The sequence below is a fragment of the Lelliottia nimipressuralis genome, assembly GCF_004115925.1.
In the GTDB taxonomy this organism is placed as follows: domain Bacteria; phylum Pseudomonadota; class Gammaproteobacteria; order Enterobacterales; family Enterobacteriaceae; genus Enterobacter; species Enterobacter nimipressuralis.
Genome location: NZ_SDDX01000005.1, coordinates 1 through 196,446, shown reverse-complemented (window position 1 = coordinate 196,446; position 196,446 = coordinate 1). Strand labels below are relative to the sequence as shown.

Annotated in this window: 188 protein-coding genes and 4 pseudogenes; 80 read left to right on the top strand and 112 right to left on the bottom strand. The window is 55.2% G+C overall.

What is annotated here, in order from left to right; translation table 11 throughout:
• Positions 1 to 117: 117 nt before the first annotated feature.
• Positions 118 to 825 (bottom strand): annotated as a pseudogene (gene arsH, locus ETG88_RS05820) (arsenical resistance protein ArsH).
• A gap of 87 nt (positions 826 to 912) precedes the next feature.
• Here arsH and ETG88_RS05815 point away from each other — a divergent pair.
• The 4 genes from ETG88_RS05815 to ETG88_RS05800 all read left to right on the top strand — a co-directional run bounded on the left by ETG88_RS05815 (position 913) and on the right by ETG88_RS05800 (position 3,718).
• Complete coding sequence (locus ETG88_RS05815) at positions 913 to 1,233, top strand: metalloregulator ArsR/SmtB family transcription factor (RefSeq protein WP_102103731.1); 321 nt, start codon at positions 913 to 915, stop codon at positions 1,231 to 1,233.
• A 45-nt stretch (positions 1,234 to 1,278) separates the two neighbouring features.
• Positions 1,279 to 2,568 (top strand): arsenic transporter, encoded by a 1,290-nt coding sequence (locus tag ETG88_RS05810; protein ID WP_129034918.1) that lies wholly within the window; start codon positions 1,279 to 1,281, stop codon positions 2,566 to 2,568.
• A 12-nt stretch (positions 2,569 to 2,580) separates the two neighbouring features.
• Complete coding sequence (gene arsC / locus ETG88_RS05805; RefSeq protein WP_129034917.1) at positions 2,581 to 3,009, top strand: glutaredoxin-dependent arsenate reductase; 429 nt, start codon at positions 2,581 to 2,583, stop codon at positions 3,007 to 3,009.
• Between the two features lie 184 nt (positions 3,010 to 3,193).
• Complete coding sequence (locus ETG88_RS05800; protein WP_102103728.1) at positions 3,194 to 3,718, top strand: lipocalin family protein; 525 nt, start codon at positions 3,194 to 3,196, stop codon at positions 3,716 to 3,718.
• A 96-nt stretch (positions 3,719 to 3,814) separates the two neighbouring features.
• Here ETG88_RS05800 and ETG88_RS05795 read toward each other — a convergent pair whose 3' ends face one another.
• From ETG88_RS05795 to budA, 3 genes are read right to left on the bottom strand one after another with little or no spacing between them, the layout of a single operon-like run.
• On the bottom strand, positions 3,815 to 4,585 hold the full coding sequence (locus ETG88_RS05795; RefSeq protein ID WP_100780159.1) for a (S)-acetoin forming diacetyl reductase: 771 nt from the start codon (positions 4,583 to 4,585) through the stop codon (positions 3,815 to 3,817).
• Positions 4,586 to 4,604: 19 nt separating this feature from the next.
• Positions 4,605 to 6,326: an acetolactate synthase AlsS gene (gene alsS, locus ETG88_RS05790; RefSeq protein WP_129034916.1), complete on the bottom strand. Its 1,722-nt coding sequence runs from the start codon at positions 6,324 to 6,326 to the stop codon at positions 4,605 to 4,607.
• A complete protein-coding gene (gene budA / locus ETG88_RS05785) occupies positions 6,298 to 7,077 on the bottom strand; it encodes an acetolactate decarboxylase (RefSeq protein ID WP_129034924.1) in 780 nt (259 codons plus the stop codon). Before budA ends, alsS begins: the two co-directional genes overlap by 29 nt.
• A gap of 105 nt (positions 7,078 to 7,182) precedes the next feature.
• Here budA and ETG88_RS05780 point away from each other — a divergent pair, with 105 nt between their 5' ends.
• Positions 7,183 to 8,064, top strand: a complete 882-nt coding sequence (locus tag ETG88_RS05780) for a LysR family transcriptional regulator (RefSeq protein WP_129034915.1) — start codon at positions 7,183 to 7,185, stop codon at positions 8,062 to 8,064.
• A gap of 15 nt (positions 8,065 to 8,079) precedes the next feature.
• On the opposite strand, the gene ETG88_RS05775 is transcribed toward ETG88_RS05780, so the two are convergent.
• Positions 8,080 to 9,414, bottom strand: coding sequence for an aminotransferase-like domain-containing protein (locus ETG88_RS05775; protein WP_129034914.1), 1,335 nt, complete (start codon positions 9,412 to 9,414; stop codon positions 8,080 to 8,082).
• Positions 9,415 to 9,518: 104 nt separating this feature from the next.
• On the opposite strand from ETG88_RS05775, the gene ETG88_RS05770 reads away from it, so the two are divergent.
• On the top strand, positions 9,519 to 10,409 hold the full coding sequence (locus tag ETG88_RS05770; protein WP_129034913.1) for a DMT family transporter: 891 nt from the start codon (positions 9,519 to 9,521) through the stop codon (positions 10,407 to 10,409).
• A 28-nt stretch (positions 10,410 to 10,437) separates the two neighbouring features.
• On the opposite strand, the gene ETG88_RS05765 is transcribed toward ETG88_RS05770, so the two are convergent.
• Positions 10,438 to 11,325: a LysR substrate-binding domain-containing protein gene (locus tag ETG88_RS05765; RefSeq protein WP_129034912.1), complete on the bottom strand. Its 888-nt coding sequence runs from the start codon at positions 11,323 to 11,325 to the stop codon at positions 10,438 to 10,440.
• 111 nt (positions 11,326 to 11,436) lie between these two features.
• Here ETG88_RS05765 and ETG88_RS05755 point away from each other — a divergent pair, with 111 nt between their 5' ends.
• Entirely contained in the window at positions 11,437 to 12,012 is a 576-nt protein-coding gene (locus ETG88_RS05755; protein ID WP_129034911.1) for a nuclear transport factor 2 family protein, read from the top strand.
• Positions 12,013 to 12,069: 57 nt separating this feature from the next.
• On the top strand, positions 12,070 to 12,828 hold the full coding sequence (gene tam / locus ETG88_RS05750; protein WP_129034923.1) for a trans-aconitate 2-methyltransferase: 759 nt from the start codon (positions 12,070 to 12,072) through the stop codon (positions 12,826 to 12,828).
• 6 nt (positions 12,829 to 12,834) lie between these two features.
• Here the strand turns inward: tam and ETG88_RS05745 are convergent, their stop codons facing one another.
• Both ETG88_RS05745 and ETG88_RS05740 read right to left on the bottom strand, forming a co-directional pair.
• Entirely contained in the window at positions 12,835 to 13,275 is a 441-nt protein-coding gene (locus tag ETG88_RS05745; protein ID WP_102103720.1) for a GNAT family N-acetyltransferase, read from the bottom strand.
• Entirely contained in the window at positions 13,272 to 13,760 is a 489-nt protein-coding gene (locus tag ETG88_RS05740; protein ID WP_129034910.1) for a GNAT family N-acetyltransferase, read from the bottom strand. The genes ETG88_RS05745 and ETG88_RS05740 overlap by 4 nt, the downstream gene beginning before the upstream one ends.
• A 96-nt stretch (positions 13,761 to 13,856) precedes the next feature.
• On the opposite strand from ETG88_RS05740, the gene ETG88_RS05735 reads away from it, so the two are divergent.
• Positions 13,857 to 14,405 (top strand): GNAT family N-acetyltransferase, encoded by a 549-nt coding sequence (locus ETG88_RS05735; RefSeq protein ID WP_129034909.1) that lies wholly within the window; start codon positions 13,857 to 13,859, stop codon positions 14,403 to 14,405.
• A gap of 7 nt (positions 14,406 to 14,412) precedes the next feature.
• Here the strand turns inward: ETG88_RS05735 and ETG88_RS05730 are convergent, their stop codons facing one another.
• The 10 genes from ETG88_RS05730 to sad form a co-directional block, all read right to left on the bottom strand.
• Entirely contained in the window at positions 14,413 to 15,327 is a 915-nt protein-coding gene (locus ETG88_RS05730; RefSeq protein ID WP_129034908.1) for a bestrophin family protein, read from the bottom strand.
• A gap of 202 nt (positions 15,328 to 15,529) precedes the next feature.
• Positions 15,530 to 16,981: a tagaturonate reductase gene (locus tag ETG88_RS05725; RefSeq protein WP_129034907.1), complete on the bottom strand. Its 1,452-nt coding sequence runs from the start codon at positions 16,979 to 16,981 to the stop codon at positions 15,530 to 15,532.
• A 116-nt stretch (positions 16,982 to 17,097) separates the two neighbouring features.
• Positions 17,098 to 17,625 (bottom strand): GNAT family N-acetyltransferase, encoded by a 528-nt coding sequence (locus ETG88_RS05720; RefSeq protein WP_129034906.1) that lies wholly within the window; start codon positions 17,623 to 17,625, stop codon positions 17,098 to 17,100.
• A 65-nt stretch (positions 17,626 to 17,690) separates the two neighbouring features.
• A complete protein-coding gene (locus tag ETG88_RS05715) occupies positions 17,691 to 18,674 on the bottom strand; it encodes a sensor domain-containing diguanylate cyclase (protein ID WP_129034905.1) in 984 nt (327 codons plus the stop codon).
• Between the two features lie 52 nt (positions 18,675 to 18,726).
• Positions 18,727 to 19,719, bottom strand: coding sequence for a diguanylate cyclase (locus tag ETG88_RS05710; RefSeq protein WP_107704269.1), 993 nt, complete (start codon positions 19,717 to 19,719; stop codon positions 18,727 to 18,729).
• A gap of 180 nt (positions 19,720 to 19,899) precedes the next feature.
• Positions 19,900 to 21,348, bottom strand: coding sequence for a GGDEF domain-containing protein (locus ETG88_RS05705; RefSeq protein ID WP_129034904.1), 1,449 nt, complete (start codon positions 21,346 to 21,348; stop codon positions 19,900 to 19,902).
• Positions 21,349 to 21,456: 108 nt separating this feature from the next.
• Entirely contained in the window at positions 21,457 to 21,819 is a 363-nt protein-coding gene (locus ETG88_RS05700) for a DUF4186 domain-containing protein (RefSeq protein WP_100780174.1), read from the bottom strand.
• Complete coding sequence (gene glsB / locus ETG88_RS05695) at positions 21,819 to 22,745, bottom strand: glutaminase B (protein WP_100780175.1); 927 nt, start codon at positions 22,743 to 22,745, stop codon at positions 21,819 to 21,821. Before glsB ends, ETG88_RS05700 begins: the two co-directional genes overlap by 1 nt.
• A gap of 63 nt (positions 22,746 to 22,808) precedes the next feature.
• On the bottom strand, positions 22,809 to 24,386 hold the full coding sequence (locus tag ETG88_RS05690) for a methyl-accepting chemotaxis protein (protein WP_129034903.1): 1,578 nt from the start codon (positions 24,384 to 24,386) through the stop codon (positions 22,809 to 22,811).
• Positions 24,387 to 24,508: 122 nt separating this feature from the next.
• Positions 24,509 to 25,897, bottom strand: a complete 1,389-nt coding sequence (gene sad, locus ETG88_RS05685) for a succinate-semialdehyde dehydrogenase (protein ID WP_129034902.1) — start codon at positions 25,895 to 25,897, stop codon at positions 24,509 to 24,511.
• 99 nt (positions 25,898 to 25,996) lie between these two features.
• Here sad and ptrR point away from each other — a divergent pair, with 99 nt between their 5' ends.
• A complete protein-coding gene (gene ptrR, locus ETG88_RS05680; RefSeq protein ID WP_102103712.1) occupies positions 25,997 to 26,875 on the top strand; it encodes a putrescine utilization regulator PtrR in 879 nt (292 codons plus the stop codon).
• Here the strand turns inward: ptrR and ETG88_RS05675 are convergent.
• Both ETG88_RS05675 and ETG88_RS05670 read right to left on the bottom strand, forming a co-directional pair.
• Complete coding sequence (locus tag ETG88_RS05675; protein ID WP_129034901.1) at positions 26,829 to 27,311, bottom strand: GNAT family N-acetyltransferase; 483 nt, start codon at positions 27,309 to 27,311, stop codon at positions 26,829 to 26,831. The two genes, ptrR and ETG88_RS05675, sit on opposite strands and share 47 nt — an antisense overlap.
• 224 nt (positions 27,312 to 27,535) lie before the next feature.
• Positions 27,536 to 28,330: a PhzF family phenazine biosynthesis protein gene (locus tag ETG88_RS05670; RefSeq protein ID WP_102103710.1), complete on the bottom strand. Its 795-nt coding sequence runs from the start codon at positions 28,328 to 28,330 to the stop codon at positions 27,536 to 27,538.
• 173 nt (positions 28,331 to 28,503) lie between these two features.
• Here ETG88_RS05670 and ETG88_RS05665 point away from each other — a divergent pair, with 173 nt between their 5' ends.
• On the top strand, positions 28,504 to 29,700 hold the full coding sequence (locus ETG88_RS05665) for a sugar transporter (RefSeq protein WP_107703584.1): 1,197 nt from the start codon (positions 28,504 to 28,506) through the stop codon (positions 29,698 to 29,700).
• 58 nt (positions 29,701 to 29,758) lie between these two features.
• Here ETG88_RS05665 and ETG88_RS05660 read toward each other — a convergent pair whose 3' ends face one another.
• Positions 29,759 to 30,424 carry a MarC family NAAT transporter gene (locus ETG88_RS05660; protein WP_129034900.1) on the bottom strand — a complete coding sequence of 222 codons (666 nt, stop codon included), beginning with the start codon at positions 30,422 to 30,424 and terminating at the stop codon, positions 29,759 to 29,761.
• 257 nt (positions 30,425 to 30,681) lie between these two features.
• Between ETG88_RS05660 and marR the strand changes: the two genes are divergently transcribed.
• The 3 genes from marR to marB are packed head-to-tail and all read left to right on the top strand — an operon-like array spanning position 30,682 to position 31,767.
• On the top strand, positions 30,682 to 31,116 hold the full coding sequence (gene marR / locus ETG88_RS05655) for a multiple antibiotic resistance transcriptional regulator MarR (protein ID WP_100780183.1): 435 nt from the start codon (positions 30,682 to 30,684) through the stop codon (positions 31,114 to 31,116).
• Between the two features lie 17 nt (positions 31,117 to 31,133).
• On the top strand, positions 31,134 to 31,517 hold the full coding sequence (gene marA / locus ETG88_RS05650; RefSeq protein ID WP_142503360.1) for an MDR efflux pump AcrAB transcriptional activator MarA: 384 nt from the start codon (positions 31,134 to 31,136) through the stop codon (positions 31,515 to 31,517).
• Positions 31,518 to 31,548: 31 nt separating this feature from the next.
• Positions 31,549 to 31,767, top strand: a complete 219-nt coding sequence (gene marB, locus ETG88_RS05645; RefSeq protein ID WP_100780185.1) for a multiple antibiotic resistance protein MarB — start codon at positions 31,549 to 31,551, stop codon at positions 31,765 to 31,767.
• 32 nt (positions 31,768 to 31,799) lie between these two features.
• Here marB and eamA read toward each other — a convergent pair whose 3' ends face one another.
• Positions 31,800 to 32,699: an O-acetylserine/cysteine exporter gene (eamA, locus tag ETG88_RS05640; protein WP_129034899.1), complete on the bottom strand. Its 900-nt coding sequence runs from the start codon at positions 32,697 to 32,699 to the stop codon at positions 31,800 to 31,802.
• Between the two features lie 189 nt (positions 32,700 to 32,888).
• On the opposite strand from eamA, the gene ydeE reads away from it, so the two are divergent.
• On the top strand, positions 32,889 to 34,082 hold the full coding sequence (ydeE, locus tag ETG88_RS05635) for an efflux MFS transporter YdeE (RefSeq protein WP_123427951.1): 1,194 nt from the start codon (positions 32,889 to 32,891) through the stop codon (positions 34,080 to 34,082).
• 58 nt (positions 34,083 to 34,140) lie between these two features.
• Here the strand turns inward: ydeE and zinT are convergent, their stop codons facing one another.
• From zinT to ETG88_RS05595, 8 genes are all read right to left on the bottom strand, one after another.
• Positions 34,141 to 34,782, bottom strand: coding sequence for a metal-binding protein ZinT (gene zinT, locus ETG88_RS05630; protein WP_129034898.1), 642 nt, complete (start codon positions 34,780 to 34,782; stop codon positions 34,141 to 34,143).
• Between the two features lie 69 nt (positions 34,783 to 34,851).
• Positions 34,852 to 35,550 carry an urea ABC transporter ATP-binding subunit UrtE gene (gene urtE, locus ETG88_RS05625; RefSeq protein ID WP_129034897.1) on the bottom strand — a complete coding sequence of 233 codons (699 nt, stop codon included), beginning with the start codon at positions 35,548 to 35,550 and terminating at the stop codon, positions 34,852 to 34,854.
• A 10-nt stretch (positions 35,551 to 35,560) separates the two neighbouring features.
• A complete protein-coding gene (gene urtD, locus ETG88_RS05620; protein WP_107703587.1) occupies positions 35,561 to 36,358 on the bottom strand; it encodes an urea ABC transporter ATP-binding protein UrtD in 798 nt (265 codons plus the stop codon).
• Complete coding sequence (urtC, locus tag ETG88_RS05615) at positions 36,358 to 37,431, bottom strand: urea ABC transporter permease subunit UrtC (RefSeq protein ID WP_123427957.1); 1,074 nt, start codon at positions 37,429 to 37,431, stop codon at positions 36,358 to 36,360. Before urtC ends, urtD begins: the two co-directional genes overlap by 1 nt.
• Positions 37,431 to 39,005 (bottom strand): urea ABC transporter permease subunit UrtB, encoded by a 1,575-nt coding sequence (urtB, locus tag ETG88_RS05610; protein WP_129034896.1) that lies wholly within the window; start codon positions 39,003 to 39,005, stop codon positions 37,431 to 37,433. Before urtB ends, urtC begins: the two co-directional genes overlap by 1 nt.
• Positions 39,006 to 39,028: 23 nt before the next feature.
• A complete protein-coding gene (gene urtA / locus ETG88_RS05605) occupies positions 39,029 to 40,300 on the bottom strand; it encodes an urea ABC transporter substrate-binding protein (protein ID WP_100780193.1) in 1,272 nt (423 codons plus the stop codon).
• 203 nt (positions 40,301 to 40,503) lie between these two features.
• On the bottom strand, positions 40,504 to 41,607 hold the full coding sequence (locus ETG88_RS05600) for a cobalamin-independent methionine synthase II family protein (protein ID WP_129034895.1): 1,104 nt from the start codon (positions 41,605 to 41,607) through the stop codon (positions 40,504 to 40,506).
• A 160-nt stretch (positions 41,608 to 41,767) separates the two neighbouring features.
• Positions 41,768 to 42,166 (bottom strand): rhodanese-like domain-containing protein, encoded by a 399-nt coding sequence (locus ETG88_RS05595; protein ID WP_129034894.1) that lies wholly within the window; start codon positions 42,164 to 42,166, stop codon positions 41,768 to 41,770.
• A 73-nt stretch (positions 42,167 to 42,239) separates the two neighbouring features.
• Between ETG88_RS05595 and ftrA the strand changes: the two genes are divergently transcribed.
• Positions 42,240 to 43,256, top strand: a complete 1,017-nt coding sequence (gene ftrA, locus ETG88_RS05590) for a transcriptional regulator FtrA (protein WP_129034922.1) — start codon at positions 42,240 to 42,242, stop codon at positions 43,254 to 43,256.
• A 161-nt stretch (positions 43,257 to 43,417) separates the two neighbouring features.
• Here ftrA and ETG88_RS05585 read toward each other — a convergent pair whose 3' ends face one another.
• The gene (locus ETG88_RS05585; protein ID WP_123428175.1) at positions 43,418 to 43,801 is read right to left on the bottom strand and encodes a hypothetical protein; all 384 of its coding nucleotides are present in this window, start codon (positions 43,799 to 43,801) and stop codon (positions 43,418 to 43,420) included.
• 244 nt (positions 43,802 to 44,045) lie between these two features.
• On the opposite strand from ETG88_RS05585, the gene ETG88_RS05580 reads away from it, so the two are divergent.
• Positions 44,046 to 44,276: a DUF2554 family protein gene (locus ETG88_RS05580; RefSeq protein ID WP_102103699.1), complete on the top strand. Its 231-nt coding sequence runs from the start codon at positions 44,046 to 44,048 to the stop codon at positions 44,274 to 44,276.
• Here ETG88_RS05580 and ETG88_RS05575 read toward each other — a convergent pair whose 3' ends face one another.
• Positions 44,277 to 46,241 carry a peptidase U32 family protein gene (locus ETG88_RS05575; protein WP_129034893.1) on the bottom strand — a complete coding sequence of 655 codons (1,965 nt, stop codon included), beginning with the start codon at positions 46,239 to 46,241 and terminating at the stop codon, positions 44,277 to 44,279.
• 80 nt (positions 46,242 to 46,321) lie between these two features.
• On the bottom strand, positions 46,322 to 46,849 hold the full coding sequence (locus tag ETG88_RS05570; protein ID WP_129034892.1) for a helix-turn-helix domain-containing protein: 528 nt from the start codon (positions 46,847 to 46,849) through the stop codon (positions 46,322 to 46,324).
• A 91-nt stretch (positions 46,850 to 46,940) separates the two neighbouring features.
• Here ETG88_RS05570 and ETG88_RS05565 point away from each other — a divergent pair, with 91 nt between their 5' ends.
• Positions 46,941 to 48,107, top strand: a complete 1,167-nt coding sequence (locus ETG88_RS05565) for a benzoate/H(+) symporter BenE family transporter (protein WP_129034891.1) — start codon at positions 46,941 to 46,943, stop codon at positions 48,105 to 48,107.
• On the opposite strand, the gene ETG88_RS05560 is transcribed toward ETG88_RS05565, so the two are convergent.
• On the bottom strand, positions 48,087 to 48,959 hold the full coding sequence (locus ETG88_RS05560) for a helix-turn-helix transcriptional regulator (protein WP_100780200.1): 873 nt from the start codon (positions 48,957 to 48,959) through the stop codon (positions 48,087 to 48,089). The genes ETG88_RS05565 and ETG88_RS05560 overlap by 21 nt on opposite strands.
• A gap of 170 nt (positions 48,960 to 49,129) precedes the next feature.
• On the opposite strand from ETG88_RS05560, the gene ETG88_RS05555 reads away from it, so the two are divergent.
• A complete protein-coding gene (locus tag ETG88_RS05555; RefSeq protein WP_107703592.1) occupies positions 49,130 to 50,026 on the top strand; it encodes a DMT family transporter in 897 nt (298 codons plus the stop codon).
• Positions 50,027 to 50,059: 33 nt separating this feature from the next.
• Here ETG88_RS05555 and ETG88_RS05550 read toward each other — a convergent pair whose 3' ends face one another.
• Both ETG88_RS05550 and ETG88_RS05545 read right to left on the bottom strand, forming a co-directional pair.
• On the bottom strand, positions 50,060 to 50,734 hold the full coding sequence (locus ETG88_RS05550; RefSeq protein ID WP_129034890.1) for a DUF3313 domain-containing protein: 675 nt from the start codon (positions 50,732 to 50,734) through the stop codon (positions 50,060 to 50,062).
• A gap of 139 nt (positions 50,735 to 50,873) precedes the next feature.
• Complete coding sequence (locus tag ETG88_RS05545; RefSeq protein WP_129034889.1) at positions 50,874 to 52,466, bottom strand: ABC transporter substrate-binding protein; 1,593 nt, start codon at positions 52,464 to 52,466, stop codon at positions 50,874 to 50,876.
• A gap of 112 nt (positions 52,467 to 52,578) precedes the next feature.
• On the opposite strand from ETG88_RS05545, the gene pepT reads away from it, so the two are divergent.
• On the top strand, positions 52,579 to 53,808 hold the full coding sequence (gene pepT / locus ETG88_RS05540) for a peptidase T (RefSeq protein WP_107703595.1): 1,230 nt from the start codon (positions 52,579 to 52,581) through the stop codon (positions 53,806 to 53,808).
• On the opposite strand, the gene tehB is transcribed toward pepT, so the two are convergent.
• Both tehB and tehA read right to left on the bottom strand, forming a co-directional pair.
• The gene (gene tehB, locus ETG88_RS05535; protein ID WP_123427984.1) at positions 53,805 to 54,401 is read right to left on the bottom strand and encodes a tellurite resistance methyltransferase TehB; all 597 of its coding nucleotides are present in this window, start codon (positions 54,399 to 54,401) and stop codon (positions 53,805 to 53,807) included. The two genes, pepT and tehB, sit on opposite strands and share 4 nt — an antisense overlap.
• The gene (gene tehA, locus ETG88_RS05530; RefSeq protein ID WP_129034888.1) at positions 54,398 to 55,402 is read right to left on the bottom strand and encodes a dicarboxylate transporter/tellurite-resistance protein TehA; all 1,005 of its coding nucleotides are present in this window, start codon (positions 55,400 to 55,402) and stop codon (positions 54,398 to 54,400) included. Before tehA ends, tehB begins: the two co-directional genes overlap by 4 nt.
• Before the next feature lie 122 nt (positions 55,403 to 55,524).
• On the opposite strand from tehA, the gene ydcK reads away from it, so the two are divergent.
• Positions 55,525 to 56,505 carry a YdcK family protein gene (gene ydcK / locus ETG88_RS05525; RefSeq protein WP_129034887.1) on the top strand — a complete coding sequence of 327 codons (981 nt, stop codon included), beginning with the start codon at positions 55,525 to 55,527 and terminating at the stop codon, positions 56,503 to 56,505.
• Here ydcK and rimL read toward each other — a convergent pair.
• The 4 genes from rimL to ETG88_RS05505 form a co-directional block, all read right to left on the bottom strand.
• The gene (rimL, locus tag ETG88_RS05520) at positions 56,500 to 57,048 is read right to left on the bottom strand and encodes a 50S ribosomal protein L7/L12-serine acetyltransferase (protein ID WP_107703599.1); all 549 of its coding nucleotides are present in this window, start codon (positions 57,046 to 57,048) and stop codon (positions 56,500 to 56,502) included. The genes ydcK and rimL overlap by 6 nt on opposite strands.
• Before the next feature lie 45 nt (positions 57,049 to 57,093).
• Complete coding sequence (locus tag ETG88_RS05515) at positions 57,094 to 58,749, bottom strand: glucan biosynthesis protein D (protein ID WP_102103689.1); 1,656 nt, start codon at positions 58,747 to 58,749, stop codon at positions 57,094 to 57,096.
• Between the two features lie 246 nt (positions 58,750 to 58,995).
• Positions 58,996 to 59,769, bottom strand: a complete 774-nt coding sequence (locus ETG88_RS05510) for an ABC transporter substrate-binding protein (protein ID WP_129034886.1) — start codon at positions 59,767 to 59,769, stop codon at positions 58,996 to 58,998.
• A gap of 11 nt (positions 59,770 to 59,780) precedes the next feature.
• Positions 59,781 to 60,950: a pyridoxal phosphate-dependent aminotransferase gene (locus ETG88_RS05505; protein ID WP_107703600.1), complete on the bottom strand. Its 1,170-nt coding sequence runs from the start codon at positions 60,948 to 60,950 to the stop codon at positions 59,781 to 59,783.
• 450 nt (positions 60,951 to 61,400) lie between these two features.
• Here ETG88_RS05505 and ompC point away from each other — a divergent pair, with 450 nt between their 5' ends.
• Both ompC and ETG88_RS05495 read left to right on the top strand, forming a co-directional pair.
• Positions 61,401 to 62,534: a porin OmpC gene (gene ompC, locus ETG88_RS05500; RefSeq protein ID WP_129034885.1), complete on the top strand. Its 1,134-nt coding sequence runs from the start codon at positions 61,401 to 61,403 to the stop codon at positions 62,532 to 62,534.
• Positions 62,535 to 62,648: 114 nt separating this feature from the next.
• Entirely contained in the window at positions 62,649 to 63,515 is an 867-nt protein-coding gene (locus ETG88_RS05495; RefSeq protein WP_129034884.1) for a LysR substrate-binding domain-containing protein, read from the top strand.
• Here the strand turns inward: ETG88_RS05495 and ETG88_RS05490 are convergent.
• Positions 63,478 to 64,986, bottom strand: a complete 1,509-nt coding sequence (locus tag ETG88_RS05490) for a carboxylesterase/lipase family protein (RefSeq protein ID WP_129034883.1) — start codon at positions 64,984 to 64,986, stop codon at positions 63,478 to 63,480. The genes ETG88_RS05495 and ETG88_RS05490 overlap by 38 nt on opposite strands.
• 42 nt (positions 64,987 to 65,028) lie before the next feature.
• Entirely contained in the window at positions 65,029 to 66,372 is a 1,344-nt protein-coding gene (gene hglS, locus ETG88_RS05485) for a 2-oxoadipate dioxygenase/decarboxylase HglS (protein ID WP_129034882.1), read from the bottom strand.
• A 278-nt stretch (positions 66,373 to 66,650) separates the two neighbouring features.
• Between hglS and ETG88_RS05480 the strand changes: the two genes are divergently transcribed.
• Positions 66,651 to 67,574: a LysR substrate-binding domain-containing protein gene (locus ETG88_RS05480; protein WP_100780215.1), complete on the top strand. Its 924-nt coding sequence runs from the start codon at positions 66,651 to 66,653 to the stop codon at positions 67,572 to 67,574.
• Between the two features lie 288 nt (positions 67,575 to 67,862).
• Positions 67,863 to 70,247: a glucose/quinate/shikimate family membrane-bound PQQ-dependent dehydrogenase gene (locus ETG88_RS05475; RefSeq protein WP_129034881.1), complete on the top strand. Its 2,385-nt coding sequence runs from the start codon at positions 67,863 to 67,865 to the stop codon at positions 70,245 to 70,247.
• Between the two features lie 122 nt (positions 70,248 to 70,369).
• Here ETG88_RS05475 and ETG88_RS05470 read toward each other — a convergent pair whose 3' ends face one another.
• The 4 genes from ETG88_RS05470 to cybB all read right to left on the bottom strand — a co-directional run bounded on the left by ETG88_RS05470 (position 70,370) and on the right by cybB (position 74,661).
• A complete protein-coding gene (locus ETG88_RS05470) occupies positions 70,370 to 72,061 on the bottom strand; it encodes a methyl-accepting chemotaxis protein (RefSeq protein WP_129034880.1) in 1,692 nt (563 codons plus the stop codon).
• 161 nt (positions 72,062 to 72,222) lie between these two features.
• Entirely contained in the window at positions 72,223 to 73,341 is a 1,119-nt protein-coding gene (locus ETG88_RS05465) for an S-(hydroxymethyl)glutathione dehydrogenase/class III alcohol dehydrogenase (protein WP_100780218.1), read from the bottom strand.
• Between the two features lie 29 nt (positions 73,342 to 73,370).
• A complete protein-coding gene (locus ETG88_RS05460; RefSeq protein WP_032610935.1) occupies positions 73,371 to 73,646 on the bottom strand; it encodes a metal/formaldehyde-sensitive transcriptional repressor in 276 nt (91 codons plus the stop codon).
• 484 nt (positions 73,647 to 74,130) lie between these two features.
• The gene (cybB, locus tag ETG88_RS05455; RefSeq protein ID WP_129034879.1) at positions 74,131 to 74,661 is read right to left on the bottom strand and encodes a cytochrome b561; all 531 of its coding nucleotides are present in this window, start codon (positions 74,659 to 74,661) and stop codon (positions 74,131 to 74,133) included.
• A gap of 194 nt (positions 74,662 to 74,855) precedes the next feature.
• Here cybB and gap point away from each other — a divergent pair, with 194 nt between their 5' ends.
• Positions 74,856 to 75,857: a type I glyceraldehyde-3-phosphate dehydrogenase gene (gap, locus tag ETG88_RS05450; protein ID WP_100780221.1), complete on the top strand. Its 1,002-nt coding sequence runs from the start codon at positions 74,856 to 74,858 to the stop codon at positions 75,855 to 75,857.
• 38 nt (positions 75,858 to 75,895) lie between these two features.
• Here the strand turns inward: gap and aldA are convergent, their stop codons facing one another.
• On the bottom strand, positions 75,896 to 77,335 hold the full coding sequence (gene aldA, locus ETG88_RS05445) for an aldehyde dehydrogenase (RefSeq protein ID WP_102103679.1): 1,440 nt from the start codon (positions 77,333 to 77,335) through the stop codon (positions 75,896 to 75,898).
• Positions 77,336 to 77,532: 197 nt separating this feature from the next.
• Positions 77,533 to 78,327, bottom strand: coding sequence for a YdcF family protein (locus ETG88_RS05440; RefSeq protein WP_129034878.1), 795 nt, complete (start codon positions 78,325 to 78,327; stop codon positions 77,533 to 77,535).
• A gap of 212 nt (positions 78,328 to 78,539) precedes the next feature.
• Between ETG88_RS05440 and ETG88_RS05435 the strand changes: the two genes are divergently transcribed.
• The 4 genes from ETG88_RS05435 to ETG88_RS05420 are packed head-to-tail and all read left to right on the top strand — an operon-like array spanning position 78,540 to position 83,370.
• Positions 78,540 to 80,192: an MFS transporter gene (locus ETG88_RS05435; protein WP_164971766.1), complete on the top strand. Its 1,653-nt coding sequence runs from the start codon at positions 78,540 to 78,542 to the stop codon at positions 80,190 to 80,192.
• A 45-nt stretch (positions 80,193 to 80,237) separates the two neighbouring features.
• Positions 80,238 to 81,320: an HlyD family secretion protein gene (locus ETG88_RS05430; protein WP_100780224.1), complete on the top strand. Its 1,083-nt coding sequence runs from the start codon at positions 80,238 to 80,240 to the stop codon at positions 81,318 to 81,320.
• A complete protein-coding gene (locus tag ETG88_RS05425) occupies positions 81,317 to 82,699 on the top strand; it encodes an efflux transporter outer membrane subunit (RefSeq protein ID WP_129034877.1) in 1,383 nt (460 codons plus the stop codon). The genes ETG88_RS05430 and ETG88_RS05425 overlap by 4 nt, the downstream gene beginning before the upstream one ends.
• An 11-nt stretch (positions 82,700 to 82,710) precedes the next feature.
• On the top strand, positions 82,711 to 83,370 hold the full coding sequence (locus tag ETG88_RS05420; protein WP_129034876.1) for an O-methyltransferase: 660 nt from the start codon (positions 82,711 to 82,713) through the stop codon (positions 83,368 to 83,370).
• A 98-nt stretch (positions 83,371 to 83,468) separates the two neighbouring features.
• Here ETG88_RS05420 and hrpA read toward each other — a convergent pair whose 3' ends face one another.
• Entirely contained in the window at positions 83,469 to 87,371 is a 3,903-nt protein-coding gene (gene hrpA, locus ETG88_RS05415) for an ATP-dependent RNA helicase HrpA (protein ID WP_100780227.1), read from the bottom strand.
• Between the two features lie 202 nt (positions 87,372 to 87,573).
• On the opposite strand from hrpA, the gene azoR reads away from it, so the two are divergent.
• Together azoR and ETG88_RS22400 are read left to right on the top strand one after the other, a co-directional pair.
• Positions 87,574 to 88,179 carry an FMN-dependent NADH-azoreductase gene (gene azoR / locus ETG88_RS05410; RefSeq protein WP_095281956.1) on the top strand — a complete coding sequence of 202 codons (606 nt, stop codon included), beginning with the start codon at positions 87,574 to 87,576 and terminating at the stop codon, positions 88,177 to 88,179.
• Positions 88,180 to 88,401: 222 nt separating this feature from the next.
• On the top strand, positions 88,402 to 88,572 hold the full coding sequence (locus ETG88_RS22400; protein ID WP_312153733.1) for a YnfU family zinc-binding protein: 171 nt from the start codon (positions 88,402 to 88,404) through the stop codon (positions 88,570 to 88,572).
• Positions 88,573 to 88,650: 78 nt separating this feature from the next.
• On the opposite strand, the gene ETG88_RS05405 is transcribed toward ETG88_RS22400, so the two are convergent.
• From ETG88_RS05405 to paaA, 14 genes are all read right to left on the bottom strand, one after another.
• Entirely contained in the window at positions 88,651 to 88,866 is a 216-nt protein-coding gene (locus ETG88_RS05405) for a cold shock domain-containing protein (RefSeq protein WP_100780228.1), read from the bottom strand.
• Positions 88,867 to 89,036: 170 nt separating this feature from the next.
• Positions 89,037 to 89,639, bottom strand: a complete 603-nt coding sequence (gene paaY / locus ETG88_RS05400; RefSeq protein WP_129034875.1) for a phenylacetic acid degradation protein PaaY — start codon at positions 89,637 to 89,639, stop codon at positions 89,037 to 89,039.
• A 10-nt stretch (positions 89,640 to 89,649) separates the two neighbouring features.
• Positions 89,650 to 90,585: a phenylacetic acid degradation operon negative regulatory protein PaaX gene (gene paaX, locus ETG88_RS05395; RefSeq protein WP_100780230.1), complete on the bottom strand. Its 936-nt coding sequence runs from the start codon at positions 90,583 to 90,585 to the stop codon at positions 89,650 to 89,652.
• Positions 90,586 to 90,682: 97 nt separating this feature from the next.
• On the bottom strand, positions 90,683 to 92,002 hold the full coding sequence (gene paaK, locus ETG88_RS05390; protein WP_100780884.1) for a phenylacetate--CoA ligase PaaK: 1,320 nt from the start codon (positions 92,000 to 92,002) through the stop codon (positions 90,683 to 90,685).
• A 28-nt stretch (positions 92,003 to 92,030) separates the two neighbouring features.
• Positions 92,031 to 93,236, bottom strand: a complete 1,206-nt coding sequence (pcaF, locus tag ETG88_RS05385; protein WP_129034874.1) for a 3-oxoadipyl-CoA thiolase — start codon at positions 93,234 to 93,236, stop codon at positions 92,031 to 92,033.
• Positions 93,236 to 93,658, bottom strand: a complete 423-nt coding sequence (gene paaI / locus ETG88_RS05380) for a hydroxyphenylacetyl-CoA thioesterase PaaI (protein ID WP_100780232.1) — start codon at positions 93,656 to 93,658, stop codon at positions 93,236 to 93,238. The genes pcaF and paaI overlap by 1 nt, the downstream gene beginning before the upstream one ends.
• On the bottom strand, positions 93,648 to 95,075 hold the full coding sequence (gene paaH / locus ETG88_RS05375; RefSeq protein WP_129034873.1) for a 3-hydroxyacyl-CoA dehydrogenase PaaH: 1,428 nt from the start codon (positions 95,073 to 95,075) through the stop codon (positions 93,648 to 93,650). The genes paaI and paaH overlap by 11 nt, the downstream gene beginning before the upstream one ends.
• Position 95,076: 1 nt before the next feature.
• Positions 95,077 to 95,865, bottom strand: a complete 789-nt coding sequence (gene paaG / locus ETG88_RS05370; protein WP_100780234.1) for a 2-(1,2-epoxy-1,2-dihydrophenyl)acetyl-CoA isomerase PaaG — start codon at positions 95,863 to 95,865, stop codon at positions 95,077 to 95,079.
• Complete coding sequence (gene paaF / locus ETG88_RS05365) at positions 95,865 to 96,632, bottom strand: 2,3-dehydroadipyl-CoA hydratase PaaF (protein WP_129034872.1); 768 nt, start codon at positions 96,630 to 96,632, stop codon at positions 95,865 to 95,867. Before paaF ends, paaG begins: the two co-directional genes overlap by 1 nt.
• A complete protein-coding gene (gene paaE / locus ETG88_RS05360) occupies positions 96,629 to 97,699 on the bottom strand; it encodes a 1,2-phenylacetyl-CoA epoxidase subunit PaaE (protein ID WP_107703619.1) in 1,071 nt (356 codons plus the stop codon). Before paaE ends, paaF begins: the two co-directional genes overlap by 4 nt.
• A gap of 7 nt (positions 97,700 to 97,706) precedes the next feature.
• Positions 97,707 to 98,204, bottom strand: coding sequence for a 1,2-phenylacetyl-CoA epoxidase subunit PaaD (paaD, locus tag ETG88_RS05355; protein ID WP_107703620.1), 498 nt, complete (start codon positions 98,202 to 98,204; stop codon positions 97,707 to 97,709).
• 12 nt (positions 98,205 to 98,216) lie between these two features.
• Entirely contained in the window at positions 98,217 to 98,963 is a 747-nt protein-coding gene (paaC, locus tag ETG88_RS05350) for a 1,2-phenylacetyl-CoA epoxidase subunit PaaC (RefSeq protein ID WP_129034871.1), read from the bottom strand.
• Between the two features lie 8 nt (positions 98,964 to 98,971).
• A complete protein-coding gene (paaB, locus tag ETG88_RS05345) occupies positions 98,972 to 99,259 on the bottom strand; it encodes a 1,2-phenylacetyl-CoA epoxidase subunit PaaB (RefSeq protein WP_100780238.1) in 288 nt (95 codons plus the stop codon).
• Positions 99,260 to 99,271: 12 nt separating this feature from the next.
• Complete coding sequence (paaA, locus tag ETG88_RS05340; RefSeq protein ID WP_129034870.1) at positions 99,272 to 100,201, bottom strand: 1,2-phenylacetyl-CoA epoxidase subunit PaaA; 930 nt, start codon at positions 100,199 to 100,201, stop codon at positions 99,272 to 99,274.
• A gap of 285 nt (positions 100,202 to 100,486) precedes the next feature.
• Between paaA and paaZ the strand changes: the two genes are divergently transcribed.
• Both paaZ and tynA read left to right on the top strand, forming a co-directional pair.
• Positions 100,487 to 102,532, top strand: a complete 2,046-nt coding sequence (paaZ, locus tag ETG88_RS05335) for a phenylacetic acid degradation bifunctional protein PaaZ (RefSeq protein WP_129034869.1) — start codon at positions 100,487 to 100,489, stop codon at positions 102,530 to 102,532.
• Between the two features lie 148 nt (positions 102,533 to 102,680).
• Positions 102,681 to 104,953: pseudogene (tynA, locus tag ETG88_RS05330) on the top strand (primary-amine oxidase).
• Between the two features lie 273 nt (positions 104,954 to 105,226).
• Here tynA and ETG88_RS05325 read toward each other — a convergent pair.
• Positions 105,227 to 106,726, bottom strand: coding sequence for an aldehyde dehydrogenase family protein (locus ETG88_RS05325; protein WP_129034868.1), 1,500 nt, complete (start codon positions 106,724 to 106,726; stop codon positions 105,227 to 105,229).
• A gap of 240 nt (positions 106,727 to 106,966) precedes the next feature.
• Here ETG88_RS05325 and feaR point away from each other — a divergent pair, with 240 nt between their 5' ends.
• On the top strand, positions 106,967 to 107,875 hold the full coding sequence (gene feaR, locus ETG88_RS05320; RefSeq protein WP_102103662.1) for a transcriptional regulator FeaR: 909 nt from the start codon (positions 106,967 to 106,969) through the stop codon (positions 107,873 to 107,875).
• On the opposite strand, the gene ETG88_RS05315 is transcribed toward feaR, so the two are convergent.
• From ETG88_RS05315 to ETG88_RS05305, 3 genes are read right to left on the bottom strand one after another with little or no spacing between them, the layout of a single operon-like run.
• A complete protein-coding gene (locus tag ETG88_RS05315; protein ID WP_129034867.1) occupies positions 107,876 to 108,196 on the bottom strand; it encodes a YdbL family probable chaperone protein in 321 nt (106 codons plus the stop codon).
• A 7-nt stretch (positions 108,197 to 108,203) separates the two neighbouring features.
• Positions 108,204 to 108,395 (bottom strand): YnbE family lipoprotein, encoded by a 192-nt coding sequence (locus ETG88_RS05310; RefSeq protein WP_129034866.1) that lies wholly within the window; start codon positions 108,393 to 108,395, stop codon positions 108,204 to 108,206.
• Positions 108,392 to 111,031, bottom strand: a complete 2,640-nt coding sequence (locus tag ETG88_RS05305; RefSeq protein ID WP_129034865.1) for a YdbH family protein — start codon at positions 111,029 to 111,031, stop codon at positions 108,392 to 108,394. Before ETG88_RS05305 ends, ETG88_RS05310 begins: the two co-directional genes overlap by 4 nt.
• A gap of 209 nt (positions 111,032 to 111,240) precedes the next feature.
• Between ETG88_RS05305 and ETG88_RS05300 the strand changes: the two are divergent.
• Positions 111,241 to 112,229: pseudogene (locus ETG88_RS05300) on the top strand (2-hydroxyacid dehydrogenase).
• Between the two features lie 99 nt (positions 112,230 to 112,328).
• Here ETG88_RS05300 and ETG88_RS05295 read toward each other — a convergent pair.
• Positions 112,329 to 112,793 (bottom strand): GNAT family N-acetyltransferase, encoded by a 465-nt coding sequence (locus ETG88_RS05295; protein ID WP_129034864.1) that lies wholly within the window; start codon positions 112,791 to 112,793, stop codon positions 112,329 to 112,331.
• Positions 112,794 to 113,034: 241 nt separating this feature from the next.
• On the opposite strand from ETG88_RS05295, the gene ETG88_RS05290 reads away from it, so the two are divergent.
• The 3 genes from ETG88_RS05290 to ETG88_RS05280 all read left to right on the top strand — a co-directional run bounded on the left by ETG88_RS05290 (position 113,035) and on the right by ETG88_RS05280 (position 114,283).
• Positions 113,035 to 113,424, top strand: a complete 390-nt coding sequence (locus tag ETG88_RS05290) for a GFA family protein (protein ID WP_129034863.1) — start codon at positions 113,035 to 113,037, stop codon at positions 113,422 to 113,424.
• A 233-nt stretch (positions 113,425 to 113,657) separates the two neighbouring features.
• Positions 113,658 to 113,885, top strand: coding sequence for a hypothetical protein (locus ETG88_RS05285; protein WP_129034862.1), 228 nt, complete (start codon positions 113,658 to 113,660; stop codon positions 113,883 to 113,885).
• The gene (locus ETG88_RS05280; RefSeq protein ID WP_129034861.1) at positions 113,882 to 114,283 is read left to right on the top strand and encodes an Imm63 family immunity protein; all 402 of its coding nucleotides are present in this window, start codon (positions 113,882 to 113,884) and stop codon (positions 114,281 to 114,283) included. The genes ETG88_RS05285 and ETG88_RS05280 overlap by 4 nt, the downstream gene beginning before the upstream one ends.
• 115 nt (positions 114,284 to 114,398) lie before the next feature.
• Here ETG88_RS05280 and ETG88_RS05275 read toward each other — a convergent pair.
• A pseudogene (locus ETG88_RS05275) lies at positions 114,399 to 115,210 on the bottom strand (SMP-30/gluconolactonase/LRE family protein).
• A gap of 32 nt (positions 115,211 to 115,242) precedes the next feature.
• Positions 115,243 to 116,151, bottom strand: a complete 909-nt coding sequence (locus ETG88_RS05270; RefSeq protein ID WP_252152558.1) for an SDR family NAD(P)-dependent oxidoreductase — start codon at positions 116,149 to 116,151, stop codon at positions 115,243 to 115,245.
• Between the two features lie 140 nt (positions 116,152 to 116,291).
• Between ETG88_RS05270 and ETG88_RS05265 the strand changes: the two genes are divergently transcribed.
• Positions 116,292 to 117,173 (top strand): LysR substrate-binding domain-containing protein, encoded by an 882-nt coding sequence (locus ETG88_RS05265; RefSeq protein ID WP_252152557.1) that lies wholly within the window; start codon positions 116,292 to 116,294, stop codon positions 117,171 to 117,173.
• 300 nt (positions 117,174 to 117,473) lie between these two features.
• Entirely contained in the window at positions 117,474 to 119,192 is a 1,719-nt protein-coding gene (locus ETG88_RS05260) for a hypothetical protein (protein WP_129034858.1), read from the top strand.
• A 297-nt stretch (positions 119,193 to 119,489) separates the two neighbouring features.
• Here ETG88_RS05260 and asd read toward each other — a convergent pair whose 3' ends face one another.
• Positions 119,490 to 120,608, bottom strand: coding sequence for an aspartate-semialdehyde dehydrogenase (gene asd, locus ETG88_RS05255; protein WP_129034857.1), 1,119 nt, complete (start codon positions 120,606 to 120,608; stop codon positions 119,490 to 119,492).
• 464 nt (positions 120,609 to 121,072) lie between these two features.
• On the opposite strand from asd, the gene ETG88_RS05250 reads away from it, so the two are divergent.
• On the top strand, positions 121,073 to 121,417 hold the full coding sequence (locus ETG88_RS05250; RefSeq protein ID WP_129034856.1) for a cupin domain-containing protein: 345 nt from the start codon (positions 121,073 to 121,075) through the stop codon (positions 121,415 to 121,417).
• A gap of 420 nt (positions 121,418 to 121,837) precedes the next feature.
• Here ETG88_RS05250 and ETG88_RS05245 read toward each other — a convergent pair whose 3' ends face one another.
• Positions 121,838 to 122,587 carry an SDR family NAD(P)-dependent oxidoreductase gene (locus ETG88_RS05245; protein ID WP_102103654.1) on the bottom strand — a complete coding sequence of 250 codons (750 nt, stop codon included), beginning with the start codon at positions 122,585 to 122,587 and terminating at the stop codon, positions 121,838 to 121,840.
• A gap of 148 nt (positions 122,588 to 122,735) precedes the next feature.
• Here ETG88_RS05245 and ETG88_RS05240 point away from each other — a divergent pair, with 148 nt between their 5' ends.
• The 3 genes from ETG88_RS05240 (at position 122,736) to ETG88_RS05230 (ending at position 126,016) form a co-directional block, all read left to right on the top strand.
• The gene (locus ETG88_RS05240; protein ID WP_129034855.1) at positions 122,736 to 123,647 is read left to right on the top strand and encodes a LysR family transcriptional regulator; all 912 of its coding nucleotides are present in this window, start codon (positions 122,736 to 122,738) and stop codon (positions 123,645 to 123,647) included.
• Between the two features lie 426 nt (positions 123,648 to 124,073).
• Positions 124,074 to 124,619: a cysteine hydrolase family protein gene (locus ETG88_RS05235; RefSeq protein WP_107703637.1), complete on the top strand. Its 546-nt coding sequence runs from the start codon at positions 124,074 to 124,076 to the stop codon at positions 124,617 to 124,619.
• A 413-nt stretch (positions 124,620 to 125,032) separates the two neighbouring features.
• Complete coding sequence (locus ETG88_RS05230) at positions 125,033 to 126,016, top strand: hypothetical protein (RefSeq protein ID WP_129034854.1); 984 nt, start codon at positions 125,033 to 125,035, stop codon at positions 126,014 to 126,016.
• Between the two features lie 205 nt (positions 126,017 to 126,221).
• Here ETG88_RS05230 and ETG88_RS05225 read toward each other — a convergent pair whose 3' ends face one another.
• Positions 126,222 to 126,704, bottom strand: coding sequence for a glutathione peroxidase (locus ETG88_RS05225; protein WP_100780262.1), 483 nt, complete (start codon positions 126,702 to 126,704; stop codon positions 126,222 to 126,224).
• A 9-nt stretch (positions 126,705 to 126,713) separates the two neighbouring features.
• Positions 126,714 to 128,753, bottom strand: coding sequence for a peptidyl-dipeptidase Dcp (gene dcp / locus ETG88_RS05220; RefSeq protein WP_129034853.1), 2,040 nt, complete (start codon positions 128,751 to 128,753; stop codon positions 126,714 to 126,716).
• A 295-nt stretch (positions 128,754 to 129,048) separates the two neighbouring features.
• Between dcp and ydfG the strand changes: the two genes are divergently transcribed.
• The gene (gene ydfG, locus ETG88_RS05215; RefSeq protein WP_102103648.1) at positions 129,049 to 129,795 is read left to right on the top strand and encodes a bifunctional NADP-dependent 3-hydroxy acid dehydrogenase/3-hydroxypropionate dehydrogenase YdfG; all 747 of its coding nucleotides are present in this window, start codon (positions 129,049 to 129,051) and stop codon (positions 129,793 to 129,795) included.
• A 91-nt stretch (positions 129,796 to 129,886) separates the two neighbouring features.
• The gene (locus ETG88_RS05210) at positions 129,887 to 130,573 is read left to right on the top strand and encodes a GntR family transcriptional regulator (RefSeq protein ID WP_129034852.1); all 687 of its coding nucleotides are present in this window, start codon (positions 129,887 to 129,889) and stop codon (positions 130,571 to 130,573) included.
• Between the two features lie 43 nt (positions 130,574 to 130,616).
• Here ETG88_RS05210 and ETG88_RS05205 read toward each other — a convergent pair whose 3' ends face one another.
• A complete protein-coding gene (locus ETG88_RS05205; protein WP_100780266.1) occupies positions 130,617 to 131,048 on the bottom strand; it encodes a universal stress protein in 432 nt (143 codons plus the stop codon).
• Between the two features lie 287 nt (positions 131,049 to 131,335).
• Here ETG88_RS05205 and ydfZ point away from each other — a divergent pair, with 287 nt between their 5' ends.
• On the top strand, positions 131,336 to 131,539 hold the full coding sequence (ydfZ, locus tag ETG88_RS05200; RefSeq protein WP_100780267.1) for a putative selenium delivery protein YdfZ: 204 nt from the start codon (positions 131,336 to 131,338) through the stop codon (positions 131,537 to 131,539).
• A gap of 44 nt (positions 131,540 to 131,583) precedes the next feature.
• On the opposite strand, the gene ETG88_RS05195 is transcribed toward ydfZ, so the two are convergent.
• The 6 genes from ETG88_RS05195 to ETG88_RS05170 all read right to left on the bottom strand — a co-directional run bounded on the left by ETG88_RS05195 (position 131,584) and on the right by ETG88_RS05170 (position 138,636).
• The gene (locus ETG88_RS05195; RefSeq protein ID WP_129034851.1) at positions 131,584 to 133,047 is read right to left on the bottom strand and encodes a mannitol dehydrogenase family protein; all 1,464 of its coding nucleotides are present in this window, start codon (positions 133,045 to 133,047) and stop codon (positions 131,584 to 131,586) included.
• A 139-nt stretch (positions 133,048 to 133,186) separates the two neighbouring features.
• The gene (locus ETG88_RS05190; RefSeq protein WP_129034850.1) at positions 133,187 to 134,557 is read right to left on the bottom strand and encodes an MFS transporter; all 1,371 of its coding nucleotides are present in this window, start codon (positions 134,555 to 134,557) and stop codon (positions 133,187 to 133,189) included.
• Between the two features lie 53 nt (positions 134,558 to 134,610).
• The gene (locus tag ETG88_RS05185; protein ID WP_129034849.1) at positions 134,611 to 135,630 is read right to left on the bottom strand and encodes a Zn-dependent oxidoreductase; all 1,020 of its coding nucleotides are present in this window, start codon (positions 135,628 to 135,630) and stop codon (positions 134,611 to 134,613) included.
• A gap of 50 nt (positions 135,631 to 135,680) precedes the next feature.
• Positions 135,681 to 136,964, bottom strand: a complete 1,284-nt coding sequence (locus tag ETG88_RS05180; protein ID WP_129034848.1) for an MFS transporter — start codon at positions 136,962 to 136,964, stop codon at positions 135,681 to 135,683.
• A 19-nt stretch (positions 136,965 to 136,983) separates the two neighbouring features.
• Entirely contained in the window at positions 136,984 to 138,198 is a 1,215-nt protein-coding gene (gene rspA, locus ETG88_RS05175; RefSeq protein ID WP_129034847.1) for a starvation-sensing protein RspA, read from the bottom strand.
• A gap of 111 nt (positions 138,199 to 138,309) precedes the next feature.
• Entirely contained in the window at positions 138,310 to 138,636 is a 327-nt protein-coding gene (locus ETG88_RS05170; protein ID WP_129034846.1) for a YnfA family protein, read from the bottom strand.
• A gap of 139 nt (positions 138,637 to 138,775) precedes the next feature.
• Here ETG88_RS05170 and ETG88_RS05165 point away from each other — a divergent pair, with 139 nt between their 5' ends.
• Positions 138,776 to 139,114, top strand: coding sequence for a DUF1283 family protein (locus tag ETG88_RS05165; RefSeq protein WP_129034845.1), 339 nt, complete (start codon positions 138,776 to 138,778; stop codon positions 139,112 to 139,114).
• Positions 139,115 to 139,138: 24 nt separating this feature from the next.
• Positions 139,139 to 139,699 carry a spermidine N1-acetyltransferase gene (gene speG / locus ETG88_RS05160; protein WP_129034844.1) on the top strand — a complete coding sequence of 187 codons (561 nt, stop codon included), beginning with the start codon at positions 139,139 to 139,141 and terminating at the stop codon, positions 139,697 to 139,699.
• Positions 139,700 to 139,753: 54 nt separating this feature from the next.
• Here speG and ETG88_RS05155 read toward each other — a convergent pair whose 3' ends face one another.
• Positions 139,754 to 140,464, bottom strand: a complete 711-nt coding sequence (locus tag ETG88_RS05155) for a YnfC family lipoprotein (RefSeq protein WP_100780276.1) — start codon at positions 140,462 to 140,464, stop codon at positions 139,754 to 139,756.
• Between the two features lie 108 nt (positions 140,465 to 140,572).
• Positions 140,573 to 141,604: a methyltransferase gene (locus tag ETG88_RS05150; protein WP_129034843.1), complete on the bottom strand. Its 1,032-nt coding sequence runs from the start codon at positions 141,602 to 141,604 to the stop codon at positions 140,573 to 140,575.
• 336 nt (positions 141,605 to 141,940) lie between these two features.
• Between ETG88_RS05150 and ETG88_RS05145 the strand changes: the two genes are divergently transcribed.
• The 7 genes from ETG88_RS05145 (at position 141,941) to osmV (ending at position 149,165) form a co-directional block, all read left to right on the top strand.
• The gene (locus tag ETG88_RS05145; protein ID WP_100780278.1) at positions 141,941 to 142,246 is read left to right on the top strand and encodes a DUF1161 domain-containing protein; all 306 of its coding nucleotides are present in this window, start codon (positions 141,941 to 141,943) and stop codon (positions 142,244 to 142,246) included.
• Positions 142,247 to 142,378: 132 nt separating this feature from the next.
• Positions 142,379 to 144,817 (top strand): selenate/tellurate reductase subunit YnfE, encoded by a 2,439-nt coding sequence (ynfE, locus tag ETG88_RS05140; RefSeq protein ID WP_129034842.1) that lies wholly within the window; start codon positions 142,379 to 142,381, stop codon positions 144,815 to 144,817.
• Between the two features lie 12 nt (positions 144,818 to 144,829).
• Positions 144,830 to 145,444, top strand: coding sequence for a Tat proofreading chaperone DmsD (gene dmsD / locus ETG88_RS05135; RefSeq protein ID WP_129034841.1), 615 nt, complete (start codon positions 144,830 to 144,832; stop codon positions 145,442 to 145,444).
• Positions 145,445 to 145,728: 284 nt separating this feature from the next.
• Positions 145,729 to 146,442: an osmoprotectant ABC transporter permease OsmY gene (gene osmY, locus ETG88_RS05130; protein ID WP_100780281.1), complete on the top strand. Its 714-nt coding sequence runs from the start codon at positions 145,729 to 145,731 to the stop codon at positions 146,440 to 146,442.
• 18 nt (positions 146,443 to 146,460) lie between these two features.
• A complete protein-coding gene (gene osmX / locus ETG88_RS05125) occupies positions 146,461 to 147,360 on the top strand; it encodes an osmoprotectant ABC transporter substrate-binding protein OsmX (RefSeq protein ID WP_102103640.1) in 900 nt (299 codons plus the stop codon).
• Positions 147,361 to 147,369: 9 nt separating this feature from the next.
• On the top strand, positions 147,370 to 148,017 hold the full coding sequence (gene osmW / locus ETG88_RS05120) for an osmoprotectant ABC transporter permease OsmW (RefSeq protein ID WP_100780283.1): 648 nt from the start codon (positions 147,370 to 147,372) through the stop codon (positions 148,015 to 148,017).
• Positions 148,017 to 149,165, top strand: coding sequence for an osmoprotectant ABC transporter ATP-binding protein OsmV (gene osmV, locus ETG88_RS05115; protein WP_102103638.1), 1,149 nt, complete (start codon positions 148,017 to 148,019; stop codon positions 149,163 to 149,165). Before osmW ends, osmV begins: the two co-directional genes overlap by 1 nt.
• A gap of 50 nt (positions 149,166 to 149,215) precedes the next feature.
• Here the strand turns inward: osmV and bioD are convergent, their stop codons facing one another.
• From bioD to ETG88_RS05100, 3 genes are all read right to left on the bottom strand, one after another.
• Entirely contained in the window at positions 149,216 to 149,911 is a 696-nt protein-coding gene (gene bioD / locus ETG88_RS05110) for a dethiobiotin synthase (RefSeq protein WP_100780285.1), read from the bottom strand.
• A gap of 131 nt (positions 149,912 to 150,042) precedes the next feature.
• Entirely contained in the window at positions 150,043 to 151,263 is a 1,221-nt protein-coding gene (gene mlc / locus ETG88_RS05105) for a sugar metabolism global transcriptional regulator Mlc (protein WP_129034840.1), read from the bottom strand.
• A gap of 118 nt (positions 151,264 to 151,381) precedes the next feature.
• Entirely contained in the window at positions 151,382 to 152,290 is a 909-nt protein-coding gene (locus ETG88_RS05100; protein ID WP_100780287.1) for a LysR family transcriptional regulator, read from the bottom strand.
• Positions 152,291 to 152,411: 121 nt separating this feature from the next.
• On the opposite strand from ETG88_RS05100, the gene ETG88_RS05095 reads away from it, so the two are divergent.
• Positions 152,412 to 153,665, top strand: coding sequence for an MFS transporter (locus ETG88_RS05095; RefSeq protein WP_129034839.1), 1,254 nt, complete (start codon positions 152,412 to 152,414; stop codon positions 153,663 to 153,665).
• A gap of 10 nt (positions 153,666 to 153,675) precedes the next feature.
• Here the strand turns inward: ETG88_RS05095 and ETG88_RS05090 are convergent, their stop codons facing one another.
• Both ETG88_RS05090 and ETG88_RS05085 read right to left on the bottom strand, forming a co-directional pair.
• Positions 153,676 to 154,020 (bottom strand): DUF1294 domain-containing protein, encoded by a 345-nt coding sequence (locus ETG88_RS05090; RefSeq protein ID WP_129034838.1) that lies wholly within the window; start codon positions 154,018 to 154,020, stop codon positions 153,676 to 153,678.
• A gap of 75 nt (positions 154,021 to 154,095) precedes the next feature.
• Positions 154,096 to 154,806: a B3/B4 domain-containing protein gene (locus ETG88_RS05085; protein WP_129034837.1), complete on the bottom strand. Its 711-nt coding sequence runs from the start codon at positions 154,804 to 154,806 to the stop codon at positions 154,096 to 154,098.
• 43 nt (positions 154,807 to 154,849) lie between these two features.
• On the opposite strand from ETG88_RS05085, the gene ETG88_RS05080 reads away from it, so the two are divergent.
• Positions 154,850 to 155,452: a helix-turn-helix domain-containing protein gene (locus ETG88_RS05080; RefSeq protein WP_129034836.1), complete on the top strand. Its 603-nt coding sequence runs from the start codon at positions 154,850 to 154,852 to the stop codon at positions 155,450 to 155,452.
• Positions 155,453 to 155,492: 40 nt separating this feature from the next.
• Here the strand turns inward: ETG88_RS05080 and ETG88_RS05075 are convergent, their stop codons facing one another.
• From ETG88_RS05075 to ETG88_RS05065, 3 genes are all read right to left on the bottom strand, one after another.
• Positions 155,493 to 155,858 (bottom strand): nuclear transport factor 2 family protein, encoded by a 366-nt coding sequence (locus ETG88_RS05075; protein WP_312153646.1) that lies wholly within the window; start codon positions 155,856 to 155,858, stop codon positions 155,493 to 155,495.
• A gap of 114 nt (positions 155,859 to 155,972) precedes the next feature.
• A complete protein-coding gene (locus ETG88_RS22260) occupies positions 155,973 to 156,659 on the bottom strand; it encodes a hypothetical protein (protein ID WP_164971764.1) in 687 nt (228 codons plus the stop codon).
• Positions 156,660 to 156,713: 54 nt separating this feature from the next.
• Complete coding sequence (locus tag ETG88_RS05065; protein WP_129034835.1) at positions 156,714 to 157,118, bottom strand: YybH family protein; 405 nt, start codon at positions 157,116 to 157,118, stop codon at positions 156,714 to 156,716.
• A 111-nt stretch (positions 157,119 to 157,229) separates the two neighbouring features.
• Here ETG88_RS05065 and ETG88_RS05060 point away from each other — a divergent pair, with 111 nt between their 5' ends.
• On the top strand, positions 157,230 to 157,694 hold the full coding sequence (locus ETG88_RS05060; RefSeq protein ID WP_129034834.1) for an NUDIX hydrolase: 465 nt from the start codon (positions 157,230 to 157,232) through the stop codon (positions 157,692 to 157,694).
• Between the two features lie 95 nt (positions 157,695 to 157,789).
• On the opposite strand, the gene ETG88_RS05055 is transcribed toward ETG88_RS05060, so the two are convergent.
• A complete protein-coding gene (locus ETG88_RS05055; RefSeq protein WP_129034833.1) occupies positions 157,790 to 158,536 on the bottom strand; it encodes an SDR family oxidoreductase in 747 nt (248 codons plus the stop codon).
• A 124-nt stretch (positions 158,537 to 158,660) separates the two neighbouring features.
• Positions 158,661 to 159,548, bottom strand: a complete 888-nt coding sequence (locus tag ETG88_RS05050) for a LysR family transcriptional regulator (protein WP_129034832.1) — start codon at positions 159,546 to 159,548, stop codon at positions 158,661 to 158,663.
• 157 nt (positions 159,549 to 159,705) lie between these two features.
• On the opposite strand from ETG88_RS05050, the gene ETG88_RS05045 reads away from it, so the two are divergent.
• The 6 genes from ETG88_RS05045 (at position 159,706) to ETG88_RS05025 (ending at position 165,001) form a co-directional block, all read left to right on the top strand.
• A complete protein-coding gene (locus tag ETG88_RS05045; protein WP_102103606.1) occupies positions 159,706 to 160,287 on the top strand; it encodes an isochorismatase family protein in 582 nt (193 codons plus the stop codon).
• Between the two features lie 255 nt (positions 160,288 to 160,542).
• Positions 160,543 to 161,601 (top strand): alkene reductase, encoded by a 1,059-nt coding sequence (locus ETG88_RS05040; RefSeq protein WP_129034831.1) that lies wholly within the window; start codon positions 160,543 to 160,545, stop codon positions 161,599 to 161,601.
• Positions 161,602 to 161,869: 268 nt separating this feature from the next.
• A complete protein-coding gene (locus tag ETG88_RS05035; RefSeq protein ID WP_129034830.1) occupies positions 161,870 to 163,354 on the top strand; it encodes a carboxypeptidase M32 in 1,485 nt (494 codons plus the stop codon).
• 149 nt (positions 163,355 to 163,503) lie between these two features.
• The gene (gene asr / locus ETG88_RS05030) at positions 163,504 to 163,902 is read left to right on the top strand and encodes an acid resistance repetitive basic protein Asr (protein ID WP_095281884.1); all 399 of its coding nucleotides are present in this window, start codon (positions 163,504 to 163,506) and stop codon (positions 163,900 to 163,902) included.
• 91 nt (positions 163,903 to 163,993) lie between these two features.
• A complete protein-coding gene (gene ydgU, locus ETG88_RS22680) occupies positions 163,994 to 164,077 on the top strand; it encodes a small membrane protein YdgU (RefSeq protein WP_095281883.1) in 84 nt (27 codons plus the stop codon).
• A gap of 102 nt (positions 164,078 to 164,179) precedes the next feature.
• Positions 164,180 to 165,001 carry a trypsin-like serine peptidase gene (locus tag ETG88_RS05025; protein ID WP_100780326.1) on the top strand — a complete coding sequence of 274 codons (822 nt, stop codon included), beginning with the start codon at positions 164,180 to 164,182 and terminating at the stop codon, positions 164,999 to 165,001.
• A 1-nt stretch (position 165,002) separates the two neighbouring features.
• Here ETG88_RS05025 and ETG88_RS05020 read toward each other — a convergent pair whose 3' ends face one another.
• From ETG88_RS05020 to ETG88_RS22625, 4 genes are all read right to left on the bottom strand, one after another.
• Complete coding sequence (locus tag ETG88_RS05020) at positions 165,003 to 167,162, bottom strand: bifunctional diguanylate cyclase/phosphodiesterase (RefSeq protein ID WP_129034829.1); 2,160 nt, start codon at positions 167,160 to 167,162, stop codon at positions 165,003 to 165,005.
• Positions 167,163 to 167,245: 83 nt separating this feature from the next.
• Positions 167,246 to 167,575: a multidrug/spermidine efflux SMR transporter subunit MdtI gene (gene mdtI, locus ETG88_RS05015; RefSeq protein ID WP_100780328.1), complete on the bottom strand. Its 330-nt coding sequence runs from the start codon at positions 167,573 to 167,575 to the stop codon at positions 167,246 to 167,248.
• Complete coding sequence (mdtJ, locus tag ETG88_RS05010) at positions 167,562 to 167,924, bottom strand: multidrug/spermidine efflux SMR transporter subunit MdtJ (RefSeq protein ID WP_100780329.1); 363 nt, start codon at positions 167,922 to 167,924, stop codon at positions 167,562 to 167,564. Before mdtJ ends, mdtI begins: the two co-directional genes overlap by 14 nt.
• 117 nt (positions 167,925 to 168,041) lie before the next feature.
• Positions 168,042 to 168,212 carry a protein YdgV gene (locus ETG88_RS22625; protein ID WP_095281878.1) on the bottom strand — a complete coding sequence of 57 codons (171 nt, stop codon included), beginning with the start codon at positions 168,210 to 168,212 and terminating at the stop codon, positions 168,042 to 168,044.
• A gap of 142 nt (positions 168,213 to 168,354) precedes the next feature.
• Here ETG88_RS22625 and ETG88_RS05000 point away from each other — a divergent pair, with 142 nt between their 5' ends.
• On the top strand, positions 168,355 to 169,389 hold the full coding sequence (locus tag ETG88_RS05000) for an AI-2E family transporter (RefSeq protein WP_100780330.1): 1,035 nt from the start codon (positions 168,355 to 168,357) through the stop codon (positions 169,387 to 169,389).
• Here ETG88_RS05000 and ETG88_RS04995 read toward each other — a convergent pair.
• From ETG88_RS04995 to umuD, 3 genes are all read right to left on the bottom strand, one after another.
• Positions 169,376 to 170,308: a zinc-dependent alcohol dehydrogenase family protein gene (locus ETG88_RS04995; RefSeq protein ID WP_129034828.1), complete on the bottom strand. Its 933-nt coding sequence runs from the start codon at positions 170,306 to 170,308 to the stop codon at positions 169,376 to 169,378. The two genes, ETG88_RS05000 and ETG88_RS04995, sit on opposite strands and share 14 nt — an antisense overlap.
• Before the next feature lie 61 nt (positions 170,309 to 170,369).
• Positions 170,370 to 171,632 (bottom strand): translesion error-prone DNA polymerase V subunit UmuC, encoded by a 1,263-nt coding sequence (gene umuC, locus ETG88_RS04990; protein WP_129034827.1) that lies wholly within the window; start codon positions 171,630 to 171,632, stop codon positions 170,370 to 170,372.
• Entirely contained in the window at positions 171,616 to 172,050 is a 435-nt protein-coding gene (gene umuD / locus ETG88_RS04985; protein WP_100780333.1) for a translesion error-prone DNA polymerase V autoproteolytic subunit, read from the bottom strand. The genes umuC and umuD overlap by 17 nt, the downstream gene beginning before the upstream one ends.
• Before the next feature lie 124 nt (positions 172,051 to 172,174).
• Here umuD and ETG88_RS04980 point away from each other — a divergent pair, with 124 nt between their 5' ends.
• Positions 172,175 to 172,471 carry a putative quinol monooxygenase gene (locus ETG88_RS04980; RefSeq protein WP_129034826.1) on the top strand — a complete coding sequence of 99 codons (297 nt, stop codon included), beginning with the start codon at positions 172,175 to 172,177 and terminating at the stop codon, positions 172,469 to 172,471.
• Here ETG88_RS04980 and ETG88_RS04975 read toward each other — a convergent pair.
• Complete coding sequence (locus ETG88_RS04975; RefSeq protein ID WP_129034825.1) at positions 172,461 to 173,303, bottom strand: hypothetical protein; 843 nt, start codon at positions 173,301 to 173,303, stop codon at positions 172,461 to 172,463. The genes ETG88_RS04980 and ETG88_RS04975 overlap by 11 nt on opposite strands.
• 681 nt (positions 173,304 to 173,984) lie before the next feature.
• Between ETG88_RS04975 and ETG88_RS04970 the strand changes: the two genes are divergently transcribed.
• Positions 173,985 to 174,194, top strand: a complete 210-nt coding sequence (locus ETG88_RS04970; RefSeq protein WP_100780337.1) for a hypothetical protein — start codon at positions 173,985 to 173,987, stop codon at positions 174,192 to 174,194.
• A 32-nt stretch (positions 174,195 to 174,226) separates the two neighbouring features.
• On the opposite strand, the gene ETG88_RS04965 is transcribed toward ETG88_RS04970, so the two are convergent.
• On the bottom strand, positions 174,227 to 175,093 hold the full coding sequence (locus tag ETG88_RS04965) for an aldo/keto reductase family oxidoreductase (RefSeq protein ID WP_129034824.1): 867 nt from the start codon (positions 175,091 to 175,093) through the stop codon (positions 174,227 to 174,229).
• 107 nt (positions 175,094 to 175,200) lie between these two features.
• Between ETG88_RS04965 and tcp the strand changes: the two genes are divergently transcribed.
• Positions 175,201 to 176,859: a methyl-accepting chemotaxis citrate transducer gene (gene tcp, locus ETG88_RS04960; protein ID WP_129034920.1), complete on the top strand. Its 1,659-nt coding sequence runs from the start codon at positions 175,201 to 175,203 to the stop codon at positions 176,857 to 176,859.
• 5 nt (positions 176,860 to 176,864) lie between these two features.
• Here tcp and smrA read toward each other — a convergent pair whose 3' ends face one another.
• Positions 176,865 to 177,428: a DNA endonuclease SmrA gene (smrA, locus tag ETG88_RS04955; RefSeq protein ID WP_100780340.1), complete on the bottom strand. Its 564-nt coding sequence runs from the start codon at positions 177,426 to 177,428 to the stop codon at positions 176,865 to 176,867.
• A 334-nt stretch (positions 177,429 to 177,762) separates the two neighbouring features.
• A complete protein-coding gene (locus tag ETG88_RS04950; RefSeq protein ID WP_100780341.1) occupies positions 177,763 to 178,683 on the bottom strand; it encodes a LysR family transcriptional regulator in 921 nt (306 codons plus the stop codon).
• Between the two features lie 175 nt (positions 178,684 to 178,858).
• Here ETG88_RS04950 and ETG88_RS04945 point away from each other — a divergent pair, with 175 nt between their 5' ends.
• The 6 genes from ETG88_RS04945 (at position 178,859) to uspE (ending at position 185,730) form a co-directional block, all read left to right on the top strand.
• Complete coding sequence (locus ETG88_RS04945; protein WP_129034823.1) at positions 178,859 to 180,169, top strand: M20 family metallo-hydrolase; 1,311 nt, start codon at positions 178,859 to 178,861, stop codon at positions 180,167 to 180,169.
• Positions 180,169 to 181,614, top strand: a complete 1,446-nt coding sequence (locus tag ETG88_RS04940) for a M20 family metallopeptidase (protein ID WP_129034822.1) — start codon at positions 180,169 to 180,171, stop codon at positions 181,612 to 181,614. Before ETG88_RS04945 ends, ETG88_RS04940 begins: the two co-directional genes overlap by 1 nt.
• A gap of 42 nt (positions 181,615 to 181,656) precedes the next feature.
• Positions 181,657 to 183,183 carry a p-aminobenzoyl-glutamate transporter gene (gene abgT, locus ETG88_RS04935; RefSeq protein WP_129034821.1) on the top strand — a complete coding sequence of 509 codons (1,527 nt, stop codon included), beginning with the start codon at positions 181,657 to 181,659 and terminating at the stop codon, positions 183,181 to 183,183.
• 10 nt (positions 183,184 to 183,193) lie between these two features.
• A complete protein-coding gene (ogt, locus tag ETG88_RS04930) occupies positions 183,194 to 183,706 on the top strand; it encodes a methylated-DNA--[protein]-cysteine S-methyltransferase (RefSeq protein WP_129034820.1) in 513 nt (170 codons plus the stop codon).
• Positions 183,707 to 183,890: 184 nt separating this feature from the next.
• Positions 183,891 to 184,643: a fumarate/nitrate reduction transcriptional regulator Fnr gene (fnr, locus tag ETG88_RS04925; RefSeq protein ID WP_014070017.1), complete on the top strand. Its 753-nt coding sequence runs from the start codon at positions 183,891 to 183,893 to the stop codon at positions 184,641 to 184,643.
• Positions 184,644 to 184,779: 136 nt separating this feature from the next.
• Positions 184,780 to 185,730, top strand: a complete 951-nt coding sequence (gene uspE, locus ETG88_RS04920; RefSeq protein ID WP_100780346.1) for a universal stress protein UspE — start codon at positions 184,780 to 184,782, stop codon at positions 185,728 to 185,730.
• Between the two features lie 111 nt (positions 185,731 to 185,841).
• Here the strand turns inward: uspE and pntB are convergent, their stop codons facing one another.
• Positions 185,842 to 187,230 carry a Re/Si-specific NAD(P)(+) transhydrogenase subunit beta gene (pntB, locus tag ETG88_RS04915; RefSeq protein WP_100780347.1) on the bottom strand — a complete coding sequence of 463 codons (1,389 nt, stop codon included), beginning with the start codon at positions 187,228 to 187,230 and terminating at the stop codon, positions 185,842 to 185,844.
• Positions 187,231 to 187,240: 10 nt separating this feature from the next.
• The gene (gene pntA / locus ETG88_RS04910; protein ID WP_107703673.1) at positions 187,241 to 188,770 is read right to left on the bottom strand and encodes a Re/Si-specific NAD(P)(+) transhydrogenase subunit alpha; all 1,530 of its coding nucleotides are present in this window, start codon (positions 188,768 to 188,770) and stop codon (positions 187,241 to 187,243) included.
• Between the two features lie 532 nt (positions 188,771 to 189,302).
• On the opposite strand from pntA, the gene ydgH reads away from it, so the two are divergent.
• From ydgH to folM, 3 genes are all read left to right on the top strand, one after another.
• Complete coding sequence (gene ydgH / locus ETG88_RS04905; RefSeq protein ID WP_129034819.1) at positions 189,303 to 190,247, top strand: DUF1471 family protein YdgH; 945 nt, start codon at positions 189,303 to 189,305, stop codon at positions 190,245 to 190,247.
• Positions 190,248 to 190,431: 184 nt separating this feature from the next.
• Complete coding sequence (locus tag ETG88_RS04900) at positions 190,432 to 191,814, top strand: amino acid permease (RefSeq protein ID WP_100780351.1); 1,383 nt, start codon at positions 190,432 to 190,434, stop codon at positions 191,812 to 191,814.
• 40 nt (positions 191,815 to 191,854) lie between these two features.
• Positions 191,855 to 192,577: a dihydromonapterin reductase gene (folM, locus tag ETG88_RS04895; protein ID WP_129034818.1), complete on the top strand. Its 723-nt coding sequence runs from the start codon at positions 191,855 to 191,857 to the stop codon at positions 192,575 to 192,577.
• On the opposite strand, the gene ETG88_RS04890 is transcribed toward folM, so the two are convergent.
• Positions 192,574 to 192,909, bottom strand: a complete 336-nt coding sequence (locus tag ETG88_RS04890; RefSeq protein WP_102103591.1) for a GlpM family protein — start codon at positions 192,907 to 192,909, stop codon at positions 192,574 to 192,576. The two genes, folM and ETG88_RS04890, sit on opposite strands and share 4 nt — an antisense overlap.
• A gap of 127 nt (positions 192,910 to 193,036) precedes the next feature.
• On the opposite strand from ETG88_RS04890, the gene rstA reads away from it, so the two are divergent.
• Positions 193,037 to 193,753: a two-component system response regulator RstA gene (rstA, locus tag ETG88_RS04885; protein ID WP_100780354.1), complete on the top strand. Its 717-nt coding sequence runs from the start codon at positions 193,037 to 193,039 to the stop codon at positions 193,751 to 193,753.
• Here the strand turns inward: rstA and ETG88_RS04880 are convergent.
• From ETG88_RS04880 to ETG88_RS04870, 3 genes are all read right to left on the bottom strand, one after another.
• Positions 193,720 to 194,373: a CatB-related O-acetyltransferase gene (locus ETG88_RS04880; protein ID WP_102103590.1), complete on the bottom strand. Its 654-nt coding sequence runs from the start codon at positions 194,371 to 194,373 to the stop codon at positions 193,720 to 193,722. The two genes, rstA and ETG88_RS04880, sit on opposite strands and share 34 nt — an antisense overlap.
• Before the next feature lie 606 nt (positions 194,374 to 194,979).
• A complete protein-coding gene (locus ETG88_RS04875; protein ID WP_129034817.1) occupies positions 194,980 to 195,153 on the bottom strand; it encodes a GnsA/GnsB family addiction module toxin in 174 nt (57 codons plus the stop codon).
• A 224-nt stretch (positions 195,154 to 195,377) separates the two neighbouring features.
• A partial coding sequence (locus ETG88_RS04870) for a fimbrial protein (protein ID WP_252152556.1) occupies positions 195,378 to 196,446 on the bottom strand: 1,069 nt, incomplete at its 5' end.

Here is a 196,446-nt window from a genome sequence, read left to right as displayed (position 1 = left end):
CGAACATTATGCGCACCAACCAAATAACTACTCAAATCTGCCATCCACATCAGGCTGATTATGTACAACCGGAGTTCGTTCACTCCGGTCTTTTCCGCATCCCTCTGAAATCGGTTCTCAGATTTTTGCCTGATTCACTCGCGCCGACAGCGCCTGGTGATTCTCTTTTCTTTCGCTGTACCGGTCGGACAGATAACCTGTGTGTCTTTTCAGAATCAGCGTGATTTTATAAAGCTCTTCTGTCACATCCACAATTCGATCGTACCAGGCTGACGGTTTCATCCGTCCTTCTTCATCAAACTCCTGCCACGCCTTCGGCACTGACGACTGATTTGGAATGGTGAACATTCGCATCCAGCGGCCAAGGATTCGCATCTGGTTGACGGTATTGAATGATTGCGAGCCTCCGCAAACCTGCATCACGGCCAGCGTTTTTCCCTAGGACGGCCGAACTGCGCCTTCACTCAGCGGTATCCAGTCAATCTGCGCTTTCATCACCGAACTCATTGCGCCATGCCTTTCGGGAGAACTCCAGACCATCCCGTCACACCATCTGACCAGCGCCCGCAGTTCGAGCACTTTCGGATGGGTTTCTGGTGCGTCGTCCGGCAATGGCAGACCCGATGGATTAAACATCTTCACGTCGGCGCCCATTTCGGTCAATAACCGCCCCGCTTCTTCTGCGGCAAACCGGCTGTAGGAACGCTCCCGAATGGATCCGTAGAGAATCAGAATGCGTGGCGGCGTTGTTGGGTCACTGCCAGAAATTTTGCTGGTGACCGTATCATCAAAGAATTGTGGTTCGATGGCGGGTAGATGTTTCATGAAATGGCTCCGTTCTTAAACGCTGTGCTTTTAAAGTTATCATATATGGATTAGCATATGTGTTGTCAAATCTTATCGAGGTGCAACATGCTACAGCCTGTTCAGCTTTTTAAATTACTTTCTGATGAAACCCGTTCAACGATCGTGATGTTGCTCAGGGAGTCCGGAGAGCTTTGCGTATGCGATATCTGTGCAGCAACGGCAGAGTCTCAGCCCAAAATTTCACGCCATATGGCCTTATTACGTGAGGCCGGGCTGGTTTCCGATCGTCGTGAAGGGAAATGGGTGCACTATCGCCTTTCGCCACATATGCCCGCGTGGGCGGCGGCGATTATTGACTCAGCCTGGAACTGTGAGCGTGAAAACATTCGCAACACGCTCAACAACGCTTCACCTGCTGCATGCTGAAATGCGTTTACATATTCGTCTGAATAGATATGAATGGAGTAACTGATGTTATTGGCCGGTGCAATTTTTCTGCTTACCCTCGTTCTGGTTATCTGGCAACCACGGGGTCTGGGCATTGGCTGGAGCGCCATGCTGGGTGCAGGTCTGGCTTTACTGACGGGTGTCGTTCATCCCGAAGATATCCCGGTAGTCTGGCAAATCGTCTGGAACGCCACCGCCACGTTTATCGCCGTGATCATCATCAGTCTTCTCCTTGATGAATCCGGATTCTTTGAATGGGCCGCGCTGCATGTTGCGCGCTGGGGCAATGGCCGTGGTCGCCTGCTGTTCACCTGGATTATCCTGCTGGGTGCGATGGTTGCCGCGCTGTTCGCCAACGACGGTGCCGCGCTGATTTTGACCCCGATTGTAATCGCGATGCTCCTCGCGCTGGGTTTCAGCAAAGGCGCCACGCTGGCCTTTGTCATGGCGGCCGGATTTATCGCCGATACGGCTAGCCTGCCGCTGATCGTGTCAAACCTGGTGAATATCGTGTCGGCGGATTTCTTTAAACTGGGCTTTGCGCAATATGCCGCAGTGATGGTCCCGGTCAACCTCGCGGCGATTGCAACAACATTGGTCATGCTGCATGTGTTCTTTCGCAAAGAGATCCCTGCCGTTTACGATGTATCTCTGTTGAAGCAACCGAAAATGGCCATTCGCGATGGCGCGACCTTTAAAATGGGCTGGCTGGTTCTGGTGCTGCTGTTAGTCGGATTCTTTGGTCTCGAGCCGCTCGGCGTGCCGGTGAGCCTGGTTGCTGCCGTCAGTGCGCTGCTTCTGTTTGCCGTCGCGAAAAAAGGGCATGCCATAAATACCGGCAACGTGCTGCGGGGCGCGCCCTGGCAGATTGTGATCTTCTCGCTGGGCATGTACCTCGTGGTCTACGGCTTGCGCAATGCGGGCCTGACGCACGCCCTCTCTGCTCTGCTCAACCAACTGGCCGATCACGGTTTGTGGGCTGCGACACTCGGGACCGGATTCCTGACGGCGTTTCTCTCCTCCGTGATGAACAATATGCCAACCGTTCTGGTGGGTGCCCTGTCGATCGATGGCGTTACCGCGACCGGCGTCATCAAAGAGGCGATGATCTATGCCAACGTTATCGGCAGCGATCTGGGCCCCAAAATCACCCCAATTGGCAGCCTGGCAACACTGCTGTGGCTACACGTTCTGGCGCAGAAAAATATGACCATCACCTGGGGATATTACTTCCGGGTCGGGATCGTCATGACCATCCCGGTGCTATTTGTGACGCTGGTCGCGCTGGCGCTTCGCCTGTCTTTCACTGTGTAATGAGGTACTGATATGAGCAACATCACTATTTACCACAACCCAGCCTGCGGCACGTCGCGAAATACCCTTGAAATGATCCGCAACAGCGGGACGGAACCCAAGATTATCCTCTATCTGGATACCCCGCCCACGCGGGAAGAACTGGTGAAACTGCTTGCAGATATGGGGATAACGGTTCGGGCGCTGTTACGCAAAAATGTCGAACCCTATGAGCAATTAGGGTTGGCAGACGACTCTTTCAGCGATGACCAGTTGATTGATTTCATGTTACAGCACCCTATTCTTATCAACCGGCCCATTGTCGTTACCCCTTTGGGAACGCGTTTATGCAGGCCATCAGAGGTGGTGCTGGATATTTTGACGGAAGAGCAGCGCGGTGCGTTCACGAAAGAAGATGGTGAACCGGTTGTGGATGAACACGGAAAACAGATCAAGAAATAACGACTGTTCAAGGGAGCACTCAGTGCTTCTTTGATTTTTCAGGCCCGTAGAGAATAACCTGCGCAACCTCCGCTTTTCACCGTCAGCCGTCTTATCAGGAAATACTCAATTTTTTGTGATAATCATTCTGACCTGTTGTTTACACTACACTTAACTCCCGGTTACTAAAAAGAAAGGAGTTCGCATGAAACTATGGCCTGTGATGACGGGTATCGCTGTGGCGCTCACGCTGGTTGCATGTAAATCACCGACCCCACCAAAGGGCGTGAAGCCTGTCAGCGACTTTAACGCCAGCCGCTACCTCGGTAAATGGTATGAAATCGCGCGCCTGGAAAACCGCTTTGAAAAGGGTATGGAACAGGTTACAGCGACGTACGGTCTGCGTAGCGACGGGGGAATTACCGTACTCAACCGTGGATATGATCCGATTAAGAACAGGTGGAAAGAAAGTGAAGGTAAAGCGTACTTCACCGGAGCGCCCACCACTGCAGCGCTGAAAGTCTCGTTCTTTGGCCCGTTTTACGGCGGCTATAACGTAATTAAACTGGATAAGGATTACCAGCACGCACTGGTCAGCGGCCCGAATCGCGACTATTTATGGATCCTCTCTCGCTCAACAACCCTTCCAGAGACTGTCAAGCAGGACTTCCTCGCGACGGCGCGTGAGCTGGGCTTCCCGGTGGAACAGCTGGTGTGGGTCAAGCATTAAGGATTAGCAGATAGCGGGCGACAGAGAAAACCGCGCATAAAAAAAAACCCCTGCAATGATGCAGGGGAAACACATGTCAGAGCTTATCGTTATTTTTTAGTTAAACACCATTCCGCCGTCAATCAGCAAAGACTGACCGGTCATGTAGTTAGAATCAGGCCCTGCGAGGTAAGAGACGCAGGCGGCGACATCTTCCGGTTCGGACAAGCGGCCAAGCGTGATGCGTTTGGCGAAGGTTTCAGTGCCGTAGCCCGCCGGTTTGCCTGCGGCCTCGGAAATCTGACGGTCAATCTCTTCCCACATCGGCGTTTTCACAATACCCGGGCAGTAGGCGTTAACGGTGATGCCGAGCGGAGCCAGGTCTCGCGCGGCGGTCTGCGTTAAGCCGCGTACGGCGAATTTGCTGGAACTGTAGACCGCCAGTTCAGGATTTCCCGTATGGCCCGCCTGGGAGCAGGCGTTGATGATCTTACCGCCGTGCCCCTCTTTGCGAAAAGCGTCGATCGCGGCCTGAATCCCCCAGATCACCCCTTTCACGTTGATGTTATAAACCCTGTCGACAATCTCAGGCGTGATCGACTCGATAGGCGTAGACGGCGCAATCCCGGCGTTATTAACGATCACATCGAAGCCACCCAGCGCCGTTCGGGCTTTCTCTACTGCCGCAAACACCTGCTCGCGGTTCGATACATCCACCTTCACGGCAACGGCTTTGCCACCGTTACGGGTGATTTCATCGGCGACGGCTTTTGCCGTGTCGCCGTTGTAATCGGCGATAGCAACGGCAAAACCATCTTTTACCAGGCGAAGCGCAATCGCTTTACCAATTCCCTGACCGGAGCCTGTTACGAGAGCAACTTTATGCATGTCTTTGTCCTTAAGTAGTTCACAAAATCTGACTGAGATGGAGCTGGCCCATCAGCAGCGGGTTGTCGCTATAGTCGACGGGAATGGCCACCACGGCAGGGCCGTCGACCTCCATCGCCGCACGTAGCGTGGGTTCCAGCGCGTCGGCACTCTCCACGGCAAAGCCTTTCGCGCCAAAGGCATCGGCATAGGCTTTGAAATCCACCGGGCCGAAGTTCACGCCGGAAAGGCGCTGGTATTTTTTCTCTTCCTGAATAGCCACCATGTTGTAGCCGTTATCGACCCAGATGATGTGCAGAATGTTGGCTTTGAGGCGCACGGCGGTTTCGAGCTCCATGCTCGACTGCAGGAATCCCCCGTCACCGGACACCGATACGACTTTGCGGCCAGGGTTGACCAGCCAGGCGCCAATCGCCCACGGCAGCGCAACGCCCATGGTCTGCTGCCCGTTAGAAATCATCACCTGACGCGCGCGGAAGCTGTAGAGATAGCGGGCAATCCAGATGTGGAAACTGCCCATGTCGACGGTGAGCGTCACGTCGTTGTTAACGATGTCCTGCATGGCACGCACGATGCGCAGCGGATGCAGGGCAAACTGGTTAAGCGATGCGCCACGTCTGTCGAGCAAATCACGCTGATGGCGGCGATCGAGAAGAACTTCAGTGGCGCGCGGGCTCAGCTCCAGCGTATGGCTAATCCGGCTGGCGAGCCGGTTTAGCGTGCCGGCAATATCCCCGACCAGTTCGAGGTCCGGGACGTAGTTGCGTTCTTCATAGGCCGGAAGTACATCAATATGCACCAGAATGGCGTCGCCGCTATTCCACATAGACGGCTCGTATTCCACCGGGCTGTATCCCACGCAAATAATCAGATCCGCCAGATGTAACAGCCTGTCGCCCGCCTGATTATTAAACAGGCCGACGCGTCCGGCGAAGCGGGTGAAGTGCTGTTGATTCACGGCTCCGGCCGCCTGATAGGTGCTGGTGACCGGAATACCGCTTTTTTCCAGCAGCGTATGCAGCGCCGAGCTGTTCGCGGGCTGGCTGGCCATCAGGCCCAGCAAAATGACCGGATTTTTGGCGTTTTCGATGAGCTTCGCGACGTCGTTAATCGCCGCGTCAGGGGCCGGGCCCATGAGTGCCGATGTGCTGGCGGGCAAAATCGCGCCGGTAGCCGGCAGATCGACAATATCCTGCGGCAGGCTTACAAACGCACCGCCCGGTCTGCCCTGCTCAGCGGCGCGAAAGGCATTGGATACCACCTCGGCAATGGCATCCGAAGAACTCACTTCCACGGCGTATTTGGTGACCGGGCTGAACATGCTGACGGTGTCCATGCTCTGATGGACCAGTTTGGCTTTATCTGCCCGTTTCACAGCCCCGCCCAGGGCAACAACGGGGTCACCTTCGCTGTTGGCCGTGGCGATACCGGTGATCAGGTTCGAACAGCCCGGACCGGAGGTGACAAGTGCCACGCCTGCTTTACCCGTCAATCGCCCTACCGCTGCCGCCATAAACGCCGCATTCGCCTCGTGACGCACGGGAATGATGCTGATGGAAGAATCCAGCAGTGAATCAAAGACTTTATCGATTTTTGCGCCGGGAATACCAAAAACCTGTTTCACGCCCTGCGCTTCCAGCTGGCCGACGATCATATCGGCACCATGCGCCCACTGACGAGCCTGTTTATCACTGTTCACGATGATTCTCCTGTTAGTTTTCGACGGAACGGATCGCGGCATCGAGGTCGCCCGGGTGGAGATTAGCCTGCAAAAACGCGCTGTCGGCAGGCAGGTCAATCAGCAGCTTGTGAATTTCACCGAACGTGAGTACGCCCTGCTCAAGCTGGTAATCGAGCAGATGCCCGCCGCCCTGACGATCGTCAGTGATGAAGTGTTCGTGGTAACCCGCCACGTTAATGCCCTGCATATGCTGCGGGGTACGGAATCCGACCAGAACCCCCTTGCGCTGGTTAAAACGAAACACCGGCTGGTCGTCGAGCACGTCGGTCATCGCGCGATAAGGCGGCGTCTGACGAGGAACGGTACGGGTGTGTGCGTGGCGGAAGTTGCCATCAATACGCAGGGCGCAAAACAGATTATCCGATGGAATTTGCTGGTCTATCACGTCATGGATCTGCTGGCGGCTGACCGGTTCATCAAATGTTTTCTTATATTGCGGCTGGAACCAGGTCATCACGGCAAACGGCGTTTTTTGCTCCGGCTTTGCCGCGCGGGCGCTACCGTCGGCGCGCAGCTGGTAGACCTGGCTGCTAAAGGCAATCATTTCGCCATCCAGCTCGTTGAACGTGCCGAGGCCAAAATCGCCGTGCGTGAGCAGGCTGGCGATGGTGGTTTCCCCTTCATACACGCCGCTCAACAGGGCGCTCATTAGCGATGTCTGATAGATCACATTGTCAGGGTGTTGCGCCGAGAATCCTCTAAGGGTTTCGCACAAACTCGCCTCACAATCGCATGCAGATGAATGCGTCATCATGCGTTTCCTCTTCAACTTTATTTATAAAGGTTAAATAAATGTTGACCCGATTCAGCAGAGAGTTCCAATATAGAAAGCATGCGGGTTTGAGACGTTTTTGATATGGAACTTCGTTATCTACGGTATTTCGTCGCGGTTGCGCGCGAACGACACTTCACCAAAGCGGCTAAAGCACTGGGGATGTCGCAGCCTCCGCTGAGCCAGCAGATCAAGCGGCTCGAGGAGGAAGTGGGCACCCCGCTGTTCAGGCGCCTGACGCGTGGCGTGGAACTCACCGAGGCGGGAGAAGCGTTCTATGAGGACGCCTGCAAAATCCTCGCGATGAGCGATGCTGCGCTGGAGAAAGCCAGGGGCATTGCGCGTGGGCTTAGCGGGAATTTATCGATTGGGATCACCAGTTCTGATGCCTTTCATCCACAGATCTTTGCGCTGATTCATCAGTATCAGCTTCAAAACCCGGCGGTGACGGTTCACCAGGTCGAAGCCAATATGTCATCGCTGATGACGATGCTGGCGGAGGGGGAACTGGATATCGCCTTTGTGCGTTTACCGTGCGAGAGCAGCAAGCAATTTGAGCTGAAATTACTCGATCGGGAACCGATGGTGGTGGCGTTACACCGTACGCATCCCCTTTCGGCGTGCGACGCGCTGGCGCTGGACCAGCTTCGGGATACGCCGATGATTTTATTCCCGCAGGAGGTTGCGCCAGCCCTGTTCGAGCGCGTTTACGGCTGCTGCGAGCGGGCCGGAATTGATATGCACCATACGCTGCAATCCTCCCAGCTTTCGTCCTCCCTGAGCATGGTCGCCGCAGGGGGCGGGTTCGCCCTGGTGCCACAGTCGATGGCCGCCATTTCGCCGATCGATGTGACCTATCATGCCCTGACCACACCGGAACTCTTTACGGATATCGCCCTCTGCTGGCGTCGTTTCGAACGCTCGCGGACGGTGAAACGTTTGTTAGCGATGCTGAAAGTGGATTGAGTTCCGGTCTTCTGTTCAGCGGCTTTGCTCTAACGCTATCGCTTCACGCACTTTGACCAGTGCGGTGCGCAGATGATCAATCGACACCGACCCCAGCGCGATGCGGATGGCCTGAGGAATGGTCTGCGCCGTACAGAACGGCTCTGCCGTTGAAACGGAGATATGGTTGTCCATCAGATCTTTTACCACCCGGTCGGCGCGCGCCTCTTCAGCCAGGGGAAGCCAGGCGAAATAGGAATTTGGATGAGTAATGCACGCCAGCTCGCCTAAGGACTCCCTGAGTACCGCCTGCCGTTCGCGCGCATCACGTCTTTTCAGCGTTTCAAAACGCGACACCGTACCGTCCTGAATCCAGTTACACACCAGGGTTGTCATGATGGATGGCGTATTCCAGCTGGTCGCCCGAACCGCGCGTTCCAGGGCCGGACGGTACGATTCAGGGCAGATCACCGCGCCCACTCGTAGCCCGGTCGCCACGTTCTTTGAAAATCCGGTGACGTAAACCGTGCGTTCCGGTGCATAAACCGCGACCGGCGGCGGTGGCCTGCCAATCAAATAGGCATACGCTGTGTCTTCAATAATGATGAGATCGTGGGCGCGGGCGATCCCGGCCAGCACTTGTCGCTGCTCGCGATTCATCACCCAGCCCAAAGGATTGTGCAGCGTGGGCATGGTGTACACCGCCCTAACAGGGCGTTTTTGGCAAATCTGCTGTAACGCGTTCAGGTCCGGGCCGTCAGCCCGCGACGGGACAGGGATCAGCTCCAGATGATATAACGTGGCCAGCGCTTTAAAACCGGAATAGGTCAGCGCGTCCACGGCCACCACATCACCGGGGCGCAGCAGCCCCATCACCGTGACGGCCAATCCGTGCTGGGCGCCATTGACGATGACGACATTGTCCGGCGCAGGCCGAAATCCCTGACAGGAGAAATGCCCGGCAATAATCTCGCGATCGGTCAGCCTCCCGGCATGGGGCTGATAGCGTAAGTGCGATTCGATATCACCGGCGTTCGATACCTGGCGTAACGCCTCGCGCAGCAGCTCTCCCTGCCCCGCTAACTCGGGATAGTTAAAGTTCAAATCCAGCACATCGGATGCCACGGCCTGTTGATCGACGCCGTGGCCGTAAGGAACAGAAATCTCGCGAACAAACGTACCACGTCCGGTTTCGCCACTCACCAGCCCCATCGCCTCCAGCTCCGTATAGACGCGGGTCGCCGTCGCCAGAGAGATTTTTTCCCGCTGTGACAGATGGCGATGGGTCGGCAGCCGGGTGCCCGGCGTGAGCGTCCCCGCCCGAATCAATGCTGCGAAGGTATCCACTATCGCTTTATACCGGGCTTTCATCGAATGTATCCATGACAATTTTTTGATTGTATCGGATTCATGAGACTACCATCGGCTTCACAGATGCTCAAGCCTGCGGGCGTGATGAAAATAATGAGGTGTTCGTGGTCAATTCCGTAGTGCATAAAACGGATTCCAACGCGATGTCCGGCTGGCTGAACGGGCTGCTGGGCGTCATCATTTTCAGCGGTTCACTACCCGCCACACGTGTGGCGGTGCTGGATATGAATCCTTTTTTCCTGACGTTCCTGCGGGCATCCATTGCCGGTCTTTTTGCCATGATGCTGATCGTCGGGTTTAAGGAAAAACGCCCGCAACTGTCGCACATCCTGCCGCTCGTCGTGGTCGCGCTTGGGGTGGTGATCGGTTTTCCGCTGCTGACGGCGCTGGCGCTTCAGCATGTCACCTCGGCGCACTCGATTGTTTTTCTCGGCCTGCTGCCGCTTAGCACCGCGATTTTTGGCGTACTGCGCGGCGGTGAACGTCCCAAAAAAGCCTTCTGGATGTTCTCTGTGCTGGGCAGTGTTCTGGTGATGGGCTTTGCCCTCTCACAAAGCGTGGCAGTTTCTCTTGTTGGCGATCTGCTGATGCTCGCTGCGGTGATTGTCTGCGGTCTGGGTTATGCCGAAGGCGCCAGGCTGACCCGTGTGCTCGGAGGCTGGCAGGTTATCAGCTGGGCGCTGTTGATTTCTCTGCCCTTTATGCTGACGGCCACAGTGATGACCCAGCCTGCCTCCTTCAGCCACATCGGATATTCCGCCTGGCTGGCGCTGGGATACGTCTCTCTTTTCAGCATGCTGATTGGCTTTATTTTCTGGTACAAAGGGCTTGCGCAGGGGGGGATCGCTGCCGTCGGTCAGCTTCAGTTGTTACAGCCGTTCTTCGGGCTGGGGCTGTCGGCGACGCTCCTGCACGAAAGCGTCAGCTCGTTGATGATCGTTATCACCGCAGGCGTCATTCTGTGCGTCATCGGTTCGCGGAAATGGGGCAAATGACGCGATTCAGAATGAGGCGTGGGGCAGATCAACGAGCAGCGCCCTGTGCCGCTAACGACAGGAATGCGTTCACCGCGCCGCTGGTCTCCGTGTCACGGCTAATCATCAGTAAATTGGCCGTTAACGCCGGGGCATTCAGATGGCGATAAACCAGGCCGGGAATATTAACCTGCTGCAGCGGTGCGGGAACCAGCGCAAGCCCCATTCCGGCGGCGGCATGGGCCAGGACGCTCAGGGTGCTGTCAGAACGGTGCGCAATCTGCAGCCTGTTTTGCAGCTGCTGGCTCAGCATGAGATACAGATTTTCATGCGTATCATGGGCGTCGTAGAGGATCAGCGGCTGCCCGGCAAGCATCTCGACGGTAAAGAGCGGACGCTCAGCCAGCGGGTGTTCGTCCGACAATGCCACCAGAATGTCCCAGTCCCCTATCCTCTGCACCCTGATTCCGGCGGTCAGGGTTTTGCTGTGATCCGGCGTGTAGCCGATATCCTGCCGCCCGGCGAGAATGGCTTCCACCTGCTGCTGCGCCGGGACCTCCTGCAAAATCATCTCAACATCCGGATAGCGTTGGCGAAAATGACGTAAATCACGCATCAGTTTCCCGCTAAATACGGCATTCCCGGCAAACCCGATTCGCACCGTGCCGGTCTCTCCGCGCAGGGAACGCGCAACGGCGTGTCGGGCAAACTCGGCCTGCTCCAGCGTGCGTCGTGCCTCGGTCTGGAACAGTTTTCCCGCTTCAGTCAGCTCGACGCTTCGGCTGGTCCGAACTAACAACGCGCCGCCGAGTTCCTCCTCCAGCGCACGAATCTGCATACTCAACGCCGGCTGGACAATGTTAAGGCTCTGAGCGGCGCGGCCAAAATGCTTCTCTTCCGCCACGGCCAGAAAATAGCGTAACTGGCGTAAATCCATGTCGCACCTCCAGTAATCATTAAATCTGATTAATCCGTCATTATATTGTATTGGATGTTATCGAACGCAGGGTGAATACTCCATGCATCTTTCATTAGCGGAGCACGAAAAATGGAAAACAGAACTGAAGATCGCCTGCAGATTACCGACCTGATCAACGGCTGGATCCACCGGGATTTGAACGAATGGGAACAGCTGCGTTCACTCTTTCACCCTGACGGCACGATCGAAGTCACCTGGTTTGAAGGGCTTTTCGGTGATTTTGTGACGGGTTCAGAGCGTATGGGGGCATCGGATATCCGCACCAAACATCTGATGGGCAGCCCGATTATTACTTTTAAGGGTGACAAAGCGATCGTGGAAACGAACGCCATTATTATCGCCGAAAACGTCAAACTGAACGTGGGCTGCAACGGACATAACCGTTTCTACGACCTGATGGAGAAACGCGACGGCGTCTGGAAATTGTTCCATCGTCAGAGCATTTACGACATGAGCACCTTTACGTTCCCGATGGGCGTGGTGGAGATAGACGCGGCGACTGCCGAGAAATACCCGCGTGAATACGCCGCTCTCGCCTACGTGCTGGAAAAGAGCGGGTTCCCGGTTAAACGTGTTTTTGCCACGCGCGGCAGTGAATTAGAGCGAAAAATGAAAGCTGACGGCCAGGCCTGGTTAAACGCCTGAACATAACCATCGCCAATCATCTACACTTGCTGAAACCCGCAAACTGGAGATGCGATGATGGCCGACTGGAACCCTTCTTTATATCTGCAATACGGCGCGGAACGCACTCGTCCCGCCGCCGAACTGCTGGCAAGAGTGGCGCTGAACGAGGTGACGGATGTTCTGGATTTGGGCTGTGGCCCGGCAAACAGCACCGCACTTTTGCATCAGCGCTGGCCATCGGCACGCATTGTTGGCGTGGATAATTCACCGGCCATGCTGGAACAGGCGCGGGTTGCGTTGCCCGAATGCCAGTTTATTGAAGCCAATATTCAAACCTATCGCCCGGCGCATTCGGTTGATCTTGTCTATGCCAACGCGTCGCTGCAGTGGATCTCCGATCACTATGAGCTGCTCCCGCACCTGGTTTCTCTGCTCAAAATGAACGGCGTGCTGGCGATTCAGATGCCTGATAATCGCGATGAGCCATCGCACGTTTTGATGCGTGAAGTGGCTTACGAGCAAGGTTTCCCGGACCGCAGCCGCGATCCGCTGCCCGGCGTTCATGCCTATTTTGATATTTTGACGGACGCGGGTTGCGACGTGGATATCTGGCGCACCACCTACTATCACAAAATGAGTTCGCATCAGGCGATCGTTGACTGGGTGAGTGCCACCGGATTGCGCCCCTGGTTGCAGGAGCTGAGCGAACACGAGCAGCGGAACTATCTGGATCGCTATCTTGAACTTCTGGAACAGCAGTATCCGCTGCAAGAAAACGGGCAGATTTTGCTGGCTTTCCCGCGCCTGTTTATCGTTGCCCGTCGTGAACCTTAAAAGTACTTAAAGCGACAGGCGATAACGTACAAAATCGTCCGCTTCACTAAACTTGTCATACAGTTTTCGCGCAGGGTTGTTTTGACGCGTCACCCAGTACAGCGTTGACCACCCTTCGCGCTTTCCTTCCGCCTGGAGGGCCTCTATCAGCGCCTTTCCGGCACCGCTCCCACGCACATTTGCATCGACAAACAGATCTTCCAGATAGCATACGGGCGCGGTTGAAAATGTCCCTTCATGCAGCACACACAGGGCGAAACCCACGACTTTCCCGTCCATTTCCGCGACCCGACAGAGCAGTGCAGAATGCGGGCTCAGCGCCCTTTCCCATGTCGACGCGGTCACGGACTCATCGAGTTTGCATTCGTAAAACGCCGTGTAGCCATCCCACAGCGGCCGCCAGTCGGCATAATCCTCTGCACGCAACGCCCTTACGGTTATCGTCATAGGGTCTCCTCGCCGGTTAAATTGATCGTCATGTGAATACAACGCAGCTGCGCATCGGCCATTCTTGAATAATGAAAGCCCTCGCTAACCGTTACAAAGCCTTGTCTCTGATAGAAGGTCTGCGCGTTGGGCGTTGAGGAGAGCGTTAATTGCGAAATGCCGCGTGCGCGTGCCTCTGCTTTAATCGCCGCGATGATCCGCCCCGCCAGCCCTTTTCTGGCTGCTTCGGGGACGGTAAAGACCGCTTCCACGCTGCTGGCGGCCAGATCGAGATAGCCGCTTGCCACGATTTCTCCCTTCTCATCGTCGACCACGTAAAAGGGATTATCGATTATCACCTGACGGTAACTTTCTGGCATTGCTTCCGGCGTCCAGCGGGCGATCACGTCACTATCATAGCTACTCTGGCAGCCTGCACGGATAGCCAGATTACGAACGAGCCAGAGTCTTTCGGCCTCTTCCGGTGCGGCCAATCTTAACGTCATATTTTCCTCGGCTATTCAGTCACAGCAGAATGTGGTAATCATGAAAATAGCAGAAGGCAAACAAAAACATAACGACAAATAATGGAGATCCGAATCGTGAAAACGCCCACGTTAACCACTGAACGTCTGTTACTCAAACCGCTGGAAGCGGAAGATGCGCTGCAAATCCAGACATTATATCCGCGCTGGGAGATCGTGCGTTATATGGTGGCGAGCGTACCCTGGCCCTATCCGTCCGATGGCGCAGAAACATACGTGAACAACGTCGCCCTGCAGGATGTGGAAAATGGGGTGGCGTGGTTCTGGACGATTCGTTGCAAAGACAATCCCGATCAACTGATTGGTCTGATCTGCCTTTACGACGTCGAGGATAACAATCGGGGATTCTGGCTGGCACCCGAATGGCAGGGTCAGGGCTATATGCGCGAAGCGAGCATTGCCGCGACGGACTTCTGGTTTAATACGCTGAACAAACCGCTTCTGCGTGCGCCAAAAGCCGCCGTCAACCTGCGCTCTCAGCGGATTTCTGCCAGCAGCGGGATGCGCCTGGTGAGAACCGAAAAGAAAGCCTACGTCAGCGGCGAGCTGGACTCGGAGTTATGGGAAATCACCCGCGAAGAGTGGAACGCCTTGCAGCGTTCCTGAATGTTCATTACGTGAGCTGGTAATGCTTGTCCGGTAAGACGCGGGCGGGGATTTCCGGCTCATCGTTCATTTGCAGCAGATCGATCTCCATCGCATTGCAGATGGCATCCAGCGGCAGGTCGTTATTTTCCACGCCGAAGGGTTCTTCCAGCTCTTCAGCCAGCGCATCGAGGGAGATAAAGGTGTAAGAGATCAGCGCCGAGACAAACGGCGTCATGTAGTGCAGATCGACCACCAGGGCGAACGGCAGCATAATGCAGAACAGATAGACCGTGCGGTGCAGAATCAGGGTGTAGGCAAACGGCACCGGCGTATTGGCAATTCGCTCGCATCCGGCTAACACCACGGACATGTCGTTCAGACGATTGTTGAGGCTGTGGAACAGAATATCTGACAGCTGCCCTTCCCGACGGCGCACCGCCAGCCACTCGCCCATGATCAGCAAAATACGGTTCGACGGCGAGTTTGAATCCATCACCGCGCGTAAATGTGACGCAGAAAGATAGCGTGAAAGCTGCTCCGCCTGCGGCTGGCGTCTGAGCGTCATGCGCAGGCAATGGGCGAAGGCGATCTGCAGACGCACGAACTCGCTGAGATGCGGATCGTCCGGGAGCGTGTTTTTCACCTCGCGAAATAGCGAGCGTGACGCTATCATCAGTTGCCCCCAAAGCTGGCGAGCCTCAACGTAGCGCGAATAACAGGCGTTATTGCGAAACCCGAGGAAGATAGCGATCGCCACGCCGAGAATGCTGAACGGCGCAACGGTCAGTTTGATCCCAAGGGAAGAGTACCAGGGTAACATCACGATAACAGCGATGGATAACAGGAAGTTAAGGAATAACCGGGTAAAGATTTTAGACAGGACGGAGCCGTGCCAGACAAAAATCAGGCGCAGCCAGTGCTGTTGAGGACGAACAATCATAGTCAGCTTCAGGTCAATAAAGAGCGCGACTATTAAACGTGATCGCCGTCACGGTTGCAAGCTTGTTACAGGATTGCTGCCCCTTTTTAACTGCGAGACAAAAAGCGCACGGTGCTGAAGTGTCTTATAAAAAAACTGAGCATATAGTATGTTGTAACTAACGATACTTTAAATAAAACCCGGCCGGAGCCGGGCGAGAGGATTAGCACAGCGGTTTCACTGCCGCGCGCATCCCCTTCAGAAGAATCGCATCCAGATCGAGCGTAACCTGTTCTACCAATCCGCTCACTTTCGTCAGATCCTGCTCCCAGTGCTCGCTCACGCTGAGAACCGCTTTCACCAGTTCGCTGGTGCTGATCTGCTTGTCATGATGCTGCGCCCACAGCTGCTGATAGCGCTCCAGCCAGTGCAGATCGTCCTGCACCGGATAGTTTTCACCCTCACGCTCTGCACGATAAAACGCGATCAACGCGGCCAGCGCAAAGGTGAGACGCGCAGGTAATTTCCCGGTCGCCTTCTGCCCTGCCAGCAGCTGCGGCAGGATACGGGTACGGTATTTTGTCATCCCGTTCAGGGCAATCGACAGCAGCTGGTGTTTAATGTACGGGTTACGGAAACGCCCTGTCACCGCGCTGGCGAAGGATTCCAGCTCATCTTTTGGTAAATCCAGCACCGGGATGATCTCCTGGTAGATGGCCTTTTCCACAAATGCGCAGATTTCGGCGTCGTTCATCGCGTCGCCGACGGTGTCCAGCCCCGCCTGGAAGGCCACCGGGACCAGTGCCGTGTGCGCGCCGTTAAGGATTGCGACCTTGCGCTCTTTGTACGGTTTGATGTCGTCCACAATCAGCACGTTAAGCGGGAATTTATCGAGGCGCAGTTCGGCGGCCAGAGATTTAGGCCCCTGAATCACAAACAGATAGAAGTGTTCTGCGGTATCGAGGAAACCATCGTGGTAGCCCAGTTCCGTTTCAAGCGCAGCCACTTCGTCACGCGGGTAGCCGGTGACAATGCGGTCCACGAGGGTGGAGCAGAAACTGTTGGCATCAACCAGCCACTGGGTGAATGCCGCTGGCAGCGCCCACTCCTGGGCATATTTCAGCACCAGTTCACGCAGCGCATCGCCGTTATAATCAATCAGCTCGCACGGAATAATCACCCAGCCTTTGTCGGCCGCGCCGTTGAAATGGCTGAAACGCTCGAACAGTAAACGGGTGAGTTTTGCCGGATAACTCACGGCAGGCGCATCGTCGAATTTGTCATCAGCGTGATAGCTGATGCCCACTTCGGTAGTGTTGGAGAACACAAAGCGCATATCCGGATTGTGTGCGAGTTTAAGGAATTCGTCGTACTGGCTGTAAACACTGATTTCACGATTTACGGAGCGGATCAGACGCGCATCGCTCACAGCCTCGCCCTTCTCATTCAGGCCGCGAATGATCGTGGTGTACAGACCATCCTGAGTGCTCAGTGAAGGTGGGAAATCGCTCTGGATAGGACGAACAATTACCACCCCGGAATTCAGATCGGTGTGCTCATTCAGCAGGTCGATCTGCCAGTCGATGAACGCACGTAAAAAGTTACCTTCACCAAACTGGATGATACGTTCAGGATAGAGAGCACCGGGAAAATCACGACGATTGAGTGTGTTCACAAGGGGTTCCTTTTTTAATTAGTCATACAGCCCGATAAGATTGGTCCAATAACTTATCAAACTTTTCGACCATGAAACCCTGTTTTGATCAATTCATAAAGCAATTGTGAAAAATATTATAAAAACTTATAGAACACCGATGTCGCCGTCATTTCGCCGTCCGGCATCAGGGCGTAGCGCGGGATCTCACCGACCTTTTGCCAGCCCGCACGCTGATAGAACGTCTCAGCGCCGCTGCCCGTAGCCGTGTCCAGTACCAGCACGGTTTTACCCTCTTCCACCGCCACCCCTTCCAGGGCTTCCATCAAGAGCATCGCAACACCGCGACGGCGGGCTTTTTCGTGGACCAGCAGCTTGGCTACATCCGCGCGGTGCGGCTGGTTCTCCGGTTGATCGGTAATGAGCTGCACGGTACCCAAAAATTCGCCACCTTCGTTGCGACAGGCCAGCACGGTGCGCTCCCGGCGGGCCACGCTTTCCGCCACGCCGAGCCAAAACTGACGCGCTTTTTCAGCCGAAAAAGGCAGCATAAAACTCACCGACGCCCCACCATTAACGCAGTTTTCGAGGATGTCAGCTAGTGAGTCGAGATGCGAGAGAATATCGTCACGTGAAAGGGTATGAATATGCAGAGAGGCGGTCATGGGATTTCCTTGTGTAGAGACCGCCTCAGATTGCCTTTAACAATTATTTAACGCAAGCACGCCATTCATAGGCTTTTATTATGCCCGCTGTCTGCACTGTATCGCTGTTTCATGGCGAGGATTTTGTCGTGAGCGGTCTGTAGCCAGCGTTGCAAATCATCCTGCTGATGGTCGAATTCACAGATTCCCCAGGAGAATGTCAGGCTCCAGGGATGCAGCCCACGCTGGTTGTATTCCGCGACCTGCTCATTGAGATACTGCATCGCAATCCAGGCCCCCTGTTCATTCGTATCGGCAAACAGAACCGCGAATTCATCGCTACCGTAACGCACCAGCAGATCCGCCTCACGGAATGAGGTGCGCATCAGCTCGGTCATGGCTTTCAGCGCCGCATCGCCTTCAGCCTGCCCGTAGCGTTCGTTAATCTGTCTGAAGCGGTCCAGATCCATCCAGGCGATCGTCAGTGGCTCTGCACGACGCCGGGCGCCGGATAAGGCAAACGCCGCTAACTGATTAAATCCACGCCGGTTAAACAGCCCGGTCAGCTCATCCGTCGTCGCCGCACAGGCAGCAGCGAACTCGTCTTCCGCCAGAGCTGCCAGGTCGCTCAGGGCGTTAAGATCGGCCGCAACAAAATCGCGGGGGACATAGTCCATCAGACACAGCGTACCGACGATAGCACCGTCGGGCAGGCGCAGCGGATACCCGGCGTAAAAACGTACGCCAGGCTGGCCTTTTACCAGCGGATTATCGGCAAAACGGGGATCATGTCGCGGGTCAGACACCACCAGCGGTGCGTTATTAAACAGCGTATGCCCGCAGAAAGAGAGATTGCGCGGCAGAACGGCGGCCATGGCATTGTCTAAAGATAGCGCCACCAGCGAGCGTTCGTCGATCAGGTTCACCCTCGCCATCGGCACGGCAAACAGGCGTTTTGCCAGCCGGGTGATGCGATCGTAGGGTTGATGGTTGTTCGACTCCAAAAGCCTGGAATCACGCAGGGACAGCAGACGGTCTGATTCATTGGCAGGGATCGCGGGCGCTTTCATGATGTCTCCTGACACGCAGCTTTTTAATAGCTTAGCCTAAAGAAACGACTTGTCAGTGCGCAAAAATTCGATTTTTACCGCCGCGCTTAGCCTGGTAAAGGGCGGTGTCCGCCGCCTGCAGCCAGTCCGTTACGTTGGACATCTCGCGGGTCGCCCCCGCGATGCCAATGCTGAGGGTGCAATTGACGGTTTCATGCGCCACATCTTGCATAATGGCGGCGGCCTCCATGATCCGCGACGCCACCACGTGCGCCTCATCGATGCTGGTATCCGGAAGCAGGATCACAAACTCATCGCCGCCCAGCCGCGCCGGGGTGTCTGTCTGACGCGTGGCAATGTGTAAAATCTCCGAGACCGAGGCGAGCAACGCATCCCCGACTTTATGCCCGAAACGATCGTTCACTTCTTTAAAATTATCGATATCAATGAACATCAGCGCCGATTCCCGGCAGGCCTGCTGAAGTTTATTCAGCTCGTGTTCGATGCGCTTTTCCAGCAGGCGCCGGTTCGCGATATCCAGCAGCGGATCCATCATCGCGATCCGCTCCAGCTCGCGGGATTTGATCCGCAGACGAATGGCAATACTGTCCGTCAGCACGCTAAGCGCAATGATGTAGATCGCAATCAGGGGCAAGGTGGCAAACATGGTCTGTTGCGAAACGGTGATAATAATCGCCATGCCCTGCAACAGCCAGGCGGCGAGAAACACCGCCAGCATGGCTATCGCCGCGCGCTTCATCAGGGCAAAACCGCCTGCAGACAGACGATCGGCCAGCAGGATCGTGGCAATCACCACCGAGGGCAGCGGATTCACGGCCATCATCGCGATCCAGAACCCTCCCGCCCCTGCATCGATCACCAGATTTTGATGCTCTGCGGCCAGCGGCGTAGAAGACCGACTAGCGCGCAGCCAGGCGACGGTCGGCCAGACAAACGCGTTTAGCGCCAGCAAAAGCATTAGCCATACTGAACGTTGATGTTCAATCAGGACAGAAAGAATAGGAATAAAGCAGAGAAAAGTGCCCAGGATACGCATCAGATACATACGTTTAACAAAACGACTCCCTGGTAAGCGATGGTTTTTACTCAGTTTATCAGTTCCGTTCATTACGCGATTTTTCCGATGTGTTATCACCGGTATCTTATTGAGCTTAAAAATACGTAGCAAGCAATTTATCAGCAAAGTGATAACATCAGGGCCGCATTCTGCCTGGGATGGATACGTTTACACCTGTTCCGTACTTTTTTGCGGTTCGACGACGCGCAGATCGTCTGGATGACGCGCACTGGTACGATTTCGCCCAGCTTTTTTCGAACGATAGAGATACTCGTCGGCTTCGGCTAACAGCTTATTAAAGACCTCCGTGAGCTGCCAGGATTCTGCTTTCGCACTGCCAAGCCCAATACTCACCGTCAAAAACAGCGTGTGCTGACCCCAGCTGAAGGGATGCGAAGCAACAGATTCTCTGATACGTTCTGCCAGCTCAACGCCCTGACGGGCATCAACGGTATTGGCCACGACCGCAAACTCTTCCCCGCCCATGCGCGCCACCAGCCCGTCCTCGCCCACCACCTGCTGCACCTGCCCGGCGAAAGAGGCCAGCACCCGATCGCCACACTCATGACCATAGTTGTCATTAATGCTTTTGAAGTAGTCGATATCGAGCAGCATCACGGTCAGAAAACGGGGATGACGATGGGACTCCTCGTGTTTCAGCGCTTCATACAAACCTGAGCGCGAATAGACGCGGGTCAGGAAGTCATAATCGGCGCGCAATGACACCTGATGAATCAGAGAGTTAATCGCCGCCACGCTCACGGAGACTATCACCGGGCAAATTGCCATGGTCGCGATGCCCAGACGCGCAGAGAACATCATCGGCGTCGAAAGCGGCGTCGCCACGGCAATATTAATAATCGAGTTTGCCACCAGGATGATCTCAACCCCGCCGGTGACAAAGGTCAGCAGACAGGTCGCGGGAAGCGAATAACGCACCGCACACCAGATCAGCGCCGGGAGCGGAAAGGCCAGGCTGCCCGCCCCGCCGATCACCACCGAGGCCAGGACAGAGACGATCAGCGCCACCACGGGCATAAAGTGTTCTACCCGCACCGGGTTCTTGATCTCAGGGATTTTAACGGTCAACAGGCACGGCAGAATCAGCACGCCGGTCGAGAACTGCTCGCTAAACCAGTCGGCAAAGAGCGGCCAGAAAGTTTGACTGTCGATCCCGACGGAACCCATCGCCCCCACCAGCGCGCACAGCAGCGCGGCGATAAGGCAAAAGTTAAACAGGCGTAAGGCATTGATCGGGTCCGGAACCGTGCGGCCCCGACGTCTGTCCCGCGTCACCAGCAGCGCCACGGTCACGATAAACACCATATTGGAGAGGTTGATCACCACCGAGGCCATCCCCCAGTTGGTGGTCACCGCGTCGTACATCAGCATCGCGACATAGGACACCGCGTAATAGTGCAGGCGATTGAGATATGCGTAACGGGCAAACACCCCAGCCATCACTCCATTCAGCGGCCAGAACAGTGAGAGCGCTTCCACCAGACGCAGTTCCGCGCCAATAAAATAGAACAGCGTGGTCAGAATAAAAATACTGACCGCATTACGAAGCGGATTATCGGGCAGAAAAGGCTTAAAGGATGTCAAAGAAGAAGGCATCAAATATCAATCCATATAATTGCTTAGCGCAATTATTTCGCGGTCATCAGCAGAATAATAAAAGATTAGCACGTATCTATAACATACATAGCCGGCATGCATAACCCATCAAGGTTGGGCGTTCATTTGCAGCACCAGCCAGTGGTGGATGACCGTCACAATGTAACGTTGCTGATCGGCATTTAACGCCTCGCCCTGGGGAATATGGTGCCATTTAGCGAGACAACCGCGACAGCAGGTTGCCGTAGCATGCTGGGCGATAAAGACCGGATGTCCGCGCATTGGGGTCTGCTTGCCGTCGTTGACGGGCATGGCCGCCGCCAGACGACGGGCAACGAAATCCGCGGCGTGTTGATCGATAGTTTCCGCCCCTTTGTCCCAGCAGTACTGCCGCTCTTTCGCGCCCAGTTTGAAGCGAGAACGAAACGTTGAACGCCCCAGCCGGGCAAAAAGATCGTCAAGGGTGTTCATTAGTAGACGGACCGCCCCAGCCGCTGGGTGAGTTGCTCCAGCACCGCCACGCCTGCCAGCGAGTTCCCGGCGTCATCCAGCTCCGGGCTCCAGACCGCAATCGCCATTTCGTGCGGGACAATCGCCACCACCCCGCCGCCGACGCCTGATTTAGCGGGCAGCCCGACGCGCCAGGCAAATTCTCCGGCATTCTGATACATCCCGCTTGTCGCCATCAGCGCATTGACCTGACGCGCCTGCATCGGCGTGACAACTGCCTGATTATGCAGCGAGGAGAAGCCCTGGTCGGCCAGAAACAGGAAAGTACGCGCGAGTTCCACGCAGCTCATTTTCAGCGCGCAGTAGTGGAAATAGTTTTGCAGTACGGTAGCCACATCGTTATGGAAATTTCCGAAAGACTTCATCAGCCAGGCGATGGCGGCGTTTCGCGCCGAATGTTCAAACTCAGAGCGAGCAACGTTAGCGTCGTAACTCAGATCGGAAACGCCGCTCAGCTGGCGCACAATCTCCAGCATCCGCTGACGCGGCGCGCTAAGACGGCTTTGCAGCATGTCGCACACCACCAGCGCACCGGCGTTGATGAAAGGATTGCGCGGTTTGCCCTGTTCGATTTCCAGCTGGAGCAGCGAATTAAACGGCTGCCCGGAAGGATCTTTCCCCACCCGCTGCCAGATCTCGTCTTCGTCATACTGTCGCATCGCCGCAACCAGGCTTAACACTTTGGAGATCGACTGAATCGAAAAGCGCTCGGCGGCATCGCCGGCCTGATAAAGCTCACCTTTCACGGTGCAAATGGCGATACCCAGCTTATTGCCACTGACGCACGCCAGCGCCGGAATGTAATCGGCAACCTTCCCCTGCCCGATTAACGGACGAACCTGCGCCAGAATCTCTTCCAGCATCTGATTATCGATGACCGCAGCCACATGTTGCTCCTTGCCTGGAGGCCAAAAACGGGCTGCGAGTATAACAGAGGCGAATGTGTCGCGTCAGGCGGGAAGTCGAAAACGCGAAACCGCCTGCATCAGCAAATACGACTCATCGTGTAAGCGACGCGACGCCTGGGAGGCGGTGGTCACCAGTACATCTGTCTGTTGCGACACCTGATTCAGCGCCTGCAGCTGGCGCGTCATCTGATGAATACTCTCCCCCTGACTCATCGTGGCGGCAGAAATATCGTCAAGCAGACCGCTCAGATTTGCCACCAGCCCGGTCACCTGTTGCAGGTTGTTCTCAAGCTTCACCACCGCTTTCGATCCGTCTTCAATTCCCTGTAACGAGTGATTAATCAGCTCCTGAATGGTTTGCGTCGAATGACTGCTTTTTCTCGCCAGCAGCCCCACTTCACGCGCGACAACCGCAAACCCTCGCCCCTGATTGCCCGCATGAGCGGCTTCAATAGCGGCGTTCAGCGCCAGAATGTTGGTCTGAAATGCCACGCTGTCGATCATCGAGACGATCCAGCGCATCTCTGACGATCGTTCTACGATCGCCTGCATGGAGGCATTAACGGTCGACATCATGATATCGCCCCCCGCCGCCGTCTTACGCGCCTCATCTGCACGCGAGCTGGCAAGCTTCGCGTACACCGTATTGCCCTCCACGTGGGTTTCCAGCGTGGCGATGTGCGCCGTCACGTCGCTCAGCTCCTGGGCCTGCCGCGCAGACTGCTGATACAGCTTCTGATTGCCTTCCGCCAGTTCGCCGATGTTTTCCACCATTGCGGTTGTGGCGTCACTCACCTGCGTCACCAGCTGCTGTAATCCGCGCTGCATGGTGCTAATACTGGCGCTCAACTGCCCGATTTCGCGGTTAAAACTGTTTACAGCCGGCGCGGCACCCGAGAGATCTCCGGCGGCAAGCTGGTTGATATGAGCGATAAGCCTGCGCAGCGGGGCAATCACCCAGCGCGACATCCCAAACCACACCGCCACCGCAATCAGCAGCAGGACCACTGGCGCCAGCAGGAACAGCGACTGCAAATCAGCGAGGCGATCCATCAGCGACTGGCGCCCTTCTCCTGCCCGTTGCTCGCTCAGCTGCTGATAGCGTGCGTAGTTATCATTAAAGTCGGTCTGAAACGCCTGGGCGGGGACGGCAAAAAAGGCGTCGATGGAGTGTGTCTTTACCAGCCCTTCCGCCTGCTCATTGATGGCGCCGTAGAATAACTGATAGCTATTAATCAGCGCCTCGTCTTTGGGCGGATTCAGCGCCAGCCAGCCCTTCCAGGCCTCCTGGGAAGCATTAAGCGCCTTTTGCGCTTCATCCATCAGACTATTCCAGCTCCCTTCAGAGCCGGTCTCTTTATCCTGCATAAAATAGACGCCCGAACGATTGAGCAGATCGCTTGCCGCCAGCAGGGAGACACGCGCCAGATCCAGTTTACTTTGCTGCTGTTGCGCCAGCTGATTTTGTTGTTCATTGCGCTGGGCATCGCGAAGCGAGGCGGTCAGGAGAATTGACGAGGAGAGCTGCAGGGCGGAGAAAAGCCCGATAATACAAAAGATGCCCGCCAGCAGACCAAACTGACGCTTCGCAATACGGCTGAAAATTTGTGTTAGGTTCATAATATTCTTCTGTAACAGTACGTTAGACGCGTGGGAGTCTACGAAACGCAAATGACAGAACCATGACACAAAAATGACAAAGGCCTTCGCGGTGAAGGCCTTTTATGCAAGTTTAACAAGACCTACACGCGGTCTTTCCATACGGTCTGGATATTGCAGAACTCATGCAAACCAAAGTGAGATAACTCACGGCCAAAGCCGCTCTTCTTCACGCCGCCAAAAGCCACGCGCGCATCGCTGGCGCTGTAGCCATTGATGAAGACCCCGCCACACTCCAGCTGGCGAGCAAACGCCTCGGCACGTTGCGCATCGGCGGTAAACACCGTCGCCGACAGACCAAAATCACTGTCGTTTGCAAGCATCAGGGCATGTTCCGCGTCTTTCGCCACGGTGATCGCGGCGACCGGGCCGAACAGCTCCTGACGAAACGCGGTCATCTCTGGGGTGACGTTGCCTAATACGGTCGCCGGATAGTAATTCCCCGCACCGGCCACTTTCTCTCCGCCGAGTAAAAGCGTTGCGCCCTCGTTAAGCGTCGCCTGTACCTGCTGATGCAGTTCATCACGCAGATCGAACCGCGCCATCGGCCCCAGATAGTTCTCTTCGTTATCGGGCGCGCCCATTTTCAGGGCCGCAGCGGCCGCGACAAAGCGTTCGGTAAACTGCTCAGCGATACCCTCTTCGACGATAAAGCGTTTGGCGGCCGCGCACACCTGTCCGGTATTCTGATAGCGCCCGGCAACGGCCGCTTTCACGGCCAGATCCAGATCCGCATCGTTCAGCACGATAAAGGGATCGGACCCACCCAGCTCCAGCACGCATTTTTTGAGGGCCGCAGCCGCCTGGGCGCCAATCGCCGCCCCGGCTCGTACGCTCCCGGTGACGGTAATCGCAGCGATGCGACGATCGTTAATCGCCTTGCTGACGCCGTCGTTCGTGGCGTTGACCCATCCAAACACCCCTGGCGCAAAACCGGCATCCGCGAACATCTCGCCGATAAGCGTCGCCGACCCCAGAACGTTCGGCGCGTGTTTCAGCAGATAGCTGTTACCGGCGAGCAGAATCGGTACCGCCCCGCGCAGCACCTGCCACAGCGGGAAGTTCCACGGCATCACCGCCAGCACCGGTCCCAGCGGGCGATACTCGATCACCGCTTTTTGATTTTCGACCTGCGTCGGTTCCGCAGTCAGCATCGCCGGGCCGTGCTCGGCGTACCAGTCGCACAAACCGGCAGATTTAGAGACTTCGGCGCGTGCCTGCAAAATAGGTTTACCCATTTCACGGGACATCATTTGCGCCATCTCTTCTGCGCGCGCCCGCAGTGCGCTAGCAAGATCGCGCAGTTTCTGCGCCCGGTGAGAAACGGTTTCATCGCGCCACTGACGGAAACCGCGATCCGCCCGCGCGATCGCCTGCTCTACCTCGGCGGCGGTGGCCCACGGATAGGCCGCGAGGGTTTCGCCGTTAGCCGGATTAATTGACAGCGCATGAATAGCCGGTGAATGAGTCATAGTCTTCTCCACATAATAAGGGTTGATTGATTGTGGCTCACTCTGCTATTTCTTAAAAATGAATAATACTGACTCACTTATTCACGAAAAGAGAATGCTATGGATTTAACTCAGCTCGAAATGTTTAACGCCGTCGCGCAGACCGGGAGCATAACCCAGGCAGCGCAAAAGGTGCATCGTGTGCCGTCCAACCTGACCACCCGAATCCGTCAGCTGGAGGCGGATCTTGGCGTTGAGCTGTTTATCCGTGAAAACCAGCGTTTGCGCCTCTCTCCCGCCGGGCATAACTTTCTGCGCTACAGCAAGCAGATCCTCGCCCTGGTCGATGAGGCGCGGATGGTGGTCGCCGGGGATGAGCCGCAGGGGCTGTTCGCTCTGGGGGCGCTGGAGAGCACCGCCGCGGTGCGCATTCCTGAATCCCTGGCGCAGTTTAACCAGCGCTATCCGCGCATCCAGTTCGCCCTGTCCACCGGACCTTCCGGCACGATGATTGATGGCGTGCTGGAGGGCACGTTGAGCGCAGCGTTTGTCGACGGGCCGCTCTCGCATCCGGAGCTGGACGGGATGCCGGTCTATCAGGAAGAGATGATGCTGGTTGCCGCCGCCGGGCATGAAAAGGTGTCGCGCGCCACGCAGGTGAGCGGTCGGGACGTGTACGCGTTTCGCGCCAACTGCTCCTACAGACGGCATCTGGAGAGCTGGTTTCACGCAGATCGCGCCACGCCGGGGCGGATCCATGAGATGGAGTCGTACCACGGTATGCTGGCCTGTGTGATTGCGGGCGCAGGTATTGCGCTGATGCCCCGCTCGATGCTGGAGAGCATGCCGGGGCATCTTCAGGTGGAGGCGTGGCCGCTGGCAGAAAACTGGCGCTGGCTCACGACCTGGCTGGTGTGGCGACGCGGTGCAATGACGCGTCAGCTTGAAGCGTTTATAGCACTGCTAAACGAACGTCAGCCACCAGCTCCTTCTCCATAAACAGGCTTAGCGGATCTTCGTCGTAGGGCGGAAACGCCGGGCGCGCCTGATAACCGCAGCGCTCATACAGCTGGATAGCCGCGTGCTGCTTGATACCGGTTTCGAGGCGCAACGTGTGGCAGTGGCGGCTCAGGGCTTCGTCTTCCAGCGCCGCCAGCAGTTTTTCCCCAAGCCTTTGTCCGCGATGGGTGGGATCGATATACACCCGTTTCATCTCCCCGCTGCCGTCGTCGTTGAGCACGATCGCCCCGCAGCCCACGGCATTCAGCTGGTTATCACGGATCACCATCATTAAAAGCGACCCCGCCGCCAGCTGGGTGAGATCGACCAGATGGTTGCTTTCCGCCGGGTAAAGCTCAGTTTGATAGCTGTCCAGGGCGGCGATCAGCGCCAGAATATCCGGATGAGAGGCAGATTCAGAGGTAATAGAATACATGGCAGGCTCCTTTTGTTGTTTGTTATCAACATAGCTGCCACCTCGGTTCAGGTGTTCATACTTTTAACTTATCTCTGCACCTCGTTTGAGGATTACCTGATAAAGGGTGCCAAAAATGCGGGGAACTGTAATTATATACAGTCATTGTGTTTAAACCGCGATAACATCTCCCCCTACTGGCAGCATGCCCGCAGGCTGCGGGCATGTAGACGTAAAAACGGAGACTACTGGCGCAGGAAGATTTTTCCTTTGAGATACAGCGTGGCTTGCCCGCCAATCAGCACCCGGTCGCCCTGTAGCTCACAGCGCAGATCCCCGCCTCTCGCCGACACCTGGCGCGCCTGCATCTGCGTTTTGCCGAGCTTTTCGCTCCAGTAGGGGATCAGCATACTGTGGGTGGAGCCCGTCACCGGATCTTCTGGCACGCCTTCACCTGGGCAGAAGAAGCGGCTGACGAAATCCGCTTCGTCGCCGGGCGCCGTAATGCAGACCATTTTGTCGAGCGGGATCATGGATGAGATATCCGGGCTGATGGACTCAACCTGCTGCTGGTTTTCCAGCACCACCATATAGTCTCGCGCCACGCGAACCTCTTTCGCGCTGGTGATCCCAAGCGAGTAAAACAGCAGCGCCGGAGGGTTATCGACGGACTCACTCGCCCAGGCCGGGAAGTTGAGCGTCAGCCAGTCGCCGTTGCGTTTTACGGTCAGTTTGCCGACAAAACGGGTAGTGAAGGTAATTTCCGTATGCGGATAGTCGAGATATTCGAAGATCACATGCGACGCCGCCAGCGTGGCATGCCCGCACAGGTCAATCTCATCAAGTGTCGTAAACCAGCGCAGCTCAAAACCCTCGTCCGTACGCACGAAGAACGCCGTCTCCGACTGATTATGTTGCTTCGCCATGCTGAGCAACGTCTCGTCCGGAAGCCACTCCTCCAGCGGACACACTGCGGCGGCGTTGCCACCAAAGGCTTTATCGCTGAAGGCATCCACCAGATAAAAATCAATTTCTTGCATCGTCGTACCGCCTGTTTTTATTGTGCTGTTCTTTATATTCAAGGAAAACAACGCCCTTCGCTACAGGACGTATAAGCAAAATATTGAGATCTGCATCACATAATGATTGTCTTTTAGCCAGTTAAGGCTTTAAGATCGCCCTCTCATCTTTTCAGCAACGAACCCCAAATCTTATGCCTTCGAACACAGTTTCACGCAAGGTCGCGTGGCTACGTGTGGTCACGCTTGCCATTGCCGCGTTTATATTCAATACCACGGAATTTGTTCCCGTGGGTCTGCTTTCCGATATCGCTCAAAGTTTCCAGATGGAAACTGCGCAGGTCGGGATCATGCTGACCATCTACGCGTGGGTGGTAGCGCTGATGTCCCTGCCGTTTATGCTGCTGACCAGCCAGATGGAGCGACGCAAGCTGTTGATTGGCCTGTTTGTGCTGTTTATCGCCAGCCATGTGCTGTCGTTCCTCGCCTGGAATTTTACCGTGCTGGTGATAAGCCGCATCGGTATTGCGTTCGCTCACGCCATTTTCTGGTCGATTACCGCCTCGCTGGCCATTCGTCTGGCACCTGCAGGTAAACGCGCGCAGGCGCTGAGCCTGCTGGCGACCGGCACCGCACTGGCGATGGTGCTCGGCCTGCCTATCGGGCGCATCGTCGGGCAGTATTTCGGCTGGAGAACCACCTTCTTTGCCATCGGTATGGGCGCGTTGATCACCCTGCTGTGCCTGATCAAACTCCTGCCGAAATTACCGAGTGAACACTCTGGCTCGCTTAAAAGCTTGCCGGTGCTGTTCCGCCGCCCGGCGCTGATGAGTATTTATCTGCTGACGGTCATTGTCGTTACCGCCCACTACACGGCCTACAGCTATATTGAACCTTTTGTTCAGGTTGTCGCGGGCTTTAGCGCTAATTTTGCAACGGTGCTGCTGCTCCTCCTCGGCGGGGCTGGCATTATCGGCAGTATCCTGTTTGGCAAACTGGGCAATCAACACGCGTCGCTGCTGGTGAGCGGCGCTATCGGTGCCCTGATGCTGTGTCTGGTGTTGCTGATGCCGGCGGCAGGCAGCGAGACAAATCTGGCGATACTGAGTATTTGCTGGGGCGTGGCGATGATGATTATCGGCCTCGGTATGCAGGTTAAAGTCCTCGCGCTGGCACCGGATGCCACCGATGTAGCGATGTCGCTCTTCTCCGGGATCTTCAATTTAGGCATCGGCGCGGGTGCGCTGGTGGGAAATCAGATCAGCCTGCATTTTTCTATGTCAGCGATTGGCTATCTGGGGGCGATTCCGGCGCTGGCAGCGTTGATCTGGTCGATTCTGATCTTCCGCAAATGGCCGGTGGCGCTGGAAGAGCAGACGCATCACGGGTAATTTTTGCCGAAGAGAGTAGCAATTGCCCGGGCCTACAGATTGTGTAGGCCCGGCTGTGTTAGTGGTAGGTCTTAATAATTTCCAGTACGCCGTTAATAATAAACTGCACACCCATACAGACCAGCAGGAAGCCCATCAGACGAGAAATCGCCTCGATACCGCCTTTACCCACCCAACGCATGATCGCGCCGGAACTGCGCAAACATCCCCATAAAATGAAGCCGATAATGGCAAAGATCAGCGGTGGCGCCACCATGACGACCCACGCGGAGAAGGTTGTGCCATCACGTACCGTTGACGCGGAGCTGATAATCATCGCTATCGTCCCTGGCCCTGCCGTGCTTGGCATGGCGAGCGGTACAAATGCGATATTAGCGGAAGGCTCAGACTCCATCTCTTCCGATTTGCTTTTCGCTTCCGGCGATTCATGGGCTTTGTGCGCCGGGAACAGCATGCGGAAACCGATAAAGGCGACGATTAAGCCCCCTGCAATTCGTAACCCGGGAATCGAAATCCCGAACGTGTTCATCACCACCTGTCCGGCGTAATAAGCCACCATCATGATGATGAAAACATACACCGACGCCATCAACGACTGGTGGTTACGTTCGGCGCTGTTCATGTTGCCCGCCAGCCCTAAAAACAACGCCACGGTTGTTAACGGGTTCGCCAGCGGCAACAGCACCACCAGCCCAAGTCCTATTGCCTGAATTAATTCCACCATAGTGCGTCGTCGTCCTTATCCATAATCAACACAGACAGTATACGGTGAAATGGCCTGACACAGCCACGCAGACAACGTAAGCAGTGTTTTCCGCTGAATTACGATAACCCTGCGTTATGTTTATGATTTAAAAGGACTCAAAAAAAGTTCATGAAACGTTTTAGCAAATCGTGGCATCGGCGGATACATTCGGTTGACTTATACTTGCCTGAGCAATAATATCTGCCGTGATTAAACTACTTGCCAGGGCAACCATTGTGAAAAGCACCAGTGATCTCTTTAACGAAATTATTCCACTGGGCCGTCTTATTCATATGGTGAACCAGAAAAAAGATCGCCTGCTCAACGACTATCTGTCTCCGATGGACATCACTGCGACCCAGTTCAAAGTGCTGTGCTCCATTCGCTGCGAAGTGTGCATCACCCCGGTTGAGCTGAAAAAGGTGCTCTCTGTCGACCTTGGCGCGCTCACGCGCATGCTCGATCGTCTTGTCTGCAAAGGATGGATTGAAAGGCGACCTAACCCCAATGACAAGCGCGGCGTACTGGTGCAGCTCACCAGCGATGGTGCGGCCATGTGTGAGCGCTGTCATGAGTTAGTAGGACAAACACTGCACCAGGAACTAACAAAAAACTTAACGGCGGATGAAGTGGTCACTCTTGAGCATTTGCTGAAGAAAATCCTGCCGTAAACAGAAGAGGTATGACGATGTCCAGACGCAATAATGACGCCATCACTATTCATAGCATTTTGGACTGGATCGAAGATAACCTGGAATCGCCGCTCTCACTTGAGAAGGTGTCTGAGCGTTCAGGTTACTCAAAATGGCACCTGCAACGGATGTTCAAAAAAGAGACCGGTCATTCTTTAGGGCAATACATCCGCAGCCGTAAGCTGACGGAAATTGCGCAGAAGCTGAAAGAGAGCAACGAGCCGATTCTGTATCTGGCTGAGCGTTATGGGTTTGAATCGCAACAAACCCTGACCCGCACGTTTAAGAACTATTTCGACGTGCCGCCGCACAAGTACCGAATCACCAGTATGCCCGGCGAATCCCGCTATCTGCATCCGCTAACACATTGTAATTGCTAATCGCCTGTAATAAGACGTAACCGAGGAAATCATGAAACGTATCGCCTCCGCCGCCCTCACCTTACTGGTGCTGGTCTCCGGCCAGACTTTTGCGGAGCAAACCACTCACGCTAATCAGCAGAACAGCCGCACTACGATGGTTCTGCCTACCGCACACGATCAATCACCGTTTGATTTCAATCATATGGGTGCGGGTAGCGACAAATCCGACGAATTAGGCGTGCCGTATTACAATCAGCACGACCTCTGATTCGTTTTTGCCCCGCGTTTGCGGGGCTTTTTTCATCCCCTGATGCGCGTCGCCCGACGCAGCCGCAATCCAAAGACATTGATGTACAGCCCGGCCATGATCAGCACCGCGCCGATCAGTTGCAGCATCGTCAGTTTTTCGCCCAGCAGAACTGCCGCACTCGCCAGCCCGACCACCGGCACCAGCAGCGACAACGGCGCCACGCGCCAGGTTTCATAACGCCCGAGCAGCGTTCCCCAGATGCCATACCCGACAATCGTCGCGACGAAAGCCAGATACACCAGCGACAAAATGGTGATGAGATCGATCTCAATCAGGCTTTTCAGCATCAGCGCCGGGCCGTCAAACATCAGCGACGCCACCATAAACGGAATGACCGGGATCAGCGCGCTCCAGACCACCAGCGACATCACCGCCGGGCGCGCCTCGTGCTGCATGATCAGCTTGTTGAAGATATTTCCGCACGCCCAGCTCAGCCCTGCGGCCAGTGTGAGCATAAAGCCCAGCATCGCCACATGCTGACCGTTCAGGCTCGCTTCGGCGAGCACCAGCACGCCAAATACCGCAAGCGTAATCCCCGCCAGCTGTTTGCCCTGAAAACGCTCACCAAAGACAAACGCGCCTAGAATGATGGTGAAGAAAGCCTGCGCCTGTAACACCAGCGACGCCAGCCCGGCTGGCATCCCAAACTTGATGGCGCAAAACAGAAAGGCAAACTGACCAAAGCTGATGGTCAGGCCGTAACCGAGCAGCAGACGAAACGGGATCTTTGGACGGGCGACAAAAAACAGCGCCGGGAAGGCCACCAGTAAAAAGCGCAAACCGGCGAGCATCAGCGGAGGCATATTGTGCAGCCCCACTTTAATCACCACAAAATTCAGTCCCCATACCACGACCACCAGCAACGCCAGCAGTCCGTCTTTGCGCGTCATACCCTGCCCCTGATTTATTAAATTTTTGTAAACAGATTCAAGGTAACGAAAAAAGCGAGTGAGGAAAAGATCATTAATTCTGGCAGTCAGACAAAGCACTTACGGAAAAATTGGGTGGTATACAACTCCCCTTATGGCGTGATAATCATTGAGACATAAAAAAAGCATAAGCATATGTCGGGCAGGAAAATGAAATCATCACTCAGGCGCTCAACCGCAGCGTTGTTGGCATCGTCATTACTATTAACCATCGGTCGGGGGGCCACGCTGCCCTTTATGACCATCTACCTCACGCGCGTTTACCAGATGAGCGTGGCGAATATCGGCTATGCCCTGACCATCGCCCTGACCATTGGCGTGGTGTTCAGCATGGGGTTTGGCATCCTGGCGGATAAGTTCGATAAAAAGCGCTATATGCTGCTGTCGATTCTGGCGTTTATCGCCGGTTTCGTGGCCATTCCGCTGGTGAATAATGTCACCCTGGTGGTGCTGTTCTTCGCGGTGATTAACTGCGCGTACTCTGTGTTCTCAACCGTACTCAAAGCCTGGTTTGCAGATGTACTGACGCCTGGCGAGAAAGCGCGCGTCTTCTCTCTCAACTACAGTTTCCTGAATATCGGCTGGACGGTCGGGCCGCCGATTGGCACGCTGCTGGTGATGTACAGCCTGCAACTGCCGTTCTGGCTGGCGGCTTTCTGCGCCGCGCTGCCGCTGGTGTTTATTCAGGTGTATGTGCAAAAGAGCATTGCGGCAGACAGTGACAACGTCACCGTTCCGTGGCAACCCTCGGTGCTGCTTCGCGACCGGGCGCTGTTCTGGTATACGCTCTCTGGTCTGCTGGCCTCTTACGTCGGCGGCTCGTTCGCCAGCTGTATCTCCCAGTATGTGCTGGCGGCGGATTACACCAGTGAATTCGCAGAAAAAGTGGTCGCCGTGGTGCTGCCTGCCAACGCCGCGATGGTGGTCTCTCTGCAATATTTTATCGGTCGCAGGCTGAAGGCCAGCAATATTCGTCCGCTGATGGCGCTCGGGACACTCTTCTTCCTGCTCGGGCTGGGCGGGTTTATGCTCTCGGGCACCAATTTGATCTATTGGGGAATTGCCTCGGCGGTGTTTACCATCGGCGAGATTATCTATGCACCGGGTGAATATCTGCTGATCGATAACATCGCGCCGCCAGGGATGAAAGCGAGCTACTTCTCGGCGCAGGCGCTAGGCTGGCTGGGCGCGGCGGCGAACCCGATGATTACCGGGCTTATTCTGACCCACCTGCCGCACTGGTCGCTGTTTGTGATTATGATGGTCGCGATTGTGGTGGCCTGGCTGATGATCCTGCGCGGGATGAGCGTGAAGCCCTGGGCTGAGCGAGTGGAAACGGCGTAGCGTGTTGCCGGGCAGCGTTTTGTGTGCCCGGCGTTTAACAGCATGTCTTGCAGGAACCTTAATGGTGCAACATCTCCTCCACCACCTGCTTTTTAAACATCTCATTCGGATAATAGGTCGGCCAGTTATCCATCTCTTTCAGCAGCGCCTCATGGGAGGTATTGCCCATAAAGAGATGGAAATGCGCCGAGGCACGCGGGCCGATAGTGTGGTCGCTGAACTGCACAAATTTTGGTGCTTTAGAGCTGGCGTCTTTACACTCAAACAGGTAACGCACGCCCTTCTTGCCTGACGCGTAGGTCAGGATCTTGAACCCGCTGTAGTCATAATGACAACTCGCCACCGTATTGCCGGTGTGGAACTCCATCACGTTATTTTCAATGCCGATGGTGTCTACGTCCGTGGCGTATCCTTTGCGATAGTAGGCTTTCACCTCGTCAAAGGATTTGCTTCCCTCTTTTTCCGCTTTCTTTTTAAAAACCGGATCCAGTGAACCGTCAACCAGGAAAGGATAAACGGACTGCCAGGTACCGTCCCAGTCGGAGAGCTTGCGGTCTTTAACGTCTTTATCCTCGAATACCCCGTTCGCCGCTTGTTGTTCCGCTTCGGTCATCTGGTGACCGTGCGAGTGGGCAAACAGATGGCCGCTGACCAGCAGCGCCCCCAGAGTCATTGCAAATTTTCCAATATGTGCTGCCAAAACGCGATCCTCACTCCATGTTATGAGAATGCGAATGTTATAATATAACATCTCAAAAAACAATAACCCTCAGATCGCCACTAAGCCTCGAACGCCCTCCTGCTCCATGTTTTCTCCACGCCCGCGCTGAATGATGCTTCCGCGCGACATCAGCAGATAGTTATCCGCCAGTTCCGCGGCAAAATCATAGAACTGCTCCACCAGTAAAATCGCCATATCGCCCCGGCTGGCGAGCTGGCGGATCACCACGCCAATCTCTTTAATCACTGACGGCTGAATGCCTTCTGTTGGCTCATCGAGGATCAGCAGCTGCGGACGGCTTGCCAGCGCGCGGCCAATTGCCAATTGCTGCTGTTGCCCGCCAGAGAGATCGCCCCCGCGACGGTGCTTCATCTCTTTGAGCACCGGAAACAGCTGCCAGATATCCTCCGGGACGCTTTTCGCCTCGCGCGCGGAGAAACGAGACATCCCCAGCAGCAGGTTTTCTTCCACCGACAGACGCGGAAAAATCTCACGCCCCTGCGGCACGTACGCCACGCCAGACTGCACGCGATGGTGCGGCCTGGCGTGAGTGATGGTTTTGCCCTGCCAGACAATCTCCCCGCTACGCGCCGGAATCAGCCCCATCAGGCATTTGAGTAAGGTTGTTTTTCCCACGCCGTTGCGCCCGAGCAAGCAGGTGACCTCCCCGCCGGGCGCATCAAAACTCACGCCGCGTAAAATGTGGCTGCCGCCGTAATATTGATTCAGTTCGTTAACCTGTAGCATGACGGCTCCTTTAGCGTCCCAGATAGACTTCAATCACCTGCTCGTTGGCCTGCACCTCGCGCAGCGAGCCTTCCGCCAGCACTCGCCCCTGATGCAGAACGGTGACGTGATCGGCGATGGTTTCAACAAAGCCCATGTCGTGCTCGACCACCATCAGGGAGTGCTTTCCGGCAAGCGTGCGAAACAGCTCTGCCGAATATTCGGTTTCTGCATCCGTCATCCCGGCGGCAGGCTCATCGAGCAGCAGCAAATGCGGCTCCTGTACCAGCAGCATGCCGATTTCCAGAAACTGCTTTTGCCCGTGAGAGAGCATCCCGGCGCGCCGGTCGCGCTCGGCGCTCAGGCGCAGCAGCGTTAACATCTCGTGGATACGGTCGCTCTGCTCTGACGTCAAACGCGCGCGCAGACTGGCCCACACGGATTTGTCGCCCTTCATCGCCAGCTCCAGATTTTCCCACACCGTCAGGGCTTCGAATACGGTCGGTTTCTGGAATTTGCGCCCGATCCCCTGGCGTGCAATCGCCGCCGGATCGAGACCCGTTAAATCTATCGACTGATCGTAAATCGCCCGCCCGCTTTGTGGCCGCGTTTTGCCTGTAATCACGTCCATCAGCGTGGTTTTCCCCGCGCCGTTCGGCCCAATGACGCAACGCAATTCACCCACGCCAATGTTGAGCGACAGATCCGTCAGCGCCTGAAAACCGTCGAAATTGACGTTAATCGACTCCAGCTGGAGCACCGGGTCGGTCTGATCGCGAAAGCGGTCGCCGGGCAACTGCCGGGTAAAGAGTCCTTCGGCTGGCTGCATTATTTCTCTCCCTTACGAAAAAGCCCGTAGACGCCGCGCGGTAAAAAGAGCGTGACGGCGATAAAAATTCCGCCGAGAAACAGCTGCCAGTATTCCGGCATCGCCACGGTGAAATAGCTTTTCGCACCGTTGACCAGCGCCGCGCCAATCACCGGGCCGACCAGCGTTCCTCGCCCACCGAGAGCCACCCAAATCGCGGCTTCAATGGAGTTAGTTGGCGACATTTCGCCGGGATTGATAATCCCCACCTGCGGGACGTACAGCGCCCCGGCCAGCCCACACAGTACCGCCGAAAGCGTCCAGACCAGCAGTTTGAAACCACGCGGATCGTAGCCGCAAAACGTCAAGCGGTTTTCCGCATCGCGCACCGCCGTCAGGATGCGACCAAATTTGCTTTTCGCCAGCGCAAAACCGATGGCAAGCGAGGCCACCAGCAGGACAACGGTCGCCAGAAACAGGGCGATACGCGTGGTGGTTGCCGTCACCGAAAAGCCCAGCAGCGTGGTAAACCCGGTAAAGCCGTTGTTGCCGCCAAAGCCGGTTTCATTGCGAAAGAACAGGAGCATGCCCGCGTAGGTCAGCGCCTGGGTCATGATCGAAAAATAGACCCCTTTGATTTTTGAGCGAAAGGCAAACCAGCCGAAGATCAGCGCCAGCAGGCCGGGGATCATCACCACCAGCAGCATCGCCCAGGCAAAATGCTGTGTGCCCCACCAGAACCACGGCAGTTCGCTCCAGGAGAGAAACGACATAAACGCCGGGAGGCTTTCGCCCGACGCCTGACGCATCAGGTACATCCCCATCGCATACCCGCCGAGAGCAAAGAAAATACCGTGCCCCAGAGAGAGCATTCCGGCATAACCCCAGACCAGGTCGAGGGCGACGGCAACGATCGCATAGCAGAGGATCTTCCCGACAAGCGTCAGCATCCAGGTGGAAACTGACAGCGGATGGCTGGCCGGCAGCAGCGCCAGAAACGGCAGGACCAGCAAAATGGCAAGTATCAGGCTGCCAAAAAGCGGGATAAAGCGTGGCGCTTTTCGCGCCAGGGTTAACGTCAGCGGCTGGCTCATCAGTCTGTCACCCTCCCTTTAAGTGCAAACAACCCCTGAGGACGCTTCTGAATAAACAGAATGATCGCCACCAGAATCAGGATTTTGCCGAGCACGGCACCCATTTGCGGTTCAAGAATTTTGTTGAAGATCCCGAGGCCAAATGCCGCGGCCACGCTGCCTGCCAGCTGGCCGACACCGCCCAGCACCACCACGAGGAACGAATCGATGATGTAACCCTGCCCGAGTTCCGGCCCGACGTTACCGAGCTGCGACAGCGCCACGCCTCCCAATCCCGCGATCCCCGATCCCAGTCCAAACGCCAGCATATCGACGCGCCCGGTCGGCACGCCGCAGCAGGCGGCCATACTGCGGTTTTGCGTCACCGCCCGTACGTTTAGCCCCAGGCGGGTTTTGTTGAGGATAAGCCAGGTGAAGAACAGGACCAGCAGCACAAATCCCAGCACCACCAGACGGTTCCACGGCAAAATTAGATTGGCAAACACCTGCACGCCCCCCGACAGCCACGCCGGGTTAGCCACTTCCAGGTTCTGCGCGCCAAAGGTCATGCGCACAATCTGGATAATCATCAGGCTGATGCCCCAGGTCGCGAGCAGCGTTTCCAGCGGTCGACCGTAGAGATGGCGAATAATCGTGCGCTCCAGCGCCATACCGATACCGGCAGTCACCAGGAAGGCTACCGGCAGCGCCACCACCGGATAAAATGCCAGCCACTGGGGCATAAACTGCGCCATCATTTGCTGAACCATCCACGTACAGTAGGCGCCCAGCATCAGCATTTCGCCGTGCGCCATATTGATCACCCCCAGCAAGCCGTAGGTGATCGCAAGTCCCAGCGCCGCCAGCAGCAGTACGGACCCCAGCGACAACCCCATAAAGGCCTGCCCCAGCAGATCGCTTATCAGCAGACGATGCTGTATTTTGCTCAGGCTGTTTTCCGCCGCCTCGCGCACGCGGGCGTCGGGTTCCGTTTGGGGCTGGGTATAAGGCAACAGACGGGTCTGGGTTTCCGGATTGGCTGAGTGCCCCAGCAGCTCAACCGCCTGCAAACGCACCTCCGCCTGCGGGCTGACCAGCTGGAGATTTGCCAGCGCCACTTCCAGCGCCTGATGCACGCCGTCATCCTTCTCGACGAGCAGACGTTGCTGCAACATGTTCAACATGTCCGGCGTGGCATCGCGCTGCAACTGAAGCGCGGCACGCGCCCTTTGCGTGACGTTGTCACTGGCGAGCAGGTGTGTGGACAGCGCCGTCGAGGCCAACACCCGCAGGCGGTTGGTCAGACGGACCGCTTTCGGCTCACCCGCCACCGTCGACGCATCACCCAGCGCGACCATCTCGCCGTTGACGCGAGCAAAAGCGTGCTTCTGCCCGTCAGCAAACAGGTTCTCTTTCTGCAAGGCCTGCAACAGCGGCAGGCGTTTGACATCCGGCGCGACGGCCCAGTGTTCCAGCAGTGCAGTTTGCTGGCTGCGGCTTGCGGCGACAAAGTTGTCCGCATCCGACGCCTGCGCCATCCCTGGCAGCAGACCGGCAAGCCAGACTATTGCGACGAACATTCGCATTACGCTCATGGCTTTTCTCCGTGCGAGTAGGCTTAGTTACTGGCGGTTTTCATCGGCTGGTCGGGCTTTTTATCATTGCCCTGAATGAACGGGCTCCACGGCTGAGCGCGGACGGTTTTATCGGTCTGCCAGACGACGTTGAACTGGCCATCGCCTTCGATTTCGCCAATCATCACCGGCTTATGCAGATGGTGGTTGGTTTCATCCATGGTCAGCGTAAAGCCCGACGGCGCTTTGAAGGATTGCCCGGCCATGGCGGCACGCACTTTGTCCACGTCGGTGGTTCCGGCTTTCTCCACGGCCTGCGCCCACATATGAATGCCCACGTAGGTGGCTTCCATCGGATCGTTAGTCACTACCGTATCGGCGTTCGGCAGTTTGTGCGCTTTGGCGTAGGCTTTATACGCAGCGACGAACGTCTGGTTGGTCGGGTTATCGACAGACTCGAAGTAGTTCCAGGCGGCGAGGTTACCCACCAGCGGTTTAGCGTCGATGCCGCGCAGCTCCTCTTCTCCCACGGAGAACGCCACCACCGGCACATCCGTCGCTTTCACGCCCTGGTTTGCCAACTCTTTATAGAATGGAACGTTGGAGTCGCCGTTGATGGTGGAGACCACCGCCGTTTTGCCGCCAGCGGAGAATTTCTTGATATTGGCAACGATAGTCTGGTAATCGCTGTGACCAAACGGGGTGTAGACCTCTTCAATGTCTTTATCCTGAACCCCTTTGGAATGCAGGAAAGCGCGCAGGATTTTGTTGGTAGTGCGTGGGTAAACGTAGTCGGTCCCCAGCAGGAAGAAGCGTTTGGCACTCCCGCCATCCTCACCCATCAGATACTCGACTGCCGGAATGGCCTGCTGGTTGGGTGCCGCACCGGTATAAAACACGTTTGGCGACATCTCTTCGCCCTCATACTGCACCGGATAGAACAGCAGCCCGTTCAGCTCCTCGAAGACCGGTAATACCGATTTGCGCGATACAGAAGTCCAGCAGCCAAAGACCGCTGCGACTTTATCCTGGCTTAACAGCTGACGCGCTTTTTCCGCAAACAGCGGCCAGTTCGAGGCCGGGTCTACCACCACCGGTTCGAGCTTTTTACCCAGCACGCCGCCTTTGGCGTTAATTTCATCAATGGTCATCAGCGCCACGTCTTTCAGCGGCGTCTCTGAGATCGCCATCGTGCCGGAGAGCGAGTGCATGATCCCGATTTTAATCGTATCGGCAGCCTGCACGCCGAAACTCATCCCCATTGCGACAACGGAAGCAGACAGTGCGAAAGCTTTGATTAAGGTACGACGGTGCATATTTTCACTCCTGAAAAACAAGCTGTGCGAAAACGTCCGGTACTATCTGGACGCAGAATCAAACGTGTCATTTTCAGGAGAGCAAAAAGGATGCCAGGATGGAAAATCGCGGAATTTCAGGGGGGTAAAGGCAGTAAACGGCGGGAAACGACTCAGAATGGCACAGCGCTGCATTAATAAAGTGCAACGCTGTGCCCGAAGAATTACCAGACTTCGTCAGCGATCTGCGTCACCAGACGCACTTTGTCCCACTGCTGGGTTTCCGTCAGGGTGTTGCCCTCTTCGGTCGAGGCAAAACCGCACTGCGGGCTGAGGCAAATCTGCTCTTTTGCCACGTATTGCGCCGCCTCTTCCAGCCGCGCTTTTACCCCTTCCGGGTTTTCCAGTTCGCCATTTTTGGTGGTGATCAGGCCCAACACCACCTGCTGTTTGCCGGGACGAACAAAGCGTAACGGCGCGAAATCACCGCTGCGGTCGTTGTCATATTCGAGGAAGAACGCGTCCACGTTGACCGAACCAAACAGCACTTCGGCCACCGGCTCATAACCGCCTTCGGAGATCCAGGTGGAGCGGAAATTGCCGCGACAGACATGCAGACCGATGGTCAGATCGTCTGGTTTGCCTTCCAGCGCTTTGTTCAGCACGCGGGCATAGGTACGGGCCAGCTGATCCGCATCGTCCCCGCGCGCTTTGATCTGGCGGCGCTGATCGTCAGAACAGAGATAGGCCCAGACCGTGTCGTCCAGCTGCAGATACCGGCAGCCCGCTTCGTAAAACGCATGGATCGCATCACGCCAGGTGGTCGCCAGATCGTCGAAATAGGCGTCCAGTTCCGGGTAAACCGTCGCGTCGATATCTTTACGCCCGCCACGGAAATGCAGCACGCTCGGGCTTGGAATGGTCATTTTCGGCTGGGCGTTGCCGCTGATGCTTTTCAGATAGCGGAAATCTTCCAGCATCGGATGGTCGCCAAAGCCCAGTTTGCCGGTAACACGCACGCCGTGGGCCTTGGTCTGCACGCCGTTAAACTGGATACCCTGGTTTGAATCGTAGCGTTCCACGCCCTGTAAACCGTCGAAGAAATCAAAGTGCCACCAGGCGCGACGAAACTCACCGTCCGTCACCACGTGCAGGCCGCAGGCGCACTGCTGCTCCACCACCTGACGGATGGCGTCGTTTTCAACGGCACGCAGCTGACCGGCGTCAATTTCACCGCTGGCGAATTTCGCTCGCGCCTCTTTAATCGCATCGGGACGTAAAAAACTGCCTACCACATCGGCACGGTACGGGGCGTGTTGTCGTTGCATGATTCTCTCCTTTGCTGCCAGCATTTGATTGCCAACAGTGATAATTCAGTAATTGAACTTTTAGACTTCTGGATGGCTATATGTCCAAAAAGATGTCATAACCCCTGCGTTGCAGCAAACGAGAAAATTTCATGGCAGATGAATTTTTTTCATCTTCGGGTCAATCATCCGTGGCAAAGGCGTAGTTTTCATCTTCCCAACCTGTAATGCCGCCGATCATGATTTTGACCGGCAAGCCGAGACGGGAAAGCTTCAGCGCCGCCCGGTCTGCGCCGTTGCAGTGCGGTCCGGCGCAGTAGACCACAAACAGGGTATCCTGCGGCCACTGCGCCATGGTTTCGGCGTTCATCGCCGACCAGGGCAAATGGATCGCCCCAGGCAGATGACGGCGGGCAAATTGCTCCGGGCGGCCCACGACGTGCAGCAATACAAAGTCCTGCTGATGATTGGCTATGGCGTGGTGCACGTCGGCGCAGTCCGTTTCTACGCTCAGACGGCGCAGGAAATGGGCGACAGACTCTTGCGGGTCGGCGGCGGGAAACTCAGTGACATAACTCATGGTACTTTCTCCTGTATGGCGTTTGTGTTAACAGTACGTTATCCAAAAATTGAGTCAGTGAATGCCTGCGGTTATGCCAGAAAACAGCAAAATGATGACAAACTTACGACAGGTCCCGCGCCCGCGGGTGGTTGCCCTGGCGTACGACGGCCTGTGTACTTTCGAGTTTGGCGTGGCGGTCGAGATTTTCGGCCTGCCGCGCCCGGAAATGGGCGATGACTGGTATCGGTTTAGCGTGGCTTCCGTGGAGCAAGGCGAGCTGCGGGCTACGGGCGGGATCAGAATGGTGGCTGACGGTGATTTAACACTTCTGGAACAGGCAGACCTGATTATCGTTCCCGGCTGGCGCGGTGTAGAGGAAACCGTTCCGCCCGCACTGTGCGAGGCGCTTCGCCATGCCCACGCGCGTGGCTGCCATCTGCTCTCAATCTGTTCCGGCGTGTTCGTGCTGGCCGCAGCGGGCGTGCTTGACGGGCGAAAAGCCACCACGCACTGGCGCTATACAGAGACACTGAAAACGCGCTTTCCGGCAATTGAGGTGATTGAAGATGTGCTTTACCAGGACGAAGGGATAGTTCTCACCTCGGCGGGCAGCGCCGCCGGAATCGATCTGTGCCTGCACGTCGTCCGGCGTGATTATGGCATGGACGCAGCGAACCGTGTGGCGCACCGTCTGGTGATTCAGCCACATCGCGATGGCGCACAAACGCAGCAGGTGAGTCGTCCTGTCGCGGTATTGCGGGAGAGCCAGCGATTCGGGCAGCTGTTTGATTTTCTGCATCAGCAGCTGACGGTGAACCACAGTGTGAGTTCGCTGGCGCGTCGTGTGGGAATGAGTGAGCGGACCTTTCTGCGCCGTTTTGCTAATGCCACAGGAACCACGCCCGCGCGCTGGCTACTGAACGAACGGCTGCTGCGGGCAAAGGAGTTTCTGGAAAATAGCCGCTTAAGTATCGACAGCATCGCAGAACAAACCGGGTTCGGCCATTCCGCCACCCTGCGCCACCATTTTCGCCAGCAGTATGATCTTTCGCCTGCGCAATACCGAAAACAGTATTTAGCCCGTCAGTGTCATGCCGATATTCGCTGAATTTAACGCAAAAAAAACCGCCATAATCTGGCGGTAAATGCTTGCATGGATAGATTTGTATTTTGGTATCTACGTCCGGTATTCCATAACCGGTAGCGGATCGCATAATAAACTACCATTCATTTCATAAACGAATATTAAACAAACGCCATCCGGCATTATCACGACTGGACATTATTCGCTGCTGTACTAATTTGCAGATATTTCATCAGCCCCTGACTGGCGCTTTGAATGGCGTTATCGTTAACCGCTTCAAGGTAAAATGCGCGTGATACGGCATAGGGCGCCTCTTCAGCAGGATAGACGTCATATTCGAAGTTTTTGCTTTTCGCTACGTTGTGGCACTCAAGATGCCACTGCTGGCCCTTCACCTGCGTGCTGTTACAGGATACGCGGCCATAGTCACTGGTGAGATAAGAGCTGACTCGGGTTTCAGCGGCTTGCAGATAATCGGGTTTATCGTGGAAGTGCGCGTAACCCATATAGGCAGCGCCAACAATTGCGACAGCAATACCGATGGCGGAAAGAGAGGATGCTTTTGTCATTTGATCGACCTGGTCCATAGTCAAAAGCTTATTATATCGGAATCCTCCCAATCTTCTAGCGCCTATTATTTGCAGGTTCTTCAACACGCTGAAATTCCCTTAAAAATGCTGGGTCCATTATTGGACTTGATACAAATTTGGCGCTAAAAAACTGACAAATTCTTTTCGTTAGTTTGAATATCCGAATAATAACCCGACGCAACTATTGGCATAGTAGCCGCAAATATTACGCGGTGGTGATGAAATGGTTAAAACGTGTTTATCAATCGTACTGCTGACCTGCGCGTTGTTTTCGGGTCAGTTAATGGCGGGGCATAAAGGGCATGAATACCTGTTGGTACAGAATGCCGACCATCAGTTGCGTCATAGCGCGGACAGCGACGAACTACGGTATGTGGCGGAGGAGTCTGCGGAGGGTTTGCGCGAGCACCATCACTGGCAAAAATCGCGCAAACCGGAGACCCATTTTCGCTGATTAAACCCCTTTACGCTTCGGCAGGGTTTTCATCAGATCTTCCGGGCTGACAGATGCCACCACGCTACCCGGCTGTGGCATCTTGAAGATGTGATTTTTCATCTTACCAATAACGTGCATTTCACACGGACGGCAGTCAAATTTCAGCGTTAACACTTCGTCACCGTTCACCAGTTGCATCGGCGTTGCTTTCCAGCTTTTGATGCTGCCTTTCGCCTGTTTCGGACACAGGTTAAAGGCGAAGCGCAGGCAGTGTTTGGTGATCATCACCGGCACATCGCCCTTCTCTTCATGCGCTTCATAGGCCGCGTCGATCAGCTGCACGCCATAGCGATGATAGAACGCCCGCGCTTTGTGGTTGTAGACGTTAGCAAGGAACGACAGGTGGGTGTCCGGATAGACCGGCGCAGGCACGGAAACCGCTTTACGGCTGCCGCGCGGATAGTTTGCCAGACGCGCGTCATCCAGCATCTCTGCCGTTTCGCGACGGAACGCGTTCAACAGGCTGTTCGGAACAAACAGCGCGGAGGGCAGGTTCACCTGAATATCGCGCGCGTAGTAGATTGTCTGCCCGAGTTTCGCCACGCCCTCTTTCAGGCTGTTCAACGCTTTTTCGGCATTATTCGCCTCTTCAAACTGACCGTCCAGTGTATGGGTGACGCTCACGCCATCTTCGCTGGTCATGGTCAGGATCAGCTGCTCTTCCCAGCCGCCCAGTTCGATATCCACGGCGATGCGACGTTCGCTGGAGGTTTTCAGCAGCGCCTGTTGCCAGTTGTGGTCCAGGTTGCGATTGAGCGCCGCATTCGGACGCGCTTTATAGAGATCGGCAGGCATTTCATTTGGCCACACGCGATACTGATTTTCGCCGGTTTTCTCCACTGTATTAGCGCGGAAACCGACAATTTCACGTTTGATCATCACATTCAGACCGTCGCCGTTGGCGAGCGTCTCGGTCACTTTCACGTCGAGATGGTCTTTCGCGACTTTTAGCACTTCTCCCACCGGCAGACCGATAAACTTCGGTGAATCGAACGCGCCGATATCGCCTTTTCGCGCATTCACAAAGTAGTCGGTGCTGCCACGGTGGAAGGTTTTATCCGTCGACGGAATAAAGAAATGCTCGGTACGCCCGGCAGACGCGCGCGCCAGATCGCCGCGATCCTCAATGATGGCATCCAGCATCTGGCGGTAGTGCGCGGTGATATTTTTCACGTAGCTCATGTCTTTGTAGCGCCCTTCAATTTTGAAGGAGCGCACGCCTGCGTCGATCAGCGCCGCCAGGTTGGCGGTCTGGTCGTTGTCTTTCATCGACAGGAGGTGTTTTTCGAACGCCACTACGCGCCCCTGATCGTCTTTCAGGGTGTACGGCAGACGGCACGCCTGAGAGCAGTCGCCGCGGTTCGCGCTGCGCCCGGTCTGCGCATGGGAAATGTTGCACTGGCCGGAATAGGCCACGCACAGCGCGCCGTGAATGAAGAATTCGATGGTGGCGTCGGTGGCCTGGTGGATATCGCGGATCTGGTTCAGATTCAGTTCGCGCGCCAGCACGATCTGGGTAAAACCGACGTCAGAGAGAAACTTCGCTTTTTCAACCGTGCGGATATCGCATTGGGTGCTGGCATGCAATTCAATCGGCGGTATGTCCAGCTCAAGCACGCCCATGTCCTGCACGATCAGGGCATCAACGCCGGTCTGGTACAGATCGGTAATCAGACGCTGGGCAGGCTCAAGTTCATCATCATGAAGAATGGTGTTCAGGGTCACGAACACTTTGGCACCGAAACGGTGGGCAAACGGCACCAGCTCGGCGATATCGCGCAGGCTGTTGCTGGCATTATGGCGAGCGCCAAAGCCCGGGCCGCCAATATAGACCGCGTCCGCACCGTGCAGGATCGCCTCACGCGCGATGGAGGCGTCACGGGCCGGGCTTAAGAGTTCAAGATAATGGGATTGCAGGCGCATACTTCGTCGTTATCCGTTATGGTCAAAATGGCGGCTATTGTAGTCAGAAGTCTACGACAGCGAAACCGTTTTGCGTACCTTTAGCGGGGATAATGTATCAACGAATGAAAGTGCACGGTCTGCCCGCTGCTGTTGCGGTAGGCATGGGGTTTATCGCCCGCAAAACGCACGCCGGAATCGGGTAAAATCGTGCGCCAGACACCGTCGAGACACATCTCCAGTTCGCCACTGATCACCACCACATGTTCAATCACACCCGCTTCGTGCGGCGTCGATTCACTGAGTGCGCCCGGCGCCAGGGTAATCGAAAAGTGGTCAAACTTAAGTGTCTCGTCCCACGGGAAAAGCGGCTTGACCACCATCGCCTGCTGCTGCGGGTCAAAGACGGGCTGCGAGTGCGTTTCCGGTGTAATAAAGGCGGAGAAAGGGACGTTCAGGCCGGTGGCGATTTTCCACAGGGTCGAAACCGTCGGGCTGGACTCGTTGCGCTCGATTTGCCCGAGCATCGCTTTCGACACGCCTGTCTCGTCCGCCAGCTTCGACAGACTCCAGCCACGCGCCTGACGCTCGTTTTTCAGCGTTGACGCCAGATGTTGAGTGATATTCATAGATCCTCCCGTTGCCGGGAGTGTACCACTTGTACGCTATAGCGCACAGTGCTACATTCCCACGGACGTTATAACGCACAATGGAGTATTTATGCGCCCTTCCTCCTCACTTTTTCCGGCGGTGCTGGCTGGTTTCGTCGCCGTGCTGGTGGGCTACGCCAGCTCTGCCGCCATCATCTGGCAGGCTGCGGCCGCTGCAGGCGCCACACCCCATCAGATTGCAGGCTGGATGACCGCGCTCGGCATCGGGATGGGGGTAAGCACGCTCGCCCTCTCCCTGTGGTACAAATCGCCGGTGCTTACCGCCTGGTCCACGCCTGGCGCGGCGCTGCTGGCGACCAGCCTGCAGGGCGTCACCCTTGCCGAAACCATCGGCATTTTTATCTTCGCTAACGCGCTAATTCTGCTTTGCGGCGTGACGGGTCTGTTCGCCCGGCTGATGAAAATTATCCCACATACTCTCGCGGCGGCGATGCTCGCAGGTGTGCTGCTGCGCTTTGGCCTGCAGGCGTTCAGTCATCTTGAGGGCCATTTTCTGCTGTGTGGAAGCATGCTGCTGGCGTGGCTTATCGCAAAAGCCTTCGCGCCGCGCTATGCCATTGTCGCCACACTGCTGGTCGGAAGCATGGCTGCCTGGGCGGGAGGTGACGTTGTCACGGATAATCTTGCTTTTCGCGTGGTGCTTCCGGAATTTATCGCGCCGAAGTTTACTTTCACCACGCTCGTTAGCATCGGCCTGCCTTTCTTTCTCGTGACCATGGCGTCGCAAAACGCGCCGGGTTTCGCCACTATGAAAGCCTCCGGATATCCGGTCACGGTTTCGCCGCTGATCATCTTTACCGGCGCACTGGCCCTGCTGTTCTCGCCGTTTGGCGTCTTTTCCATCTGCATCGCGGCGATCACCGCCGCCATTTGTCAAAGCCCGGACGCGCACCCGGACGCCAGCAAGCGCTGGCTGGCCGCGGCGGCGGCAGGCGTGTTTTATCTGCTGGCAGGCATTTTCGGCGGATCGATTACCGCGCTGATGGCGGCGCTGCCGCTCAGTTGGATCCAGACGCTGGCCGGGCTGGCGTTGCTGGGCACCATCAGTGGCAGTCTGTATCAGGCGTTACAGCATGAGGCGGAGCGCGATGCGGCCATCGTCACTTTTCTGGTGACCGCCAGCGGTGTAACACTGCTCGGGATTGGGTCGGCGTTCTGGGGGCTTATCGCGGGTGGGATCTGTTTTGTCGTGTTATCACGCTTTCGCCGCGCGTAGCTGCGAGGGGGTTAATCCGAGGGTCGCTTTAAAGCGATTGCTGAAATGGCTTGCCGAGCTAAACCCGCAGGCCAGCGCGATGTCGGTCAAAGGTTGCTGAGTGAACTGCACCAGATTCTTCGCCTTTTCCATACGCTGCTGCATGACGTACTGATGCGGCGCCATATTCATCGACTGGCGGAACATGCGGGCAAAGTGGTATTCGCTCAACGCCGCTACCGCAGCCAGTTCAGCCAGCGTTAACGCCTGGGAGAGATGGTTATTCACATACTCCAGTACGTTGCGCAGCACGTACGGCGACAGGCCGCCTGTGACGACGGGCAGCTTCCACTGCACGCTGGAATAGTTCTGGATCAAATGGGTCAGCAACAAGGTGCTGGCGGTGCTGAGCGTCAGCTGGTTGGCCTGCTGCTGCCAGTCGCAGCCGAGCAAAAACTGGCGATAAAGCATCGCGATTTTAGGATCGCTGGCGAAGGTTTTTTCATCCAGCGCGATCGCCGCTGGGCTTTTATCCCAGATCTTCTCACCCAGTTCACGCAGGTGCTCGTCAGTGCAGTAGAGATGCACAAAGGATAAATCGTCGCGGATGTCCCAGCTCGACTCGCTCTCTTTTGGCATCAGGCAAAAACGGTCCGGCCCGCCGCCGTTTTTCCAGCCGCTGGCCGTTTTGTGGTAACTCTCGTAGCCGTCCGCCACATACAGGCTCAGGGTGTGGTGGTTACTTTTTACCGTCACCGTATCGTGCTTGTTGTACCACGCCGCCAGCTGGATGCCCGAATTGAGGGCGACCGTCTCCCGCAGCACGGCGTTCTGTTGGCGAAGGGTTTCAAAGGTGTCGTAAGCGTGAGACATAACCGTAACTGGCAAGTAAACAGATCGACAGTCTAAGAAGTGTTGCCCCGCGATACCAGTCATGGGGAAACAAAAAAGCGCAAGAATTTGCAAGTGAGCCGCAAGTGGCTGAAAGCGCGCCGGTTCAGGTCAGGTCAAACTTCACTTTTACCCTTTGATAAGAGAGAACGATGAACGCACTTCTGTATGGGCTGGTGGTAGTGATCTGGGGGACAACCTGGATTGCGATTTTCCTGCAACAAGGACCGGTTGCTGCGCCGGTGTCCATTTTCTGGCGTTTTGCCGTGGCGAGCGCCGCGATGATGCTGGTCCTGCTGGCGCTGGGGCGTCTGCGTAAACTGGCGGTGCGCGATCATCTGTTCTGTATGGTTCAGGGCTGCTGCGTGTTTTGCTTCAACTTCTGGTGTTTTTACACGGCGGCGAAGTTTATCAATACCGGGCTGGAGTCGGTCATTTTCTCGATGGCGGTGCTGTATAACGCCATAAACAGCTTTATTTTCTTCGGCCAGCGACCACCGGCGCGCTTCTGGGCCGCCGCGATCCTCGGGCTGCTCGGCATCATCACCCTCTTCTGGGACGATTTGCTGGCCAGCGGCTGGAGCCACGAACTGCTGCTGGGTATCGGCCTGTCAGCGCTTGGGACTTACGGTTTCTCGCTGGGCAATATGATCAGCCTTCGCCATCAGCGTAACGGTCTGGAAACCATGACCACCAACGCCTGGGCGATGACCTACGGTACGCTGGTGATGGGTGCGATTGCGCTGGTGCGCGGCGACAGCTTTGTCCCCGAGTGGACCATGAGCTACATCGGTGCGCTGCTGTATCTGGCGATCTTCGGTTCTGTGATTGCCTTTGGCGCGTATTTCACCCTCGTCGGTCGCATCGGTGCAGGCAAAGCGGCCTACAGCACCCTGCTGTTCCCGCTGGTCGCGCTGTCGATTTCTACGGTGTATGAGGGCTACGTCTGGCACATGAACGCGGTGGCGGGATTACTGCTGATACTGACGGGGAACCTGGTGATGTTCACCCGACCAGAAACCTGGTTCAGGCGTCTGCGGATGGCATAAAAAAACCGGCGGTGTGAGGCCGCCGGTTTCAGATTATTTTTTGGTGTTGTTCACATCAAACATGGTGGCATCCGTCGCCATGTCATCCACGACCTGTTTCAGCGTCGCCACGGTCATTGGTGAATTTTCGTTACTTAGCTCTTTCCCTTCGCCTTTACGAACCACTTTGATCACCGGTTTACCCGTTGAGGCATCGATCAACTCACCTTCAAAGAAGAGATGGGTGTCCATCGTGCGGTGTCCTGTCGCCATTTGCGTACCCGCTACCACCAGCGCAACCGGCACCACTTCATAGAACTGCAGCCCTTCGCTCTTCGAACTCACACCCGTAATCGCGCCGCGGAAGATCAGACTACGTGGCCCTGGTGTTGTCACCAGCGGTTTCGTCTGGCCAATGGCCGCTTTCAATTTGGTATTGGTGTAGGCCAGCAGATCGTCCAGCACTTTTTGCCCTACCTGAGTAGTTGGTTTAGGCACCGGATAATAGGTGATTGGATTCCAGACAATATTATCGTAATTAGACGGTTTATAGGATGGATCTACCCAGCGCAGCGTCGGTTTGCCCGTTGCTGACGTTGTCTGCTGCAAGCCTGAATAATCTTTCAAAAAGCCCGAATATTGATCGGGTTGCGCCACTTTGGACGCGCAGCCCGCTAAAACCAGCAGGCCAGAGAGCGCTGCAACTTTAAAAAAAGTCTGAGTACGCATGGTTGTGAATCCCTGTTATATGCAGATATGCATATGAAGTTATAGCAAAAGAATCAGGGGTTTGTTGTGACAAAAAGGGTGCTGGCGGCACAATTCAAAAAACAAACTGCCCGGAATAGTCACGGGCAGTGATTTATGGTTATTTAATATCCACTTGCCAGAAGAGGTGTTTACCAAACGGATCGATTTCGTAACCCGTCACCTCTTTTCTCACCGGTTCGAAAATAGTGGAGTGCGCAATCATCACCGCAGGCATTTGATCGTGCATCATCTGCTGCGCCTCTTTGTACAGCGCCACGCGTTTCTCGTGATCGGTTATCGATTTCGCCTCGTTGATGATCTTATCAAACGGCTGATAGCACCATTTCGCCGAGTTCGAGCCGCCGTTGGCGGACGTGCAGGTAAACAGCGGGCCGAAGAAGTTATCCGGGTCGCCCGTCGCCGTGGTCCAGCCCATCAGCGCCGCCTGGTGTTCGCCGCCCTTCACACGCTTAAGGTATTCGCCCCACTCATAGGTGACGATTTTGGCCTGCACGCCGATTTTCGCCCAGTCAGCCTGAATCATTTCGGCCATCCGCCTGGCGTTCGGGTTATACGGGCGCTGCACCGGCATCGCCCACAGCTCGATACTCACGCCGTTGGCAAATCCCGCCTCTTTCAGCAGCGCTTTGGCCTTATCGGGGCTGTAGTCGTAATCCTTCAGCTCGCTGTCGGCGCTCCAGACGCCGGGCGGCAGCAGGTTTTTCGCTGCGGTTCCCGTGCCATGGAACACCGCGTCGATGATCGCCGGTTTGTTGATCGCCATCGCCAGCGCCTGACGCACTTTCACGTTATCCAGCGGCGGCTTTTGGGTGTTAAACGCCAGGAATCCGGTGTTTAGCCCCGCTTTGCTCATCAGGTTGATATCGTTGTTGGCCTTCATGCGCGGCAGATCGGCAGGATTCGGGAATGGCATCACCTGGCATTCGTTTTTCTCGATTTTAGCAAAACGCACGGAGGCGTCCGGCGTGATGCTAAACACCAGTCGGTCGAGTTTTGATTTGCCCTGCCAGTAGTCCGGGAACGCGGTGAAGAGGATGCGCGAATCTTTCTGGTACTGCGTCAGTTTAAACGGCCCGGTGCCTATCGGGTCCATATCCACTTTTTCCGGCGTACCCGCTTTGAGCATCGCGTCGGCGTATTCCGCAGAGAGAATCGAGGCAAAATACCAGGCCAGATCGGCGACAAACGGCGCTTCCGGATGCGCCAGGGTAAAGCGTACGGTGTGGTCGTCCAATTTGTCGATAGCGGTAATCAGGCTGCCGAACTCCAGACTTTCAAAGTTGGAATAGCTGCCGTTGGAGACGTTGTGGTACGGGTGGTTAACGTCTTTCTGCCGCATGAAGGAGAAAATCACATCATCGGCGTTAAAATCGCGCGTCGGTTTATAGAATTTATTGCTCTGGAATTTAACGCCCTTGCGCAGGTGGAAGGTGTAAACCTTGCCGTCCTCGCTGACATCCCAGCTTTCGGCCAGGCTTGGCACCAGCTCCGTCGTGCCGGGTTTAAAATCGACCAGTCGGTTATAGACCGGTACGGCACTGGCATCCACGCTGGTGCCAGAGGTGTATAACTGGGGATTAAAATTCTCCGGCGATCCTTCGGAGCAATACACCAGTGTCTTTGCCGCTACGGCGGAACTTACCGTTAATGCAGCAATTGCCAGGGTTAAGGTTGTCAGTTTGCTATTCATCGCATTTTCCTGTCTTTTTAATTCGACGGCTAATTAATTCTTTTGCCATTGCATAAATACCATTAAAGTGACAATGCAAACACCTGATAATACAAATAAAGAGAGAATCACTATGACGAATTCGCTTTCCAGTCAATTAACCCAACGCTTTTATCGCTACCTGGCTATCACCAGCCAGAGCGATCCGAAAAGCGCAACCCTCCCTTCCACACCGGGCCAGCACGAGATGGCGCGGGTGCTGGCAGAAGAGCTGGAATCACTGGGGTTGAGCGACATCGTGATCGACGAATTTGCCACGGTGACCGCCGTCAAAAAAGGCAATGTCAGCGGCGCTCCGCGCATTGGTTTTATTACCCATATTGATACGGTAGACGTGGGATTATCACCGGATATTCATCCGCAAATATTAACTTTTGCAGGAGAAGACCTCTGTCTGAATAAAGAGAAACAGATCTGGTTACGGGTGAATGAGCATCCGGAAATACTGGCTTATCCTGGCGAAGAGATTATTTTCAGCGACGGAACCAGCGTATTAGGCGCAGATAATAAAGCCGCGGTGACGGTGGTAATGACGGTTCTGGAAAACCTGACGGCAGAAGATCAGCACGGCGATATCGTGGTGGCCTTTGTGCCCGATGAAGAGATTGGCTTATGCGGGGCGAAAGCGCTGGATCTAAAACGTTTTGACGTTGATTTTGCCTGGACCATCGACTGCTGCGAAATTGGCGAGATTGTTTATGAGAACTTTAACGCGGCAGCGGCAGAAATCCGCTTTACCGGCGTAACCGCTCACCCCATGTCGGCGAAAGGCGTGCTGGTGAACCCGCTACTGATGGCGATGGACTACATCAGCCACTTCGACCGTCAGCAGACGCCGGAATGCACCGAGGGCCGCGAGGGGTATATCTGGTTTAACGGCATTCAGGCCGGGCAAAACGAGGCGGTACTGAAAGCTAATATCCGTGATTTCGACACAGCGAGTTTTGCCGCGCGCAAACAGCAGATCGCTGACGTTGCCGGTAAAATCGCCGCGCAACACCCTACTGCCCGCGTCGAGCATCACATTGAAGACACCTACAGCAATATCAGCAATGCGATTGGGGAAGATCGTCGTGCTATCGACCTGATGTTTGAGGCGATGACGTCGCTCGGCATCACGCCAAAACCGACGCCGATGCGCGGAGGCACCGACGGTGCAGCTCTGTCGGCGAAAGGACTGTTGACCCCGAACTTCTTCACCGGCGCGCATAACTTCCACTCGAAGTTTGAGTTTTTGCCGCTGTCGTCGTTCGAGGCCTCTTACAAAACGGCCCTGCAACTCTGCCTGCTGGCGGCGCGTTAGGCCGGTTTACGGGCAAGCAGTGTGGCGAAACGCAGTTTGATGCGGTTGCCATTGGCGTCGGTGCGGTGTAATTCACCGACGTCTTCATTATATTTCAGCAGTTCCCAGCCTTCGTAGTAGCGGCTCAGCTCGCCGCTTTTAAAGGCGAACGGGAAACCAACGGTGCACGGATAATCTTCCGTATCCATCGCCGCCACAATCAGGTTGTAACCGCCAGGCACGGTGCAGCGCTGCATGTTTGCAATCAGTCCTGGAATGGTTTTGGCTTCCAGGAACATCATCACCACGGTCGAGAGAATAAAATCGTACTCACCGTCAAAGCTCAGGCTGTTCAGATCCTGCACGGAAGCCTGCAGATTGACGATCCCTTCTTCCGCCTGGATGCGCGCGATGTTATCGATGCTCATCGGGTTTTTATCCCAGGCGGTTACGTCATAACCCTTCGCGGCCAGATACAGACTGTTGCGACCATTGCCGCAGCCCAGATCCAGGGTTTTGCCGGGTTTGACAATCCCGGCGCTGTAAACCACATCCGAGTGGGTGCGGGTCAGGCCATATTTTTCCGTAAAATAGTTTTCATCAAAGTGAGTCATCTCTTTTCCTCAGCGTGCATAAGCGTGGCTTTATCTGAACGAACTAAAAGCTTTCCCTGCACCAGTAAAATGAAGGTGCGCACCAGTAAGAGCGCAATGATGCAGTTGGTAAAAATAAACAGCGGTACCGCAATGGCGTGGAAAAAGCCCGATGGACTGCTCTGCCCCAGATGCAGCCCGGTGGTAGCGAGCGCAGAAACGCCGAACGAGAAGCTCCAGAAGGAGGCGTTGAACGGCTGGGAGAGATACCAGGGCATCAGTCGCAGCATAAACAGCAGCTGCAATAGACCGTAGCCAAACAGCATTTTGGCGAAGGTATCTGCCTCACCGCCGTTGACGCTAAACCAGGCGCTGCAGGCCACCAGCGCAGGCGCCAGCTGGATACCCAGAGAGGTGCGTAGCGCCGCCGGGAGCTCGCCAGAACTGCGCAGACGCTGCAATATCACCGGCTCAAGGCTCAGCCAGGAGAAAACGCCGGCACCTAAAAATACCAGCCCGGCATCGTGGAAACCGAGCGCGCCGCAGGCCATCGCACTGATGAAGTTATTGGCGACAGTCGGGAGATACAGGCCCGGCGTGGTGGCCTCTTCGGGGTGTTTTCCCCGCCACAGACCGGCGCTTTGCCAGGCGGCATAGCTCAGTTGCACCACAACGCCGATACCAAACAGCACCAGCGAAACGGGTCGACACCAGGGGACAAACCCTATGGCCACCAGCAGTGTGGTGGCCGGAAACAGACTCACAAAACTGCTCATCAGCGGATGGCGCATCTCCGCAAGAACACTGTACGGGAAGCGTACGGCGCGGGTTAGCATTGCCAGGGTCAGCAAACACCAGATGAGGATCGCCAGCAGCACCAAAATCTCTCCCGGCCAGCGGGAAACCGGCCAGATCGTGCTGGCATAGCGCCACGCGAAACCCATGCCAATAGTCCCTAATACCATGCCAAAGTAACCGAACGGTAAGTTAAGAACCTGTTGGGATTTGTGTCTTTTATGCATTCATTTTAAAGTATAAATTATATTTGAAATGCTAGTTTAAGGGGTTTCAGACGCGGTTGCCAGTACTTCAGAAGGCGTAAAGTTTGCTACGGTTAGTAAAGACCCTTAGCCGAGATCATGAGATGCAAAAATACCGACTCAGCGACGAAACCCGCCTCCACCACTGGCAGAACGGTGAGACAAAAGCAGCCGTAAAGCTTCGGCAAATCATCGCCACACGAGATTTCAGCGATGTGACCGCCGGGACAAAAGGCGGCTGGCTGGAGGATGAAAGCGCCCTGTCCCATGACGGCAACTGCTGGGTTTATGATGAAAACAGCGTGGTTTTCGCACAGGCGCAAATTCGCGATAACGCGCGAATTACCCAGCCTTGTGTGATTAGCCACGGCGCGAAAATCGCTGATAACAGCTGGGTCGACGGTTCACACATCAGCCATGGCGCACAGTTAAGTGACAACGTCACCGTTCAGTCTTCCGAAGTGCGCGGTATCTGCCATCTTTACGGCAATGCACGGATTCTGCATCAAAGCACTGTTATTGCAGCCCTTGGCCTGACGCCGGATCGTGAACAGGTTCTGAAAATTTACGACAATGCCACCGTCAGCCAGTCCAGAATTGTCCATCAGGCGCAGATTTACGGGGAGGCGATGGTCAATTTCGCCTTTATCGAGCATCGGGCCGAAGTGTTCGAGAATGCGCTCATCGAAGGCAACGATCTGAATAACGTTTGGGTCTGCGACTGCGCAAAAGTGTATGGCAATGCCCGGCTGGTTGCCGGCCGTGAAGACGATGCGATTCCGACGTTGCGCTACAGTTCGCAGGTGGCAGAAAACGCCGTGGTCGAGGGGAACGTGATCATCAAACATCATGTACTGATCGGCGGCCAGGCCTGGCTGCGCGGTGGCCCGATCCTGATTGATGACAAAGTGGTGATTCAAGGACGGGCGAGAATCAGCGGCGATGTGCTGATCGAACATCGTATTGAAATCACCGACGATGCGGTGATTGAGGCATTCGGTGGCGATAACATCCATTTGCGCGGTGAGAAGGTGATCAACGGAAAACAGCGCATCACCCGCACCCCGCTGCTCGGCGCGCTATAGACGAATGATTTTGGCGTAGCTGTTTACATCCTGGAACTCGCCGTTTAAAAATTCGGCTTCTTTCAGGCAGCCTTCCAGCTCAAAACCATTGCGCACGGCTACGCTGTTGCTTTGCGCATTCGCCACGCGGCATTTGATGACGAAACGGCGGACTTCCCCGCGCTCAGCGTAATAGCGCATAAATGCCTGCAACGCGTTTGACAAAATACCCTGCCCCTGGCTGCCTTTATCCAGCCAGTAGCCGATGTAACCCGTCTTATTCGTCGGCTCAATCGAGTTGAATGACAGCACACCTTTCAGGGTCTGATCCTGAAAAATCAGGAACATTTTCGCGTAACCGCGCTGATGCAGCATGTGATTGCTGAGCACATTTTTGCGCGTGTCGTCTTCCGTTCCCACATACTGCGCCCAGTCAAAGGCGGTTTGTAGCCAGCTTTTGTTTTTGACCACCAGATTGTGCAGCTCAGCGGTATAGCGCTCGTCGATGGCCCGCAGTTCGATGCGGTCGGTAACAGGAATGATTTCAGGGGTGTTAGCCGTCATGGGTCCTCACTTTCCCTCTCCCGGTTTGGGAGAGGGAATTCAGCGTTAGCGCATCACGCGATCGTCAACGTAGTTGCGTTTATCAGGCGCAGGTGGGAAATACTGATACAACCAGGTTTCACTGATCGCATCCCCCTGACAGCGCAGGAACATGCGCATTTCGACCGGATCGGTGGAATCGTCCGTTGGGTACCAGTCAAACAAAATACGGTAGCCGTCGAACGGTTCGACGTAGAGGATTTCGACCTGTTTCGCTTCGCCGTTAGAGAGCGTAATCACCGGCTCGATGCCTTTCGGCGCAGCGGCTTTCAGATCGCCCCCCACGAAGTCGATAGCAAAGCGACGCGCCCACACTTTCGGGTAGTTTTCGCCTGGTGCCCAGCCTTCCGGGAAGCCGCCCATACCGGTGCGGGTGGCATAGACGTTCGCCAGCGGCGAGCGAACCGGCGGCTGCGCGCTCCAGTAGAGACGGTATTTGAAGTCCAGCTCATCGCCAGCTTTAACCGGTTTTTCCGGCTGCCAGAAGCAGACGACGTTATCCAGCGTTTCGCCGGTGGTAGGGATCTCCATCAGACCGACACTGCCTTTACCCCACTGATTGCGCGGCTCAACCCACAGGCTCGGACGCTTGTTGTACCAGCCCATGATGTCCTGGTAGTGGGAGAAATCGCGATCCAGCTGTAGCAGGCCAAAGCCTTTCGGATTTTTATCCTGGAAGGCGTTGAACTGCAGTTTTTGCGGGTTGTTCAGCGGACGACAGATCCACTCGCCGTTGCCCCGCCACATCGCCAGACGATCGGAGTCGTGGATTTGCGGATGGATAGTGTCACACATGCGGCGCTCGTTATTCCCGCAGCTGAACATGCTGGTCATCGGCGAAATGCCGAGCTGCTTGATGTCTTTACGGGCATACAGGTGGTTATCCACCTCCATGATCACCTGGCTCTTTTCGCAGTGGATCACGAATTTATAGGCACCGGTGATACTTGGACTGTCGAGCAGCGCATAGACGGTAAACGTGGTGTCGTTCGGCTTGACGGTTTCAAACCAGAATGAGGTGAAGTCCGGGAACTCTTCCGGCGTATCGGTAAAGGTATCTATCGCCAGACCGCGCGCAGACAGGCCGTACTGATAGGTATCATCCACAGCACGGAAATAACTCGCGCCCAGGAAGGAGACGATATCGCGACGCGCCAGCTCCGGCGCTTTAAAGGCGCGGAAACCGGCAAAGCCTAAATCGCTCTGCCCCTGCAGCTGTTGGGTGTCGACATCCGTATCGTTATAGCTAAACAGCTCCGGGCGGAAGTGAATTTCACGCGCCTGGGATGTCGCAGAATCAAGCGAGAACATACGCACACGCCGGCGGAATCCCATTCCCATATGGAAGAACTGCACGTCGAGCTGGCGATCTTCAATATTGTTCCACAGGGACTGTTTCTCGTCGTATTTGATGGCGTTGTACGCCTGCGGCGTCATGGTCGCCAGCGTATTGGGCAGCGGACGCGGCGCACCGCCCCACGCAGTTTGCGCCAGATCGTGCGCCATGGATTGCAGTACAGAGAAGTCAAAACGACGACTCTGACCGTCGGCAATATCCGATTCCGCGGCAAATGCCGCACGGGAAAAGAGCGATGAGAGTCCAGCGGTACCGCTCAGCGCAGCCATTGCCAGCGAGCCTTGTAAAAAACGTCTGCGATTCATGCCTGAGAAAACGTCCTTATGGTCGTGTGAATGAGTTTCGCGGGCAGCGAAACGACGGCAAGAAAGAACGCACAGCCTAAACAAAAACGGTTAGAAATCCAATTGTTGAGCGGCGATATTCTGAGCAAAGCGAGAAATATTTTCTGTCGAGGGGAAAGGACTGAATTGACGGTAAAGTTATGTATAAATCAAAAATAAAAAGCCTCTGATGGACATCTGCATCAGAGGCGAAGAGGCGCAATATTATTATTTTACGCTGACATCAATGCCCGGGAAGTATTTCTTCGCAAGCTGGTCGATGGTGCCGTCAGCGCGGACTTTTTCGATAGCCGCATCGAGCTGTTTTTTGGTGGCCTCGTCACCTTTGTGTAGCCCGAAACCGATCCCGCTGCCGAGGATAGTGTCATCCGACACCGGTTTGCCAATAAAGCCAAAACCTTTCCCCTGCGGCTTACTCAGGAAACCTGCCTGCCCGGCCGCGGACATCACCAGCGAGGCATCAATACGGCCATTCAGCAAATCACCCCAGGCCATATTCTGATCTTTATAAGACACCACGGTGACACCGTGCTTCTCCCAGTGCTCTTTCGCATAGGTTTCCTGAATGGAACCCTGCAACACACCGATGGTTTTGCCTTTCAAACCTTCCGGCGTCGCGTCGACGCCACTCCCTTCTTTCCCGACCAGCTGGGAAGGAATACGGTAGATCGGCTGGGTGAAATCAATGCTCTGACGACGCTGATCCGTAATGTTCATGGCCGAGTTGATAGCATCGAATTTCTTCGCCATTAACCCTGGGATCAGAGCATCAAATGAAGTCTCGACCCAACTGCACTTTAGTTCAGCGGCTTTGCAAATCGCTTTGCCCAGATCGATATCAAAACCTTCCAGTTCACCCGACGCATTACGGCTTTCAAACGGCGGATATTCCGCTTCCAGGCCATAGCGCAGCTCGGTTGCAGCGAAGGAAGAAAAAGAACACAGCAATCCCATGCCGACAACTAACGCGTTAAATTTCATCTCAACACTCCTTAGCGTGGTTTAACCCGACACAGGGCCTGCGCACCTGCCCGTAATGTTGCCTCGTCTTTCGCAAAAGAGAGGCGGATCAATTTGTTATCTGTACCGTCTGTGTAAAACGCCGACAGCGGAATGGTCGCGACACCGGATTCAACGATCAGCCGTTTGACCATCTCACTGTCGCTTTCGTCGCTGAAGTGGCTGTAATCGGCCAGCAGGAAGAACGAACCTGCGCTCGGCAGCAAACGGAACGGCGACTCCGCCAGTAGATTTTGCAGTAAATCGCGTTTGCGTTGATAGAACGCCGACAGCGACAGCCAGGTCTGAGGATCGGCCATATGCTCTGCAAAGGCGTACTGCATAGGGGTATCGGCAGAAAACATCAGGAATTGATGCACTTTGCAGATTTCGTCCATCAGTTCAGCGGGAGCCACACAATACCCTACTCGCCAGCCGGTGACATGATAGGTTTTTCCAAATGATGAAATGATCACGCTACGCTCCGCCAGCTGCGGGTGCGTTGCCATGCCGTGATGCGGCTGGCCGTCAAACACGACGTGTTCGTAAACTTCATCAGACAAAATGATGATATCCGTCTGGCGGGTAATCGCCGCCAGCTGTTCGAGGTCGTTCGCCGAGAAGACCTGACCGCTCGGGTTGTGCGGGGTATTAATGATGATCATGCGTGTGCGCGACGTCACCGCGGCGCGGACTTCATCCCAGTCGACGGCAAAATCGGGCACCGTCAGCTTAATCGCCACCGGCGTAGCGCCTTGTAAGCGCACAATCGGCGCGTAGCTGTCGAACGACGGCTCAAAGTAGATCACCTCGTCGCCAGGATGCACCAGACCGCTGATCGCCGAATAAAGCCCTTCGCTGGCACTGGCGGTAATCAGCACTTCGCTGCTGGCGTCATAACGGGTGCCATAGAGTGTGGCAATTTTATCGACGATGCGTTCTTTCAGCGGCTGCAGGCCGGTCATAGCTGCATACTGATTATGCCCCGCCTCCATGGCGCGGGTTACGCCCGCAATGAGCTTAGGATCGCAGGAGAAGTTAGGTGCCCCCTGAGAAAGATTGATGGCGTTATGTTGAGCAGAAAGCTGCCCAATCACCGTAAAAATAGTCGTGCCAACGTCAGGCAGTTTCGAGCGGGTGTGCACGGGAGTACGCAGAGTCATCATCAATCCTTTCTCGTGGATATTGCATAACTATTCAACGCGAAGGCAGCTGTGGCGACAACCGAATTGTTGTCATAGTAGCCATGATGAAAACGCATGGCTGACGCATTTCGCCGGGCGCAATTCTGACAAAAACAGAGTTTTTATTTTTCCATTAAAAACTCATGCAGCGCTCACAATTATTAAATTACACTGGCGAAAACTTGATAAACAAGACGAAATTTGCAGCACTGTTAATTAGTAATTAATAATTCACATCAATAAATAATAGCAATTCATAACTCAATATAATTGAGGTTTCATTCCGTTACGGCGGAATTAATTCTTAACATTTTATAAGCGCATACTGTTTGCCGCCCTATTAAAAACAATATTAGGATTCGGGTGATTCTTGTAATGGGCAAAAGTTCATTTCAAATCATAATAAAAACCTTTTTAAGGAATGAAAAAATGAATAGAAAAGTATTGGCACTTGTTATCCCGGCGCTTCTGGCAGCCGGTGCTGCTCACGCAGCAGAGATTTATAACAAAGACGGTAACAAACTGGATCTGTACGGTAAAGTTGATGGCCTGCACTATTTCTCTGATGATTCTGGTGTGGATGGCGATCAGAGCTACGTGCGTATTGGCTTCAAAGGCGAAACGCAGATCAACGACCAGTTGACCGGTTTTGGCCAGTGGGAATACAACGTTCAGGCGAACAACACTGAAGGTTCGTCTAACCAGTCCTGGACACGTCTGGGCTTCGCAGGCTTGAAATTCGGTGACTACGGTTCATTCGACTACGGTCGTAACTACGGCGTACTGTACGACGTAGAAGGCTGGACCGACATGCTGCCAGAGTTCGGTGGCGATACCTGGGCACAGTCTGATGTCTACATGACCAGCCGCGCAAACGGCGTTGCAACCTATCGTAACAGCAACTTCTTCGGTGCAGTTGATGGCCTGAACTTTGCGTTGCAGTATCAGGGTAACAACGAAGGTGACGGCAACGGTAACGAAGGCACCAACAACGGCCGCGATCCTCGTCATGAAAACGGCGACGGTTTCGGTATTTCCACTACCTATGATTTCGGTATGGGCTTCAGCGCAGGTGCTGCATACGCCTCTTCCGACCGTACCAACGATCAGGTTAATCATGGTGGCAACTACGCTGGAGGAGATAAAGCCGATGCATGGACTGCGGGTCTGAAATATGATGATCACGAAATTTATCTGGCGACCATGTATTCTGAAACCCGTAATATGACCAGTTATGGTAATGACGATGATCGTCATATTGGCGGTATTGCGAACAAAACGCAGAACTTCGAAGTTACTGCTCAGTACCAGTTCGATTTCGGTCTGCGCCCATCTATTTCTTACCTGCAATCTAAAGGTAAGGACCTGAATTATTACGGTGATAACTCAGATAAAGATCTGGTTAAATATGCTGATATTGGCGCGACCTATTACTTTAACAAAAATATGTCCACCTACGTTGATTATAAAATCAACCTGCTGGATGAAGATGATGAGTTCTATCAAAAAGCAGGTATCTCTACTGATGATATCGTAGCCCTGGGTCTGGTTTACCAGTTCTAATTCTGCGCATAATCCCAAAACCCGCCATCCGGCGGGTTTTTTTTCGCCGATTGACAGGCACCTTAAGGTCAGGTGTTATGGACGACATGATGAAAACGCATACCTGGAGTGTTTATGTCGCGCCGTTCATTTCCGCACAATGCTGTGGACGCCTTTCTGGTCACCGCTCGTCATCTGAATCTCACCCACGCCGCGAAAGAGTTGTGTCTCACTCAGGGTGCCGTCAGTCGTAAAATTGCCACGCTGGAGTCCTGGTTCGGCTTTTCTCTTTTTGAACGTCATGCGCGCGGGCTGCGGCTTTCATCTCAGGGCAGCGCCCTGCTTCCTGATCTACAGGCCGCCTTCGAACATCTGCTGACCGTCGCGGAACAGGCGCGCGCGCAGCAAACGGTGGTGCGTCTGAAAGTCCCGACCTGCGCCATGCGCTGGCTGGTTCCACGCCTGCTTGAAGTGGAGCGCGATCAGCCTGAGCTGCAAATTGCCCTCACCACCACCACCGATCACACGGTGAATTTCAAAACCGAGTCCTACGATGCGGCTATCGTCTTCGGAACGCATCTCAGCGCAGGCGATCTGCTGTTTGAAGAGGCGCTCACGCCGGTGATGAGTCCACTACGAATGAGCGCCCCTCTGGAGTCGCTGACATTCCTGCACCCCACGCGAGATAAAACCGACTGGTCGTTGTGGTTGTCCAGGCAGGAAGAGCTCGCGCTGACAATGCAGCGAAATCAACATTTCGACACCATGGATTTGGCGATAACCGCCGCGATGCAGGGGCTGGGGGTGGCGATTGCTGATGAAACGCTGGTGAGAGAAGATATTCGCGCCGGGCGCCTGGCGCGCCCCTTCACTACCAGCGTGAAAACCGGCGCCAGCTATCGGCTGGTTTTACGGGAATCACGCGCAAAAGCCGCCGGGCTGGCCGCGTTTCGCGCGTGTCTGCTCAATCCAGACTCACGTGATGCTTCATTACCCGTTTAAACAGACTCATTCTGGCGCGCATAAAGCGGTTTTCCAGGCGAAATCCTGCATGTTTATTCAAACCAATGCGTAACAGCACATCACGCCCTTTCCGGCAGGCTGGCCAGCGCGTCGGGCCGTGTAACGCATCACAGGTTCGGCCCGCGAATCGCGCAAAATTGACCCAATAATCTGCCACCTGCGCGGCAAAGGCCAAATCGCGATCGTTCACATACTGGCTGGCGGGTTCAACCTTTCCGAGCGTGTCAAAGACGTAGGGCACTTCGTTGCCGTGCCACGCGCCGTTCTGATAGGTTTCGTGTTCCGCTTCCGCAACGTAATCAAACCAGTAGCGCCAGCAGGGTTCGCCGACCCGCTGCTGAGCCTGCATCACCACAAATCCCATGGTCGTAAAAGCCATGTCACGACACACCTGCCGCCCCAGTTCTTCATCCCCCTTCACACCGGGATAGAGCAGCTTGATTAGCCCCAGGCCAAACCGACGCTCACGACGCAGCTTCTGAATTTGCCCGGCGAGATCGATGCCAAACACCGCCATCACGCTGGCTTCGTCACTGTTGGAACCAATCATCACCGGAACCGGATGCTGGCGGGCCGAGAAAAACACATCCAGCATTGCTTCTGGCAGCACGCAGTCGCCGACAATCGGCGTCGGGGCAATATTGAGGGGCGCCGTCAGTGACCAGAACGCATCGGCGGGGATCGCCCTCAGCTGTTCAGCCGTCGCATTCTCAATGCCAAAATGCGCCGCCAGCGCCTCACCTTTTTGCAGTGCCTGCTCGCGCGGGGTATCAGGAAGGGTGTAACCGCTCTGCACGATCGCCTTGTGAAACAACCCTTTTGCCAGCGGCGAAGCCAGCAGTGACAGCACGCTTCGCGCCCCGGCGGATTCGCCAAACACGGTCACGTTATCCGCATCACCGCCAAACGCAACAATATTATCCTGTACCCAGTGAAGCGCCGCGATTTGATCGTACAGCGCAAAATTATGCACCACATCGGCTTCCTCACCGGCGAGCGCCGGGTGAGCGAAGAAGCCGAGATGGCCCAGACGGTAGTTAATGGTGACAACAATGACGTCGCGGTGTGCCAGCGCTTTCCCCTGGTAAGGCGGTAATCCGCCCGCGCCAATGGTATACCCGCCGCCATGCAGCCAGACCATCACGGGAAGTGGCCCGGTCCGTTTTGCAGGAGCCCAGACGTTGAGATAGAGACAATCTTCCGAGAATCGCCCTGGGTCGCCCCCGCCCAGTTCCCGACAGTAGTCGATGTTTTGCCAGCTGGATGCCGAGAACGTATTGGCCGGACGGATACCTTCCCAGGAGTCGGGTGGTTGCGGCGAACGCCAGCGCAGCGCGCCAACGGGCGGCGCGGCATACGGAATACCGCACCAGACGTGCACATCATCATCAATAAAACCGCTTACTGCGCCCTGGCGGGTGGTCACTACTGGGGTCGTGGAATTTTCCATACTTGCCTTCTTTTTCCATCACACCCCAGCAGAGTAGCGATTTCAGAGCAAACCGCAACGCCGTTTACTGCGGTCTTCGGCCTGCTGATACAGCGCAAACTCGTCGTTTACCGGGCATCCCAGTGCGGCTTCGAATGCTTCACGACTCGAATTTCCACGGCTGCGGGCCTGGGTTTCATTCCCCAGATTGGACTGGAAAATCCCTGCCGCACTCACCGGCAGAAAATCCTCATAAATAATCGGCTGCGCCACTACCCAGCCACGCTCAATGAGCGGCTGGGGATCGTCGCCGGGGCGAAACGCCTGTCGGTGCGCTTCGCCCGCAGGCGTCAGACGATAGCGGAAATAGGCCAACTCCTGACGGCGCAGGAACATTTCGCTGTCCGGGAAGGTCTGGAACACCTCTCGCAGATGCAGCTGATGCGTCAAATTATCTTTGCCTGTTCCGGCTTGATTCAGCAGACGGTCATACAGTTCGCGGCCTTTTGGCGTGAGCGCAACTCCGCGCTGTTCGATTTCGCCAAAGCGCGCCGTGTGGGTGCCTTTATGCTCTCCGGCAAACAGCACCGGCTCCTCCAGCGCTTTAAAACTGGTCTGGCGCAGTAAAATCGGCACTTCACGACGCGGCGGCCCCTCAATCAGAATCTTCGGCTCAATGCCATATTTCGGCATCAGCTCCTGCACCCGGTCGATATCCAGGGTGCGCGGCGTAAGATGGTTGATATGACATCCCGGGAAACAGACCACATCGGCAATCAGACGGTGCTCATCGTGCAGCGCCTGATAGGTCTCCTGATCGACGGTGGCGTGGCGATGCCAGCGGAACGTCTCCAGTGCTTCTTGAACAAACTCGCGCGCCTGCGTTTCAGTAAACTGCCCTTCTGACTCATGCAGCGCAATCAGTTCCAGGCAGCGTGGAGTAAAAATAGTACGTTGGGAGAGGATCTCAGCCGCACGTTCGCGCAGGGCGACATTTTCGATAAGCTCCATGCGCAGCAACGAGGTAAACACGCGGAACGGGTTGCGCGACAGCGCGGCGTCATCAATGGGACGAAACGCCGTAGAATGCACCGGGACGCCCGCCTGGGAGAGATCGTAATAGCTGACAGGATACATGCCCATAATGGCAAACATCCTGCGCAAGGTGGACAGCTCCTGAGCGCTCCCGACACGAATCGCCCCGTGGCGTTCGACGTTTAACCGCGCCAGCTCATCGGCGTTTGCCAGCTGTTCATGTAAGTGCGGATTGTTTTCCAGTACCGCCAGATTCACATCCGCTACCAGTTCCAGCAGCGTGCCGTACTGCGGAACTTCCTGCTGGTACATCGCTGACATAGCCTGCGAAAAGTGTTCCCGAATATCATCAGCCGTGATGGTGTTCGCCATGATGTCATGCCTCCAGTGAATATTACCTGGAGTGTAGAGAAGGCCGCTGTCGTTGGGGGGAAGAATTTGCGATTTGTGATCCTGACAGACAAGTGGTTATTCCCTGCGCTTTTTCTCTTTCTGCGCGAAGAAAAAACCTCAGGAGAATCACCTCATCCACGGGTGAAAAAATTCTTGTAACTCAAATAGATCAAATGTTAATAATATTTTGCTATCAAGTTATCAAAATTAAACATCTTCCCTTGTCACTCGCACGGCTCTGTTCTTAACATCGCATTATGGAAAAAAATGGTTTGTTTAGTCAGCGCATACGCTTGCGCCATCTGCACACTTTTGTGGCCGTCGCTCAACAGGGAACGCTGGGGCGTGCGGCTGAAACTCTTAATCTTAGCCAGCCAGCCCTCTCAAAGACCCTGAACGAACTGGAACAACTCACCGGCGCACGCCTGTTCGATCGCGGGCGCCTTGGCGCGCAGCTCACCTTAGTTGGCGAACAGTTTCTCACCCACGCCGTCAAAGTGCTGGATGCGCTCAATACTGCCGGTCAGGCGCTGAATCGTAAGGACGATCAGATCTCGGATGTGGTCCGCGTTGGCGCGCTGCCTACGGCGGCGCTCGGCATTCTGCCTTCGGCGATTGGTCAGTTTCACAAGCAGCAAAAAAACACCACGCTGCAGGTCGCCACGATGAATAACACCATGCTGCTGGCCGGGTTAAAGTCTGGCGAACTGGATCTGGGCATTGGGCGAATGTCCGATCCAGAGTTAATGGGCGGTCTGAATTACGAGCTGCTGTTCCTGGAATCGCTGAAGCTGGTGGTTCGCCCGAATCACCCGCTGCTGCATGATACGGTCACCCTGAGCCGGGTCATGGAATGGCCGGTGGTGGTGTCTCCAAAAGGGACTGTTCCGCGCCATAACGCCGAAGTGATGCTGCAAATGCAGGGCTGCAAGCTGCCATCGGGGTGTATCGAAACCCTCTCGGCCTCCCTGTCGCGCCAGCTGACGGTAGATTATGACTATGTCTGGTTCGTGCCGTCCGGGGCGGTAAAAGAAGATCTCCGCCAGGGCACCCTGACCGCGCTGCCTGTCGCGTCGCCGGGCGCCGGTGAGCCGATCGGTATCCTGACCCGCGTGGACACCCCGCTCTCATCGGGGGCGCAAGCGTTGCTGAGTGCCATCCGCAAGTCGATGCCGATTTAACCGTCTCCCTTCGCTTTCCAGTTGACCCGTCATCCCGACGGGTTTTTTATCGCTTTTAATCAAATAATGCGAAATTTTTTATTAACAATTGCAACAAACAATTTAACAGACTTATCATAGCCACGAATTCACCAAATGGTTCACACCCTATTTCATTCGGTGGATTTCAAAGCCGTATAAACGGTATTCATCGTATAAATCATCATTAAACCCGTATTCGGTTACCCATTTGGTACAGGCTCTGCGCCCGTGCCACCGGAGGAATACGAGGTCTTTAAGGAGATAGACATGGCATTTGGCAGCGCGCCACGCGGGGTTCCGAGACTCCTGCAGTGGCTCCTGGTCGTCCTGATGGCAATCATCGGACTGGCGGTCGGCGGGCTGGGCTTTAAGCTCGCCACCGTAGGCGGAAGCTGGTACTTCCTGATCATTGGCGTGGTGATGGTCATCTCCGCCGTTTTAATCCTCATGAACCGCACCAGCGGCATCATTCTGTATGCCATCGCGTTTATCGCGTCGTTATTCTGGGCCGTCAGTGACGCAGGCTGGGATTTCTGGCCGCTCTTCTCGCGCCTGTTTACCCTCGCCGTGCTGGCCTTTTTATGTGCCATTGTCTGGCCGTTCCTGCGCGCAGCAAACGGCAACCAGGCCGTAAATAAAACCCCGGCGTTTACCCTTGCCGCCGTGCTCGCCGTGGCGATGCTGGTGAGCTTCGGCTGGATGTTTAAGCCGCAAACGCTGGTTACGGCTAACGAAGCGGTGCCGGTGAAACCCGTCGCCCCAGGCGAGGAGCAGAAAAACTGGGAACACTGGGGTAACACCACCCACGGGGACCGTTTTGCCGCGCTGGACCAGATTAACAAGCAAAACATCGGCGAGCTGAAAGTGGCCTGGACCGCGCACACGGGTGATATCCCGGTGAGCAACGGTTCTGGCGCAGAAGATCAGAACACGCCACTGCAGGTGGGCGACACCCTGTTTGTCTGCACGCCATACAGCAAAGTGCTGGCGCTGGACGTGGATTCCGGTAAAGAAAAATGGCGCTACGATTCCAAAGCCACCGCGCCAAACTGGCAGCGCTGCCGTGGCCTGGGTTTCTTTGAAGATCACAGCGTCGTGACAACGTCACAAACAGACACGCAACCGGCCGCCTGTGCCCGTCGCCTGTTCCTGCCAACCACCGATGCGCGCCTGATTGCCATCAACGCCGATACGGGCAAAGTCTGCGAAGACTTTGGCGATCACGGTATTGTTGACCTCAGCGTCGGCATGGGTGAAATCAAACCGGGCTACTACCAGCAAACCTCTACCCCGTTGGTGGCCGGTAATGTGGTGGTCGTTGGTGGCCGCGTGGCGGATAACTTCTCGACTGGCGAACCGCCGGGCGTGGTTCGCGCCTATGACGTGCACACCGGCAAACTGGCGTGGGCCTGGGACCCCGGCAATCCGGAGCTGACCGGTCTGCCGCCAGAAGGCCAGACCTATACGCGCGGTACGCCGAACGTCTGGTCTGCCATGTCTTACGACGCAAAACTGAACCTGATCTATCTGCCAACCGGCAACGCAACGCCCGATTTCTATGCTGGCGAACGTACCGCGCTGGACGATAAATACAGTTCATCAATTGTGGCGGTAGACGCGACCACCGGTCAGGTGCGCTGGCATTTCCAGACCACACACCACGACCTGTGGGACTTCGACCTGCCGTCGCAGCCGCTGCTGTACGATCTCCCTGACGGTAAAGGCGGCACCACGCCGGTGCTGGTGCAGACCAGCAAACAGGGCATGATCTTTATGCTCAACCGCGAAACCGGCAAGCCGGTAGCCAAAGTGGAAGAGCGTCCGGTTCCGGCAGGTAATATTGAAGGCGAACGTTACTCCCCAACGCAGCCGTATTCCGTTGGCATGCCGATGATTGGCAACCAGACGCTGACCGAATCCGACATGTGGGGCGCAACGCCGGTCGATCTGCTGCTGTGCCGCATTCAGTTTAAAGAGATGCGTCACCAGGGCGTCTTTACCCCACCGGGTCTTGACCGCTCCCTGCAGTTCCCTGGCTCCCTCGGCGGGATGAACTGGGGCAGCGTCTCCGTTGATCCGAATAACGGTCTGATGTTCGTCAACGATATGCGTCTGGGTCTCGCGAACTATATGGTGCCGCGCGCGAATGTTGCCAAAAACGCCAGCGGTATCGAGATGGGTATTGTGCCGATGGACGGTACGCCGTTTGGCGCAATGCGCGAGCGTTTCCTCTCTCCGCTGGGCATTCCGTGCCAGAAACCACCGTTCGGCACCATGTCCGCCGTGGATCTGAAAAGCGGCAAGCTGGTGTGGCAGGTTCCGGTTGGTACCGTTGAAGATACCGGTCCACTGGGTATTCGCATGCACATGCCGATCCCAATCGGGATGCCGACGCTGGGCGCATCGCTTTCCACCCAGTCTGGTCTGCTGTTCTTCGCGGGCACTCAGGATTTCTACCTGCGCGCGTTTGATACCGCTACCGGGAAAGAGATCTGGAAAGACCGTCTGCCAGTGGGCAGCCAGTCAGGCCCGATGACCTATGTGTCGCCGAAAACCGGCAAACAGTACATCATCATTAATGCAGGTGGCGCGCGTCAGTCACCGGACCGTGGTGATTACATTATTGCGTACGCCCTGCCAGATAAGGCGTAAAAGCAGTAATGAAAAAGGGGCCGATTGGCCCCTTTTTTTATCGCCCAGCGACGTTTCACGTTTACGGACGTATGATGTTATCGATGGGGTAAGACATAGCCGCCTCGCGATATTTCACCCACTCAGAACGTTTCCCAGTTATCCCCACCGTCAACTACCGCCTGACGCAATGGTGCAGGCTGCGTGGCCGGCGCCGCTTTATTCCCGCGACTGGCGGTTGTGCCGTTAAGACGGAACGCGCCCACGGCTTCGGTCAGACGAGCACCCTGTTCTTCCAGCGATGCCGCCGCCGCAGAGGCTTCCTCCACCAGCGAGGCGTTCTGCTGGGTTACTTTATCCATCTCAGAGATCGCCTGGCTCACCTGCACGATACCCCGGCTCTGCTCGTCGGAGGCTGCGGCGATCTCCAGCATGATATCGGTGACGCGTTTCACGGCTTCAACGATTTCATTCATGGTATTCCCCGCGGCAACCACTTCGCCGGAACCCTGGTCGATCAGGGTGACAGATTCATTAATCAGGCCTTCAATCTCTTTTGCCGCGTTGGCGCTGCGGCTTGCCAGCGTACGCACTTCGCTGGCGACCACGGCAAATCCGCGCCCCTGCTCGCCCGCACGGGCCGCTTCCACGGCGGCGTTAAGGGCCAGAATGTTGGTCTGGAAAGCGATGCTGTTGATCACCGCCGTGATTTCCGAGATTTTCTTCGAGCTGGTAGAGATATTGCTCATGGTTTTCACCACGCCAGAGACCATCTGGCCGCCACGGCTGGCTTTCCCGGAAGCGTCTTCCGCCAGTTTGCTCGCATGATGGGCATTATCGGCGTTCTGTTTCACCGTCGCCGTCAGCTCTTCCATGCTGGCAGCGGTCTGTTCGATGGCCGCCGCCTGCTGTTCGGTGCGGGAAGAGAGATCGGTGTTACCAGCAGAAATCTCGCTGGTGCCACGGTAAATCTGCTCCGCGCCCTGGCGAACCGTTCCGACGGTATTCACCAGCGAGTGCTGCATGGTTTGCAGATCGCGGGTTAAACGCCCGATCTCGCTGCGACCGGTCAGGTCGTCCGCCATGGTCAAATCCCCCTTCGCAATCTGTTCGATGCGGCGGGCAGCGCGTTGCAGCGGATGAATCACCGTGCGGCGCAGCACCACGAAGGTCATCGCGGTCAGCACCAGCGCCAGCGCAAAGGCGCCGACCATAAACATCAGGCCAAGCTGAGTGCGCTTGTGGGCGTCCGTCGTGAGGGCATTCGCGCGATCGGTACGGATCTTAATCGCCTTCAGCAGGATTTCGTTGTAGCCATCGTCCAGCGGACGCGCAGACTCATTTTCGTGATTAATGATGGCTTCAAACATGCCGTTTTTGGCGTATTTCAGCATCGGCTGCAGGCCGGTGATGTAGGCATCAAAGCGGGTTTTTAGCTCTCCATCCAGCGCTTCGTCCGCAGGCGTGCGCACGGCACGATTCATATAGGCGGCGAAGCTCTCCTGCGACTGCTTGATACGCGTCTCGGCTTCAGCAATGTTTTGCTTCATCGCGTCCATCTCAGCGATACGGCTGGCCGCACCGGCATGGATCATATTGATGCGCGCCGTGCGTAAATGGTTCGAGCTATTCGACAGCCCCGTACGTACCTGGATTTCAGACGTGACATCCTGCAAATCCGTGTCAGCCTGCAGCAGGAAATACCCCGCCAGAGCCGAACTCAATGCGAATAACAAAATGATGCCACCGAGAATTGAGGAAAACAGCGGAACCAGCCGGATATGATGCAGGAAGCTCAGCGTTTGCGGGCTGCGCATCGTTTTTGTGTTGTCCATGACCGTCGACTCTCTTTATAGGTAAATGCGTGAAAAACACGCCTGTAAAATAGTCATCGGCACGGCAGGAAATTTGCTTATGGCTAAAAGCGCCAGACAGGTCACACTTTAGAGAAGAATATGCAGGAAGGGCCAGCGGCAAAAAACCGCTGGCAGAATAATTAGTTGCTGCCGAAATGTATGACGGTACGGATCGACTTTCCTTCGTGCATCAGATCGAAGGCTTCGTTGATCTGCTCAAGCGGCAGACGGTGGGTAATGAACGGGTCGAGATTGATTTTCCCGGCCATTGCATCCTCGACCATCCCCGGCAGCTGGGTGCGCCCTTTTACGCCGCCAAATGCGGAGCCGCGCCAGACGCGTCCGGTCACCAGCTGGAATGGACGGGTTTTGATCTCCTGACCCGCCCCTGCCACGCCGATGATGATGCTCTCGCCCCAGCCTTTGTGGCAGCATTCCAGCGCAGAGCGCATGACATTGACGTTGCCGATACATTCAAAGCTGAAATCCACGCCGCCGTCGGTCAGTTCAACAATCACATCCTGAACCGGTTTGTCGTAGTCTTTCGGGTTGATGAAATCCGTTGCGCCCATTTCACCGGCCAGTTTGAATTTCTCCGGATTGGTATCCACCGCGAGGATGCGCCCGGCTTTCGCCTGTACCGCGCCCTGAATCACCGCCAGACCGATCCCGCCGAGACCAAACACCGCCACGGTGTCGCCCTCTTTCACTTTCGCCGTGTTGTGTACCGCGCCGATACCGGTGGTCACGCCGCAGCCCAGCAGGCAGACTTTATCCAGCGGCGCCTGTGGATTCACTTTCGCCAGGGAAATCTCCGCACAAACGGTGTATTCGCTGAAGGTACTGGTGCCCATGTAGTGATAAATCGGCTCACCGTTGTAAGAGAAACGCGTGGTACCATCAGGCATCAGGCCTTTGCCCTGCGTGGCGCGAACGGCCTGACAGAGGTTGGTTTTACCGGATTTACAGAACTTACACTCGCCACATTCTGCGGTGTACAGAGGAATAACGTGATCGCCCGGCTTCAGGCTGGTGACGCCTTCACCGACTTCCACTACCACGCCACCGCCTTCATGGCCTAATACCGCCGGGAAGACGCCTTCCGGATCGTCACCCGACAGGGTAAAGGCATCGGTGTGGCACACGCCCGTATGGGTGATTTTGATCAGCACTTCGCCCTTCTTCGGCGGCGCAACGTCAATTTCGACGATCTTCAACGGCTGGCCAGGGCCAAATGCAACAGCTGCACGTGATTTCATATTGCTTTCCTTTATGTGATGCCAGTATTTTATTTTAGATAAGAGCGTAGCAAATGACCGACTTCCGCCATGCGAACCGCACGCTGGTCGGCGGTGGTTTCGCCCGTCACCAGCTCATCTTTAAGGTGAATTTCGACCATCTCGCCCATCAAACCGTTCGCCGCACCGCGAACTGCCGCGATTTGCTGCAGGATGGCAAGGCAGGGTTCGCCGGACTCCAGCGCACGTTCAAGGGCATCAACCTGCCCCCGAATGCGCCGCACGCGAGTCAGAACGCGTTTTTTGTCTTCGGGTGAATGAGGCATACGCCCTCCTCATGGATACTGTAGGGGGGTATAGTAACTTCATTCATACTCTCAAGCAAATGATCAACGGGCCTTGTCTAACAACGCAGACCTAAACGGAATTTTATGACGCGGATAGCAATGGTTGGCGACGAGTGAGCAAAGGGTTGTAGAGGGAGACGTTTAGGAAGTGTATTCACGCAGCCTTGAGGAAAATCCGGGAACCTGCCGACATCGGTCAGGTCCCGTAAACACACAGCACTGCAGATTTGGATACACCCTGTCCGTGGTGGATAGTGCATTTATAATCGTTCCCCCTGCGTTTGTCATGGATATATTCATGACTGAAATACAACAGACTTAAAGCAAATCATCGGGTTAAAGCTCACCTTAAGAACGAATGTTTATTCGCTTAACTGGAATGGCTCTTTTTATGGATTGGTGTAGGAAATAAACACAAAAAACCCGCTGACGAGAGCGGGTTTAGGACAGGCAGGAAAGATTATCAGGAACGCTTTTTCGGCATCATGCGCAGCAGCGTATTGTCTTTCCAGTAATATTGATGCAGCAGCGCCGCAAAAGCGTGAATGCCGATGACGAAATAGCCGATGTTCGCAAGCGTCACGTGCCACGCCTTCAGGCTGTCCACCAGATCGAAATTCGCTTCTGCCGCATGGGGCATCACCAGGCCAAAGGCCAGCCACGGGTTGCCGCGGTTGTACATCATCACCAGGCCAATCAATGGCAAAGCAATAAACAGCAGATACACCACCAGATGCCCCAGATGTGACATGCCGGTGATCATCGGTTTTGGCTTAGGCTGAATCGGCGGTGCCGGGAATTTCAGGCGTACCAGCAGACGCGCCACCATCAATACCAGGATCGAAATCCCGCAGGAAACATGAATCATATTAATTACCGGACGCGCGCTGCGGGGGAAGAATCCTCGCAGCTCCATCGCCGCGTAAGCCACGATAACCAGAAGAAACACCAGCCAGTGAATGCCAATTTGCAGGCCAGTATATTTATTACGCATATGATTTCCTGGAAAAGGTCGAACAAAGGGTCAACATAACGGGCTTTCCTTAAAAATTCATTAACTTTTCTTTATGGGTTTTCAAAAACTTCGCCTGCTCATGAATCATCTTCAATTGCCTCACCCGCCGACATGGTCTAAGCCTGGAGGAGTTTTCAAACTGTCGCATCGTTCAGTTCATACAGGAGTCAACCATGAGTAAAATTGGCATTAATGGTTTTGGTCGCATCGGACGCCTCGTCCTGCGCCGTCTGCTTGAAACTCAGGACAGCAACACCGTCGTCGCCATTAACGACCTCACCTCCCCCAAGGTGCTGGCGTATCTGCTAAAGCATGACTCGAATTACGGTCCCTTCCCCTGGAGCGTCGATTTCACCGAAGATTCCCTGATTGTCGATGGCAAATCGATCTCCGTGTACGCCGAAAAAGAGGCCAAACACATTCCATGGACCACGGCGGGCGTCGATCTGGTGGTTGAATGTACCGGTTTTTATACCTCGGAAGAAAAGTCCAAAGCCCACCTGGACGCCGGGGCGAAAAAAGTGCTCATCTCCGCGCCCGCAGGCGAGATGAAAACCATCGTCTTTAACGTCAACGACGACACGATTGACGCCAGCGACACCATTATCTCGGTCGCCTCCTGCACCACCAACTGTCTGGCGCCGATGGCGAAAGCACTGCACGACGCCTTTGGGATTAAAGTCGGGACTATGACCACCATCCACGCCTATACCGGCACCCAGGCCCTGGTCGACGGGCCGCGCGGGAAAGATCTGCGCGCCTCACGCGCGGCGGCGGAGAACATTATTCCGCACACCACCGGGGCGGCAAAAGCGATTGGGCTGGTGATCCCGGCGCTCAGCGGCAAGCTCAAAGGCCACGCCCAGCGCGTGCCGGTAAAAACCGGATCGGTGACAGAACTGGTCTCGATTCTGGAGAAAAAAGTGACGGTCGATGAGATTCACGCCGCGCTGAAAAAAGCGACCGAAGGCAACGACTCTTTTGGGTATACGGACGAGGAGATTGTCTCTTCCGATGTGATCGGCTCGCACTTTGGCTCGATCTTTGATGCCACTCAGACAGAGGTGTCCGAGGCGGGCGACCTGCAGCTGGTAAAAACCGTCGCCTGGTATGACAACGAATACGGCTTCGTTACCCAGCTGGTGCGCACGCTGGATAAGTTCGCCGCACTCTGATTTTCAGCGGGCAGCCAGGCTGCCCGCGTATCGCAAAATTACGACTGCAGATACACCACCTGGGTTTGCAGATATTCATGCAGACCGTGTTTCCCGTCTGCCCCGCCGATACCCGATTTACGCCAGCCCGCATGGAAGCCCTGCATCGCTTCAAAGTTCTCGCGGTTGATGTAGGTCTCGCCGAACTTCAGCCCTTTGATCGCTTGCATCGCCACATTCAGATTTTGCGTGTAAATGGACGAGGTCAGGCCATACTCACTGTCGTTGGCCATCGCCAGCGCCTCATCCAGAGAATCAAACGCCACCACCGGCAGCACCGGCCCGAAGGTCTCTTCGTGCATGATGGTCATCTCCTGGCGTACATCCAGCAGCAGCGTCGGCGGATAGAAATAGCCTTTGCCTTCCACCGCTTTGCCACCCAGCGCCACTCTGGCCCCTTCCTGCACCGCGCGCGCCACTTTTTGTTCCACGCGCTCAAGGGCAGCGGCGTTAATCAGCGGGCCCATCGCAATATCATTCCGCTCAGCCGGATTGCCAAACTGCACCGCTTTCATCGCTTCACCCAGACGGTTCACGAAGCGGTCGTAAATGCCTTTTTGCACATACACGCGCTCGGCGCAATTACAGACCTGCCCGGTGTTAATGACGCGCGAATCAACAATCGCTTTTACCGCCAGCTCAAGATCCGCGTCATCCATCACGATAGCAGGCGCTTTGCCGCCCAGCTCCAGGCACACTTTGGTGATGTTTTTCGCCGCTGCGGTCATGATTTTCTCCCCGGCGGTGACGCTGCCGGTCATGCTCACCATCGCCACTTTCGGGTTGCCCGCCAGCTCCTGCCCGACGGTTTCGCCGCGCCCAAGCACCAGGTTAAAGACCCCTTTTGGCAGCCCGATGTCATCGACAATTTTGGCAAACGCAATCGCATTATTTGGCGTGAATTCGCTCGGCTTGATAACGATGGTGTTGCCCGTCAGCAGCGCAGGTGCCAGCTTGCGGGCAATCAGGAAAAACGGGAAATTCCACGGCAGAATACCGGTCGTTACGCCCAGCGCACGTTTAAACACCAGAATGTTCTCGCCCGGACGGTCGCTCTGAAGAATTTCCCCTTCGTAGCGGCGCGCCCATTCGGCCATATAGTCGATGTAATCGGCGGTGAAACTGACCTCCACGTCGGCCAGTTGCTGAATTTTGCCGCCTTCGGCCACGATCAGGGCGCTGATCTCACTGGCGCGCTCGCGAATACCGGCGGAAATTTTGCGCAGCCAGTTGGCGCGTTCAATCGCCGGGAGGGCTTCCCAGCCCGCCTGCGCGCGTTCGGCAGCCTCAATAGCTTTGCGGGCGTCTTCGGCGCGTCCATCGGGAATACGGGAAATGACCTCTTCGGTGGCGGGATTGGTCACATCAATCCAGGTTTCACCTTGCCAGGCAACAAACTGTCCATCGATATACATAGGATGTTGTACGGGTACTGTCATGACCTGCTCCTGTAATTGCACTGTTTTTAACAAGTAAAATTAATGTTAAAAATTACAATCAGGCGTCAGGTTGCCTATCGTATCGCGCTGTTTTTGTGAGATATCTCAAAAAAGAAACGGGTCAGCAAAACAATGACATTACAGACCGGCAACATAAAATGCCCGTTTGCGACACAGGGTGCGCAAACGGGCATCACTTACAGCAGAGAGCGACTGACCAGCGCGTCGGTGAGAGTGGTGTCGTAACGCAAAATCTGCCACGCGGCTTCCACATCAGGCGGGATCTCGACGTGAGCGATAAAGTCCCGCCCCGCCGGGCCGTAACCGTTCGCGCCGTCCCGCAGACGCGGGAGTTCACCCAGCACCAGCGACAGATAGCGCTCAACCGGCCAAAGCCCCTCACCGCAGCCGCTAAACACCAGGCCGTTTACGCTGTTTTGCAGATGCGGAGTGATCCCAGGATGGCTGATAAAGTGCGGCGACTCGCGCTCGTCACGGCACACTCTGGCAAAGGTCGCCATCGTGCGCCGCTGCATGGTCGGGTCCTGTACCACAAGAATGCGTTGCGGGATGGGCGCGTGCTGCTTCAGCAGGTTCCAGCTAAAGCGTGCGTTTTCACCGCAGTTGGTGGACTGGTCGTCAATCAGAATACGGTCGTCAGGAATGTGCCAGAACTGACGCGCGATATCCGCCAGAATCGCCGCCTCGGCGCGTCCGGTGGTCGGCACCGTGTTATAGCGCGGGTGGCGCGCCGTCGCCGCATACAGAAACGTCGTCGAGTGGCCGATACCGCCGCTAATCAACAATGGGATCGCCTGTTCAGACGCGACCCGACAGGCGGCGTCTATCGTCGGGATCACCGCATTCCCGGCAAGGATCACTGCGTCGAACGGCTGGTCGCGCGGGTTATCGTCCTGCGCCAGCCAGTTACCCACCGTGTTAACCGCCGCCAGCGTGGTCTCGGGCAGGCAGGGAAAAAGTGTCAGCGTCATCGTTACCTCCTTACATCAGGTTACTTTCAGGGTAGCGCGTATGAGGTTGTGAAACAGAGGATCTCTCCGAAAGCCGCCCGCACGATACCGCAGTTGAGGGCAATCATATTTGATTTAATGAACTATTTCATATTCACTTGAATTATGATTTCTGCCACAGGTAGAATCCTTAGCCCACTAACTATTCAACTATTCCAAAGGTGACCGACGTTATGCGCCTGCCTCAACGCGATCCTTATGCTCCTCGCGAGTGGCAGCCACATGAAAAACCCGCCCTGCTGGGGTCCCCTTCCACACCGCTGCACAGCACACCGAAAAGAGTGGCCTACGGCGTGGTCGGTTTACTGGTTTGCCTGACGGGAGCGCTTGGCAACGCGATGGTTGCCGCCAACCTGCAAAATCTGCAGGGGACATTCGCCGTCTGGTCGACGGAGATCGCCTGGCTCCCTGCCGTTTACGTGATGACCAACGTCTCGATTAACCTGCTGCTGGTGAAGTTTCGCCAGCAATACGGGCTGCGCGCGTTTACGGAAGGGTTTCTGGTGCTGTATGTGCTGGTGACGTTTTTCCACCTGTTCGTTAACGATCTCAGCTCAGCGCTGATGGTACGCGCCGCCCACGGCATGGTGGCCGCCGCTCTGAGTTCACTGGGGATTTACTATCAGATTCAGGCCTGGCCGGCGAAACATCGCCTGAAAGCGCTGACCATCGGTATCACCGGGTCATCGCTGGCGATCCCCATTGCGCGACTGTTCTCGACGGAGCTGCTCCAGCTCGACGAATGGCGCGGGCTGTACTTCTTTGAACTCGGTCTGGCGCTGATTTCGCTCGGCTGCGTGATTGCGCTGAAACTCCCGCCGGGCGACCGTCGTAAAGTGTTCGAAAAGAAAGATTTCATTACCTTCTTCCTGCTGGCACCCGGCATGGCGCTGCTGTGCGCGGTGCTCTCGCTCGGGCGGCTCGACTGGTGGTTTGAAGCGCCGTGGATTGGCTGGTCGCTGGCTCTGTCGCTGGTGCTGATCCTCTCGGCCATCGTTTTCGAGCATAACCGCAGCAACCCCCTGCTCAATACCCGCTGGCTCTCCAGCGGCAGTATTCTGCGCCTGGGATTGATTATGCTGCTCATCCGCATCGTGCTGGCGGAGCAAAACACCGGGGTGATCGGCTGGCTACAGTATGTCGGCTTGCAGAATGAACAGATGACGCATCTGGCCTGGTCGATCCTCGCCGGGATTGTCTGCGGCATAGTCGCCAGCTGCCTGACCATCAAACCCACCAGACTGGCCTGGCCGATAGTCACCTCGCTGGTGCTGATGATTGTCGCGTCGCTGCTGGACAGCCAGTCGAACAACCTGACACGTCCGGACCAGCTGATGCTGAGCCAGTTTTTGCTCGGCTTTGGCAGCGCATTTTTCCTCGCCCCGGCGATGCTGGCGGGTATTGGCGGTGTGATTGCCGATCCGCGCAATCTGGTCAGCTTCTCGGTGCTGTTTGGCATGAGCCAGAACGTCGGCGGCCTGCTGGGTTCCGCCATCCTCGGCACCTTTCAGACCTGGCGTGAGAAATACCATTCGAACTTACTGGCCGATCAACTCACCACGCTCAATCCGCTGGTCAACGAGCGGCTACAGATTTACACCCAGATGTATCAGAACCTGATTGGCGACAGCGCCCTGCTTAACACCCAGGCCGTCACGCAGCTGCAAACTGTCACGACGCTGGAAGCCAATATTCTGGCCTATAACGATACTTATCTGCTGACCGCAGGCATTGCCACCGCCACGCTGGTGTGGATTTTGTGGCGCCTGCTGCGCCTGAGAATCACCGCCCGTCTGGCCTTAAAACACGCCACGGGCACCAAATAATGGAAGAAAACCAAGAATGAACAGCGCATTACCTCCGGAGAGATTATGAGTCAGCAGGATGCCGCCAAAGAGCAGGCCACTACCCGCAATAATTTGCGCATTGTTTCCATTTTTACCGCAGCGGCGATAGGGATTGTCGGGGTGCTGGTGATCCTCTACGCCTGGCAACTGCCGCCCTTTACCCGCCACAGTCAGTTCACGGATAACGCCTATGTGCGCGGGCAGACCACCTTTATCAGCCCGCAGGTTAACGGCTATATCACCGAGGTAAAGGTGCAGGATTTCGTGCAGGTCAAAAAAGGCGATCTGCTGCTGCAAATTGATGACCGTATCTATCGCCAGCGCGTGCATCAGGCGCAGGCGCAGCTGGCAATGAAAATGGCGGCGCTGAACAATAACTTGCAACAGCGCAAAAGCGCCGAAGCGGTGATTGCCCGTAACGATGCGGCGCTAAAAAACGCGCGAGCCCAGAGTGTGAAAACGCAGGCGGATTTAAAGCGCGTTAAAGATTTGACCGCCGACGGCTCCCTGTCGATTCGCGAACGCGATGCGGCGCTCGCCAGCGCTGCTCAGGGCAGCGCCGATATTGAGCAGGCCAAAGCGACGCTTGAGATGTCGCGTCAGGACCTGCAGACGGTCATTGTCAATCGCGGCTCGCTGGAGGCCGACGTCGAGAGCGCAAAAGCCGCGCTGGAACTGGCGCAAATTGATTTGCAGAACACGCGGATTGTCGCCCCGCGCGACGGTCAGCTCGGGCAAATTGCCGTGCGACTCGGCGCCTACGTCACCGCCGGAACCCATCTCACTACCCTGGTGCCGCCGCAGCACTGGGTGATCGCCAATATTAAAGAGACACAGCTGGCGGATCTGCGCGTCGGACAGCCCGTCTCCTTTACCGTCGACGCCCTGAACGGCAAACGCTATCAGGGCCGCGTGCAGAGTATCTCTCCGGCGACCGGCGTCGAGTTCAGCGCCATCACGCCGGATAACGCCACGGGTAACTTTGTGAAAATTGCCCAGCGTATCCCGGTGCGCATCGAAGTGCTCGGCAAGCCCGAAGAGTCCGCCCTGCTGCGCCCTGGCATGTCCGTTCAGGTGAACATCGACACGCGGGAGGCGAAACAATGACGCTTCGACCCGTCGTCTGCATGCTGGGTGCGCTGTGGCTGGCAGGCTGTCAGTCGGTGGATGTCGCGCCGGCCAAAAGCACGCTGCACATCCCCGCCGAGTGGCGCGAAACCCGTGGCCCTACCAGCCCAGCGGAGCAGCTGTGGTGGCGCCATTTTCACGATAATCATCTCAATCGCTACGTAGATCAGGCGCTGCAAAATAACAGCGACGTGCTGATCGCCCGCGAGCGGATCAACGAATATCAGGCGCAGGTCTATGCCGCCGACAGCAGCCTGTTTCCCTCCCTGGATGCGGGTGTAAGCGGCACGCGCGCCCGTGCCCAGTCGGCTGCGACCGGCCTGCCTGTTTACAGCACTTTGTATAAGGGAAGTCTCACTGCCAGCTACGATGTGGATATCTGGGGCGTCAATCGCAGCACCGCGAATGCCGCCGAAGCGACGCTGGAGGCGCAAAAAGCGGCGGCTGCCGCGGCGGATCTGACGGTCGCTTCGTCGGTGGCCTCGGGCTATGTCACCCTGCTTTCTCTTGATGAGCAGTTGCGTGTCACCCAGTCCACCGTGAAATCACGGGAAGATGCGCTGGCGCTGGCCAAACGCCAGTTCGAAACAGGCTACAGCTCGCGCCTGGAGCTTATGCAGTCGGATTCCGAGCTGCGTTCGACGCGCGCGCAGATCCCGCTGCTCCAGCATCAGATCGCCATGCAGGAAAACGCGCTCAGCCAGCTTCTGGGTGCGAATCCCGGTGCAGTGGCGCGCAGCGACAGTTTCAGCACGCTCACGCCGCTGCCATTGCCGTCGCAGCTGCCGTCGACGTTACTCAATCGCCGCCCGGACATTGTGCAGGCGGAACGCCAGCTGATCGCCGCCGATGCCACGCTCGCCGCCTCTCGTGCCAGCCTGCTGCCGTCGATCAACCTCACCGCCACAGGATCGATACAGGATCGCACGCTGCCCGGTTTGCTCGACAACCCGCTGCAGCTCTGGAGTCTCGGCGGCAGCATTCTGGCACCGCTGCTGAACCGCCAGGCGCTGAACGCGCAGGTGGATATCTCTCAGTCCCAGCGTAATCAGGCGCTGTACAGCTATGAAAAAACCGTGCGCAATGCGTTCCGGGAAGTGAACGACAGTCTGGATGCCATCACGCGCTATCAGGAGCAGCTGACGGAGTTAATGGCGCAGCAGGATGTGGCCCAGGAGACGCTGCGCATCGCGCAAAACCGTTATCGCAACGGCTACTCCTCCTATCTGGACGTGCTGGACGCCCAGCGCACGCTGTTCTCGGTGCAAACGAATGTGGTACAGGTAAAAAATAATCTGCTGCTGGCGCAGATTGATTTGTATAAGGCGCTGGGCGGCGGGTGGTCTGAGAAAAACTAAGGGGTCAGTCTATGCAACAAATGTGGTCTGCAGTAGATAACTATATGATTTCTTCTCTTATTCCCCAGGATAGCGTGCTGGAAAGCGTTCTGGAAAATAACAAACGAGCCGGGCTGCCGGAGCATGACGTCGCGGCAAATCAGGGGCAGTTACTGGCTTTATTTGTCCAGATGACGCAGGCAAAGCGCATCCTGGAGATCGGCACTCTGGGTGCTTACAGTACGATCTGGATGGCGCGCGCGTTACAGCCTGGTGGCAAAATTATCACCCTTGAGGCCGACCCTGTTCATGCCGAAACCGCCAGGCAGAATATCCGCCTTGCCGGGTTGGAGGCGCAGATTGAGCTTATCGAGGGACCAGGATTGCAATCGCTGGAAGGTTTCGGCGATATCCCCCCTTTTGACCTGATCTTCATCGATGCCGATAAGCCGAATAATCCGGACTATCTGGAGTGGGCGCTGCGCTACTCCCGCCCTGGCACCGTGATCATCGGGGATAACGTGGTGCGTGACGGCGAGGTGATCAATGAGCAAAGCGAGGATGAGCGCGTACAGGGCGTACGGCGTTTTATCGATATGATCGGGGAAAACCCTCGCCTCACGGCCACCGCGCTGCAAACCGTGGGGGTTAAGGGTTGGGATGGATTTACCCTGGCAATGGTGAATAGCTGAACCGTGTTTAGCGCCCGGTTAGCATTGCGCCACCGGGCGTTAATCACACACCTCTTACGACCCGCCGGGTGGCGGCGACGCCTAACCCGGCCTGCAAACTACGCCGTAATCTGCTCCATCGCCTGCAAAATACGCTTATCGGAGATCGGATACGGCGTGCCGAGCTGCTGCGCGAAGAAACTTACGCGCAGCTCCTCGATCATCCAGCGGATCTCCCGCACATCTTCGTCCTCACGACGCGCCGGCGGCAGTTTGTTTAACCACTGCTGCCATGCCTGCTGGACACTCTCCACTTTCAGCATTTGCGCACGATCGCGATGCGGATCGACGGCCAGCTTCTCAAGGCGTTTTTCAATCGCATTCAGATAACGCAGGGTGTCGCCGAGGCGCTTGAAACCGTTGCCGGTAACAAACCCACGATACACCAGCCCGCCCATCTGCGCTTTCACGTCCGACAGTGCCAGCGCCATGGTCATATCCACGCGCCCTTTCAGGCGTTTGTTGATATTGAACACCGCCGTCAGGATTTGCTCGACCTGTTTGGCGATGGTCACCACGGTGTCGTTCAGCCCGGCGCGCACTTTGTCGTGCAGGGCCGCAAAACCCTCTTCCGTCCAGACCGGACCGCCCGCCTCGTCTATCAGCTTATCGACCCCACAGGAGATGCAGTCGTCAATCAGATCCAGCACCTTGCCGTACGGGTTGAAGTACAGTCCAAGCTTGGCTTTGTTCGGCAGTTTTTCATGCAGATATTTGATCGGCGACGGAATGTTCAGCAGCAGAAGGCGGCGCAGACCGCGCCACATGGCCTGCTGTTGTTCCAGCGGGTTATCAAACAGCTTGATCGCCACGCTGTCACGCTCATCCACCAGCGCTGGCCACGCCTTCACTCTGTAGTTGCCGCGCTTCTGCTCGTAGTGATTCGGCAGATTGCCGAAACTCCAGATGTGCAGCCCGCTCTGCTCGATACCGTCATCGGCGACCGCCGAGAGCGTCTCCTGCACTTTGCCTTTCAGCGCCTCTTTCAGCTCCGTCAGCGAACGGCCTTCGTTGAGCTTTTTGTTTTTATCATCCACCACCCGGAAGGTGATTTTCAGGTGATCGGGTACCTGATCCCAGTGCCAGGATTCGCGGTCAATGGTCACACCCGTCATGCGTCTAAGCTCTTTCTCAAGCGCATCCAGCAGCGGCAATTCCAGCGGCGTGACGCGGCCTAAAAAAGCTTCCGCATAGTTCGGGGCCGGAACAAAATTACGGCGCACCGGTTTCGGCAGGGATTTGATCAGGGCAATCACCAGTTCGCGGCGCAGGCCGGGGATTTGCCACTCAAAGCCGCTCTCATCCACCTGATTCAGCAGCGGCAGCGGAATGTGCACCGTCACGCCGTCGGCGTCTGCCCCCGGTTCAAACTGGTAGGTCAGACGCAGCTTAAGGTTGCCCTGATGCCAGAAGTTCGGATAGTCCAGCTTGCTGACCTGCTCCGCGCCCTCTTTAATCAGCATGCTCTTTTCAAAGTTGAGCAGATCCGGTGACTCTTTGCTGGCCTTTTTCCACCAGCTGTCGAAGTGACGCGCAGACACCACGTCATGGCTGATGCGCTGGTCGTAGAACTCAAACAGCGCTTCGTCGTCCACGAGGATGTCGCGACGACGGGATTTGTGCTCCAGCTCTTCCACTTCGGCGCGCAGCTTAAGGTTTTCGCGGAAGAAGGCGTGGCGAGTCTGCCAGTCGCCTTCCACCAGCGCATGGCGGATAAACAGCTCGCGGGAGAGCGCCGGATCGATCAGGCTGTAGTTCACCTTACGCGCCGCCACGACCGGCAGGCCGTAAACGGTCACTTTTTCCGTCGCCATTACCGCGCCCTGCGCGCGCTCCCAGTGCGGTTCACTGTACGAGCGTTTCAGCAGGTGCTGCGCGACAGGTTCGACCCACTCAGGATCGATACGCGCCGCAATGCGTCCCCACAGACGGCTGGTTTCGACCAACTCCGCCACGATAGTCCATTTCGGCGGTTTCTTGAACAAACCGGAACCTGGGAAAATCGAAAAGCGAGCGTTGCGCGCGCCGGTATATTCCTGCTTATCGGCATCTTTCATGCCGATGTGCGACAGCAGCCCGGTCAGCAGCGCCATGTGAATCTCGCGATACTCCGCCGGCTCACTGTTCACCGGAATGCCCAGCTCTTTCACCACCTGCCGCAGCTGGGTGTAGATATCCTGCCATTCGCGTACGCGCAGGTAGTTCAGATACTCGACCTTACACTGGCGGCGGAACTGGTTCGACGACAGCGCTTTTTGCTGCTCACCGAGATAATTCCACAGATTCACAAAAGCGAGGAAATCAGACTCTTTATCGTGGAAACGCTGATGCTTTTCATCGGACGCCTGTTTTTTGTCCATTGGCCGCTCGCGCGGGTCCTGAATCGACAGCGCCGAGGTAATGATCATCGCCTCGCGCACGCAGCCATGTTTCTGCGCTTCGAGCACCATGCGCGCCAGACGCGGATCCACCGGCAGCTGGCTGAGCTGGCGGCCCAGCGGCGTCAGCTTATAGGCGTTCGCCTGTTCGTCGGTGGTGATTGCCCCCAGCTCTTCGAGCAGGCGCACGCCGTCCTGAATATTGCGTTTATCCGGCGCTTCGACAAACGGGAACGCCGCGATATCGCCAAGCCCGAGGGCGGTCATTTGCAGGATAACGGACGCAAGGTTGGTTCGCAGAATTTCGGGGTCGGTAAATTCCGGGCGCGACAGGAAATCGTCTTCGGAATAGAGGCGAATACAGATCCCTTCCGACACGCGTCCGCAGCGGCCTTTACGCTGATTCGCCGACGCCTGTGAAACCGGCTCAATCGGCAGGCGCTGCACCTTAGTGCGATAGCTGTAGCGGCTGATACGCGCCGTACCCGGATCGATCACATACTTAATGCCCGGCACGGTGAGTGAGGTTTCAGCAACGTTGGTCGCCAGCACAATCCGGCGGCCGCTGTGGGCCTGGAACACGCGGTTCTGCTCGCTGTTCGACAGGCGGGCATACAGCGGAAGGATCTCCGTGTGGCGCAGATCGCGCTTGCTCAGCGCATCGGCGGTGTCGCGGATTTCGCGTTCACCGCTCATAAAGATCAGAATATCGCCGGGGCTTTCGCGGCCCAGCTCGTCAACAGCATCAAAAATCGCCTGCAGCTGGTCGCGATCCGTGTCGTCCGCCTCTTCCACAATCGGGCGATAGCGCACTTCCACCGGATAGGTGCGGCCAGAGACTTCAATGATCGGCGCGTTGTTGAAGTGACGCGAGAAGCGCTCCGGATCGATCGTCGCGGAGGTAATGATGATTTTCAGGTCCGGGCGACGCGGCAGCAGCTCGCGCAGATAGCCGAGCAGGAAATCAATATTCAGACTGCGCTCGTGGGCTTCATCGATAATGATGGTGTCGTACTGCATCAACAGCCGGTCCTGCTGGATTTCAGCCAGCAGAATACCGTCGGTCATCAGTTTGACCATGGTGTTGTCACTGACGTGATCGCTGAAGCGCACCTTGTACCCGATGCAGCCACCCGGCTCGGTTTGCAGCTCTTCGGCGATACGGTTCGCCACCGTGCGCGCCGCCAGACGACGCGGCTGGGTATGACCGATCAGGCCCTTGATCCCACGACCCAGCTCCATACAGATTTTTGGCAGCTGAGTGGTTTTGCCGGAGCCGGTCTCCCCGGCGACAATCACCACCTGGTGATCGCGCACGGCTTCGAGAATTTCCTGTTTTTTCTGACTGACAGGCAGGTTTTCCGGATATTCAATCGCTGGTCGCGCCGCTTCGCGCAGCACGACTTTCCCTGCTGCCTGTTCAATCTCTTTCGCCATCTCCTGGTAAATGGCCTGTTGTGCATCAGGATTTTTAACCTTTTTAACGCCGTGCAGGCGACGCGCAAAGCGCTGCTTATCTCGCAGCATCAACGTATCAAGCTGTTGCATAAGCATCGGGAAGGTTAATTTTAGTTGTTCTGTCATAGTGTTAGGGGGCAGTGCTCTGCCAGGCTAAATCTCACTTGAATGATTGCTATAGAGTACCACACCGCCGCTTTGACTGCCTTATTCAAAAAAATCGAACATAGAATTCGATATATTGCGCTATCTCTGCGACAGGATTGTGAATAAAGTGTCAGCAAGCAACGGGGAAACCCCCAATCCAATACAATTTAAGGAATCACCCATGAGCAAAGTATTAGTTCTCAAATCCAGTATTCTGGCAGGGTACTCTCAGTCTGGTCAGCTGTCTGATTATTTCGTAGAACAGTGGCGTGAACAGCACAGCGCTGACGAAATTACCGTTCGCGATCTGGCTGCAAACCCGATTCCTGTACTGGATGGTGAGCTGGTTGGCGCGCTGCGACCGAGCGATGCCCCACTGACCCCACGTCAGCAGGAAGCGCTGGCGCTGTCTGATGAGCTGATTGCCGAGCTGCAGGCGCACGACGTGATCGTCATCAACGCCCCGATGTACAACTTCAACATCCCGACGCAGCTGAAAAACTACTTCGACCTGGTGGCGCGTGCTGGCGTAACCTTCCGTTACACCGAAAACGGTCCGGAAGGTCTGGTGAAAGGCAAACGCGCAATCGTGCTCTCCAGCCGTGGCGGTATCCACAAAGATACCCCAACTGACCTGGTTGCACCGTACCTGACCCTGTTCCTGGGCTTCATCGGTATCACCGACGTGAACTTTGTCTTCGCTGAAGGCATCGCTTACGGTCCGGAAGTGGCAACCAAAGCACAGACCGACGCGAAATCCGCTATCGACAGCCTGGTCGCTGCATAAGATTTTCCCCCTCTCACCGCCCGGTGGGAGGGTTTTTCCTCTCTCTTTATCCGCACCCTATTTCCACCACGCCATGACGCCCCCGCAAATAATAATACGGAATTATTCTGAAATATTTTCGGCAGGATTTTGATGCGAAGAGAAGATAATTTTTTACAGCAGAAATGAATGCGAGCTATTTGAGGATGATACGTGTATGGTAGCAGGCCAATTACACAGGAAATGCCTATGTCCGATCGCAAAGATGGAAAAGCCCGCCGTAACTTTCTGATTAAATGCCCTTGCCCAAACTGCACTAAAGACTCTGAACACAGCTATACGCGCGTTCAAAAAGGGTCACTGCTCGTTTGCCCTTACTGCAGCACAATGTTCAAATCCAACCAAAAAGTCTGATTTGTTGATCCTCTGCGATTCTGACTACTGAGGCTTGCGCCGTCATCGTGGTTGCAGACTCGCAGAGATCAAAACAGGTTAGTCGCGCAGAACCACGTTAGCGGCAGCCGGGCCTTTCGCGCCAGCGCCCATCACAAATTCCACTTTCTGACCTTCAAACAGTGTGTTGAAATTATCGCCCTGCAACGCAGATAAATTGACAGAAACATCTTTGCTGCCGTCTACCGGAGAAATAAAGCCAAAGCCTTTATCTTCGTTAAACCACTTTACTAAACCAATAATTTTTGCAGACATATAAGGCTCCTTTATTCTGGCCTTTCGGCTGGCAAATTTGTTTAAATCGTAAACGCTGGGCATTAATGCACGGCAGGGCATAATAAGCAATGTTTATTTTAACCGTGCATCAATGTTATCCCTGAAAAGGCCGACGAAAATAATTTTGCCCTGACATAAACAGACAAATTTTATTTCGTTTGCGAGGATTTGGGGCGCAGGTTTTCATCAAAGACCAGACGCGTTCTGCCCGGCTCCACTTCCCGCAGGGGTTCTACCTGATGCAGGGTCATTTTGCAGCGCTCGACCAGCACCTGATATTCGCGCGTCCCCTGCTTTTTCCATTCAAGTTCCTGATCGCTCAGTTGTCGAATGGCTTTTGCCGGGCTGCCGATAATCAAATAGTTGGCGGGCATTTCAGCTTTGGCTTTCACAAACGCCGCCGCGCCGACGATGCTGTTTTCGCCGATCACCGCGCCGTCCATCACCACCGCGTTCATGCCAACCAACGCATTTTTACGGATCACGCAGCCGTGCAAAATGGCGCTGTGACCGATATGCCCGTGCTCTTCCACCACCGTATCTTGCTCAGGGAAGCCGTGCATCACACAGTTATCCTGAATGTTTGCACCGTCTTTTACCATAATCCGGCCAAAGTCGCCGCGCAGGCTGGCGTTCGGTCCGACGTAGACACCTTTGCCTAAAATCACATCGCCAATCAGCACGGCGGTAGGATGAACGTAGCTCTCATCAGGCACGACAGGTGTAAGACCATCTATTTGATATACAGGCATTCTTCCTCCGTTATGGAATATTCAGGCCGCCAAAGCGCTGGAAATAGAGCGCCCCCGGTACCGGCAGCTCCCCGACCGAGGTTTCCCCTTTTTCACTGACAAACGCCAGGGCACCCGGTGCCACGCGCTGGTAGATATTAATGCACAGCTGGCGGGCAGTTTGCCCGGCCCAGTGCGCGGGGAGTAGCTCCTCCGGCAACAGCGGATCTTTCAGCACCACGCGGCGATAAAAATGGATCAGCAACAGCTGGATCTGGAAACAGCGCTCCGGCGTCAGCTCATCGGCTCTCGCCTCTTTCAGCAGAGGGAGTAAAGGCCGGAACGAGTCGATAAAGGTTTCGTACATCACGTTTTGTTCCGTGAGCTGCCAGCACTCTTCCACGCGGGAGCGCAGCGCCGCACGCGACAACGCCAGCGGAGAGTGCGCTTCAAAGCAGATCACATTTTCGGCCACACCCGCTTCATGCAGCAGGGATTGCACATCGGCCATTTTCTGCGACGGTGAGGCCATCAGGCTGGAGGCCAGCGTGCCGAACCCCTGCCAGATGAGCTGTTTTTTCACATCGGCGAGGGTATTTTTATCCAGCCCTTCCGAGAGCAATAACAGCCATTTTCCGTCCCACGCCGGTAGTTCCGCGCGGTAAATTTTGTTCTCTGCGCGACGAGTTAACCGCAGCCCTTTGTCGCTCAGACGATAAAAACTGCGCCTGCCAATGCGGGAGACATCCAGCCAGCCCTCTTTATTCAGGCGAAACAGCGCGGTACGCACAAAGCGCTCGCCAAATCCCATCCCTTCCAGCAGCGCAGCCAGGCTCCCGAGCCAGATTTCACCGCCACGGTGCGAGAGCGAATCGCCATATAAGGATGAAATCAGCGACGTTCCGCTGATGGGCACAGAGCTGACGGCGTGCTGAATAAAAGTATCGAGTTTACTCATCTGATTCATTCTGTTGTGATTTTTGTCCTGGATGAATCATAGCACACAGACACCGCGCAGCGCTGCGCTTGCCCGGCCTACGATAGTTTATAGGCCGGGCGGAGGGTTAACCGTTAGCCGCCACTTTGCGCAGATCAAACACCCGGCAGGCTTTGCCTTCGGAGCGCGGGATACTGCCGCAGTTGACAATCGTCACGTCCGTCGAGATCCCCACCATCGATTTAATGCGATGACGCAGCTGGTGACACACCTGGCAGCGCTGCTCGTGGCTCAGCACCAGGCTGCTCTCTTTCAGCTCGACTTTTACCGAAAGTGAATCAAGATGCCCGCGACGGTTCACTTCCAGCTGGTAGTGCGGCGACAGATGCTCAAACTTGACGATCTCCTCCTCCAGCTGTGACGGGAAGACGTTCACCCCGCGAATAATCAGCATGTCATCGCTGCGCCCGCTGATGCGATCCATGCGGCGCATGGTGCGCGCCGTCCCCGGCAGCAGTCGCGTCAGGTCGCGGGTGCGATAGCGGATCACCGGCAGCGCCTCTTTGGTCAGGGTGGTAAACAGCAGTTCGCCCTGCTCGCCGTCGGCCAGAGGTGTGCCGTCGTTCGGGTTGACGATCTCGGGATAGAAATGATCTTCCCAGATGGTCGGGCCGTCGGCAGTGTCGATGCACTCCATCGCCACGCCCGGGCCCATCACCTCTGACAGGCCGTAAATATCCAGCGCGGTAATCCCCAGACGTCGCTCAATTTCATGGCGCATCGCCATCGTCCATGGCTCTGCGCCAAACACGCCGACGCGCAGGGAGCATTGGCTGGCGTCGCCGCCCATCTGACGCTCCAGCTCTTCAATCAGGTTCAGGCAGTAGGACGGCGTCACCATGATCATATCCGGCTGGAAATCGCGGATCAGCTGCGCCTGTTTCTCCGTCTGCCCGCCGGACATAGGGATCACCGTCGCGCCTAACCGTTCAGCGCCGTAGTGCGCACCCAGCCCGCCGGTAAATAACCCGTAACCATACGCCACGTGAATTTTGTCTTTCGCGGTGCCACCGGCCGCGCGCAGGGAACGGGCCACGATATTGGCCCAGTTGTCGATATCGTTTTGGGTATAGCCCACCACCGTCGGTTTACCGGTGGTGCCGGACGAGGCGTGAATGCGCACCACCTGCTCCATCGGCACCGCGAAGGTATCGAACGGGTAGTTATCCCGCAGATCCTGCTTGGTCGTGCAGGGGAATTTATTGAGATCGGACAGCTCTTTGAAATCGTCAGGATGCACGCCCGCAGCGTCGAATTTGCGTTTGTACATAGGTACATTGTTATAAGCATGCTTCAGCGTCCACTTCAGGCGTTCAGTTTGCAGCGCCTGTAATTCGTCCACCGAGGCTGTTTCAATGGCATCAAGTTGTGTTGTTGTCGTTGTCATTTTGTAGGGTACTCGCAGGTAGTTTTGCTCAAACACGCTCCAGGATCAGGGCAATGCCCTGGCCCACACCGATGCACATCGTACAAAGCGCGTAGCGCCCGTTGCGTCGATGCAATTCATTACTGGCCGCCAGCACCAGTCGTGCGCCGCTCATCCCCAGCGGATGGCCCAGGGCAATCGCGCCGCCATTCGGGTTTACGTGCGCGGCATCATCCGCTAACCCCAGCTGGCGCAACACGCCCAGAGCCTGCGATGCAAACGCTTCGTTCAGCTCAATCACGTCCATATCGTTAATGCTCAGACCCGCGCGCTCCAGCACTTTGCGTGTGGCCGGAACCGGGCCAAGCCCCATCAGTCGCGGTTCGACGCCGGCACTGGCCATCGCCACGATGCGCGCACGCGGGGTTAACCCCTGCTGTTGCGCCATCTCACGGCTGGCAATAATCAGCGCTGCCGCACCGTCGTTCACCCCCGATGCGTTCCCGGCCGTCACGACGCCGTTTTTGCGAAACGGGGTTTTGAGGGCGGAAAGCTGCGCTAAGGTGGTGTCGGCGCGGGGATGTTCATCCACCCGCACTTCGGTGACAACGCCCTTTTTGCCCGCCACGCTCACCGGCACGATCTCCTGCGCCAGAATGCCGTTCTGCTGGGCCTGCGCGGTACGCTGTTGGCTGCGCAGTGCAAACGCGTCCTGATCGGCGCGGCTAATATTTAACAATTCAGCTACATTCTCTGCCGTTTCGGGCATGCTGTCAGTTCCGAATTGCTGATGCATGAGCGGATTCACAAATCGCCAGCCAATGGTGGTGTCGTACATCTCCGCCTGACGCTGGAAGGGCGTGGTGGCTTTGCCCATTACAAACGGCGCACGGGACATGGACTCAACGCCACCGGCGATCAGCAGATCCGCATCGCCCGCTTTAATTGCGCGCGCCGCAAACCCCACGGCGTCCAGTCCGGAGCCGCACAGACGGTTGATGGTTGTGCCCGACACCGTCTGCGGAAAGCCCGCCAGCAGCGCGGCCATGCGCGCCACGTTGCGGTTATCTTCCCCGGCCTGGTTCGCGCAGCCGAAAATCACATCGTCAATACTTTCTGCATCCAGTTGCGGATAACGCGCCAGCAGCGCGCGCAGCGGGACGGCCGCCAGATCGTCTGCACGCACGCCGGACAACGCACCGCCATAACGCCCCACCGGGGTACGAACACCATCACAGATAAATGCATCACGCATCAGGCTTCTCCTGTCACACTGCCGCCAATGCGGTGCGATTTACCGCGGAACAAGGCGACTGTTTTTTGTTGTTGGTTAGTAATTTCGATGTCGTACACGCCGGTCAGTTTGCCCTGATGTTTCACGCGGGCACTGGCGGTCAGCTTGTCTCCGGCAAACCCAGGGCGCAGAAAATCAATGGAGCAGGCCGAGGCCACCGCCGCCAGCCCCTGGCTGTTGCAGGCGTAGGCGAACGCCGTATCCGCCAGGGAGAACAGCTGGCCACCGTGGCAGGTTTTGTGGCCGTTGAGCATCTGCGGCGTGATGGTCATGGTCAGCACCGCGTAGCCCTCATCCATCTCGATAATGTCGATCCCAAGCGCCTGGGCGCAGGCATCGTTTTCATACATGGCGCGGGCGTTGTGCCAGGCGTTATGACTCATAGCTACTCTCCAGAAGCGCACGCTGGCGCAGCAGTGAACAGGGGCGATAACGTTCTTCGCCGTAATGGCGTTGCAGGTTTTCCAGCAGAATAAGCAGGCGCTGCCAGCCCAGACGTTCACCCCAGGCAATAGGCCCGACGGGATAGTTCACGCCGAGGCGCATGGCGGTGTCGATATCCTGCTCGCTGGCCACCCCTTTCTGCAGGGCATCCAGCGCTTCGTTGATGATCATCGCCACGGTGCGCCAGATCAGCAGACCGGGATAATCCGCACTCTGCAGAACGCGTTTTCCCTGCTGCTGCAGGTGATAGATCGCTTTTTGCGTGGCGGAGTGCGGATTACTGGCCGCTGCGGCAATCACCACGGCGTCGCCGTCCATCCGATCGACCACCACCACCGGTGAATTAAGGCGCAGGGCGAGGCTTTGCGCGGTTTCGCCGGTGGTCTCCACCAGTAGCACTTCGTCGATTTCTGTGACACCGTCACTTCTTTTAGCGATGGTCGTCGGGCTAAAGGTCACGCCGACCGGTTCCAGCCACTGGGCGGCTGGCCGCTCGCTGTGCCAGTCGTAGACCCCCTGCCCGGTTTTCTTGCCGAAACGTCCGCCAAGCACCAGCTCCTGCTGAACCAGCGACGGCAGAAAACGGCGCTCCTGCCAGAAAGCGTTAAACACCGAGCAGGTCACGGCAAAGTTCACGTCCTGCCCGATGAGATCCGTCAGCTCCAGCGGCCCCATCGGGAAAGCGCCGCCTTCGCGCAGCGCGGCGTCGATGTCCTGCGCCGGGGCGACATTCTCTTCCAGCGCGCGCCAGGCTTCGGAGTAGAACGGGCGCGCCACGCGGTTGACGATAAATCCAGGCGTGGACTGGCAGCGCACCGGCTGTTTGCCCCAGTTCAGCGCCAGCTCGCACAGCAGATCCGCCACTTCGGTTGACGTCCCCAGCCCGCTCACCACTTCCACCAGCTTCATCACCGGCGCCGGGTTAAAGAAATGCAGCCCGGCGACGCGTTCCGGATGGCGCACCTCGGCAGCCACCGCGGTGATCGAAATCGACGAGGTGTTACTGGTGAGCAGCGTCTGCGGCGGGCAGATATCGCCCAGCTGTTTAAACAGCGCTTTTTTCACCTCAAGGCGCTCGGAGGCCGCTTCAATCACCAGATCGGCGGCGGCAAGCGCCTGGATATCGTTAACGGGGAGCAGACGCGCGACGATTTTTTCGCTGGCCTCGGAGGACAATTTTCCGCGCGCGACGCGGGATTCCAGCCGCGTGCGGATGCCCTCGATGGCGCGAACCACGGCGTCTGAGGCGATGTCGTACACCAGTACCTGATGTCCGTTGCTGGCGGCCACTTCCGCGATCCCGGCCCCCATGGTGCCGCTGCCGATCACGGCGACGGTGTGAATTCTCATCGTCATCTTATTTCCCCGTGAAATTCGGCGGGCGCTTGGCGAGAAACGCGCTCACGCCTTCGCGATAGTCGTCGCTGCGCCCGGCCAGTCGCTGATAATCACGCTCCAGATCGAGCTGTTCGTCCAGGGTGTTGGTTTCGGCGGCGTTCATCGCCTGTTTGATCAGCCCCAGACCCAAGGTCGGCTGAGAGGCAAAATGGATCGCCAGTTTCTGCGCGGTGGATGAGAGTTCTTCATCGTCAACCACCTGCCAGATCATCCCCCAGGCGTGCGCCTGCTCTGCGCTCAGCTTATCGCCCAGCAGCGCCAGACCCATGGCCCGCGCACGTCCGGCGACGCGCGGCAGCAGCCAGGTGCCGCCGCAATCCGGCACCAGCCCGAGCTTGCTAAACGCCATCATGAAATTCACGGAACGCGCGGCGATCACCATATCGCAGCCCAGCGCCAGCGTCGCGCCAGCTCCCGCTGCCACACCGTTCACCGCCGCAATCACCGGTTTCGGCAGTTTTGCCAGGCGGCGTACCAGCGGATTGTAGAAGGTTTCCACGGAGTAGCCGAGATCCGGCGCGGGGCCGTTCGGGTCAACGTTGCGGTCATTCAGATCCTGCCCGGCGCAAAAACCGCGTCCGGCACCGGTAATCAACAGGCAGCGGATAGTGTCATCCCGTTCGGCCTGCTTCAGGCACTCGGAAAGCTGCTGATGCATGACATCGTTAAAGCTGTTCAGACGCTCCGGGCGGTTTAGCGTAATGGTCATCACGCCCTGCTCAACATGACTCAGAATAAATTCCACAATTAGCGTCCTTTAAAGTCGGGGGTGCGTTTTTGTAAGAAAGCGGCGATGCCTTCCCGGCGGTCTTCCGTGGCAGACAGCAGCGTAAACAGCTGACGCTCCTGAGCCAGACCGGCCTGTAGCGGCACTTCCTGCGACTGGCGCAGCGCCTGTTTCGCGGCCTGCAACGCCAGCGGAGAATGACGCGCCATCAGTGCGGCCTGCTTCAGGGCATATTCCAGCACCAGCGCCGTCGGGAATACGTCGCTCACCAGCCCTGCCGACTGCGCCTGCTGCGCGCTAATACTTTCGCCCGTCAGCACCATTTTGCTGGCGAGGGACTTGCCGACGCTGCGAATCAGACGCTGGGTACCGCCCGCGCCCGGCATAATTCCGAGCGTGATTTCCGGCAGGCCAAAACGGGCGTTGTCCCCGGCGATCACCACGTCACACAGCAGTGCCAATTCGCAGCCTGCGCCGAGCGCAAAACCGTTTACGGCGGCAATCAGCGGTTTGTTAAAAGCGTTAATGCGCGCCCAGAGCTGCGGGCGAACGTCGTTCAGCGTGGCGGGCAGATCTTTCTCCGCCATCTCGTTGAGGTCGGCCCCGGCGGCAAAGCAGCGCTCGTTGCCATAAATGACACAGGTGGAGATCTCGCCATCAATCGCAGCGTCTTCCAGCTCGTCCGCCAGTTGTGAAAGCAGCGCGTTGTTCAGGGCGTTACGCGCCGCCGGACGGTTCAGCGTCAGTAGCAGCACGCGGCCATGACGGGTGACAATCAGCTCGCTCATGCCATCCCCTTCGCGTCAAAATCGACCACCACGTCGGCGGTCAGCGGCAGCGCCTGGCAGCTCAAGACATATCCCGCCGCCAGTTCGTCAGGCTCCAGGCTGTAGTTGGTCGCCATATCGACTTTTCCGCGCAGCACTTTGCATTTGCAGGTAGCGCAGACGCCGCCCTTACAGGCGTATGGCAGATCCGCGCCCTGACGCAGGGCCGCATCAAGAATGCTTTCGTCATCAGCGGTGAGCGTGATTTCTCGGTCGCGGCCATCCTGACGGACGGTCACTTTCTGCCCTTGCGCCTGAATCGTCGTCGCGCGTTTCACGGCGCTCCCCGGCGTATTAAAGCGCTCAAGGTGTATAGTTTTCTCCGGCATCCCCAGCGCTTTCAGCGCCAGCTCGGCGTCGTCCATCATCGCCGAAGGGCCGCAGATAAAGGCTTCGTCGAACAGGCTGAAATCGATCAGCGTTTTTCCCAGCTGCTGCAATTTTTCGCCGTCGATACGCCCGTGCAGCAGTTCACTGTCGAGGGTCTCCTGACTGAAAATATTCACCAGCTGCAGACGTTGCGGCCAGGTGTCTTTCAGATCCGCCAGCGCCTGGCGGAACATCATGCTCTGGCTGCTGCGGTTACCGTAGATCAGGGTGAAATGGCTCTGCGGCTCGACCCGCAGGGTGCTGGAGATAATCGCCAGCATCGGGGTGATCCCTGAACCGGCGGCAATCGCCAGATAGCGCCCGGCGCGTTCCGCCTGCGGCTGATAGCCAAAGTGGCCCTGAGGCACCATCACCTCCAGCGCCATGCCCTGTTTGATCTCATCGCGGGCATAGCGAGAAAAACGCCCGCCGTCGATGGCTTTCACCGCCACGCTGATTTCGCCCGGCGTCACGCTGCGACAAATGGAGTAGCAGCGGCGTAGCTCTTCGCCTGCCAGCTGCGCTTTGAGCGTCAAATGCTGACCGGGGCGGAAACGGTAGGCGTCCTGCAAAGTCTGTGGAATCGCGAAAGTAATGGTCACCGCATCGCGGGTTTCGGGTTCCACTTTTGCCACCGTTAAGGAATGAAACGTTGTCATGGCAACCTCAGATACATTTGAAATAGTCGAAAGGTTCACGGCAGGCGTTACAGCGATAGAGCGCTTTACAGGCCGTTGAACCAAATTCACTGATAACCGACGTGTCGGTGCTCGCGCAGCGCGGGCAGGCCACCTCGGCAGGGGCATGCGCATGGCAGCTATGGCCTACCGGCGGGCTGATGCCGTATTCACGCAGTCGCGCGCGGGCGTCGTCGGTCATCCAGTCGGTTGTCCAGGCCGGGTCAAGCTGCAGGACGATATGCACTGGCGTAAAACCGTGGGCGGTCATCGTCTCGCGAATGGCGCCGAGCAGATGCTCCGTCGCCGGACAGCCCGAATAGGTTGGCGTAAAGCCAATCACCCAGCCGCCCGCCTGTGCGCAGACGCTGCGCACCATGCCTAAGTCGGTGATGGTGAGCACCGGCACTTCCGGGTCCGGGATCTGGCTTAACAGCGACCAGATTTGCGGGATTTCCGCCGGGGCGATCTCAGCGAGACGTTGCATAGCGACCTCCTCTTACCACTGCTGACCGGGATACATGCGCTGGAGATACTGCATCTCTGCCAGCATCGGTCCCAGATGTTCGGTGTGCAGCCCTTTTTTGCCGCCGGTGCGATACGCCGCCTCTTCCGGAATGTTCAGGCTGGCCTGCTGGAAACCGGCAAACACTTCCGCTTCCCACTCGGCGCGGAGTTCGCGTGGGTCGACGGCAATCCCCTCGGCAACAAGCTGCTCTTCCAGCGCATCGGCTTCGAACAGTTCGGCGGTAAAGCGCCACAGGGAATCGATCGCCTGCTGCATTTTTTGCGCCGACACCTCCGTGCCGTTGCCCAGACGCTCCAGCCAGCCGCGGCTAAAGCGCAGGTGGTAGCGCGCCTCTTTGATCGCTTTCGCGGCAATCGCGGCCAGCTGCGCATCGCGGCTTTGGGTCAGACGGGTAAAGAGCGCCACGTGCCAGGCGTCGATGAAATACTGACGCACCAGGGTGTCGGCGAAGTTACCGTTCGGCTGCTCCACCAGCAGCAGATTGCTGAACTGGCGCTCATCGCGGCCAAAGGCCAGCGTGTCTTCGTCGCCCTGTCCTTCCAGTTCGGCGGCGTAGGTTAAGAAATTGCGCGCCTGTCCGAGTAAATCCAGGCCGATATTGGCCAGCGCCAGATCGATCTCCAGCTCCGGCGCATGGCCGCACCACGCGCCGAGACGCTGCGACAGGACCAGACAGTTATCGCCGAGGCGCAGGGCATATTGCGTTGTTGCTTTCATATCCATCCTCACATGTGCTCGATGCCATCAGGGAGGGTGTAAAAGGTCGGATGACGGTAGACCTTGCTCTCTGCGGGGTCGAAAAATTCTCCGCGCTCTTCCGGCTGCGAGGCGACGATTTCGCTCGCTTTCACCACCCAGATCGAACAGCCTTCGCTGCGACGGGTGTAGGCATCGCGCGCATTTTCCAGCGCCATGCGGTCATCGGCGGCGTGCAGGCTGCCAACGTGACGGTGGGATAACCCCTGTTTGCTGCGAACAAACACTTCATATAACGGCCAGTAGACATTGCTCATGGTTAATTCCTCTTACGCGGCGGTGCGGGCGTGTTGTTTTTCTGCGTGCGCCAGTGCAGCTTCGCGCACCCACGCCCCCTCTTCCCAGGCTTTACGTTTCGCGGCGAGGCGCTCGTGGTTGCAGATGCCGCGTCCGTTAATCACGTCTTCAAATTCATGCCAGTCGATTTCACCAAAGCGGTAATGGCCGCTCGCTTCATCGAAGTGCAGATCCGCATCCGGCACGGTCATGCCCAGCATCTCGACCTGCGCGACGGTGTTGTCAACAAAGCGCTGGCGCAGTTCGTCATTGCCGAAGCGTTTGATTTTCCAGGCCAGGCTGCGGGCGCTGTTGGGGGAGTTGTCGTCGTTCGGTCCGAACATCATCAGTGCGGGCCACCAGAAACGGTTGATGGCGTCCTGCAGCATCTGGCGCTGAGATTCGCTGCCCTGCGCGAGCGCCATACAGGCTTCAAACCCCTGGCGCTGGTGGAAGCTCTCTTCTTTACAGATTTTCACCATTGCGCGGGCATACGGCCCGTAAGAGGTGCGGCAAAGGGCCACCTGGTTAACGATGGCCGCGCCATCGACCAGCCAGCCAATCACGCCGATGTCGGCCCAGCTCAGGGTTGGGTAGTTGAAGATCGAGGAGTATTTCATCTTGCCGTCGAGCATCTTCTGGTAGATGTCTTCCCGCGCACAGCCCAGGGTCTCCGCCGCGCTGTAGAGATACAGCCCGTGCCCCGCCTCATCCTGCACTTTCGCCAGCAGAATCGCTTTGCGGCGCAGTGTCGGCGCGCGGGTGATCCAGTTTCCTTCCGGCAGCATGCCGACAATTTCGGAGTGCGCATGCTGACCAATCTGGCGGATCAGGGTTTTGCGGTAGGCGTCCGGCATCCAGTCTTGCGGCTCGATGGCTGTCTCCTGTGCGATGCGCTGTTCAAAGCGTTTTTCTTCCGTCACGTCGTCACCTTTATGATTCGTTAAATCGTCAATCATCGTTTAATGATGAATCACTTCGTTTCTTAAAAGTTACACAAAGGTTAAATATAACCCCAAGGAGTGTTTGTCTATTTTGTGATGTCGCTCGCAAGGCTTTTACAGCAAGCCGCTTATGGCGGGCGCTGTTCGCCTGAAGATTCATCCGACAAGATCACATTGTTAACAAATCATTAAAACATCACTTGCTTTTTATGATTCATAATCAAACTATCTATAGTGAAATTACGTAACATTTGGAGAAGAGAGATGCAGCAGTTAGCCAGCTTCTTGTCCGGCACCTGGCAGTCTGGCCGGGGCCGTGAGCGCAACATTCATCACGCCATCAGCGGCGAAGCCCTGTGGAGTGTGACCAGCGAAGGTCTGGATATGGCGGCAGCGCGTCGCTTTGCCATCGAACGCGGCGGTGAATCACTTCGCGCGATGACCTTTATCGAACGCGCGGCGATGCTGAAAGCGGTCGCCAAACATTTGCTGAGCCAGAAAGACCATTTTTATGCCCTGTCGGCTGAGACCGGCGCGACCCGCGCGGACAGCTGGGTGGATATCGAAGGCGGCATCGGCACGATGTTCACCTACGCCAGCCTCGGCAGCCGCGAACTGCCCGATGACACCCTGTGGCCAGAAGACGAGCTGATCCCCCTGTCTAAGGAAGGCGGTTTTGCCGCGCGCCACGTGCTGACATCCAAATCCGGCGTAGCGGTGCATATCAACGCCTTCAACTTCCCCTGTTGGGGGATGCTGGAAAAACTGGCGCCGACCTGGCTTGCCGGGATGCCCGCGATCATTAAACCGGCTACCGCTACCGCGCAGGTCACCCAGGCGATGGTCAAATCCATCGTCGACAGTGGCCTGGTCCCGGAGGGGGCGATTAGCCTGATCTGCGGCGGTGCGGGCGATCTGCTGGATCATCTCGATTTCCAGGACGTAGTGACGTTTACCGGCTCCGCCTCCACCGGGCAGATGCTGCGCGTGCACTCGAATATCGTTGGCAAATCCATTCCGTTCACCATGGAAGCGGACTCGCTGAACTGCTGCGTGCTGGGGGAAGACGTGACGCCGGAGCAGCCGGAATTTGCGCTGTTTATCCGCGAAGTGGTGCGTGAGATGACCGCCAAAGCCGGGCAAAAATGTACCGCCATTCGCCGCATCATTGTTCCGCAAGGGCAGACTGAAGCGGTCAGCCAGGCGCTGATCGCCCGTCTCGAAAAAGTGGTGGTCGGCGACCCGGCGCAGGAAGGGGTCAAAATGGGGGCGCTGGTCAACGCGGAACAGCGTGCCGATGTGCAGGAAAAAGTCGATCTGTTGGTGTCTGCGGGCTGCCAGATCCGTCTCGGCGGCAAAGCCGATCTACACGCTGCGGGCGCGTTCTTCCCGCCGACGTTGCTCTTCTGTCCGCAGCCTGACGAGTCCCCTGCCGTTCACGCGACGGAAGCCTTTGGTCCGGTCGCCACGCTGATGCCGTATCGCGACGCAGACCACGCCATGGCTCTGGCGCGGGCCGGTGAAGGCAGCCTGGCCGGAACGCTGGTAACGGCGAATGCAAATATCGCCCGCCAATTTATTTCCGGCGCGGCGCGGGCGCACGGGCGTATCCAGATCCTTAACAACGAGTCGGCGAAAGAGTCTACCGGCCACGGCTCCCCGCTGCCGCAGCTGGTTCACGGCGGGCCGGGGCGCGCGGGCGGCGGTGAAGAGCTGGGCGGGCTGCGTGCGGTGAAGCACTATCTGCAACGCACCGCCATTCAGGGCAGCCCGTCGATGCTCGCCGCCGTCAGCCAGCAGTGGGTGCGCGGTGCGCAGGTGCAGGAAGATCGCGTACACCCGTTCCGCAAATACTTCGAAGAGCTGCAGCCGGGTGACAGCCTGCTGACCCCGCGCCGCACCCTGACCGAAACGGACATCGTCAATTTTGCCTGTCTGAGCGGCGATCATTTCTACGCCCACATGGACAAAATTGGCGCGGCAGAGTCTATTTTCGGCGAGCGCGTGGTACACGGTTACTTTGTGATTTCTGCGGCGGCGGGTCTGTTCGTTGATGCGGGCGTCGGGCCGGTTATCGCCAACTACGGCATGGAAAATCTGCGCTTTATCGAGCCGGTCAAACCGGGCGATACCATTCAGGTGCGTCTGACCTGTAAGCGCAAAACCCTGAAGAAACAGCGCACCGCAGACGAAAAACCAACCGGCGTGGTGGAGTGGGCCGTCGAGGTCTTTAACCAGCACCAGCAGCCTGTCGCGCTTTACTCCATTCTGACTCTCGTGGCTCGCCAGCAGGGCGATTTCACCGACTGATGTGTCTTTTTACCGGGAAGGCCCCTTCCCGGTTTTTAATTTGGCAAGAGTGACAAATAACCTGGCAGGTGCAGGCAAACACTTTGCGCCCGCGCCTGCCAGGATAACGCTGCACAACACCAATAACACAATAATGATGAGGTCAACGATGGGAAGCCCTTCTTCTTTTTCTGCCCGTAAGACGGCACTGGCCGTGGCTGTCGCGTTGTTATGCGCCTGGCAATCTCCCGTGTTCGCCCATGGCGGCGAAGCGCATATGGTTCCGATGGATAAAACCCTCGCCGATTTTGGCGCCGATGTGCAATGGGACGATTACGCCCAGATGTTTACCATTGCCAAAGACGGTGCCTTTGTGAAGGTCAAACCGGGCGCAAATACCGCCATCGTCAACGGCAAGCCGCTTAAACTGCAGGTGCCGGTGGTGATGAAAGACAACAAGGCGTTCATCTCCGACACCTTCATCAACGATGTTTTCCAGTCGGGGCTTGATCAGACCTTCCAGGTGGAAAAACGCCCGCATCCGCTCAACGCACTAACCGCAGACGAAATTAAACAGGCCGTCGAGATCGTGAAAACTGCGGCGGAATTCAAACCCAATACCCGTTTCACCCAGATTGCGCTGGCCGAACCCGACAAAGCCAAAGTGTGGGATTTTGTCCTGAACGGCACGGCTGTCGATGCTCCGCGTCAGGCGAATGTCACCATGCTGGATGGTAAACACGTCATTGAGAGCGTCGTTGATCTGAAGGACAAAAAAGTCCTGAGCTGGACGCCGGTCAACGACGCCCACGGCATGGTGCTGCTGGATGATTTCACCGCCGTACAGCAGATCATCATGAGCAGCCCGGAATATGCGCAAGCGCTGAAAAAACACGGCGTGGACGACCCGCAGAAAGTGATCGGTACCCCACTGACCGTCGGCTATTTTGACGGGAAAGACGGTCTGAAACAGGAAGAGCGCCTGCTGAAAGTGGTCAGCTATCTCGACACCGGCGACGGTAACTACTGGGCGCACCCGATTGAAAACCTGGTCGCGGTGGTCGACCTCGAGCAGAAAAAAATCCTCAAAATTGAAGAAGGTCCGGTGGTGCCGGTGCCAATGAATCCGCGTCCGTATGATGGTCGTGACCGTATCGCCACCGTCAAAAAACCGCTGGAGATCGTCGAGCCAGAGGGCAAGAACTACACCATTACGGGCGATATGATCCACTGGCAGAACTGGGACTTCCACCTGAGTCTCGACTCCCGCGTCGGGCCTGTCATCTCGACTGTGACCTATAACGACAACGGCAAAAAACGCCAGGTGATGTATCAGGGCTCGCTCGGCGGGATGATTGTCCCTTATGGCGACCCGGACGTGGGCTGGTACTTTAAAGCCTATCTCGATTCCGGTGATTACGGCATGGGCACCCTGACCTCGCCGCTGGTGCGTGGCAAAGATGCGCCGTCGAACGCGGTGATGCTCAACGAAACCATTCCGGATTACACCGGCACGCCGATGGAGATCCCCCGCGCGATTGCCGTGTTTGAACGCTACGCCGGGCCGGAATATAAGCACCAGGAGATGGGCAAACCGAACGTCAGCACCGAGCGCCGTGAACTGGTGGTGCGCTGGATCAGTACCGTCGGTAACTACGACTATATCTTTGACTGGATCTTCCACGAAAACGGCACCATTGGCATTGATGCAGGCGCAACGGGTATCGAAGCGGTAAAAGGTGTGCAGGCTAAAACCATGCATGACCCGAGCGCCAAAGACGATACCAAATATGGCACCCTGATCGACCACAACATCGTCGGTACCACCCACCAGCACATCTACAACTTCCGCCTGGATATGGACGTGGATGGCACCAATAACCGTCTGGTGGCGATGGACCCGGAGGTGAAACCAAACACCGCCGGTGGCCCGCGCACCAGTACCATGCAGGTGAATCAGTACAATATTGATACGGAGCAGCAGGCGGCGCAGAAGTTCGACCCTGGCACCATTCGACTCCTGAGCAACACCAGCAAAGAGAACCGCATGGGCAACCCGGTCTCGTACCAGATTATCCCTTACGCGGGCGGCACTCACCCGGTCGCGAGCGGCGCGAAATTCGCGCCAGACGAGTGGATCTACCATCGCCTGAGCTTTATGGATAAGCAGCTGTGGGTCACGCGTTATCATGCGAATGAGCGCTATCCGGAAGGCAAATTCCCGAACCGTTCGATTCACGACAGCGGTCTTGGGCAGTACAGCAAGGATAACGAATCCATCGATAATCAGGACGATGTGGTGTGGATGACCACCGGCACCACGCACGTGCGCGCGCCGAGGAGTGGCCGATCATGCCGACCGAGTGGGTTCATACCCTGCTCAAACCGTGGAACTTCTTCGACGAGACACCTACGCTCGGCAAGAAGAAAAACGAGAAGTAGCAAATCTGGCCGGGCAAATGCCCGGCCTGTTTTTAATGAGATACCATTGCCCCCGCAAATTCGATCCCGCGCGCTGCAGGTGATACGGGTAGCTTCGGCGTTATATCGGCTGCAAAACGGTGGGCGAAATCGACAGGTACGGTGAGGGTTTTGTGAGTGGCGGCATCGCACGGACGACAACAAAGAAGTATGTGAACTGAAGCCCTCTCACCCAGAGGCTGAGGGCTTTACGTTTGTAGGTCGGGCAGCGTTGCCGCCACCCGACAAGGGCAATTAATACCGCACACACACCGACTTCGTTTCACACCAGCCATCCAGCCAGTCAGGACCAAAATCGCGGCCTGTGCCGGACTGTTTCATGCCGCCAAACGGCAGGTTGGCGTCGATCAGCGTATGGCTGTTCACCCACACGGTTCCCGCCTGTAAACGGTCCGTGTACTCCAGCGCTTTGCTGATATTTTGCGTCCAGACGCTGGCCGTCAGGCCATACTCCGTGTCGTTTGCCAGCTGGAGTGCCTCTTCCCCATCGGCCACTCGCACCAGATTTACCACCGGGCCAAACACCTCTTCGCGGGTCAGGCGCAGGCTGGCATCGGGGTTTACCACCAGCGTTGGCGCAACGTAATAGCCCTGTTTATCCGGGCCGCTGTTGCCGGTAATCAGCTCGGCATGGCTGAGCTGCGCCTCGTTGAGGAAGGTTTGTACTTTGTCGCAATGGGCGCGGGAGACCAGCGGGTTGATGTGTGCCGTGGGCAACATGCCTGGCCCGACGCTCAGGGATTTCACCGCCTGCTCAAAGTGGCTCACCAGGGTATCAAACAGCGGTGCTTCAATGTAAATGCGCGAACTGGCGGCACACACCTGCCCCTGGTTGAGGAAGCTGCCGGTCATGAGTCCTTCCACCACCCACGCAGGGTCGGCATCTTTCAGCACAATAGCCGGGTTTTTGCCGCCCAGCTCCAGGGTCACGCCCGTCAACGTCTCGGCGGCGGTGCGTGCGATCTGTTTGCCGGTGGCCGTTGAGCCGGTAAAACTCACTTTGGCGATATGGGGATGGGAGGTTAGTGCCGCGCCGCACACGGCACCGCTGCCGGTGACGACGTTAAATACGCCATCGGGCACGCCCGCTTCGCTTGCCAGTTCGGCTACGCGCAGCAGGGTCAGTGGCGTGGTTTCCGACGGTTTGATCACGATAGAGCAGCCCGCAGCCAGTGCAGGCATCACCTTCCACATGCCAATCATCAGCGGGAAGTTCCAGGGCACAATTCCGGCCACCACGCCGACCGGCTCTTTACGGGTCCACGCCTGATAGCGCGCCCCTTGCGGCAGCGGAATGGAGAGATCGAGCGTTTTGCCCGCAATTTTGGTGGTCAGCCCGGCGGTGTAGCGCATCCAGTTCAGGGTGCAGCCCACTTCAAACGCGCGGGAGATGTTAATCGATTTGCCCTGCTCCAGGGTTTCGAGCTGCGCCAGCTCTTCCGTATGCTGCTCCACCAGATCGGCAAAACGCAGCAAAATGCGCTCGCGCTCGGCAGGCAGTTTCCCGGCCCAGCTGCGGGAGACAAAGGCGCGCCAGCCGGACATCACCGCGCGATCCACGTCGTCCACACTCGCATCTGCCGTCGAGGCAATCACTTCACCCGTCGCCGGATTGAATATGTTCAGGCGTTTTTCACTTTCAGAGGCAGACGGGCGGCCCTCGATCCACAGGCCATGATGACGGTCTAAAAACTGTTGCACGCTTTGCAGGACGGCGGTCTGTGACTCAGACATACGTTGCTCCTTCATTATTATTCGCAGGGTGTCATCGCAGTCTAAGATGGGTTTGCAAAACGCGCTTTTATCTCTGTGACATTCGTTTTGCCACCTGTGACAGCCCCCGCAAATCATGATAATTCCGGCTTATAACACTGTTATCAGCGAGTGTTCTTTCCTATAGTCAGCCCTGACCTCTGACAAAATGCAACACAAATGCAACAATGCAAAAACATTGACAGTGCAGCGAGATGAAAGATGGCGTGTGCAAGTGAGCAGGAAAAATATCAGCAGTGGCTGGCGCAAATTAACCAGGTCTGTGGCAGCTTTGCCGCGCGCCCGTTGCCGGGCCAGTTCATCGGTGAACTGGAAACCAGCTATGCCAGAAGCCTGAAGCTCAGCACCGTCACCGCCGCAGGCGTTAACCTGTTTCGCACCCGTCAGGAGATCAAAACCAGCAACGACGCCTGGTTTTACACCGTGTTTCAGCTCGAAGGTCAGGCTACGCTGGAGCAGGATGATAAGCAGATTGTGATCGACGCGGGCGACATTACGCTGATTGACGCCTCGCGCCCCTGTTCGATCTACTGGCACGACAAATCGCGCCAGATTTCCCTCTTACTGCCACGCCAGATTCTGGAACAGCAGTGCCGTTTCCAGGAGGTGAGCTGCGCCCATAAGCTGTCGCGCACGCTGCCCACCGTGCAGCTGAGCTATCGGCTGTTGCAGGAGAGTATGGATAATGCGCAGCTAAGCGATATGGAGAGCGAAGCGGCACTGGAAGCGATGGTGTGTCTGTTGCGCCCGGCGTTTCAGCAGCGCGAATCGGCGCCGCCGCGTAAAGAGCGTCAGTTCCAGAATGTGCTGTCGTTGATCGATTCTCATATTCAGTCGGAAGCGCTGCGACCGGAGTGGATTGCCACCGAGAGCGGGATGTCGGTACGCAGCCTGTATCGCATGTTTGCCGATAAAGGGCTGGTGGTGGCGCAGTACATCAAAAACCGGCGGCTGGACCTGTGCGCGCAGGTGCTACGCGCCACAGGCGATGATGAAAAACTGGCGGGCATTGGCTATAGCTGGGGCTTTGCCGACCATAGCCATTTCTCTACGGCCTTCAAACAGCGCTTTGGCGTGTCACCTGGCGAGTATCGCAAGCGCTACCGCTGATCACTTCTTCAGCCACTTTCCGTTGATACCCTTCACGTATTCACCCGGCTGCGCGCGGGCCACCAGCTTTTGCCCGGCCATTTTCGCCACTTCATCCACCGGAATATTGTTGCTGTCCGCCAGTTTCTGGTAGCTTTCGGTGCGCGCCGCGTTGATCTCGTTCACCAGCGCCAGCGTTTGCTTATCCTGGCGCAGCGGCGCGATGTAGCCGCTGAGCGTCTCGCCCACCAGCCCCTGCGCGCGCGCTTCGTTTAAGGTGATCGCTTGCGCCTGAATGCTCATGCCCAGTGCCAGCAAACCGATTGCAAGAAGTCGTTTCATGGCATCCTCAGAACAGATCGCTGCGCGATTTCAGCAGGGTTTCGACGTCTTTATCCACTTTGATATGGATTTCATGTTCGATTTTGACGTTCATATTGATGGTGATCGGCTCTTTCGGTGCCGCCACTTCGATGCGGGGCGTACAGCCTGATAGTATTGCGACCATGACCACGCCGAGCGCGGCTGTCAGCTTTTTCATTGTTGTTCCTCACATTCCTTGCCTGCCTGACAGCGGGTATCCGGTAACGCCGCGTGTTGCTCAAGCCATGCCTGTAAATTATCCCCATAGCGCAGGCTGCGCCACAGGGTAAAAAGATTCTCTTCGTGAGTGTAATTGAGGTTCACGGTGTTGCTTTTACCGTCGACGCGGCTGGTGCCGCTGATCGCCGCCTGCATGGTCAACACACCCAGATTATCTACATTGATTTTCGTCCACGAGCGAGAAATTTCCATATAGCGAAGCCAGTTAATCGCCACGCCCGCCGCCATGTTGTCTTTAACGATGGCGTCTGCCGTGTCCTTATCCAGACGCAGCGTCATCGGGCCGGGGTTAGTCAGCCAGCCGTCTTTGATGATCCATTTTTCGTTCTCCAGCCAGAACGGCAGCGCCCCGCTCACCGGGCCGGACAGGGTAAACTGTTTCGGGTTGACGGCACTGATAAGTTCGCTGGAGGAGATATTCTGCACCCGCAGCAGCGCCGGGTCGTGCTGCGGCATCCGCAGCTGCTGCAGGGTGATTTTTCCGCCCAGCACGTCGGTGCTGACGTTGGTCAGCAGCAGCGGGTGAGATTCACTCCACGGGTAATCGCCCTGCAAATCGGCGGTAATATTGCGTGCGGTGACCTGGTTTATCACTTCGGCGATGCGCAGCGTGACCGGGCCGCGCGTGCCCAGAGACCAGGTGCCTTCGCTGAAGCGGAACGGCAGTACAAAATCGACGCCGTTGATCTGGTTGTCGGGCATCCAGACGCTGCCGCTTTTCACCACGCCATGACCACCCGCTTCGAATCCTTGCCCAGCGGCCGCCGAAAACGCCACCTGAGCGTACAGCTCGCCGTCGCGCAGATTCATTTTCCAGTCGGGCGGCACCAGCGGCTGGAAGACCGTCAGGGACTGTTTTGGCCACCAGGCCTGACCGCGCAGACGCTCTCCATCCCAGCGACCGTTCAACTGGACCGGGCCAATCGCCCCGGCGTGCAGATCGCCTTTAAACTGGAAGAACGTCGGATCGGTGCCGTCGACGCTGAACTTAAGGGTCGACGGCGGTAACACGCTGCCGCCGGAGAACGATGTCTGCTCCGCATCCAGGGAGAGCGCGCCGCTAAAGTGCGGATTGTTTTCGCCACGCAGCCAGCGCACCGGCTGATCCAGCACCAGACGCGGCTTGCTCACCAGCATGGTGCCGTATTGTAGTTTATCGAAACCGGTCGAGAGCGCCGTCAGTTCAATGGCACTGTCGCGCCACTCGCCCTTCCCGGCCACATCCCAGCGGGCATTCATCGGCGTGAAATGTCCATCGCCCCAGTAGCGCCACTGCCACAGGCCGCTGTCCGGCAGGAAGTCATTGGCCTGTCCGTCGAGGTGCAGCACGAAATCGCCCATATCGTTTTCATGGGCTTTTAGAATCGCCTGCAGCCGACCATCCACCCCTTTTTGCGAGAGTTTAACGCCCGCCAGCGGCCAGCGAATTTCGTCGATATTGAGTGAGTCGATAAGCCGACCGCGCGAACGCAGCAGCGCGCCCGGCTCAAAGACGAGCTGCGGATCGGCGAGGCTGCCCGTCAGTTGGGCTGGCAGAATCGCGTACAGAATCAGGTCGCCCTGCTTGGCTTCGCCCGTCACCTGCAGCGGCATGGCGCTGTTTTCCATGCTCAGTTTGCCCGGTCCTAGGCTCAGCACGGCGTTACCTTTCCCGGCATCGCCCTGAGTCAGCACGTTCAAACGACCGCTAAAGGTGGCGTTTTCCAGCCCCTGCTGCCAGTTGTCAACTTTCACGCCCACGCGCCCGCTCAGGGGTAGCCCCTCCAGATCCCAGTGCCAGCGTCCGTCGCTGACTATCAGCTGTTCGGCGGTGAGCTGCCACGGCAAATCCAGCAGCGGATCGGGGTTATCACGGGCGGTCAGCACCAACTGACCACGGTTTTCTTCCCAGTCGAGATCCGCGTCCACCGGTGATGAAAGCGGCGGCACCGTCAGAGTGGCCTCCGCATGGCCTTTCACCGGCACGCCGTCCGGCACCAGCGGCAGGGTAAATTCCCCTGCCAGCCTGATCGGCTGCGGGTAATCCGGCAGATGGACTTCAAACTCGCTGATGGTCAGGTTTTGCCCGCTAAGCTTGCCGCGCACCTTGACCTGTTCGCCCTGGTAGGTCACGTCCTGAACGGAGGGGGTTAAAGAGATGTCGAGTTTGCCCTGCCACTGCTGCCAAGGAGAGAGCGTTAAGCGATCAATTGTCAGCCAGGTGTTCGGCAGCATCGATTGCCATTCGGCAAGTGTTTTGGGCGCGGTGTTAGCCTGTTCCGCCTGCGGCAGTTTGCTCAGGCAGGCGGTATTGAGATCGAGTGCGTCGATATCCAGTTTCCAGCGGCTGGGGTGCGACAGCGTGGCGTTTTCCACGCGAGCGATTTCGCAGTCCTCCACCAGATAGCGAAGATCGGGGATAATAATTTGATTGCGGGTCAGACGCGGGCTTTTCTCGAAAGCAATGCGCGTCCCGACGGGAAGCCAGATTCCGGCAAGGGTTGGCACCCACTGGGCGAGCGTCATCAGCAGCGTCAGCGGCAGAAGAATGAACAACAGCAATAGCGCAATTGCGGCTTTGTATTTACCCCTCATGGGCAGTTAATATCCTGATTTAGCGAAAAAATAAGCCGACAGTGCCCGTCATTGTGGCATGTTTAGCCAGTCAGTTGAAGTCAACGCCATTTTTAAGGATAGTTGCTCTAGAATTATTCATAGAACTTATTGAATTCAATAATATTTTATAAATTGTAAGATTATTTTAATCATGCTAACGTGATGGTAAAATCACTGGAGAAAGTCTTATGAAACTCGCGGTATATAGCACAAAACAGTACGATAAAAAGTATCTGCAACATGTTAACGAGACTTACGGATTCGAACTCGAATTTTTTGACTTTCTGCTGACTGAAAAAACCGCCAAAACGGCGAACGGATGCGAAGCGGTGTGTATTTTCGTCAACGACGATGGCAGCCGCCCGGTGCTGGAAGAGCTGAAAAAGCACGGCGTGAAGTTCATCGCGCTGCGCTGCGCGGGCTTTAACAACGTCGATCTGGATGCGGCGAAAGAGCTGGGGTTAAAAGTGGTGCGCGTGCCGGCCTACTCCCCGGAAGCCGTGGCTGAACATGCCATCGGTATGATGATGTCTCTGAACCGACGTATTCACCGTGCTTATCAGCGCACCCGTGATGCCAACTTCTCTCTCGAAGGTCTGACGGGCTTTACCATGTACGGTAAACCGCAGGCGTCATCGGCACCGGTAAAATCGGCGTGGCGACGCTGCGTATTCTGAAAGGTTTCGGGATGCGTCTGCTGGCGTTCGATCCGTATCCAAGTGCTGCCGCGCTGGAGCTGGGCGTGGAGTATGTCGATCTGCCGACGCTGCTCTCTCAGTCGGACGTGATCTCCCTGCACTGCCCGCTGACTCCCGAGAACTATCACCTGCTTAATCAGAGCGCGTTCGATCAGATGAAAGACGGGGTGATGATTATCAACACCAGCCGTGGCGGTCTGATCGACTCTCAGGCGGCGATCGAAGCCCTCAAAACGCAGAAAATTGGCGCGCTGGGGATGGACGTGTATGAGAACGAACGCGATCTGTTCTTCGAAGACAAGTCTAACGATGTCATCCAGGACGACGTGTTCCGTCGCCTCTCCGCCTGCCACAACGTGCTGTTTACCGGCCACCAGGCGTTCCTGACCGCCGAAGCGCTGATCAGCATTTCAGAAACCACGCTGGGTAATCTGAAACAGCTGGAAAACGGCGAAGACTGTCCGAACGAAGTGGCCTGATGTTCCAGGCCGGGTGGCGTTGACACGTACCCGGCCTCTATAAATCCCGCAACATAAACACCGCCAAAAAGATGTGCGAATCAGGTTCTTCTTAGTCCCTCAGTCAGTAATAGATTTACTCATATTGATACCCGTCCCCCCAAATCCGCTGGCTTCATAAATATGCTGAGCGCGAGCATTGTCCCCTGCCACACGCAATTTGATCTCTTTAATATCCTTCGCTCGTAAATACGCTTCGAAAGCAGCCAGCGACTGTTTACCCAATCCCATTCCCTGGCAGGCAGTGAGAATATGGAAATCATAGATAAAAGCCGTACGCATAACTGGGTCGGGTTTGTACCAGAGATAACCGACATGGGCCGACTGCGCGATAATACACAACAGCACCTGGCCTGCGGTATTTACACCCTCGGGAAGCAATGCCGATAATTCCTGTTTCGCTCTTGCCAGAGAATCCGGTTGCGATACGCGATAGTTTGATTCGATTTCATTGGCATAATCCTGAACAAAATATTCAAGATAAGCGGGATATTCATCTTCCGTCATTGCGCGGAACGTAATCACGTTTAACCTCTCAGGCCTAACCTTTTGATAGATATCATAATAGTGATAACCCCGTCGCCTTCGCTCGTCAAATGAATTCACTGTTAACTACTGGTTTGGGTGAGTTGGTTACGTAACTGCGTATTGATGATCTGCACCGGATACGGTGGGGATAATGTGTAAGGTTCTGGAGATGCTTTGAGCAAAAAACGGACGATGCTATCTTTGTCATTCTCTGAGCGTTGATAAGGTATCGACTGATATGGATTTGAAACTGTCAGGCGGATGTTTGTGCGGGTTTATCAGATTCACAGCGATTAACCCGGTTTCCACTCATTCCTGCTCCTGTGATATTTGCCAGAAGCATTCAGGTTGTCAGACCGCAGTATGGCTTGAATTCCACTCGGCGGATGTTGAATGGACGGGTGAAGGAGGCACACCTTCTTTATATCGCTCATCTAAAACCTCATCCAGAGCATTCTGCACCAGGTGTGGCAGTTCATTAGGTGCGATTGATGACGCGCCGGTGACGGCTTTACTCAGCGGTGTTTTTGACCACAATGAAGCCGTCATTTTTTCGCCCCTCTCCCACTCTTTTCAGGATATGAAACCTGACTGGTGGAGAAAAATCATGCCCGATACCGCTGGATAAAAAAGGACGTTTTGGGCAGTTTCACAATATTACTCTTTGTTATTCTAAGCATTCGTTCTACCTGAAGATGCGGACCGCTGAAGTAGCGCGAGGACCGCTGTGAGCGAGGAGCGTTCATCAGAACCTGATACCATGGGAATGTGCGTCATTATTCATTGGTTCCTAAGGGTGTAAACAGCCTGCTACTTATGCCAAAATGATTCAAATTTAGTGATTAGCAGAGACCTACTGAAATGGCCGTTGTATTCATCCCGTCACTTGTTGCGTTGCTTGAAGCAAAAGAGAAAGAGGCCGGCCGTGAACTGCTCAGGCATGAGGTCGAGGCGATACGAGATAATGCTACCGTTATTGAATTACCGATAGAAATTGTCAGAGACATGACTAAAAACCGGGGCTATCAAGATATTGATGCAGAGGATGTCTGGAACGAATGGTTAACTATCAAAAACAATAAATCATGAAGAATATCGAAGAGTTACGCGCAGAACTTCTCAAAATCGGTGAAAGAATTGGAGGGGGAATAAGACCCAATTATTACTTCATCATCCCTGACAGACCTGATGGTATGGCGACTCCATATCTGGAAATTCATGGCAAAGAATATCATTTCGTTGTCAATGAAAGAGGTACCGAAATAGCGCGTAAAGTTACCCTGAGTGATGATGATATTCTTTATTGGTTTGTTGAGTGTGGTGTGGTTGGTCTGGCTGCAGAATATGCAGCCATGAATAGCTTAGCTGGAACGGAATTCAGGTATGTTTATTTTCGAAAACAATATTGTTTAATGCTCTCCATCAAACCTGAATGGGCAACAAGGAAGCGCAGAGAATTTACAGAAATCCTTAGCGGACAGGTTTAAAAAGGTCACAGAATTTTTCAGAAATGTCATTATCATCAGTTTGATTCGAGCATCACTGTTCCCACCTCTCAGCATCCAACTTCCGCTCCTTGGCACCAGACGGTCTGCAAAACGCTCAAACTTCCAGTGCACGCTTATAGTCGATCCTGAGCAAAGCCCCTGAATACGGCATCTTCTCTAAAAGCGTTTCCGAAAGCCCAAGTCGCGCTGTAGTGACATACAGATAACGATCATCTTCTGCAAAGGCACAGCTTGTCGGTCGCTGCACGGGGAGATTAAGCCATCGCTCGATTTCTCCGTCCGGGGATATCCGCGCAATGGCAGCACCATCAAAGAGTACACTCAGGAGAAACCCGTCCTGATCAACGATCAGTCCGTCAGGCTTGCTTTTTTGGGATTAATGCTGACAACCACCCTTCGATGACTGACTTCGCCTGTGCAAGGATCGTTATCATATCCGTAAATTACGCCACGCCGGGAATCAGTGACGTAAAGTATTTTGCAGTCGGGACTCCAGCTGATTCCATTGATAAGCGTGAAACCAGAATCGACGGTGTGCCACTTACCGTCTGGATCGAGACGATACAAATAGCCTGAACCCTCTTTCAGTTCTTCATCTATCAGCCCAACCCAAAGGCGGCCTGAGGAGTCCAGGCTCGCATCGTTGAGACGAAAGCCCTCCTGTACGTGTGGCGCAGTGCCGATCCTTCGTCTCTTACCGGCTCTGTCAATTAGCTCAACATGGCATCCTGTGCCAATGATTAACTCACCCGTATTTTTCTCCACGACAAAGCCCAGCGGCCCGGGCATGGCATGTTCCACATTCCGGCCCGTTTTGGGATCAAAATAATTGAGAGAAGCACCAAGGGTATCAACCCACAAAAGCCTGGCTCTTGACCAGCTCCATATAGGTGACTCTCCCAGCACAGCCTTGCCTGGAAATACCACCGAAATGCCATTCACTGTCGCGGTTCCACATCAGGAATAGCGATCGATTGCCAGTTCTCCGCAACCTCCTGAGCAGTTGATGCCTTAACAGCGCGAAGATTTCGCGGATAGTCCACATTTGCGGCCTCCCTCATTTTGGTTGCATGGAACTGCCCGTTCGCGGCACGAAGTATCCATCCCCCATCAGTGCATTCTGCTGAGGCAAGATAGGCCACTTCCGGTGCCACTTCCGAAGGATGGAGTTCGGCAGGTTCCCCCTCTATCCCCCACATACGTGTCTGGGCCACGGGAGAAATTGCATTGACGATAATTCCATCTTTTTTGCCTTCACTGGCAAGGACATTCGTGAGTCCTATCACGGCCATTTTGGCTGCCGCGTAGGAGGCAAGACCGTTGTGAACATACTGCGGATAGATCGCCCGGCAAGAGGTCGTCATAATGATGCGGCCATAGCCAGCCGCTTTCATGGCAGGCCAGGCAGCCTGTGCCAACCAGAGAGGAGCCTTGGCAGCAATGGCCATCATATGGTCAAAAGAACTTTCTTCTATCGACTCGATATTATCGTAAGCCACCCAACCCGCATTATGGATTAAGGCATCCAGCCGCCCCGCGACTTGAAGGGCGTCTCTGCACAAATTGTGACAGCTCTCGCGTGAGGCCAGCTCCCCCGGTATCGCGTGTACATTCAGCCCTTCTAATCGAAGTGTCTCTGCCGCCAGTTCTGCAATATGAGGATCGACGCCCTTCCCGTCAGAATTGGCACCGATATCCTGAATCAAAACCATTGCGCCAAGCTGACCCATACACCGGGCATAGGCGAATCCCAATCCGCGCCCCGCACCGGTGATAAGTACTACCCGACCGTTAAAATCCACCATGTCACCCTCGCCGTTTTCACTAAGTGATTGAGAAAACAACATAGAGTGATAACTTTGATATATAAAATACTATTTATATGGCTTCTTAATACTTTAATTGTATCGTGGGAAGATTGACTCACTAACAAGAGGAACGGCGGGATATGACGACAGAGAGTCGGGCACGGATCACTCTACGAAGAATGGAGCAATTCATTGCCGTCGCTGAAGAGCTGCATTTTCACCGGGCCGCCGAACGCCTTAACATGTCGCAGCCTCCGCTGACCAGTGCCATACAGAAACTGGAGGAAGATCTCGGCGTCGCTCTTATTGAGCGTGGTAATCGCGTGGTTAGGCTGACGCCTGCGGGAGAAAAGTTTGTCAGTGAGGCACGCAAAACCCTCCGCCAGGCTGAAAAAACCCTTGTTTCTACGGTAGATGTGGCTGAAGGACGAACGGGTCTTTTACGCCTGGGTTATGTAGGAAGCGCACTTTATGGCCGGTTGCCCGATATTATTCGTGAATTCAGGGCAAGTCATCCGAAGGTACGACTTGAATTGCTAGAAGCTACAACCGCTGCACAGATTGCTGCTCTGCGCGACGGGACGTTAGACATCGGGGTACTGATCCCCCCTCTTGAAAAGGCTGATGATATCGAACAGATCAATTTCGACAGTGATCGTCTGTGTATAGCTATCCCAAAAGATCATCCTTTCAGTAATCGGTCAGACCTTACGCTTGCCGATCTTGCCGGTGAATCTTTTATTTTGTGGCCAATGCCTGAGGGGAAGAGCTTTCATCTGCAGTTTATCCGCCTTTGTGCTAAAGCTGGCTTTGTGCCGATGATTACTCAGGAAGCACATGGAATGCATGCCGTCTTGTCATTGGTGTCTGTGGGAGGTGGTGTATCTGTCGTTCCTCAAAGTATGAGTGGCTTTCGAGGTGACCGGATTAGTTATCATCCCTTATCAGGTGCTGAAACTGAGTTCGATCTGGTCATCTGCTATCGCCATTTATCTCCATCAGCACATGCCTTCGTTCTTTCGGCCGCAAATAAGGAGCAGGGTTTATCACATTCACTATGAAAATTTTCCAGCCGTCTGAGTGACCATCTTTTAAAGGTGGTAGTAGTAAAGGACGGTCTGTTTCTGGCACTCACCAGCTTACTAAGTTGGAAAATGCTGGCTATGAGCGAGAAGCGGACGTTGGTCTAAAGGGAAGCTAAAACGCTTGCTGGAAACTCCTAAAAGCGAACTGTCCGTTTTAACACGACAGTTACAATATCAAAGTATATGAGTGCAAGTGACCAAAAAATCGTTCATTTCATTGAGCACGTAATTCCTTCGCAGTACACTTCCCCAAGGCTATCTAAGGGATTTAAATGAATGAAAAAGCGGAATGGGAAGCAAGTTAAAGCCAATGCCACTCGTAAACTTCGTGAGGCTAAGTTCCCTAAGAAACAGATACCAATTCAAAAACAAGAGGTTTTTTATTCAGTTTGTGAAAAGGTTATTCTGCATACTGAAGAAACCAACGAAACCTCTGCAGACTATTATTTCTGTAAAGCGGTGATAGCAAGGGAGGCAAAAGCGTTTCAGACGGAAAGGCAGGCGGTCCTGAACCTGATAGCATTTTCTGGCGCTCCAGCGACTCCACTAATTCAATCAGCGTTAGAGCTGGACGAACGGTATGAGTTTAGTGAGCAGATTTGTACGGTGTTTTCCCTAGCGAAAAGTGATGCCTCATTCAGTCCATACATGGCAATCATCAGAGCGTTTATTCTTTCGGGTACAAAACAGCAGTATGTTACCTATTTTAACTGTCTGATGGGCAATTCGGCTTCTTTTAACAAGGAACCTCCCATTTTTGATATCAATAATCTGAATAACGCTCAGTTGATGGCCTTTTATGAAGCAACGCACCGTGTACTGCTAGATAGCTCACGCCAACTCTCTACCCTTGAAAAGCTAACTCAATTTATATCTCATCAAGTGGGCGAAGATACCTCCCAGAGCTTGCTCTTTTTTGAATCCTATTTTAGCCTCGATAGAAACCCTAAACACAGTATCGAGGTTGCCAAGCAGTTCCTCAGCGCCCCCAACCTTTCGGCAGGACGCACTAACTATCTAAGTTCACTGGCATTCAATACGGCTCATGCCGCTATAGATTTGGCTGATATTGAGGAAGCTTGTTACTGGATAGATTACGTTAATGATGACGACAAGGCGGCAACTCTCAGGCGTTCAATCGCTAAATTAGAAGAGAAAATAGGGGAAAGGATTGCTCACCCTTTAAATCCTGAACATATTACCCCCGTCTCACTTGAAAAAATTCCTACCAGAATGCTGATGGTACTATGCGCTTTTGTTGATGGCTGCGGTGATGATTGGGGATTCAAAACGCTAGAACGTTCAGGGAAGTACATATTCCCTTCAGAGATAATGACAAAGATGCTTTTCCAGTCTCTGGCAATCGGCGGATTAATTAAAATGTCCACAGCTTCTTTCAACGCGCTGGAGGATTCTGTGCTGGACCAGTTTAATGAAATACTCTGGGTTGCGAAATTCCATTTAAACATCATCGGTATTGCAGATAGCAGATTGATGGCGTTACCGGTATTACTAGAAGAGCTAGAACGACGCAGTGATAAAAAAGAGGTGGCCTGGCAGATTCGTAGGCTCATCACGACAGGATATTTCTACAACGCGTTTGAGTACTATCTCGGCAATGTTAATGAGCTCTGGGCAAGAGAGTTTGCCCTGAATGAGGCGACAACAGAACGAATAACTGAATCGACACTCAGTGGCAAAGATCTAGCCTATATTGCCAGATCGTCGATTCGCTTTACTGCGGGGCAGCACTCGATCGGTAGCACAAATGGTAATAGACACACCTGTAATACCCTCATTGGTAGCATCAATCGTTATTTCGACTGGGTAAATGAAGGACGTTATTCCTACAACGCATATGAACGGAGTAAAAGACAACCCATTCTCTCCTCAGAAAGGTTGCTTGAGCAAATCGCAGAATTCACACCGGAGGACATCTACAACCTTCCGCCTTTGCCGCAAGAAATTGAGGAAGAAGAATCTGAAGACGAGTAATTTCAGAATGTGAGTAATCGGCTTTATCTAACGGATGAACTTACACATAAGCAGGGGCTGACCCAAATTGTAATTTGATTAGCTTGCACCATATTGATTGGCTCAACATTAGATTAGTCGGGTTCGCTGCTTGTACGGGACGGACCCTCTCAAAGACATCAAGGTCCGCTCAGAGCGAAAAGCGGACGATGAAGTGAGCCATTTATGTCCATCACATCTGCGGCGACGTAGAATAGGACGCGTCGCCACAAAACCAAAGCACCTACCGAGCAGGTGCTTTAGTCTGAATAAAATGAATCAAACTCTTCCGAGCAGAATATTCAACATGCGTCTCAAAGGTTCGGCCGCCCCCCACAATAGCTGATCGCCTACCGTTAAAACTGAATAGATAGGGTCATTGTTTAGCGACATTTTCTTATAACGGCCAATTCCTACTTTAAGCGAACCGCTGATATAGGCAGGAGTCAATTTACTGACACTCTCAACCTTTTTATTGGGCACATAATTAACCCAGGGATGGGAATGCGCCACTAACTCCGCAAATTCTGTTTCGCTGACTTCACGCTTGAGCTTCACGGTGATTGCAGCACTGTGGCAACGGATCACACCGACCCGTATGCACAAACCATTTACCGGGATCGTACCGGGAGGAAGGCCCAAGATTTTGTTCGTTTCTGCCTCACCTTTCCATTCTTCACGGCTGTTGCCATCGCCTAAATCACTATCAATCCATGGAATGATGCTACCCATTAAAGGCGCACCGAAGTTCTGGATCGGCATGTCAGCGCTTTTAATCAATTCACTGACTTTATTGACTAACGGAAGTACTGAACCTGAAGATGCCAGTTCATCGGCGGACAAATGGCTGCTGATATACGCACTTTGCGCGATCAATTCCCGTACATACTGAGCACCGGCACCCGATGCGGACTGATAGGTCATCACGCTCATCCATTCAATGAGATCTGCTTTTATCAGCCCGGCGAGCCCCATCAGACTCAGAGTGATCGAACAGTTGCCACCAACAAACAGCTTAATTCCCTCATTGACGGCACGATCGATATGGGTGCGATTCACGGGATCGAGAATAATGCAGGCTCTTTCATCCATCCGCAGCGCTGAGGCCGCATCAATCCAGTAGCCCTCCCAGCCGTGGGCAATCAATGCAGGATAAACCGCTTTAGTATAGTCCCCACCCTGGCAGGTTATGATGATGTCCATTTCGGCCAGGGCACTAATGGAATTAGCATCTTTGAGTATATAGCTCACGTCACCAATGACCGGACCGGTGGCACCCGCACTGGACGTGCTGTAAAAATGCGCAGAAATATCGTCAAAGTCGTTCTCTTCGACCATGCGCTGGAGCAAAACAGACCCTACCATTCCTCGCCAACCTACAATGCCAACTTGCTTCATTTGCTTAACCTTAATAACGTTATAAAAATGTTAATTATTTTCGAAGCACGTTATATATCATCCCTAAATAAAGGTCATTACGAAGTGCATTAGATTCTGTCATTATTAAAATGTTTCATATGGCATCAGCGATTTTTATCCCTAACACAGATAAAAATCAATCATATCCATTTGATATACTTAAGAAATAATTCCAAGACTGATACTGAAAGGCCTAAGCAATCAAGAATGGTACACGCATAGTTAAAGTTTGATGGGTGTCTCTCAGATGTCTGCTCCTGGCACAGAGCGGACAAGCAAACAGCGTTGAAGGTACGCTGAGAGCGAAAAGCGGACGTCAAAACCATGCGGACAGGGTAGTTCTGCCACATAAAACATTATAATGCTGTTGCTAATCAAAGAGTTCTCAAAGTATAACAACTCATCAGGTCTAAAATTCTTAAGTGAGCTACAGGTAAAAACCAATGATTTCTAAGGCGAATGCTGAGCATTACATATGGGGTGACAAGTGCGATGGTTGGTATCTGCTAAACCGGCAAGACATGCTAATTATTCACGAAAAGATGCCGCCAGAAACGTGCGAAAAGCGACACTACCATTCCGTATCCAGGCAGTTTTTTTTCGTTCTTGATGGGGTTTTGACCATGGAGCTGGAAGGGAAAGAGCATCGGATCGTCGCTCAACAGGGTATTGAGATTCCCCCTGGCTCAGAGCATCAGGCAAGAAATGACTCTGATTCTGCGGTCGAATTTATCGTCATCTCACATCCAACACCGCGCGGGGATCGAACAGACCTTCCCTGCCAGTGACTTAGCTAAAATTCCCTGGCCGCGCTGCTCAACACGCCTCAGAGCCATTTTGAGGCGTAAGGGGCATTTCCGGCACCTTTATACCCCTGAAAAATGCCATAATGATTTCGATGCTGCTACACAGTTATGCACTATCATCTGCTCGCCATTAATTGGTGCATTCCAAGGTTAGCAATGTCCGCTCCTGGCACACAGCAGCCGTTTTGACCGAACCTCGTCATAAGAAGGGAGTTATGCAAATTTTGCCGACGATAGTGATGTGATTTGCAAACGGTCGCTATGTTTTGCGACATGACAAAACCCAGCAGGAATGGCTGGAACCGCATTGTGCGCTGTCACACTGTGGCGTTAAAACGGCGTGACACCCGCCGTCCATTGAAAAACCGTCGCCTCGTAGGATTTGACGGTGTGATATCAGTTTTAAATCTGCGCCATACCGCCGTCAACAAACAGCTCTACAGCATTGATAAAACTGGCGGCATCAGATGCCAGAAACGCAACGGCTTTGCCGACTTCCGCTGGCTCACCAATCCGGCCCAACGGAACCTGCGCCGCCAGCGCATCAAACAGGCCCTGACGCTGCTCCTCGGCAACCAGCCCCTCTAATCCAGGCGTTTTGACCGGACCCGGACTCACGACATTCACCCGAATACCCCGCCCCTGCAAGTCCAGCGCCCATGAGCGAGCAAAGTTTCTCACTGCGGCTTTACTGGCGCTATACACGCTAAAGTTAGCCGTCCCTTTTACCGAAACGGTGGAAGCGGTGAGGATAATGGATGAACCGGCACCAAGCAGTGGCAGTGCTTTCTGGACGGTGAATAATACTCCGCGAACATTGGTCCCGAAAATCCGGTCATAATGTTCTTCCGTTATTTCACCCAGCGCCAGCATATCTCCGCCACCGGCGTTAGCAAACAGAATGTCCAGACGCCCCGACTCTTCTGCAATTTGTGCGTAAACATTATCCAGATCGCTAAGACGGGAGATATCGGCCCGAATCCCCTTAGCCGACGGGCCGATCAACGCGATGGCCGCATCCAGTTCCTGCTGACGACGTCCGGTGATGTAGACTTTTGCCCCCTGCGCCGCCAGTTCCTGAGCACTGGCAAGACCGATTCCTGTGCTGCCGCCCGTGACCAGGGCAATTTTGTCTGAAAGTGGTTTACTCATTATCCATATCCTCGGTTGTGGGTTCGAATGGGCCGTCATTCAGCCTGTGAACTCACTCTAGCCGCAGAGAAATTATTGATAAATTAGCAAAAGTAGAAAACACTCTTTCTACAGGTGAATAATCAACTCCCTCACGGAGAACCAGAACGTGGATCAGTTAATGGCTATGCGTGCGTTTACGCGGGTGGTGGAAACTGGCAATTTTACGCGGGCAGCGGATTCACTGAATCTGCCGAATGCCACATTAAGTAAGCTGGTTAAATCACTGGAGGCCCATCTCGACGTGCGTCTTTTACATCGTACGACCCGGCGCGTCGTCGCAACACCAGAGGGTCAGGACTATTATGAAAAAGCCTCGCGGGTACTCATTGAAATTGAGGAGATAGACACGTCGTTTAGCGCCTTGCAGAGCAGACCTAAAGGGTATCTGCGTATTGATGTCGGCGGCTCTACCGCACGTGAAGTCCTGATCCCGGCGTTACCGGATTTTTTGCAGCGCTATCCGGAAATCAAAATCGATTTAGGCGTTTCCGATAGGCCGGTGGATCTTATTAGCGGAAATGTGGACTGTGTAATTCGCGGTGGCGCGCTCAATGACTCCTCGTTGATCGCCCGCCACATTGGTGATGCCCCGATGGTGACCTGCGCTACGCCGGGATACCTGAAAGCCGCTGGTGTACCTGCGTATCCGGAAGAATTAAGAAATGGACATAAGCTGGTGAGCTATTTGTCTCCGCTGACGGGCAGAGCCTTTCCTTTTCGCTTTATCGTAGAAGGTGAAGAGCGGGAGATGAAGACGCAACATCACATCGGGGTTAACGAAAGTAATGCGCATTTGGCTGCGGCCTTGGCGGGGATGGGAATCATCCAGACCTTTTGCTATGCGGCGAAAGATAAACTGAACAACGGCACGCTGGTTGAGATCCTACAAGAATGGCGCCCCGAGAGTTATCCTTTTTATGTCGTCTATCCCCAGAACAGGCACATGACACATCGGTTACGCGTGTTTATTGACTGGCTAACCGAGGTATTCCCAGCGGCACTCCGCAGTTACCGGTAATCACACCTCTTTTGATCCTTAAGGGCGCAAAAGTTTCACCGATTCATCTTCTCTTGAGCCCTTCTCTAATGCCTGCCCTTGGGGTGATCCGCTCTGAGCGAGGAGCGGAAGCTAAATTTTTGTCGGAATATGTCAGCCGTGAACGTCATCAATCAGGAAACATATCCTTTGAAATCTTCAATTCCCGGTGCTAAAACATGAAGAGCCGTTTTTAAGATTTGTTGTGTTTACTGATTCTCAACTCATAAGAGAATGCCGGAAAATGATTAAGCCAGCTCAGCCAGCGACAACCGTTACCACCACCGAAACCTTCGGCGGCGTGTGCGCATCTGTGACTGGCTCCTGACAAAACAGATTCTGACTCCCCGCCAAACCGGACGGGGAAGAAAATCTCTCCGTTCATGATTTACTGAATGGAGATACACCATGATTTCATCTGAAAATGCACTTTTAGTTATCGATATGCAGCAGGGGCTTTTCCGTGGCCCCTCGTCACCCCATCTCGCAGACTCGGTTTTGTCAAACATTTGCCTGCTTTTACAAAAAGCCAGGCAAGCGCAAGTGCCAGTCTTTTTTGCCCGTCACACCGGTCCTGACGATTCCCCCTTCTCTGAGCAAAGTCCCTTCACACAGCTGATACCCGAAATGAGTGTGAATGCTGAGCAAGATGTCGTTTTTATTAAAAAGTACCCCAGCTGTTTCCGGGATACGAGCCTGCAGCTTCAGCTCGGCAAGCGGGGAATAAAACAACTTGTCATCGCTGGGATGAAAACAGAATTCTGTGTGGACACTACCTGCCGTGCAGCGCCGGAGTTGGGATTCAGGACTGTGCTGATTTCAGATGCGCACACGACAATGGATAACAGCTACCTGTCAGCTAATGAAATCATCAACCATCACAACGCCACCCTTGCTGGCCCGTTTGTGACGCTCGCGACAGCAGCGGACTGGAGCTTTTATTCTGAGAAATGAGATAAGACTGAGAGCCGCCCTCCCGGCGGCTTAAGTGCAAAAAGTCCACTCCTGGCACAAAGCGGACTCCTATTTGGCTCAGACGAGAGTGCCAACGCAGAGTAGTTCTTGTGTCATTCCCCCTGCCGCGCCCGGTAATTTTACGGCTCACTATAAAATCCGTCATCTAGATTGCTAACGGATTTATAACGTTAAAAATCCGGAAGGGGCAAAATTATCTACTATCCTTAGTTCGTGGAATGCATTCCCAGTCTGATTTTTAAGTTTTCGTTTTTTAAGGTTTTACAGCTTTCCCTTTTATCTATGGCATTACCAGGCTCCTCAAGAGCCTTAATGTTGAAGGTGATAATGTTTCCTGTTTTTTCAATCAGTTCCTGGTTCCGAACGCAAAGATTAATCAAAGGACAACAGCTATGACTCACATTCACGAACACGCCTCCGTTAACACGACGTATCCTGATACGCGCCTGCCCGTGCCCGCCGCGAGCAGTAGCGCCGTCTCATGGGGCGCCATCTTTGCCGGTGCCGCAGCCGCAGCATCCCTCTCTTTGATATTGCTGATTCTGGGCGCAGGCCTGGGGCTTACGTCCGTGTCGCCATGGGAAAGCCGTGGGCTTGACGCGGGTACGGTAGGGATCGCTGCCATCGCCTGGCTGACGTTCACTCAAATTGTTGCGTCGGGTATGGGCGGCTATTTAGCCGGACGACTGCGCTCGAAGTGGGTCGATACCCACACCGATGAAGTTTACTTTCGCGACACTGCACACGGGTTTTTAGCCTGGGCTGTGGCGGCGCTGGTCTCCGCAGCACTGTTAACGAGCACGATGAGTGCCATCGTTGGCGGGGGCGCTAAAGTGGTGGGTACCGTTGCCGGAGGTGCTGCGGTGGCCACGGCGACTGGCGCAGCGAGTATGGCGAACGGATCGTCGGGTATAGAGGGGTCGTCAATAAACTATTTTGTTAACTCTCTGTTCAGGGCGAATAATCCTGCCACACCGGCAAACGGTGCAGCCGATTCCGCCTCTCCTGCCGCAGCGCCTGCTCCTGCAGCGCCCTCTCAGCAACACGTTTCTCCTGCACAGTTAGGTGAAGTGACCGGCATATTTGCCAATAGCATAACCACCGGCGCTTTACCTCAGGAAGATCGTCAGTATGTCGCCCAGCTGATTGCGCAAAACACGGGTATTACTCAGCAAGAGGCTGAGCAGCGGGTACAGAGCACCTATGACAAAGCCCAGGCTAAATTAAAAGAAGCGAAGGAGAAAGCGCAGCAAGCTGCTGATACCGCACGCAAAACCACGAGCTATCTCATGCTGTGGACATTTATTTCTCTGCTGGCCGGTGCCTTTGTCGCCAGCCTGTGTGCGACCTTCGGTGGCCGTCAACGTGATTTATAATCTTTAATTAAGCGAGAGGTCTACAATGCGCTCATTATTACTGTTCTTCTTAGGCGTTCCTATTCCCATCATTATTCTGATTGCGCTGTTTTTCCATTAATACGCTGGAGTAACAGACTGGCTGTTTAATCAGTAATATCAGAATGGTTGCATGTAAAACATAAATGCCCGTAAGGGCATTTATGTTTTCGACTTTCCCTGATGCTTAGATTTTAAGTGCCGCAACGATAGCGGCCTCCATTTTCTCCGGGGTGGAGATGGGGGCAAAACGCTTGAGCGGTTTCCCGTCGCGCCCAATCAGGAACTTTGTGAAGTTCCACTTGATTCGCCCACCCAGCACGCCGGGCAAGGCTTCTTTTAGGTAACGAAAAACCGGGTGCGCCGCGTCGCCGTTGACCTCCACTTTCTCGAACATCGGGAAACTCACCCCGTAGTTGATGCGGCAGGTCTGGGTAATTTCTTCAGCGCCGCCAGGCTCTTGCTTTCCAAACTGGTTGCAGGGAAAACCAAGCACCACCAGCCCTTGATCCGCGTACTTTTTGTAGAGCATTTCCAGGCCGGCGTACTGTGGCGTAAAGCCGCAATGGCTGGCAGTGTTTACCACCAGAACCAGCTTCCCCGCATAGTCGGCCATAGAGATGATCTGGCCTTGCAGGCTGGTGGCATTAAGTTGATGAAAAGTCGTCATGCGAAAACCTTATTCACTCAATCCACGGTTCAGGAGCATCGCTTCAATCTTCGGATCGTGCCCGCGCCATTTGCGATAAAGTTCAGCTAAATCAGTGCTGTTCCCGCGCGACAAAATCGCTTCACGGAATTTCTGCCCGTTTTCACGCGTTAATCCGCCCTCCTCGACAAACCACTGATAGCCATCGTCTGCCAGCATTTGTGTCCACAGATAGGCGTAATAGCCCGCCGCGTAACCGCCGCCAAAAATATGGGCAAAATAGCTGCTGCGATAGCGCGGTGGCACGGCGGGCAGATCCAGCCCCTCTTTTTTCAGCGCGGCGGTTTCAAACGTCTCAACATCGCTGACCGTTTCCTGCGCCCCGATGCCGTGCCAGTTCATGTCCAGCAACGCCGCGCTCAGCAACTCGGTCATGTCGTAGCCTTTGTTGAACTGCGTCGCGCTGAGCATTTTCTCGCGCAAGGCGTCCGGCATCGGCTCGCCGGTCTGATAGTGACGGGCATAGTTCGCAAACACCTGCGGATGGCTGGCCCAGTGTTCGTTAATTTGCGAAGGGAATTCCACAAAATCGCGCGGCGTGTTGGTACCGGATAGCGTGGCAAAACGCTGATCGGCAAACAGACCGTGTAGCGTGTGACCGAACTCGTGGAACAACGTGATCACATCATCCCAGGAGAGCAGCGCCGCCTGGCCAGCGGCCGGTTTCGGGTAATTACAGACATTGTAAATCACCGGGCGGGCGGAGAATTCATGGGATTGCTCAACGAAATTGCCCATCCACGCCCCGCCGCCTTTGGAATCACGTGCGAAGAAATCGCCGTAAAACAGCGCCATCCCTTCGCCGGTATGGTCGAAGATTTCCCACACGCGCACGTCCGGGTGATAGACAGGAATATCGAAACGTTCGACAAAACGGATGCCAAACAGCTGGCTGGCCGCCCAGAACACGCCATCGCGCAGGGCATTATCAAGAGCGAAATAGGGTTTAATCTGCGATTCATCGAGGGCGTATTTTTCAAGGCGCACGCGCTCCGCGTAATAGGCCCAGTCCCAGGCCTGCACGCTGAAATGCCCCCGCTCACCATCGATCACTTTCTGGATATCCGCCTGTTCGCGCTCGGCGCGCGCTCTCGCGGCTGGGACAATCCCGCGCATAAATTTCAGCGCTGCGTCAGGCGTTTTCGCCATCTGATCGGCAATGCTCCAGCTGGCATAGCTGTCGAACCCTAGCAGTTGCGCGCGGCGGGCGCGCAGTTGGGCCAGGCGCAGCACAATCTCACGGGTGTCGTTTTCATCGCCTTTTTGCGTGCGCGTCCAGCCCGCCCTGAACAGTTTTTCCCGCGTCTTACGGTCGTGTAGCGCCGCAAGCGCCGGTTGTTGGGTGGTGTTGAGCAACGGAATCAGCCAGCAGTCAGCCAGCCCTTTTTCCGCAGCGGCACGCGCGGCCGTCGCGATCTCCTCGGTGCTCAGCCCCTCAAGCAGATGAACATCATCCACCACCAGCCCACCGGCTTTATCCGCCGCCAGAAGATGCTGATTAAACTGGCTGGTGAGAGACGCGGCCTCGGTATTCAGCGCTTTTAACTCGACTTTTTGCTCGTCGGTTAGCTGCGCACCGGCCAAAATAAAGTGTTGATACGTCTCTTCCACCAGGCGACGGGACTCGGCATCCAGCGACGCGGCCCCTTTCCGCACCGCCGCGACGCGTGAAAATAGCGTGTTATTCAGCCAGATATCGTTAGCCAGTCCGGCCAGTTCGGTGGAAAAGGCTTCGTCCAGTTCCTGTAGAAAATCATTGGTATGCGCCGAGGTCATCGCGAAAAAGACGCTGCTGACGCGGGAAAGCATCGCGCCGCTTTTTTCCAGCGCCAGAATGGTGTTGGTGAAATCGGGTGCGGCGGTGTTAGCAATGATGGCATCAATATCTGCACGCTTCTGGCGCATCGCCTCATCAAATGCCGGGCGGTAGTGGCTGTCTTCGATTACGTCGAATCGAGGCGCCTGGTAAGGCAATACGCTGACTTCAAAAAATGGATTGGAAACCGACATCGTTGACTCCTGGGCACATAATTATCCTCCCAGAGTAGGACAGGCAGCAGTGAGCTGCAATCCCCATTAACGGCAGACTGCTTGCTGCAAGATATTCTGTTTCCGGGATGATTAAGAAGCACAGTAAGACCCGGTTTTGAATTCCAGGCGGTGTAAATGTATCGCTGATATTTAATGTTGACGTGACCTTTGTTGACGGAAAAGTCGATCATTTAGCGATACAAAAGTTGCCTTAACGGTGTGCCGGATGCCGTGCTATGGTTGTACAACACAAAAAGCGTTGAGGAACAGTGAGATGATCGTATTAGTTACCGGGGCAACGGCGGGTTTTGGTGAAAGCATCACGCGTCGCTTCGTCGCCAACGGGCATAAAGTGATTGCAACAGGCCGTCGTCAGGAGCGTTTACAGGAGCTGAAAGACGAGCTTGGCGATAGCATTCTGACGGCGCAGCTAGACGTGCGTAATCGCGCCGCCATTGAAGAGATGCTTGCGAACCTGCCTGCCGAATGGCGTGCCATTGATATTCTGGTGAACAACGCCGGTCTGGCGCTGGGTCTGGAGCCTGCGCACAAGGCCAGCGTAGAAGACTGGGAAAACATGATCGACACCAACAATAAAGGTCTGGTGTACATGACCCGCGCGGTGCTGCCTGGCATGGTCGAGCGCAACCGTGGGCATGTGATCAACATCGGCTCTACCGCCGGGAGCTGGCCTTACGCGGGCGGAAACGTGTACGGCGCAACCAAAGCCTTTGTGCGTCAGTTCAGCCTGAACCTGCGCACCGACCTACACGGTACGGCAATCCGCGTGACGGATATCGAACCAGGCCTGGTGGGCGGCACGGAATTTTCCAACGTGCGTTTCAAAGGTGATGATGCGAAAGCAGGCAAAACCTATGAGAACACCGAAGCCCTGACGCCGGAAGATGTGACCGAAACCGTCTGGTGGGTCGCGACGTTGCCAAAACACGTCAACATCAATACCGTCGAAATGATGCCTGTTAGCCAGAGTTTTGCGGGTTTAAGCGTGCATCGCGGCTGATACTTCCCTGCCCGGCCTGCGGGTCGGGTATGGGATGCGCGGCAAAAGAATGGTAGTATTGAAGCGTTAACTCTCTGAGAAACCACATCCAATGGCCGCCGAATCGCAACTTAATCCTACCCAACCTGTTAATCAGCAAATCTACCGCATTTTGCGACGAGATATCGTCCATTGTCTGATTCCGCCTGGCACTCCACTCTCTGAAAAAGAGGTATCGGTGCGTTTTGACGTGTCGCGCCAGCCGGTTCGCGAAGCTTTTATTAAGCTTGCGGAAAACGGGTTGATTCAGATTCGCCCGCAGCGCGGTAGCTACGTCAATAAGATTTCCCTCTCGCAGGTGCGCAATGGCTGTTTCGTCCGTCAGGCGATTGAGTGCGCGGTTGTGCGTCGGGCGGCATCGCTGGTCGACGAGCATCAGTGCTATCTTCTGGAACAAAACCTCCACCAGCAGCGCATTGCGATTGAACGCACGCAGATCAATGATTTTTTCCAGCTTGACGATGAATTTCACCAGAAGCTGGCGCAAATTGCCGACTGTCAGCTGGCGTGGGATACCATTGAAAATATTAAAGCGACGATGGACCGCGTGCGCTATATGAGTCTCAATCACGTCTCCCCGCCGGAAATGCTGCTGCGTCAGCATCACGATATTTTTGCCGCGCTAGAAAAACGCGACGGAGACGCCATCGTCAAAGCGATGACCGTGCATTTGCAGGAAATTGGCGAGTCGGTTCAGCTTATTCGCCAGGAAAACAGCGACTGGTTTACGGAAGATTAATGAAAACCGCATCCCGCGTAAATTCCGGGATGCGGCATACGATTTAACGTACCACTAATACCGGTATTTTGGCGTAGCGAATAACAGATTCCGCGTTCGAGCCAAGCAGATGGCTGGATAAACCGGGCGTCTTAGAGCCGATAACAATCACCTCATAATCGTCTTTATTGCTCATACTGATGATCTCATCGCGAACATTGCCAAAACGTACTTCGGTGTGAATATTCTCCGGCGCGATATCAAACAAACGTTTTAATTCATTCATCTTTTTCTCTGACTCGCTGACCATATAAGCCTCAAATTTTTTGATGTCAGAGTTAAAGCCGCGCAGCAACGAGCGGCTGCTGATGGGCAAGATGTTCAGCAGCGTGATGGTGGCGTTATCCGCCTTCGCCAGGAACTCGGCGTGGCGTACTGCTTTATCGCTCAGATTCATTTCAAATACGTCCACAGGCATCAATATTTTCTTGTACATAAGCCCTTCCTTATCCAAATAAAAATAATTACTTATCTGTCTTCAGAGTGACATGCCTATTTGAAACGAAGGATAAACCATTCACTGAGGGAACTATCAATAAACGAAAACAATTGTCCGTTTTGTCAATTTACGTCTGAGCGGGGCTATGCGGATAAAATGCAGACAAAAAAGTGTGACCTTGATCAAAAACAAAAAAATGTTGCCGCAAGAGGCGTATTTATATTCTCCCGTCAGCGGCTGGAACTGTATATCGCCGTGATGTGTTGAGAAGAGGAGAAATAACCATGATGACTTACGACCGCAACCGCAACGCTATTACCACTGGCAGCCGTGTAATGATTAACGGCACTGGCCATATTGGGGTTATCCGCGCAATTCACGCCGAGGGGCTGGATGCGACCCAGGTACGCCGCAACAAAACGGTAGAAGTGGAAGGTTGTGAAGGCAAGTTCGAACCGATTGAACTGATTCGTCTGGGAATGCACTAACAGGTGCAATGACATGCCGCCGCACGCGGCGGCATGAGTCGTGATTATTTCTGAGAGACAGTCTGCGCCACGGTGGCCTTCGCGCCCTGCTCCAGCAACATTTTATATGCGTGCATTACCGCATCCACAAAACGCGCTTCCAGCGGCAGTTCATTGCCGAAAATCGCCTCAATTCCCAGCAGCGCTTTCACGCGGCTTTCGCCTTCGGCACTGCCCTTCACCGCAGCCTGAATCGTTGTCAGCAAGGGATCGCAGACTTCAATCGCGTTTCCGCTTTCATCCACACCACCGACATAACGCATCCAGCCTGCCACGCCCAGCGCCAGCAGCGGGAAGCTCTGCTGATGCGCCAGATGCCAGCGCACGGAATCGAGCATACGCTGCGGTAACTTCTGACTGCCGTCCATCGCGATTTGCCAGGTGCGGTGACGCAGCGCCGGGTTACTGTAGCGCGCAATCAGCAGGTCAGCGTAGCGTGCCAGGTCGACCCCTTTTACCTTCAGAGTCGGTGCCTGTTCGTTGAGCATCAACGCATGGGCTGCACGGCGATAGTTTTCGTCTTTCATACAGTCGTTGATGTGCTGGTAGCCCGCCAGATAGCCGAGATAGGCAAGGAAAGAGTGGCTGCCGTTGAGCATACGCAGTTTCATCTCTTCGAACGGAATCACATCAGCCACCAGCTCTGCGCCTGCTTTTTCCCACTCAGGGCGCCCGGCGACAAAGTTGTCTTCAACTACCCACTGACGGAAAGGTTCACAGGCCACGCCAGCCGGATCGCGAACGCCGGTAATCTGCTCGATTTTATCCAGCGTCTCTGCCGTCACGGCCGGAACAATGCGATCGACCATCGTCGATGGGAACGTTACATTTGCTTCAATCCAGTCTGCCAACTCAGCGTTAACAGTACGCGCATACGCACAGGTGACGTTACGCATCACATGGCCGTTTTCCGGCATATTGTCGCAGGACATCACGCTGAACGCCGGTAAACCCGCAGCTTTGCGGCGTGCCAGCGCTTCGACCACCACGCCCGGCGCGGATTTTGGCTGCTGCGGGTTTTGCAGATCGGCGGCAATCAGCGGGTGATCGAGCATCAGTTGCCCGGTCGCAGGCGCGTGGCAGTAGCCTTTTTCGGTGATAGTGAGCGAAACAATCGCCACCTGCGGCTCGCACATGGCAGCCAGCACGGTTTCCAGACTATCTACCTGCGCGTGAAGCGCGTTTTTCACCACACCGACGACGCGAGCGGTCCAGGCATCGGCGGACATTTCCGCTACGGTGTAGAGATTATCCTGGGCTTTGAGATCGGCAATCTGCTGTTCGCCGCCAATCAGGTTGACTTCGGTGTAGCCCCAGTCGCTATGGTGCTCAGCCGCCAGGATATCGGTGTAAACGGCCTGATGGGCGCGGTGAAACGCACCGAAACCCAGGTGCACGATACGTGGTACCAGTGTGTTACGGTCATAAGCAGGAAGTGTCGCTTTGGCATTCAACAATTTATTATTCATGAGAAGGCTCATTTAGGTGAGAGGTCGTCGAATCTGAGGAGGTAGACCATCTCACGCAATTGGTATGACATCTTTGATTTTCATCAACTACCATACAAGAAGAGAAGAAAAGGCGGGATCACGCTCCCGCCCCATCAGGTTACTGATTCACCGTGTGCCCGAGAGGCAATGCCGAACCCGATTTTTCGGCGGCATCTTCCGCGAGGCTCAGATCGCGATCGCGCACTTCCGGCATCAGGAAAGCAGATACCAGCCCAATCAGGGAGTAGACCACCATCATCGCCACAATCGGCCACCATGAGCCGGTCATGTTGCAGAAAATCCCCGCCAGCACCGGGCCGAAACCGACCGCCACCAGACCACCGGCCTCTTTCGAAATCGCCATCCGCGTAAAACGGTTACGCGAGCCAAACATCTCCGCCATGGTGATGTTTTCCAGCGCAAACAGCCCCAGCACCGCAAAGTTATGGATGATGATGATCGACAGCATGATCACCCCTGGGCTGTAGCTTTTATCGACGATAATCGACAGCATCGGGTAGGCCAGAATAATGGCGGAAATATTGAGCAGAATGTACGGCAGACGACGCCCGACCTTATCGGAGAGCCAGCCCAGCAGCGGGATCGTGATAAACCCGAGAATTGAGCTGATCATCAGCGCGTCGGTCGGAATGCTTTTATTAAACAGCAGCGTCTGCACCAGATAGCCCGCGAGGAACGTCTGAATCAGGCCGGAGTTCCCCGCCTGACCAAAGCGCAGGCCGGTTGCCAGCCAAAAGGATTTGCTTTTAAACATCGCCCCCAGAGAGGTCTCTTCTGCCGTCACCACTGGGCTGCTCTCATCGTTGACCTTCTCAAACACCGGGCTTTCTTTGAGGTTCATTCGCAGCCAGATGGCGAAGATCATCACCACGACGCTGGCAAGGAAAGGTACGCGCCAGCCCCAGGCGACCAGCTCTTCACGGTCAAGGGCAAAGAACATTACCGCCCATATCGCCGTGGCGCTTAAGGTCCCGCAGTTGGTCCCCATTGCGACCAGCGATGAGATAATCCCGCGTTTCCCTTTCGGCGCGTATTCCGCAAGCATTGTCCCCGCACCCGAAATTTCCGCCCCGGCACCCAGCCCCTGGATAATACGCAGCGTCACCAGCAGAACCGGTGCAAAAATCCCGATCTGCGCGTAGGTTGGCAGAACGCCAATCAGCGTGGTACAGATCCCCATCATGGTGATGGTGATAAACAGCACCTTTTTACGCCCGATCCGGTCGCCCATTTTGCCGAAGATAAACGCCCCGACGATGCGCGCGATATAGCCCGCGCCGTAGGTCCCCATCGCCAGAATCAACGCCATCGCAGCGGATTGCTCCGGGAAGAATATTTCATGAAAGACCAGCGCCGCACCCAGCGAATAGAGCTGGAAATCCATGAATTCCAGCGCGGTGCCAAGCCAGCCGGACACCGCCGCTTTCACCAGATCCGACGTCGTTCTTTGAGGTTGTGTCTGAGTCATAATGGCTATCTCTGAATGTAGGTAAGATGCGTACCACTTAACCGCGTTTGTTGTTATTGGCCGAACGTCAGCAAGACTTTGCAGCACTGCCGCTGGTCTTTCTCAAACAGTTCGATGGCGTCTGTCACGTGGTGATAGTCAAAAGTGTGGGTAATCAGTTTTTCCGGGTCGATCAGCCCCTTTTCCAGCCAGTCGATGACCACCGGGAATTTGTTGGCATTCAGACGAGATGAGAATATCGACAGCTCTTTGCCGGTAATACCCTGCTGAGTTACCTGGCTCGGGTCGCTGGAGAAGCCCATCAGCACGATGCGACCGCCCGGTGACGCTAGGGTAACCGCCTCCTGCAATATTGTCGGGTGACAGGCGGCATCGATGATTAACGTTGGTTTTATCCCCTTCTCATCCAGCGCCGCCTGCAGAGACTGTTCCGCGTTGTTGAACACCCAGTCCGCACCGCTGCGTTTAGCCATCTCAAGCCGTTCATCGATGCGATCGACGACGATAACCTGTTTCACGTTATAGACGCCTTTGAGCGCCTGAACGGTCACCAGCCCCATCGGACCGGCACCGTAAATCAGCGCGATGTCTTTGTCCGTCGGCTGAGCGTGCCCGGTGACGTTGGCCGCAATGGTGAAAGGCTCCACCATCACCGCGTGGCGATCGGAAATGGCATCCGGGATGGTCCACGCATTTTTCGCCGGAACCACGGCATATTCGCTGAACCCGCCGTCACGATGCACACCCAAAACCACCAGCGACGTGCAGACATTCGGTTTGCCGACTGAGCAAGGCCAGCACTCTCCGCAGCTAATTACCGGATCCACGGACACGCGCTGCCCGAGACGCGCTTTTTCCACGCCCTCTCCGACTGCGTCAATCACGCCAAAGAATTCGTGGCCAATGACACGCGGGTATTTCGCAAACGGATTGTGACCGCGATAAATATGGCTGTCGGAGCCGCAAATCCCGGCTAAGGTGATTTTGACGCGGACTTCGCCCGGTGCCGGAACGGGCAACGGACGCTCTTCGATCAACAGCTCATTCGGTTTTTGAATAACGATGCTTTTCATGGTTGCTCCTGATCGATCCCTTTCTTACATAACGCGTTGTTATTAAGAAATTAATCAATCCTGTGTTTAACAATAAAGAGATAACACATCGCCCCAACAAAGGTGACGCAGGCCGCGACAACCAGGGCGAGATTAAAGGAATGCGTTTTATCGACGATCCAGCCGGTCACGACTGGCGCGAACGAGGCAAAAACAAAGCTGCCGAAGTTCTGGATGGCGGCAACGGAGGCGACTTTGCTTTCAGCGACCATCACCTGTACCAGGCCCCACGCGGAGGTTCCGGCAAAGTGGACGCAAAACAGGGCTAACGAAATAAAGGTGACGGCTTCCGCCGGGGACGACGATTGCACGACCAGCAGAGTGCCTAAAGCCGACAGGATCAACCCCACCACAATCGCCGTTTTGCGCGTTTTGGCGAGGTCATAGCCTTTTTTGGCAAGTGCATCGACCACCAGTCCGTTGACCCACATCCCGACGGCTGCCGCCAGGAACGGGATCGCCGAGACCCAGCCGGTCTTTGCCAGGCTAAAGCCCTGCTGTGCCTGCAGATAGCCGGGCAGCCAGGCGATATACAACCAGCCGGTGTAGTTCACGCCAGAGAACCCTAAAATCATTCCCCAGGTGGTGCGGCGTTTGAATAACGCACTCCATTCGCTAAAGCGTAACGTTGGGCGCGGTTTTACCGGCGCGGAAAGGTATTCACGTTCTTCCGGCTGGAAAGCAAACTGCGCGCGGTTGCGATACCAGGCGTACCAGCAGACGCCGACTATCACCCCCAGCAGACCAATGATCACGAACATGGCCCGCCAGCCCCAGAGGATTTGCATTGTCACCAGGATCGGTGGCGCAATGGCCTGGCCCAGGACGGTGGATGAGTTAAAAATCCCCAGCGCGGTCCCCCGCTCTTTTTGCACATACCAGTCAGTGATGGATTTCACCCCGGCAGGCATAAAGGGCGCTTCGCCAATCCCTAAGCCAATGCGCAGCAGGATAAAATGGCTAAAGGAGTTCACCATGCCCGTCAGAGCCTGCATCAATGACCAGAAGATCACGCCTGCGCCTAACACCAGTCGTGGCCCGTAGCGATCGAGCAATATGCCGGAAGGCAGTTGCGCCAGTCCGTACGAAAGTGAAAATGCGGAAAGCAAAAAGCCAAATTCTGTTGCCGACAGCCCCATGTCACCGCGAATGGCTTCACCAGCCACGCTCAGTGAGGAGCGGTCCAGAAAATTGACAATCCCTGCCAGGAATAACAGCACCAGAGTGAGGGTCTGGATTTTTTTAATCCGCGCAGGCTTGGTTAAACTTTCTGTACTGATAGTTTCAGTTGTCATACGGACTCCCGATCTCAATTTACCAGTTCCACAAGGTGCCATCTTCCAGGCGGGCGACCGGCAGATACGCCGGGTCGTACGGATATTTCGCGGCCAGTTTTTCATCAAACTCAATGCCGAGACCCGGCTTATCGCCCGGATGCATATAGCCGTTATCGAAGCTCCAGCTGTGCGGGAAGACCTCCAGCATTTGCTCGGAATAGCCCATGTACTCCTGAACGCCAAAGTTTGGCACCCACAGGTCGAAATGCAGCGCGGCGGCGTGGCAAATCGGCGACAGATCCGACGGGCCGTGCGAGCCGGTGCGCACCTGATAAAGCGAGGCGAAATCGGCAATCCGGCGCATCCCGGTGATCCCGCCCGCGTGGGTGATGGTGGTGCGGATGTAATCGATCAGCTGCTCTTCGATCAGCTGTTTGCAGTCCCAGATACTGTTGAACACCTCCCCGACGGCAATCGGTGTGACCGTGTGCTGGCGGATAAGGCGGAAGCACTCCTGGTTTTCGGCGGGCGTCGGATCTTCCATCCAGAACATGCGGTACTGTTCGATGCTCTTGCCAAAACGGGCCGCCTCAATGGGGGTCAGGCGGTGATGCATGTCATGCAGAAGATGCTCGTTAAAGCCGAACTGGTTACGCACGGCGTCGAACAGTTTAGGGGTGAAATCGAGGTATTTTTCCGTGGACCACAGCTGCTCTTCAGGCCAGTCGCCCTTGGTCGCCGGTTCGTAGGCCAGCCCTTTCCCTTTCGCCATGCCGTAGGTGGTTTTCATGCCCGGAACGCCGCACTGCACGCGGATCGCTTTGAAACCCATCTCTTTGTGACGCGCGTAATCTTCCAGCACATCATCGATGGTGTGCCCGGTAGTGTGGCAATAAACCATGACACCTTCGCGCGATGCACCGCCCAGCAGCTGATATAGCGGCATACCGGCGACTTTAGCTTTGATATCCCAAAGGGCCATATCGACAGCGGAAATCGCCGACATGGTGACTGGCCCGCGCCGCCAGTAGGCACCTTTATAGAAGAACTGCCAGATATCTTCGATGCGGTGCGCATCGCGGCCAATCAGCTGCGGGCAAAGGTGATCTTTCAGATAGGAGGCAACAGAAAGCTCGCGTCCATTTAAGGTGGCATCACCCAGGCCGACGATCCCGTCGTCCGTGGTGATTTTAAGGGTGACAAAATTACGACCCGGGCAGGTGACAAAGACTTCGGCCCCGACAATTTTCATGATCCAGTTCCTTACATCGCTCAGTGTGATGCAAGGAACTTACTTAATTACGCAACTACCATACAAGTATAGTGATCAAAAAATCTTCCACAGATCACAAAACAAAGGCGCTTATGTGCGCCCCCAGCCTGCCACGATGATCAACATCCCACACAGTGCAATCAGCGCGCCTGCCCAGTCGTAGGCGCTGAGCTTCACGCCATCGACCACCCGCAGCCAGACAAGCGCCGTGCAGACATAAACACCGCCGTAAGCGGCATAAACGCGCCCGCTGGCCGCCGGGTGTAACGTCAATAGCCAGACAAACAGCGCCAGCGCGATCCCCGCCGGAAGTAATAGCAATACCGATGCCCCACGTTTCAGCCACAGGTACGGCAGGAAGCAGCCGAGGATTTCGCACAGCGCGGTCGCAAAGAAAAGTAAGGTTGTTTTAATCATTTTGACGAGTGAGTGAGAATAGGTTTAACCATGATACGCGATAATGACGCGACCATTACCCTGCCTGCCGCGTGGGTATGCCACCTTTTCAGATTGGTGTAGAATTGACCCTGGGTAAACCCACTACAAGGAACATGCAATGAGTACATTACGCAAACGCTTCTGTCTGGCGGCCATGCTCTCCCTGACGGCGTTCGCCTTTACGGCCCCCGCCTCCGCCAACACCAGCAAACTGATCATTGAGTCGGGTGACAGCGCGCAGAGCCGTCAGAATGCCGCAATGGATAAAGAACAATGGAATGACACCCGCAGTCTTCGCCATAAAGTTAATAAACGCGTTGAAAAAGAGTGGGACAAAGATGATGTCGCTTTTGATATGCGTGATAAATGCCAGCAAAGCGCGAACGTGAATGCTTACTGGGAACCGAATACCCTGCGCTGCCTGGATCGTCGTACCGGTCGTTCGGTCGCGCCTTAATTTCGACAGCCAGAAAGGATGATTATGGCCAGCCCGTTAACGGTAAAACTCAGACCGCTGGAGCGCGAGGATTTGCGCTTCGTTCACCAGCTCGATAATAACGCCAGCGTCATGCGTTACTGGTTCGAAGAGCCTTACGAGGCGTTTGTTGAGCTGTCGGATCTGTACGATAAACATATTCACGACCAGAGCGAGCGCCGTTTCGTTGTCGAGTGCAACGGAGAAAAAGCCGGTCTGGTCGAACTGGTTGAGATTAACCACGTCCACCGCCGGGCGGAGTTTCAGATCATTATTTCGCCGGAATACCAGGGGAAAGGCCTTGCCACCCGGGCGGCGAAACTGGCGATGGATTACGGATTTACGGTGCTCAACCTGTATAAGCTGTATCTGATCGTCGATAAAGAGAATGAAAAAGCCATCCATATTTACCGTAAACTCGGGTTTATGGTTGAAGGCGAACTGATTCATGAGTTCTTTATCAACGGCGAGTACCGCAACACCATTCGCATGTGTATTTTCCAGGATCGCTACCTGGCAGAACACAGAGCGACCGGAAGCCAGCTTCTGAAACCCACCGCACAGTGACGCGTTTTTACGCCGGGTAGCGGCTTCGCCCCACCCGGCTTAAACGCCTGCCAGTCAGTAATATTCAATACTGTTTTTAATGGTGTACTTGTGCGCCACCGCCGGTTTCACGCTGTCATCCACAATATGTAACTCGCAACTTACCGGGTTATTGTGGCGATCGTAATCACAGCTCTGTTTCACCGACCCAAGCGGTTTGTCGTTAAGCAGGCTGACCGCAGAGTAATCGAGTTTTTTGCGCTTATCGTTCGACGGGGTGGCCGACACCGACAGATGCTGATCGCCAGACACTGTGGTTTTACCCAGCGGATAGCCGTCAGCGTCGTAGCGGTACTTCACTTCCATCGCCTTCCCGTGTGCCGTGACGATAAATCCGTTATCGTCTGTATCCCATGTCACGCCCGCCGAGGGCAGCTCAGCCAGCTGGCATTTTCCCTGCAGCTTGATTTTTTGCTGCTGGGTTTCTGCATCCAGATAAAAATTGGCGTCCAGCACCAGCGCCACGCCGGTGTTCGCGTCCAGATCGTGCAACTCCAGGGTATCGAAACACCCCTCCTGCGAGAGCGATCCTGTGACGCGTTTACTCACTTCCCCTTTCTCATTGAACAGCGTCTGGGTGAAGTCTTTTACCGGCCCGCGCAGGGGATCAAAATCAAATTCGTTCGAAAAGCTGGCCATCTCCGGCGTAAACGACAGCGGCGCGGAGGCGTTATCACACCCCGCCAGCACGCCTGTCAGCGCAATCATTACTGCTAGTTTCTTCACATTCTCACCGATGCGTGAACATTATTACCTCACATATTAGCAAATACAGAGGGTTACTTTTTAGCGAAACACAGCAGCAATGATGACATTTGTGAGCCCGGCGACTCGTCAGGCCGGTACCGCCTCCACAATGGATAAATAGGACGGTGTGTGGATCACCCGGTTTATCTTCAGCCCGGCGTGACCTAACAAGTCTGCATACTCTTTCTCGGTGCGAGCACGTCCGCCGTCGAAACCCGACAGCAAGAGAAGATCAATTTCATACCTTCCCTGCTCGTTATCTTGCTCTTTGATCAGCGGCTCCAGAATTATTAAGCGGGAACTGGCTTTCATCGCTTTACGACAGGTATGTAATATCTGACTGGCTTTTTCATCTGGCCAGTCCATCAAAATATATTTCAGCATATAAATATCCGCCACCGGGCAGGCTTCAAAAAAACTCCCTGCTATGGTTTCCCAGCGGGATGTATTGCCTAATAAATGCAAACTGTTTTCGCTAACCACGTTATCGCGATCAAATAAAATACCGTGCAGAGTGGGATTACGCCGCAAAACCGTCAATAAAAGATTCCCCAGCCCACCGGCTATATCAACCACCGTGGCATTTTCCGGGAAATGATAATTATCGGCCAGCATGTCGTTTTCGACGCTCGACATCGAGGCCATCCCGGCATGAAAACCGTCGTCGCCTGACGGTGTTTTTTTCGTTCCCCAGTACTCATAAAACGGCATGCCAAATAATTCGTTAAAGACCGGCCTGCCTTTTACGATATCCGTCATCTCCCCGGCGGGCTGCCAGAGGGTTTTATCCGTTAACATCAGCACGGCTTCGCGCAAGGAGTAAGGGGTGTCAGACCGCAAAAACTGTGCGGCGGGGGTCAGGGTAAACAGGCCATCTTCAGTCATGCTAAACACTTCGCGAGAGGCCAGGGTTCGCATAACCCGATACAGATACCCGGCATCGACATTTAGCTCGTGCGCGAGCTGCTCTGCGGTTTTATCTTCGTCTTTAAGATGATCCGCAACCCGTAATAACGCAGCGGTACGCAGGGCAGCCTGCCAGACAAATCCCATGCACTGCTCTAACACATACATTCCATCCTGACGCTCTTTTTCCGTCAAACTTTTTTGGCTTAACATTTTATTTCTCCTGTTCCGTAAAATTTAAAAGTACAGAATTAAAATGAAACGTCAGCCAATAAGCCTAACGGGCATAATTAAATAAGCCACTCGCTCAATTTTATTTTCATTGACGACGCTGGAAATTAAAATCCACATTCAAATAAATAATGTACAGGAATATGGCCAACGAATGGATTTATTAGAAGGCTACTCATCGCTCGCTTAAATAATCACAACGTGCACTTAACCAGAATTTAATTCGCTCTCGGATTTTTCAGAAAATTTCGCGGCAATACAACTATTTACATTATGCCTGCTAAAATAAGACTTACACACAGAGAGAAGGAGCCACACATGAAACGGTTACCCTGGATTACCGCGCTGCTGTTAGCAGGCATTTCCCCTGCTGTTCTGGCTGCCCCCGACTCGTGCGAGCGCGTGAAAAGTGATATTCAGCAACGCATTATCAATAACGGCGTGCCTGAATCCGGTTTTAGCCTGAACATTGTGCCAAACGATCAGGCCGACCAGGCGGATGCGCAGGTGGTGGGACATTGCGCGAACGATACCTTTAAAATTCTCTACACCCGTACCGGCAGCAGCAGCGCACCTGCGGGTGGCGCGGGGACGCAAGACAATGCGCCGAACGAACCGCAGTAATTTATCTGCGGGAATTCCCTTAGCTTGATAAGGATTAATGTTTATTACCCCTGAATAGGTAAAACTCACTCCATCATTACCCGGTTCTTATCGCGGGTAAAACCCTACGCAATGACAAAGATGGAGTGAGTCATGTCCGATATCGAACATCACGGCGGGATCAGCCGTCGAACTCTCGTTAAATCCACTGCAATTGGCTCTCTGGCGCTCGCTGCCGGAGGGATTTCACTACCCTTCGGCCTGAAAAGTGCCGCTGCTGCCGTACAACAGGCGGTACAGCCTGCCGCGGATAAAGTGGTCTGGGGCGCCTGTTCAGTGAACTGTGGCAGCCGCTGCGCCCTGCGACTACACGTCCGCGACGACGAAGTTTACTGGGTTGAAACCGACAACACCGGCGAGGATATCTACGGCAATCATCAGGTGCGCGCCTGTTTGCGTGGCCGCTCGATCCGCCGCAGAATCAACCATCCCGACCGTCTTAACTATCCAATGAAACGCGTCGGCAAGCGCGGTGAAGGCAAGTTTGAGCGTATCAGCTGGGATGAAGCCCTTGATACGATCACCCGCAGTCTGAAAGGCGTGGTGGAGAAATACGGCAACGAAGCCGTGTATATCAACTACTCCTCCGGTATCGTCGGCGGCAACATTACCCGCTCCTCGCCGTATGCCTCGCTGGTGGCGCGACTGATGAACTGCTACGGCGGATTTCTCAGCCACTACGGCACCTACAGCACCGCGCAAATCGCCTGCGCCATGCCTTACACCTACGGCTCCAACGACGGCAACAGCACCTCGGATATCGAAAACACCAAACTGGTGGTGATGTTTGGCAACAATCCGGCGGAAACGCGTATGAGCGGAGGCGGGATCACCTATTTTCTGGAACAGGCGCGTGAACGCTCAAATGCGCGCATGATCGTCATCGATCCGCGCTATACCGATACCGCCGCAGGACGCGAAGATGAGTGGATTCCGATCCGCCCAGGCACCGACGCCGCGCTGGTCGCGGGTATCGCCTGGGTGTTAATCGACGAAAACCTGGTCGATCAGCCCTTCCTCGACACCTATTGCGTCGGCTACGACGAAAAAACGCTGCCCGCCGATGCGCCCGCAAACGGCCACTACAAAGCCTATATTCTCGGCCAGGGCGAAGACGGTACGGCCAAAACGCCGCAATGGGCGTCACGCATCACCGGTATTCCCGCCGACAGAATCATCAAACTCGCCCGTGAAATTGGCAGCACGAAACCGGCATATATCTGCCAGGGATGGGGACCACAGCGTCAGGCCAATGGCGAACTGACATCCCGCGCCATCGCCATGCTGCCCATTCTGACCGGCAATGTGGGGATCAACGGCGGTAACAGCGGTGCCCGTGAATCCACCTACACCATCACCATTGAGCGGATGCCGCTCCCGGATAACCCGGTCAAAACCCAGATCTCCTGCTTCAGCTGGACCGATGCCATTGTGCGTGGCCCGGAAATGACCGCCACCCGCGACGGTGTGCGCGGCAAAGATAAGCTGGATGTGCCGATTAAATTCATCTGGAACTATGCCGGTAACACCATCACCAACCAGCATTCGGATATCAACAAAACCCACGATATTTTGCAGGACGAAAGCCTGTGCGAAACCATTGTGGTGATCGATAACTTTATGACCTCGTCGGCGAAATACGCCGATATTCTGCTGCCCGATCTGATGACCGTCGAACAGGAAGATATTATTCCTAACGACTACGCGGGTAACATGGGCTATCTGATTTTCCTCCAGCCCGTCACCGCGCCGAAATTTGAACGTAAACCGATCTACTGGATCATGAGCGAAGTGGCGAAGCGCCTGGGACCGGATGTCTATCAGCAGTTCACCGAAGGGCGTACGCAGGAAGAGTGGCTAAAATTGCTGTACGCGAAAATGCTTGAGAAAGATCCACAGCTGCCCTCCTACGACGCCCTCAAAGAGATGGGCATTTATAAGCGCAAAGATCCGAACGGCCACTTTGTGGCGTACAAGCAATTCCGCGACGACCCGCAGGCCAATCCGCTGAAAACGCCGTCGGGCAAAATTGAGATCTACTCCAGCCAGCTGGCGAAAATTGCCAGCAGCTGGGAGCTGGAAAAAGATGAAACTATCAGTCCGTTGCCGGTGTACGCCTCAACCTTTGACGGCTGGGACGCTCCGGAGCGCAGCAAGTTCCCGCTGCAGTTGTTTGGTTTCCACTTTAAGGCTCGCACCCACTCCAGCTATGGCAATATTGATATCTTACAGGCCGCCTGCCGTCAGGAAGTGTGGCTTAACCCGGTCGATGCCGATCAGCGCGGCATTAAAAATGGCGATCTGGTGCGGGTGTTTAACGCCCGTGGCGAGGTGCGTATTCCGGTAAAAGTGACGCCGCGCATCATGCCTGGCGTCAGCGCGATGGGCCAGGGCGCATGGCACGATGCGAATATGAGCGGTGATCGTGTCGATCACGGTTCGTGCATCAACACCCTGACCACACACCGCCCGTCGCCGCTGGCGAAAGGCAACCCGCAGCACACCAACCTGGTGCAGATCGAGAAGGTTTAAAGGAACGTTGTTATGAATGAAGTGTTACCGCGCGAATCTTTCGCACTGAGTGCCCGGGTGTTGGGAGCCTTGTTTTATTTCTCACCCGACAGCGAGCAGGCCGCTCCGCTGGTGTCAGCGCTGACCACCAGCGACTGGCACCTGGACTGGCCGCTGACGCAGGACGATTTACGGCCCATCGCTGAGACCTTGCGCACCACCACCGACGAGCCGCTGGCGGATGCCTGGCAGCGTCTGTTCATCGGCCCGTGGGCGTTGCCTGCGCCGCCATGGGGTTCCGTGTGGCTCGATCGTGAATCGGTGCTGTTTGGCGATTCGACGCTGGCCCTGCGCAAGTGGATGCGGGAAAACGCCATCGCTTTCGAGGTACAGCAAAACGAGCCGGAAGACCATTTCGGCACGCTGCTGATGCTGGCCGCCTGGCTTGCCGAAAATGGACGCGACGCCGAGCGCGATCAACTCCTGGCATGGCATTTGCTGCCGTGGAGCCAGCGCTTTTTGACGGTGTTCATTGAAGAAGCAGGTCATCCGTTTTACGTCGGCCTTGCTCAGCTTGCCCGCCAGACGCTGGCCAGTTGGCAATCCTCCCTGTTAATCCCGGTCGCCGACAAACCGTTGTATCGCTAATTGTCTCTTCGCATGGCACTTACCTGCCGTGCGAAACCCCTTATTTGTGACGGTGTCACTTCTTAAGTTTTACCTTTAGGACTATTCTGCCCGCATCCCCTGAGGCCTTACTCCATAAGGCGTAACACCCTGTTTACATTGCCATCTTCCCCGAACTGATTTTCTCTGCCGCTGGAACCCTTCCCAATCGCTTGCTATAGGTCATGTACCCCTGCCGAAACATGGCATAACAACAGGCAATCAATGGGTTGCTATAACGCATGCGCACAGGGAGACACACCGCAATGCACTCATCATTACTGACACGTACGCTGCTTTTCATCGGCGCGATTATTGCAGTTCTCGCTCTCCTCGCCTGGGGAATTGGGCTGGATACGATCAAAGCGCGCCAGGTTGACCTGCTCTATCTCGGTCAGCAGCACCTGATTTTAGTTTTCTCTTCCATGTTCTTTGCCCTGTTAGTCGGGATCCCGAGCGGAATATTACTGAGCCGCCCGGCCGCGCGTGGCACCGCCGAATACGTGATGCAAATCTTTAACGTCGGCAACACCCTGCCACCGCTGGCGGTTCTGGCCCTGGCGATGGTGGTACTCGGCATCGGTGACAAACCGGCGATTATCGCCCTGTTCCTGGCGTCGCTGCTGCCGATTGTGCGTAACACCTATGCCGGATTGTGCTCGGTTCCCGCCTCACTGCTCGAAGCCGCTAACGGTATCGGGATGACCAAATGGCAGCGCCTGCGTCAGGTGGAGATCCCTAACGCCTGGCCGGTGATGCTCTCCGGCATCCGCATCGCCACGGCGATTAACGTCGGTACTGCACCGCTGGCCTTCCTGATCGGTGCCAGCAGCTACGGCGAGCTGATTTTCCCCGGTATCTATCTGAACGATTTCCCGACCCTGATTCTGGGTGCGGCGGCCACGGCGCTCTTCGCGCTGATTCTGGATACGCTTTTGGCTGCACTGGGCCGTCTGATGAGCCCACATATCGCACGATAACAATAACAAGGAGCAAGTATGAGACTGTCTTCACGCCTGGCGGCCCTGTTTACCGCCGCGCTGTTGGTCAGCCAGGCCCAGGCCGCACCGCTGATTCTGGCTACCAAGAGCTTTACCGAGCAGCATATTTTATCTGCCATGACCGTACAGTATCTGCAAAAGAAAGGGTTTCAGGTTCAGCCGCAAACCAATATCGCGACGGTCATTTCCCGGAATGCGATGATCAACAAGCAGATTGATATGACGTGGGAGTACACCGGGACGTCGCTGATTATCTTTAACCACATCAACAAACGCATGTCGCCGCAGGAGTCCTACGACACGGTGAAACGCCTGGACGCGAAACACGGCCTGGTGTGGCTTAAACCGGCGGACATGAACAACACCTACGCGTTCGCCATGCAACGTAAACGCGCCGAAGCCGAGCACATCAATACGATGTCCGAGATGGTGGCCAAAATTGAGCAGATCCGCAAAACCGATCCGGACAACAACTGGCTGCTGGGCTTAGACCTGGAATTCGCCGGGCGCAGCGATGGCATGAAGCCGCTCCAGGAAGCCTATCAGATGGAACTGGACCGTCCGCAAATCCGCCAGATGGACCCCGGCCTTGTGTATAACGCCGTGCGCGACGGTTTTGTCGATGCGGGCCTGATCTACACCACTGACGGGCGCGTGAAAGGCTTCGATTTGAAAGTGCTGGAAGATGATAAAGGCTTCTTCCCGAGCTATGCGGTCACGCCGGTGGTGCGCAAAGACACCCTCGCGGCCAACCCTGGTCTGGAAGAGGCGCTCAACACCCTTTCCGGCCAGCTTAATAACGACGTTATCACCGAGCTGAATAAAAAGGTTGATATCGACCATCAGTCACCGCAGCAGGTCGCCCGTGATTTCCTGCGTAGCAAGCAGCTGCTGTAAGGAGGCGCTATGGAGACCATTCACTACATTATTGATAACTGGGATTATTTATTAACCCTCACCTTTCAGCACCTGTGGCTGGTGGCATTAGCCGTCGGACTGGCGATCGTAACCGGCGTGCCGCTGGGCATTTTAATCGTGCGCCATAAATGGCTGGCGACGCCGGTGCTGGGCATCGCGACCATTGTTCTGACCATTCCGTCGATTGCCCTTTTCGGCCTGATGATTCCGCTCTTTTCGCTGATCGGTCAGGGTATTGGCGCCCTGCCCGCCGTTACCGCTGTATTCCTTTACTCGCTGCTGCCGATTGTGCGTAACACCCACACCGCCCTCGACAGCCTGCCGCCTGGTCTGCGTGAAGCCGGACGCGGAATCGGCATGACCTTCTGGCAGCGCCTGCGCTGGGTGGAGATCCCGATGGCCCTGCCGGTGATTTTCGGCGGCATTCGTACTGCCGTGGTGATGAATATCGGCGTCATGGCTATCGCCGCCGTGATTGGCGCGGGTGGTCTGGGGCTGCTGTTGCTGAACGGTATCGGCGGGAGCGACATTCGCATGTTGATTGCCGGTGCCTTAATGATTTGTCTTTTAGCTATTGTGCTCGACTGGCTGCTCCATCGCCTGCAGGTCGTGCTGACTCCGAAGGGGATTCGATAATGATAAAACTGGAAAACCTCACCAAACAATTTTCACAGAAAAATGGCCAGACCTTTAAAGCCGTCGACAACGTTAACCTGAACGTTCCTGAAGGGGAAATGTGTGTCCTGCTGGGGCCGTCAGGATGTGGTAAAACCACCACGCTGAAGATGATTAACCGCCTGATTACCCCGAGCAGCGGCACTATTCTGATTAACGGCGAAAATACCAACGAGATGGATACCGTCACCCTGCGCCGCAATATCGGTTACGTGATTCAGCAGATTGGTCTGTTCCCGAACATGACCATCGAAGAGAACATCACCGTGGTGCCGCGCATGCTGGGCTGGGATAAGGCGCGCAGCAAAGCGCGTGCTGAAGAGCTGATGGATATGGTGGCGATGGACCCGCATAAATTCCTCAACCGCTATCCGCGCGAAATGTCCGGCGGCCAGCAGCAGCGTATCGGCGTGATTCGCGCCCTGGCGGCGGATCCTCCGGTGCTGCTGATGGATGAACCTTTCGGTGCGGTAGACCCGATCAACCGTGAGGTGATCCAGAACCAGTTCCTGGAGATGCAGCGCAAGCTGAAAAAGACGGTGATGCTGGTCAGCCACGATATTGACGAAGCGCTGAAGCTCGGTGACCGTATCGCCGTGTTCCGTCAGGGCCGTATCGTGCAGTGCGCCAGCCCCGATGAACTGCTGGCAAAACCGGCGAATGAATTTGTTGGCTCTTTCGTCGGTCAGGACCGCACCCTGAAACGCCTGTTGCTGGTATCGGCGGGTGACGTTACGGATCAACAGCCAACGATCACCGTGCGCGAATCCACCCCCCTGCCGGAGGCGTTTGCCACCATGGATGACAACGACATCCGCGCCATCACCGTGGTGGATGGCAACGGCAAACCGCTGGGCTTTGTGAAGCGCCGCGAAGCACGTCACGCCACTGGCTCTTGCGCAGACATGCTGCATCCGTTCCGAATGACGGGCAAAGCGGAAGACAACCTGCGCGTTGTTCTGTCGCGTCTGTATGAGAGCAACACCAGCTGGATGCCGATCGTAGATGAAGAGGGTCGTTATAACGGTGAGATTTCGCAGGATTATATTGCGGAGTATCTGAGTTCAGGGCGAACCCGTCGTGCGCTGAATATTCACAGCGACACGTAAAATACTGCGGATAATAGCCGGGCAGTCAGGACTGCTGCCCGGTTTCGGTGTTACGCGACGACCTTCTCAACGGAGAAGGTGCTGTCCAGCATCGACAGATCGATGTAACGCGCCAGATCGCGCTGCTCAGCGCGGGGCAGATACGGCAGTTCACCCACCAGCGGTCCCTGCAGTTTTTTGCTCAACACGTCGATGATTTCGGCGTAATGGGCAAGACCGGGGTTGATGCGGTTAGCGACCCAGCCAATCAGCGGCAAACCATCGTTAGCAATGGCCTGCGCGGTCAGCAACGCGTGGTTAATGCACCCTTCCTGAATACCGACAACCATCAGCACCGGCAATTGTTCCTGCACCACCCACTCCGATAACGGACGCAGATCGTTCATCAGGCTGCGCCAGCCGCCGGTGCCTTCGATCACCACGTGATCGACGCTATCGCTGAGGTTCGCCAGCCCGTTGGACAACAGGGAATAATTGATAAGACCGCTGTGTGCGACGCTACTTTCGTCTTCACTCAGCGCGATCGGGTTGATGGCCTGATAAGGCAGCTCAAGGCTTGAGACACTTTGCAGCACCAGCGCATCTTTATTGCGTAGTCCTTCTGGCGTCTCTTTACTTCCTTTCGCGACCGGTTTATAACCTGCCACACTCTTACCGCCTGCCGCCAGGGCCTGCAGCAAAGCGCGGGACACCACCGTCTTACCGACAGAAGTATCAGTACCCGTTACAAAGAAACGCTTAAGCATCACTCACTCCACCTTTGGGCATATGCTTTGAAAATATAAACTAAGTAAATAATTCAGTGGAGTGAGTCTAAGGTATGCGCCGTCGGTCCAGATTGAGATAGCGCAATTTTTATGAGATCAGCGAAAAAGAGTTATCCCTGCAGCAGGCGGATCAATAGCGAACCGTTATACATCGCATCTTTCACCAGCGCGGCCCCGGCCATGGTGCCTTGATTGGAAAACTGCGTGCTCTCGACCACCATATTTTTACTGTAGGCCGGAAGGGATTGCTGACGAATGCAGTCAGAAATCGCCGGGAACAGGATCTCGGCGGCCTGATTCAGCGGCGAGCCAATCAGGATTTTTTGCGGATTAAAGAGATTCACCATAATCGCCAGAATACGCCCGACGTTATTGCCCACACCGGTAATGATGTCTTTCGCCAGCAGATCGCCCTGCCGCGCCGCGCCGCACAGGGATTCGACGGTCAGCGGCTGGCCGTGCAGCGATGAGCTCATCGACTGGCTAAGACGCAGCTGCGCCAGCTCCATCACGCTTTCGACGCTGGCGATGGTTTCGAGGCAGCCGTGGTTGCCGCAGTAGCAACGCTTGCCGTAGGGATCGACCTGCGTATGACCAATTTCCACCAGGCTGCTGCTCCCGGCATGCAACAGGCGGCCATCGGTAATCACGCCCGCCCCTACGTTGTGGTCAATCACCACCTGAATCACGTCACGCGCGCCGCGAGAGGCACCAAACAGCGCCTCGGCCATCGTCCAGGCGCTGATGTCATGCTGAATATAGACCGGTACGCCGGTGTGATTCTCCAGCACTTCACCCAGCGGCATGTCTTTGACGTCGTCATAAAACGGCATGCGATGGACGATTCCATTTTCCGTATCAATAATTCCCGGCAGGGTGATCGCAATGGACGTCAACCGCTCCAGCTTTTGCTGATGGCGAATAAAAAATTGATCGATATGGACAATGATGCGTTCAAGCAGGGTTTGCTCTGACTGGAGCGGCAGTTCGAGACGGTCCTCGACCACCAGCTTACTGCTCAGATCGCGCAGGGCGAGAATCACTTCCGCGCGGCTGATGCGAATCGACAGGTAGTGCCAGGCTTCGGTTTCCACCACCAGCCCCACCGCCGGACGGCCACGGCTGCCCGGCTCCTGGATTTCCGTCTCCTGAACCAGATGCGCTTCCAGCATTTCACGCACTATTTTGGTAATACTGGCTGGCGCCAACTGCGCCAGTCGGGAAAGATCGATACGCGAGACCGGGCCAAGCTGATCAATCAGGCGATACACCGCACCCGCATTGGTCTGCTTAATTTGATCAATATGTCCTGGCTGACTATCAGCAACCACCTCTTACATCCTTATTTTCGCGCTTCGAAATAAACTTTGGGCTATGGTGAAGCACTTCGCAGGCAATCGTCAAATTTAAACTTAGCCATGTGATTTGCCGCACATTTTTCGCCCTTTTTCAGGCCATTATTGGCCGCTTTGAGGCTGCAATCAGCTGGTTTTTGAAACGCTGTGCCGCATGGCTCTGTTCATGGTGTTTTGGCCACACCAGCCACATCTCAGAGACGGCATCCTCTTCGGCAATCGCCACCCAGCGCATTTCGCTGAGCTGCACACGTTTAAATGACGCCGGAAGAATCGATACCCCCAGCCCTGCCGCGACTAAACCGATTATCGTCATCGCCTCGCCCACCTCCTGGGTGATCACCGGCGCCTGCCCGTAGCGGCGCATCAGGCCAAGAATGTCGTCGTATAACCCGGTCCCGACGTGAGGGTCGAAAAAGACAAAGGGTTCCTGCGCCAGTTGGGCAAGCGTTACCGAGTCCAGTTCGGCCAGCGGGTGATCGCGAGGAATCATCGCCAGCAGCGGCTCGCGCAGGATCACTTCCCAGGCCAGGGTATCGGGCAGATGGGTGTTGCGCATCAGCCCCAGATCCAGCGAACCTTCATTCAACGGGACAATCTGCTCCCGCGTATTGATCTCGCGCGTCTGAATGTGCACATCGGGATAATGGCGGCGAAACGACGACAGGGTATCCGACACCGCGCTGATAAACGGCGCCGACGAGGTAAATCCGATGCGCAATTCGCCCGTTTCGCCCAGATGCAGACGTTCGGCGCGCGCGGCGGCGTCATCGACCAGACTCAGTATTTGTCGGCTGTCGGCCAGAAACTGCCTTCCCGCCTCCGTCAGGCTGACGCTGCGGTTGGTGCGGGCCAGCAAACGTGCGCCAACCTGCTGCTCAAGGATTTGGATCTGCTGGCTCAGGGGCGGCTGGGAGATGTTCAGCCGCGCGGCCGCCCGGCCAAAATGGAGTTCTTCAGCAACCGCGATAAAGTAGCGTAAATGGCGCAGCTCGATATTCATATTTTTAACGTATCATTTGAGATTATTAATATATTAGACAGAATATTTACAATTTCCTACTCTGATCTTGTGGTCATACCCGTCACCAGAAATCACGGGGATGTTTAAGCAAGGAATGAGTGTGAGTCGTACATCTACCGTTGATATCGCCCCGGCAAGCGACATTGATGATTTACCCGCAGCACCCGCGCCGGACCAGTTTATCAAACGTGGTACTTCCCAATTTATGCGCGTCACGCTGGCGCTGTTTTCCGCCGGTCTTGCGACCTTCGCCCTGCTCTACTGCGTGCAGCCGATCCTGCCGGTTCTCTCTCATGAGTTTGGCGTCTCTCCCGCCAGCAGCAGCATTTCCCTGTCGATCTCAACCGGGATGCTGGCGGTCGGATTGCTGTTTACCGGCCCGCTCTCCGACGCTATCGGACGCAAACCGGTGATGGTGACCGCGCTGCTGCTCGCGTCGGTGTGTACTTTGCTTTCGACAATGATGACCAGTTGGCACGGGATTCTGGTGATGCGCGCTCTGATTGGGCTGTCCCTGAGCGGCGTGGCGGCAGTCGGAATGACCTATCTCAGCGAAGAGATCCACCCGAGTTTTGTCGCCTTCTCGATGGGGTTGTATATCAGCGGAAACTCGATTGGCGGCATGAGCGGACGTCTGCTGAGCGGGGTGTTCACGGATCTGTTTAACTGGCGCATCGCGCTTGCGGTGATTGGCTGCTTTGCCCTGGCATCAGCGCTGATGTTCTGGCGTATCCTGCCGGCGTCACGCCATTTCCGCCCTACTTCCCTGCGGCCAAAAACGCTGTTTATCAACTTCCGCCTGCACTGGCGCGACCAGGGTCTGCCGCGTCTGTTTCTGATGGGCTTCCTGCTGATGGGGTCGTTCGTCACCCTGTTTAACTATATCGGTTATCGCCTGATGCTCTCGCCATGGCATCTGAGCCAGGCCTTTGTCGGCCTGCTCTCCGTGGCCTATCTCACCGGGACCTGGAGCTCGCCGAAAGCAGGCGCGATGACCGCACGCTTCGGTCGAGGGCCGGTGATGCTGGTTTCAACAGGGGTAATGCTCGCGGGCCTGCTGCTGACCCTGCTCTCTCCCCTGTGGGTCATTTTCGCCGGAATGCTGCTCTTCTCCGCTGGTTTCTTCGCCGCGCACTCCGTCGCCAGCAGCTGGATCGGCCCGCGCGCCCGTCGCGCCAAAGGCCAGGCGTCATCACTCTATCTGTTTAGCTACTACCTGGGCTCCAGCATCGCCGGGACTCTCGGCGGCGTGTTCTGGCACAACTATGGCTGGAATGGTGTCGGAGGATTTATTGCGTTGATGCTGTGCGCCGCGCTGCTGGTGGGTACGAGCCTGCATAAACGTCTGCACTGACGGTTATGCTTCAAACGAGCGCGAAATGGGAAAGCTGGTACACCGCCACCAGCGCTGAGATATTCACAATCACACTGATGATGAACCTGGTTTTGAACGGCTGCTTTTGCGTTTTATGGCGGAAGAGTTGTTGGCCCGCCATCGCGCCGGTCCATCCTCCCACAAGGCCAAACACCAGCAATGTAGATTCCGGCACTCTGCGCCAGCCCTTGCGCGCCGCCGTTTTATCCACGCCATAGATCACCAGCGTAAGCACATTGGCGAGCAAGAGCCAGCTGACAATGGGATGGGCGGTAAACGTGCTTCCGATCGCTGAAACGATGAGGAGCAAGTAACAGAAGCGATTGAGATTCATAGGCGCGGTCACGGTCGTTATTACGGTAAGTTGTGCGGCATTATACGGGGTCGCGCTGTCAGGGCGAAACGGATGTCATAAACCTGGAGCGGGCTGTTTAGCATCTTCTATAAAAGCCACGTCAATCATTACACCCGGCATCATTTCTTCAAGACCGTCTGTCAGCATCTTCCCGGCTTCATGAAGCTTCTCCAGGGGCATCTGCGGCAGACTCTCCAGAATGAACCACATTTGCTGCGCGTCCACACTCAGGCGAGTTCTGATCCCCTGTCGCCAGTTCCAGCGGCGGCAGGTCACTCCGGCATCATCGCACCAGATAACTTCTCCCTGCGAAGGATATTCAACTGCGGGTTCACCCTCTTTGACGGTATCAAAAGGTTCTGTGCCTTTTGCCACAACCAGCCGTGGCGCCCCCTGATAGGCAGCGATATTTTCTCCCCCAACCGGAACGGCATACTTCAGACTGACGGCGTTATAGAGATCCACGACCGGATCAAGAGCGGGCATTGCGCCGTCGCGAAGAACGCGTTTACGCAGCGCATCAGCTGAGCACGGCGTGCGTTTTGGCCTGGCACCAAATCCCTGAAACACTTCTGCCCACGCGGTCAAATGTGCTTCAGCCCAGGCAGGGGTTCCAGCCAGAACGGCTTCGCAGGCTGCTTGCAGAGCGATTTCACCAACACACGGGTTACGTACCGGGGCGGCCTCTACACAGATACTCAGAGCCCGGAAACCGGGGGCGATACCATAAACCTCTGGGGCAATTGACGGAGAGACAATGAACACGTGATAATCCTGTAATGACCAATTTACTCCATGATAATGACCAATGACCAAAAAAGTCAATTTAATGACCGATGCAAATTCGATTGTGAATACCGTTAACGAAGCCGTATCGCAGCGGATTAAGCTTTACCGTAAGCAAAAGAAAATATCACTCGATGAGCTGTCCCGCCGGGCGGGCGTCAGTAAGGGCGCTCTGGTTGAGATTGAGGGGTGCAGGGCAAATCCCAGCATCGCCCTGCTATGCCGCCTGGCTGCTGCGATGGGCGTTTCAGTAGCGGATTTTGTTGATGTCAGTTCCAAACCGACCGTGCATCTTATTGCTGAAGATGAGATCCCTGAGCTTTGGAATGGTGAAAAAGGGGGAAGAGCACGACTGCTCGCAGGTTCTGGCGGCCCCGATATGACCGAGCTATGGATGTGGGAAATGCAGCCGGGGGAAAAATTTGCTTCAGCCGGTCACCCGCAGGGAACGCTTGAACTGTTTTATGTACAACAGGGGACGCTTACGCTTGGCGTACAGGAGCACCTGTATTCGGTGAATACCGGCTGTTCAGCAACGGCCAGAACCGACGTCCCGCATTTCTATGAGAACCGGGGTAAAAGTTCACTCACATTCATCATGACAGTAAATGAAAAAGCATCCTGAGTGCTGCTCTTAGCACAGAGCAGACTTTACTGTTCCGCGTCTAAACTTTCTTCGGCTCCGGGGTTCCCTGATGAAAAACTAACTTCCATTGCCCATTATCAGAACGCGCCCAGCACGATGAACGAAGGGAAACGCGACTACCATCCGGATGAAACGTCCTGTAATGCAAGATGGCGAAATCCTCGCGAATGCTGATGAGCCGAAAGTCGTTGCTGAGAATGGCCGGGACACATTCTTCACCCATAAGAGACGCTATCGTCTCCTCACGAGTCACCAGGACGCCCGAGCGTGTAATTTCCTTGAACTCAGGATGAAGTATGTGCTCAAGCCATTCAAGGTCGTTCCGTTTGATCCCATGAAGAGTGCATTCAAGTGCTTCCAGCTTTTCCAGCAGCATGGCGTTCATCCTCGTTGAAACTCCTGTCACCTGGTATTAAAGCAGCCAGAGATAACGAACGCGATAACCTGATATCAACAATCTGATTAGTGCCCGTTGTTAAACATTTTTCAACCACTGACATCATTCGAACTTATTTATTAAGCACTTAGTCCAATTATAGTTAACTCTCGCTAACGCCAACGCTCCCGAAACTTCGCCGAAATCGACCGTCTGATGCCGGACAAAAAACTCGCGCAGTTGCATGGGTAAAAACGCTGCGCTATATCGCAACAGTGTGCTGTGCCAGAACGGAGCGGGCAAAGGGCTGCCCGTATGGCGCAGCAGCAGCTCATCTTTCCATTGGGAATTTAAAACGCTCTCGCAGAATGACTGGCGCAGGGCAATGGCGGGATCATCGGGGATACCTGCCAGCAGTAATTGACTGGGCAGTGCCACCAGCCTTAGCTGCCGGATCACAATGTGCTTTCCCTGATATTCACGCCAGATATCGGTCAACTGCCCTGTTTTTTCCGGCAGCGACTCCTTTTCTTCATACAGCGGCAGAGTCAGAGGCAGAAAAGTAAAATGGACGCTACTGACAGGGAGAACATCGGCCAGTCGATCGCCCTCCGTGCGTTGCTCCAGTTCGCGAATGAGGCATACCACAGGCTCGGGCAATACCGGCTGTATGCCCGTTGCAAGCGCCAGTTTGTCAGGATCGTAGTAATGCTGTTTCCTGATCTCTCCGATAGCGGGGTTTTCCCGCCAGAGCGCGAGGGTTTTCTGATTCGTCGCGCTGTACGCATTTTGCAGACGGGTGGCGTCCATAGCAGACCTGCCAGGGCGAGAGGGTTGAGTTCCCTTCACTGTACCCTCCTCTCTTCAGGCCGTCACAGGATCTAACAGAGAAGTGCCATAGGAATTATCGATTGTACACAGCCAATGCTCCCCCGCTTCCTGCCTGAAAACATAGGTCGCACGACGTGTGGTTTCGACCGTTCCCCCCTTGCCATCAGGAAAGCGAAGTACAGTTTCCATAATAACGAGCGCATTACCGCCCCCTTCGATCACCTGCATCTCTCCCTGCTCAACAATAAGTTGATCCTGAAAATAATCAGAGATGGCGATAAACGCTTTACGGATATTCTCTTTACCTGTGACGGTTAATCCCGGCTTCACCACCAGAGCAGCATCCTCAGCGTAATTCTCCATCAGAGAGTCAAAGTCTTTAGCGGAAATTGCTCTGTCACAAGATTCGATAATCTGACGTAACGGATGTGAGTGCATAATGATTATCCTGTAAAGTATCCCACCTGTATTACCTGGTAACTCAGTGTATATGTATAGCTACTATATTTTATGAGTTGTTGGGATTAACACGTTATTTCAGGAGGCTTTGTGCGCACTCGCCCGTCATCCCGGTTGATCGTTCTTTCGCCTGAGAATCGCGTTTTGCTCTTTTGCTTCTGCCATAACGATGACGCTCTGCGTGGAAAGACCTACTGGGCAACGCCTGGTGGAGGGCTTGAGCACAATGAATCTTTCGAGCAGGCTGCGTTGCGCGAATTACGTGAAGAGACGGGCCTGACAAGAGACTTAGCAGGTCCGCAGATAGCCGCCAGAACCTTCGAAATGATGCTGCCGAGTGGGGAGACTGTTCTCGCCGAAGAGAGTTTCTTTATTATTCATGCAGATCAATGGGATATCGACCGCTCAGGATGGAGCAGCAATGAAAAGAACCTCATTCGCGAGCACCACTGGTGGACAATCGAAGAGCTGAGACAGACCACTGAAATCATCTTTCCAGCCGATTTGATCATTGAAATACTTGAAGGTTCAGCTGTGTTTACTGCTGCAAAATGACGCTGATATCCGCGCCTGGCACCCGCAGCCAGGTCTGCGAAAAGTAAAATGCATGCAGTTATAAATGAAAAGCAGAGACAGATGACAACCTGGGATTATCCGTTTCGGCGTACTACATTCTCCCGCGTAGGTCCCTGAAAATAGAGGGTACTCACATGGCAGCTTCGGGGCTGTATCAATACAAAACGTACCGCTTCCCAGATTGAACGCCCGTTCAACAACGCCTCACCCATTTTAACCGTGCCATTCGGCAGTTCATTTAAATCGGTCATTTCAAAATCGGGTGGATACAGACCGGTGACGCGAATATTCTCCTTTGCAAGCTGGTGTGACAGCGTCTGCGTAAAACCGCTCAGACCATGCTTACTCGCAAAAAATGCCGGATGTGCAATTGAATCTGTAAAGCCAGGAATACCACATGCTGAGATGATGGAAATAATATCAGCCGAGCTGGAACGTCTTAAGCAGGGAAGTAAAGCCTGAGTGAGTAAAATCGAGCCTGTAAGACCAGAGCTAATGGTAGCAATGCATTCTGATGCGGGTTGATCCTCTAATTCCCCGGACAACCATTGTGCGGCGTTGAGAATAAGGATATCGACCGGTGCATCTGAATTTGTTATTAGCCCTGCGAACTCTTCTATGGATGCCTCATGGGTTAAATCACAGACATAGCCCCTTGCCTTCCCGCCTTCTGCTGAGACGATACCGCAGGTTGTCTGAATATCTTCTGGCCGCCGCGCGCAAAATTCCACGTCAACCCCTTCGCGAGCCAGCCAGACAACCAATGCCTGACCAAACCCACTGCCACCTCCGGTGACAACCGCTCTTTTACCTCGCAACATTCAACCTGCTCCTGTATTGGCGATCCATGAAACGTTGACGGAGATAGTGCAGGTTAGTAGAGCGAGACGTCTTCCCGTTTGTGCCATTCGGTTCAGATTAAGCAAAAAAGTAGACTATTCTCTGTCAGTCCGTTTTTTCGCTTAATTTCTCGCGCAGAAATTCAATGAATACCTGAGCTTTTGCAGGTAACAGACGTGTCTCAGTCAGCGCATAAATGGTGACCTCTTCTGCCTGCCAGTCAGGCAAAACCCGTGTCAGTTTATTATCGATAACATCTTCCTCGACAATTTTATCCGGCAGGATTGCAATGCCAGCGCCCATCTCGGCAAAACGACGCATCATACCAATGCTGTTCATCTGAAAACGCCCGGTCGGCGTGATGCTAATTTCATCTTCTTTACGCTGTAATAACCAGTGGCCGGGCTTGTCCTGGCGCATAGCAATACATTCATGATGTGTCAGTTCATCAGGATTGTCGGGCGTGCCGTTACGACGTAAATACGCCGGGGAGGCATAGAGGCTGCGAGGGAGCGAGCCGAGCTTTCGCGCAATAAGACCGGAATCAGGCAAACTTCCCATGCGAATAGCCAGATCATAGGGTTCCGAAACCAAATCGACATTTCTCGGGGTTAAATCAAAATCGAAGCTTATCCCCGGATGGCAGTCCGAAAACGCTTTGATGAGCGGTGCGAGAATAACTACCGCAAAATCGGCCGGCAAAGAGACCCGCAACATGCCCTGTGGCTGAGCCAGGAGAGAACCGAGCTGCTCATGTGCCAGACGCGCTTCATCAATAATGCGCCGGCTTCGTTCGTAATAGATCTGCCCCGCTTCAGTCAGCTCAATCTTGCGCGTCGTCCGGTGTAACAGCCTGAGGCCGATAAACTTTTCAAGCTCATTTATTTTGCGGGACAGGGTGGAGTTCGGCATGCCGAGAGCCTGAGCTGCGCCACGAAAACTGCGCGCTTTGACGACCTCGACAAAGTAGGACATGTGGTTAAGAAGTTCCATATTCATTGTGCCATTGATGGAATATTCAATTCTGATTTTAGCTATTTATCCCAAAAATTAACAGAGCTATACTTTAGTCATTCGTAGGAGATACCTGCACAAACTCTGATAAATACTAGCTATCTCAGTCAGTTAACCACAAAAGAGGATTACCTTTATGAGCTTTGAAAAATTCACCGCTGACAATGCCGCCATGCTGTTGATTGACCATCAGGTCGGGACGATGGGCTGGGCTAAATCGATGGCGTTTGACGAACTTAAACGCAATGCACTGATGCTGGCTAAATCTGCCGCCATTCTGGATATGCCGGTGGTGCTTACCTCCAGCATGGAAGAATATGCGCAGGGGCCGCTGCTTGAAGAACTGAAATCCATTCTGCCAGAAGAATTTGAAGCACGAATCAAACGCATGGGCATTGTGAATGCCATGGACGATGAGAACTTTGCCGCCGCCGTTCACGCAACCGGCAGAAAAAAACTGATTATTGCGGGCGTAACTAACGACGTCTGTACGGTATACCCGGCGCTGTCGCTGGTTGCAGCCGGGTTTGACGTGCAGGTTGTTGCGGACGCCGGTGCTTCTCCAACCAAAATGGCCGACGACATCGCCCTGCGCCGTATGGATAAGAATGGCATCACGCTTACCACAACGAACCAGCTGATTGCTGAGCTGGCAGGAAGCTGGGCGACACCGCAGGGTGAAAAACTGGTTCAGGTATTAATGGAATCTTTCCAGTAAACACTGAGCTTTTGGCCACTGACCCGGCAGCAAAATCTTTCTGTGGTGGAATGAACAGTGGAAATATACGTCAGCGTATATCATCCCCACAGAAAGCGCCGTGATACTCTTATATTTTTTTTGATGTTCACCCTTTATCCGTTGAGCGTTATTACCTTTACATTTCCCCTCAGCATGCCGGGCTGCTGAATTAATTTCTTTTTATTATCTCAGGGAATTTACCGCCTTTATTTTTCAGCCTACAGGAAAAGAAAAATGAATAAAATATTTACCCCATTCACACTCGGGAAATTAACCCTTAACAACCGCCTGGTTATGGCCCCCATGACTCGCAGCCGTGCTGAATATGATGGCACGCCGGGTGCTCTTGCGGTTGAATATTACGCACAGCGCGCCGGTGTGGGTCTTATCATTGCAGAAGGGACACAACCCAGCGATGACGGACAGGGATATTTGATGACGCCGGGTATTTACACCGACGCGCACGTGGTCGGCTGGAAAACTATCACTTCAGCCGTTCACCGTCAGGGTGGACATATGTTCATTCAGCTTATGCATGTCGGGCGTATGAATCATCCTGACAACACCCCGCACCATCGTCAGGGCGTAGCGCCGTCCGCCATTGCTCCCGGTGTACAGATGTTTACAGCAACCGGGATGCAGGATATTCCGGTGCCACGAGAACTGACAACGGCAGAAATCGCCAGCACCGTGGCTGATTTTCGTTACGCAGCCAGACGCGCGATTGAAGCTGGCGCAGACGGCGTGGAAATCCACGGTGCTAATGCCTATTTGATACATCAATTTTTGACACCGAGCGCTAACCAGCGCACAGATGAATATGGTGGTTCCATTGAGAATCGAGCCCGATTTGCGCTGGAGGTGGCTGCAGCCATCGCCGATGAGATTGGTGCAGATAAAACGGCAATCCGTCTGTCGCCGGGCAGCAAGATCTGGGGTATTGATGAAGGTGAAGAAGGCCCGACGCTTTATCGTTATCTGGTGGCTGAGCTAAATAAACTCGGACTGAGCTACCTGCATATTATGCATATGGGCAATGAGGAATTGCTTAGCGAGCTGCGGGCATTGTGGTCCCAATCGCTGATACTGAATCGGCCAGGCAAAAGCAGAGAAGCCATCGGCGATGATGTCGAGTCCGAATTTGCTGAACTGGAATCCTATGGCCAGATGATTTTGGCTAATCCAGACTTTACCCGTCGTATTAAAACAGGGGCACCGCTGAACAATGCCGATCCGGCAACGTTCTATGGTGGTGGTGCCGAAGGATATACGGATTATCCTGCAATGCACTAATTTCTCGCACGAAGAGAGAGGATGGGCATTTATGCTCATCTTTTTTTGTTGCGCCGCACCGAGTATGAAAATTGCGGTGAGTTTTAGTCATATTACAGGTCACGAAAAGCCCCGCCCCCGTCAGGATATATATTCCACAATTCAGCGCTGAAATTCATGAATACGCCATGAGATGAATATTCACTGTTGATTAACTCACCGTCGTGTCAGAAACGCGCATATCTGTTACATTGCCAGAACCATCGCCCGATTCCGACACGAGGACCTCATGAATAACAACAACTACCAACAACTCACCCGCACGTTCCAGCGTCTCTCCCGTTTCTCCCATCTCTCCTCCATCGCCAGCTGGGACATGTTCGCAATGATGCCGCCGGGCGGGAGCCAGGCGCGTGGGGAAGCACTGGCGGAAATGAGCGTGTTACAGCATCAAATTCTGACGGATAAAAAAGTGGGCGACTGGCTGGCCGCTGCCGAAAGTGAAGATCTTAATGACGTTGAACGCGCCAACCTGCGCGAAATGACGCGCCATTTCCAGCAGGCCTCCCTGCTGCCGGAATCGCTGGTGGAAGCCAAGTCTCTCGCCGGGAGCAAATGTGAACACGCCTGGCGCACCCAGCGTCCGGCTAACGACTGGCAGGGTTTTTCAGCCAACCTGAAAGAGGTGGTTAAGTTCAGCCGTGAAGAGGCGCGTCTGCGTGCCGAAGCCAAGGGCTGCACCCCATACGACGCTCTGCTTGATATCTTCGAGCCAGACATGACCAGCGCCCGCCTCGACGTGCTGTTTGGCGATCTGAAATCCTGGCTGCCCGATCTGCTGGCGCAAGTGGTAGAGAAGCAGTCACAAAAATCGTTCGTTCCGCCACAAGGCCCTTTCCCGACCGCCGTTCAGCGTGATCTGGGGCTGGAAGCGATGAAAATGCTGGGCTTCGATTTTAACGCCGGGCGTCTCGACGTCAGCGCCCATCCGTTCTGCGGCGGCGTGCCGGAAGATGTGCGCATCACCACGCGTTACGATGAAGACGAGCTGCTGAGCGCCCTGTTTGGTGTGGTGCACGAAACCGGCCATGCGCGCTATGAGCAAAATCTGCCGCGCAACTGGCTCGGCCAGCCCGTCGCTCTGGCGCGCTCCACCGCCATCCACGAATCGCAAAGCCTGTTCTTCGAGATGCAGCTGGGCCGCAGCAATGCGTTCCTGAAACATCTGCTCCCGGCGGTACATACCCGCTTTGGCAGTCAGGCGGCGTTTAGTGAAGAGAACTTCATCGCCTGGAACCAGCGCGTGAAACCGGGCTATATCCGTGTTGATGCGGATGAAGTGAGCTATCCGGCGCACGTGGTATTGCGTTACGAAATTGAACGCGCGCTGATCAACGGTGAAATCGAAGTGGACGACATCCCGGCCCTGTGGGACGAGAAAATGCAGGCGTGGCTTGGGTTGTCGACAAAAGATAACTACCGCAACGGCTGTATGCAGGATATCCACTGGACCGACGGCGGCTTTGGCTACTTCCCGTCATATACGCTAGGGGCGATGTATGCCGCACAGCTGTTCAGTGCGGCGAAAACGGCGCTGCCGGGGCTGGAGTCTTCTGTTGCGGAGGGTGATTTCTCGGCGCTGTTTGACTGGCTGAACCAGAACATCTGGCAGCACGGCAGCCGCTTCACCACTTCGCAACTGATTACCCAGGCCACGGGGGAAGATCTTAACAGCCGCTACTTCCGCGACCACCTCACCTCCCGCTATCTGTAATCCCCCGCGCCGGGGCGTGTACCCGGCGCTGTACATTCCGTTACACGCCGATACCAATGACTCACGGAAGCCTCGAATTCATAAGGATATAGTTATTTCAACGGCCCCGCAGTGGGGTTAAATAAGAAACCAAATTCGAGGGTATGAGAATGAAAAAAGTATTAGCTCTGGTTGTTGCCGCTGCTATGGGTCTGTCTTCTGCTGCGTTTGCTGCTGATGCTGCAACGTCTGCTACCCCAGCTCCGGCTGCTGCTGCGACCACGAAAGCGGCGCCAGCAAAAACTGTACACCACAAAAAACACAAGAAAGCCGCTGTAGAGCAGAAAGCTCAGGCCGCTAAAAAGCACCACAAAAAAGCAGCAACCAAACCAGCCGCCACCACCACTACGGCTGCGCCAACTGAGCAGAAAGCCCAGGCTGCGAAAAAACACCACAAGAAAGCCGCTGCTAAACCTGCTGTAGAGCAGAAAGCTCAGGCTGCTAAAAAGCATCACAAAAAAGCAGTAAAACACGAAGCGGCTAAACCAGCTGCACAGCCTGCTGCGTAATCGCACTCGCTAAACCGTGCCCCTCGCGGGCACGTTGCTAAACCGGCGCTGAGCTGTATTTATCGGCGCCGTTTTTTTATCCGGAGGGCGTATGCTGCGGCGCTATCGGTTTGAGTTCATTCTTATCACGCTTATTTTATGCGCGATTATCGCCAGCATGTTTTATCTTTCCTGATTGTAGCACGCTGATTTTACTCCCACTTTAACGCCGTCCCGTCTATAGTATTTTCATAGGGTTCAACTTTTTATAATCATAATTACCCCACCAGAGTGTGATATGCGGAAAACTGTTGTGTTGTTACTGGGAACGTTCTGTCTCTTTTCAGGCCTGGCACATGCAGACGATGGCGATGATAGCGCCATGGCTGCCAAAGAGATCAAAACGCTGTTCTTTGGTCATGATGACCGCACGCGTGTCACCGATCCGACCGGGGCGCCCTGGGATGCCATCGGGCAGCTGGAAACCGCCAGCGGCAACCTGTGCACCGCAACCCTGATCTCACCTCATCTGGCCCTGACCGCCGGGCACTGTTTACTGATCCCACCGAAAGGCAAGCCGGACAAAGCCGTTGCGCTGCGTTTTATCTCCCAAAAAGGTCTCTGGCGCTATGAGATCCACGGCATCGAAGGTCGTGTCGATCCGTCGTTAGGCAAACGCTTAAAACCGGACGGTGACGGCTGGATTGTGCCGCCGGCGGCAGCCGAGTGGGATTTTGGTCTGATTGTTCTGCGCTATCCGCCCTCGGGGATCACTCCTCTGCCTCTGTTTGATGGCGACAAAGCGGCGCTGACGGCAGCCTTAAAAGCCGCCGACCGTAAAGTCACGCAGTCGGGTTATCCGGTCGATCACCTGGATTCGCTCTACACCCACACGGACTGCATCGTCACCGGCTGGGCGCAAAACAGCGTCTTATCCCACCAGTGCGATACGCTGCCGGGCGATAGCGGCTCTCCGCTGATGCTGAAAACCGACGGCGGCTGGCAGTTGATTGGCGTACAAAGTTCAGCGCCTGCCGCCAAAGACCGCTGGCGCGCCGATAACCGGGCGTTATCCGTGACCGGTTTTCGGGAAAAACTGGAAGCGCTGGCGCAGGAATAGCTCAGCCATATTTGATTTCACGTAATTCCATAATCGCCTCGATGGGCATCGGCTGGCTGAACCAGAACCCTTGCAACTGGTCGCAGCCCGCGAGGCGTAGCAGTTTCATCTGCTTTTCGTTTTCCACGCCTTCGGCCACCACCGCCATCCCCAGTGCACTGGCAATCCGCACGGTGCCGCTCACCAGCGCCGCCGCCTGTTCGTCGTTATCCACCAGCCCGGCCAGTGATTTGTCGATCTTGATGGTGTCAAAATTAAAACGGCGCAAATAACCGATGCTGGAGTAGCCCGTGCCGAAATCATCCAGCGCGACGGCGATGCCCAGCGCTTTAAGATTCGAAATCGCCGCCCTGGCGCGCTCCGGGTTTTCCAGCACGTAGGTTTCCGTCACTTCCAGCTGCAGACGCGTGGCCGGAAAACGCGTCATTTCAATGATTCGCGCCACTTTGTCCTCAAATTCGGGATCGCGAAACTGCGCCGGAGAGATATTTACCGACAGCTTCAAATCACCAAAAGGCTCCAGATCCTGACAGGCGCGACGCAGGACAAACTGCCCTAAACCATAAATCAGGCCGCTGGTTTCGGCGATACTGATAAACACATCCGGTCCCAGCTCCCCCGCCGGACGCCGTGGCCAGCGCAGCAGCGCCTCAACGCTGGTCATTTTCTGGCTACGCGCATCGATAATCGGCTGGTACCAGATGTCGAACTCGTCGCGTTCCATGCCGCTGCGGATCTCATTTTCAATCGCCAGCTGCTGCTCGCGCACGCTGTTCAGTTCAGCGTCATACTGGGTGACGCGGCCCTTGCCGGTAATTTTCGAGTGATACATGGCGATATCGGCCCGGCGGAACAGCTCCGAGCTGGTGCATTCGATCAGCGTGCCGCTGGCAATTCCGATGCTGGCGCTGATGTGAATGGTGCGCTCACCGAGGCGCAGGGGCGCACTCAGGAATTCGAGCACGTTACTGGCAAACGCCGCCTGCGCCTGTGAATGGTCGCCGCCAATCAACATCGCAAATTCATCGCCCCCCATGCGGGCCAGCATGCCCCCTTCCGGCACCCGTTCACGCAGGGCGCCGGCCATCATGATGATCAGATCGTCGCCCACGTCGTGACCGTAAATATCATTCACATCTTTAAAACCATCGAGATCGATAAAGACTACGCTTTTGACATCAATATCGCCGCGCAAACTCACCCGCTCCAGCTCCTCAATCAGGGCGCGGCGATTGGGCAGATGGCTCAGCCAGTCCGTCCGCGCCACCCGCCGGGCCTGATTTTCTCCGCGCGCCAGTTTGTACAGCCCGACGCTGCTCAGCAGAATAAACAGCAGGATCAGCCCCGCCGCCAGGGTAACAATTTGCGTGATGTCGTTCGACGCAGCGCTGGCCGCCTGCGCACCGGGCAGTCGCGGCTGCCAGTTGAGATAGCCCAGCAGCTCGCCCGCCGAGCTTTTCAGCGGAACGCTGGCGATGCTGGTGTGATCGACGGTGAAATTGAGATCTTCAATCTGAAAGGTATTGCCCAGATCGCTCAGTATTTGCGGATTCAGGTGGCGGGTGATCACCAGGTAACGGCGCACATCGTTGTGCACCTGCAGGCGGCCAATCATCGGGCGGATTAGCCCAATGCCGACAAACGCTACCCCCTGGCGCGTGCGGGTGATCCCGGCGTAGATATTTTTCTCAGCGCGCAGCGCGTCGGCGTTATCGCGAATCAGCGCCTTCAGGCCATTGCCAAAAAAATCGAGGTTTTTCTCGTGGAAGGCTTTGCTCTGAAACGACCCCCACAACACGTTGAAATGCTCGTCCAGCACGAAGGTGCCGTCGTACAAATTATTGATCTTAAAGCCCGCTCCCCAGGTATTGTACAGCCACTCGGTGTTCAGCACCGGGGGATAAACCTCGCGAACGGCATCATCCCAGACGGCATTATCAATCACCAGCGACCAGACGCGGTTGGCCGACGTCTGGATCGCCCCTTGTACGGAGAGCGCCGAACGATGTTCATCTATTTCGTTGGTTTTACTGCTGATGAGGTGCAGGGAAAGGTAAAGCAGCGCGATGATGGAAACGATCAGGCCGATCCCGGCCATAAAAATCATGACAAACAGGGTTTTCGCGGTGGGAATATTGCGCCAGCTTAATGGGTTATACATTCGCCGCCCTCTCAAAAGCACTTCTTTCTAAGAGTAATACAGGTAGCGAATTTCGCTGCCCGTAAATACAGGCAGCGATCACATCAGGCCAGTTTTATCATGATCATGCCGGCGAGCAGCAGGACCAGGCCAATCCAGCCTTTACGGTTCAGACGTTGACCGAACAAAATCCAGCCCGCCGCCAGCGTTGCGGCGATACCGAAACCGCCCCACAGGGCGTAGGCCACGGAAAGATCGATCCCTTTCACCGCCTGGGACAGCGCGCTGAACGCCCCCAGCACTGCGGCGATTGACATCAGGCCGTAGACTTTACGGCGGAAGCCATCAGAAAATTTCAGGAATACGTTGGCGGCAATTTCCAGCACAATCGCCAGTGCCAGCCACGCCCCATGTACCCACTCAAACTGTTGCATGAGTTGGCTCCTGTGGCTGTTTTTTGCCTTTGCGGGTGCCCGATTTGATCAGCACAATGCCCGCGACCAGGGTGGTCAGACCGGCAATTTTCATCGTTGACAGGGTTTCATCAAATAACATCACGCTGAACAGCGTGATTAACAGAATACCGATCCCCTCCCACAACGCATACGCCACGCCGAGGGCGATCTTTTTAACCGCGAACGACAAGAAAATATACGAAAGGGAAATCATCACCAGCATTAAAATAAATCCGGTGTTGCCATCGCTGACGCTTGCCCATTTCATCGACAAGGTTCCGGTAATTTCAGCGATAATGGCCAGGGCTAACAATATCCAGTAAAACATGGTACTTCTCCTGCATGAGAATATAAATCACTGCGGCTTGTCGAAAACGACAAACCCAAAAATATGAAATAAATCAGATAGCCAGACGCATGGCGTCAGCTCAGGCAGAAGACGGGACTATAGCGCGTTGCGCCAGTGTTGCTCACCGGACAGCAGGCAGAGGGAGGTGGAAAATACAGCGGTGTTATTTGAAAAGTACGTCCTGAACAGATTGTCCATAATATTACAATTATCCGCGGTATTGCTTCTCGTCATTGCGGATGAAAATTGTCCTCGGTAGTTAAACACGCCTGATTTGTACCATAAGCTAAGGATTTACTCAAAACATTTTCAATTCTTTACCCTGCCCGTTTTATTTTCGTTCGCATATAAAATGCGCGTTGCCGTTATTATCATTATTATAAATAAAAAGCGTCACGCGGGAACTCACATGGCTAAGCCCATCATTACACTGAACGGACTGAAAATTGTCATCATGCTCGGCATGCTGGTGATCATTCTTGCGGGGGTACGTTTTGCCGCCGACATCATTGTGCCCTTTATTCTGGCACTGTTTATCGCCGTGATCCTCAACCCGTTGGTGCAGCGTATGGTGCGCCTGCGCGTCCCGCGGGTGCTGGCGATTACGTTGCTTATCACGGTGATTATTCTGGCCATGGTGCTGCTGGTGGCGTATCTGGGCACCTCCCTGAACGAGCTGGCGCGCACTTTGCCGCAGTACCGTTCCTCGCTGGTCGTGCCGTTACAGCATCTCGAACCCTGGCTGCAGCGCGCCGGGATTGAAGTCTCCGTGGAAGAGTTACTGAAGTACATCGACCCCAATGCCGCCATGACGCTGGTGACGGCGCTGCTGTCACAGCTTTCGAGCGCGATGACCTCGATTTTCCTGCTACTGCTGACGGTGGTGTTTATGCTGATTGAAGTGCCGCAGCTGCCCGTGAAGTTGCAGCAGATGATGTCTCGCCCGGTTGAGGGGATGGAGGCGATTCAGCGGGCGCTGGACAGTGTTTCGCGCTACCTGGTGCTGAAAACGGCCATCAGTATTGTGACGGGTCTGGTGGCGTGGGCCATGCTTGCCGCGCTGGACGTGCGCTTCGCGTTTGTCTGGGGGCTGCTGGCCTTTGCGCTCAACTATATTCCCAACATTGGCTCGGTGCTGGCCGCCATCCCCCCTATCGCTCAGGTGCTGGTATTTAGCGGACTGTACGATGCCCTGATCGTGCTGGCGGGATACCTGGTGATAAATCTGGTGTTCGGCAATATTCTCGAACCGCGCATGATGGGGCGTGGGCTGGGGCTGTCCACGCTGGTGGTCTTTTTATCGTTGATCTTCTGGGGCTGGCTGCTCGGCCCGGTCGGGATGCTGCTCTCCGTGCCGCTGACCATTATCGTGAAGATTGCCCTCGAGCAGACGGTGGGCGGCCAGAGTATTGCCGTGTTGCTGAGCGACGTCAGCCATCGCTGATCGCAAACACCGGCTTCGCGATCCTGCCCGCCTCGCGGTAATACGTCAGCGCCGGACGCCACTCTGTAAGGGAAAACAGCGTGGCGTCCCCGCCGTGGCTGGCCTGCAGTTTTGGCCAGATTTCACGAAACTCCCCCTGCCACTCGGCCACGCTCATTCCCGCCAGATAATTACGAATATGAAACCAGCGCACCTGCGGCTGTTGCCGGAACAGCTTCCCGGACAGCAGACCGTAGCTGACAAACACGCCTGCCGCAGGCAGCGAATTCAGGATCTGCTCGGCCACCTCGCCACCCGTGGCGTCGAAGACAATATCCGTCTCTTTGGCGATGGCGTGGATCGCCGCCGTGTCATGGTGTGATATTGGCGTGATCCCCCGCGCTGCCAGCCGGTCGGCGTGAACCGCTGAACGATGAATGCCGTACACGGATTCGGCCCCCGCCTGAAGCGCCCACTGTCCCAGCAGGAGCGCACAGTCCGATCCGGCGGCCGTCAGCAGCACGCGTTTTCCCCGTGGCGGAGAGTGTTTCAACATCAGCTGCGCGGCCAGCGGGTTAATGTACGCGCGCGCGGCAAGCACGGAATCGATAAAGTCGGGCACAGGAACCGCCAGATCCGCCGGGCAATCCACCACCTGCTGCCAGGTTCCCTGTCCGCGCAGCGGCAGCACCCGTTTACCGGTCCAGTCGGGCGGCCCGTCAATCACCACCCCAACCCCCTCGTAACCCGCAATGGCAGGCAGCGGCGTGCGATGGCGATAAGCCCCGGTAATGGGAATCAGATCCGAGGCGTTGACCGGCGCGAACAGCATCTGCACCCGTAACTGGCCGGGAGCCAGCGGCCCGCAGCGGGAGGTTTCCAGTTGCAGCACCGATTCCGGCTCACCAAAACGGCGGTACATTAGCGCAACGTTGTTCATCAGCGGCCCCAAGCAGAGTTAAACCGCACGAGTTTAATGTCTCGCGCGACGAGGGAAACGACTATTTTGCCACAGGCAAATCGGCGTAGCGTGTCGTATACCCCGGCGACAGCATTTCGCGTTTCATCGCCCAGCTTTTCTGGCTGCCCTGACCGGCAAACCAGACCGTTCCACGCCCGGAGAGATTGAGCCGATCGATAGTCTGCATCAGCGCCTGGCTATTGTTTCGCGGCTGGTATTCATCAAACAAATTCAGCTGCGCGACCCCCTGGCTGAAAAAATCGCTCAGCATCACCCCCGCTTTCATATAGCGAAAACCGTCCTGCCAGATCCGCTCCAGCGCATGGCTGGCGACGCGGATGATATCGCGCGTGTCGTTCGACGGGATCGCCAGACGACCGCTGGCCTGAGGGCCATAAAACACTTCATTTTCCGCGTGCGGGCTGGTGCGCATAAACACGCTGATCACGCAGCAGAACTGCTTTTCTGCCCGTAGCTTCTCGGCGGCACGTTCCGCGTAAGCGCACACCGCCTGCTGCATCTCGCGGTACTCCGTAATACGGTGCCCAAAGGAGCGGCTACAGATGATCTGCTGTTTCACTGGCGCGAATTCATCGATTTCCAGACAAGGCTCGCCGCGCAACTCACGCACCGTGCGCTCCAGTACCACATTGAAATGTTTACGGATCACCCAGGTTGAGCACTCCGCCAGCTGCAGCGCGTTTTCAATGCCCATCTGATTGAGTTTTTTGCCGATGCGCCGCCCCACGCCCCACACTTCGCCCACCGGCACCAGCGCGAGCAGCTTTTTCTGACGATCCGGATCGGACAGATCTACCACGCCATCGGTCTTACGCCAGGTTTTGGCCGCAAAGTTGGCCAGCTTGGCGAGGGTTTTGGTCGGCGCGATACCGACGCCAACGGTCAGCCCGGTATTTTTCAGGATCTGCTCGCGGATCTGACGGCCAAACGTCTCAAGCGCGATGCAGTTTGCCACGCCGGAGACATTAATAAAGGCCTCATCGATGGAATACACTTCAATCGCAGGCGCCATCTCCGCCAGGATCGTCATCACGCGATGGCTCAGGTCCGCATACAAGGCGTAGTTGGAGCTAAACACCGCCACTTTTTGCCGTCGCAGTTCATCTTTGATCTTGAAGTAAGGCGCACCCATCTTGATGCCAAGCTTTTTAGCTTCTGCCGAGCGGGAAATAATGCATCCGTCGTTGTTGGACACCACCACCACCGGTTTGCCCTGCAGATCGGGGCGAAACACCGTCTCACAGGAGGTGTAGAAGCTGTTGACGTCAACGAGCGCGAACATGTTTGTGCGATTTCACGGTGTGCGTTACCACCCCAAAGAGCTGCAGCTCGTCCTCTGACTGGAAAACGATGGGAGAGTAATGCTTGTTGTGCGGCAGCAGATGGAGGTACGGGCGGGTGCGCAGCTCTTTCACGGTGAACTCCCCCGCAATCGCCGCCACCACAATATCGCCATGTTCTGCCGTTAACGATCGGTCGATCACCAGCAGATCCCCGTCGCCAATCCCTGCGCCGATCATGGAATCCCCGCTCACTTTCACAAAATAGGTCGCACTGGGATGTGCGATGAGCAATTTGTTCAGATCGAGACGATCTTCGACATAATCCTGCGCGGGACTGGGAAACCCGCACGGGACGCGCTCCAGGAAAAGCGGTAATTCGATGATTTCTTTATGTTCACATGAAAAAACAGGATTCATGATAGCCAACTCAATAATAACTGTATATAAATACAGTATTATGCATTTAGCGATCAGATCAAGTCGATTCTGGCCCGCGAAAATGAAGCCGTTGAAGTCACACGGAATTTAAAAAGGAGAGATCATGCTGAAAGTCATCGCGGAAGATTTTATTAAACCGGAAGCCATTGAGACCGTACTCCCGCTCTACCGCGCGCTGGTGGAGGCCACCAAACGGGAGCCGCTGTGCATTGCCTACGATTTATATGTGGACGAGAAAGATGCCGGGCAATTCGTTTTTATCGAAGAGTGGCCGGATCGTGCCGCGCTGGATGCACATTGCGCGAGCGAACACTTCAGACGACTGGTGCCGATGATTAACCAGCACCAGCGAAAAGCGCCAACCTTTATTCTGATGGGCAGTTTCAGCCCTACAGTTTAAACGTGAAATCAGCGATATACCGCTCGCCGCCTTCGGCAATCGCCTTCGACAGCTTCTTGTAATAACGCTCAACGCCGTAGGCTTCGATGTGCTGGATTTGGGCACGGACCGGTGCGCAAAACAGCTCGGGGTTACCGGCCCCCACTCTTTTGCTGTTGGGCGGCAGCTCGGACGAAATCGCTTTAAACCAGGTGCGCACGGCGCTCTTCAGCGTGGCGGGCACTTTGGCGACGTCGTCGATGCCCGTCAGCACCTGCACCGTGGGAAACTGGTTGGCCTCGACGGCTGTTTTGAGGCGGTTAAAGAACTGGCTGAATAATTCAAACGAGCTTAAATCAGAAATCTTCTGTTTCGTGGAGCCACGGGTTTTGCTGGCCGCTTTCGCACCGCTTCTCCCGCGTTGAGGGCTTTCTTCGAGTTGCAAATCAAACAGCAGATTGCAGTGCTCCCGACGTTTTTTCACATCGGAGAACATCTCCAGAAAGGTAGAGATAAACTGCGGCGTCATCAGATCGTGAAGCTCATGGTTCACCAGCCACTGGGAGCGCGCAAACGCGCCAGGTGTAATGAACCAGTCCGGTGTGTCGGTGAAGCGCCTTGACCGACCTTTGCTGTCAAATTCGACGAACTCTGCCCCGTTCGCAAAGGCGAAACGGCAGTTCTTCAGACTGATGATAGTGTGGTTCATGATCAACGCATCTTTGATAAATCTGGCCACCACCGCACTCATCACAAAGGCGGTGTGCTTATCATCACGGATGACATACTTCAGATCTTCGACAGACTTCACGCCGGGTTCAAGATTATCGAATTCCAAGAAAAGGTGATACATGCCGAGGACTTCCTGATAGCGCCAATCCGCAAAGGATAACACAGATTAATAATGGGGTTGTTAATTGCCAGTATCCCTTTGCAGACACAACATACACTTAATGCACACTACAATAAAAAACATAGCACACTAACATAAATAAAAATCATCACTTCACATAAAAAATAGACACTACAAACTCACTAAAATAAAACTTTTTCAGAATTTTATGCTGTTTTTACGCCCGCTCTTGCAACCATTCTTTGCAGAAATGTTACATCTTTCACGCCCTCTCTCAGGCGCACTATCGACGAAAAATGGGACTTTCCGATTTTAAAGTGCATAAAAAAGCATTTTATTGCATAGGTAAAGATCCCACGTTGAGGTGATGTTTAATTGTTTACATCCCTGTAATTCATTGAGCAGATTTATGATTAAGCCAGAAGCTCTCACGCAGGACCTCACCCCGAGAATGGAAGCGTTTACACACTATGCAAAACCGGATGATTATTTTCCGCTGATTTGCACACTTTCCATACTCAAGTCTTTCCCCTTTCAAATGAAAATCGGCACAAAAACCAGGCGCGTTTTTAACGGATTTAATACAAATTAAACCGCAGTTTCAGAAAGTTGACTTGTAATCACTCTCCACGCATATTTCACAGCACAAATTAACAAGACAACGTTTGGAGGACTTGAGCAATGCCAAGCCGAGATTACCCGGACAAGCGTGTAGCACGCGGTACAGCAAAGGATGCTAACTTAAAAATGTTAAGCGCGAGGATTGAATCCACGCTGGTCGAATATGTCAGAGCCACGGCGTATGAAACGCGGCTGAGTAAGCAGGAAATTATTGCTGAGGCGCTAGAGCTGCACAGAAGAAGCCGAATGACGGAAGCGGCCACGGAATAAAGACGTGGCCGCCGGTTTAACTGGCTGGCTAGTTATTCCGCCAGCGCGTTCAGGGCAGCCAGAGCGTCATCCGGCAGCACCAGATCGCCAGCTGCCAGGTTTTCGCGCAGATGCGCCACCGACGAAGTGCCAGGAATCAGCAGAATATTCGGCGAGCGTTTCAGCAGCCATGCCAGTGCAACCTGCATTGGCGTGGCACCCAGTGAATCAGCAACCACCTGAAGGCCGGACGATTGCAGCGGCGTGAATCCCCCCAGCGGGAAGAACGGCACATAGGCAATCCCCTGCTCCGCCAGCTCATCGATCAGCGCATCGTCGCGACGATTCACGATGTTGTAGAGATTCTGCACGCAGACAATCGGCGTGATGCGCTGCGCCTGCGCAATTTGCGTGGCAGTAACATTGCTCAGCCCAATGTGTTGTACCAGACCCTGACGCTGTAATTCCACAAGCGTGGTTAAAGGTTCTTCGATCGATCCCTCTGCAGGGCCGTGAGCGCTAAACATGATGCGTAAATTCACCACATCCAGCACGTCCAGCTGCAGGTTTCGCAGGTTATCGTGCACCGCCTGCGTCAGCTCCTGCGCCGAAAAGGCCGGCAGCCAGGAGGCGTCAGTTCCGCGACGGGCACCAATTTTCGTTACCAGCGTCAGATCGTCACGGTACGGATGCAGTGCTTCCCGAATCAGCTGATTGGTCACATGCGGGCCGTAGAAATCACTGGTATCAATATGATTCACCCCTGCCGCCACCGCTTCACGCAGCACTGCCAGCGCAGCCGCTTTGTCTTTTGGCGGACCAAATACACCGGGACCAGCAAGCTGCATCGCGCCATAGCCGAGTCGGTTAACCGCGCGAGTCCCTAACGTATAACTGCCACTTTTCTCAATACGGGTCATATGCGTCTACCTGTCTGACTGCCAATTAAGCAGTAGTAAAATTAAAGTTTAGCCCTACTACGTCGATAACAATGATGCAACTTCTGCACATCAAATGGGCTTCCGTCATGCTGAAAAATCTGCACGTTATTACCGGGATTGTCTTTGCTCTCACTATATTCTGCCTGTTGCAAGTCGTCACGGGGGGATTGTTTTATTCCGCTGTCAGCAATGACCGTCATAACTTCCAGAACTCAGGCAACCTGAATGCACAGCAGGAGAGCCTGAGCGACAGCGTCAACACGCTGGTCAAAACTCGCGTCACGGTCACGCGCGTCGCCATTCGTTACCTCAAAAATCAGCGCGACCCGGCCTCTCTGGCGGCGATCAATAAGCTGCTCGGTAACGCCAGCGATTCGCTGACCAAAGCGGAAAACTACTACAGCACCTGGCAGGCCATGCCTCCGGTGAAGGGCCAGCGCCCGGAACTCACGGCTGAAATGCAAAAAGCGTACACCCAAATGCATGAAGTGATGCGCCTGTCGATTGAGTATCTGCGCGCGGATAACTATCAGGCGTATGGCGATCTCGACGCGCAGCAGGCGCAGGATGGAATGGAAGCCGTCTACACCCAATGGCGGGCGGAAAACAACACTCTGCTGAAAGCGGCGGCCAAAGAGAACCAGAACAGCTTTACCCATATGCAGTGGACGCTGGGCACCATTTTCCTGGTGGTGGTAGCGGTACTGATTGTGTTCTGGCAAGGATTACAGCACCTGCTGCTGAAACCTCTGCGCAGCGTGATGAATCATATTCGCACCATCGCCAGCGGTGATTTAACACAAGCTATTTCCATCGACAGCCGTAACGAGATGGGCCAGCTGGCGGCAGGGCTGCATGAGATGCAGACGTCGCTGGTTACGACCGTCAGCGCGGTGCGCGGCAGTACCGATTCTATCTACACCGGCGCGGGCGAAATCGCCGCGGGCAGCAATGATCTCTCGGCCCGTACCGAGCAGCAGGCCTCTTCGCTGGAAGAGACGGCGGCCAGTATGGAAGAGCTGACGGCGACGGTGAAACAGAACTCTGATAACGCGCGCCAGGCGACGCTGCTCGCGAAAAACGCATCGGAGACGGCGGATCGCGGCGGGCGTGTGGTGGATAACGTAATTCGCACGATGACCGAAATTGCCGACAGCTCCCAGCAAATTGCGCACATTACCAGCGTGATCGACAGCATCGCCTTCCAGACGAATATTCTGGCGCTGAACGCTGCGGTGGAAGCGGCGCGAGCCGGTGAACAAGGGCGCGGATTTGCCGTGGTCGCCGGGGAAGTTCGCACCCTGGCGAGCCGCAGCGCACAGGCGGCGAAGGAGATCAAAGCACTGATCGAAAATTCCGTCAGCCGGGTGAATACCGGCTCCGGCCAGGTGAGTGAGGCCGGGGAAACCATGAAAGAGATCGTCGCAGCTGTCACCCGCGTAACCGATATCATGGGTGAAATCGCATCGGCGTCCGATGAACAGAGTCGCGGTATTGAGCAGGTGAGTCTGGCGGTTTCGCAGATGGATAGCGTGACGCAGCAAAACGCCGCGCTGGTGCAGGAGTCCGCTACGGCGGCAGCGGCGCTGGAGGATCAGGCGGAACAGCTGCGCCAGGCCGTCGCCGCATTTCGCCTGAACGTGCAAACGCAGACGATCTCCCCGCGCGCGGCAAACCTGAAAACACCGCAGGTATTGCGCCCGGCGGCAGCCTCCGCCGGAGATGGCAACTGGGAAACTTTTTGATGCACTTAGCGGCTGCGCTTTGCGTGCCGCTCCCGGTTCTCCAGCTTAGCGTCGTCCGATTTTTGTAAGGCTACATAGCACGCACCGCTGCCGCCATGATGGGGCAGCGCAACGCAGACGGCCTGCACGGCGTCGAATTCCGCCAGCCAGCGCGCCAGGTAGCTGCGCACGATATTGGCATGCGAGCCCTCTTCCCGGCCCTTGCCGTGGATGATAATCAGATTGCGTAAACTGTCCTGCTGCGCCTGCTGAATAAATGCAAACAGCATCTGACGGCACTGCTCCACCGGCTGGCGTAATAAGTTCAGGCTGGCCTGACGCGGGTATTTACCCGTGCGTAGCTTATCAATGACTCCCCGCTGAACGCCTTCGCGCTGAAACATCAGCGGTTCGGAAAGCGGCAGAACATCGAGGAAGCCGAGGGTGAGGAAATTATCGAGCTGGGTAGTGTCGATACGCTGGCGGGCACGCGGATTGCGGCTCGGCTGCCAGTTAATATCGGTACTGCGCTTCAGCGGCTGGACATCATCCATGGCGTCAAGAAAAAGCGATTTGTCGTCAGGTTTCATGGTGCTCCTCCCGCTACATCTGAAGGCGTACTATACCTGCGCCCGGCGAGCGTCTCAATATCAGCCGAGCGCCCTGAAAAAATAATAACGCGCAGATATGTATTAAAAAAGCTAATAGATAATCGTGAAGCCGCCTTAAAATAAATTTAACAGGTGATTAAGTGTACAGTTTAAGTTAAAAATAAGTTAAATCATGCACTCCGATCACTTTATTTTTAGAGGAAAGCTGTTATAACTAAATAAACCTGCAACACGGATAATAAGCGGGACTTGCACAAGGATGCACTGCTGTGTGTACTGTAGGGTCTGTCCGATGTCGGCAGGCTCTATTTTTTTATTGTCCTTCGTTGAACATTATTCCACGGGCGTGTCTTCTGAACTGCGTTATTAATGACGCCGTCAACGGTGTTTGTCGGGAATCACGTCTTTGGATTAAATAATAAGCGGCTTTGGGTAATATTTCTTCAACCGGCAACATCACCAGACGGTGCGCCAGCAGAGGGTCGCAGCCCAGCTCCTGCGGCAAAATGCTCAAAAAATCGCTTTGCGCCACCAGGCTAATACAGGACGAGAATGTTTCACACACTACGCCAATTTGCGGTATTTGTGAGCGATGGCGGAATATGTCTTCAAGTTGTTTGTAATAACTTCCGCGCGGTGTGGGCATCGTCCAGTTATAATTCATAAGCTCACTAATGGATTTTGCGCCAATCGCCGGATGACCTTGCCGACAAAATATGGCGAAGGGTTTTTCGAACAGTTTTTCAAAGGTAAATTCGTGATCGTAAGGTCCCTGATAATAGGTATTGATGGTGAAATCCAGCTCTCCCTGGCGTAATTCGTTGATCATCGACACCAGCTGCCCTTCCATAATTCGCACTTTCACCTGCGGATGCTGCTCGTGAAAACGGGTGATCACCGCAGGCATTAACGTCCGGGCCACGCTGGCTCCCATCCCGATATTGATCTGCCCGCCCTGCAACCCCTGACGCTGGCGAATATCATCCTGCGCGGCGCGCAGCTCTTCGAGGATCAGGTTGGCGTGCTGATAGAAACTCTCGCCGCATTCCGTCAGCGCCACGCCTTTACTGCGCCGCACAAACAGCTGTGCAGCCATCCCCTCTTCCAGCTCTTTGATGGATTTGGTTAACGCCGGTTGCGACAGATTCATCGCCCGGCTGGCACCACGAATACTGCCCTGACGCGCCACTTCGACGAACGCGCGGATCTGATGAAATTTGACCTGAAATGACATAGCCCGACCGATAACCGTTGTTTATCAGAGTAAAGAAATTGTCATCTACTTTAATGGAAATGGATGTGCGAGGGTAATTCCTGAACGGTTAAAACTGTGAAAAATTGGTTAGTGATAAGTAAAAACTATCACAGCGTGAAGCAGTTCACATATTTTCATGATGACAGGAAGAGAGATGGATTCATTGACACAATCCCTTCAAAAATTAATGCCTCAGCTGACAACATGGCGTCGTGATTTTCACCAGTATGCCGAATCCGGCTGGGTGGAGTTTCGCACCGCCGCAAAAGTCGCGGAGATCCTCGATAACCTGGGCTATGCGCTGGCGATGGGCCGTGATGTGGTCGATGCCGACAGCCGAATGGGACTGCCCGACGCGGACACGCTGGCCGCGGAATTTGCCCGCGCCCGCCAGCAGGGCGCGCCAGAGAAATGGCTCAGCGCCTTTGAAGGCGGCTTTACCGGCCTTGTCGCCACGCTCAACACCGGTCGTCCCGGGCCGACTCTCGCGTTTCGGGTAGATATGGACGCGCTGGATCTCAGCGAAGCCCTCGACGACAGCCATCGCCCGTTCCGCGACGGTTTTGCCTCCTGCAACCCAGGGATGATGCACGCCTGCGGCCACGACGGTCATACCACCATCGGCCTTGGGCTGGCGCATCTGCTGAAGCAGAACGAATCCCGGCTGAACGGCACCCTTAAACTTATCTTCCAGCCCGCTGAGGAAGGCACACGCGGCGCGCGCGCCATGGTGGCCGCCGGTGCGCTGGATGGCGTCGACTATTTTACCGCGATCCACATCGGCACCGGTGTCCCGACCGGAACCGTTATCTGTGGGAGCGATAATTTTATGGCGACCACCAAATTTGACGTGCGTTTCACAGGCGTTGCTGCCCACGCGGGCGGGAAACCGGAAGATGGCCGCAATGCCCTGCTCGCCGCCGCTCAGGCCGCTCTGGCCCTGCACAGCATTGCGCCCCATAGCGAAGGCGCGTCACGCGTTAACGTCGGCGTCATGCAGGCGGGCAGCGGGCGTAATGTCGTTCCCGCCAGCGCGCTGTTAAAAGTGGAAACGCGCGGCGAAAGCGAGGCCATCAATCAGTACGTGTTTGAACGTGCTCAGGCGGTGATCGACGGTGCCGCTGCGCTCTACGGCGTAAAGGCTGAAATGCGCCTGATGGGCGCCGCGACCTCCAGCGCCCCGTCACCGGCGTGGGTTGACTATCTGCGTGAACAGGCAAGCCAGGTGCCGGGCGTGCGCCAGGCCATCGACAAAGTAAAAGCCCCGGCGGGATCAGAGGATGCCACGCTGATGATGGCGCGGGTGCAGCAGAATGGCGGGATGGCCTCCTATATGGTGTTTGGCACCGATCTGAGCGCCGGTCATCACAATGAAAAGTTTGATTTTGACGAGCAGGTCATGGCGGTGGCGATTGAAACGCTGGCCCGAACTGCGCTCAATTTTCCGTGGACGCGAGGTGTGTGATGCAGGAGATCTACCGTTTTATTGACGATGCGATTGAAACCCGATGTCAGACCTTCACCGATATCGCGGATGAAATCTGGGATCACCCGGAAACGCGTTTTGAAGAGTTCTGGTCCGCCGAACGTCTGGCGAGCGCGCTGGAAGCCGAAGGTTTTGCCCTGACGCGCGAGGCAGGCGGTATTCCGAATGCCTTTATCGCCAGCTTTGGCAGCGGCAAACCTGTGGTGGCCCTGTTAGGGGAATTTGACGCGCTGGCGGGTTTAAGCCAGACCGCGCACTGCGCCAAGCCGCAATCAGACACACCCGGCGAGAACGGCCACGGCTGTGGTCATAATCTGCTGGGAACGGCGGCGCTGGCAGGCGCGGTAGCCGTGAAAAGCTGGCTGGAAAAACACGGCGGCAGCGGCACGGTGCGTTTTTATGGCTGCCCGGGTGAGGAAGGCGGCTCCGGCAAAACCTTTATGGTGCGCGAGGGGCTGTTTGACGATGTGGATGCCGCCGTGACCTGGCATCCGGAAGCCTTTGCCGGGATGTTTAACGTCAGCACGCTGGCGAATATCCAGGCCTCGTGGCGCTTTCAGGGGATCGCCGCGCATGCCGCGAATTCGCCTCATCTCGGGCGCAGCGCGCTGGATGCCGTTACCCTGATGACCACCGGCACAAACTTCCTCAATGAGCACATCATCGAAAAAGCCCGCGTGCATTACGCCATCACCAACACCGGCGGGATTTCGCCGAACGTGGTGCAGGCTCAGGCCGAGGTGCTGTATCTGATCCGCGCCCCGGAGATGGCTGACGCCCAGCAGATCTACGAGCGTATTGAAAAGATCGCGCAGGGCGCTGCGCTGATGACAGAAACCACCGTCGAACGCCGCTTTGATAAAGCCTGCTCCAGTTATCTGCCGAACCGCACCCTTGAAGCCGCGATGTACAGCGCGTTACAGCATTACGGCACGCCTGCGTGGACGGAAGAAGAGCGCGAATTTGCCGCTGAAATTCGTAAAACCCTCACGCCAAACGATCTGCAAAACAGCCTGAAAAATATCGCCGCTACGGGCGCAGACGAGGGTAAAGCCTTTGCCCGTCGACATCATGAGACGCTGCTGGTGGATGAGGTCGCGCCCTACGCCATCACCGATAATGTGCTGGCGGGTTCCACTGACGTGGGCGACGTGAGCTGGAAAATGCCGGTGGCACAGTGCTTCAGCCCCTGCTTTACCGTCGGCACGCCGCTGCACACCTGGCAGCTGGTGGCGCAGGGTCGCACCTCTATTGCCCACAAAGGTATGCTGCTGGCGGGAAAAGTGATGGGCGCTACGGCGCTGAATCTGCTGCAGGACGCGTCGCTTCTGCAATCCTGCCGGAATGAGTTTGAACAACAGATAAAAGAACGACCGTACGAGTGTCCGATCCCACATAACGTGACACCGTCACCTTTAAAATAATAAAACACGCAAACAACAACACAACAGTCCCGAGGAACGCCCATGAGTATGTCTTCCATACCTTCGCATTCCCCATCCGGTAAGGTCTATGGCTGGGTTGAAAGGATCGGCAATAAAGTGCCGCACCCTTTCCTGCTTTTTATCTATTTGATTGTGATTCTGATGATCGCCACCGCCGTGCTGTCGGCTTTTGACGTTAGCGTGCGCAGCCCGGCGGATGGCAGCATGGTGGCGGTGAAAAACCTGCTCAGCGTCGAAGGGCTGCACTGGTTTTTGCCGAATGTGATTAAAAACTTCAGCGGTTTTGCGCCGCTGGGGGCGATTCTGGCGCTGGTGCTGGGCGCGGGTCTGGCCGAACGCGTGGGGCTGTTACCGGCGCTGATGGTCAAAATGGCGTCGGTGGTTAACGCACGTTACGCCAGCTATATGGTGCTGTTTATCGCCTTTTTCAGCCACATCTCCTCTGACGCGGCGCTGGTGATTATGCCGCCGATGGGTGCACTGATTTTCCTCGCCGTGGGCCGTCATCCGGTGGCGGGTTTGCTCGCGGCCATCGCGGGCGTCGGGTGCGGCTTTACCGCCAATCTGCTGATCGTCACCACCGATGTGCTGCTCTCGGGGATCAGCACCGAAGCGGCGAAAACCATTGATACCGCTATGCACGTCAGCGTGATCGACAACTGGTACTTTATGGCAAGCTCGGTGATTGTGCTGACGATTGTGGGCGGCCTGATCACCGATAAGATCGTCGAACCGCGTCTTGGTCAATGGGAAGGCAGCCGTGATGAAAAGCTGGAGACACTGAGCAAGGAACAGCGCCACGGCCTGCGCGTCGCCGGCGTCGTCTCGCTGCTGTTTATCGCGGCAATAGCGCTGATGGTGGTGCCTGAAAACGGTGTCCTGCGCGATCCGGTCAAACACACGGTCCTGCCGTCGCCGTTTATTCAGGGCATTGTGCCGCTGATTATTCTGTTCTTCTTTATCGTTTCTCTCGCTTACGGCATTGCCACCGGCAAAATTCGCCGCCAGGGCGATCTGCCCCATCTGATGATCGAGCCGATGAAAGAGATGGCGGGTTTTATCGTGATGGTGTTCCCGCTGGCGCAGTTTGTGGCGATGTTTAACTGGAGCAACATGGGCAAGTTTATGGCCGTTGGCCTGACCGATGCCCTGGAGTCCGCCGGACTGAGCGGCGTACCGGCGTTTGTCGGGCTGGCGCTGCTGTCATCCCTGCTGTGTATGTTTATCGCCAGCGGGTCCGCCATCTGGTCGATTCTGGCGCCAATCTTTGTGCCGATGTTTATGCTGCTCGGCTTTCACCCGGCGTTCGCCCAGATCCTGTTCCGCGTGGCCGATTCGTCGGTGATCCCTCTCGCACCGGTGTCGCCGTTTGTGCCACTGTTTTTAGGCTTCCTGCAACGCTATAAGCCCGAGGCGAAACTGGGTACCTACTATTCGCTGGTGTTGCCGTATCCGCTTATCTTTTTAGGGGTATGGCTGGTGATGTTAATCGCATGGTATCTTGTGGGGCTGCCAATTGGACCGGGGATTTACCCACGGCTTAATTAAGGGACAAAGGATGCTGAGATTACTCGAAGATAAGATTGCCACGCCGCTTGGCCCGCTGTGGATCATTGCCGATGAGCAGTTCAACCTGCGCGCGGTGGAGTGGGAAGAGCACAGCGACCGGATGGTGGAACTGCTGAATATCCACTATCGTGGCGGCTATGAGCGCGTCAGCGCAACGAACCCCGGCGGGTTGAGCGCGAAAATGGCGGACTACTTCGAGGGCGATCTCGGCATCATTGATACCTTACCGACCGCCACGGCAGGCACGCCTTTCCAGCGCGAAGTGTGGCAGGTGTTGCGCACCATTCCCTGCGGGCAAATTATGCATTACGGTCAGCTTGCCGAACAGTTAGGCCGCGCGGGTGCCGCGCGTGCCGTCGGTGCCGCCAACGGCTCAAACCCGGTCAGCATTGTGGTGCCCTGCCATCGCGTGATTGGCCGTAACGGCACCATGACCGGCTATGCCGGTGGTGTGCAGCGTAAAGAGTGGTTATTGCGCCACGAAGGCTATTTGCTGTTGTAGAAATCCAGGCTTTTAGTGCTTAATTTTCTATGATTTAGGTCATTATTCCACAATCAAGCTGTGGAATTTCAAGAAGATGGCGACACAATGTCGCCACTTGCCGCTATTGATGGTTTCCCAGGCTTACGCACACTCCAAAAAGATGTTAAAATTGACCAATATCAATTAAGGCTTGAGCAGACCTATGATCCCGGAAAAGCGAATTATACGACGCATTCAGTCTGGCGGTTGTGCTATCCATTGCCAGGATTGCAGCATTAGCCAGCTCTGTATCCCGTTTACCCTGAATGAGCATGAACTCGATCAGCTTGATAATATCATCGAGCGCAAAAAGCCTATTCAGAAAGGGCAAACGCTGTTTAAAGCGGGAGACGAACTGAAATCGCTCTATGCGATCCGCTCTGGCACCATTAAGAGCTACACCATCACCGAGCAAGGTGATGAGCAGATCACAGGCTTCCATCTGGCGGGCGATTTAGTGGGCTTTGACGCTATCGGCACCGGCCATCACCCGAGCTTCGCTCAGGCGCTGGAAACCTCCATGGTTTGTGAAATCCCGTTTGAAACGCTGGACGATCTGTCAGGCAAAATGCCTAATCTGCGTCAGCAGATGATGCGTCTGATGAGCGGTGAGATCAAAGGCGATCAGGACATGATCCTGCTGCTTTCCAAAAAGAATGCGGAAGAGCGTCTGGCAGCTTTTATCTATAACCTGTCGCGTCGCTTTGCTGAGCGTGGTTTCTCCCCGCGTGAATTCCGTCTCACCATGACCCGTGGCGACATCGGTAACTATCTGGGCCTGACCGTTGAGACCATCAGCCGCCTGCTGGGTCGTTTCCAGAAAAGTGGCATGCTGGCGGTGAAAGGCAAATATATCACCATCGAAAACGGTGAAGCACTGGCGGTTCTCGCCGGTCACTCCCGCAACGTCGCCTAAGCCTCGCTTCTCTTCAGCCGGATCGATAAATTTTCGTGATTTATTGATCTGGCAAAACCTTATCCCCTGTTTCATTCAACATATATAGGTTACTCTTTTAATTACAGACTGTGGTGACAGTAGTAAGGAGACCTGTATGGCAAAGTATCAAAACATGCTGGTGGCCATCGATCCTAATCAGGACGATCAACCGGCGTTACGGCGAGCTGTCTATTTACATCAACGGATTGGCGGCAAAATCAAAGCGTTTTTGCCGATCTATGACTTCTCATATGAGATGACCACCCTTCTGTCGCCTGACGAGCGCACTGCTATGCGTCAGGGAGTGATCAGCCAGCGGACCGCGTGGATCCGCGAGCAAGCTAAATATTACATTGATGCGGGGATCCCCATCGACATCAAAGTCGTGTGGCATAACCGTCCTTTCGAAGCCATTATCCAGGAAGTGATCAGCGAAAAACACGACCTGCTGCTGAAGATGGCGCACCAGCACGACAAGCTGGAAGCGGTGATTTTTACCCCAACCGACTGGCACTTGCTGCGTAAATGCCCTTGCCCGGTGTGGATGGTGAAAGACCAGCCGTGGCCAGAAGGCGGTAAAGCGCTGGTGGCCGTAAACCTCGCCAGCGAAGAGAATTATCACAACGCGCTGAACGAAAAACTGGTTAAAGAGACAATCCAGCTTGCCGAACAGGTTAACCATACGGAAGTCCATCTGGTCGGTGCGTATCCGGTTACCCCTATCAATATCGCCATCGAACTGCCTGAATTTGACCCGAGCGTCTATAACGACGCTATTCGCGGTCAGCACCTGCTGGCCATGAAATCCCTGCGCCAGAAATTCAGTATCGACGAGAAAATGACGCACGTAGAAAAAGGGCTGCCTGAAGAGGTGATCCCGGATCTGTCGGAGCATTTGCAGGCGGGGATTGTGGTGCTCGGCACGGTTGGGCGCACCGGTATTTCCGCAGCGTTCCTCGGTAATACGGCGGAACAGGTGATCGACCATCTGCGCTGCGATCTGTTGGTCATCAAACCGGATCAGTATCAAACCCCGGTGGAGCTGGATGACGAAGAAGACGATTGAGTAGTGTTAGACAGAAAAAGCCGCCAACGATGGCGGCTTTTTTATGCCGGTTTGCCCGGCACTGAGGTTCGTCAAAGGCCCGGCAGCTAGCGCCGCCGGGCAATAGCGCGACTACAGCGCTTTCAGAATCGCATCCACGCTGGCTTTCGCATCGCCAAACAGCATGTGGGTGTTCTCTTTGAAGAACAGCGGGTTTTGTACGCCAGCGTAACCAGTGTTCATCGAGCGTTTGAAGACGATAACGTTCTGCGCCTTCCACACTTCCAGAACCGGCATCCCGGCAATCGGGCTACCTGGATCATCCTGCGCCGCCGGGTTCACCGTGTCGTTGGCGCCAATCACCAGTACCGTATCGGTGTCGGCGAAATCATCGTTGATCTCGTCCATTTCCAGCACCACGTCATAAGGCACCTTGGCTTCCGCCAATAGCACGTTCATGTGACCAGGCAAGCGCCCTGCCACCGGGTGAATACCGAAACGCACTTTGATCCCACGCGCACGCAGCTTCTCGGTGATTTCTGCCACCGGATACTGCGCCTGCGCCACCGCCATGCCGTAGCCTGGGGTGATGATCACTGAATGGGAGTTTTTCAGCATATCCGCGGTGTCTTCCGCCGTGATTTCACGGTGCTCACCCACTTCTTCGTCACCGCTGGATGACGCGCCGTCCGTACCAAAACCACCGGCAATGACGCTGAAGAATGAACGGTTCATCGCCTTACACATAATGTAAGACAGAATCGCACCCGACGAGCCCACCAGTGCGCCGGTAACGATCAGCAGGTCGTTGCTGAGCATAAAGCCCGCTGCCGCCGCTGCCCAACCGGAGTAGGAGTTCAGCATCGATACCACGACAGGCATATCCGCCCCGCCGATAGAGGCCACCAGATGCCAGCCAAACGCAAGCGCGATGACGGTCATCACCAGCAGCGCCAGCACCTGCATGCCGGTGCTTTCGGTACGCACGAACACCACCAGCAGCAGGAAAGAGACCACCAGCGCCGCGAGGTTCATTTTGTGACGGTTTGGCAGCATCAGCGGCTTAGACGAGATTTTGCCGCGCAGTTTGCCAAAGGCCACGATTGAACCAGTAAAGGTCACCGCACCGATGAAGATCCCGAGGAATACTTCGGTCAGATGGATATTGACCAGAATCGGTTCCATGCCCGGTTCGTGGTACAGATAGCTGTTAAAGCCGACCAGCACCGCCGCCAGACCGACGAAGCTGTGCAGAATCGCCACCAGCTCTGGCATTTCGGTCATTTCGACGCGTTTTGCCAGGCGAATACCAATCGCCCCACCGATAATCATCGCCACCAGGATCCACGCGACATTGCCGGTATCCGGCCCGAAAATGGTGGCAATCAGCGCAATCGCCATCCCCGCGATACCGAAGTGGTTCCCGCGCTGCGACGTTTCGTGCTTGGAAAGCCCCGCCAGACTGCAAATAAACAGGATTGCGGCAACAATGTATGCAGCTGTTACTAATCCTCCAGACATATGCTACCCCTTAGCCTTTACGAAACATTTTCAGCATGCGCTGAGTCACGGTGAAACCACCGAAAATATTGATACTGGCGATAAGCACCGCGATGAAGCTCAGGAAGCTGATCCAGCCGCCGTGACCAATCTGCAGTAACGCCCCCACCACGATGATCCCTGAAATGGCGTTCGTTACCGACATTAAAGGCGTGTGCAGTGCGTGAGAGACGTTCCACACCACGTAGTAACCGACAACGCAGGAGAGCGCGAACACGGTGAAGTGGCCGAGGAACTCTTTCGGTGCCACGTCAGCAAGCCAGCCGAACAGAATAATCACCAGCGCCATCAGCGCGTATTTACGCCATGGAGAGACCGGTTTCGGCGGCTCTTTGGGTGCCGGTGCGGCTTTCTGCGCCGCCTGAGGCTGCGCGGAAACCTGAATTGGCGGAGCCGGCCAGGTGATTTCGCCGTCACGAATCACCGTCACGCCGCGCACTACCACATCGTCAAAATCAACGACCACGTTGCCATCTTTCTCTTTACACAGCAGCTTTAGCAGGTTCACAAGGTTCGTGCCGTACAGCTGGGAAGACTGCGTTGGCAGGCGGCCTGGCAGATCGGTGTAACCGATAATTTTCACGCCGTTGGCAGTGGTCATCACTTCGTTCGGTACGGTGTATTCACAGTTACCGCCGTTCTGCGAGGCCAGATCGACAATCACGCTCCCGGCTTTCATGGAATCGACCATTTCACGAGTGATCAGCTTCGGCGCGGGTTTGCCAGGGATCAGCGCCGTGGTGACGATAATATCGACCTCTTTCGCCTGCGCCGCGAAGAGTTCCATTTCCGCTTTGATGAACGCTTCGGACATCACCTTAGCGTAGCCATCTCCGCTGCCCGCCTCTTCCTTGAAGTCCAGTTCAAGGAACTCGGCGCCCATACTCTGCACCTGCTCTTTCACTTCAGGGCGCGTATCAAACGCACGTACGATCGCACCGAGGCTGTTCGCCGCACCGATCGCCGCAAGACCCGCGACACCCGCACCAATCACCATCACTTTTGCCGGTGGGACTTTCCCTGCCGCCGTGATTTGACCAGTAAAGAAGCGACCAAATTCATGGGCAGCCTCAACGATGGCACGGTAGCCGGCGATGTTCGCCATGGAACTCAACGCATCCAGCGACTGTGCGCGGGAGATACGCGGCACGGAATCCATCGCCATGACGGTGACGCCACGCGCGGCCAGTTTCTCCATCAGCTCCGGATTTTGCGCAGGCCAGACGAAGCTCACAAGCGTGGTGCCCGGATTTAATAGGGCGATTTCGCTCTCGGTTGGCGCATTCACCTTCAGAATTACCGGTGCCTGCCAGATCTCAGACCCGCTCACCACCTCAGCGCCCGCCTGAATAAATGCCTCGTCATCGAAGCTCGCCAGTTTGCCCGCGCCGCTTTCAACCGCGACGGTAAAACCCAGTTTAAGCAGCTGCTCGACCGTTTTCGGCGTAGCAGCAACGCGGGTTTCATTGGCTAACCGTTCTTTTGGTACCCCAATACGCATAGTTTTCCCTTCCATCGGTTCTTGATGATGGTTTGTCGATAAATGACCGCGATTTACATAAGCGTCGCCAGGGAGAGCCCTGACGGGTAAATAACCACGGAAAATAAAACAGTAACAAACTTTCTATAACCTACTGAAAATACCGCTTGTGATCTACAGCAAGAAAACACTATTTCTGACTTTATCTGTGAAAAATAAGTGATCGCGGTCTCTGACAGCGATATTTACCTTATTTTCATCGCCAGGGCCGATAAATAGCTCAAGCGAAGCGGTAAAACATGATATAGCGCCGCATTAGAACAACCCATTAACATTAAATTAACTTGTAAAAGTCATATGCTTAATCAGTTTTACTGCTAAAACGCTTGTTTACTCGACATATCAGTAAATGTTATCGAATTTGATCCTGTCGTGAGCACAGGGAGTGAAAAATCGCGCAGACAGCGACGGGTTTTAAATGCCATAATCGGCGACGAATTCAAATTAACAACAACACCAGTACCTGGTTTGCGCAAGGCGAAGGATTATTTTTATGAAGCTTAAGAACACTCTCCTGGCGTCCGCACTCCTTTCTGCGATCGCCCTGTCCGCTAACGCCGCGACAGAGTTAACGCCGGAGCAAGCGGCAGCGTTGAAACCTTACGATCGTGTGACGGTTACCGGTCGTTTTAACGCCATTAGCGATGCAGTGCGAGCAGCGTCACTTCGCGCTGATAAAGAGGGTGCCGCCTCTTTTTATGTCGTTGATACATCTGATTACGGTAGCGGCGGCAACCTGCGCGTCGTGGTCGATCTCTACAAGCAAGATGCGAAAAAAGCGGATGCGCCGAAAAACCGCGTCATTAATGGCGTGATGGAGTTGCCAAAGGAGCAGGCGATTGCGCTTGAGCCGTATGACACCGTGACCGTCCAGGGCTTCTACCGCAGCCAGCCTGAAGTGAACGATGCCATCACCAAAGCCGCGAAGGCGAAAGGGGCTGCCTCTTTCTATATCGTGCGCCAGATTGACGCTAACCAGGGCGGCAACCAGCGTATTACCGCTTTCCTGTACAAAGCCGATGCCAAAAAACGCGTTCTGCAAAGCCCGGATGTGATCCCTGCGGATTCTGAAGCCGGTCGCGCAGCGCTGGCGAAAGGCGGCGAAGAAGCGAAGAAAGTGGAAATCCCGGGCGTGGCAACCACCGCGACCCCAAGTGCTGACGTCGGTCGTTTCTTTGAAACTCAGACCACCAAGGGCGGCCGTTACACTGTCACCCTGCCGGACGGCACAAAAATTGAAGAGCTGAACAAAGCCACTGCCGCGCAGATGGTGCCTTTCGATAGCGTCAAATTCACCGGTAACTACGGCAACATGACCGAAGTCTCCTACCAGGTGGCGAAGCGTGCAGCGAAGAAAGGTGCGAAGTATTACCACATCACCCGCCAGTGGCAGGAACGTGGTAACAACGTGACCATCAGCGCAGACCTGTACAAGTAAATCATCAGGTGTGAAAAGGCGGCGCAATGCCGCCTTTTTTGTAACTTTTCTCTAATTTCTGCCTCACATCATTGCATGCCTGCAAGACACTCCGTAAAATCCCGCGCCTTAGTGTGATCCACCATTTTTATGCGCTTGTGCGAAATAATTATTCTGGATTTGGACCTTTCATAACAGGAAGCCAATGGAAAAGAAACTTGGCCTGAGCGCTTTAACTGCGCTCGTTTTAAGCTCCATGCTGGGTGCAGGCGTATTCAGTTTGCCGCAGAATATGGCGGAAGTCGCCAGCCCCGCGGCGTTGCTCATCGGCTGGGGGATCACCGGCGTCGGGATCCTGCTGCTGGCCTTTGCCATGTTATTGCTCACGCGCATCCGCCCGGATCTGGACGGCGGAATATTCACCTACGCCCGCGAGGGGTTCGGCGAGCTGATCGGCTTCTGCTCGGCCTGGGGCTACTGGCTCTGCGCGGTGATCGCCAACGTCTCCTATCTGGTGATCGTCTTCTCTGCGCTCAGTTTCTTTACCGATACGCCTGAACTGCGCTTCTTTGGCGATGGCAATACCTGGCAATCGATCGTCGGGGCGTCGGTGCTGCTGTGGTTAGTTCACTGGCTGGTGCTGCGCGGCGTGCAGACGGCGGCGAGCATTAACCTGGTGGCGACGCTGGCCAAGCTGGTTCCGCTGGGCCTGTTTATCGTGCTGGCGTTTATCGCGTTTCGTCTTGATGTTTTCAGCCTCGATTTCAGCGGTGTCGCGCTTGGCGTACCGGTCTGGGAGCAGGTGAAAAACACCATGCTTATCACCCTGTGGGTGTTTATCGGCGTCGAAGGCGCGGTGGTGGTTTCAGCGCGCGCCCGTAATAAGCGCGACGTAGGCCGTGCCACGCTGCTGGCGGTACTGGCTGCGCTGAGCGTCTATCTGCTGGTGACGCTGCTCTCTATCGGCGTGGTGGCGCGTCCTGAGCTGGCTGAGATGCGTAACCCGTCGATGGCGGGCCTGATGGTCAGAATGATGGGGTCCTGGGGCGACGTTGTGATTGCGGCTGGGCTGATTGTTTCGGTCTGCGGCGCTTACCTGAGCTGGACCATTATGGCGGCAGAAGTGCCCTTCCTGGCCGCGACGCATAAGGCTTTCCCGCGCCTGTTTGCGCGTCAGAACAAAAACAGCGCACCCTCGGCGTCCCTGTGGCTGACCAACATCAGCGTGCAGGTCTGTCTGGTGCTGATCTGGCTCACAGGTTCTGACTATAACACCCTGCTGACCATTGCCTCCGAGATGATTCTGGTACCCTATTTCTTAGTCGGGGCTTATCTGTTAAAAATAGCCAGCCGCCCGGCACATTACATGGTCGGTGTTGGCGCTTGTCTCTACGGATTATGGTTACTCTATGCCTCGGGCCCTATGCATCTGCTGCTCTCTGTGGTGCTGTATGCGCCGGGCCTGCTGGTGTTTATCTACGCTCGCCGCACGCATCAGCTGGGTCACGCGCTCAAGCGTCGTGAAATGGCGTTGATTGGCATGTTACTGGTTGCTGCCGTACCGGCAACGTGGATGTTGATGGGATAAGCGCGATTTTTCCCATCGTTGAACTCTCAAGGAAAATACGATGGGAAATGCACCGCAACGCCCGATTCTGATTACTGGCGCTGGCCGACGCATCGGCCTCGCCCTTGCTCACCATTTTCTTAGCCAGCATCAGCCGGTGATCGTCAGTTACCGAACAGAATACAACGCTATAGAAGGATTGAGAAAAGCCGGTGCCGTCTGCATCCAGGCAGATTTTGCCACCGACGACGGGATTCTGGCGTTTGCCGACAAGGTAAAATCAACCACCGACGGTCTGCGCGCCATCGTGCATAACGCCAGCGCCTGGCTGGCGGAAACCCCGGAAACCTCGCTCAGCGAAACCCTCGCGGCGATGATGCAGATCCACGTCCACGCCCCCTATTTGCTCAACCACGCCCTGCAGGATTTGCTGTGCGGGCACGGTCACGCCGCGAGCGATATTATTCATTTCACCGACTATGTGGTGGAACGCGGAAGCGACAAACATATCGCCTATGCGGCGAGTAAAGCGGCGCTGGACAACATGACGCGCTCGTTCGCCCGCAAGCTCGCGCCAGAGGTCAAGGTGAATGCTATCGCCCCGTCGCTGATTATGTTTAACGATCATGATGACGCGGAATACCGCCAAAAAGCGCTCAATAAATCACTGATGAAAATCGCGCCGGGCGAGAAAGAGGTGATCGATCTTATCGACTACCTGCTGACCAGCCGCTACGTCACAGGGCGCTCTTTTGGCGTAGATGGCGGCCGCCCGCTGAATTAGTGAAAGCGGCTCCAGAAGAAGATCAACACCCAGGCGCTGAGGCTCCAGCATACTACCGCCCCGCCCAGCGCCAGGGGTAAGCGCATCATGGCCGTGAAATACCACAGCGACAGAAGATAGATAAAATAGGGAATGATGGACCACATGCCAAACACGATGGTGGTGCGCAGCGCGTCAATGCCACGCTCTGACGCCACGATATAGTGGGCAATGAGCGCAAAGGTCGGGAATAACGGAATCAGCCCGGCGATATAGTAATTTTTCGTCTTCGCTAAAATGCCAATCAGCACCACGACCAGCGCACCCAGCGCGGCTTTGATTAAGAGCGCCATTCTTTTCCCTTAACAATCAACTAATAATACCGGTCAGAATAACGGAACTCAGGTTAATTTAGAAAGATTAATGGAAGGTTAAGGTTACGCGGTGTATGTTGGCTTTTTTCACGAAAACAGACGTTGTATGAATAAGATCGTTTTTGTTGAGGACGAACCCGAAGTCGGCCAACTGATTGCCGCCTATCTGGGAAAACACGATATGGACGTAATCGTTGAGCCGCGTGGCGACCGCGCTGAAGAGGTGGTGCTGCGCGAGAAACCGGACCTGGTCCTGCTCGACATCATGCTGCCCGGCAAAGACGGGATGACCGTGTGCCGCGACTTGCGCGCGCAATGGGACGGCCCGATCGTGCTGCTCACCTCACTCGACAGCGACATGAACCATATTCTGTCGCTTGAGATGGGCGCGAACGATTATATTCTCAAAACCACGCCGCCAGCGGTGCTGCTGGCCCGTCTGCGCCTGCATCTGCGCCAGCGCGTTGCGACGGAAAACCAGACAGCCTCTGCCGCACTCACGCCCCACAAAGCCATGCGCTTTGGCACCCTGTCGATCGATCCCGTTAACCGCCAGGTACTGCTTTCCGGGGTAGATATCGCGCTGTCGACCGCCGATTTTGACCTGCTATGGGAACTGGCCACCCATGCCGGGCAAATTATGGATCGCGATGCGCTGCTGAAAAACCTGCGCGGCGTCAGTTACGACGGTATGGACCGCAGCGTCGACGTCGCCATCTCGCGGCTGCGTAAAAAGCTGCTGGATAACGCCACCGAGCCGTACCGCATCAAAACCGTGCGTAACAAAGGCTATTTGTTTGCGCCACATGCCTGGGAAACCTGATAACCCGACACGCCCCGTTCGAGCGCTGAAATATCCCCGGACGACAACAGCGGCTGCAGTTCCATCAGCGTCTCTTCCGGCAGCTGATACAGATTCAGCGCCAGCAGCCGTGCAATATCCTCTTCCGGCAGTCGATATTTCAGTATTTTTGCCGGATTGCCACCGACCACGGCGTACGGCGGCACGTCCTTGGTCACAACCGCTCCCGCCGCGACCACAGCCCCTTCGCCGATGGTGACGCCAGGCATGATCATGGCCCGCATTCCCAGCCAGCATCCATCCTGCAGCACCGTATCCCCACGCGGCTGATAGGCCTCTTTGATGGATTCCATAAACGGGTAAAGGCTGAGCCAGTCCAGACGGTGGGTGCTGTTCCCGCCCATCAGAATCACACACTCCGCACCGATACAGACAAAGTTACCGATGAAGAGCTGGTCCAGTTCGCCGAGCGGTTCCCAGTTTCTGCTTACCTCATCGCCGAGCAGATACCGCACCACCGAGCGCTCAAAACCCTTGTCCCAGCAGTCGCTGTAATAACTGTGCGTGCCTTTGATGTGAATATTGGGGTTCGTCACCGTCTGGTGAAGATATTCCGTCCTCGACCAATGTTTATCTGACATGTTTGACATCCTTTTCTGATGATATGAATGGGCTGATTATGCGCGATGGCGCTGTAACCGACTATCAACCACCCGCTACACAACGGAAATAAAAAACCGCCCGTAGGCGGTTAGTAGCAAGCTACCTGAGCGGTGGATCAACATCATCAGGTATGATGGGGTCAACGGGGTCAGTATCACCCGGCAGAGGGTCATCTACCGGTACAGGATCAACCCAATCTCGACGTTCAGTCACATTAACCTCCGACGAACGGTGTGTCAGGCACAGCCTGAGTCACTACTTTTTGCTTTTCTGCGGGCTCTTATCGTTGTCTTTCGGCGTATTATCCGGTTTTTTCGGCGTGTCTTTGTTGACTTGCGTAGAATAGTTTTTCACGGCTTACTCCAGTAGGGTATGCAGCCATTCACTGCAGACTAAGTATAGGTCGGTGACCTCAATAAGCCATGCGAAGCGGCACTTCAGGCGGGTTCTGGCCCCTTCAAAAATCCCCCGCGCGGAGGGCGTTGATAAAAAAAAGCCACCCGCCGAAAGCAAGCAGCTTAACTGTTATCTGTGATGTGATGATGCTAAAAAGCGAGGAATAGCAAAGTCATGTCGCGTGGTCATCAGAGAAGATTGATCTTTACCTCGTAACCTTCCAGACCGATCATTGTTTCACGCTCAGTAAAATCTATGCCAGACACCTCTTTCCCGGTTTTTTTCCGAAGCTCTATGATTTTCTTTGAGATAAGTGCAGAAATCTCTTCCTCGGCTTTTCTTTTAAGATCATCAGCAGTCATAATTTCACCTCTTCTGTCCATCTACCGTGTCATACGCTAAATATGTGGGCAAATTCTGTCAGTTTCAAGTAACCCTCTAAAAATCATAGACTATTCTGTTCGAATTTTGCACGGCGTCGCAGGAAAGAAGATGAACTCCGGCCTGCGAGCCGATAGGTTTCCTCAGAAACTAACATAGCTGTGGCTGTTGATACGCCCTTTGTGCATTGAGAAAGAGAGAAATCCTAGTAATAGGTGATCGTCACATTCACCTTCGCGGTGAAGGCACCGGTAAACTCGTGATCGCTCGCATCGGTAACCTGTGGCGCAGTTTGTATGACCGCCGCCTGAAAATACGCCGTATTTTTCCCTTTTTGGGCAATCCCAACGCTTTGCTTCACGCCCATCCTGACCGCTCTACCCTCGCTGTTAAACATACCCACTTCTAACCCATTTAGCTTTTCGCCATTTTGATCGCTCACTGCCGAAATGGTCTCTCGTCCGGGCACAATGGTGTAGGGCTCATCAAAGGTAAACTCGACATTGTTGGTGTAGCTGCTGCAGGTAAAATCCATACCAAAACGGGTCAGCTTCCCTTCCCGCGGGAATGAACCGCTGCTGCTTTTACGAAATTCCCCCAGGTCCACGGTCTGATGTTTGTTATCCAGCGAGCACGACGGCGCTGCCATATAGACGCCCGATCCGAGCGGTACGTCGACGCTTGAGGCGCCGCCCAGGCCGTCAATGGAGAACGTGAGGTGCGCCCCCGGCGGGATCACCGCTTCTGAGCGGTAATCCACCCAGCCCAGTTTAATCAGCTCCACGCGCATCGATTCGATGGCGAAATTGTATTTGTTATCAAACCGGTACAGGGTTTTTCCGGCGTTGTACTGGGCACCAAACTGCACCAGCGTCGAGTCCTCTTTCCCGTTAATAATCGGGTATTCCACCCCGAGGCGTTTCCCCAGCACCATACGGGCAGACGGATAGCTGTCCGGCGGGGTCTCTTCGCTCAGTGACACCGCCTTGATGTACATCTTCATTTTGATGCCGTTGTTGGTGGTCTGCGCCTCCCCCGTCCAGTCGAGCGCCTTATCATTCACCGTGCTGAGGCTGAGGGTGATGTTGCCGTCGAAATTCGCCGGAGCGTCCAGGTCCTGGCCGTCCGAGGTACAGGACAGGCGCATGTTGGGCAGAAACTGCGCGTAGTCCAGCGACAGCACGACGGTGTAGTCGGGGGTGTTTTCATCCACCGCAATCGGGTTTTCCCGGGTAAAGGGGGCAAACGGCAGCGCCCCCCCCGGTGTCAATATC

Coding starts and splice junctions, on each gene's coding strand:
- ETG88_RS05815 (WP_102103731.1), top strand. CDS start 913: ATGCTACAGCCTGTTCAGCTTTTTAAATTACTTTCTGATGAAACCCGT.
- ETG88_RS05810 (WP_129034918.1), top strand. CDS start 1,279: ATGTTATTGGCCGGTGCAATTTTTCTGCTTACCCTCGTTCTGGTTATC.
- arsC (WP_129034917.1), top strand. CDS start 2,581: ATGAGCAACATCACTATTTACCACAACCCAGCCTGCGGCACGTCGCGA.
- ETG88_RS05800 (WP_102103728.1), top strand. CDS start 3,194: ATGAAACTATGGCCTGTGATGACGGGTATCGCTGTGGCGCTCACGCTG.
- ETG88_RS05795 (WP_100780159.1), bottom strand. CDS start 4,585: ATGCATAAAGTTGCTCTCGTAACAGGCTCCGGTCAGGGAATTGGTAAA.
- alsS (WP_129034916.1), bottom strand. CDS start 6,326: ATGCCGCGATCCGTTCCGTCGAAAACTAACAGGAGAATCATCGTGAAC.
- budA (WP_129034924.1), bottom strand. CDS start 7,077: ATGACGCATTCATCTGCATGCGATTGTGAGGCGAGTTTGTGCGAAACC.
- ETG88_RS05780 (WP_129034915.1), top strand. CDS start 7,183: ATGGAACTTCGTTATCTACGGTATTTCGTCGCGGTTGCGCGCGAACGA.
- ETG88_RS05775 (WP_129034914.1), bottom strand. CDS start 9,414: ATGAAAGCCCGGTATAAAGCGATAGTGGATACCTTCGCAGCATTGATT.
- ETG88_RS05765 (WP_129034912.1), bottom strand. CDS start 11,325: ATGGATTTACGCCAGTTACGCTATTTTCTGGCCGTGGCGGAAGAGAAG.
- ETG88_RS05755 (WP_129034911.1), top strand. CDS start 11,437: ATGGAAAACAGAACTGAAGATCGCCTGCAGATTACCGACCTGATCAAC.
- tam (WP_129034923.1), top strand. CDS start 12,070: ATGGCCGACTGGAACCCTTCTTTATATCTGCAATACGGCGCGGAACGC.
- ETG88_RS05745 (WP_102103720.1), bottom strand. CDS start 13,275: ATGACGATAACCGTAAGGGCGTTGCGTGCAGAGGATTATGCCGACTGG.
- ETG88_RS05740 (WP_129034910.1), bottom strand. CDS start 13,760: ATGACGTTAAGATTGGCCGCACCGGAAGAGGCCGAAAGACTCTGGCTC.
- ETG88_RS05730 (WP_129034908.1), bottom strand. CDS start 15,327: ATGATTGTTCGTCCTCAACAGCACTGGCTGCGCCTGATTTTTGTCTGG.
- ETG88_RS05720 (WP_129034906.1), bottom strand. CDS start 17,625: ATGACCGCCTCTCTGCATATTCATACCCTTTCACGTGACGATATTCTC.
- ETG88_RS05715 (WP_129034905.1), bottom strand. CDS start 18,674: ATGAAAGCGCCCGCGATCCCTGCCAATGAATCAGACCGTCTGCTGTCC.
- ETG88_RS05710 (WP_107704269.1), bottom strand. CDS start 19,719: ATGTATCTGATGCGTATCCTGGGCACTTTTCTCTGCTTTATTCCTATT.
- ETG88_RS05705 (WP_129034904.1), bottom strand. CDS start 21,348: ATGCCTTCTTCTTTGACATCCTTTAAGCCTTTTCTGCCCGATAATCCG.
- ETG88_RS05700 (WP_100780174.1), bottom strand. CDS start 21,819: ATGAACACCCTTGACGATCTTTTTGCCCGGCTGGGGCGTTCAACGTTT.
- ETG88_RS05690 (WP_129034903.1), bottom strand. CDS start 24,386: ATGAACCTAACACAAATTTTCAGCCGTATTGCGAAGCGTCAGTTTGGT.
- sad (WP_129034902.1), bottom strand. CDS start 25,897: ATGACTCATTCACCGGCTATTCATGCGCTGTCAATTAATCCGGCTAAC.
- ptrR (WP_102103712.1), top strand. CDS start 25,997: ATGGATTTAACTCAGCTCGAAATGTTTAACGCCGTCGCGCAGACCGGG.
- ETG88_RS05675 (WP_129034901.1), bottom strand. CDS start 27,311: ATGTATTCTATTACCTCTGAATCTGCCTCTCATCCGGATATTCTGGCG.
- ETG88_RS05670 (WP_102103710.1), bottom strand. CDS start 28,330: ATGCAAGAAATTGATTTTTATCTGGTGGATGCCTTCAGCGATAAAGCC.
- ETG88_RS05665 (WP_107703584.1), top strand. CDS start 28,504: ATGCCTTCGAACACAGTTTCACGCAAGGTCGCGTGGCTACGTGTGGTC.
- ETG88_RS05660 (WP_129034900.1), bottom strand. CDS start 30,424: ATGGTGGAATTAATTCAGGCAATAGGACTTGGGCTGGTGGTGCTGTTG.
- marA (WP_142503360.1), top strand. CDS start 31,134: ATGTCCAGACGCAATAATGACGCCATCACTATTCATAGCATTTTGGAC.
- marB (WP_100780185.1), top strand. CDS start 31,549: ATGAAACGTATCGCCTCCGCCGCCCTCACCTTACTGGTGCTGGTCTCC.
- eamA (WP_129034899.1), bottom strand. CDS start 32,699: ATGACGCGCAAAGACGGACTGCTGGCGTTGCTGGTGGTCGTGGTATGG.
- ydeE (WP_123427951.1), top strand. CDS start 32,889: ATGAAATCATCACTCAGGCGCTCAACCGCAGCGTTGTTGGCATCGTCA.
- urtE (WP_129034897.1), bottom strand. CDS start 35,550: ATGCTACAGGTTAACGAACTGAATCAATATTACGGCGGCAGCCACATT.
- urtD (WP_107703587.1), bottom strand. CDS start 36,358: ATGCAGCCAGCCGAAGGACTCTTTACCCGGCAGTTGCCCGGCGACCGC.
- urtC (WP_123427957.1), bottom strand. CDS start 37,431: ATGAGCCAGCCGCTGACGTTAACCCTGGCGCGAAAAGCGCCACGCTTT.
- urtB (WP_129034896.1), bottom strand. CDS start 39,005: ATGAGCGTAATGCGAATGTTCGTCGCAATAGTCTGGCTTGCCGGTCTG.
- urtA (WP_100780193.1), bottom strand. CDS start 40,300: ATGCACCGTCGTACCTTAATCAAAGCTTTCGCACTGTCTGCTTCCGTT.
- ETG88_RS05600 (WP_129034895.1), bottom strand. CDS start 41,607: ATGCAACGACAACACGCCCCGTACCGTGCCGATGTGGTAGGCAGTTTT.
- ETG88_RS05595 (WP_129034894.1), bottom strand. CDS start 42,166: ATGAGTTATGTCACTGAGTTTCCCGCCGCCGACCCGCAAGAGTCTGTC.
- ftrA (WP_129034922.1), top strand. CDS start 42,240: ATGCCAGAAAACAGCAAAATGATGACAAACTTACGACAGGTCCCGCGC.
- ETG88_RS05585 (WP_123428175.1), bottom strand. CDS start 43,801: ATGACAAAAGCATCCTCTCTTTCCGCCATCGGTATTGCTGTCGCAATT.
- ETG88_RS05580 (WP_102103699.1), top strand. CDS start 44,046: ATGGTTAAAACGTGTTTATCAATCGTACTGCTGACCTGCGCGTTGTTT.
- ETG88_RS05575 (WP_129034893.1), bottom strand. CDS start 46,241: ATGCGCCTGCAATCCCATTATCTTGAACTCTTAAGCCCGGCCCGTGAC.
- ETG88_RS05570 (WP_129034892.1), bottom strand. CDS start 46,849: ATGAATATCACTCAACATCTGGCGTCAACGCTGAAAAACGAGCGTCAG.
- ETG88_RS05565 (WP_129034891.1), top strand. CDS start 46,941: ATGCGCCCTTCCTCCTCACTTTTTCCGGCGGTGCTGGCTGGTTTCGTC.
- ETG88_RS05560 (WP_100780200.1), bottom strand. CDS start 48,959: ATGTCTCACGCTTACGACACCTTTGAAACCCTTCGCCAACAGAACGCC.
- ETG88_RS05555 (WP_107703592.1), top strand. CDS start 49,130: ATGAACGCACTTCTGTATGGGCTGGTGGTAGTGATCTGGGGGACAACC.
- ETG88_RS05550 (WP_129034890.1), bottom strand. CDS start 50,734: ATGCGTACTCAGACTTTTTTTAAAGTTGCAGCGCTCTCTGGCCTGCTG.
- ETG88_RS05545 (WP_129034889.1), bottom strand. CDS start 52,466: ATGAATAGCAAACTGACAACCTTAACCCTGGCAATTGCTGCATTAACG.
- pepT (WP_107703595.1), top strand. CDS start 52,579: ATGACGAATTCGCTTTCCAGTCAATTAACCCAACGCTTTTATCGCTAC.
- tehB (WP_123427984.1), bottom strand. CDS start 54,401: ATGACTCACTTTGATGAAAACTATTTTACGGAAAAATATGGCCTGACC.
- tehA (WP_129034888.1), bottom strand. CDS start 55,402: ATGCATAAAAGACACAAATCCCAACAGGTTCTTAACTTACCGTTCGGT.
- ydcK (WP_129034887.1), top strand. CDS start 55,525: ATGCAAAAATACCGACTCAGCGACGAAACCCGCCTCCACCACTGGCAG.
- rimL (WP_107703599.1), bottom strand. CDS start 57,048: ATGACGGCTAACACCCCTGAAATCATTCCTGTTACCGACCGCATCGAA.
- ETG88_RS05515 (WP_102103689.1), bottom strand. CDS start 58,749: ATGAATCGCAGACGTTTTTTACAAGGCTCGCTGGCAATGGCTGCGCTG.
- ETG88_RS05510 (WP_129034886.1), bottom strand. CDS start 59,769: ATGAAATTTAACGCGTTAGTTGTCGGCATGGGATTGCTGTGTTCTTTT.
- ETG88_RS05505 (WP_107703600.1), bottom strand. CDS start 60,950: ATGACTCTGCGTACTCCCGTGCACACCCGCTCGAAACTGCCTGACGTT.
- ompC (WP_129034885.1), top strand. CDS start 61,401: ATGAATAGAAAAGTATTGGCACTTGTTATCCCGGCGCTTCTGGCAGCC.
- ETG88_RS05495 (WP_129034884.1), top strand. CDS start 62,649: ATGTCGCGCCGTTCATTTCCGCACAATGCTGTGGACGCCTTTCTGGTC.
- ETG88_RS05490 (WP_129034883.1), bottom strand. CDS start 64,986: ATGGAAAATTCCACGACCCCAGTAGTGACCACCCGCCAGGGCGCAGTA.
- hglS (WP_129034882.1), bottom strand. CDS start 66,372: ATGGCGAACACCATCACGGCTGATGATATTCGGGAACACTTTTCGCAG.
- ETG88_RS05480 (WP_100780215.1), top strand. CDS start 66,651: ATGGAAAAAAATGGTTTGTTTAGTCAGCGCATACGCTTGCGCCATCTG.
- ETG88_RS05475 (WP_129034881.1), top strand. CDS start 67,863: ATGGCATTTGGCAGCGCGCCACGCGGGGTTCCGAGACTCCTGCAGTGG.
- ETG88_RS05470 (WP_129034880.1), bottom strand. CDS start 72,061: ATGGACAACACAAAAACGATGCGCAGCCCGCAAACGCTGAGCTTCCTG.
- ETG88_RS05465 (WP_100780218.1), bottom strand. CDS start 73,341: ATGAAATCACGTGCAGCTGTTGCATTTGGCCCTGGCCAGCCGTTGAAG.
- ETG88_RS05460 (WP_032610935.1), bottom strand. CDS start 73,646: ATGCCTCATTCACCCGAAGACAAAAAACGCGTTCTGACTCGCGTGCGG.
- cybB (WP_129034879.1), bottom strand. CDS start 74,661: ATGCGTAATAAATATACTGGCCTGCAAATTGGCATTCACTGGCTGGTG.
- gap (WP_100780221.1), top strand. CDS start 74,856: ATGAGTAAAATTGGCATTAATGGTTTTGGTCGCATCGGACGCCTCGTC.
- aldA (WP_102103679.1), bottom strand. CDS start 77,335: ATGACAGTACCCGTACAACATCCTATGTATATCGATGGACAGTTTGTT.
- ETG88_RS05440 (WP_129034878.1), bottom strand. CDS start 78,327: ATGACGCTGACACTTTTTCCCTGCCTGCCCGAGACCACGCTGGCGGCG.
- ETG88_RS05435 (WP_164971766.1), top strand. CDS start 78,540: ATGCGCCTGCCTCAACGCGATCCTTATGCTCCTCGCGAGTGGCAGCCA.
- ETG88_RS05430 (WP_100780224.1), top strand. CDS start 80,238: ATGAGTCAGCAGGATGCCGCCAAAGAGCAGGCCACTACCCGCAATAAT.
- ETG88_RS05425 (WP_129034877.1), top strand. CDS start 81,317: ATGACGCTTCGACCCGTCGTCTGCATGCTGGGTGCGCTGTGGCTGGCA.
- ETG88_RS05420 (WP_129034876.1), top strand. CDS start 82,711: ATGCAACAAATGTGGTCTGCAGTAGATAACTATATGATTTCTTCTCTT.
- hrpA (WP_100780227.1), bottom strand. CDS start 87,371: ATGACAGAACAACTAAAATTAACCTTCCCGATGCTTATGCAACAGCTT.
- azoR (WP_095281956.1), top strand. CDS start 87,574: ATGAGCAAAGTATTAGTTCTCAAATCCAGTATTCTGGCAGGGTACTCT.
- ETG88_RS22400 (WP_312153733.1), top strand. CDS start 88,402: ATGCCTATGTCCGATCGCAAAGATGGAAAAGCCCGCCGTAACTTTCTG.
- ETG88_RS05405 (WP_100780228.1), bottom strand. CDS start 88,866: ATGTCTGCAAAAATTATTGGTTTAGTAAAGTGGTTTAACGAAGATAAA.
- paaY (WP_129034875.1), bottom strand. CDS start 89,639: ATGCCTGTATATCAAATAGATGGTCTTACACCTGTCGTGCCTGATGAG.
- paaX (WP_100780230.1), bottom strand. CDS start 90,585: ATGAATCAGATGAGTAAACTCGATACTTTTATTCAGCACGCCGTCAGC.
- paaK (WP_100780884.1), bottom strand. CDS start 92,002: ATGACAACGACAACAACACAACTTGATGCCATTGAAACAGCCTCGGTG.
- pcaF (WP_129034874.1), bottom strand. CDS start 93,236: ATGCGTGATGCATTTATCTGTGATGGTGTTCGTACCCCGGTGGGGCGT.
- paaI (WP_100780232.1), bottom strand. CDS start 93,658: ATGAGTCATAACGCCTGGCACAACGCCCGCGCCATGTATGAAAACGAT.
- paaH (WP_129034873.1), bottom strand. CDS start 95,075: ATGACGATGAGAATTCACACCGTCGCCGTGATCGGCAGCGGCACCATG.
- paaF (WP_129034872.1), bottom strand. CDS start 96,632: ATGAGCGAGCTGATTGTCACCCGTCATGGCCGCGTGCTGCTACTGACG.
- paaE (WP_107703619.1), bottom strand. CDS start 97,699: ATGACAACGTTTCATTCCTTAACGGTGGCAAAAGTGGAACCCGAAACC.
- paaD (WP_107703620.1), bottom strand. CDS start 98,204: ATGCAACGTCTCGCTGAGATCGCCCCGGCGGAAATCCCGCAAATCTGG.
- paaC (WP_129034871.1), bottom strand. CDS start 98,963: ATGAAAGCAACAACGCAATATGCCCTGCGCCTCGGCGATAACTGTCTG.
- paaB (WP_100780238.1), bottom strand. CDS start 99,259: ATGAGCAATGTCTACTGGCCGTTATATGAAGTGTTTGTTCGCAGCAAA.
- paaZ (WP_129034869.1), top strand. CDS start 100,487: ATGCAGCAGTTAGCCAGCTTCTTGTCCGGCACCTGGCAGTCTGGCCGG.
- ETG88_RS05325 (WP_129034868.1), bottom strand. CDS start 106,726: ATGTCTGAGTCACAGACCGCCGTCCTGCAAAGCGTGCAACAGTTTTTA.
- feaR (WP_102103662.1), top strand. CDS start 106,967: ATGGCGTGTGCAAGTGAGCAGGAAAAATATCAGCAGTGGCTGGCGCAA.
- ETG88_RS05315 (WP_129034867.1), bottom strand. CDS start 108,196: ATGAAACGACTTCTTGCAATCGGTTTGCTGGCACTGGGCATGAGCATT.
- ETG88_RS05310 (WP_129034866.1), bottom strand. CDS start 108,395: ATGAAAAAGCTGACAGCCGCGCTCGGCGTGGTCATGGTCGCAATACTA.
- ETG88_RS05305 (WP_129034865.1), bottom strand. CDS start 111,031: ATGAGGGGTAAATACAAAGCCGCAATTGCGCTATTGCTGTTGTTCATT.
- ETG88_RS05290 (WP_129034863.1), top strand. CDS start 113,035: ATGGATTTGAAACTGTCAGGCGGATGTTTGTGCGGGTTTATCAGATTC.
- ETG88_RS05285 (WP_129034862.1), top strand. CDS start 113,658: ATGGCCGTTGTATTCATCCCGTCACTTGTTGCGTTGCTTGAAGCAAAA.
- ETG88_RS05280 (WP_129034861.1), top strand. CDS start 113,882: ATGAAGAATATCGAAGAGTTACGCGCAGAACTTCTCAAAATCGGTGAA.
- ETG88_RS05270 (WP_252152558.1), bottom strand. CDS start 116,151: ATGTTGTTTTCTCAATCACTTAGTGAAAACGGCGAGGGTGACATGGTG.
- ETG88_RS05265 (WP_252152557.1), top strand. CDS start 116,292: ATGGAGCAATTCATTGCCGTCGCTGAAGAGCTGCATTTTCACCGGGCC.
- ETG88_RS05260 (WP_129034858.1), top strand. CDS start 117,474: ATGAAAAAGCGGAATGGGAAGCAAGTTAAAGCCAATGCCACTCGTAAA.
- asd (WP_129034857.1), bottom strand. CDS start 120,608: ATGAAGCAAGTTGGCATTGTAGGTTGGCGAGGAATGGTAGGGTCTGTT.
- ETG88_RS05250 (WP_129034856.1), top strand. CDS start 121,073: ATGATTTCTAAGGCGAATGCTGAGCATTACATATGGGGTGACAAGTGC.
- ETG88_RS05245 (WP_102103654.1), bottom strand. CDS start 122,587: ATGAGTAAACCACTTTCAGACAAAATTGCCCTGGTCACGGGCGGCAGC.
- ETG88_RS05235 (WP_107703637.1), top strand. CDS start 124,074: ATGATTTCATCTGAAAATGCACTTTTAGTTATCGATATGCAGCAGGGG.
- ETG88_RS05230 (WP_129034854.1), top strand. CDS start 125,033: ATGACTCACATTCACGAACACGCCTCCGTTAACACGACGTATCCTGAT.
- ETG88_RS05225 (WP_100780262.1), bottom strand. CDS start 126,704: ATGACGACTTTTCATCAACTTAATGCCACCAGCCTGCAAGGCCAGATC.
- dcp (WP_129034853.1), bottom strand. CDS start 128,753: ATGTCGGTTTCCAATCCATTTTTTGAAGTCAGCGTATTGCCTTACCAG.
- ydfG (WP_102103648.1), top strand. CDS start 129,049: ATGATCGTATTAGTTACCGGGGCAACGGCGGGTTTTGGTGAAAGCATC.
- ETG88_RS05210 (WP_129034852.1), top strand. CDS start 129,887: ATGGCCGCCGAATCGCAACTTAATCCTACCCAACCTGTTAATCAGCAA.
- ETG88_RS05205 (WP_100780266.1), bottom strand. CDS start 131,048: ATGTACAAGAAAATATTGATGCCTGTGGACGTATTTGAAATGAATCTG.
- ydfZ (WP_100780267.1), top strand. CDS start 131,336: ATGATGACTTACGACCGCAACCGCAACGCTATTACCACTGGCAGCCGT.
- ETG88_RS05195 (WP_129034851.1), bottom strand. CDS start 133,047: ATGAATAATAAATTGTTGAATGCCAAAGCGACACTTCCTGCTTATGAC.
- ETG88_RS05190 (WP_129034850.1), bottom strand. CDS start 134,557: ATGACTCAGACACAACCTCAAAGAACGACGTCGGATCTGGTGAAAGCG.
- ETG88_RS05185 (WP_129034849.1), bottom strand. CDS start 135,630: ATGAAAAGCATCGTTATTCAAAAACCGAATGAGCTGTTGATCGAAGAG.
- ETG88_RS05180 (WP_129034848.1), bottom strand. CDS start 136,964: ATGACAACTGAAACTATCAGTACAGAAAGTTTAACCAAGCCTGCGCGG.
- rspA (WP_129034847.1), bottom strand. CDS start 138,198: ATGAAAATTGTCGGGGCCGAAGTCTTTGTCACCTGCCCGGGTCGTAAT.
- ETG88_RS05170 (WP_129034846.1), bottom strand. CDS start 138,636: ATGATTAAAACAACCTTACTTTTCTTTGCGACCGCGCTGTGCGAAATC.
- ETG88_RS05165 (WP_129034845.1), top strand. CDS start 138,776: ATGAGTACATTACGCAAACGCTTCTGTCTGGCGGCCATGCTCTCCCTG.
- speG (WP_129034844.1), top strand. CDS start 139,139: ATGGCCAGCCCGTTAACGGTAAAACTCAGACCGCTGGAGCGCGAGGAT.
- ETG88_RS05150 (WP_129034843.1), bottom strand. CDS start 141,604: ATGTTAAGCCAAAAAAGTTTGACGGAAAAAGAGCGTCAGGATGGAATG.
- ETG88_RS05145 (WP_100780278.1), top strand. CDS start 141,941: ATGAAACGGTTACCCTGGATTACCGCGCTGCTGTTAGCAGGCATTTCC.
- ynfE (WP_129034842.1), top strand. CDS start 142,379: ATGTCCGATATCGAACATCACGGCGGGATCAGCCGTCGAACTCTCGTT.
- dmsD (WP_129034841.1), top strand. CDS start 144,830: ATGAATGAAGTGTTACCGCGCGAATCTTTCGCACTGAGTGCCCGGGTG.
- osmY (WP_100780281.1), top strand. CDS start 145,729: ATGCACTCATCATTACTGACACGTACGCTGCTTTTCATCGGCGCGATT.
- osmX (WP_102103640.1), top strand. CDS start 146,461: ATGAGACTGTCTTCACGCCTGGCGGCCCTGTTTACCGCCGCGCTGTTG.
- osmW (WP_100780283.1), top strand. CDS start 147,370: ATGGAGACCATTCACTACATTATTGATAACTGGGATTATTTATTAACC.
- osmV (WP_102103638.1), top strand. CDS start 148,017: ATGATAAAACTGGAAAACCTCACCAAACAATTTTCACAGAAAAATGGC.
- bioD (WP_100780285.1), bottom strand. CDS start 149,911: ATGCTTAAGCGTTTCTTTGTAACGGGTACTGATACTTCTGTCGGTAAG.
- ETG88_RS05100 (WP_100780287.1), bottom strand. CDS start 152,290: ATGAATATCGAGCTGCGCCATTTACGCTACTTTATCGCGGTTGCTGAA.
- ETG88_RS05090 (WP_129034838.1), bottom strand. CDS start 154,020: ATGAATCTCAATCGCTTCTGTTACTTGCTCCTCATCGTTTCAGCGATC.
- ETG88_RS05080 (WP_129034836.1), top strand. CDS start 154,850: ATGACCAAAAAAGTCAATTTAATGACCGATGCAAATTCGATTGTGAAT.
- ETG88_RS05075 (WP_312153646.1), bottom strand. CDS start 155,858: ATGAACGCCATGCTGCTGGAAAAGCTGGAAGCACTTGAATGCACTCTT.
- ETG88_RS22260 (WP_164971764.1), bottom strand. CDS start 156,659: ATGGACGCCACCCGTCTGCAAAATGCGTACAGCGCGACGAATCAGAAA.
- ETG88_RS05065 (WP_129034835.1), bottom strand. CDS start 157,118: ATGCACTCACATCCGTTACGTCAGATTATCGAATCTTGTGACAGAGCA.
- ETG88_RS05055 (WP_129034833.1), bottom strand. CDS start 158,536: ATGTTGCGAGGTAAAAGAGCGGTTGTCACCGGAGGTGGCAGTGGGTTT.
- ETG88_RS05050 (WP_129034832.1), bottom strand. CDS start 159,548: ATGGAACTTCTTAACCACATGTCCTACTTTGTCGAGGTCGTCAAAGCG.
- ETG88_RS05045 (WP_102103606.1), top strand. CDS start 159,706: ATGAGCTTTGAAAAATTCACCGCTGACAATGCCGCCATGCTGTTGATT.
- ETG88_RS05040 (WP_129034831.1), top strand. CDS start 160,543: ATGAATAAAATATTTACCCCATTCACACTCGGGAAATTAACCCTTAAC.
- ETG88_RS05035 (WP_129034830.1), top strand. CDS start 161,870: ATGAATAACAACAACTACCAACAACTCACCCGCACGTTCCAGCGTCTC.
- asr (WP_095281884.1), top strand. CDS start 163,504: ATGAAAAAAGTATTAGCTCTGGTTGTTGCCGCTGCTATGGGTCTGTCT.
- ydgU (WP_095281883.1), top strand. CDS start 163,994: ATGCTGCGGCGCTATCGGTTTGAGTTCATTCTTATCACGCTTATTTTA.
- ETG88_RS05025 (WP_100780326.1), top strand. CDS start 164,180: ATGCGGAAAACTGTTGTGTTGTTACTGGGAACGTTCTGTCTCTTTTCA.
- ETG88_RS05020 (WP_129034829.1), bottom strand. CDS start 167,162: ATGTATAACCCATTAAGCTGGCGCAATATTCCCACCGCGAAAACCCTG.
- mdtI (WP_100780328.1), bottom strand. CDS start 167,575: ATGCAACAGTTTGAGTGGGTACATGGGGCGTGGCTGGCACTGGCGATT.
- mdtJ (WP_100780329.1), bottom strand. CDS start 167,924: ATGTTTTACTGGATATTGTTAGCCCTGGCCATTATCGCTGAAATTACC.
- ETG88_RS05000 (WP_100780330.1), top strand. CDS start 168,355: ATGGCTAAGCCCATCATTACACTGAACGGACTGAAAATTGTCATCATG.
- ETG88_RS04995 (WP_129034828.1), bottom strand. CDS start 170,308: ATGAACAACGTTGCGCTAATGTACCGCCGTTTTGGTGAGCCGGAATCG.
- umuC (WP_129034827.1), bottom strand. CDS start 171,632: ATGTTCGCGCTCGTTGACGTCAACAGCTTCTACACCTCCTGTGAGACG.
- umuD (WP_100780333.1), bottom strand. CDS start 172,050: ATGAATCCTGTTTTTTCATGTGAACATAAAGAAATCATCGAATTACCG.
- ETG88_RS04980 (WP_129034826.1), top strand. CDS start 172,175: ATGCTGAAAGTCATCGCGGAAGATTTTATTAAACCGGAAGCCATTGAG.
- ETG88_RS04975 (WP_129034825.1), bottom strand. CDS start 173,303: ATGTATCACCTTTTCTTGGAATTCGATAATCTTGAACCCGGCGTGAAG.
- ETG88_RS04970 (WP_100780337.1), top strand. CDS start 173,985: ATGCCAAGCCGAGATTACCCGGACAAGCGTGTAGCACGCGGTACAGCA.
- ETG88_RS04965 (WP_129034824.1), bottom strand. CDS start 175,093: ATGACCCGTATTGAGAAAAGTGGCAGTTATACGTTAGGGACTCGCGCG.
- tcp (WP_129034920.1), top strand. CDS start 175,201: ATGCTGAAAAATCTGCACGTTATTACCGGGATTGTCTTTGCTCTCACT.
- smrA (WP_100780340.1), bottom strand. CDS start 177,428: ATGAAACCTGACGACAAATCGCTTTTTCTTGACGCCATGGATGATGTC.
- ETG88_RS04950 (WP_100780341.1), bottom strand. CDS start 178,683: ATGTCATTTCAGGTCAAATTTCATCAGATCCGCGCGTTCGTCGAAGTG.
- ETG88_RS04945 (WP_129034823.1), top strand. CDS start 178,859: ATGGATTCATTGACACAATCCCTTCAAAAATTAATGCCTCAGCTGACA.
- ETG88_RS04940 (WP_129034822.1), top strand. CDS start 180,169: ATGCAGGAGATCTACCGTTTTATTGACGATGCGATTGAAACCCGATGT.
- abgT (WP_129034821.1), top strand. CDS start 181,657: ATGAGTATGTCTTCCATACCTTCGCATTCCCCATCCGGTAAGGTCTAT.
- ogt (WP_129034820.1), top strand. CDS start 183,194: ATGCTGAGATTACTCGAAGATAAGATTGCCACGCCGCTTGGCCCGCTG.
- fnr (WP_014070017.1), top strand. CDS start 183,891: ATGATCCCGGAAAAGCGAATTATACGACGCATTCAGTCTGGCGGTTGT.
- uspE (WP_100780346.1), top strand. CDS start 184,780: ATGGCAAAGTATCAAAACATGCTGGTGGCCATCGATCCTAATCAGGAC.
- pntB (WP_100780347.1), bottom strand. CDS start 187,230: ATGTCTGGAGGATTAGTAACAGCTGCATACATTGTTGCCGCAATCCTG.
- pntA (WP_107703673.1), bottom strand. CDS start 188,770: ATGCGTATTGGGGTACCAAAAGAACGGTTAGCCAATGAAACCCGCGTT.
- ydgH (WP_129034819.1), top strand. CDS start 189,303: ATGAAGCTTAAGAACACTCTCCTGGCGTCCGCACTCCTTTCTGCGATC.
- ETG88_RS04900 (WP_100780351.1), top strand. CDS start 190,432: ATGGAAAAGAAACTTGGCCTGAGCGCTTTAACTGCGCTCGTTTTAAGC.
- folM (WP_129034818.1), top strand. CDS start 191,855: ATGGGAAATGCACCGCAACGCCCGATTCTGATTACTGGCGCTGGCCGA.
- ETG88_RS04890 (WP_102103591.1), bottom strand. CDS start 192,909: ATGGCGCTCTTAATCAAAGCCGCGCTGGGTGCGCTGGTCGTGGTGCTG.
- rstA (WP_100780354.1), top strand. CDS start 193,037: ATGAATAAGATCGTTTTTGTTGAGGACGAACCCGAAGTCGGCCAACTG.
- ETG88_RS04880 (WP_102103590.1), bottom strand. CDS start 194,373: ATGTCAGATAAACATTGGTCGAGGACGGAATATCTTCACCAGACGGTG.
- ETG88_RS04875 (WP_129034817.1), bottom strand. CDS start 195,153: ATGACTGCTGATGATCTTAAAAGAAAAGCCGAGGAAGAGATTTCTGCA.